Origin of the sequence: Planktothrix agardhii (assembly GCF_904830935.1) — a bacterium.
Classification (GTDB): domain Bacteria; phylum Cyanobacteriota; class Cyanobacteriia; order Cyanobacteriales; family Microcoleaceae; genus Planktothrix; species Planktothrix agardhii.
Map to the genome: position 1 here is coordinate 3,389,632 of NZ_LR882952.1, position 230,686 is coordinate 3,620,317.

Genomic DNA, 230,686 nt, shown 5'->3' on the forward strand with positions numbered 1-230,686 from the left:
TCTTCTTCTTCTGAGCGTTGAACCATACCCGACTCTAATTTAGCTTGGGGTTCATCTTCTTCTTCTGAACGTTGAACCATACCCGACTCTAATTTAGCTTGAGGTTCTTCTTCTTCTTCTGAACGTTGAACAATACCCGACTCTAATTTAGCTTGGGGTTCATCTTCTTCTTCTGAACGTTGAACAATACCCGACTCTAATTTAGCTTGGGGTTCATCTTCTTCTTCTGAACGTTGGACAATACCCGACTCTAATTTAGCTTGGGGTTCATCTTCTTCTTCTGAACGTTGGACAATACCCGACTCTAATTTAGCTTGAGCGAAGGTAAATTTAGGCTGAATGGGTGCAGCAACTTGTAGAGACGTTGCATGCAACGTCTCTACAGGTTGTGTTGGATAGAGGGGAATTTCGGCAAAGTTAAACCCAGGTTGGGAGTTTCCCGACTGTAAGGAGGATGTATTTTCGCTAACCTGCTTTGTTTCTACTTGGGGTTCTGCAAAGGGACGGGACTGAAATTGTGCCTGGACAGGCTGAACATCATGATGGGTGTTTTGAATATTTCGTTTTCGTTGAAATGCTTTCATAACCATGCCCCTGAATTAGACTGACCCGGAGAAACTTACCGTTTATGTTGCCTTTAGTATTACATGATTCGGTGTACAAATCCTATTCTACTTTAGTCTAAATCAACCCAGATAAGTCCCGTGAGCGAAAGTAAGGAAACTCTATTTTTTCTTAGGATCAGCCCGAACAGAAATTTCAACGGTCGCAGGATCAATTCGCTTAACTTTAGTATTAACGTCAAGCGGGTTTTTCCCTGGCTTATTGCCTTGCTTAGATTGAGATTTAGCAGTTTCTTTTTCGTCTGCCAATTCTTCCTGAGCTTGATTAGATTTAGCGTCATCTTCTGCTTCTTTTTTAGTTTTTTCAGGATTAGTTTTTTGCTTTTCTTCTTGAGCTTTCGGAGTTTTTTCTGGTTGATCTTCTTTAGTTTTGCCGTCTTTGGTTTTGCTGTCTTTTTTAGACTTAGATACTTGACTTAACAACCCTCCCAATAAACTACCGCTTCTGGGTCTAGTTTCAGGTTCTTTAGGTGTAAGATTATCTAAATTTTTAGCGATCGCTGCGTTATTTTCATCCGTCGGTTCCTGCGGACGGCCTTTGACCTGAATATCGTAGGTTATGCTATTACCAATTGTCGCCGAACCCACAACTTTTAGCAAATCTAAATCAAAATCAACAGAGAGTTTATCCAGTTTCTTCTGAACAATATCAGGGTCAGGATATTGATTGACAATTTGTTGAATTAATGCTACAATATCATCGACAATATCATCGGGTAAAGCCAAATTATTAGCAACGGATGAATCTTTTTTCTTGCGTTGATTTTTTTGCTCATCCTGATCTTGCTGTTTTGTAATCATCACCCGCATCGTCAGTTTGTTACCCTGAATGCTTTGAGTGATATTAGCCTGTTCTTTTTGCTTACCACCGTCGCCAAAGCCTTGACTAAGACCAGATACTAACATACTACCTGCAATCAGAAGTCCTGCATTTGCAAGTGCTGAATTTTGGCTGTTTTCATCGGATTTTGTGAGATTTTCATCGGATTTTGTGGGATTTTCATTAGTATCTGAACTCTCTGAACTGTCTTCTGCTTCCCTCTGAACGAAATAGGGCACTTCCTCACCGACTCGCTGCACCGTGCGAGACAATAGGGGAGATTCACTGGACTGTTGGACAACGTGGGTAAGTTCATGGGCGAGGAGCCTTTTACCACTAGGACTTTCGGGTTCATAATTACCTTGGCGGAAGAAAACGTCAGATCCGGTGGTAAAGGCGCGGGCATTGAGGGAGCGACTGAGGCGATCGCCCTCGGTATCATGATGAATCCGCACCTGAGCAAAGTCAAAACCAAAGGCATTTTCCATAGGTTCCCGCACGGGGGTAGGTAGGGGTTGACCTTGACCGAGGGAACGCTGAATGGCTGTTTCTACCCCGGAATGGGCATCAAGCATTTGATCGGTGTTCGGTGACATGGCTTGGCGCTGGGCCTTGGTTGATTTATCGTCATCGGGAGCAACCCCAGTAATCACATATTTACTGCCATCGGGTTTCAGGATATTTAGACTTAAGGTTTTGAGTTTATATTGAGATTTCAAAGCCGGAAGTTGACTTTTTACTAATTTTGCTTTAGGTTTTTTCTTAATAATTGATTTGAGTTTTTTAGCAACCTTAGGCAAAATCTTTTTCTTATCCATTAATTTTGCCGTTAGTGTCAAACTAGCTTTCTTTTTATTCCCTTTAATTTTCTGTTTGACAACGAGTTCATTTTTCTTGTCTTTCCAAGCAGATTCACCCGACCGTTGCACCATCACCAACCCCCCGTACACGGGGGGCAGGGGTAATTCTCCTTGAGTTACGACCGAATCAACCTGTCGTTGAACTTTAGTCGCTTCCGCTTGACCGACAATTTGATATTTATTTTTACCTTTTTTAGTCAACTTCAACTGTTTAAGTTTATGTTTAGACTTAATTCCTGATAATTTTTGATTCACGGCATCAGGATCTCGAAGATTTCTTGCTAGATTCTGAGTCTGATGACCCGCGCCTTTAATTTGTTTCTGGGCATCATTCTGAGGTTGTTTTTTATCTTTATTTTTCTTGTCTTTAGCCTTTGTGTCTTTAGACTTTGTACCTTGAGAATTTGTGCTTTTACCTTTGCGGGCTGTTTTTCCTTTCTTGCTTTTCCCGCCCCCAAAGAAAGCGGCTGCTCCTCCAAATATTCCCCCGATAGTTTTATCCACAGGTGCTTTTAATGTCGTCACAATTTTCTTAATTTTACTAGGAATTCCCCCAACACCAATTAGGGAAGCTAAGAATCCTAATAAAACCGGAATCATTTTAGCCAAAGCCTGTTCAATCATCATCGCCATCACCGCCGGAGCCCCGTCACAAATGGCTTTTAAAGTATCTAAAATTGCTTGCACAAATAGTTTAATATCTTCCCGTTTTTCCACAAAAAAGGAAATTACATCAAAAATAACTTTAGCAATTTTAGCAATTCCTGACGCTGGATTCATCATCCCAATCAGCCAACTAATCCCCGCCTTGACAATTTCCACAATTGCCATTTCCATCAAACCTTTGAGAAAGATTTTTTTCATATCATCCAAAGAGGATTTGATGAACTCCCAAACTCCTGATATACCATCTTTAATTAAGGTACTAAAGAAGGTAAAAATAAATTTTACGCCCGGTTGCAGACCGGAAATAAAGTCAAGGGCGTCTTCTCCTAAAGACCCGATTAAATCCTTAGCAAATCCCAGAATACCGCCAAGGCCGCCACTAACACTTCCTAAGATGTTCTGTACAGAATCAGGGAAAGTTTCTACGGCTTCTACCCCTTCATTAATTAAAGTCATAATCACATCGGGGCCAGCTTCTACGACCAATTTAACTAAATCCCAAAGATAGTTGAGACTATCTATACCTTTTTTGAGGACAACATCGAGAATAAACTGAATTAATTTAGCAGCTGGCGCACCTAAAATATCTCCAAGAATGCCAAAAACATATTCTTTTGTTAAGCCTAAAACCTGTAAAATAATATCTAAAAATCCTTTTAAATCAAATTTTTCAGGAAGTTTTAAGTCTCCTAAATTACCAAATAACCAAGTAATTAACCCATTGAGTAAATGTTTTGCAATATTATTGGCAAAATTCTTAATCCCATCTCCAATCCCTTTAAAGAGATTCTTCATAAATTGCACCGGATCATCGATCAGGGCATCAATCACATCCTCGGCCAGAGATCCAATAAAAACACTTAAAATTTTCTTAATCGGCCAGAGGAGAATTTTAATAATATTCTTAGCTAAATCTCCAATAAATTTTAAAGCTTTACTAATTAAGCTGGCATTTTCCGCTTTTAACTGTTCAATGCGTTTATCAAGTTCTTTTAAACTAGATTGATATTTTTTAGTTAAATCTTCTAGTAGTTGATTTTGTTTATCGGTAATACTCTGCTCAAGTTGATCAAATTTAGTTTGCACATCCGCCGCCGCTTGAGCCCCAATTTCTTGCAGGTCTTTTGGTAAGGTTTGTACATAAGCATTAACTTTTTCTCGCCCTTGATTAACTTCTGCTTGGGCTGCGGTTAATCCTTTTTCAACAATTCCACCAATATTAGAGATACTTTTTTTAACTTCTTCAATATATAGTTTTTTTCCCTCTTCATAAAAAACATTGACTTCATCGGGTAAGCCCGCAAACTTATCTCTAATCCAGGTAATAAAATCAAAAATGCGAAGTTCTCCAACTTTCACCATTTTGATCCCAAACCAGTAAGGCTTAGGTAATTTAATCGGAAATACCAAGGTATAGCGTTTATCTTTATACTCAGCCATTCTCCTTTTAACATGACCTTCAAAAGCATTTTTAGCCGCACTAATCCCGCGATTAAATTCAGTATTAACATCACTATCCATTTTCCCCAAAATACCCTTAACAGTCCCCTGAGTTTTGTCAAAAATATTTTGGATATTGGTATTAATTTCAGTCCGTTTTATTTCATCAGTCGTCTTAGTTGCCTCTTGGGAATCCCCGGTCTGCTGCATCGACTCTGTACGAGTCGCATACATATCATCGTTGGATTGTTTAGCCGATGCCTGGGCGTCAGTTTTGGCTGTGGTCAGGGTTTCCTGTTCCCCTTGACGGAATTTTTGTGGGCCTTCTGTGGTGCCATGGGTCTTGGCTTCTTTTAAGGCATCTAAGGCTTGTCCCCCGCCCTCTTCTTTCCAGGTTTCTAAACGGTCTACATTCAGGGGAACTTCTGAATCAGGTTGGGCAACGGACTGGGGTTTAACTTCTTCTTGGCGTTGAATCAAGACTTCAGGAAGCAGTTGAATCGTTTCCCCCCTTTTTTGACCCCCCCAGCCCCCCTTGGTAAAGGGGGAGTTAGGTTCGGCATCTGTCATTCCCCCCATTGCTAAGGGGGAGTTAGGTTCGGTATCTGTAATTCCCCCCATTGCTAAGGGGGGGTTAGGGGGGGTCAATTCCGGTTCTAACTGTAAAGAAGTCGCGGATGATTCCACTCCCATTCCCCCCATTGCTAAGGGGGGGTTAGGGGGGGTTAGGGGCGTCGCCATCACTTGTTCAGCCACTTGATCGGCTTGAACTTCATCAGGATCACTGCTAGAACCAACTATTGACTTCGCCTGAATCTCACCAAACGCACCCTCTAAATTCTCGGTTGTTTTTGCTAAAGGGGCCTCAATTTCCTGTTCAGTTTTTTCCTTGGGAACGGCTTTTTCCGCTTCAATTTCTGGTGGTACAGCCCCGACAACTTCCTGAGTCGGTTTCAGTTCCTCAACCTTTTTAGGAGCTTCCGCATCGGGTTCGGGAGGTGCTTTACTTTCCTCTGGTAAACCTCCACCTGACTCTTTTTTAGCTCCCTTAACTTCGGTATTTAAAGCATTTTTAATATCATCAGTCTTGCCACTACTGGCAAAATTATCGGCTTGATCTGCGTTTTTGGGTTTAACTAAGTTTAATTTTTCTAATAAACTATCTTCAAAAACTTTGCGGTCAAAGGGTTTCGGTTTTTTAGCATTCAGATCATCCATCTTCCCAGCTTGGGCTTCCCGCATTTGTTGGTCGGGATCGACCGCGGCGGTTTGGGCTTCCTCGGCGGCGGATTTGGGTGACTGGTGAGAGCTTTGTTGATCGGCTTGTTGTTTGGACTGTTTAATCACCGCCTGAAAAGCGGGGTCGGCTTCGGGTGTCGCTGGTGCTTGATCACCACTGACTTCGGGGACTGCGATCGGTGAAGTGTCGGCGCTTTTCGCTTCCCCTTCTGGGATGGGTGGGACGGCTTCGGGCTGATCCGTTTGCTCTGGCTGAGAATTTTCCCCGGCCCCAGGTTTGACCTGAAGCGGAAGTGCTACAGTCTCTTTAGAGGGACTTTGACCGCTTGCATCTTGTTTGCCTTTTTCGTCGGCTTTATCTTTAACTTTTGTTTCAGCTTCTTGACTTTCTTGTTTAGCCTGAGATTCTATTTTTTCCCCACTTTCTTTCTCTAATTTTCCTAAATTCTCCCCAGTTTCACCGGATTTAACTTTATTTTTAACGGTATCCGTATCTTCCTTAACTTTAGCGGTTTGAGTTTCAACTTTTTTCAAAGATTCCGCCGCTAAATATTTCTTTAGTTCAGCGCCTTTATCATCTTTGTCTATTTTTTCACCAGTGAGTTCTTTCTTAGCCTCTTCTTTTTCTTTTTCAACGTTCTTTTTCCGTTCTTCTGACTTAGTTTCGGCTGTTTCTTTCGTATCCCCTTTAGTAACTGATGCTTCCTCAGTCTTGGTTTCGGTGGTGACTTCAGCTTTAGTATCGGTTGTCGTCGCTTTTTTATCTTCGGTTTTTGAGGTATCAGCTTGAGAATTATTGTTGTCTTTATCTTCTTTTTTACCTGCTTTTTGTAGAGATTGTTCAGGTAAAGTTTTTAAGCCAGAGAGATTCAATGGCGGATTTTTTTTAACTCCATTTTTAACCGGAGAAGGTTGGATTTGACGCTGAATTTGGGATTTTTTTTGAATTTTCCGACTCAGAGACTTACGCTTGGCTTTAGGGCCGGTTTGTTGAATTGTGTGGGTGAGTTCATGGGCGAGAAGTTTCTTACCTTCGTCGGTATGGGGTGAATATTTTCCCGAATTAAAATAGACATCTTGCTCATGGGTAAACGCTTGAGCACCGAGATCTTTACTTAATTGAACCGCATCGGAACCCGTATGAACTTTGACGCCACTAAAGTCATTCCCAAACCTGTCTTCCATGAAACCACGGGTTTCGTCGGGTAGGGGGTTCCCGCCTCCTTTACTACTTTTAACACGAGTTTCAATATTCTCGCTGGCTGCAAATCCGCCGTTTCCTTGGCGGGAGATCAAGGTAGACTGTTTTAAGGTTTGGCTAATCCCTGATGGAATATGGTTGTCTATGGATTTGAGGTGAACGACCCCTTCTATTTCCTTTTGTTGAAGAATTCCGCTTAACCGTTTCAGGTGAAGGGTTGCTTCTTGTTCATATCGCTGGATCGTTTGAGCTAGGGGTTTGAGGTGAACGGTTCCATCTTCTTCCTGGCGCTGTTGGACGCTTTCTGTTAAGGGTTTGAGGTGAATGGTTCCCTCTTCCTCCGGTGGAGCTTGGGTTGTGTCCGTTGTCGGTTTGAGGTGAACGGTTCCCTCTTCCTCTGGTGGCGGTTGGATTGTGTCCGTTGTCGGTTTGAGGCTGACCTCCCCCTGCTCCTCTACTCCCCCTGCTCCCCCTGCTTCTCTTCTCCCCCTGCTCCCCTGCTCCTCCTGCTTCTGCACCGGAACCGTCATCGCCACGACTTTATCCGCCATTGCATCGGCTTCTTTCTCGTATTTATCCCCAGGCGCACCCACAACTAACTTGGCTTGCGGTGTGGCGGGAATATATTCACTAATCGAAATTTGACCAAAATTATAGCCGGAATTAAGATTCTGATTCCGTTGTACTTCGGGTGGAGGAGGAGCCGTCGCCCCCGCTAATTTTTGTTCACTGGTGCTGTCATCTTCTTTTAAAGCCAGTTGTTCATCCGCAAACGGCCGCACACTGGTTAATCCCACCGTTGGTGACAGTTGGGGAATAGGAGTCGGCGTACTTTTTTTGACGGGTGTAACAACAGCTTTGGTATTCATGGTTGTTTCTGGGGGTTGAGTTCAGAATTAGCTATGTTTGATGTCGTTTCATTGAACCAAGTTTTTTTGCCTAGAATTCTTGATCAGTAGATTGTACATCTTTCTGATCTGTACCTACCACTTCCCTTAAAACCGAGGTTTTCTGAAGTTTATGTTTTTGCTGTAATTCTAAGTAATAAGCAATCAATTGATAGGGGTTATGATTATTATTCTCAGAAATTCGATGACGAATATCTCGAATTTGCTCAAGTGTGGAATCATTAAGGGTAATCATAATTCTTCTCCCATTAATTCTAAAGGTGTCACTAATAAGGGAACATACAAGCCTATCATAACATTAATTCGTCTGATATGCCCAAATTTATTGGCATTAGCCAAGTGGCGACAATTCCAAGTTAAAAGAAAGTCGCATTATTGAGATTTAAAGTAATTCTTGACAAGCAGATTGTACGTCTTTTTGACCTGTACTTACCGCTTCAATTAAATCACTAATTTTATCTAAGGTATACATCCAAAGGAGGAAGGTTTCTAAAAATTCGTCTGGCTCTATTAGTTTAAATTTTCCTAAAGAATAAACATACTTAAAACCCACTTTTTCTTCTTCAAAATCAATGGTAAAAGTTCCTAGGGGAATTTGTAAATTAACCCTTGCTAAAAACCTAAGAACTTCATCGCTAAAATCCGAGGATAAACTTATGGGAAGTTGACAATAAAATTGGAGAAGTTTAATTGATTCTAAATCAGTATCTTCTAGGGGGAGGAACGTTAAACTTGCTAACCTTGATCGTTCTTGGCTGTCGGGTTCGAGCAAAATAACTAAAGAATTGATAGGAACATCGGACTGTTCCTGAATGATTTGACATTCTAAACTTAAATTTTTGTTCAGATAAGTTTTCAAATCTTGCAGTTCAGTTAAAATTTTAGCCTGTTCTGTCTCTGAAATCATGGTTCATTACTCCTGAATTTAATTAAACTTGATTCTCGGTTTTTCATGGGTTTAACGTTTTTTCATGGCGGAAACTAGCATCTCAAGTTGTTTTTGTGGAGAGGTTTCTGCATAGAATAAGGTGGTATTGACCCCCGTAGCTGAAATATATCCAACAAGTTCCTTAGCTTTGGCGCTATTTGTAGGCTCTAAGTTAGCAATTTGCCCATAGAGATAGCGTGCGTGTTGGCAATATTCTTGGTGTTTTGTATTGGTAGATTTCTTGCCAGTTTGGTCTCGATTCCGATACATTTTCTGGGCTAATTTTGCACCTCCATGAGCTATTTTAAAACCAGCTGTCCCTGCTTTCATTCCTTGACCTACCAGAACACCTACCCCTGTTGCACCGACAGCAATGGTCGTAATATCACCCGCCATATTGACTAGCTCCAGAGCAACATCTGTCCATCCAGATGTCTGACGCTTCTGATTAATTTCTGACATCTTATCGGCAAATTCATATTGATCAATATCTGTTTTTAACTTCCCTATCTTATCAACTACATCTTCTTTAAATCCGACTTGAGTTGTGGGAACAGTAGGAGTAATTATTTTATTTTTGACCTCAGTGTCGTTGATATTAACGGTTGCTTTTACACCATCATAAGCTGCTTTAGCCGTATTTTTTTCAATCTCAGCGTACTCGCTGTTAGCTATTGTCTGAATTTGTGCCAATACATCTTTAACATCTTCAAAATTAGGGTCAGATATTAATCCTTCCAGTTTGTTGACTATATTTGTCTCAAAGTCAGCCTTATTCGTAGGAGGATTTGGGATCTCCGATTTAATCTTGTCTTTCTTAGGAGTATCAATGCTTAATCCGTCAATTGTGCTAATGACAGCATCATAAGCCGTCTGACAAGGCGTTGCTTCATTGGTTGTGTATTCAGTCTTAGATTTTATATCAGCGGCATTTACAGATTGTTTAATTTGAGGTTTTATCCGAAAGTAAGTTTTATAATTGGGAAATGTTCCCCGGCGATCAGGATCAAAAACTTTAGAACCGCTAATATTAGTTTCATCCGGTTTTGCAGCATCACCCAAGGCTAGAGCCACCCCATCTACAAAACGATTTGACTCTGTTTCCATTTGGGTTTTTGTATTACCAGCACTCAAAGCATCCGACAAACGAGTTATACCATTAATTGCCGACATTGCGAGACTAAAAGCTGGAACAGCATAGACTACAGGCGTAGGAATATTATCGCTAATGATACCATAAATAGACTTAGCTACCTTGGAGCCAGCTAATGCAGCATTTACAAGTTGTTGAAGGAAAATTGCGGCTTCTTTGGGTTTTTTGCCAATCGTACTCTTATATAACTTATAGAAATTCACTATGCTGATCACGGCATCTTTCAGTCCAGATAAACCATCAGCAATGGCAGCAGTAATATTGCTGGCTAACGCAGAAGAATCTCCTCCCTCGGTATTAGCAACAGCAGCAGAAACACCAGCAGCAAGTGTGCTTCCTGATTGTAACACACCATAACCTGTTTCTAGTTTTTCCCAGATTTCTTGACTACTGATCATGGTTTTGGCATTACTGACCATTCCCAAAAGACCAGAAACACCATCCAATATGCCACCAGCCAATCCTAGATCTTGGCTATCTCCATATTCACCATAGGTGTCGTTTACTCCTCCTGATACTTGATCTGCGACTTCTCCTGCATTTTCTAGGGTTGTGGATTCTTCTGCCTCTGGATTGGTGTCTCCTAGAGGATTCGTTAGCTTTTCGAGATATTTAGTCTTGCGAATGTAACCTGATAGCCCGTCTTTTTCAGCTTTAACCCATGCGCCGCCTTCCATTATTACCTGCGGATCAACTTTTATTTCATCACCTTTTTTAAGTTTGGGCCCAATATAATTTGATTGACTAACTTTAGAGGCATCTTTTATTGATACCTTATGAAGATGAGCAGTATCTAAAATATAAGCGGTTCTCTGATTTGGATTTTGGTTTTGAGTAGCAGTTGGAGTTTGGTTTTGAGCAGCAGTTGGAGTTTGGTTTTGAGTAGCAGATGGAGTTTGGTTTTGAGCAGCAGTTGGAGTTTGGTTTTGAGTAGCAGATGGAGTTTGGTTTTGAGTAGCAGATGGAGGAGCCGTTGAAGTTAGGGTTGGAGGAGCTTGTTGTATCTTTAATGAGTTAGACGGCAGAGGTGAAATAGAAACTGAATTATTATTTGGCTGGCTTTCTTTGTCCAGTTTCCGTTTGATTGAACCCCCATTTTGCTGCACAACATGAGTTAATTCATGGGCAATTAATTCCTGTCCTGTCTTACTCCCCGGATTATATTCTCCCTGTTTAAAAAACAAATTTGGCCCCGTTGCAAAGGCACGGGAACTCAGGGAACGATTCAATTTATCTGATTGACTATCAGTATGTACTTTCACTCCACTAAAATCTGCCCCCATCGCTTTCCCCATCTTCCGTTGCAGTCCTGCATCTAGGGGACTTCCACCACTTTTAGCACTTTGAATAGTTGTTTCTATATCTGTTGAAACTGCACCCCCACCCAGGGATTTATTTTGGGGTTTAGCTTGAATTTCTTCTTCTTCTCCTTCTCGTTGAATAGCAGAAATATCAGATTTAGCTTGAATTTCTTCCTCTTCTCCTTCTCGTTGAATATTAGAAATATCAGGTTTAGCTTGAATTTCTTCCTCTTCTCCCTCTCGTTGAATATTAGAAATATCAGATTTAGCTTGAATTTCTTCCTCTTCTCCCTCTCGTTGAATATTAGAAATATCAGATTTAGCTTGAATTTCTTCTTCTTCTTCTCCCTCTCGTTGAATATTAGAAATATCAGATTTAGCTTGAATTTCTTCCTCTTCTTCTCCTTCTCGTTGAATATTAGAAATATCAGATTTAGCTTGAAGTTCTTCTTCCTCTGCTTCCTGACGTTGGACTCCTTGACCCGATGTTGACTGTTCCCCAGAAGGAGTATTAATTTGTTTGACCACTTTTTCAGCTACACTATCCGCTTCCTGTTCATATTTGTCCCCAGCGGCGCCAACGGTTAATTTTTTTTGTAGGGATAAATTAAATTTAGGTTGTATTCTGGCTGCTGACTCATCTGTATTTCCCGAAATCGGGATTTCAGCAAAATTAAAACCTTGTTTTTTCTGTATTTGCTGATGGTTTATTTCTTGGGTTTGGGGTTTCTGTGGCGCTGCGAGGGCGTTGTCCATTGGGCGAATATCTGTCAGGGATTTCGCTTGAATTCCGGTTTGATTGACAGATTCTACTTCATGGCGATTCTGTTTTTTTAGTCGTACTTTCATCGTCAGACCCCATTGCTTACAGATTAATACATTGACCAAAGTGGGATATATTTCTATTAATTATATCAATAAATTGGATAAACGAAAATTCGCTCTCATTTTATTTTTTGTAGGTATCGCTTTTTTAGGGTATTGAGGGATTTTCACCGCTGCTGGGTCATTGCCATGACCATTTCTACTGTCAGGTCTGAGATATTGACAGGGGTTGGGAGTTTGTCGGTTCCAGAATAGATTAGTGGCAGTTCTGATTGTTCCCAAACCCATATTTGCTTTCGCTGAATATCAATTAGCCAAGCGAGTTGAGTGCCGTTTATCAAGCAGTGTAGGATTTTGTTCTGTAGCTCTAATGTGTTTTGGTCAGGGGAGCGAATTTCAATCAGCCAGTCTGGCGCTCCTTGCAGCGGACCATCAACATCTGTAAGCCGATCGCTTTTAACTACGGTAATGTCTGGGACGGGGGATAATGGTGGCACGATGCAACGAAGTTCTTGGATGGCTTCGTATGCTTGGGTTTGGCTGTTGATCGTGTTAACTAGGTTGCGCTGAAGGCGGGAATGAAACAGTGTTGGCATCGTCTTTTGTTGGGCTTGCCCGTGGATAAATTCCCAAGCAGGTGAGGTTTCAATGTTGGGCTGCTGGAGAAAAGTGTCTAGGGGGCTAGCGATCGCAATAGTTTTCATAGTTGCCTGAGATACACCTGCGGAAGTGCAATGTATGTTTAGTTTTATTGTAGTTTAAGAACTTAGATATTGAGAAATCTCAGGCAGTTTTGAGGGCGATCGCACCAGCAAAAAATCAACAACTAGAACGACGATCGCAACATATACAAGCTTTGTTGGTGTTGGGTTGAAAAGTGAAATCAATACCACGCGATCACCTAATCGCATTAGCCAAAAATCAATAACTAAAACTGCGAAGATCGCCTATTACCAATTTTAAAAATGCGAAATTATAAAAAGTAGGTTGGGTGGAGTGTCAGCGATACCCAACGGTTAATCAAATTGCATATAATTCGTGTTGGGTTGAAGAATGAAACCTAACCTAAGCGATCGCACTACCAGAACTTGTACTAAGGTTCGGGCTTAATTGGCTTTTTATAACCTTTCCATTTGTTGCCCATCTTCTTCAATGTCCCCCCAGATACCCCCTTTTTGCCGCCAGCCCCCTTGACCGTAAATCTGTTCACACGCGCACCCAAAGACATTGTACCTCTTAGGTCTTCTGACTTAAACTGCATCTTGCGTTGAATTGGCGATGAACCCGATGTTGATTTGCCATTCTGCTGTACAACATGGGTCAACTCATGAGCGATCAACTCCTGCCCACCTTGACTACTCGGCTCATACGCCCCCTGCCGAAAGAACACATCTTGCCCTGTCGTAAAGGCTTTCGCTTGAATTGATTGATTTAATTGGTCAGACTGCGAATCTGTATGTACCTTTACGCCACTAAAATCTGCCCCCATTGCTTGCCCCATCGACCGTTGCAGTCCCCCATCTAAGGGCTGTCCACCTCCTTTAGCAGTTTGAATTGATGTCTCTAATTCTGTTGATGCGTCTCCACCAGCCATAACTTGCTGATCAGGTTGGGTTGATTTAGCTTGAATTTCTTCTTCTTCCCCTTCCTGACGTTGAATTGAGGAAATATCGGGCTTCATTTGCAGGTCTTCTTCTTCCCCTTCCTGACGTTGAATTGAGGAAATATCGGGCTTCATTTGCAGGTCTTCTTCTTCCCCTTCCTGACGTTGAATTGAGGAAATATCGGGCTTCATTTGCAAGTCTTCTTCTTCCCCTTCCTGACGTTGAATTGAGGAAATATCGGGCTTCATTTGCAAGTCTTCTTCTTCCCCTTCCTGACGTTGAATTGAGGAAATATCGGGCTTCATTTGCAGGTCTTCTTCTTCCCCTTCCTGACGTTGAATTGAGGAAATATCGGGCTTCATTTGCAAGTCTTCTTCTTCCCCTTCCTGACGTTGAATTGAGGAAATATCGGGCTTCATTTGCAAGTCTTCTTCTTCCCCTTCCTGACGTTGAATTGAGGAAATATCGCGTTTCATTTGCAGTTCTTCTTCTTCCCCTTCCTGACGTTGAATTGAGGAAATATCGGGCTTCATTTGCAAGTCTTCTTCTTCCTGACGTTGGACTCCTTGACCCGATGTTGACTGTTCCCCAGAAGGAGTATTAATTTTTTTGACCACTTTTTCAGCTACACTATCTGCTTCCTGTTCATATTTGTCCCCAGCCTCGCCGACAGTTAATTTTTTTTGTAGGGATAAATTAAATTTAGGTTGTATTCTGGATGTTGACCTATCTGTGTTTCCTGTAATCGGGATTTCCGCAAAATTAAAACCCGGTTTTTTCTGTATTTGCTGATGGTTTATATCTTCGGTTTGGTGTTTCTGTGGCGCTGCGAGGGCGTTGTCCATTGGGCGAATATCTGTCAGGTATTTCGCTTGAATTCCGGTTTGATTGACAGATTCTACTTCATGGCGATTCTGTTTTTTTAGTCGTACTTTCATCGTCAGACCCCATTGCTTGCAGCTTAATAGATTGACCAGGGCAGGTTACGTTTTTATTAATTGTATCAATAAAATTGACAACCAAATCTATACTTAAGTCTAATTTTAGTTTTATAGCAACCGCCAAGGCAGTTAGGACACCAGACGTATCTTAGAACCCAGACGGTGAAGTGATTTCCCCACTGTTCCCTCCCCCTAGCCCTGCGTGCACGGGGGGTTTGGGGGGCTGTTCCCTCTCTCAACTAGGTAATTTATTTTGTGCAACTACTTAGCACAAATCATAAAAAAAGGATGGGAGTGTGGAAACTCAGTGTCTTCAGACCACCAGAGGAAACACGACTCAGGGGAATTTATTCCCCTAGAAATATTTAGTAATGGTATCATAAAGAAACCAACATGGTCGTGATAGTCGAGTCAATGACTAAAGCAAGTAAAACAATGGGAGTGCAGCAAATCTTGTTGTCTCCAGATCCAGAAACCCGTGCGTTGATAGAATATCTTTGTCAACAATCGGGTAAATTGTACAATACAGGGATTTATTTTGCCCGTCAGACGTTTTTTAAGACAGGTAAATTATTAACGGGAAAATTTGATTTAGCATTTGAACCATCGGTGTCTATTGATTTAGGTACTGCCGACAATTTAGCAGCTTGTGTTGATACCTTGGGAAATTCCTTTTTGATTGATGCCGATGACAGACCCACACAAAACTGGACAGTATCTGAGGTGATCGATTTTATGCGAATTTTATTGGTTGATGATGAAATCGAATTAACAGATCCTTTAAGCCGGGTATTAACCAGGGAAGGGTATACAGTTGATATTGCAACGGATGGCTGTTTTGGCTGTGATTTAGCCCGTCAAAATCATTATGATTTATTAATTTTAGATTGGATGTTACCGCAAAAATCCGGTTTAGAAATTTGTCAGGAATTGCGATCGCATTCTGACCAAACACCGATTCTATTTTTAACCGCAAAAGACACCCTAGATGACCGAGTTCAAGGGTTAGATGCTGGTGCAGATGACTATTTAATGAAACCCTTTGAATTACGCGAATTATTAGCTAGAGTCCGCGCCTTACTGCGTCGTTATCAAGTTATAGAATCTACCATTAATTCTAACCATTTGCAAGTATTAGACTTAGAATTAGACCTCGATAATCAACTCGCCTATCGAGGTGAACGCATGATTGATTTATCAGAAAAAGAAAGTCAACTTTTAGCTTATTTGATGCGTTCACCAGGACAGTTATTAACCCATGATCAAATTCATCAATATCTCTGGGGAGAGGGTGAACAACCGAGCAGCAATGTATTAGCAGCACAAATTCGCCTGTTAAGAAGAAAAATCGAAACTACAGGGGAAATTCCCCTAATTCATACGGTTTATGGTAAAGGATATCGTTTTGGAGAATAGTTTATTACTTTTCATTGCATACCCTTATAACCCCAACAAAATTTCTGCTAAATATTCATATTGAGATAAATGATTATAAATTTGAGCCGAAATTCTCATCAAGGACTTAGTTTGATCTTCCCAAGGCATAATCGGAACTTCAATTTGATATTCTTCCCAAAGTTTTTGATTCAAATTATCATAATTTTGCCATTTTTTCCCTAAAGGTAAAACTGCCATTGAACCGATCATATCATCAGGACAGTATAAATTTATTCCTATTTTTTTAGATAATAATTTTCGAGCATTTACCACTAAATTATGATTAGTTTTGATTAATTCTGACCAGCCTCCGGGTAACAGAGAACCCATGAATTTAATTGCTTCAGGAATACATAAATAAGCACTGGGGTCGGGGGTTCCTGTCCAGTCAAATTCTAATAAAAATCGAGAGCGATCGCTTCGGGTAGAATTAGCTCCATGACTAATTGTAAGCGGACGAATTAATGATTGTCTATCCCTTTGTACCGATAAAAATGCGGCTCCCTTGGGTGCAGATAACCATTTATGACAATTTCCTGTATAGTAAGTTGCTCCAATTGCTTGTAAGTTTAGCTCTAACATTCCGGGTGCGTGGGCACCATCAACCAAAGTATCTATTCCTAAATGAGTTAACTTTTTAATAATCTCTTGAATTGGAAAAATTAACCCGGTTTGGCTGGTAATATGATCGATTAAAACTAATTTTGTTCGAGGAGAGACTTTTGCCATAATCGCATCAATAATTTCTTCAGATGAAGCGACCGGAAAAGGAATATCTGCTATAATGATTTTAGCCCCCGTGCGACTAGCAACAAAATCTAATACATTCCGACAAGCATTATATTCGTGATTAGTTGTAAGTAATTCATCTTGTTCTGAGAAAATTAGCGATCGCAAAACCGTATTTACCCCGGTTGTCGCATTGGGAACAAATACTAATTCCTCTGGATTTGCACCCACAAAATTAGCTAATTCAACTCTAGCATTATCGAGTAAAATTTCATATTCTCTGACAAAAAAATGACAAGATTGTTGTTCAAGTTGTTGTCGAAATTGATATTGAGAATCTAACACAGGAATTGGACAAGCACCAAAAGCACCATGATTCAGAAAAGTTACCTTGGGATCAAATAACCAATATCGAGAAAAGGGAGAATATTCAGGTTTAGTGTGTAAAAGAGTGTCTTTCATATTTGATCTTATGAACAACGATAGCAATCCCAAATAGGTTGTAATATTTTACAACTAATATGAAACAGCCAGAAGTATTATTTCTGTTCCCTGTTCCCTGTTCTCATTCGACAAGCTCACGACGCAGCCTGTTCCCTTTTTTTGACAAAATCTTTCCCAAGTCGAGTAAATTAGGAATACCGTATCCATCCCCAATATTTATGAGCATAGCCAGCTTTTTGATGTTCTGGCGAAATCTGAAATCGTTTAAGTGGCGACCTTGTGCTATTCACACCCATTTAGTTAAACTGATTCAGCGCGGTGCTGATCTCGTCGCGGAGCAATTAATTGTCCTGTTTCCTATCATAATTAAACAGATTAAAAGAAGTAGGCGACGGATGATTCGTTTCTGCCGTTTTTTTCTATATTTGAATCCCAGAACCTTTAAAAAACTGATTCAGGCGACTATAGAACAGCGTCTACCGGGTTTTGCTGCGGAAATGGCTTATCATGCTACCTTAGCATTATTTCCGGCGGTATTAGCCCTATTAATTGCCCTAAGTTCCTTTGAATTATTGCAAACGGAACTCTATCAAATGGCAACTTTACTCAGTCAAATTGTCCCAGAAGATGTCCAGAATTTAATAGGAACTGGAATTTATCATTTATCTTTAACACCGAGTTCGGGTTTACTTTCGGTGAGTTTTATTGCCTCTTTGTGGGTTTTTTCCGGTGTAATTGGTGCAGCGATGACCGCATTAAATCATATTCATGGGGTAGAAAAGACCCATATTAGACCCTTTTGGAAAAATAAATTAATTGCCTTATCTTTAGCATTAGGAACTCTATTATTATTAATTTTAGCCACTGCATTAGTATTAGTGAGTGACATGATTGTTGAAGGAATTGCCCGTCAAAGTTGTATGATTGAAACCATCGGAAACTGTGCCTTAGAAGATTTAGCCATTTGCATGATTCAACCGCCAGTACAGAATTGTTTATTACAATCAACCCTATTAGAAACCTGGCAAAAACTACGATGGCCGATTACCTTGGGAATTGTTTCTACTAACTATGCTTTTATTTATCGTTATGCTCCTAATTATAGAAAACCTGGAACTCCTCTAATGCCAGGAGCAATTTTAGCCGCTGTATTTTGGGCTTTAGTATCTAATTTATTTCGTTTATATGTTTACTATTTTGGCAAATTTAATATTACCTACGGCACAATTGGCGCGTTTGTAGTTTTATTACTCTGGTTACAAATTAGTTCCTTAATTATGCTAGTAGGAGCCCAACTTAATGTGATTGTGGGGGATGAATTAAGATCCTCACCGCCCTAGAATTGCAGTGATTCCTAAACCTGTTCTCAGGCGATCGCATTTAATAGGGGCGAGTTTTGACAATGATGAACAATTCAACCGTAGGGGCGGGTTCCGAGACCATCTTTAATTATCAGCAATTATCTCCCTAAACCCGCCCCGGCAATTTGTTGTTGAAAAAAGCGCGATCGCTCTGAGAAATACAGAGGCGATCGCCGAAATCATCAACCTATCTGATGACCAGATTCAGATAATGGCAAAGTTTGCTGCTGTCAAGGCAACATCGTGGAAGATACTAATTTTATTTCCTGGGCTGAGGGTGATTTCAGACAACAGGCCTCCACCAGTAACAGGAAGTTGGTTAGTAATTGCGGCTAAAACAGCGACTCCATTGCTAAAACCAAGACCAGCAGCGACCTGAATCTTATCATCAGCAACAACAAATTGATTCACGCTATTTTGACCACTTGACGCACCAAAGATGAAGGTATCTTTGCCTGCACCACCGAATAGATTATCATTCCCATTACCTCCATTTAGGAAGTCATCCCCATCTCCTCCATCAAGGTAGTCGTTGCCAGCACCGCCCAGCAGTGTATCATTGCCGACATCACCCCATAGGTAATTATTCCCATCACCAGCGTCAAGGGAATCATCGCCACCCCCTCCGCTCAGCGTGTCGTTGCCAGCTAAACCGCTAATAGTGTCACCCAGTTCGTTCCCTAAGAGGTTGTCATTCCCAGCAGTCCCGACAATCGGTGCTTTGGGGCCGACAGTAAACGACCATGTGTAGGTTTGACCGTTGGCTGTAATGGAGGCAGTATAAGTTTCCCCAGGCAGCAGGGGATCGCGCGGAACCAATAATACCATGTCATTTGAGTCGAGACTAGAGCGTCCTACCTCTTGATCGTTGTTGAATCCAGACCCTGGCCCGTAAGCTTCGAGAACCCCATTCTTGGGATTGATGTAATTAGTTTCATCAAACACCGCGTGAGCAAGTTGTGTGCCGCCCTGCGAGAATGAGTGAGCAGTAACATTAGGAGTAACGTCTCCATTCCCCAACTGCAAGAGCAATGGCAAACCCGTAGGGGCAGTGTACGGGGGGGTACCTGTGCTTGTTAGCGGATCGGGCCACTCTCCTCCTCCATAATCGCGTATGGAAGCTGGAATGGTTTGACCGTCGCCTGGCCAGATAATGGGAAACTGCACTGATGAGGGGATGCTGCTGTATTCACGTTGAAGCACAAGCGTGGCACCAGTAGTAATCTGGCCGCCTGCTTCCCGATAAGCACCATAGCCGACTTCGGTCACGTACTGATTGAGAATTCCCGCTGCGTGGAAAGGCGCCCTCAGCCACACCTCGATATCGTCTACATCAGTAGTGTTGAGACCACCACCCCACGCTACATTGCCGGACATACCAGCTTTCGCGCCTTCAGGGGTGTACCACTGGTTCCCTGGATCTTCGTAATGCCCACCCCCGTTATTTTTAACCAGATATTTGGAGTGTGCGACAGCACCCGCTCCCGCAATCGGGTTTTCTCGGACGGGGGGCAGGTTGGCTGCGGTGCGATGGAAATTAATAGTAGACAGCCATTCCGGTTGCGTATCATTATCGACTATAGCCAAAGTTGCGTTCCTCTGGGTTCCTACAGTTGCCCCACCAGTAGGGTTTTTTAAGGTCATCGTCAGGGTTTCACCGGGATCATAGGCAGTGTCATCGAGGATGGGAACCTGAATCGTTTTGGGCGTGGTGTCTCCCGCAGCAAAATTAACGGCTGTGGGAGTGGTGCCGTAGTCGCCAGATCCAAATTTAGCTGTACCGTCAGAGAGGCTAACAACAGCACTAACCGCTCCATCACTGCTGCCTGTGCGGGTGACAGTCACCAATGTGACTGGTGTGCCATCTTCGTTGACGCTGTAGGTAGCCGCACTAAATTGCAAGCTGCTTGCTGGTATTATCGTTGGCTCAGGAGTTGGCGCTGGTTCCGGTGTTGGTTGAACAGTTGGATCGGGTGTTGGTTCCGGTGTTGGTTGAACAGTTGGATCGGGTGCTGGTTCCGGTGTTGGTTGAACAGTTGGAGTTGGAGCCGGAGGAAAACTGCTGCGAGGAACATTCAACAAGACTGCGATCGCACGATTAGTAAGTTTGTCTATGATCAGCGTATCGTCACTACCAGTACCATCAGCGCCTGTACCCGCAGTCAAAGTGTAGTTATCAAAATTCAAAATGCCGTTCTTGCTGGTAATCCGATCGCTTCCAATTTGATAATCGGTAATATAATCAATACTCTGATCATCTAGCATCAGGAAAAATGTGTCGGAGCCATCGCCACCTGTTAGGGTATTGATACCGCGATTGCCGTACAAAATATCATTGCCCCTACCACCGACAATTAAATCATTGCCTCTACCACCGACAATTAAATCATTGCCATTTCCTCCTATAAGAGTGTCTTGATCTTGGTTTCCGAAAAGGGAATCATCACCACCGCCACCATCAATTGAATCATTTCCTTTCCCAGCGTAAACAACTTCAGCATCAGAAGAACCGCTCACGCTATCATTACCTTGGCGAGTTACCAAACCAGACATACCCTGAAGTTGTCCGGCTTCGAGTGCAACATTGTCGGCTGTATCTTCTCCGACTAAATAAATCCCTTCTTTTTTGATCGTCATCAGAATAAATATGAGTGTTTAGAAATCCAGTCGCTATACCTTACGGCAGGCTAGGCCAATGCACCGGATGTATCTGATTTTTTTTGCCGAGAAACTGATTTAAACACCCTGAAACAATTTTAGTGGCGGAGGATGATGAAGATGATCGCCTACTGATGCAAGAAGTCCTAGTGGGACTTAAACAAAAATCAAGCCCAAATCAAGTTTTATAAAGACAGGCTAATGATACTAGACAATGAAAATAGCAATCTGAAAGTTTATGAGTGGATTGTAAAATATACGGAAGAAGGTACTGTAGACATTTTTCGGGTAGCTCCAACCTAACTGAAGCAGGAATTGGCTTAAAACATACAAACAATTTAGAATTAAATATTGCTGAAACTGGTAATAATAACCAATATAAAGAGCTAGTCGAATGGTTTGCAGAACTTTGGAAAAAACCACAAGCACATCAAGGAAAAACTCTTATTTTTAAAGATGGTTCGAGGAAAAAAGTTAATTTCAAGCAATATTTAATTGCAGAAATTGAAAAGATATTTATTGAATATACGCCCAGAGATATTTACTACAAAATTTTATTTGAGTTATTTGGTAATCAAATTCTGGAAATCGAGAATAATCCAGAGTTTAATCGTCAAATAGGTCGGTTAGAAAATACCGCTATTTTTCACTCCCTGTATGACTTTCAAAAAAAAGGTGCTCTTAGTTTAATTCGGATGCTTCAGAAATATGATGGGGCAATTTTAGCGGATGCTGTGGGTTTGGGTAAAACTTGGAGTGCTTTGACGGTGATCAAGTTTTTCCAGATGCAGGGAAGGGAAGTTATATTGCTTTGTCCTAAAAAATTAGAAAGTAACTGGAGACGCTATAAGGAAGATCAGGAATCTAAATTTGAAAGTGACAAACTCAAGTTTTTTATTCGCTTTCATACGGATATGAATAGCGATCGCCTAAATTCCTATAATGATCGCGCTGATAAATTATTTTGTGACGATAAACCTAAGCTAATTGTGATTGATGAAAGTCATAATCTCAGGAATGATAAATCCCAGCGCTATAAATTTTTAATTGAGCAGATTTTGCAGAAAAATCAAGATATCAAAGTTTTGTTAATATCAGCAACTCCGATCAATAACTCTCTGGATGATGCTAGAAATCAATTTAAGTTAATGGTGCAGGGTAATGTTCATGGGTATGAAACAAAATTGGGTATCAAAAATTTCGATCATCAATATCAAGTTTTTGATTTAATTTATATTAATAAGTCGGGTAACTTAATTTTGAACAATCAAAAGGAGGTTTTAGATTTTTTGACTTTAAATAAGGAGAAGGGACGATTTGTGCCTGATGCTGTTGATCGGGGTGATGAAAGTGCGATCGCTGAATTAGTAAATGCGCTTAAAGCTTGGTTAAGTAGTCAAATAGATCAGGAGCCGCGAGATTTATTAGCCAAAATCAAAAAAGGTAATAAATCTGCATTGGAAATTGTTAAGCAAAATATTAAGGTTGATGAAAAATTTCAGGTTGATAAGTTTGATTTGGTGGCTTGGGTGTTGGTGAGCGCGGATTAGGGGGGGGGACTTGAACAAGGATTAAGGGGATTACACGGATTTCGCGGATTTTTTAGATTAAGAGTGATTAAGGGATTTTCTTTGTTGAAAGCTATATGATAAAAATAAGTAAAATCTGTGAAATCCTTTAATCTGCATAATCCGCGATTAAGACGTTTTTTTGATATTTATAGAAAGCTTTAATCTGAGTGATGGCATTATTCTTGATTACAACGCTGAGGGAAAAATTATTGGGATTGAGTTGCTGTATATCAGTAAGCGTAGTCCTAATTCTTTGCAGAAAATTTTGTTAGAAACGAGTGCTTAACATAAAAAATTTGAGTAAATAGCTATGACTATTGCAGTTACAGAAAATATCCGATCGCTTAATGATGTAGAGACAAAGTTAGGTCTGCGCCGATCGGACGATCCAGACTTCTTTGTGGAATGGCGTGGAGATTTTGCAGAATTAGTTGATACTGAAAAAAACACTCTAGATCGGATCAAACGCTCATATTTACATCATGTTGCTGAAGGCTTTTTGTCTGAGGGGTCAGTAAATTTGTTGATGGTTTCACCATTACTATTTTTGGCAGGTTTTCTGGAATCTCCTTTTAGTTTGCGAAGTGAACAGTCAGTTGAAATTAGCGATCGCAGTGGTAGTGTTACTTATCACGGCAGAATTGATGCTTTAGTTTTGAATAACAATTTATGGATCGTTTTAATTGAGGCAAAGCGTTCTAGTTTTTCGTTTTTAGTGGCAGTACCACAGGCTCTTGCCTATATGATGGCAAGTCCAAATGGTGATAAACCAACCTATGCACTCGTCACCAATGGCGATCATTTTATGTTTATTAAGCTGCAACAATCGCAATACGATCTTTCTGATGATTTTTCACTTTTTAAGCGATCACCCAATGAACTCTATTCCGTGTTTCAAATCCTGAAATCCTTTGAGAATCTGTAAATAATGAACCTAACTATCTTTGAACACGGATTAGATGGATTACACGGATTTCGCGGATTTTTTGGATTAAGAGTGATTAAGGGATTTTTTTTGTTGAAAGCTATATGATAAAAATAAGTAAAATCTGTGACATCAGTGTAATCCGCATAATCCGTGATTGTGGCTTTGTTTTGATATGAAACTCACTATTTTTAATGAATTAGACTTTTTGCCTGCTTTACGGGCTTTTTTTGCGGAGTTGCAAGTACCGATAAATGCTCTAACAGATGCGCCAATTCCTGCTAGGGAAATTCTGAAAAATAGTTATAAAGATCGGGAATCTTTTCGACTGATTGATGATGTTTATTTTTTGGGGATAGTTGATGATGGGGCGTTTCGGGGTAGACAAGAGAAAACTCTGGATGCAGTACAGAAAATTGAGCAGGATTATGATGGGGTTGTCATGTTTGGGGTGACATTAAATAGGCGCGAGGGTGGTTTATTGCCAAGGCGATCGCAGTTAGCAGAAATATCACGGGCTTTTAATCGGGAGTTTTGCTATACGCCTGTCGTAGTAGTGTTTAAGTATGCTGATGCTGATAACAAATATCTGGCGTTTGCTAATACCGAGAGATCGAAGTATAAGCGGAATCAGGAAGGGGAAAAGGCGGGGAAGGTAACGTTGTTAAGGGATGTGAGTATTAGCAATATTCACTCGGCGCATGAAAAAATTATTTTTGGCGATAAGAATTTTAAGGGTTTAAAGATTGATGCGAGTAAGATCAATACTTTTAAAAAGTTGTATGACTATTGGCAAACAGTATTTTCATTACAAGTTTTAAATGATCAGTTTTATGGAGATTTACAAGATTGGTTTTACTATGCCTCACAGCATATAAAGCTTCCTTTTAGACCTGACTATGTGCCAGAAAAGGAAAACATCAAAAACTTTTTGGTGCGGTTGCTGGCGAGAACCATGTTTTGCTGGTTTATCAAGGAGAAAGGACTAATTAAGCCTGAAATTTTGGAGCTTAGAGACTGGGAAGGTCGGGTTTATCCTTTGGTTAAAGATTTTGAGGATGAGAACTTTTTAGAGTCAAATAGCTATTATCGCGGGGTTTTGCAAAATATCTTTTTCAATTCGTTGAATCAAAAGGGTAAAAAGGCACTCAAAGATTTTAAATGGACTAAGTATTTACATTCTGATTTTCAGATTGAATGGTTTACAGAAATTCCATATTTGAATGGTGGTATTTTTGATGATTTGGATGAAGATAATGCCAAGGAAAGTATTGAAGATGCGGTGATGCGTGTGCCTAATTTTCTGTTTTATGGGATTGAGACAGAGGAGAATGTAGCTAAGGGTAAGGCTAAGAAGATTGAAGTTAACAAGGTTTACCATAATGGTTTGAATGGTATTTTCAAATCTTATAAATTCACTCTGGAATAAAATACGCCCTATGATGAAGATATTGCCTTAGATCCTGAGTTGTTGGGTTTAGTATTTGAGAACCTATTGGCAGAACTCGATCCAAATTTAGAAGAAAATACGATCAAGAGTATCGGTAAGCAGACGGGGAGCTATTACACCCCGCGTAAGGTGATTCAGGAAATGGTGAATGAGAGTTTGTTTATTTATCTGAAAAAACATACCTCTCTTGAGAATGTGGAAACCTTGAAAAAGTTAGTCTATGAGAATATCCTAGACAATACGAGTAATGCTTTTTGTGAAAGGGATTACACCGATGCCGAATATTGAGACAAAGATTATTTGTGCAAATAGTCTCAAAAATATTCAGCCAGATTTGCTTTCGTTTGGTGCAATTCCCCAGTTAAAAATCGCTTTTTTTTAGATTTTTGGAGATTAAAAAAGATTAAAATCAGTGAAATCAGCGTAATCCGTTAAATCCGTGTTCAGAATTTATATTAATCCCACTATTTGAACACGGATTAAGGGGATTACACAGATGGCGCGGATTTTTTTAGATTTTTGGAGATTAAAAAACGTGAGTTCGATGGAGTGCGATCGCGATAAAACAGACGACTACTGGGCAGGCGATCGCGACAAAACAGACGACTATTGGGCATATGATCTAATCAGTAAGCGTGGGAAAATAGAGATGTAACCAGCAAATATTAGACAATTAAGGAGACTTTTATGGATCACAGAGCATCACACTTAGACATAACAGTGTAGGTAATTTCATTCAGATTCACCCTGTCAAAATGAATCGTATCTCCGAGAAATTATGTAGAAAAACCCCAATAAAAAGGAGCGAGTTGTCACCCACTCCCTTAATTTATCGCAGTCGCTCCTAACGGTTAGGACATAGACTGATGGAGCAAACTCAGATTTTCCTCTGTGTTGCGGTATTCTCGGATCTTCCGATTCTGGCCAAGCTTAATCCCGATTAAAGGCAATCAGCAAGCGTAGAATGAAGATAAATAGGTTGATGTAAGTTAGATACATCGACAATGCGGCGGACAAATACTGTTTGTCGGTGTAAGCCCGGGGAAGCAAATAGAAGTCAACAACAGCCGCCCCCACAAATAATAGAACTCCCAAGCCAGAAATCCCAATTTCCAACCAAGAAGGGGCAATGATTCCAAAGAAACCGAGGACAAATTGGGCTAAAATCACCACGAATAGGGAAATAATTCCTAGACGGATGGTTTTGCTCAGGGCCATACCATCGGATTCTGAAAGGTTAGACCCAATCGAACGCGCCCCGATAAAGGTGACTCCACATCCTAAAGCCGCCACCCCAATTCCAGCTATCCCAACACCACTTGTGCCCAAAGCCAGGGCTACCAGACCTGTGAGAGTATAGCCTGTGAGTAGGCTGTAGGTGGCTAATAGGGGTAAAGCCGCTTTATTGTTACCATTGTTGGCGATACCCGAAGCCACAAAAAACAGAGCGATTTGGGCAATAAAGGCGACCCAGAAGGTCGTCATAAATAATCCAGGGTTAGCCGCAGCAACATTCAGACCCCCAAAGGTGCCCAGGGCTGTAAGAATTAACCCTCCACCCACATAGGGTAAAGCGTTAGCAATCACATTTGGGCCAACAATAGCCTCATTTTTAGCCTCTCGTACAGCTTGACGAAAATTACTGGTACTGGTCATATTGTCCTTTTATAATCAACACTACCTCCTTATAATTTAGCGAACCCTGGGAATTTGGGGTAGATGTTGATTTCCACCTGGTCAAGAAAAACACTTGGGATTCTTTTTCTTCACTTCGGCTTTTTCTGGAGGCCTTGAAATTTAACGGGTGTGGAGGGATTCGAACCCCCGACAGACGACTTAGAAGGTCGCTACTCTATCCACCTGAGTTACACACCCAATCCAGAATCATTTTATCTTATTCCTTGTCAATTTTTAACATAGTTTCAAAAGACTTTTCCTCAAGTCCCTGAAAAAAGCCAGAGGGAAAAATTTCTGATCAAGACTGCCCCTAGTTAAGCCCAGTGCAGGATTATTAATCCCGATGCTCTTTTATTTCCGTCTTGTTAGTGCCTATGTTATGATCAGTGGTGTTTTAAACAGAACTGCAACCCAGATTAATATTAATGCAGACTGTAAGGGTGCAACAAGTGTTATTCATGACCGTACCATAAATAACATTGAGATTGGATCGGGGTGAAATTGCCAGGGGTGCCTTGACTACGCCTTTAAGAATCCAGGTTTGGAGTCTTAAAAATCTCAGTGAATCAGCGCACAGCGAATTTACCGAGAGAGTCAAAGCCGGGTGCCATGACAGGAATAGGTGCAGAAGTGTCATGTTTATATTAAAACGAACGGATGTTGAAATAACCATGGTTCAACACCCTAACCGGGAGCAGCAGATTCCTGTTTTGAATTATCAGGGACAGACATTTCGCCTGATGAAAACGTTTGAAGCCAAACAAGCAGATGATGCCAGGGCTTTATGGCGGGATCTCACTGATAATAAAGGAAAGGCTTGTGTTCTATTAGAAGAACCAGACCGATATAGTGTCTGGGGGAAAGTCCGTTTAGACCAGCTTTTGAAGGAGGGTCACAGCCCAACAGACAGCAAATTGCCGATTCTGACTCAAGCCTGCTTGCTGTTATTGCAAGCGGTTTACTTTGATATTGAAGACTTGCTAGGATCAAAACAAGCGGTTTCCTTTCAAAAAGATTTGACCAAAATTTTTCAAAAGTTCAAGTTTCCCCAAACTGATGATTCCAAGGCTATAGAAATTCTACTGACTGTCAACCCCCTGGAGAGCTTCAAAATTCCCTCTTGGCAAGAAAATCACCTCAGCACCTTGCTGCAAGAACTTTATGAACTGGGAAAAAACTATTTTGGCAATACCAGTTTTGCAGAGGGAATAGAAGAAGTGCTAGAGGATATGGCTGATGATGATCGCGAGCAGTTTGTCAATTGGCTGCATCAGTCATCTTTGAGCAAGCAATGGGTGATGAGTTAACCCAAATATAGACTAGCTGTTCTGACCTAAATATGGGACGCTAGATTAAAGACAATTGTTTGAATGCTGAAGTTAACAACGATTAGCCTCTAAACTTGGTCTTGATTCTTTAAATTGCTAGGTATTTTAATCCTATGGGTAGCACTTCACAAGAAAAGTCCTCCTTATTTGCCACCTTGTTTTCATCACAGGGTATGGTAATTGCCGGGATTGTGTGGGCTGTTCTTGCCTTGTTATTTTTTCTGCTGTTTAGTGTAACGGTACAAGGAGAGGAGTTACCCCTGTGGTACTCCATCGGAACCTATTTTTTTGAATTGGGGGCATTTCTAGCCGCCTCCTTTGTCTGTTATCGAAACTGGCAAAGTCCCCAGATGGTAAGCGGTCGTAATGTTTGGCTCTGTATTGGGTTAGGGGTATTTTTCTACTTTGTCGGGGGTGTCCTGTTTGGAGTGTGGGAACTGGCTTGGCATTTAGATCCGGCGGTTTCCATTGCCGATGGTTTTTACGTTCTCAGCTATCTTTTTCTAGCCGCGGGAATGATTCTAGCCGTCGTCTCTAAACGATTGGATTTAGATATTAATCAGTGGTTAATTTTATTCGGGGTAGCCCTGGTGGGAACTACATTTGGAATGTGGGTTGCCAGTCCTAACTTATTTGGATTACTCGGTTCTCCCGAACCTGTGGCTATTGAACAATCGGTTGCTACTCCTACTGCGAAGGCTCCGGCGATTTCCGGGCCTAAAATTGAAAAATCTTCAGCCCAAACTTCCCCCGAAACAGAATCAGATCAGGAGACTTCTTCTGCCCCTCTATGGGTAGAGGCAATTGATAGTAAACTAGAACCCCTGGCTTTTGGGTTCAATTTGTTCTACATCATCGGGGATGTTTTCCTGTTGATTTTAGCAACGGCCTTGATTTTAGCCTTTTGGGGAGGGCGGTTTTCCCAGTCCTGGCGGATGATTGCCTTTGCCATTTTCTCCCTCTATATTGCTGATATGTATTTCAAATGGGCTGACTCCAGAGGGTCAGGGGACTATGAAAGTGGCGGTTTGTTAGAAGTCTTCTTTGTATTCACGGGGGTTTTATTTGCCGTTGGAGCGATTTTGGAGTATGACATCTCAACCCGTTCTCGTCAAAGTCGCCGGAGCCGACGCACGGCTAAAGGTTAATTGGTGGAATAGTTGAGGTTTCGATCTTAACATGAGGATTCATAGAACTCTCGTTCAATCCTTCTCCGGTGTGTCAATCACACCAAGCCGGGTAGGAAATCCCTTGGCTTTATGTGAACCTTAATCCTTCGATATCAAGTGACTCCCAACTCAATGACATCCACGAAACTTTCCCAATCAGAAAAACAGGAAATTATTAGGCTCTATCAGGACGTGCCAGAGGAAACAACTATTACTCTAGCAGAACGCTATGGAGTCAGTAGCTCAACGGTGAGACGAGTCTTGCAAAGTGCTGTTCCTAAAGATGTCTATGATATTCTGACGACCCAGAAACAGCGTCTTCATCGTGCGGGGAAACGTTCCTCGGAAGATGTAGTTGATGGGGATGAATCTCAAAGGGAAGTTGACTCGCAAACACCCGAACCTATCAGTCGGGAATCTACCCTAATTTTGCCTCGAAAGCGTAAGCACTCATCTACTTTTGATTCGGAGGTGTTGAAGTCCGATGCTTCTAATTCCCTAGAGCCAGATTCTCTAAAAATTTCTTCGTCTAATTATCAGTTATCAATTCCTGGCTTAGAGGGGCTGTTCTCACCTGATCGGCTCGAAGTCAAGGGTCGCGTTTTTGGGGACTATGACCCAGATGAGGATCACGAGGAAGATGGGGAAGACACCAATCGGGATCGAGCAAATGAAGGAGACGATAATGATGATGGTGAAGACTATGGAGACGAGTTTGCAGACGATGAGGGGGATGAAGATGATGATACAGAGCCTCGGGGTCTATTTTCCCATTCTCTGGCCAGTGGAGGTTCTGTACTCATTAAAATTTTGCCTTTAACAGAAACTGTACTCCCGAGAACCTGCTATTTAGTGATTGACCGATTCTCGGAATTGATTGCTAAACCCTTGAGGGCATTTAGTGAGTTGGGAAGGATTCCAGAGGAAGAAGTCCTAGAACAAACCCTTCCTGTTTTTGATAATCACCGCATCGCTAGTCGTTTTTCTGGACGCAACCAACGGGTATTTAAAGTTCCCGATGGCCGACTTCTGAGAAAAGCGGCTCCCTATTTACAAGCCAAAGGAATTACCCGGCTATTAATTGATGGCCAGGTTTATCGGTTTTAATGGGGATTGATTCACACTCGGTCTATCTATTTGGTTCCTGTTAATAAACCAAAACGAATCAGTCCGGTGTCATAGCCTCGACTCATCAGGGGTAAGGCTAGGGCGGCTTGAATCGTTGTTGGGCCACTCAATAGCAAGCCAACGATGGCATTAAGGTTAAAGGCGGAATCGATCACCGTATTCCAAAAGGGAGCAACGGCCTTTGACCAGTCAGCCGTTTGAATATTTTTAAACCCTTGATCCGTTGCGATCGCTTCATATTCAGGCAAAGCAATCACATATGGTAAGGCATAAACCCGATATATTTCTGCTAAATGCCGACGTTCTTCCTCGGTGAGTTGTCCAGCATTTCCCCCCAAGGGACGATGACACCAAGTGGCCAGTAACAAAGTTCCACCGGGTTTCAAGACTCGATAGGCTTCACGCAAAAACTGAATTTTATTCGGGAAGTGTTCGGCACTTTCTAAAGACCATACCAGATCAAAGCTATTGCTCTCGAAAGGCATTTCTAAGGCATCGGCTACCAAAAACTTCGTTTTTTGCTGTAACCGAGCTTCCAAGGCACGTTCTGTGGCTCTTTTAGCTTGGACAGGACTCAGGGTAATTCCAGTAACATCCGCCTGGAATTTGTCCGCTAAATATAACGAACTTCCTCCAATTCCACAGCCGACGTCAAGTATTCGACATCCTTGTAAATCCTCTTGGTTTGTTGGTGTTAGTCCCCAGTTTAGAAATTCTTCAATTAAGTCAATTTGAGCTTGACGGCGTTCTTTTTTCAGGGTTCCATCCAAGCCATAATATCCATGATGCAGATGTTCTCCCCAAATCTCCTCCCACAAACCGGAAGAAGAATCATAGAATTGCTGAATTTGTTGATAGAGTGTTGAATTCATCTGAATCATTAAAAAATTTTACTGACGCCCTTAGAGCAGCATCTCTACAGTATGATTCTACTTATCGCAAATTGCCCGTTTTCAACTAAAAGATTAACCCTAAATTCCCATTACCCATTACGATTACCCATTACCCAAAACCCATTACCCATTACCCATGACAGTATCTCGAACAATTGGTTTAGGTTTCCTGGCGGTAATTGCCCTGGGAACAATTTTACTGATGTTACCGTTCTCCTTGAGTGCCCGAACTTGGGGTAATCCTCTAACGGCCTTATTTACATCAACATCTGCGGTTTGTGTGACTGGATTATCCGTTGTGGATGTGGGCAAATTTTACTCATTTTGGGGTCAGTTTATCATTGTATTGCTAGTTCAGGTGGGAGGATTAGGATACATGACTGTCACCACCTTTTTATTGTTGGTATTGGGTCGAAAGTTTCGCCTCAAGGATAAATTAGCTCTACAACAATCCTTAGATGCTTCGGGAATAGCGGGGGCCGTTCCTTTATTAAAATCTATTGTGGCAACCACCGCCATCTTTGAATTAACAGGGTTTTTTCTGTTGTTATTCGTATTTGTTCCTGATTTTGGATGGGATCAGGGATTATGGTTTGCCCTGTTTCATAGTTTCAATGCCTTTAATAATGCGGGTTTTGGCTTATTATCTGATAATTTTATCAGCTATGTTCACTCCCCTTTATTGAATTTTGTGATTACGTTTTTGATTATTTGGGGAGGGATGGGCTATCAAGTGATTCAAGAACTTTATTTATGGATGCGTAATCGATTGTCTCCACATCCCCTGCGTCGTGATTTTTCGATTCATTTCCGAGTTGTGACTTCCACAACTATTTTTCTATTAATCTTAGGAACAGTTTTATTATTCTTCACTGAACATCGAAATCCAGGAACCTTAGAACCCCTTAATTTTCCCGATCAAGTTATGGCGGCTTGGTTTCAATCGGTAACAACTCGAACCGCCGGATTTAATACGATTAATAATGGAGCATTAACCGTTGGCGGGTTATTTGTATCGATCATGTTGATGTTTCTGGGGGCCAGTCCAGGGGGAACTGGAGGGGGGATTAAAACCACAACGATTCGGATTTTATTTAATGCTACCCGGTCGGCTTTACAAGGACGAGAAGAAGTGATTTGTTATAAACGCCAAATTCCACTGCCTTTAATTTTAAAAGCCATTGGTGTTTTATTGGGTTCATTTATCGTCATTTGTATCTCGACAATTCTCATCTCTTTAAGCCAGCCAGAAATTGATTTTGACCCGATTTTGTTTGAAGTCGTTTCTGCCTTTGCTACGGTAGGATTATCGACGGGAATTACAGCGACTTTAAACCCATTGAGTAAACTGATTATTATTAGTACAATGTATGTGGGACGGGTTGGGGTACTGTTATTAATGTCTGCTATTTTAGGTGATCCTAAACCCACGTCGATTGACTATCCTGAAGAAAACCTTTTAGTCGGATAAACCACTCAAATTTTACCGTTTTGAAATACCCATCATATGAACTTCTCATCTTGGAATTTTTTACGCAATCTCAGAACTGAAAAAAGACAATTTGCTGTGATTGGATTAGGTCGCTTTGGGAGTGCCGTTTGTTCAACCCTTCATAGTAGCGGTTATGAAGTTCTGGCCGTTGATAAAGAAGAAAAACGCATTACTTCGGCATTAAGTGAACAAATTGCCTCCCATGCTTTGCAGTTAGATTCGACGGAAACCTCGGCACTTCGAGAAGCAGGAATCTTAGAATTTGATACGGTAATTGTGGCTGTGGGTAGTTTTTTAGCCGAAAGTATTACCACCACTTTAAACTTAAAAGAAGGGGGTGTTGCCAATGTAATTGCGAAAGCATCTTCGGAAACCCATGCTAAATTATTAAATAAAGTCGGCGCGGATATGGTAGTGTTTCCTGAACAGGAAATGGGGCAACAATTAGCCCGACAATTGACTCGTCCCCGTTTACTTGATCAGTTTGAACTTGATGCGGAACATAGTATTGTAGAAATGATTGTTCCCGATGAATTTGATGGTAAAACCATTGCTGAATTAGAGCTCCGTCGCCGTTATGGATTAAATCTTTTAGCGATTAAAAACGAAGGGGATAAAATGGAAATTAATCCCCTTTCTAATCGTAAACTTTACAAAGGAACCATGATTGTTGTCGTTGGGTCTAATCAAGATATTAACCGTTTAGTCGGTTAAAACAGATTCCTCAGATTAGAGGTTTGTTGAATTTGTCATCTGTAATTAATTCTTCGGTGGATTCTGTTGAGGGATGATTTTACCTAAACTTAAATCGTCTAAATCTATCCCTCTTAAACCTTTTTGTTCTAGTTGGTTAAATAATCGAGTTAATTGATACCAAACTAATCCGGCCATTAACGCCGTTAAGGGAATAGAAAACCCATAGGCGAAGGATTCTGAAAAGGCAAAAACTTCTAAACAGGAAGCCAGAAAAATACAAATTCCCAACCCAATTCCCAGAAAGGGAAACAGTATGGGAAAGCCTCGTAAATTGGCGAGATTACGACTAGAACGATTTTTCGACCATTCTTTTAAAAGTTGCTTGAGATTCACAACAAAAGCAGTACAGCAGGTGATTCCAATGAATAAACCCCCAAGGAGTAAAACCAAAGGCGGATTAGCAGAATTATACATAGAGAAGGGAGCAGGGGAGAAGTGGAGGCAGGGGGAGCAGGGGAAGCAGGGGAGCAGGGAGAGCAGGGGAGGTAAACTCTTTCTATTACCTATTACCTATTACCCATTACCCATTACCCATTACTCATTATTACCCATTACCTATTAATGATAACTGACTAATCGCACTCCAAGCCACATCGAATAAACGATTGGGTTTTAAATCCGGTTGAATTAAAGTCCATAACCGTTGAACTTCTGTGGTATGGAGACGATCATCTTCGGTTAAAGCCGAAATAATTTGACGGCGGAGGAAATCTCCTTCATCAGACATCAAATATTTTAATCCTAATTGAGCCGTAGGTAACAGATCAAAATTCCGATCTGATCGGGCGATCGCAATCATATTTTCTAATCGTTGCCATTGTAATTTACCATCTTTAAACAATACTTCAATTAAACGAAGTCGCAGGGCCGGGGTTTCACCATTTAATAATCGACGGGCCACATAAGGATAGGCAACATCCACAATTTTGAAATCGGGATTTAAACTTAAAGCAATACCTTCTTGAGTCACCAAAGAACGAATAATTAAGGCAAATTGGGCGGGAACTCGGAAGGGATATTCATACATTAATTCTGAAAAACTATCGGTAATAGTTTTAAAATTAAAATCCTTAACACTCGTGCCAATTATATCCCCCAAGACCATTTCCAAGGCAGGAATAATCGGTTTAATATTAGTTTCAGGAGACAAAAATCCTAATTTCACAAAATCAAGTGCCAGTTGATCATAGTCTTTATTAATCAAATGCACCACGGAATCAACCAAGGTTTCTTTTGTATTCTGTTGTAACTGATCCATCATGCCAAAATCAATAAATGCCATGCGGCCATCGGGCAGGACAAATAAATTTCCGGGGTGCGGATCGGCATGAAAAAAACCAAATTCTAATAATTGTTTTAAACCACTGGTAACACCAATTTCAATCAAGGTATCTCGATCTAATCCCGCGGCTTTAATTCGTTCCGTATCGGTTAATTTAAAGCCATTAATCCACTCTAAAGTTAAAACACAAGTGGTGGTGTAACGCCAATAAATCGAGGGAACTTTTACCAAAGGATCATCGGCAAAATAGGTGGCAAAGCGTTCCGCATTCCGACCTTCATTAATATAGTCAATTTCCTCAAATAACTTAATCCCAAATTCATCCACAATTAGGGTTAAATCATGTCCTAAATTCAACGGAAGCCAAGGAGAAAGCCATCCGGCCGCCCAACGCATTAAATATAAATCTAAGGTTAAAACGGGTAATAAATTCGGCCGTTGTACCTTAACCGCGACTTCTTCCCCAGTTCTGAGTCGGGCATGATAGACTTGACCCAAACTTGCCGCGGCTATGGGTTCGGGAGAAATATCGCTATAAATTAGATCTAAATCCTGCTCTAATTCCGCTTCAATAATTGCCATCGCCTGATCATGATTAAAGGGCGGCAATTGATCCTGAAGTTTGGTTAATTCCTCTAAAAAATCTTTTCTAATTAAATCGGGACGGGTAGAAAGGGCTTGACCCACTTTAATATAGGTCGGGCCTAAATCCGTGAGAACATGGCGCAGGTGGGTAGCCCGTTGGGGGGTATGTTCCACGTCCCCATGTTGCCATTTATCCCACAATAACCCCAAAATAAACCCGGTGAAATACCAAATCACCATAATTGTCCGTCCGATGGCTAACCAGGGGCGACGACGGTGATAGCGGGCAATTTCCTCTGGGTCATAGCGTCGTCTGGATTTGACTTGCTGTGGGTTCACGTTTGTCCTATTCCTCCTAATGGTCAGATTTTTATTGTTGGGATCGAAAAAAGAAATTGTGAATTTTTTTATCTTTTTATTACTGAATAGTATACAAACAATCGCACCCACCGCACGTTTCTACAATTGTGGGATTTGAGTCAATCCTTCTTTTATAGCCGTAATTACCTGATCTTGCTGTTCTGGAGACAGTTCGGGAAACAGGGGTAAAGATAAGACCTCCTGACAAACCCTTTCAACAATTGGGAATTGATTGGCCTGATAGCCCAAATATTGATAAACCGGTTGCTGATGTAGGGGAATGGGATAGTAAATCATGGAACCAATTCCCTGTTCTTGCAGGTAGTTTCGCAGATAATCCCTAGACTTGATTTCAGAATTCAGGGGGCCTTGAACCCTAATCGTATATTGATTCCAAACACTTTCACCGGAAGGGATTTCTTGGGGTGTAATAATTTCTGATAGGGGATAGAGTAACTGGTGATACCGTTGGGCGAGGGTATGTCGTTGTTGATTCCAGGTATCGAGATAACGAAGTTTGATCCGTAAAATCGCGGCTTGTAAGGCATCCAAACGGCTATTAATTCCAATAGTATCGGAACTATAACGGGTTGATTGACCATGTTCTTTGATGATTCTCATGGCTTTGGCCATGGCCGGATCTTGGGTTGTGACTGCCCCTCCATCCCCACAGGCGCCTAAATTTTTAGTTGGGAAGAAACTAAAACAGCCTATATCTCCGATACTGCCGACTTTTTGCCCTTGCCAAGTTGCTCCGGTGGCCTGGGCGCAATCTTCAATCACTGCTAAATGATGGGATTTTGCCACGGCCATTAATCGGGTCATGTCCACGGGTTGACCAAATAAATGCACAGGGATAATGGCTTTGGTTTTTTCGGTGACAGCGTTGGGAATTTGTGCAATATCGAGATTAAAAGTTGTAGCATCAATATCGACAAATACAGGCGTTGCCCCCACAGCACTGATCATTTCTGCCGTGGCGATAAAGGTAAAGGGGGTGGTAATTACTTCGTCCCCTGGCCCAATATTCAGGGCGCGGAGGGCTAAAAATAGGGCATCGGTTCCCGAATTACAGGCAATGGTTTCCTGAGCCCCAATATATTCTCCAAAGTCTTGTTCAAAGGCTTCGACCGTTGAACCTCCAATGTAACGACCGGAAGCCAAAACCGCTTGCACACAAGCGCTGACTTCATCCTGAATAGTTTTGTACTGTAGGCTAAGATCGAGCGGAGGGACTGTATTCACGTTTGACACCATCAAGTAAAATTGAAATTGGGTTCGCTACTAGAGGAACGTTTTTTTGATTTTCTTAGATTTTACAGACTTGGGGCTTTTCTGGGGACTAATTGCGATCGCAATTGTTGTTCTTCTTGGCAAGGGTCAAAGAGTCACAGTTATTCCCTATGGTTTTTGGCGGTTAAACTGATAGAATTATTCCGAGTTAAATTTTGACTCTGCTACAATAACGTGCAGTTTATTACATTTATTAACTTATGTCTGAATTTCAAGATTTTTTAAGACGAAAAGTTGCTTACGTTGCCATCGGTGAATTCAAACCGGGTAAATTTAAAGAAGCTCAAACATTATTTGAACAAGCCGTAGCCACTTACAAAGAAGGCTTTCAAGGAGCTTATTTACTTCAAGAACCAGGAACCGATAAAGGAATTGCTCTGATTTTCTGGGAAGATATTGGTGATATGGATACTTCCAATAATCACACTGAAGCCTATCAAGCTATTATGAATGAAATGTCATCCCTACTTGTCAAAGCCCCAACCACATCTTTTTATGAAGTCAATAGTGCCATTAATTTAGAACAGTTAGCAGAATCATTACTCAAATAAAATCCTAATCAGTTTCAACAGATTACAATTTCCACACCCGCACTGACGCGATCAGGCGGGTTTTTAAGGTTAAATGGTACAGATTACCACCCCATAGTTCCGGGTTCTCCCTTAAATGGCCCCACAATATTTTGAGTAATCCAACCTCCATAAAAATCCCCAGTTTGGGCTTGAACTAATTCTTCTCCCACATAACAAGCGTCCATTAAACTAGCATAAAAACTATAATAATTTTGAATATCAATAAATTCAGGAACCGGACTCAAATAACTCCAGGCTGCATTAACAGTTTGTTTGTCACCGACTGTAATATTATAATAACTACAAGATCCTTTCCATTCACACCAACTTCTGCGAGAAGTTTGTTGTAAATACTCTAATTTAATATCTTCGGGCGGAATATAATATACCGGAGGATGGCTGGTTTCTAAGACTCGTTTTGCTCCTTGGGTTTCCGCTAAAATAATCCCATTAAATATTACTTTAATCGGTTGGTTGACATCTTCCAAACGAGGGGGACGGGGATAATCCCAAACGGATTCTTGACCGGGTTCTGGGGGAATAGGGATAGGTCGCATTCTGATAATTTCCTGATTTTGGTAAGTAGTTGAACTGTATTTTTACATATTATACTAAAAATTTCAAACTAACTCTTTTCGGACGGTAAAATTAAAGAGCGATCGCCGATTCTTGACTAACTCCGATAAAAATGTTAAAATCAAGATAGTATTGAGGTTGAATTGTATAATGGTAACTAACTCTCCTCCCCTAATCCATCTTGGGAATAAATTAAATTATGATATTGGAATTAAGCAACTCAAAAATGGTAAATATCAAACGTTTGTCTTGAAATATCCCAGTTTAAAAGCATCTGGAAATAGTCGAGAAGAAGCTATTGAAAAGTTATCTCAGCGTCTCCAAGATTTTTTAAAGGATACGGAAATTGTTAATTTAGAAATTGAGATTCCTCAACCGGAGCATCCTTGGATGAAATTTGCAGGAATATTTGAAAATGATCCTTTGTTTGAGAAAGTGTTAGAGGCTATTCAAGATTATCGCAATGAAATTGATGCCGAGGAGGAATAATCAGGATGAGACTATTTATAACAACGAGCGTGTTTACAACTTCTTTGTGTCTTTGTGTCTTTGTGGTTAAATTAGGCTTAACACTTCTCAAGATACAAGCAAAAACTACTATAAACCTTAACTTTCTGCAATTCGATCTAACCGTTCTCGAATAGCCAAATTAAAGAGCGATCGCACCGACATCCATAACCCAAATAATGATAAAACCAGGACAAAAACCGCCCATCCTTGATAATTTCCAATTAATAAAATCGCCCCCGCAATTAAAGTAAATCCTGTCCAGCAGATATAAATTAAAGTTTTAATTGCTAAATTAATCCGTCTTAAAGCGCGATCGCTTTCCACAGACCTGACCCGAATTTGTAACTCTCCTTCTTCCAAACGTTCTTCTAAACGACGGATTAAAACCTCTGTTTTACTCGGTTGTTGTAATCTAAACTTAATAAAATCTCGCGCCTGTTTTGCTAATTCTCCGACTAAATTACCTCGCTCTTGAGAAATGGTTAGACTCTTAACAAACGGTTGAGCGCAAGCAACTAAACTATATTTAGGATCTAAATTTCTCGCTAAACCATCCAAGGTAGTTAAAGACTTTAAAATAAACATCATTTGAGCAGGTAAACGGAAGGGTTGTTGCTCAAACATGATATAAATTTCTTCTTTAATTTGATTAAACATTTGAAAATCAACGGGTTTTTCTGTAAATTCTTCTAATAAAAATTTAACCATTTTTCTGACAGGTTTCATATCAGATACAGGTTCGATCAATCCAATATCAACTAAAGTAGTTAATACAACATCGGTATCTTTTTTTAATACCGCAAAAAAGGCTTTAATCATCTGATCCTTAGCTAAGGCTTTGACTTCTGCCATCATGCCAAAATCATAAAAAATCAAATTTCCATCAATGCTAACCGCTATATTTCCTGGGTGGGGGTCAGCTTGGAAAAAACCATCCTGAAGAATCTGTTTTAAATAACAACAAATCCCCAACTGATTGACCCGTTTGACATCAATTCCATAGGCAATTAATTGATCTCGATTATCAGCTTTAATTCCTGGTAAATATTGCATAGTTAGTATCTTATGGGTGGTATATTTCCAATATACTTTTGGTACTAAAATCCCCGGATAATTTTTAAAATTTTCTTTAAATCTTTCAGCATTATTACCTTCTTTAATATAATCAATTTCTTGATATAAAATCATAAAAAACTCATTATATAATTCATCCAAATTATAAAGTTTTGACCAACTAAAATGCCGTTGACAAAACTGAATTATGCGCCGCACCGCTTGTACATCTAAATCAAATAGTTCTTTTAAACCCGGACGCTGGACTTTAACAATTACATCCTCCCCCGTGTGCAGTCTGGCTTTATGAACTTGTCCTAAACTAGCTGCGGCTAGGGGTTGTTCATCAAAATCTCGATATAATGTAAATAAAGAATGACCTAATTCTGCTTCAATAATAGCGACGGCTTCATCGGTACTAAAAGCAGGAACTTGATCCTGTAGTTTTTCTAATTCTTCAACATATTCTAGGGGTAAAATATCGGCTCTTGTTGATAGAGCTTGTCCTATTTTAATAAAAGTTGGCCCCAACTCCAAGAGAGTTTTAACTAACCAAATCGCTCGTTTTCGTTTCTGTTGATTGGTCTGATTTACTAAGGTTTTATCCCACCATAAAAAGAACATAAATGACCCGCAGGCGGTGAAGACATCTAATTGTCTGGTTAAGGGAGAATATCGAGTTTTTTGCCAACGCAGGGGTTTAGAATTAATGGGTGTAAGCATGGAAAATCTAAGATAAAAATAAATAGAATTGTAATGGTTAGAAATAGGCTTTTATAATCCTAATTTCAAGTTTAAATTGAGAATTTTCGAGCTAAAGAACTGCGAGGTAAAACACGCTGAATTTCTTCAACGGTGGTGGCTCCAGTTGTGACTTTTTCAATGGCGGCAATTCGGAATGATAAAAAGCCTGTTTCATGCAAATAACGATGTAATTCTGTTAGAGTTCCTTCATAGATAATTTCACGAATTCGATCATCAACAGCCAATAATTCTACAATTGCTTCTCGCCCAGAATAGCCCGAATTAAAACAGTTAGAACAGCCTCGACCTTTGCGCCAACTGTCAGTTTTTACATTTTCTGTGGCAACGGCTAACAGACTATTATAAAGGGTACTGGTTTTTCCTGACCCTGTGGGCCCGGTAAAAATAATCATTCCCTGGGGTTGACAGAGCCAACTTTTATAAATATTTAATGTGGTTTCAGAGAAGCCTAAATCTTGTAATCCAGAGAAAGGATTTTCTTGGGGTAATAATCGAATTACAGCTTTTTCACCCCCGACACAGGGCAGGGTACTAACCCTCATATCGAGGGCAACTTCTAAGTCTTTTCCTGATACATAATTCTCCCCAATTCTGCCATCTTGGGGGCGACGACTTTCGGCAATATCCATATTAGACATAACTTTAATTGCCACCCGATCCAATAATTTTAGATTCAAAATTTTTTGATCATCAACTAAATTTTTTAGAGCTTGTTCACAGTTAATACTCTGGTTTCTCAGTTGTTGCCAAGCGGATAAAACGGGTGTTCTTGCAGTCATAATAGGTTAACAATAGGATAAATATAATCCAATCAAAAATTGAGTCAATAAATACATCAGTTATCTAGTATAATTATACAGGTAAAGTATATATTTTGAACTTAACTCTCCTTCAGTCTGTCTTGTTTGTATCGTAAGTACACAATTGACACATAATAAAGAAGGAACTCCCATCGGAAAATGTTATTCGCTCAACAGTTAAGCTTATGAAAAGACGCTCATTTCCTAAAATTTTGGTAATTGGTCTAGTTGTTTTAGGACTCCTGGGAATTGGGGGAGTTTATAAATTATCGGGTCAAAACCCGGCGGCTTTAGTTACAGGTAGCACAAAAACAGCACCAGAGGCGGCAATGTTTGTTCCTCGGACGGCTCCGGCGATGGTTTCATTATTAGTAAATCCAGATCGGTTAGAATCAGTAGGAAAGATTTTAACCTTTTCTCAAAAAAGTAATAATAATCGGATTCAACTGAACCCAATTAAAGAAAGTTTGTTAACAAATACCGGGTTAAATTATGGGCAAGATATTCAACCATGGTTAGGGAATGAAATCACTTGGGCATTAATTACTCCTGATCTTGATCGATTAGCCAATAATGGTCAACAACCTGGGTATTTTGTGGCTTTGTCAACAAAAAATTATCAAAAAAGTCAGGAGATTTTAGATAAATTTTGGCAAAAACAAGTAGATGCGGGTTTAGATATTGTTCAAGATCAATATCGAGGGGTTAAACTAATTTATCGCCGTCCCTTTCAAGGAACAATTGATGATGCACCGACTTTAGTTATGGCTACAATTAATGATCGCTTTGTGTTATTTGCCAACTATCCCAAAGTGATGAAAGAAGCCTTAAATACGGTACAAGCGAATCTGAATTTAAGTCAATCTGAATCCTATCAAAAAGCCTTAAAAGAATTAAAACCTGGGGGAGTGGGATTTGGATTTTTTAATTTAGGAGATTGGCAATTAGTAACTGACCAAACAGACGAATTTATCGGTCAAAAACCAAGTTTAGCCGTATCTTTAGGGATTAATTCTCAAGGATTATTAGCGGAAACCGCGTTAATTGCTACCGTCGAGGAAGATCCAACCCAACCATCTCCATCTTTTTCTCAACCCGTAGCAGCATTAAACTATATTAGTTCTAATAGTCCGTTATTAATTGCCGGAAAAGACTTAAATCAACTCTGGAAAGATTTCTCTGCTATTGTTGCAGCTAATCAACCTTTAGAACAATTTATTGCCCAACCTATAGACGGAATTAAAACCTTGTGGGGTTTAGATTTACCTGAAGATATTTTCAGTTGGGTGACAGGAGAATATGCCTTAGCTGTAGTTCCCCATAGCAATGAAAAATGGGATTGGGTGTTTGTGGCAGAACGTCCAGAAAATGCTAATTCAGCTATTGAAAATTTAGATAAAATAGCAACAGAACAAGGCTATAGTTTGGGATCATTTAATCTTAATAATAATACCCTTTCCGCCTGGACAAAGTTAACCCCGATGGTTTTAGAGAAAAAGGATAAAGCCAAAACTCAAACTAGATTAATTCAAGCAAATGCAAAAGGAGTACATTCAACCGTAGGGAAATATGAAATTTTTACAACTTCTGTAGAAGCAATGGATGAGGTATTAGGATTGTCAAAAACGGAAAATTTGATTACTCAAGATCCCGATTTTAAGGCTAGTATTGAAGTTTTACCTAAAATAAACGATGGTTATTTCTATCTCAATTGGCTAACCAGTCGGAATTTCCTTAATCAACAATTCCCTTTGTTTAAATTAGTAGAACTTTCGGCTAAACCATTTTTTGATAATTTGCGATCGTTTACCATTAGTAGTAGCGATCGCGTCGGGAATATTCAGCACGCAACGGTATTTTTAAGACTGCGTTAAATTCCGTTGTTGGGATGAGTGCCCCTCCTGATGCGCTCAAGGGCAACAACGAGTTTTTAATGGGGGTTATGATACTTCTAGGGTGGGTTTTGCCCACCCGACAATTTAACGATTTAAAACCCGTTTTAATGACCTTAATTGATGTTAAGAAGATTGACATTTTTTTATTCAGGAAATCCGATGCAAGTAACTAAAACCTTATTTCAAACTAAAATTCTCCACAATGCTATCCGCAATTTTGCCTTTCCTGATGATTTGCTAAAACGTCATGAAATTCTTCAAAGTTGGATTGAAACCCTCAAAATGGGAACATTAGAAAAAGTCAAAGAAACGTCTTTACAGGGGGATTTTTTAAAAGATATTTTTCAGGATATTTTAGGCTATCGGTCTGTGATTTCAGGAGAGGGAAAAACCTGGGAAATTCACGCCGAACAAACGATTTCTGATGGGGGTGGGTTTGCGGATGGTGCGTTAGGATTATTTACGAATATTGAAGGCAAACTACAGGGAAAAATTATTGCACCTATTGAATTAAAAAATGCTAAAAACGATTTAGATAGACCTGCACCCGGACGCAAACTTTCTGCGGTTGAACAGGGTTGGCAATATGCTAATTATACAGAAAATTGTCGTTGGGTGATTGTTTCTAATTATCGAGAATTACGTCTTTATCAACTTAGCAAAACTCCGGCTTATTTTGAACGTTTTTTATTAACTGAATTGGCAGAGATCGCTAATTTCAAAAAGCTATATTATTTACTCTGTCGGACTAATTTTTTACCCAAAACCGGACAACAACAATCGGTTATTGATCGGTTATTAGCTGATTCGGATACCGCCCAACAGGAAATTACAGAACAACTCTATCAAGATTATCATAATGTACGGATTAATCTGGTTAATCATTTTCGCTTCACCGGGCCTAAAAATCTCCCAAATCGAGATAATGTTTTAATTGAAAAAGCTCAAAAAACCTTAGATAGAATCTTGTTTTTAGCCTTTTGTCAAGATCGAGGGTTATTACCGAAAAACACCCTTAATAATGCTCATGATCACAAAGATCCTTATAATCCTCGATTCATTTGGGATAATTATAAATCAGTCTTTTCTTGGGTTAATAAAGGAAATGAAGATCCGCCAATTCCCGGTTATAATGGAGGTTTATTTGAACATGACTCTTTATTAGATGAACAGTTAACGGTTACTGACCCTCTGTGTACACAACTCAAAAATTTAACTAAATATGACTTTGAAACTGAGGTTTCCGTTGATATTTTAGGACATATTTTTGAACAATCAATTACGGATTTAGAAGCATTAAAAGCTAAAACTCAAACCCAAGAATTTAATCCCAAATCCGGGAAACGCAAAACCCAAGGAATTTTTTATACTCCGGCGTTCATTACTCAATATATTGTGCAGGTAGCCTTGGGAGGGTATCTCAAACAAAAGGAAGATGAATTACGCGATAGCCTCCGGCTGGGCGGAGCCCCTCGCTTTCAATTAAATATTACCACAAAAACCAACAAAAAGCAACAAAAACAGGCAGAAATTCAATTTTGGCAAACCTATCGAGATCAAGTTTTAAAACAAACCAAAGTTTGTGATCCCGCTTGCGGTTCGGGGGCATTTTTAATCGCGGCTTTCGATTATTTATTCCAAGATTATCAACGAGTCAATCAAGCCTTATCTTCCCTAGTAACAACACCAGAAATAGAGTTAGAACGTTTAGATACGATGATTTTAACTCAAAACTTATATGGGGTTGATTTATCGGCGGAGTCGGTCGAAATTACTAAATTATCCCTGTGGTTAAAAACGGCTGAACCGGGAAAATCCTTAACGGATTTAGATGATAATATTAAACAAGGTAACTCTATTGTTGCTGATCCTGAATTTAGCGATAAACCCTTTAACTGGGAAACAGAATTTCCTCAAGTATTTGCTAACGGGGGGTTTGATGTTGTTATCGGAAATCCTCCCTATGTCCGACAGGAATTATTATCACCAATTAAACCCTATTTAAAACAGCATTATCAATGCTATGATGGGGTAGCTGATTTATACGCTTATTTCTATGAAAAAGGGTTAAATATCCTCAAACCCGCAGGGAAATTATCTTATATTGTTACTAATAAATGGCTAAAAGCGGGTTATGGTGAACCCTTGCGACGGTTTTTTATTGAAAATAGCACTTTTGAGCAAATTATTGATTTTGGACACGCCCCAATTTTTGAAGATGCAGATACTTTTCCCTGTATTATATCTGTTTATAAATCTTCTCCTTCTCAAGCTGAAATAACTGAACTAAAAACCTCTATTCCTGCTGAATTTAATGTTAAACTCTGTCCAGTTCCCAGGGAAAAATTAGCTAATATTAATTTAACTCAATATGTCCAAAATGAAGGTTATGATGTCTCTTGGTCAAGGTTTACAAGTGAATCTTGGAGTTTAGAACGTCCAGACGTTGAGGAGTTAATGAAAAAAATTCAGCGTGTGGGAATTCCTCTTAAAGATTTCGCCGGAGTTAAACCCTATAGAGGTATACTAACAGGGTTAAATGAGGCTTTTTTAATTGATGAGGAAACTAAAAATAAAATTGTTCAAGCTGACCCAAAATCTGCCGAAATTATTAAACCTTTACTTCGAGGTCAGGATATTAAACGGTGGTATTCTAAATCAGAAAAATTATGGATAATTTTTACTAGACGAGGGTTAGAAATTGATGATTATCCGGCTATTAAAAATTATCTCAATTCCTATCGTCAAAAATTAGAACCTTGTCCTAAAAATTGGAATAAAAACCAAGAGGGGGAATGGTTGGGACGCAAAGCAGGTCATTATCAATGGTATGAAATTCAAGATTCAGTAGATTATTGGGAAATTTTGGAACAACCCAAAATCCTTTATCAAGAAATTAACACATATCCAGCTTATACAATAGATACGAACAATTACTATGTCAATAATAAAGTTTTTATTTTACCGAAAGCAGATTTTTATATTTGCGGTTGTCTTAACTCTCCGCTAGGTTGGTGGATAGCACATCAATTATTTCCCAAAATGATCGGAGATTCTGTTACACCCCGTGGAGATTTAATGATTAATTTTCCTATCGGAGAACCTACAGATCAAATTCGTAATGAAGTTGAATCAATTGTTACCCGATTAATTGAAATCACAAAAACCAATCAAACCGCTAATAATGATGTTTTAACCTGGCTACAAATTCAATATAAAGTTAAAAAAATCAGTCGAAAATTAGAAAACTTTGCCGACCTTAATTTTGAAGAATTAATCGAAGAAGTGATCAAACAATTACCCAAAAGTAAATCATCCGACCCCTTGGGAGTCAAAGGGTTAAAATCTATTCGAGAAGCCTATAACGAATATGTACCAGATATTAAAACTCGTAAACAAGAAGCACTAAACCTAGAAAAACGGTTATCCGATTTAGTTAATCAAGCCTATCAATTAACTCCAGAAGAAATTGAATTAATGTGGAAAACAGCACCCCCTAGAATGCCTTTTTATCCAAGTTATAAAAATTGATTGTACAGTAATAGGCAATCTGGCTATGGGCATTTTTGAGGGAAACTCTGAATCTAATCGGGTTTGGTGGTATGATCGCGTCCTAACCACCTGAATCACTGCTATACCAGAAATTTGTTTTTGATCGATGCTCAACCAACAACGGCTAACCGTTGGAGGCCCCGACGTAACAAAACTTATTCTTTTTTCTCAGATAACTTCACTCAAGTCTATACAATAATTGTCGGTACGATTTTTTATCAAATTAAAAAAAAGTTTAACTTAGTGAACGAGGTTAAACTCAGGTCGCGGGAGGGCATTCCGAGACTTAAAACGGACGTGGAGACAGTGTAAGACTACTTTTTCGGTAGCAACAGTCTGCGAAGCGTCAACCCCATTCAGCGACCATCCTAAAAAGGTGGCGTGGCGAGAAATCCCCGTCCGTTTACGGCGAGGAGGATGTCAAAAATGTCTGGTTAATTAGCCAAAATCATTTTAATCTGAAAGATTAAATTGGCAACGACTCAAGCAAGGATAGGGTTGAAAGCGTCCCGGCCAATGGCGTCGAAACTAATCCGTTGAATGTTTGAGAACAGTACCATATTCCAGGTTCCATACTGTAAAGATTCAGATAGGGAGCGAAAGAGATCGAATGAGTATAAAAGCAAGTGGTGGAAGCTCAGTTGCACGTCCGCAACTATATCAAACCGTACCCGTTGCCACCATTTCCCAAGCGGAGCAACAGGATCGCTTTTTGGGCAAAAGCGAATTAAGTGAACTGGCAACCTATTTCAGTTCTGGGGCGAAACGTTTAGAAATTGCTCAAATTCTGACACAAAATGCAGAATTGATTGTTTCTCGTGCTGCTAATCGGATTTTCACGGGGGGTTCACCTCTAGCGTTTTTAGAAAAACCTAGCGAAGCGACCGAACTGGTGGCCGTTGGTGGCGGTAGCAGTAATGTCGCCGAAGGCATGAAACTGGGAACAATTTCCTATGCGGAGAGCCGTAGTAACAGCCTGTTGGATGGTTTAAAATCCATTTTTGTAGATGCAGGATCGGGGCCAGCCGTGTTTTTACCCCCCGGTTTTGGGCCAATTAACGTTTCTCGTTATGGCCCTCGGAACATGACCAAATCCCTGCGGGATTTAAGCTGGTTCTTGCGTTATGTAACTTACGCCATTGTCGCCGGTGATCCAAATCTAATCGCCGTTAACGTCCGGGGACTGCGGGAAATTATTGAAAATGCCTGTTCTAGCGCGGCGACTTTGGTAGCCCTGCAAGAAATGCGTAGGGCTGCTTTGGGCTATTTAAAAGCTGACAAAGAAGCTCAAGAAATTGCCCTGCAATACTTTGGGGTGTTAATCACCGAATTTGAAGCGGCCACTCCGGGGACAAAGGTTCGCCAACGTCCTAACAGTAGTGACCAACAAGGGTTAGCACTGCCTCAAATTTACTTCAACGCCGCCGAGCGACGTCAGAAGTTCGTGATGAAACCGGGCTTGTCTTCGACGGAAAAAGAAGATGTGGTGAAAGCGGCCTATCGCCAAGTGTTTGAACGGGATATTACCCGCGCCTATAGCTTGAGCGTTTCCGACTTAGAATCCAAGGTGAAAAACGGCGAAATCTCCACCAAAGAGTTTATCCGCCGCTTAGGGAAATCTCCGCTATACCGGAAAAATTTCTATGAGCCCTATGTGAATAGTCGGGTGGTGGAACTGGCAACCCGTCACTTTTTGGGCCGGGGTTTAAGTTCTCCTGAAGAATTTACCAAATATTTCTCGATTGTGTCCAAAGGCGGTTTATCGGCCTTAGTGGATGCGCTGGTGGATTCAGAGGAATATTCCGATTATTTCGGGGAAGAAACCGTTCCCTATTTGCGCGGTTTGGGTCAAGAAGCCCAAGAATGTCGCAACTGGGGGCCACAAATTGACCTGTTTAATTACAGTGCTCCTTTCCGCAAAGTGCCTCAGTTTGTGACTTTGTTCGCAGACTATAAACAACCTCTGCGGGATCAGCACGTTTACGGGACTGGGAATGATCCCCTGGAAATTCAGTTCGGGGCAATTTTCCCGAAAGAAACCCGGAATCCTAGTAACCGTCCGGCTCCTTTTGGTAAAGATACCAGAAGAATTTTGATCCGCAATGGGGCTGGAATTGATAACCAGTTAAGTAACCCAGCGGCCAGAGGCAACCATCCTGGCTCTTTGGGGCCGAAGGTGTTCAAGCTGGATCAACTGCCTGGGGGCTATATTAGCAGTCGGTTCAAGCGTAGTGGTAGCAGCAAAGGAACCAGTGTTAATTACTCCGAATCCTCTACCCAAACGTTGATTCGCGCAGCTTATCGGCAGGTGTTTGGTCGGGAACTCTATGAGGGTCAACGCCAAACCGTTGCGGAAATTAAGCTGGAAAACGGTGATATTACCGTGCGTGAGTTTATTCGCGCCTTGGCGAAGTCCGATGTGTTCCGTAAGATGTATTGGACGTCGCTGTATGTGTGTAAAGCGATCGAATTTATTCATCGCCGTCTGTTGGGCCGTCCAACCTACGGCCGTCAGGAAATGAATGCCTACTTCGATCTGAGTTCCAAGAAGGGCTTCTATGCTTTGGTAGATGCCATTCTCGATAGTCAGGAATATAACGAAGCCTTTGGGGAAGATACGGTTCCTTATGAACGGTATTTGACTCCGGGCGGTGTGTTCCTGCGGACGGGTCGTGTCGGTGCCTTTGCTGAGAAAAAACCTGTGGGGCGCGATGAAGTTACTCCTCGGTTTATTGAACTGGGTACTCCTGACCAAACTAAGGGTGAGATTGAGTTAGATAATCGTGTTGCTCAAGGTGTCAGCAAGCGACGTGAACAAAGCAAAGTGTTCAAGTTGACGACTACTACTGATAAAGTGGCGCTGAAGACCTTAATTCAAGCGCTTTATCGTCAAATCTTTGAGCGCAATATTGATCCCTATGTGAACAGAAATGAGTTTACGGCTTTGGAAAGTAAGCTGGGGAACAATGAAATTAATCTGAAGGAGTTTGTTGAGGCGTTGGGAAGCACTTCTTTGTATATCAAGGAGTTCTATACCCCCTATCCCAATACTAAGGTGATTGAGTTGGGAACCAAGCATTTCTTGGGTCGCGCACCTCGCAACCAAGCGGAAATTCGGCAGTATAACCAAATCCTGGCAACCGATGGGTTGAAGGGGTTTATTAATGCGATGGTGAACAGTGTGGAATATGCTCAACTGTTCGGGGAAGATACGGTTCCTTATCGTCGTTATCCCACCTTACCTGCGGCTAATTTCCCGAATACGGAACGGCTGTATAACCAATTAACTAAGCAAAACGATGAGTTAGTAGTTCCCAGTTTTGAACCTGTGACTGCGACTGACCGTAGCTAAAATCAGTAATCAGTTATCAGTGTAAGAGTTAATAGTCAAGAGTTAGTTAACTAATAACTAATAACTAATAACAGCTTATATCCCTCTGTGTTTCTATGGAGGGATTTTTATTGCCGAATTATATAGCACTACGCATTACAGTTAAAACACTTCTAAATCCCGGCGCAGCCTGTTCCCTCCCCCCCCAGCCCCCCGTGCACGGGGGGTTTGGGGGGCTGTTCCGGTGTTCCGGTGTTCCCTGCTGTAATTAATATTGGGTTCCCGTCTTCCGATAATGAACCGCCGTAACTCCATCTGAATTCAACACCTGACCCTGATGAACAGTGGCATAAATTACCCAATGATCGCCACATTCCATCCGATTTTTTACCTCACAATCGAGATAGGCTAAGGCATCTTTTAAGATCAAACAACCCGTCGATGTTTCTTCCGTTTCTATGTCAACAAACCGATTTTCTCCGGGTTCAAAACGCTTGAGAAAATGTTTTCGCAGTTGTTTTCCTTCCTGCAAAATATTGAGCACAAAGCGATCGCCAATATGAGTTAAGGGTTCCAAGGCCCGATCCTTAGCCACCGCTACGGTAAACCCAGGGGGGTTGAAGGTCGCCTGGGACACCCAGGAGGCTAACATGGCGCTGTACATCTCCCCCCGACGCCCGGACACGACGCACAACGAACCAACCACACGCCCCAAGGCTTGGGCGGTGCGATCGGCTCCCGCAGAGGTAGCTGTGGGACGAAATGCCCGGCGTTTTTGGGTGCGTTTGAGGGTTTGAGCAAAATCAATCGCCGCCTCTTTACAGGTTTGTAGGGTGACATCCGTGGGGGTAAATTTAACTCGGATGGGTTCAAAACCAAATTTATAACCCGCATCTTTTAAGCGACTTTCTAACAAGTCAATTGCTTCTCCACTCCATCCATAAGACCCAAATACTCCGGCTAATTTGTTCGTCGAAGCTGTATTTAAAATCACTCCTAAAGCGGTTTGAATTTGGGTTGGAGCATGACCTCCTAGGGTGGGAGAACCAATAATAAATCCATCACATTTTTCTAGGGCTTCTTGAATTTCTGAGGATTTGGCATATTCACAATTAATTAATTCTACGGCGATATCAGATTTTGTTAATCCTTTGGCGATCGCTTGGGCTACTGTTGCGGTATTTCCATAAGCTGAGGCATATAATAATGCTACAGTTAAGTCCTGAGATTTCTGTTTTTCACTCCAATCTCGATATAAATTTGTTAGTTCTGTTTTGCCATGTTTAACTAACGGCCCATGACCGGTTCCATAGAATTTAATCGGAGGTAATTCCTTGATTTTATCGAGGTTAGAAAGAACATATTTAGCCTGGGCTGCATGAAGACAGTCATAATAGAACCGTCGATCATCGCTATAAACTGACCAGCCTTCATCAAAGACTTGATCGCCGCAAACGTGCGCCCCAAATAGCTTATCGGAGAATAAAATTTCCGTGGCTTGATCATAGGTTAAAATGGCATCGGGCCAGCGAGGAGTAGGAGTTAAAACAAACTGCAATTGATGACCTTGACCTAAATCTAAGGTTTCTTCTCCTTTGATGGTTAAAATTTTTAAGTTTTCAGTTTCAAAATATTCTCGTAATGCTAAAGCAGCCGGATTTGAACAAACGAATGTTATATTAGGTGATAATTCCAATAAAGCCTTTAATGTCGCCCCTCGATTAGCATTAAAGTGACCCAAAATAATATAATTCAACTGTTCCAAATTCACACGAGTTTGTAACGCTTCAATGTAATTTTGGGTAAAGGATTCTCCGGGGGGATCAATAATTGCAGTTTGATCAGCTTCAATAATATAACTATTCGCCGTTGTTCCCCGTTGTAGGGAATATTCAACTTCAAATTTTAACCGTTCCCAAGTGCGCGATCGCACTATTTTTGTGTTATTTCCAATTAAAAAAACTTGAACATCACGCGGTTTTTGATTATCCATAATCTTATATTAAAAAAAGTTTTTTTGATCTCTCTTGAGCCTTAAGCATCGATCCCCCCTGCATCCCCTGCCCTTATTAAGCAGGGTTAGGGGGGATTAAGGGGGATTAATAATGATTTCCGACTTTGCGATGGTGAACCGCAGGTAGCACATCAGGATCACTGACTCGTCCATTATCAACGGTGGCGTAAACAATCCAATGATCACTTAACTCCATCCGACTTTGGACTTGACATTCTAAATAGGCTAAGGAATCTGTTAGAATCGGACTGCCATTATTAGCAGTTTGGGTATTAATTCCTTCAAACCGATCCGCACCAGGAGTAAATCGTTTTAAGAAGTGTCTCATCAGTTTTTGATAATTACTTTCTGCCAAAACATTCAGCACAAATTTATCATCAACCTGCATTAACGCTTCAATGGCTCGATCCTTAGCAACGGCAATGGTTAATCCTAATGGTTGAAAACTTGCTTGAGTCACCCAGGAGGCTAACATCGCACTACTAACTTCTCCTTTTTGAGCCGTAATAATATACAATCCACCGCTTAAGCGTCCCATGGCTTTATCTAAGTTACTATCCAGGGATTTCATCTGCTTAACGGTTTTATCTCGACTCAACCATTGTCCGATATCTGTACCCGCTTCATCGCAGGTTTGATAGGTGGTATCATGGGGAGTTTCCGTAATCCGAATTGAAGGAAAGACTTGCTTTAATCCAGCATCATTGAGTTTAACTTGCAACGGATATAAGGATAAATCGTTTCCGCCTCCCGACTCATATAAACCGTAGGATTGTTTATTATGAGCCGATGCAATAATAGTATTAATTGTTTCTTCTGCCAGTTCAGAACCTAAACCAGAAACCGGGGGCATTCCGATTATAAATCCCGCAGAACCCATCACTAATTCCCGCACTTCTGTCGCTTCAGCCTTGCGTAAATCCATCATTTCTACGGCAACACCTGTTTTTGTAATGCCGTGGGCGATGGCTTGGGAGAGGCGATCGCTATAGCCATAGTCGGAGAAATAAAACACCGCTACAGTGGTTTCAGATTTAGTTTGTTCGTGACTCCATTGCCAATAACGTCCTTTTAGTTCTTCTAAATTATGCCGTAATAATGGGCCGTGTCCCGTGGCAATAGTGGTAATTTCTCCTAAAGGTTCCATGCGTTTCATCGCATTAATTACCGAACGAGCATTAGGAGCCATTAAACACTCATAATAAAAGTGAAAATCTGGTTCAAGTGCCGCTAAGTTTGTATCGTAGGTTTGATCGGAACAATAGTGCATTCCAAACGCATCGCAAGTAAATAAGGTTTGGCTTTTCCGATCAAAGCTAAAAATTGTATCCGGCCAATGTAAATTCGGAGCAGATACAAATTCTAAAACATGATCATTTCCTAAATCTAAGGTATCGCCATTTTTAACTAATTTACGTTCAAAGGGGGTATGGGTTAAATTTTCTAAAAATTGAATTGCTACCTTCGACCCCACAACCGTAACATTGGGAGCAAGTTCTAGGATATCTTTAACTAGGCCACTGTGATCGGGTTCGGTATGACTAATAATTAAATAGTCAATATCCGCAGGATTAATTAATCCTTTGAGTGTGTCTAAATATAGTTGCCGGAATTTGGCATGGGATGTGTCAACCAGGGCTATTTTTTCCCCGCGAATGATAAATGAATTATAGGTTGTACCGTTTTGCAGGCCAAATTCTATATCAAATCTTTCCCGATCCCAGTCCAGGGAACGAATAGCAGTGGTATCAGCAGCAATCTCTTGAACTTCAATTGTTAAACGATTTTGTTTTACACGATCAGTGAGGGCTACCATTCATGACCTCCCTAGATAATTGGTTATGACTTTGACTTGTTTCCCTATTGTGACACGGATTAATCGTAAAGATTTATTAAAAAACCTATCACCCAGTTCAGCTTTACTTTTGTAAATCTGTTGATGGTTGGCGAGTATCCTCGCTCCCCTGGCTTTTCCCGCGCCCATCTTTACAAAGCCTTAACAATTGCTAACAAATTTTTACACAATTCTTGAATAGGGGGCTTGACCCCTCACCTAGAAAAAGTTATATTGTGGTATGTAGATGCACCCTGATGGTAGGGAGAGTGGCTAAGGCGACTCTCTCTTTCTTTTTGTTCTTTGATGGTAGACCGTGAGGCAGGTTTATAAGTAGTTGCACAAAATAAATTACCTAGTTGAGAGAGGGAACACCGGAACAGCCCCCCCAAACCCCCTGTGCACGGGAGGCTAGGGGGGGAGGGAACAGGGTAGAGGATGTGTAATTAATTTTGTTTAGGTACTTATAGAACTTGCCCATATCCCTATCTCATGGCGGAACGTCCCTGTTTTCCCAATTTAAAGAATACAAAATAACCCAAATAAAGAATATAAACAGCTAAACCCACTAAAGCAAAAAAGCCTAAAAATTGAGGGGTCAAATTAGGACTAAAAGTTTGTCTATATAACCAGGGAGGGTCTAGCCAAATCCGACAAGTCCCATCGGCGATTAAATTTTTTTGACCTTGAGAAAATCCACAATGTACAACCGGAATTAAAGCGATCGCACCCAAAAGATTATAAACCGTCGCCGCCCAACGCCAGGAAGTAAAGATTAACTTCAGACCGGAATTAGGCATTTCTGAAACTTCTTCATTCAGATCCACCCAAAACCAGAGGGAAATCGGAATTAAAACCCGTGCCATAATAGAAGTCAGAAAACCAATCGGAAGGGCAGCAATCATTAAATACAAACTAATGATCAACAAACTAGCAACACGAAAATAGGTGATCATTAAGCGTTGAATGGCTTCAGCTTTCTGAACAAAAGCCCAAATAAAGATCACAAAGGGAATAATTAGTGCAAATATAACCGCCAGCCTATAGTCCGTCCAGACCAACGGTTGTAACCAAGAAGATTCGACGGCTAGTAAACAATTAAACATCCTAAATTATTAAATCCAATAAAGAAAAATTAAGCAACTGGGTTAACTTAAGTTAACTCTCAGTTGCTTATCAATTAACAGAAACTAGACAGCTTAGAAAAGAACTGATTAGTCTTCATAAATACGACATTCATCCGCACCAGGGTTATCGTTGCAATAGAGTTCAAAAGAGTTTTTGGGTTTTTTTTGTTTTTGGTGTGAAGCTTCAGCTTGTAATTCTTCTACAGCATCCCAAGCTGCTGCACACTCTTTAGAGTTCGAGCCAGTAACATCACAGACTGTGCGGGCTTCCACTACTTCTTTCTCGATGACTTCGTTGATGTCGTTCATAAACCTTTCGTCCAATCCAAATCTACTAAGTACAGGTTCCAATTCTACTTTAGAACATTTTTCAACAGTTCAGTCAACCCAGACAGTAACATTGATTGCATCTGCTGTATTCCACACAATCTGCTATCTTAGCACAAGAGAGCCGACTATTGAGGGAGGGCGAAGATGGCAGAATCAACAACCAAACCTATGCGCTGGGTCAGTGCTTTATCTGAACGTCCTTCCTTGGAAGCGGCGGTAAAAGAAGTTGTGGAAATTACTCAGGATGCCTTACGAGCTTCTCCAGACCTAGGCTTAGTCTTTATTTCCTCGGCCTTTAGTAGTGAATATTCCCGACTGATGCCCTTACTCCAAGAACATCTCAAGCTTCCCATGCTGATCGGTTGTGGTGCAGGGGGTGTGATTGGCATGAATTCCGATTACCAGGCTGAGGAAATTGAGGGAGAACCCGCTCTTAGTCTCACTTTAGCCCATTTACCGGATGTTGCAATTCATCCGTTTCATCTATCGGCCGATGATTTGCCTGATTTGGATAGTTCCCCGGATCAATGGGTAGAATTAATTGGAGTTAAACCCGAAGATCAGCCCCAATTTATTCTGTTAGTTGATCCCTACTTTGGTCAAATTAATGATTTCCTGCTGGGTTTAGATTACGCCTACCCGGGTTCGGTAAAAGTGGGAGGAGTGGCCAGCACTGGAGCCATGGGTGGGGCTACAGGGGTATTTTCCGGTTCCAAACGCTATTCTGAGGAAATTGTTGGTTTGGCGTTGTCTGGTAATATTGTGATTGAAACCATTGTTGCTCAAGGTTGTCGTCCCATTGGCCATCCCTATCGCGTGACCCAAGCTGAACGCAATATTGTTTTAGAAGTGGAAACTCCATCGGCAGATTCTGAACCAGAAACCAAGTTTTCCGTTTCTGTGCGCTTATCTCCCCTAGAAGCATTGCAGGATCTGGTACAGGAATTAAGCGAAGAAGATCGACAACTGGCTCAACATTCTTTGTTTGTTGGGGTAGTGCGGGATGAATTTAAACAGAAATTAGAACCTGGGGATTTTTTAATTCGGAATTTAATTGGGGTCGATCCCAAGGCTGGGGCCATTGCTATTGGCGATCGGGTTCGTCCCGGCCAACGGATTCAATTTCACCTCCGAGATTCTCGCACTTCCGCAGAAGATTTAGAATTATTAATCGAACGTTATCAACGACAGGCTTCTTCCTTTCCCCAAGGAGTCACAAATGCCGGAGCATTGATGTTTTCTTGTTTGGGACGGGGAGAAGGGCTTTATGGGGAACCTAACTTTGATTCCCGACTGTTCCGACGATATTTTAATATTCCCTTGAGTGGCTTTTTCTGCAATGGTGAAATTGGCCCGGTGCGAGATACTACGTTTCTACACGGTTATACCTCGGTTTTTGGAATTTGTCGGCAAAAAAATTATTAATTAATATCAATTCAATTTTTGTAAAAACTAAGTTTTTGAAGTTTATGCAGGAAAATTCACAACAGCTTTTGGTTTTGACTCAATTGTTTAAAGTCGGTATTGATCGGGCGGATATGATGTTAGAAACTATCTGCCGATCGCCGATCAAGTTAAAGTTACTATCTATCGATTTATTCCCCCCGCAACAGTTAACTATGCAGTTGGAAAAACGGTTGGGTACTAAGGATCTAAAATCGGTAGAAATGGTATTTACAGGGGAGTTTCAAGGGAATACTCAATTGATGTTTCCTAAACAAACTGCGACAATATTAATTGATTTGATTGAAAGTGAAGATCGGCGCAAATTAGATAAAGGAGCTTTTGAAAAAGCCATTTTTAGCGAAGTAGGAAATATTTTTTATAATGGGATTATGGGAGTGATTAGTACCCTCTGTGAATATGGGATTACCTATATGATTCCTAAATATAAAGAAGGAGATCTGAGAAATCTATTGTTCGGGAGTTTATCTCCTAAATATTCAATTGCTTTGATAGGAACTATTGAAATATTCAAAGATCGAAATTTAGTCTTCTGGTTTCAATTTGATACTTTGGAAAAACTCTTGGAAAAAAGCAGTAATATTGAGGATTATTTTGATGTTTAATTGTAGGCGAGGGAATAGGGAATAGGGAATAGGGAACAGGGAATTACGAATGGGTAATGGGTAATGGGGAAGAAAAGAGTTCACCCTTGGGGTTTTAGTTTTAGACTCATTTGTTTTCCATAAATTAAGATAAAACTAACTGTGCAAAATTATCAATTTGATCTGTAGCACTAAATTCTTCAAAGTAGCGGCGCACAGACGGCGGAAAAACCTCAAAATTAAATTGAGTATCTCCGTTGGCGATATCTGCCCAAAAATAACGCAAATGGGGAACTAATTGTTCGGCTTCTTGAATCGTTAATCTTAACGGTGGATTGGTTAATAGTTTCATCATAAAGGGAAAAGAATGCTCCCCCATCCATTCCCGTGATTTTACGGATAAATCTGGCCAATCTTCAACGGCGGTAATTCGATGGGATTCTATCTTTAAAACGGGTTTTCCCTGAGCATTTGTATGAACACAAATCACGCGATAGGGATGGGGATAACTAACTAATGATCCTGTGGTAATATCATAAATTCCTTGCCATTGGGCAATATCTTGAACGTGCAAATGTCCGGTAAAAACTAACTGTACCCCCGCCTGTTTTAAAATCTCTAAAAAACGCGGAGCATTTTCTAACATATATCTTCGCCCCAAGGGATTCGTCGCCTGTCCTGGTAAATGTTCAATCACATTATGATGAATCATCACAAAAACCAATTGATTTTTGACTTGAGATAATACCTGTTCTAACCACTCTAACTGTTCTGACTTTAAACAGCCTATTTGATTGCCATTAACATCAAAATGATTGGAATTTAACCCAATTAATTGTAACCCGGGTAAAATTTCCTGGGTATAATCTAAACCTTGATGGTTTTCATAGCCAAAAGCTTGATAATATTGGGGAAATTCCTTCAATCCAATGGAATTTTTATGGCTTTCTAATGCTGGAATATCATGATTGCCAGGAATTACATAAACTGGATAGGGCAGTTGGCTTAATCGTTGACTTAACCATTGATGATTTTCCCTTTCTCCATGTTGAGTTAAATCTCCGGGTAAGAGTAGAAAATCTAAATCTAATTCCCCTAAATGGTCTAATGCCAATTCTAAAGCGGGGATACTCACTTCCACTAAATGGAAACGATGGGGATGATCCCAAATTGTTTGAGGCAGAGCAATATGCAAATCACTGACAATGGCAAATTTAAAATTTAAGTTCATAATTAAATCGGCAAAAGGGCTAACAAAAAAGGTATTACTCGACGCAATAATTAACAAAATCAAGGTATAATTAAACGTCCATCATTTTGTTAAATTGGATGAACTTTGATCTCTTTACTAAAAGAATATAGCGAAATTAATCCCATTTTTTAAAGAATATTAATAATTTTAACATTACTTCATTATCCTCTCCCCGAACTGTCATATATTTTTATTTTTACAGATAAAATTAAACTCGCCTACAAAGGTCTAAATTTGTACTTTTCAATACATAAGAAACGGATTTTTGGAGGTATACAATCCGTAAATAATACCTTTTCCTTCCGATGGGTTTTTGCATATTTAGTTATGTACAATAACGGGGGTTCCCACCGATGCCCACTCAAATAACCATTTGGCATGATTCACAGCCACATTGGTACAACCGTGAGTAACAGGTGTACCAAATAAATTATGCCAATAGGCTCCATGAATAGCCATGCCCCCATCGTAGTACATTGTATAGGGAACATCGGGAACATCATAATCCGGGCCGGTCATGCGAGTTGTTTCATATTTGGTATAAACTTTAAAGACTCCGGTGCGGGTGGGAGTGTCCGCTTTTCCGGTGGAAACAATTACCGCATAAACGGGTTGATTTCCTTCCCAAGCTATTAACCTTTGTCGAGATAAATCTATTAAAATCCAACGTTCAGAAGATTGCTGTAATCCTATCATATTACGCGCAATCAGGTTGTGTTGTTCATTGGCGATCGCTAAATTTACTGGGGAAAATCCGGTGATTAATGTTAATATTGTCGCCGTTGCTATTATTCCCAAAAAACTTGATTTTGTTCTGGGAAAATGGGGTTGTTTGACCGGATTAAACCTGAAATCAGAGAGGGATTGAATTAGGGGGTTGAGCGTTTTCATAATCTACTCCTCTTGTTTAACTTAATTTAGATCAATGGGTGTGATTGTTAAATTCAATTATAGGGAAATTTCCGAGAACTGTTGTAGGAGGGTTTGAGTTTTTTTGGCGATCGCTTGCCAATTTTGTTCTCCAATTAAATCAGGTGGAAATAAATCTCCAGCCAGTCCCACCGCGATCGCTCCCGCTTGAATAAACTCAACAGCATTGTTTAAAGTTACCCCTCCCGTGGGAATCAAGGGGATATTTCCCATCGGCCCTTTAATACTTCTAATATAATCTACACCACCGACCGCAGAAATAGGAAATACTTTAACACAACTAGCCCCTGCTTGCCAGGCGGTGATGATTTCGGTGGGGGATAATGCCCCGGGAATTATGGGAATTTCCGCTTGTTTTGCCACCTGAATCATATCAGGGTTGGTATGGGGAGAAAATAGGAATTGCGCCCCGGATGCGATCGCATTCTGCACGTCTTCAATGGTAAATAATGTTCCAGTTCCGATCAAACATTCTGGCAATTCAGACCGTAATTCCGCAATTAATTCTGGGGCTTGATCGCTATTCCAAGTAATTTCAATTAACCCCATGCCTCCGGCGGCGGTCGCCTGAGCCATTTGTTTTCCGAGTTGCCTTTGGCGAGTGCGGATAACGGCGATCGCTCGATATTTTTTTAACCAAGATAACCAAAGTTCAGAATTCACTTTTAAATTAAAATATCCTTAAAATTGATTAACAATATTACCTAATTTATTATAGCATATTTAAGATATTATTATTCCGTATGCTCGTCTATAAAACTTAAAAATCTATGTTAAAATCAGAAAAATCAAACAATCTTATTAATTAAATTTATGATTAGTGTAGAAGAATTAATTGAAAAATATCAGCTTATTCCCCATCCTGAAGGTGGATATTTTCGAGAAACCTATCGTTCTGAGGGTGTAATTTATCAGAATGCTTTACCCGAACATTTTAAAGGTGATCGCAACTATTGTACAGGAATTTATTTTCTACTACCCCAAGGGACAAAATCCTGTTTGCATCGGATTCAATCTGATGAAATGTGGCATTTTTATTTAGGAGGTTCCATGACTCTGATCTTAATGCACGAAGACTATGGGGTACAAAATATTATTCTTGGGTCTAATATTTTAGCAGGAGAACAAGTCCAGTTTGTGGTTCCGGCGGGATGGTGGTTTGGGGGTTATCCTAATTCTGAAAGTTCCTATAGTTTCGTTGGTTGTACCGTTGCACCCGGGTTTGATTTTGCCGACTTTCAATTAGCAAATCGCTATGAACTACTCCAGAAATTTCCAGGATCTACGGATATTATTTTAACATTAACCCCTGATTTAGAATTAATAATATAACAGGAAGCAGGGGGAGCAGGGGGTGTAAACTCATTCGTAATTCGTAATTCGTAATTCCCCATATTACATCCGTTCTAAGACAGAAATTCCTAACAAAGATAACCCTAATTTTAAGGTTTTTGCCGTTAAATCACATAATGATAAACGAGAAGTCCGTTGAGGTTCTCTGGCTTTCACGACGTCACATTGCTCGTAAAACTGATTAAATTTTTGGCTTAATTCAAACAAATATTGACATAAGCGGTTAGGTAATAAATCTTTAGCAACTTCCTCTAAAATATCCTGCAATTGTAATAAATGTTTAGCCAAAACCACTTCTTCATCTGCTTCTAAAACCAGTTGAATATCTGTTTCTAACTTTTGCCAATCAATATTTCCCTTACGACTAATTCCTTGAATTCTTACATAGGCATAGAGCATATAGGGAGCCGTATTTCCTTGTAATGATAACATTTTATCAAAACTAAAAATATAATCACTGGTGCGATTTTGGCTTAAATCTGCATATTTGACCGCACTTAAACCCACTATCTCTGCAACATGATCAATAAACTCTTGGGTTTCGGTGCGTCCTTCAGCTTTGATGCGGGTTTCTAAATCTTTTTTAGCATAATTAACCGCCTCATCTAATAATTCCCTTAAACGCACGGTTTCCCCAGAACGAGTTTTTAATTTTTTTCCATCTTCTCCTTTCACAACTCCAAAAGCAACATGAACTAATTCGACATTTTCCGGTATCCAACCTGCCCGTTTTGCTACTTGCCAAAACTGCATAAAATGGTTAGATTGTCCAGCATCAGTAACATAAATAATTCGAGTCGCTTTCTCGGTTTCAATCCGATGTCTTAACGCGGCTAAATCCGTTGTAGCATAATTATAACCACCATCGGTTTTCTGCACAATTAAGGGTAAAGGTTCTCCTTCTTTGTTAGTAAAACCTTCTAAAAACACACATTTTGCTCCTTGATTTTCGACTAATAATCCGATTTTATCTAATTCTTCAACAATTTGGGGTAAAAATTGATTATAAAAAGATTCTCCTCTTTCAGTTAATTTAATCCCCAAATCATCATAAATTAACTGAAATTCTCGCCGAGATTGTTCACATAATAATTGCCACGCCCGACGGCTATCTTCTGCCCCTGCTTGTAGGCGTACAACTTCTTGGCGGGAGGTTTCTTTAAAGGTTTCATCCTGATCAAATCTAACTTTTGCTTGCCGATAAAATTCTACTAAATCCCCTAAATCGAGCGCATTTGCAGTGGTTAAAGCATCGGGATAAACTTCTTTTAAATAGGTAATTAACATTCCAAATTGAGTTCCCCAGTCCCCAACATGGTTAAGACGTAAAACCTCATGTCCTTGAAATTCTAAAACCCTAGCAATACTATCTCCAATAATCGTAGACCTTAGATGTCCGACGTGCATTTCTTTAGCAATATTTGGACTAGAAAAATCTACAATCATTTTTTGGTTAGGGTTAACTTTAGGAATATTTAACCGTTCATCCCCTAACATTTTTTGGAGTTGGATTTGTAAATAGTCTGTTTTCAAGCGTAAATTAATAAAACCAGGGCCAGCAATTTCCGGAGTTTCGCAAATTTCATCAATAATTAAATTGTCTATAATTTGAGTTGCGATCGCTCTAGGATTACTTTTTAAAGGTTTAGTTAAAGACATCGCCAAATTACATTGATAATCACCAAATTTAGGATTAGTTGATGCAACTACCATCGGATCAATTGTGGCAAAATCTTCACCAAAGGCAGCTACTAACGCTTGATTAAATTTAATCTTGAGAAGTTCTACTGTAGATGTCATGATTAACGCTTTCGGTTTAAGGCTTAATTTAAGGATATCCTTGCCTATTGTACCTTAAAGAGAGTTGATTCTATCAAAAAACTAGAGTTTGAGGAATTTGTCAACTTCAGTCCTCCTTAAACTAAAATTACAGACTTAATTAATATAAGGCTGATAAAGGTGCATTCCTTGGGAATATATTCGTTGTTCTCTGGTTAGCTTAAATTAGAACTATCTAATACCGACTTGTGCTAAAATCTGAAACAGAATTGAATTAATAAAACTCAGGGCTAAAGCTCCAATTATAGCACTCCAAACTCCCCAACGTAAACGAAATCCTTCCACCAGTTTAGCCGCTAAAGCAAACATAGCCACGTTGAGAATAAACGAAACAAAAGATCCGGCAAAAATTAAAGTCGCTGGAGCTATAATTAAGGCTAAAATTGGACGAATTAAAGCATTAACAATTCCAAAAACCGCCGCCGAAATTAGGGCTTTTTTGAAATCCTCAATTTCAACTCCAGTAAATTGACTCAGTAAAGCAATCAAATATAAGCTGACGGCTGTTACTAACCAAGCGATTAACAAACTAACCAACATTTTGAGAACTCCAATATTTCTATAACGCCTAATTTTAACCCTAATTCATCACAATCTGAAGATAAAATTATAAAATCTTTATTTTTCCTTAATAAAATTTAAGATAAATTCACCCCGCACCTGCTACCAGTACGGGGTTTACCGTCAGAAATTAAACATTAAATCGGAATAATAGCACATCTCCTTCTTGGACAATATACTCTTTCCCTTCACTGCGAACTAATCCTTTTTCCTTCGCAGCATTCATCGAACCAGTCGCCACTAAATCCTTATACGCCACCGTTTCCGCTCGAATAAATCCCCGTTCAAAATCAGAGTGAATCACTCCGGCGGCTTGGGGTGCAGACATTCCGGCTTTAATTGTCCAGGCGCGGGTTTCTTTCGGGCCAGTGGTTAAATAGGTGCGTAATCCTAATAATTCATAAGTGGCTCTAATTAAGGATTTTAAACCTCCTTCTTCTACTCCCAAAGAAGCCAAAAAGTCAGCCCGTTCTTCTTCCGACAAATCCACTAATTCCGATTCTACCTGTGCCGAAATAATCACTACTTGAGCATTATCAATTTTTGCCACTTCCCGGACTTTTTCAACTTGGGCATTTCCTGTTGCTAAATCATCTTCTGAGACGTTTGTTGCATAAATTACAGATTTTTGAGTGACTAAACCCAACCCTTTTACTGCTTCTAGTTCTTCTTCAGTTAATATTGCTTGACGGGCGGGTTTTCCTTCATTTAATAAAACTGCAATTTTTTCTAAAGCGGTGACTTCAAATTGCGCTTCTTTGCTGGTTTTGGCTTGTTTGCGGGCGCGGTCGATGCGTCGTTCAACTTGAGATAAATCTGATAAGGCTAATTCTAAATTAATAATATCAATATCTCGCAAGGGATCAATTGAACCCGAAACGTGAATAATATCATCATCTTCAAAACAGCGAACGACATGAACAATGGCATCTACTTCTCGAATATGGGATAAAAATTGATTCCCTAACCCTTCTCCTTGACTCGCCCCTTTGACTAATCCAGCAATGTCTACAAATTCAATTCGAGTGGGGATAATTTGTTCAGACTTGGAGATTTTTGCTAATACATTTAACCGTTCATCGGGAACTCCGACAACGCCGACATTCGGTTCAATAGTACAAAAGGGAAAGTTCGCCGCCGTCGCCTTAGCATTGGCAACTAAAGCGTTAAATAATGTCGATTTACCAACGTTGGGAAGTCCAACAATTCCGGCTCTTAGCATGGGTTCGATGGTTGAGTTAAACGTTCAATAGACTATCAATTTATGATTATAAACCTTCTGGGGACGAATTCAACAAAGCTGTATCTAAATTTAAAGAAGTTTCATCTTTAACTTGTTTCATTATTAAGATAAAATGAATGTACTGTATCTGCATTGTTTACCACAAAGACACAAAGACACGAAGAAAGAAAGAAGAATAATTAATGGGATATGGGTTGTGGTAATGGTATGGTTTAATCATAACATAGAAAACCCTCATCAGTCCCTTGCCTGACTAAAAACTACTATCAACTTAGAATGACTCTTTTATCGGTTCCTTTGTGTCTTTGTGGTTACTTCTACATACAATAGTTAAAATATGGATAATTCTCTTAAAATAGCAGATTTATTTTCTGGAATAGGTGGGTTAAGATTAGCTTTTGAAAGGGCTGCTTATCAATGTGTGTATTCTTGCGAAAAAGATCCCGCTTGTCAATCTGTCTATTTTAATAACTTTGGAGAAAAGCCAGAGGCAGATATTACTAAAATTGATTATAATAATCTTCCTGAATTTGATCTATTAACCGCCGGATTTCCCTGTCAACCCTTTAGTATTTGTGGAAAACGTCAAGGGTTTCAGGATACTAGAGGAACCCTATTTTTTCATATTTGCGAAATTATAGAAGTCCATCATCCCAGGGTTATTGTCTTGGAAAATGTTAAGCATTTGTTACATCATGATCAGGGAAAAACCCTCAAGACTATTTTATATTCTTTAGAAGATTTAGGCTATGCTGTTGATTATAAATTATTGAATGCTAAAGACTTTGGACTTCCGCAAAATCGAGAGCGAGTAATTATTGTAGCTTGCAAAGATAAAAAATTTTATTTCTCAAAATTGCAGAGGGTTTATCCTATTCCTAAATTAAGAGATTTTTTAGATCACAAGGGAAAATTTGAATACTTAAACCCGGAAGAATATACACTTATCGAGGGTTACAAACAGCAGTTATCGGGTCTGATTTTTGTGGGATATCGTAATAAGAATATCTGGAAAAAAGGGATTAGACCCAACACAGAACATTTATCTAGGGTACATCACCAACCAAATCGAATTTACTCCATTGATGGAGTCCATCCCACCATTCCATCCCAGGAAACATCGGGACGTTTCTTTATTTATATTCCCGAGGAAAATCGAGTTCGTAAGTTAACTATCCAAGAATGTTATAGAATTATGGGGTTTCCTGAACCTTTTAAACTGCATCCCAATTTGGGAGAATGTTATAAACAAATTGGGAATTCTGTTTGTATTCCTCTATTCCAAGAACTTGCCATACAGATTAGAGAGCAAATTTTTTCTGCTTTTGATCATCAGTATTTATCTGGAATTAGATCAATATAATTATTAATAGGCTTTACCATTGTCAACATGGCTTTAGATATGCGCTTAAGCGCAACAACGAAATTATTAATTATTTGATAGATTATAGCAATCCTATTTGAGTTGTGTTTAAAATCCCTGATCAAAAGGGAACACCGGAACAGCCCCCCAAACCCCTCGTGCACGGGGGGCTAGGGGGGGAGGGATCTGGGGTAATACTTCTGGCCGTTTCATATCAGTATTGAAATGTTACAACCTATTTAGGATTGCTATATATTCAAGAAATCTAATTCCAGATGTATGTTTTACCAATTAGGAGGTAAACCGTATAATTCTAACATTTCTTCATCTTGTAATAATTCCTGAGTTGGACGCTCTACGACAATTTTTCCTTGAGCTAAAATTAAGGATTTATGGGTAGTTTTTTTAATCCAATTCAGATCATGGGAAGCAACTAATATTACTTCTAAGGGTAACTCAGATAATATGGTAGCTAATTTTTTACGCCAAGCGGGATCTAAACCGTTTGTTGGTTCATCTAAGATTAAAATACTGGGTTCTAAGACTAAAATTGATGCTAATGCAGCTAGGCGTTTTTGTCCTCCTGATAATTCATGGGAGGAGCGATTTTCATAATAGATTAACCCGAATTGAGATAAAACCAATCTTGCTTTTTCTTTTGCTTCTATCAGAGGCATTCCATAGTTAAGCAAACCAAACATCACATCTTCTAAAATAGTTGGCATAAATAATTGATCATCAGGATTTTGAAAAGCAAATCCTACCTGAAGACGAATATCAGAAAGATTTTTAGATTCTAAACTAATACCATTAATGAAAATCTGACCAGATTTGGGCAATTTTAAACCGATTAAGTTTTCTAATAAAGTGCTTTTACCCGCACCTGTAGCTCCCATTAAAGCCACTCTTTCACCGGAATTTATGGTAAAAGAGATATTTTGCAATATAGGCTCTTGTCGGGCATATCCAAATATTAAATCTTGGACAATTAGGGTTTTTTCAGAACTATTAATTTTTGACATAGGAAAAAAATGTTAATAAACTAGCGATAGTGCCAACAATAATTAGGGCAAAATTATCTCTGGGTGTTGATAGAGATTCTACGGGTAATTTACCTTGATAACCTCGCAAAATCATGGCATTATAAACTCGTTCAGATCGATCTAAACTGCGTAAATAAAGAGAACCGATCATGGCGGCACTTGTATAACGTAACCAACCGGAATAACCAGATAAACCTCGCAATTTTGCCGATTGTTGCATTTGACGAACTTCTGAGATTAATATTTCTAAATATTGCCCAGTTAATAAGATAATTTCTTGAAAAGTTGCGGGAATTGGTAAACCTTTTAATGCAATTCCTAAACTATGGGATGGTAAGGTGATTAGAAAACTATTCATTATTAGTAAACAGACCAGGGAACGACTTACCATAAAACTGGCTTTTTCATATCCCATGGGTAAGGCTAATAATGAAAGGAAGATTAATTCCGCCCCTAATAGTTTTGAGATGATTTTTAGGGGCGGTTTTAAAAGAATTACCCAAAAAAATGCGATCGCGCTATAGTAGGCTAAGGCCCACCATACAGATGTTTTGAGTAAGGCAATTCCGATTACCAGGATCAGAGAAACCCGTAATTTAAACGGGATAGAAAGTTGAATCATTGTTGAATTATAACTGATTTGGTTTACCAATTTGGAGAATTCCAAAAGCAACACCAAAACAGATTAAACTTCCGATAATTCCAGAAATGCTAGTGCCAATTTCTCCCCATCCTTTGATACTATAATCAGCGAAAGGTGTGGGAATACTAAACCGCACATTTTCGGCTAATTCAGCAAAACCGTGAATTTCTGCCACCTTTTCTAAACCATCGGGCCAAGCTGATGCAAATAAGGATAATACCCCGGCAATTAATAATGTACCAATTACTGGAATTAACCATTTATTTAATTGGGGTTGATCTCCGGGTAATAAATCGGGTCGGACTGTAATTAAATAAGTTAGAATTCCGGCGGTAATTAATCCTTCACCAATTCCAATTAAACTATGAACTCCGATCATTGCTGGTAAAATTATCGCCGCCTTAGCTGTCCCTGATAAAATTAAATTGATGGAACAAGTGATCGCGGCGGCAATAACACTAATTCCCCCAGCAATACCCGCAGCTAAGGGTAAGCGCAAACTAGAACCTCCTAATAATTGTTGGAGAATTTGTGTTAAGATCCAACCGACCCAAACTCCCACAATTGCCATGTTAAAAATATTGGCTCCTAAAGCGGTAATTCCACCATCAGCAAATAAAAAAGCTTGAATAAATAAAACCGTCGCAATGGATACAGAAGCTGCCCAAGGATTTCCTAAAATTACTGCCGCTAAAGTTCCTCCTAAAAGGTGTCCACTGGTGCCACCAGCTACCGGAAAATTAATCATTTGGGCGGCAAAAATAAACGCGGTTGTTAATCCCATAACTGGCGCGTATCGTAACCCTACATTCTCGCGGGTACGCCCCAGACAAACTGCTAAAAATCCGGTGCTGGTAAGACTGGTAACAGTTGCTACTACGGGGGAAATAAATCCATCGGGAATGTGCATAAATTAAGCCCTAATCCTTGAATTGCTGTATGAATGAATTTATCAACATTAATAGTAAATACCTTTTTTCCATAATTTGCAATCCCCTCTAGGGGTATTGTCAGGAAAAAATAGCAAACAATATCATCTAACTCTTGTATTTACTGACTTTTCCATGAATAAAAATAAAATTTATGTTAGATGAGTGTATTTATTAGATATATTATAATATAGTAATATTTGGAGTTGAATTTTAGATTGTTAATATTTGCGCTTAAGCGCAACAACAACGGAGTTTTTTCATGTTAGAGCAATTTCCAACACCATTATTAACGGCTTTAAAAAATTGTGCTAATCAACCCGACGCGCCCTTTTATGCCCCCGGACATAAACGCGGGCAGGGGATTTCACCTTTATTAACGGAATTCTTAGGAACTCAACTTTTTAAAGCAGATTTACCTGAATTACCTGAACTGGATAATTTATTTAATCCAGAAAGTGTAATAGCAGAAGCTCAATATCTTGCATCCGAAGCATTTGGGGCAGAAAAAACTTGGTTTTTAGTTAATGGGTCAACTTCTGGAATTATTGCTACTATTTTAGCTATTTGTGGAACTGGAGATAAAATTTTAGTCCCTAGAAATGCTCATCAATCTGTGATTTCAGGTTTAATTTTATCCGGTGCGATCGCAACTTTTTTACAGCCAGAATATAATCCAAGCTGGGATTTATCCTATAGTATTACTCCAGAAACCGTTGCTAAATCTTTACAACAACATCCCGATGCTAAAGCCGTATTAATAGTATATCCTACTTATCAGGGAGTATGTGGAAATATTACCGAAATTGCTAAAATTACCCATCAATATAATATTCCTCTGATTGTAGACGAAGCTCACGGAGCGCATTTTAATTTTCATCCCGACTTACCAACCCCAGCCCTAAAAGCAGGAGCAGATTTAACAATACAATCTACCCATAAAATATTAGGTTCCATGACACAATCTTCCATGCTTCATGTTCAAGGAAATCGGATTAACAAAGAGCGTTTATCTCAAACCTTACAATTCGTCGAATCTACCAGTCCGAATTATATATTATTAGCATCCTTAGATGCTGCCCGTCAACAAATGGCAACCCAAGGCTATAATTTAATGAATCAAACAATATCCTTAGCACAAATAGCCAGAACAGAAATTAGCAAAATCCAAGGTTTATCTGTTTTTGGAAATCTCGAATTAAAATCGACATCAGGATGTGTTAACCTAGATATCACCCGTTTAACTATTAAAGTATCAAACTTAGGAATAAGCGGGTATGAAGCCGATGAGATTCTCAGTCAACAATTCCATGTTATCGCAGAACTTCCTAGTCTTCATCACCTAACTTTTATTATTAGTTTGGGTAACACTGAAACCGATATTTACCAACTAATTAACGGATTAAAAACCCTCTCCGTTGAATACCAACTTTCTGCGGCCTACCACCCTGCCCTTAATTTCTTTCCTACACCCCACTCTGCGCCTTCTACACCCCCTTTTTCCTGTCGGGATGCTTTTTTTGCCCAAACAGAAAAACGTCCCCTTACAGACTGCGTGGGGTCTGTGAGTGCGGAAATTATTTGTCCCTACCCGCCTGGTATCCCCGTATTAATGCCAGGTGAAATTATCACCTCTGATGCTCTAAAATTTTTGCAACAAGTGATAGCGTTGGGTGGGAAAATAACAGGATGTAGTGATCCGAACCTGCAACAGCTTAAAATTGTTAAGGGTTAAATTAAGAATAGACAACTATTTATTTGTCCCCAACCTAATCAATAAAAGTTGAAATCTCACCCCCAATTAATTCCCAAAATGTCTAAACTTTGGCCTTATGTTACTCCGGGTATTCCTGATGATTTATTTGAACGGTTGCCCGGTATCCCCTTGAGTAAGCGGGAAGTCCGTTTATTATTAGTATCCTTCATGCGATTGCAACCTGACTCAATTGTATGGGATATTGGGGCTGGAACCGGAACAATTGCGGTGGAAACGGGGCTATTATGTCCCCAAGGTCGAATTATTGCCATTGAAAGGGATGAAGATGTGGTGAATTTAATTCGAGTCAATTGTGAACAGTTTGAACTACAAAATGTTGATATAGTTGAAGGGAGTGTCCCCGAATGTTTACAAAGTATTCCCTATCTACCTCATCGGGTTTGTTTGGAAGGAGGAAAACCCATTAAAGCCATTCTGCATGAAGTTTGGAAATACTTACAACCGCAAGGAAGAATTGTAGCCACAGCATCTAATTTAGAAAGTCTCTATGCCATTTCCGAAGGATTTTCCGAGTTACAAGTTCGCAATGTAGAAGTGGTTCAATCTGCCATTAACCGATTGGAAAAACGGGGAAATCATCAAACTTTTGAAGCCGTTAATCCTATGTTTATTTTAAGTGGTGAAAAAATAGATTAAATTTAAAATACGCTATAGATAACTGCCCCAGACCGTCTTAACTTCTGACTCCTAACACTATGCCTTCTTTGTCTCGTATTATCAGTGGAATTATTGGAATTATTTTAGCATTGGGAATGCTCATTTTTGGAGGATGGTATTTTACCCTGGGATTGAGTGTAATTATTTATTTAGGTCAATTAGAATATTTTCAATTAGTTCAAGCTAAAGGCACTGAACCTGCGGTTAAAACAACTTTATTTGTTAGCCAAGCCTTACTTTTAACCGCCGCATTTTCTCCTAGTTTAGTCGATGCGATGTTTGCCTTAGCTGGAACATTAGTCTGTTTTTATCTATTATTCAGACCTAAATTATCAAGCATTGCCGATATTAGTTCTTCAATTTTAGGCTTATTTTATGGGGGATATTTACCCAGTTATTGGGTACGGTTACGAGTTGGACTTGAACCCAATACTTTACTAGAAAAAGCCTTCGCTAGTCCCATTGCTTTTAATGAAAATTGGTTAGAAAATTGGTCAATTTCTAATTTATCCCCAGGATTAACTGCTACCTTATTAGCTTTTAGTTGTATTTGGGCGGCAGATATTGGGGCTTATATTTTCGGAAAAACCTTTGGTCGGACTCGCCTCTCAGATATTAGTCCGAAAAAAACCGTTGAAGGGGCAATATTTGGGTTTTTAGGTAGTATTATCGTCGCCATATTGGGGTCTTGGTATTTACAATGGCCGGGGTTTCCTTGGCCGGGTTTAATCCTAGGATTATTAATTGGAATTTCCAGTTTATTAGGCGATTTAACCGAATCTTTAATGAAACGAGATGCAGGAGTTAAAGATTCCGGTCAACTCATCCCCGGTCACGGTGGAATTTTAGACCGCGCCGATAGTTATGTTTTTACCGCCCCTTTAGTTTATTATTTCATCACATTATTTTTACCCTTGATGTCACTCTAAAAAATCATCAGGCTATCCACCCGCTTATCTTAATATTATGTCCGATTGATCAACGAGAAATTTAATGCTGATCTCGAAATTGTTTAATTAATTCTACGATCTCTGTATGTTTCTCCGAAGATGCCCAAATTAAAGCCGTCCAACTATTCTGATCTTTTGTAGTTAAATCTGCGCCACTATTTAATAATAATTCTACAATGGGTTTATGTCCGCTTCCAGCCGCCCCCATTAACGCCGTTAACCCAAAATTAGTTTTAGCCTGAATATCCGCCCCGGTATCTAATAATAACTGCACCATTTCTAAGTAACCACTTGCCGCCGCTTCCATCAAAGGAGTCCAATGATCATTGTCAGACACATTAACATCCGCCCCCGCTTCTAGTAAGAGTTTTACTATCTCCTTTTTGCCTAAAGTAATCGCTGTAATTAATCCCGTATTTCCCTGTTCATTCTGAGCATTAATATCTGGGTTTTGACTTAAAGCCGTTTTAACTTGATCTATTTCTCCCGTTTGAATTGCCTGAATTAACTCAGTCATTGGTTTTGCTCCTTTCGTTTATTTAAAAGTATGGATATACAGTTAAGGATACCTCAAAAATAATAGCATTTATCCCTTGCTTCTTAATCCCTAATCTAAGATTTTTCCCCTCAGAAATTGACAATTTTGCAAAATAGGGGTAATATTGTCAATAGACTATCATTAGGGATTTTATGTCTAATCCGTTCCTGCACCTCGACTATGAACCCGCATTTGAGGCGTTAGGCGGTGACTACTCCGATATTGTCACGGCTGCGGAGTTCCCGATGCACCAACTCCGGTTCCGCAATAATTCCGTATTAACCCAGTTAGGACTCAACCCCGAAACCGTTACCGACGAACATTTTATCGAAGCCTTTGGCAAATTTGAAGCCGTGCGTCCGTTGTTGGCCATGCGTTACCACGGCTATCAGTTTGGAGAATATAACCCCTATTTGGGTGACGGACGGGGGTTTTTATATGGCCAAGCGCGGGGAATAGACGGGGAATTATACGATTTCGGGACAAAGGGATCGGGAAGAACCCCCTACTCTCGAAATGCCGACGGTAGATTAACCTTAAAAGGTGGCGTGCGGGAAGTTTTAGCCGCCGAAATGTTGCATCGAATGCGAGTCAAAACCTCTCGGTGTTTAAGCTTAATTGAAACCGGGGAACAACTGTGGCGAGGAGATGAACCTTCCCCCACCCGTTCTTCCGTGATGATCCGATTTAGTCGCTCGCATATTCGCTTCGGAACCTTTGAACGGCTACACTATTTTAAACGAAAAGATCTGATTGAAATTTTGTTAGATCACGTTATTACCTATTATTATTCTAGCATAAAATTAGAGAGCGATCGCTATATTTTATTTTACATAGAATTAGTCAAACGAGTCGCAGAATTAGCCGCCCAGTGGATGGCTTCAGGGTTTTGTCACGGGGTTTTAAATACCGATAATATGTCAATTACCGGGGAAAGTTTCGATTATGGCCCCTACGCCTTTATGCCCGATTATAACCCACAATTCACCGCCGCCTATTTTGATTATGGAAAGTTATATTGTTATGGAAATCAGCCCTTTATTTGTGAAGGAAACCTAGAATTATTACAAAAACCGTTATCCTTAGTTATACCTTTAGAAGAACTTAAAGCTGGGTTAGACCCTTTTCAAAACTATTATCGAGAATTCTATCGTCAACGGATGATTAATCGTTTAGGATTTGAACAACTTCCCACCCCAGAAGCAGAGGAATTATTGCAAATTACAATTAATTTACTCAAAAATAATCGAATTAGCTATCCCGACTTTTTTATACAACTGCGAGAACAATTTTGTCAGCAATGGCAAGACCAACCCCAGAATATTTTAAAAGATGCTGAACCTATGGAATATTTAGAGGCTTGGAGACAACAATATTATCATCATTTACAAACCTTGTCTAATCCCGAACTCAATGAAATTCAACAACGATTAAACTATTATAATCCTCAAGTGGTGATTATTCGTCCTGAAATTGAAGCAGTCTGGGAACAGATTACACTTGAAGATAATTGGCAACCTTTTTATAATTTATTAACACAAATTCAAACAGAATAGCAAAGTCTTAATTAAGGGCTAGAAAATCTTAAACAGGAGATTTATTGATACTATCTCAGCGCCCTATATCTTCCCTTACCCTACATCTTCAGGGAGATTTAGCCAGATCGAATCTAATTTTCAGTAAATTCAGTTAAAATATAGAAGTAATACTCTGGGCGTTAACCTGAAATTGGGCTTAACCCCAGCAGCAATTATTTTAAAGGAAAAATCTGATGACAGAAAATCAACCCACGGATACACCCACGCCGATAACAACATCCATCCTAGACAGTATTAAAGGATTTATCGGTAAAATTCTGAGTAATTGGAAAGTCAGAATCACCCTACTAGGAATTGTGCTTTTAGGAGGAGCAATTTTCGCCTTCTTTTATCAACATATTATAGCAGAAATGGGAATGAAAATGTGGACAAGTAGTTCCGGTGCTAGGCCAATTGAATGTGTTTTGAAAGATAGTAATAATGATAATTATGTTAGCTGTAGCGCCTTATTAGGTGATCAAGTTGTCCCGTTAGAGTGTAGTTCTAGTTTATTTAATTTGGGTTGTCGAGTTAATTATGGCTCTGCTGTACCTAATATTAAAGCCTCAAAAGGGAGTTGACAACAAACCGTAGTAAGCCCTTTAGGGCTATCTTAATCTAATATTAAGAGAGTCCTAAAGGACTCACTACGATTTTAATTTTTGTTTATTTTTGAGGATTTTGATGTTTAATTTTAATCGTCAACAAAACCCTTTACAAACCCCCCATAGTGGGTATCATTGGGATGGAAGCGATCGCCGTTTTTTTGAAGGCTGGTACTATCGAGTCACATTACCTCAAGAAAAACAGACCTTTGCCTTCATGTATTCTATCGAAGATCCCATCGGAAATCAACCTCAAAGTGGAGGCGGAGCCCAAATTTTAGGGCCCGATGATGGGTATTTATGTCGCACCTTTCCCGACGTTAAAACCTTTTGGGCAACCTCCGATCAACTCGGATTAGGACATTGGGGAAAAACCGATTTAACTGCCATTCCTGGCTATTTAGAACCCACAATTTTTGAAAATTTGATTCAACAAGGCTATCAAGGAACAGCCACCTTACATCAAGGAAAATTAGCCGATTCGGGCAGTTCTCAATATTGTAATTGGCACTATACAATTCAACCGATTTATGGCTGGGGAAATCCCAATCAACCGCAACAATCAACCGCCGGATGGTTGTCTTTTTTGCAGATATTTGAACCGGGATGGCAAATTTTAATGGCCCATGGTTTGGCCACAGGTTGGATTGATTGGAATGGTCAAATTTATCAATTTGAAAATGCTCCCGCCTATGGCGAAAAAAATTGGGGTGGGAGTTTTCCTAAACAATGGTTTTGGGTAAATTGTAATAGTTTTGACGGAGAAACCGATTTAGCATTAACGGCCGGAGGTGGGATCAGAGATGTGTTATTCTGGTCAGAATCCGTAGCTTTAATTGCAATTCATTATCAGGGCAAATTCTATGAATTTGTGCCTTGGAATTCGGAAGTTAGTTGGCAAATCGAACCCTGGGGAAAATGGCAAATGACAGCTAAAAATAACGAATATGAAGTCTGTTTGACCGCTACAACCGAACACCCAGGAACTTTATTAAGAGCGCCAACCCAAGCCGGATTAATCTTTCGTTGTCGAGATACGATGCAGGGAAAAATTAACTTGCAATTAAAAGCAAGAAATAGTATAATCTTAGAGGCTACGAGTTCCCTCGGTGGAGTCGAAGTTGGGGGGGATTTATGGCAAGAAACCTGGAAAAAATAAATTATATTTCAACATCACCGAATTAAAATTTTTCAAAGCCATGTATCAACGAAGTCACACCATGAAATTTTCCCTAATTCCTGAACTCGAAAACAGTTTATACTTTTTACAGTAACTCAGACACAAACAACAATGGAATTTACAGCCACCAACACATCCTCCTTAAACTGGTCGGGAGACATCCTCGCCTTGGGTTTATTTGAAGACCAGATAGAATTAACCGGGGACTTATCCACCTTAGATGATAAACTAGCCGGAACTCTAAAAGAATTAATCACAGAAACCGAATTTAAGGGAAAAGCAGATAGGAGTATTTCAACTCGCGTGGGAGGAAATAGTCCCATTCGCAAAGTGATTTTAGTCGGTTTAGGTAAATCCGATGCTCTCAAATTAGACAGCTTACGCCGCGCCGCCGCCAATATTGCTAAAACCGCAAAATCCCTGAAAGGCAAAAGTCTTGGGGTGAGCTTACCAATTTTTGAAACTCCAGAAACCACCGCCCAAGCTATTACCGAAGGCATAGAATTAGCCCTCTATCAAGATACCAGATTTAAGTCAGAAACCGATGATAAGAGTCACGGAATTGAACAGATTGAATTATTAGGTTTACCCGGCACAGAATCCGCCATTACCCGGGCTAAACAAATCTGTTCCGGGGTAATTTTAGCCAGGGAATTAGTCGCCGCCCCTGCCAATGAAGTCACCCCGATTACGATGGCAGAAATGGCTCAATCCCTAGCCCAAGAATACGGCTTAGAATTGAATATTTTAGAAAAAGAAGACTGCGAGAAATTGGGGATGGGGGCTTTTTTAGGGGTTGCCCAAGCCTCGGATTTACCGCCTAAATTTATTCATTTAATCTATCATCCTTCAGTCACTCCTCGCCGCAAATTAGCCATTATTGGTAAAGGCTTAACCTTTGATTCCGGTGGGTTAAATATTAAACCCACAGGTGGCGGGATTGAAATGATGAAAGTCGATATGGGAGGCGCAGGGGCAACCTTTGGGGCGGCTAAAGCTATTAGTCAATTAAAACCGGACGTAGAAGTGCATTTTATTAGTGCGGTGACGGAAAATATGATTAGCGGCCGCGCCATGCACCCAGGGGACTTTCTAACAGCATCTAATGGGAAAACCATTGAAGTTAATAATACCGACGCCGAAGGACGATTAACCCTAGCTGATGCCCTGGTTTTTGCTGATAAATTAGGGTTAGATGCTATGATTGATTTAGCCACTTTAACTGGCGCCTGTGTGATTGCTTTAGGAGATGATATTGCCGGGTTATGGAGTCCCGATGATCAGTTAGCAATCGAGTTAGAAACCGCCTCCAAAACATCAGGGGAGAAACTCTGGCGGATGCCCTTAGAAGACAAATATTTTGAAGGTTTAAAAGCCATCCACGCCGACATGAAAAATACCGGGCCAAGGGCTGGAGGGTCAATCACAGCCACCTTATTCCTGAAGCAATTTGTGGAAAAAACTCCCTGGGCCCATTTAGATGTTGCTGGCCCGGTTTGGGCTGATAAAGATAACGGTTATAATAACGCCGGAGCAACGGGTTATGGGGTGCGAATGCTAGTGAATTGGGTGTTGAGTTAGTTGATCTCCTAGCAGCATCGGGAAGGGGGAATCGGAATTTGGATCATTCCCCTACCTATTACCCATTCCCTATCCTTTAACATGAACTGGAAGCCAAACACTAAAAATAGAACCCTTATCCATTTGACTTTCCACCGTAATCACGCCTCCGAGAATTTGACATAAACGCTGACTAATTGCCAGTCCCAACCCAGTCCCACCAAACCGTTTAGTTGTCGAAACATCTGCTTGAATAAAGGGTTTAAAAATATGTTGTAATTGCTCTTCAGTCATCCCAATTCCCGAATCTTTAACCCGGAATACTAAATATTGAGACGAATTAGCAACCATTGTATACATAAATTCATCATCTTCTGGAATCGGGGGTTTTTCTTGGGTACGTTCAGCAATTAAATAAATCGTTCCTTTTTCGGTAAATTTAGAAGCATTGCTGAGTAGATTTAACAGAATTTGTCGAACTTTCGGCATATCGGCATACATAGTTCCAATATTCGCTTTGGTCTTGACCTTCAAAACATTATTATTTTTTTCTGCTAAAGGGGTAGCGGTGGTAATCACATCTTCTATGAGTTGATCAACAGGAAAATTTTCTAAATAGAGAGTAACATGACCCGCTTCAATTTTAGAAATATCTAAAATATCACTAATCATATCCCGCAGATGTTTTCCCGCAGTTTGAATCCTTTCTAGGTCGGGTAAAAAGTCCGTATAGCCTAAATCTTCCGATTCATCATGGAGCATTTCACTATAGCCAATAATCGCATTTAACGGCGTGCGAAGTTCATGACTCATATTCGCTAAAAACACACTCTTAGAACGGTTAGCCGCTTCCGCTATAATTTTCGCTTTCTGTAATTCTTCCGTATATTCAGCCACCCGTTGAATTAGATGATTTAAAGATTCAGTTAATACCCCAATTTCATCGGAACTGGTAACGGGTGCTTGTAGGGCAAAATCCGATTCCTCACTCACCTGTTCTGCAACTTTAATCATAATATCCAGGGGAGTTGCAATCATATTACCCGTAAAAATTGCAAAGATTATTGCTAAACCAGTAGATAAAAATAAAGTTATGATAATAATTTTATTGCCTAAAGATTGAATTTTTTCATAATCTTTTAGAGCAGTTTCAGCCCGCTTTCTGAATCTATTTTCCATTTGGGTTGTTTCAGCATAAACCGGATAAACTTGAATAATTCCGGTTGTCCGATTCAGGTTAATCAAAGATTTTTGAACCGACTGCAAAATTTGAGGATTCAAATTCGGTTTTTCCGTAGTTTGAATCAGGGTTTCAAACTGTTCTGAATAGCTAGTCAACTGTTCTTTATAGCGTTGAGTTAAGTCCTGTAGGGCTTGATAATCCTGTTGAATTGTAACATCCATTGTTTCAGGAATATCTTGAAGTTGTTGCAATTCATTATTCATCACAAAGATATTTGAACGCAGGGCGGAAACTCCCCGTTCAATTTTTTCTATATCCTTGGTATCGCTAAGGAACTGCGCTAGATTATCCTGATTATGCTTTAACTGGAGTAGACTTTGGCTGAGTCCATCGAGAACTTTTGCCTTTTGTTGGTCAATTTCTAATTGGGCACGCAAAGGCCGCACCGAATAGGTCGCCACCAAGAAGGCAGAGGTCACACCCACAAGGACGACCCCGACTACCACCCCATAACCCCAGCCAATTTTTTGCCGAATGCTTAAACGATTAAACATATACAGGACAATGCCAGGAGAAATTTTACTTTTAGTTAAGTTATGTTGAGACGAAATTGGAGACATCCGTGAGGTCGCTCTTAGCCTGGAAGTTCAATACTAATTCTATGCTAGGTTGCAAAGATATTCTTTAACTATACATTGGCTGATTACCTCATCTTTGATTTGGGTGGAAGTTTTTAGGTTTTTGATTAATAAGGCTGTCAATTAAAACATTTAATTATTTCTAATAGCTTCCAGGTCTTAGGTTAAGCTAGATCCGTAGCGTCTTCAAGTCTGTACTATTTGTGACTCGATCTCCTAATTCCCAAAAGTTAATTTTTTCCTACCTATTTGCGTCTATAACGGTTCTACTGGTCTTGTTATGGACGCTTAGGGGTCTATCTGTTTTAGCGTTTATCCCGGGTTATGTGATTTGGATTTTGCTATTTCTGTCTATTGCGACTGGAATTCTAAGTTCGATGAGTCGATAAACTTGAGTTGCTGGGTTCACCGAACCTAATATAGCAACCGCTTTGTAGCCATTACAACATGGACTAGATATTGCCCATTGTTGTAATATTGCATGAAGGGGAATAATCCCACAAAAGATTTTCAAATGTTGTTGTAGACCATTTAAGGAGAGGACATGACCCAAGTTATTCTGGGTGAAAATGAACAGCTAGAGTCAGCATTAAGGCGTTTTAAGAGGGAAGTTTCTAAGGCTGGTATTTTGGCGGATGTTAGAAAAAACCGTCACTTTGAAACCCCTACAGAGAAGCGTAAGCGCAAGGCGATCGCTAATCAACGTCAAAGACGTGCTTTCCGCAAAAAACGGACATCGTAGCTCTAGTTTTGGTGATTTTCAAAACCTGAAAACTGCTTTTGTATCTACCGCGCCCCAACTCCCGCTTAATGCCTCATGGATGAAGCACCGGAGTAAAGTCGCGGATTTTGCTTTTTAGGGGAATCTTTAATTTTAACGCTTCTAGGACTTACGCATTGACAAATTAGCCCAAATATGAATGAATGGCTAAAATTACAGCATTCTTTTGGGGGGTAAAGTTTTTTCCACCACAAACAGGTGCAAAAAGCCCTTAAATGTAGAGTTTTTGCTAGTCAATTAATAGGGAACTTGCAGTTAGTTAATATTCAGCTTTTAGACCTACTTTTTAATTTAGGTAATGGAGAATGAAATCACGAACTACCTCTAAAGATAAATTTCTTTGAATTTCATACCAATTATCAATCAGTGCCTCTGCCCTCATCAATTCTAATTGGACAAAAGCCCGAATTGAACAGAAGAAATGGGTGAAAATAGCCGCAGAAATTCTCACCATAAACCTTTTAATTCCACAAAGTTGTTTGATGGCTCTGTGGTAACATTCAATTCCCCAATGTATCGAATGTGTGGTCATAAAATCACTTCTAGTTATAACTTCAGTCTCCTCGATTTCCGGCAAAAACATGATATAGTATCTCTCTGTGTCGTTTTTGAACTTCTTCTGAATGGTTTCACGTTCTGACGAAATCGCCAACAATATCTACATTCACTTGTTGAGCTAAAATTGTTCCGTGAGCGAACAAATTTAAACCGTGATCAAGGATATTAAACCCATCAAGAGGATTCAGCATTAGAATCATCATTATTATCGCCTCCATCGCTAGATTTTACCTGCAACACTACGAGGGTCATATCATCCCCATTTCGGTTTTCTGCACCAATAAATTGTTGAACTTGTTCAAACAAATAATCCAGAATTGCTTGGGGATTTCTACAATTCTGACACGCCCAATGGAATGCTTGGCTAAGATTTTCCTCATCGAAGCGATCGCCTCGTTGATTCATCGCATCCGTAAATCCATCGGTATAATAAATAATTGTATCCCCTGGATAAAGTTGGATTTTATCTTCATAATAGCGACTATTCGCATCTAATCCAATCAACATTCCCAAAGTATCCAACCTGATAATATTATTAGTTGCAATCTGCCATAATAACGGGGGATGATGGGCCGCATTACTATAGGACAACATTCGAGTCGCCGGATCATATTCCGAATAAAACAAGGTAACAAAGCGGCTAGAATTTTCCAAGTCCGCATACATAACTTGATTCAAATGCCCCAAAATCAAGGAAGGAGAATGGCGGTTTAATACCTCAGCCCGCAACATTCCCCTGGTCATAGTCATAATCAAACCCGCCGGAACTCCCTTACCCATGACATCGCCGATGACAATACTCCAGCACTCATCAGTATAGATAGTAAGATGATCACCCCGTTTGTCAAAATTAGAGGGAATAAAATCATAATAATCTCCTCCGACTCGGTTCGCCGTTTGACATTGGGCAGCAATGTTTAAACCCGGAATTGTCGGGCATTTTCGAGGCAATAATTGTAACTGAATTTCCGCCCCAATTTCTAATTCTCGATCTAAACGTTCCTTCTCCCGTAGGGAAGTTGCTAACTCATCATTGGCAATAGCAACGGCCGTTTGATCAGCAACTAAACGGATTAATTTCTGACGGGTCGGTGTCCAAACATAATTAACATCATGACTAAAAACATATAACCGTCCGCGCTCGATATTATTCACCAAAATCGGTGTCCCGAATAACTGCACCTCGGGGCCAAGATAGCGACTAACTTGATAATCTAAATTTGCCGTATAGGTTTGTAATGCCGATTCCGATAAGTCTTCTAACCTTCCTGTAGATGAGAGCGAGGTAATTTGTCGGGTTACGGCTTCGATCGCCTGCCGAATATCCTGACATTGACGTCCTTCCTGACAATGGAGCCGTTGAAACCGAACTTGTCCATTAGGTTTAAATAATACTAAAGCCCCCCCATCAGAATCCGTCACCCGACTAGCAACTAAGGGAGTTAACTCTAAAAATTGATTCAGGTTGTTGAAGCTACGCAGGGCATACCCCAAGGAACTTAACAACTCGTTCACGTTTTGCTGTTCTCGGTGCAAACGCGCCACCATTTCCTTGAGGGCAAAAACTGGCGTCGTTTCCGGTGTTGCAGAACCGGTAATCGAGTCAGCAAATTGATCGGAGCGTTTAGGGAGGGGCAAGGCTGTCATCTAAAACCTCACGGGAGAAGGGGAGCAGGGGGAGCCAGGGGGAGCCAGGGGGAGCGGGGGGAGCAGGGGGAGCGGGGGAGGCAGGGGGAGCAGAAACAGTGCGACCGTCCTCGCTCGCTGAATATCACCCATTACCCATTACCTATTACCCAAAACCCAAAACCCAAAACCCAAAACCCATTACTTTGATTTAGCCACTGAGGAGGGCCTCGATAAACTCGTAGCTGGAAAACGGGCGTAAATCTTCAATACTTTCCCCAACTCCGATAAACCGAATCGGTAAGCCAAGTTGCTGGACAATAGCTAGGGCAACACCACCTTTAGCAGTTCCGTCGAGTTTTGTCAATACTACCCCACTTAATTGAGCCACTTCTGAAAAAACTTCGGCTTGGCGTAAACCGTTTTGACCCAAGGTAGAATCCAATACTAACAAAGATTGAATTTTAGCTGATGGAGCGCGTTTATCAATGACTCGACGGATTTTATTGAGTTCCTCCATTAAATTCTTTTTATTTTGCAAGCGACCAGCCGTATCAATAATTAACAATTCCGTATTTCGAGATATTGCCGCTTCTATGGCATCATAAACCACCGCCGCCGGATCGGTATTTTTTCCAGGGTTCGCCACGACTTCCACACCCGTGCGTTCTCCCCAGACTTTCACCTGATCAACGGCCGCAGCCCGAAAGGTATCCCCAGCAGCGATTAAACACCGATAACCGGATTTTTGGGCTAAATGGGCAATTTTGCCGATGGTTGTAGTTTTACCCGCCCCATTGACTCCGGTGACTAACCAAATATTGAGCGTATCTTTTTCCGGTGCGAAACTAATCGGATAGCCCTGGGAAAAGGGTTCTTCTAAAATTCCTCTTAATATTTGTTTAAGATAGGCGATCGCTTGTTCAGGGGGGAGGGCTTCTTGACGAAGTTTATTTTGTAGGGCTTCAATCACGCGATCGGTGGCTGCAACCCCGACATCCGCCTGTAATAGCATAGACTCAATTTCATCAACTGCCTGTTGATTTAATGGCCCTTGACCGACAATGGCTTTTAATTGGTTGAGTAAGTTGCGCCGTGTCCTTCCTAAAGCTTTCCAGAGTTTCTGTAACCAGGTAATTTCTTCTAAGGCGATTTGATCGGGACGGCGACCTTGATCGGCTAAGACCTGGGCTGACCACATAAAGACCTCATCAAACACCATTCCCGCTTCCCCAGAGGCGATTTCGCTGGTTTCGGGTTCCGGTTCAATGGCGGTTTCTTTTAGCCGTTCTAGGCGGGTTTGGCGTTCTGTGGTTGATGCTGCCCAAAAAGGTAGGGGTTCTGTTGATTCTGGGGGAGCAGGGGGGGTTTTTGTCTCTGGGAGGTTGGTTTCAGGTGCGCTAACGAATTCGGGTGCAACTGTTGGTTCAGTAATGCCCCCCATTGACAAGGGGGGGGTGGCTTCCGTTTCTACTTCTTGAATTTCCTGGGTTAAAACGGTCTGTTCAACTTCCGGTTCAACTTCCGGTTCAACTTCCGGTTCCGGTTCTTGTTGTTTCTGAATATTTTTATAAGCTGCCTTTGCCCACTGTAAATAATCCTCAGAAATTTGAGGTTTTTCTTCCGAACTATCAGCCGTTTCAGTAGGTTGATCTACTTTGACTGGTTCGGATTGAACCTCCGTTTCCGGTTCTTGATTTTGATCTGTTTTTTCATTAAATTGACGACGAAACCAATTAAATACCATAGTTTTTTTTAATATTAGTTATCAGTTATTAAGAGCCAGGGGGAGCAGGGAGTTAAACCCATTACCCATTACCTACCTATTACCCATTACCCATTACCTACCTATTACCCATTACCCACTACCTGTTCCCTATTCCCTGTTCCCTGTTCTCCAGCTTTTAATTTATCGACAAATCGACGAAGAACGCCGTTAATAAAGCGAAAACTTTCTTCATCACTGTAGCGTTTTGCCAGTTCAATAGCTTCATTAATTGCCACTTGTTCTTGCAAATCTAAATACATTAATTCGGCAACGGCAATGCGGAGAATATCTCGATCAATTCGAGGGAGTCGGTTTAATTGCCAATCGACCAAGACATCTGTTAATAACTGATCGATTTCAGCTTTATGGGTATTAACTTGAATCAGAATATCAAGGGCATAATTACAGACTTCTTGTTGATTGGCTAATTGTACCAATTCCGGTAATTCAATAGCGGTACTTAAACGATTAATTGCTCCTTGAACTAACTCAATGGCTTCATAAACCATTGTTCTAGCACTTTGTAAATCATTTGCCCGAATTTGGCTACCTAAAAGGCGATCGCTACTGCGTTGTAGTTCAGAAACCGCCGTTTCTAAGGACTCCTGACCTTCAGCCGTCAACGTCCGAACTGCGGCAATTAAAACATCATGTAATTCTTGAGTTTCCAGGCGCTCGGAAGTCGCAGGAAGTTGACTAATTCCAAGTAAAGCGAGTTCACGGGCAGTACGACGGGCTTGCATAGGTTATAAGAATTTAAGAATAAAGATTGTCCCTTTAATTTTCGCTGACCCCAATGCCCTCATCTTCTAGGACAATAGCCGGAATTCTGTTTTCGGTTTTGAGCAGAGATTCTAATGGAGGTTCAGTTTTGGGGTTAAGGGCTTTAACCGTTGATGAAGACGTTGTATTAACAATTCCACCGGATACGATAATTTTAAACGCATCTTCTACCGAGATGGTCAGGTTAATGACCTCCTGCTGTGGAACAATAGCATACCATCCACTGGTGGGGTTCGGGGTCGTGGGAATAAATACACTAACCACTTCCTCAGACAATTTAGACTGCATATCATTGCTGACTGACCCAGTAACAAAAGCCAGTGACCAAAGACCTCGACGGGGATATTCCACTAAGACTACACGACTGAATTTATCGTTTGAATCTCGTAAAAGGGTTTCTAAAAGTTGTTTCAGGGTTTTGTAAACCGAACCCGCTAAGGGAATAGCTTGTAAGATTTTTTCACCAAAGCCCAAAAGCCATTGTCCCGCAATATTACGGGCCATTAAACCAATAAATAATATTCCTGACAGGGGTACAGCTAACCCAACCAAAACATTCAGTAGGTTAACTAAAATGGGGTGCAAACCATCAAAGGGATTAATTTGCTTAGGAATACGGGTCAGAAACTCAATCACAGAACTGGAGATAGTGATGGTCAACCAGATTGTGGTTGCTAGGGGAATCACGACCAACAGACCTGCAATTAAGTCATTTTTTAAGTCCTGCTTCAAGCGTTGGAACACAGAGCGTCCAGTCTCCTCTTTTTTTTGGTGTTTCTCTTTCCTATTATTAACGATGATTTGTCTTTGCAGCGATCTATTTACCCAGATGGGAAGAAGAAATGAGGGCGGGCTTGAGCAGATGCTAGGAATGCCACTACTCTCAAGGTAGCCCAGGTAGTGTTTGAGAAACTAACTGTACAGAGAGTAGACAATTACTCCCCTATTGCTAGAATAGATGGGGTTAGTTCACACCAACCTCGCGACATAGTACAGAATATAACAATCGCAAAGACCTTCTACCCATTTTTCAATCCTCAGCAAAACACTGTGAATCCAAGCATTGAAGACTTAATCCAATCAGCGATCACTGATTTAGATGTGGGAAATCTGCGAGAAGCTGATCAGACAATCTCACGAATTTTAGCACGAGATCCCGATCATGCTCAAACCTATAAAGTTTTAGGGGATTGGTATGAAGTTCAAGGACTATTCCCAGAAGCCATTTCTGCCTATAAACAGGCAATTAAGTTACAACCAGATTTTGTAGAAGCCTATGCCTATTTAGCTCAAGTTTTACGAAATACAGGAGAGTTTGAGCCAGCCTTTTTCTGTTATAAAAAAGCCCTAAATTTGCGTCCAACTTGGACAGAATTATATTTTCAATGGGGTCAGGCTTATTACTGGAGTGGGGATATTCCCAAGGCGATTCGATGCTATCAAAAAACCTTAGAACAAAACCCCAATCATGTTAACTCCTATTTTACCTTAGCAATGGCTTATGGGCAGTTGGGAGATACAAAACGAGCTATTGCACTCTATCAAAGAGTGATTCATCTGCAACCAGATTTTGCTAATGCCTATAATAATTTAGGTTGTTTGTTATTTGGTATAAATGATTATGACGGGGCTTTAGAAGCCTGGGAAAAATCATTAATTTATAATGATAATGAAATAGAAAAATCATTAATTTATAATAATATTGGTCAAGTTTTTAATGCTCAAGGAAGAATTAAAGAGGCGATTAAATCCTATCATCAAGCCCTAAACATTAAAGATGATTTTCCTTTGGCTTATACCAATTTAGGCAAAATTCTCCAGCAACAAAATCAACATAAAAATGCAGTTTCCTACTTTGAAAAAGTTATTGAATTAGAACCAGAAAATATATTTGCCTATACCGACTGTGGAGCTTCTTTACTCAATTTAGGAAGACTGGATGCAGCGTTGAGTTGTTTCAAAAAAGTTATTGAGCTAGAACCTAAATTTGTAGAAGGTTACTGTCAAGGAGTACAGAAACGTTCGGAATTGGATGAATTATCTTTAGCCAGAAAGTCCTGTGCTGATTTTCTCATAGCATTACGACAGGATGATACCCCCCCAACTCCCCCTTGCCAAGGGGGGGCTAGGGGAAGTACATCTGTCCCCCACCCTTACCAAGAGGGGGCTAGGGGGGGTAAAACGGTCTATGAACATCTCTATCAAACCTATCTTCACCTGGGAAATACTTTAACGATTTACGGCAAGTTTGATCAAGCAGTGAGCTACTACCAAAAAGCAACACAAATTCAACCCTATTCAGTAGAAATTTATCTAAAATTAGGCAATTGTTTATTCAAAAATCAACAACTAAATGCGGCTTTAACGATTTATCAAATCGCTCTAAATCTACTCAAAAACGAGTCTATTTTTTCCCATATTCAGTTACTTGAAGTGAATTTGCAATTGGGGAGAATATTGGAAAAACAAGGATATTGGGAATCTGCTGCGGACTACTATAGTCAAGTTTTACAGACTCAGCAGGAAAAGGAGTTTAATTCTTGGGTCAATGACCATCCCTCAATCTTAACTTTATGGCAAGAATGGGCAAATGCTCCCTATATTCAACAGACGGATATTCCTGAAGGAGTGTGTGATTCAACCCTAACCTGGCTGACCAATAATAATTTACAGGATAGCCATTATTGTAATCTATCAGGATTATGCGGTTCGCAAAACTTGGATAACTGGAAACAGACACCCTCTAAACCGAATCAATGTGGGGGGTTAGATTGTGAAATCTGTCTCAAAAATGTGTTCAAATGCTTTCATTGGCAGAATTTGGGACAGGGAATTCAAAAAGGTTTGACATCCAAAAATAATACAGTTTCAACGCCTTTGTTTGTGGCGATAATTCCTAATGGACGAGCCTGGATTGTTCCCCAACAGAATTATTGGATGGTTTGCAAAGCGATCGCTATTATTACACCTGATAATCAACTATTAGCCGATGTCTCAAGGGAATATCCCGCCCCCCTTCCGGGTTGTCCCAGTTATGACCCACAACAGCATCAAGTTTTTCAACAGTCAGAATTACCGCCCCTAGAGACCATTGAAGGTCGGGTCGTAGTATTATCGGGGCTGTCGGGGAATGTCTATTTTCATTGGATGGTGGATGTTTTACCGAGATTGGAATTATTGCGCCAAAGTGGGATAAATTTTGATCAAATAGATTGGTTTTTAGTCAATAGTTACCAAGCACCCTTTCAACGGGAAACCCTAACTCGCTTAGGAATTCCAGAGTTTAAAATCCTCGAAAGTGATCAATTTCCCCATATTCAGGCACAACAGCTAATTGTTCCCTCCTTTGCTGGACATACAGGATGGTTGCAACCCTGGGCAATTGATACTTTGCGCCGTTGGTTTCTCCCTAAAAGCCCAAGTCCAGGCAAGAATTATCCCGAACGAATTTATATTAGTCGGGGAGATGCCAGCTATCGTCAGGTTTTAAATGAGGATGAAGTAATTCAATTCTTACGTCCTTGGGGCTTTGTGACCGTGCAACTTGAAACCCTATCCTTTACGGAACAGGTGGCTTTGTTTGCTGAAGCTAAGGTAATTATGGGGGCCCATGGTAGCGGTTTAACCAATATTCTGTTTTGTCAACCCGGAACCCAAGTAATTGAGTTTATGTCCCCCCACTATAATCGTCATTATTATTGGGTAATTAGTCAATATCTGGGATTAGAACATTATTGTTTGACTGGAGATGGGTTTGCTTGCTATCCGCTACGGGGGTTAATGTATCAAAATCCCCTGACCGAAGATATTTGGCTGAATCTGGTTTCTTTGAAAAGGCTATTAGAAATACTGTTTGTCCGATCACCGTGGAAATAAATATCTTAATCCCAAAAATCTGATATGTGAAACCCAAAACCCGATAGAATTGATTGGGGAAGATCCCCATTGAGTGTCAGCAACAGCAAACCAACTATGTTACCTAACGAAATTCGCGCCCGTAGTGTACAGTTTCTCCATCAACAAACAGAAATCTATATTAATCAAGGGCAATTTGAGGATGCGATCAAGGCTTGCAACCAGTTGTTGCAAATTCAGTCTGATTATGCCCCCGGTTATAAACTGATGGCGGATATATTCCAAAGACAGGGGAAATTACAAGACGCCCAAGAATGGTATACCCGGACATTGCAACTTCAACCTAATTGGCCAGAAGTTCATGCTAACTTGGGAAGTCTGTATGCTAAATCACAACAATGGCAACAGGCGATCGCTTGTTATCAAAAAGCTGTCACCCTGAAACCGGATTTCACTGGGGCTTATCGGAATTTAGCCAAAGTTTGGACACAACTTAATCAGCCCCAAAAATCCGCACAAGCCCTCTATCAAGCGTTTAAATTAGAACCAAATCAAGCCACCGCAGAAGAACATTTTAACCTTGGCCAGCAGTTGGCACAACAGGGAGCCACCACCGAAGCGCAGATCTGTTATCGGAATGCGATTGCACTCGATCCCAATTTAACCCCAGCCCATCAATCTTTGGCTAATCTGCTCAAAGACCAAGGAAAAGCCCAGGAAGCAACCCAGGTCTACCGGAAAGCGATCGAATTCAATACTCCGACCCTGGGAGCTCCAGCCCCTTCCGATACCCTAGCCGCCGCCACAGCCAGGGATTTATCACCCCAAGAAACTTTAGCCGGGGCAACTCGTCAGCAAACGGTGAGTCATAACACGAAATCCTCGATGAATCAGCCTAATAATCCCCAAACCTATTTGAAACAGGCTCAAGCCTATTGTGCCTTAAAAGAATGGGATCAAGCGATCGCTACTTGTCAAAAAGCATTAAAATTACAACCGGATTTAGCAGAAGCCTATAAAATTCAAGGCAATGCTTTACAAATTTTAGGGGAAATGTCGGCGGCGATTCGTTGTTATTCAAAAGCTTTAGAAATTCAACCCCAATATCCAGAAGTTTATGCAAATTTGGGCAGTTTATATGCTCAGGAAGAACGATTAGAAAAAGCTGCATCCTATTATCAACAAGCGGTTAGTTTAAAACCGGATTTTGCCGGAGTTTATCGTAATTATGCTAAGGTTTTAACCCAAATGGGGCAGTTAGAATCAGCCTCCCAATGTTTGGAAAAAGCCTATAGTTTGGAACCGGAAAAAGCCACGGCGGAGGAACATTTTAATTTAGGTAATACCAGATTTAAACAAGGTCGATTTGATGAGGCGATTGCTTCTTATCAAAAAGCTTTACAACTTAATCCTCAGTTGGCAGGAGTCTATTATCAATTAGGGCAATTATATCAAGCCCAAGGAGAAATTGAATCAGCTATTTCTGCCTATCAAAAAGCCTTAGAATTAGAACCTTCTCGGTTAGAATTTTATTATGGCTTTGCCGATTTATTTGGCTATCAGGAACGTTGGGATGATGCAATCCGAGTTTATAACAAAATCTTGGAATTAGACCCAAATCAATCCGTTGCTTATTACAAAATCGGAGAAATTTTTAACCGTCAGTGGCGTTTAGAAGAAGCAATTAATATTTATAAAAACTCAATTTCCTTGAATCCTAAATTGGTTTCTTCCTATTATGGATTAGGGAAAGTTTTAGTTAAACAGGAAAGTTGGCAAGAAGCAGTGCAGGTCTTGCGTCAAGCAGTACAAATGAACCCGAGTGGAGATGCGGAATCCTATAAAGGTTTCGGGGATGCACTGGCGAAAGTTGGGGAAGCAGAATCGGCGATTAAAGCCTATCAAAAATCGACAGAACTTGATCATAGTCAAGCCGAAGTTTATCAGAAATTAGGGGATTTACTACGAGATCAAGAACAGTTGGAATCTGCTATTACAGCTTATCAACGTTCAATTGAACTGAATCCTAGTGTATTCTGGACACAGAATAATTTAGCGGATATTTTCTTTAAACAAGAACGTTGGGAAGCAGCTATTTCTGCCTATCAAAATGCGATCGCCTTAGATTCTAGCTACTCTTGGTCATATAATAGTTTGGCTGATGCTTTAGTTAATTTAGAACAGTTGGAAGCAGCAATTCCTGCTTATCAAAATGCGATTAAACTTAATCCTGAATTTCCTTGGTCTTATTATAATTTAGGGAAAGTTTTAACGGAATTAGAGAATTGGGAAGAAGCGGTTGTCGCCTATCGGGGTGCAATTAAAGTTCAATCAGATTTACCGAGTATTCAAGAAAAACTCGCCGATGCGTTGAGAAATCGAGCTAAATTAGATTTACAGGAATCCTTGGATTATTATTATCAAGTAATTCAAGAAAACCCGGATCATGTTGCGGTTTATCATAAAGCCATTGAGATTAAACCTGATGATCCCCAATTGTATATTCAGTTAGCGAATACGTTGGTTAATCATGATCATTTAGATGGTGCGATCGTATTCTATCAAATGGCATTGCAGTTAGAACCCGATCATCCTGAAGTAGTTAAGAAATTAGAGGCAATTGTGGAAAAAAAAAAGCTAGGTTAACCCCCTACTTTTCCGTCTCTCAATCTCAATCAGAATATGATAAACTCTATCAGGCTTGGCTAAAATACAACACAATTCGTAGTGAGGTGTTCACGCCTCATAGCCCTAAAGGGCTTACTACGAAAGATTTCAAATATCAACCCCTGATTAGTATTATTATGCCCGTTTATAACACCCCGGAAACGTTTCTACGCGAAGCAATTCAATCGGTGTTAGATCAGGTTTATACTAATTGGGAATTGTGTATTGCGGATGATGCTTCGACGGCTTCCCATGTCAAACAGATATTAGAAGAATATCAACAGCAAGATAGCCGAATCAAAGTGGTTTTTAGAACTAAAAACGGTCATATTTCTGTAACTTCTAATTCTGCTTTAGAGTTAGCAACGGGAGAATTTATCGGGTTATTAGACCATGATGATGTTTTGACTCCTGATGCTTTATATGAAGTGGTGAGTTTATTAAATCAGAATCCCGTCGCGGATATGATTTATTCCGATGAAGATAAACTAAATGAAAAAGGAGAATTAACAGGTCATTTCTTTAAACCAGATTGGTGTCCTGATTCCTTTTTGTCCCGGATGTATACTTGCCATTTCGGAGTTTATCGACGAGAAATTATCAACCAAATTGGAGGATTTAGAACCGGATATGAAGGCAGTCAGGATTATGATTTAGTCTTGAGATTTACGGAAAAAACCGATAAGATTTTTCATATTCCTAAAATCCTCTATCATTGGCGGATTCATAGCAGTTCAGCCGCTGGAGGAACAGAAGCGAAACCCTATGCTTATGAAGCCGCGAAACGGGCGTTAAAAGATGCAATTGACCGCAGAGGAGAACCCGGAATTGTTAAAGATGTTCCGATTTATTTAGGACATTATCAAATCCGCTATAAAATTTTAGATTACAAGCGGGTGAGTATTATTATTCCGACTAAAGATTTAGGAAAAATCTTAAATCGCTGTTTGGAATCTATCTTTACTCTGAGCATTTATCCCGATTATGAAGTTATTGTCATTGATAATGGCAGTACGGAATCAGCAACCCAGGATATTTTAGAGAAATGGCAAGAAAAGGAACCGAATCGGTTTAGATATTATGCTTTAGATATTCCTTTCAATTTTTCTAAGATTAATAACTATGCCGTTAGTAAAGCCACCGGGGATTATTTGCTATTCTTAAATAATGATACCGAAGTCATTCATCCTGATTGGATTGATGCGATGGTAGAACAGGCACAACGGCCTTCTATTGGTGCGGTGGGTGCGTTATTAAGGTATCCTGATAAAATCGTTCAACACGCTGGTGTTGTGGTGGGAATTGGTCATTTTGCCGCCCATAGTCACCGCATGGCATCGGAAACAGACCCCGGATATTATGGTCAAATTATTTCTATTAGTAATTATTCGGCGGTGACGGCGGCTTGTTTGATGTGTCGGCGAGAAATATTTACACAGGTGGGAGGGTTTGATGAACAATTAGCCGTGGCTTATAATGATGTTGATTTCTGCTTGAAAATCGTTGAACAAGGGTATCGGAATATTTATTTACCCCATGTTGTTTTATATCATTATGAATCAAAAAGTCGGGGTTATGATACAACTCCAGATAAGTTACAACGATTTATGCAGGAAGTGACGATTACACGGCAAAAATGGCAACGTTATGTTGATCACGATCCCTGTTATAATCCTAATTTAACCTTATCTGCTTCTGATTATAGTTTAAGGCAATTTTCTGAAGTAGAAATTAGTAAGATTGCCTTAGATTTTGATCATAACAAATTACAAGATTGTTCAATTGATCAACCAGAAATTGGAATTTATTATGGAATTAGTCAAATTTGTTTTAAAGGTTGGGTACTGGGACAGCAGGAGAAAATAACCGCAGTTCAAATTATTGGTAATTATGGCCAAGTAATTAAGGAAATTCCGACCAATTTCCCCCGTGCTGATGTTCATTTACTGCATCCTGAAAACCTAAATTCAGAGTTTTGTGGATTTTGCGAAACAATTGAACTCAGAAATTTGTCTGAAGCAACAGAATTGTTATTCCAAGCTGTTCTAAACAACGAAACTTATGCTAAATTTGCAAAAGTAAAACTAGAAATCAACCATTAAATGTAGGGTGCGTAAGAGCTTCTCGCACGCAACAACATGGAGCGCTGAAGCGCAACAACATCATGACTTAGTTCAATTCAGGAAATATCAAAAATGCTATCTAAATCCAACACCTTCAAAACATCTACAGATTTACTAGAAGAAGCCAATAAACTGAAACAATCGGGTCAATTGCAAGCTGCCATTATTGCTTATCGTAGAGCAGCACAATTAAGCCCTAATTTTCATTGGATTTATCATAATTTAGGAGAAGCATTAGCAGAAAATAATCAACTATTAGAGTCAATTCAGGCATTTCAGCGTGCCATTGAACTAAATCCTGATTCAGCTTGGTCACAATATCAATTAGCAGAAGTTTTATTGAAACTTGGAAATTTACCCGATACAATTAAGACGTTACAATGTGCGATCGCTATCAATCCAAATGCTAACGAATTTTATAATAGTTTAGGTCAAGCTCTATTTAAACAAGGTGAATTAGAACAAGCAATTAGTTACTATCAAAAAGCTCTGGAACTTAATTCAGAAGATGCGATCGCTTATCAATATTTAGGAGAAGCATTAGCACAACAGGGTCAACTGGATGAAGCAATAGAGTCCTGTCGCAAAGCGATTGATCTCAATCCCAATTTAGGAAATACTTATGAAATATTAGGGAAAATATTAGTTCAAAAAGGTTTGTTTGAAGAAGCCTTAAATATATTGTTAGAAGCCATACAATTTAATCCTAAATCACCAGAAATATATCATGCACTGGGAGATGTTTATTCTCATTGTCAACATTTTAATCAAGCTATTGATGCCTATTCCCAAGCAATTCAAATCAAACCCAATGCAGCGATATTTCATCACGGTTTAGGTAATGTTTTTGCTCACCTAAATCAATGGGAAAATGCCGTTTCTGCTTATTCCCAAGCAATCGTATTAAATCCTGAATCAGCCGAATGTCATCAGAGTTTTGCCGAGGTTTTAGTTAAATTAGAACGATGGGACGCTGCGATCGCTTCCTATTCTAAAGCGTTAGAATTAAATCCTAATTTAACAAAGATTTATTCTCAGTTGGCAGATACCTTAAAGTACCGACAAACCCCAGGCGATTTACAAAAAGCAAACCAATATTATGAAAAATCTATTGAATTTGATAGTGAAGATATTGAAGTATATCAAAATCTGTTAAAATCCCAGCCGGATAACTTAGATTTATGTTGGAAATATGCTAATTTATTATGGAGTAAAAATCAGCGTGAACAAGCACTAATTTATTATAAAAAAGTTAAAGATGCTCAACCCCAAGACTTTGAAATATTACTAAAGTTGGGAGAAGCATTTGTCAGGATGAGTGAGTTTGAAGATGCGATCGCTACTTACCAAAAAGCCTTAGAAATTAACCCCAATTCATCGGATATTTACCATCGTTTAGGGGAACCTTTAGAAAAAATAGGGGAACTAGAAGCAGCCGCAAAAACCTATCAAAAAGCCATTGAATTAAACCCGGACTTTTTTGGTTCCTATCACAACTTAGGGGATATTCGACAACGCCAAAAGAAATTTGAACCAGCGGTTTTATCTTATAAAAAAGCTATTGAATTAAATCCTGGTTTTTACTGGTCTTATCATAATTTAGCTGATACTTTAGAGAAACAAGGTAATTCAGAAGAAGCGATCGCAACTTACCGCAAATGCTTAGAAATTAACCCCAATTTTGGTTGGTCACACTGTAACTTAGCAACCGCTTTAGCTAAACAAGGTAAAATAGAAGATTCTCTACATCATTATCGACGAGCATCCGAACTTGATCCCGCATTAGGAATTGATTTTAATGGTTTAAAAACGGCACTTTTAGATCAAATTCTAGTTGAAGATTATATGTATAAACTCTGGAGAGACAAGAACTTTCCCAGAGCAGCAGATTTAATAAAAATGGTAGAAACGATGGAATTATTCGGGTATAAACCCGTATTCAGCGTGATTATGCCTGTTTATAATACCCCAGAAGAATTTCTCAGGGAAGCCATAGAATCTGTGATCAATCAAATTTATCCCCACTGGGAATTTTGTATTGCGGATGATGCTTCTCCCTCTCCCCATGTCAAGAAAGTTTTAGAAGAATACCAAGCAAAAGATTCTCGAATTAAAGTCATTTATAGAACAGAAAATGGTCATATTTCTGCATCCTCTAACTCCGCCTTAGAATTAGCAACAGGAGAATTTATTACCTTGCTGGATCATGATGATTTAATTACTCCCGATGGTTTATATGAAGTGGCTTTATTATTGAATCGGAATCCTGATTTAGATATGATTTATTCCGATGAAGATAAAATTAGTCCCAATGGTAACTTAATTAATCCTTACTTCAAACCAGAATGGTGTCCTGAATCCTTTTTGTCTCGGATGTACACCTGCCATTTAGGAACCTACCGACGTTCTATTATAGAAGAAATTGGAGGTTTTAGAATCGGTTATGAAGGCGCTCAAGATTATGATTTAGTCTTGAGATTTACCGAAAAAACTCAAAAAATTGCCCATATTCCCAAAGTTTTATATCACTGGCGCATGCACTCCGGTTCCACCGCAGGAGGAAGCGAAGCTAAACCCTATGCTTATGAAGCATCAGAAAAAGCAATTCAGGATGCTGTAGATAGACGGGGAGAAACAGGAATAGTAACAGGAGTTCCAGGGTTTTTAGGACATCATTTAGTCCGTTATGAAATTACTAATTATAAAAAAGTTAGCATCATTATTCCAACCAGAGATTTAGGGGAAGTATTAGACCGATGTTTGGAGTCTATTTTTACTCTAACAACCTATCCTAACTATGAAGTGATTGTGATTGATAATGGTAGCGTTCAAGACTATACATTTAAAGTATTTTCTAAGTGGAGTTCTCAGGAATCTTCACGGTTTAAATGTTATCGTTTAGATATTCCCTTCAACTTCTCCACCATTAATAATTATGGAGTTAGTCAAGCAACGGGAGATTATCTGCTATTCTTAAATAATGATACCGAAGTGATTAATCCTGACTGGATGAATGCAATGGTAGAACAAGTCCAACGTCCTCAAATTGGTGCGGTAGGAGTGTTGTTATTATTCCCAGATAATACGATTCAACACGCTGGAGTTGTGATGGGATTAGGAGGCGTTGCCGGGCATGGATATTATGCCATGTCTTCAGATATCCCTGGATATTTTGGCAATGTTATTGGGTTTAATAATGTTTCTGCGGTTACAGGAGCTTGTTTGATGTGTCGGCGAGAAGTATTTGAAAAAATAGGGGGGTTTGATGAACAGTTAACGGTGGCTTATAATGATGTGGATTTGTGTTTGAAAATGCTAGATAAAGGTTATCGAAATTTGTACTTACCTCATGTTACACTTTATCATCATGAATCAAAAAGTCGAGGTTATGAAGATACACCTGAAAAGAAAGAACGTCTAAACCGAGAATCAAAAATTATTGCCGGACGTTGGCAAAAGTATATTGATAATGATCCTTGTTATAGTCCTCACTTGACAAGAGTTTGTCAAAACTTTAGTATTAAAGTGCAGGATAATTAGTTATATTATTATTTACTAGCGTAATTTTTGTCTAGTAATAGATAGTAACAGTTATGATTCTCACCTGAAAATTTTTTGAATATCCAGGAAATCTACTTATGATTGCAGAAGACGACAAGATAATTGTAGCAATAGATGAGTCTTGGTCAAATGATTACTCTATTACTATTAGAGGCTGGCTCATTTCTAAAAAAGCAGGATTAGACAAAGTAGAAATTTTTGTAGATCGTAATAGAGTCCCCATTACTGCATGGTATCCCCGTCCTGATGTAACTGCTATTTATCCCCAGTATCAAACTCAGAATTGTGGTTTTGTAGTTCATCTCCCTCGTTTAAGCCAACATCAAGTCACGTTTAATACTCACGGTCAAGGTGAAACTTATGAAAAAACAGTTGTTTTTGATGGGTCGTTGCCTCTGCCCCCTATAGACTATATTGATGCGGGCAGTTTATTTAATGATTTTATTAATTTAGTTAACCAAAATCACCTAAATGTTTTAGAAATAGGTTCCCGCATTGTTTCTCCTGGAAGTGCCAGCAAGCGACCTTTATTCCCTGATTCTAAATCTTATACAGGATTTGACTATTATCCAGACTCTAATACGGATGTTGTTGGAGATGCTCATAAACTTTCTCAATACTTTCGTAATCAAAAATTTGATGCAATTTTTTCTATCTCTGTATTTGAACACTTAGCAATGCCTTGGCTCGTTGCTAGAGAAATTAGTAAAATTATTGAAGTCGGTGGTATTATTTACCATAGTAGTCATTTTGCTTGGCCTCTCCATGAAAAACCTTGGGACTTTTGGCGTTTTTCTGATGAAGGTTTAAGGGTACTATTTTCTCCAGCTTTAGGATTTGAGATTATAAAATCCGGTCTTTTTGCGCCTTTGCGCCTCCATTTGGATCAAGTGAATTCACCTCAAGAATTACTGGCAACCCAGCCAGGTTTTGGGGGAGTTGCTATTTTAGCCAAAAAAGTTAGAGAAGTAAATTATGATAAATTCAGATGGGATGTGACGTTAGATGATATTTTAGAAGCCGATAGTTATTATCCCAAACTTTAATATTTCTCGCTATATTCTTATGTACTGTAAACTTATGATCATTAACCTAGATAAAAATTGGAAAACTTCAACAAAGTGGAAGAATTACGGGAACAAAAACAATTTTCCTGTATCATATAAAGCAAGTTGTTAGTAGGATTAACTAATGCAAGTTGTAATTTTAGCAGGAGGCTTGGGAACTCGCCTCCGAGAAGAAACGGAATATCGTCCTAAACCATTAGTTGAAGTTGGCGGACGGCCGATTATTTGGCATATTATGAAACTCTATGCTCATTATGGTTTTTTAGACTTTATCGCTTGTTTGGGATATCGGGGAAATATGATCAAGGAATATTTCCTCAACTACGAAGCGATGAACAATGACTTTACCATCGGTTTAGGAGTTCCTAACCAAATTCATTATCTGAATAATCACGACGAGCAGAATTTTCGAGTTACCTTAGCAAATACAGGAGTTGAAACCCAAACCGGAGGACGAATTAAACAGATCGAGAAATATATCGAAGATGATCTATTTATGGTTACTTATGGAGATGGTCTGGCTGATGTCAATATTGGAGAATTACTCAGTTTTCATAAAGAACATGGGAAATTGGCAACCGTCACAACCGTACAACCGCCTTCTCGTTATGGAATTGTGGATATTGATGAACGAGAAGCTAGGGTTTTGAAGTTTGGGGAGAAGATTAAGGATAATAAATGGGTGAGTGCGGGTTATTTTGTCTTTAACCGCAAAGTATTTGATTATTTAGAGGGAGGGCATTGTATATTAGAACGGGAACCTTTAGAGCGTTTAACAGCAGAGGGTCAGTTAATGAGTTATCAGCATCATGGCTTTTTTTATGCGATGGATACCTTTAAAGAATATACTGAACTCAATAAAATGTGGGAAACTCAACAAGCTCCTTGGAAAGTATGGAAATAAGTCAATTTTGGCGTGATCGCTCTGTGTTTGTCACCGGGGGTACAGGGTTATTAGGAAGTTGGTTAGTAGCGGAGTTAGTGAATCGAGGAGCTAGGGTAACGGCTTTAATCCGTGATGGTGTTCCCCAGTCTCGATTGTATGCGGAAAACTGGCATCATCAAATTAATATTGTTCGGGGTTGTATTGAAGATTTACCGACCCTAGAACGAGCCATTAATGAGTATGAAGTCGATACGGTTTTTCACTTAGCGGCTCAAACTATTGTCGGAGTAGCCAACCGTGAACCCTTAGCCACCTTTGAAGCGAATATTAAAGGAACTTGGAACCTATTAGAAGCCTGTCGTCGTGTGGGGGGAGTCAGTCGAATTGTGGTGGCTTCTAGTGATAAAGCGTATGGCGATCAAGAAATTTTACCCTACGATGAAACCACACCATTACAAGGGGAACACCCCTATGATGTGTCTAAAAGTTGTGCAGATTTGATTTGTCGCACTTATTATGTTAGTTATGGTTTGCCAGTTTGTATCACTCGCTGTGGCAATTTTTATGGCGGTGGGGACTTAAATTTTAATCGCATTGTACCCGATACAATTCGTTCAGCATTGCGCGATAAACCCGTTACTATCCGTAGTGATGGCAGTTATATCCGTGATTATTTTTATGTTAGGGATGGGGTATTAGCCTATCTGCATTTAGCCGAACAGATGGACAGAAAAGAAATCTGGGGCGAGGCGTTTAATTTTAGTAATGAACTGCAAATTACCGTGTTAGAATTGGTGCAGAAAATTCTAGCTTTGATGGATAAGAAAGATTTAGAACCTATTATTTTGAATCAGGCTAAAAATGAAATTAAGCATCAATATCTTTCTGCTAAAAAAGCTCGTGAGATATTGAATTGGAAGCCTAAATATTCCCTTGATGAATGTTTACAGGAGACGATAAAATGGTATCAAGATTTTTTACGCGATCGCTTAAATTAAAAAAGGAGTGAAATTAAATCTCATGGGACTTACCTACGCAGAAATTGAACTTGCTAACGCGGAATAAATTTATTTAGCTCAAAAAGGCTACATACTACCAGAGAATGTCAAAAAAATAACTGTAAAAGCTTTAGTTGATAGCGGTGCATATATGTTAGCTATTAATGAAAGCATTAAACGGCCGCTAGATTTACCGAAATTAGAAGAACAAATTGCTGAATTAGCAGATGGTTCAAAGTTGAAACTAGAGATTGTTGGCCCTGTGGAAGTGCGATTTGAAAATCGTTCTACTACTTGTCGAGCAATGGTATTATCAGGAGATGCAGAAGTCTTATTAGGGACTATTCCTCTGGAGGATATGGATGTATTAATAGATCCTCGTCAACAGAGATTAATCGTGAATCCAGCAAGTCCTTATTTGGCTAAAAAATCTTTAAAATGAACGAGAGGTATTATGTTAGAAACAGTCACGAGTTTAAATAATTCAATATATCCCACAGAAATTGAGGAAAGTCAGGGAGATATGCCTTCATTAAATCATAGTTATGTGTGTCTTCAACTGCTCAAACAGTTGATCATCAACGATGAAATAATCCCTTTACCCGAATTAACCTTAGATATTGCCAATGGTTTAACGCCAGATATTTCTGTTTTTCCCAAGAAGAAGATTCAACCGAACTTCTTTCAGGATATTTCCAAATTTCCCGAAAAACCAGTTTTAGCAATTGAAGTAGTTTCGTCTAGTCAAACTATTCAGGAAATGCTGCAAAAAGCCAAGCAACTGGTACGTGAAGGAGTCAAAACCGTTTGGACAGTGGAACCTTACAGTCAAACAGTTTTTGTCACGACTATTGAAAAAGAAACCCTCTTTCACGGAGAAATAGTAGAAAGTGAAGGGATTAGAGTCGATTTTTCGCAAATCTTCCCTAAAATCATAAGTAATTAACTAAACAGGAAGTCAATCATGGGACTTACTTACGCAGAAATAGAACTCGCTAACGCTGGAGAAATCTATTTAGCTCAAAGAGGCTACATGACACCAGAAAATATCAAACGTAAAACCGTTAAGGCTTTAGTTGATAGTGGTGCATATATGTTGGCGATTAATGAGCAAATTAAAGATGAATTGAACTTACTGAAAGTGGATGAACAATTAGCGGAGCTTGCGGATGGTTCAAAGATTAAATTGGAAATAGTTGGCCCTGTAGAAGTGCGGTTTGAAAATCGTCGTGCTAATGTAGATGCGATGGTTTTACCAGGGGATAGTGAAGTTTTGTTAGGTGCTGTACCACTAGAGGAATTAGATGTGGTAATACTGCCAGGTGAGCAAAAGTTGGTGGTTAATCCTGCCAGTCCCGATATTGCGAAGAAGTCGTTAAAGTAAATCCTATCTAAATATTTATAATAATAAGGTAGAATTAGTGGTAAAATTTAAGTTGTGTAATTGAGAGGCTTAATGCTTATGTATCTGACAATAGAAGACTTAGAAAAAGTCCAGACTCAGCTAACAGAAGCTCATCTTGACTATCGCCTAGAATTGGTCAATGGAGAAATCAAGATTATGGGATTATCAGATTATATTTCTGAAGAAATTATCGCACGTTTAATCTTTTTCCTGCAAATGTGGGTAATACCACGAAAACTAGGTAGAGTGACAGGCTCTAGTGCGGGGTTTCGGATGCCGAATGGTGATTTGCTTGGTCCTGATGTGTCTTTTGTTAGGGCTGAAAGGATGTCCAGATCGCCCCGTTCTTTTGCTCAGATAGTCCCTGATTTGGTGGTGGAAGTGCGATCGGCTACTGACAATATTAAACCTTTAAGAGAAAAAATAGAAATGTTTCTTCTCTTAGGCAGTCAAGTCGGCATTTTAATTGACCCCAAAAATTTCAAGGTTATCGTTTATCGACCCAATGGCCAATTAGTAGAATTAGATAATCAAGATATTCTAACCATACCAGAAATTTTACCTGGTTGGGAATTATCAATTTCTGAGCTTTGGCCTCCAGTGTTTGATCTGGAGGAAAATTAGGTATTTATTTGTGCCGGCTAGTCCTGATATTGCTAAAAAATCTTTAAAATAAAGAGAAAAGGAGGTTCTAAGAATGAAATTAAGCATCAATATCTTTCTGCTAAAAAAGCTCGTGAGATGTTGAATTGGAAGCCTCAATATTCCCTTGATGAATGTTTACAGGAGACGATAAAATGGTATCAAGATTTTTTACTTGATCGCTTAAATTAAAAAAGGAGTGCAATTAAATCTCATGGGACTTACCTACGCAGAAATCGAATTGATTAGTGGCGATGATTTGGTTTTAGCAAGACGGGGATATATCCAGCCGGAAAATGTCAAGAAAATAACAGTGAATGCTTTAGTTGATAGTGGTGCTTATATGTTAGCTATTAACGAGCAGATTAAAGATGAATTGAACTTACTGAAAGTGGATGAACAATTAGCGGAGCTTGCGGATGGTTCAAAGATTAAATTGGAAATAGTTGGGCCTGTAGAAGTGCGGTTTGAAAATCGCCGTGCTAATGTGGATGCGATGGTTTTATCTGGAAATAGTGAAGTTTTGTTAGGTGCTGTACCACTAGAGGAATTAGATGTGGTAATACTGCCAGGTGAGCAAAAGTTGGTGGTTAATCCTGCCAGTCCCGATATTGCGAAGAAGTCGTTAAAGTAAATCCTATCTAAATATTTATAATAATAAGGTAGAATTAGTGGTAAAATTTAAGTTGTGTAATTGAGAGGCTTAAGGCTTATGTATCTGACAATAGAAGACTTAGAAAAAGTCCAGACTCAGCTAACAGAAGCTCATCTTGACTATCGCCTAGAATTAGTCAATGGAGAAATCAAGATTATGGGATTATCAGATCACACATCAGAGGTAATTATTGCACGTTTCCTGCTGTTTTTACAAATGTGGGTAGTGCCGAGAAATTTAGGATTTGTCACAGGTTCAGGCGCGGGGTTTCGGATGCCGAATGGTGATTTGCTTGGTCCTGATGTGTCTTTTGTTAGGGCTGAAAGGATGTCCAGATCGCCCCGTTCTTTTGCTCAGATAGTCCCTGATTTGGTGGTGGAAGTGCGATCGGCTACTGACAATATTAAACCTTTAAGAGAAAAAATAGAAATGTTTCTTCTCTTAGGCAGTCAAGTCGGCATTTTAATTGACCCCAAAAATTTCAAGGTTATCGTTTATCGACCCAATAGCCAATTAGTAGAATTAGATAATCAAGATATTCTAACCATACCAGAAATTTTACCTGGTTGGGAATTATCAATTTCTGAGCTTTGGCCTCCAGTGTTTGATCTGGAGGAAAATTAGGTATTTATTTGTGCCGGCTAGTCCTGATATTGCTAAAAAATCTTTAAAATAAAGAGAAAAGGAGGTTCTAAGAATGAAATTAAGCATCAATATCTTTCTGCTAAAAAAGCTCGTGAGATGTTGAATTGGCAGCCCAAATATTCCCTTGATGAATGTTTACAGGAGACGATAAAATGGTATCAAGATTTTTTACTTGATCGCTTAAATTAAAAAAGGAGTGCAATTAAATCTCATGGGACTTAACTACGCAGAAATCGAATTGATTAGTGGCGATGATTTGGTTTTAGCAAGACGGGGATATATCGAGCCGGAAAATGTCAAGAAAATAACAGTGAATGCTTTAGTTGATAGTGGTGCTTATATGTTAGCTATTAATGAAAGCATTAAACGACCGCTAGATTTACCGAAATTAGAAGAACAAATTGCTGAATTAGCAGATGGTTCAAAGTTGAAACTAGAGATTGTTGGCCCTGTAGAAGTGCGCTTTGAAAATCGTTCTACTACTTGTCGAGCAATGGTATTACCAGGAGATACTGAGGTCTTATTAGGGGCTATTCCTCTGGAGGATATGGATGTGTTAATCGATCCTCGTCAACAACGGTTAATTGTGAATCCAGCAAGTCCTTATTTTGCTAAAAAATCTTTAAAATAAAAAGAAATCGCTAATTTTAGGAAGTGATCATGACTCAATCTTTACCCCGTCCTGCTAGTGCCTCCGAGCAAGAACAAACACTCAGAGAACAAGTTTTTGCTGCGGTCAAAGACTACTATCAATATAAGTTTACTCACAAAACCTTTATCCCTGGTCAAACCTATATCCCGGCTTCGGGTAAAGTGTTTGATGATCAAGAACTGGTACATTTAGTTGATGCGTCACTGGATTTCTGGTTAACTACAGGACGCTATGCTGCGGAATTTGAACAACGTTTTGCAGAGTGGATGGGGGTTAAACACTGCTTACTGGTTAACTCCGGGTCTTCTGCTAATCTAGTTGCCTTATCTGCTTTAACATCGCCCAAATTAGGGGATAAGCAACTGAAACCAGGGGATGAAGTAATTACGGTGGCGGCGGGATTTCCTACAACGGTGAATCCGATTTTTCAAAATCAGTTAGTCCCCGTATTTGTGGATGTGAAACTCCCTACTTATGATATTGATATCGATCAATTAGAGTTAGCAGTTTCGCCTCGTACCCGTGCAATTATGATTGCCCATACCTTGGGGAATCCCTTTAATTTGGAAGCGGTGATGGCTTTTGCCGAGAAACATGATTTGTGGTTAATTGAAGATAACTGTGATGCGGTAGGGAGTCTTTATCAAGGCAAAAAAACCGGAAGTTTTGGTCATTTAGCAACGGTCAGTTTTTATCCCGCCCATCATATCACTATGGGTGAGGGAGGCGCGGTTTTAACCAATGATACTCGTCTGAAAAAAATTGTAGAATCCTTTAGAGATTGGGGTCGAGATTGTTGGTGCGCTCCTGGGGTTGATAATACCTGTAATAAACGCTTTGGTTGGCAGTTAGGAGATTTACCTTTGGGCTATGACCACAAGTATACTTATTCCCACGTTGGTTATAACTTAAAACTAACCGATATGCAGGCTGCTGTCGGTGTTGCTCAATTGGATAAATTACCGGAATTTGTCACAAAAAGACAAGAAAATTTTAATTTCCTGTATCAAGGTTTACAGGATTTAAAAGATGTTTTACAACTTCCAGAAGCCAGCCTAAATTCACAACCCAGTTGGTTCGGATTTTTGATTTCTGTAAAAGAAAATGCACCCTTTACTCGAAATGAGTTAGTCCAATATTTGGAAGAAAAACGGATTGGTACTAGATTATTATTTGGTGGAAATTTGCTCCGTCAACCCCTCTATCAAGGATTAAATTATCGTGTGGTCGGGGAGTTGAAGAATACAGATAAAGTTATGCAAAGTGCTTTTTGGATGGGTCTATTTCCAGGTTTAACCGAGGAAATGCTGATGTATGTCCTGTCTACCATTTGGGATTATTGTAGAAGGTAAACTTGATGAGACATCCAATTATTCAAGAGGATTTAGAAAGCCTACTGGCAGCCGATTTACCTTGGACTGAGTTGGCAGGGAAAACGGTGCTTGTTACGGGAGCTAATGGTTTCTTACCTGCTTATATGGTGGAAACTTTTCTGTACCTTAATGAGCATACTTCTTCCGAAAAGATTAAAATTATCGGTTTGGTGAGAAATCAAGAAAAGGCATCAAATCGATTTTGTTTATATCAGGAGAAAACCGATTTAAAGCTGATTGTACAAGATGTTTGTTCACCAATCCTTTTAGACGAAAAAATTGACTACATTATCCATGCAGCCAGTCAAGCAAGTCCTAAATATTACGGTAAAGATCCAGTAGGAACATTATCCCCTAATGTCATAGGAACTTACAACTTACTTAATTTGGCAAAAGATCATGGGGTGGAAGGTTTTCTGTTTTTTAGCAGTGGAGAAGTTTATGGTGAAGTTACAGCATCTCAAATACCTACCAAGGAAAGTGATTATGGGTATGTAGATCCAACTAATGTTAGATCTTGTTATGGTGAAAGTAAAAGGATGGGTGAAACTATGTGTGTTTCATGGTTTCATCAATATGGTGTAGCGACTAAAATTGTTCGTCCTTTTCATACCTACGGCCCAGGAATGAGTTTAGATGATGGCAGAGTATATGCTGATTTTATTGCTGATATTCTCAATAATCGAGATATCGTGATGAAAAGTGATGGCAGTGCCATTCGAGCATTTTGTTATTTGGCTGATGCTGTTCAGGGCTTTTTGACCGTTCTCTTGAAAGGAGAGAATGGACAGGCTTATAATGTGGGAAATGATCGTGGCGAAGCTAGTATTTTGGATTTAGCCCATAAGTTAGTCAGCCTATTTCCCGAAAAAGGGTTAAAAGTTGTCAGAAAAGAAGTGATTCAACCTCCTGGGTATTTACGGAGCAATATTGTGAGAAATTGTCCAGATATTTATAAAATTCGGAGGTTAGGATGGCAACCGACAACATCAATTGAAGAAGGCTTTAACAGAACAATTAGGAGTTTTTTATGAATTTAAAAGATACAAAATCTGCTTATTTAGCAGGTCAAATAAGTAAACCTGAGTATATTGATGGGATGTATCAACTACATCAGCGTTTATTTGAGTATGCTGATTTTCTGAAAGGAACAGATATTGGAAAGATAGAAATTACCGATGGAACTGTTGTGATGACATCCAGAACAACAGAAGTAAAAATTTATTGTGATCAATATGATAAAAGACTGGCTCCTCTTGAAATTTTGAACTTTGATTTTTACGAAAAAACCGATTCCGATATGATGTTTCAGTTACTGAAAAGATTAATGGAGCAAAGAGAGGATCAAGTTAATTTTTTTGATATTGGAGCTAATATTGGTTGGTACACTCTCAACCTGGCTAAAACCTTTGAAAAAGTTAAGTTTTTTGCTTTTGAGCCTATTCCTATGACTTTTGAAAAATTAAAGGCTAATGTTGAGTTAAATCAAGTTAATGTAAACCTGCATAATTTTGGATTCTCAAATCAAGAACAAGAATTGACTTTTTATTATTATCCAGAAGGATCGGGTAATGCTTCGGCAGCCAACCTTGCTCAATCAGATAATGTTAAAACCATTCCTTGCTATGTGAAAAAGCTAGATGACTTTATAGCCCAAAAATCTCTGTGCGTAGATTTTATTAAATGTGATGTAGAAGGGGCTGAACTATTCGTATATCAAGGCGGGATTGAGTCTATTCAGAAAAATAAGCCGATAATCTTTACAGAAATGTTGAGAAAATGGTCGGCTAAGTTCAATTATAACCCCAATGAGATTATTGATTTACTATTCGGTCTGGGATATCGTTGTTTTATCGCGAAAGCAGATCAACTGGTTGAGTTTTTTAGAATGGATGACAATACAATAGAAACTAATTTTTTCTTCTTACACTCGGGTAATCATTCGGCTCTGATAGAATCTTTAGCATTAAAAGTTTAAGTATAGTTTTCTAGTTCTCAAAAAAAGGGGGTTATTTTATGAAAATGCGGGTTGCAGACTTTATAACAAAAAAGTTGTATGAAGCGGGTGGAGATTATGTATTCTTGATTACAGGTGGCATGATCATGCACCTGACCGATGCACTGTATCAGCATGGAAAACAGAAATTTGTCTGCTGTCACCATGAGCAATCGGCAGTTATGGCGGCGGAAGCCTATGGAAGATTTACAGGAAAATTGGGAGTAGCTTATGTTACCGCCGGGCCAGGGGCATTAAATACATTGACAGGAGTTGTGGGTGCTTATGTAGATTCTTCCCCCTGTATTATTGTTTCGGGTCAGTCTAAGGTATCCCAGGCCATTGTTACAGGGCCGAGACAATTTGCACTTCAAGGTTTCAATACCTTGCCAATATTTGAACAGGTGACTAAATATGCTGTCATGCTTGACGATTTATCGAGGGTAAGATATGAAGTTGAAAAGTGTATTTACCTAGCAACCTCCCATCGTGTAGGCCCGGTATGGATTGAATCTCCCATTGATATTCAAGGTGCGTACTTTGACCCCGATGAATTTGAGGGATTTACACCCCCAGAATTACAGCAGTCAACAAATGACATAAAGGAAAAGGTTGATCGGGTTGTCGAAGCGATTCGCCAAAGCAGAAGACCCTGTATTCTGGGTGGAGCGGGAATTAGACTCTCAGGTGCTATTGAAGATTTTCACAAATTAGCAGAAAAAACTGGCATTCCCGTCATGACATCGAGACTGGGGATGGATTTAATTGATCATTCCCATCCTTTGTTTGTGGGTAGACCGGGTACCTATGGCGATCGTGCCGCTAACTTTACGATTCAAAATTCTGACCTATTACTCAATATTGGCTGTCGTCTGGGTATCGGTTTAGTCGGTTACGATTTTCAAGACTTTGCCCGTCATGCCAAGAAAATCTGTGTTGATGTTGATGAGAAAGAGCTTACTAAGCCTTCTGTTATCCCAGATATAGCAATCCAGACAGATGCAAAGTTGTTTTTAGATTTACTCCTAGAAAGATTAGGTGATTATCAGTTAGACAATAATCTATGGAGAGAACAAACCCAAATTTGGAAAGGAAAGTATCCCGTTGATTTACCGGAGTATCAACAGGAAAAAGATGGCATTAATTCCTATCACTTTATGCGGCGGTTTTCGGAAAAAGTCTCTGAAGATGCAATTTTCTTAGTTGATACAGGTTCTTGTTTTCATGTTTTCGCCCAGGCATTTCAAGTAAAGTTCGGACAGAGACACATCATCACAGGCGGTCTATCCACAATGGGGTATATGCCGGGATCAGTTGGCGTAGCAGCAGCCAGTCAAGGAAAAGACGTTTTTTGTATTACCGGAGATGGCTCAGTCCAGTTTAATATCCAAGAGTTGCAAACCATCGCACAGAACAATCTTCCCGTCAAGTTAGTCATTTTAAATAATAACGGCTACCTCTTGATTCGACTGACCCAAAATAATTTTCAGGAGGGTCGTTTTATCGGTGTAGATAAAGATAGCGGTGTGAGTTGTCCAGATATGGAAAAGATTGCCTATGCCTATGGAATTAAATTTATCAGGATTTTGGGTCTTGATGATTTGGATGCTAAACTGGCTGAACTTATTAATTATCAGGGTGCAGTAGTTTGTGAAGTGATGACGCCGCCCAACCAATTACTGATTCCTAGAGTTGCTTCTAAAAAGATGGATGACGGTAAGATGATGTCCATGCCTTATGATGATATGTTTCCATTCCTGCCTCGCGAAGAATACTTAGAAAATTGCGTCCGTGAAACAATTGTGTAGAATTTCCCAATTGCTCTGGTATTAATAGATAGGAAATTGGCAACAATTAGGAGGTAAAAAGATGCGAAAACTGAGGGTAGCAATCCTGGGAAGTGGCAATATCGGCACAGATCTTTTGATTAAGACAATGCGATCGCCTTTTCTTGAGTGCGTTCTATTTATCGGGCGCAATATGGGATCTCCAGGGATGGCAAAGGCAAATAGTCTGGGGGTAAAAATTTCTGACCAGAGTATTGAGGCAATCACTAGAGACCCCGACTGCTGTGATTTGGTTTTTGATGCCACATCCGCTAGAGATCACATTTATCACTGGTCTTTACTAGAAAAGCTAGGTAAGATTGTGATTGATATGACACCTGCTAAGGTGGGAGAAATGTGTGTTCCGGCTGTGAATATCCAAAAATGTAGCTTGTACAAGAATGTTAATATGGTGAGTTGCGGAGGCCAGGCTTCTATACCTTTAGCCTATCTCATCGGGCGCACACACGAAAATGTTGAGTATATAGAGGTGGTTTCTAGCATTGCTTCCCGAGGTGCCGGGCCAGCTACCCGTGCTAATATTGACGAATATATTGAAACGACCGAACAGGGAATTAAAAAGTTTTCGGGATGCGATCGCGCCAAGGCAATTCTCATCCTTAACCCAGCACAGCCCTGCATTGATATGCAGACTACCGTATTTGCCAAAGTAGATAAACCTAATATTGAGGAGCTTAATACTCTTGTTGACGAGATGGTTAATAATATCCGGTTATATGTTCCCGGATATCAACTCGTGGTACCGACCGTATTTGAGAATAACCGGATTGTAATTACGGTGAAAGTTCAAGGGTTGGGCGACTACCTGCCAAGATATGCTGGCAATCTGGATATTATTAACTGTGCTGCGATCGCCACGGCCGAAGAATATGCCAAAGACTATATTAGAAACTTAGACTATGATGATTGTGACTCAGTAGAGGAGCCTTATGTCAACTGTATTGATTAGCGACCCCACTCTGCGGGACGGGAATCATGCCGTCCGCCATCAGTTAAACGCAAAACAAGTAGCTCTCTATGCCGCGGCGGCTGATGCTGCTGGTGTCCCAATTATTGAGGTGGGACATGGTAATGGCCTCGGAGCTTCTTCCCTACAAGTAGGAGAAAGTCTGATCAGTGATCGAGAAATGCTGGAGGTAGCTCGGGAGAATTTAGTCAACTCTAAGTTAAGCATTCACGTGATTCCGGGTTTTGCCACGATTAACAAAGATTTAAAAACAGCCATAGAAATTGGTGTAGATTTGGTCAGAGTTGCCTCCCACTGCACCGAGGCGGATATCACTCAGCGACATATTGGTTATGCTCGTGATAAAGGCAAAGAGGTGTATGGAGTCCTGATGATGAGCCACATGGCATCAAAGGAGCTTTTGGCAGAAGAAGCCCTGAAAATGGAATCTTACGGTGCTGAAGCAGTTGTAATTATGGACTCAGCAGGTGCTTACCTTCCGGGTGATGTGACGGAGAGAATAGCAGAGCTAGTAAAAAGTTTAACCATACCCGTGGGTTTTCATGGGCATAATAATCTGGGAATGGCAGTTGCTAATTCCGTGGCGGCTGTCCAGGTGGGAGCAACTATCTTAGATGGTACGGCCCGTGGTTTTGGCGCTGGCTCAGGAAATACTCAGCTTGAAGTGCTGGTAGCGGTGTTAGAAAGAATGGGATTTTCAACAGGCATTGATTTATATAAAATGCTAGATGCAGCCGATATTGCTGAGAAAGAATTAATGCCTGTTATTCCTAGTATTAAATCTCTGAGTGTAGTCAGTGGCTTGTCTGGAGTTTTTTCCGGGTTTGCCAAACACGTCGAACGCATTTCTAAAGAATATGGAGTGAATGCGAAGGATGTATTTTTTGAACTAGGCCGCCGTAAGGTGGTGGCAGGTCAAGAGGATTTAATTATTGAGGTGGCAATGAAACTAGCAGCAGAAGGTGCAGTGAAGTCATGAGACAGGACTTAATTGAGATTATCAAGGAAGATTGCGAGCAGGTGACAACGGGTGTCTCTGCTGCTTTATCAGCTTTGAAGGGTGAGTGCATTTTAATTACAGGAGGTACAGGTTTTATTGGAACCTGGCTAACTGAATTAGTTGCCTTTTTAAATGACACTCATAACTTCAATACAAGATTAATTCTCCTATCAGGTAGAGCCTATAATTTTAGTGCTAAAGCTCCCCACTTGGCAATGAGAAAGGATGTAGTGATTATCGAGCGGGATATCCGCAGTCTGCTGGATATTCCTAGTGATGTGAGTTGGATTATCCATGCTGCTGCTAATCCTGATAATCGCCTTCATGCTTCCGATCCATTAAAAACAATGGATGTCATAGTTAAGGGTACAGAATCAGTTTTAATGGCAGCAACTCGCTTGCCAAATTTACAAAAATTTCTCAATATTAGTTCTGGTTTAGTTTATGGTTCCCAACCCTTAGAATTAGAGACAATTCCTGAGAATTTTCGCGGAACTTTAGATTTTACTTCTATTGGTTCTGCCTACGCCGAAGCTAAACGGATGGGGGAAACTCTGTGTGCCGTTTATCGAAATCAACATAGACTCCCAATCATTAATGCTCGTCCTTTTGCGTTTATCGGCCCTTACCAGCTTTTAGATAGACCCTGGGCAATTAATAACTTTATTCGAGATGGTTTATTAGGGGGGCCAATCCGAATTTTAGGAGATGGAGAAACCGTTAGAAGCTATATGTATCCTAGTGATATGGCATTTTGGCTGTTAAATATATTAGTACAGGGAACGGTAGGAGCAAGTTATAACGTGGGTAGTCATTATGCAGTGACGTTAAGACAACTTGCAGAGAAAATTGCCGACCATTTCCCCCTCAGACCTAAGATAATATCGCGTGTTGCAGAAGAGGGTAACTCGAATCATTCTAAGTTTGTTCCTGATATTTCCCTAGCTCAGAAAACATTAGGTTTGAGCTTGAGGGTTGATATTGAGACAGCTATTAAGCGGACTATTGCATGGAACCGATATTTGTTGGAGTAATCAACAAAATAGATCATCTATAAAGAATTTATAGATGATCGTCAATTAACTATTGTTGATCAAGATTCAATTCTTTTAATAGGGTTAAAATAGCTTCATATATGACTTTCCAATCACAATCATAATTGCGTAAGATATAATCGGGATCGCTTTCATCATCCATGATATGTTCTGGTGAGATAAAGATTGGCATTAATAAATCTTTTCGCCAGCGTTTTAATTCCTCCTGGTGGTGAGGTTGTATAAAAAAACGATTACCATGTATGACACCTGGTTTATTAGCAATTGATGTCAAAAACAGAACTCCCGAACCCATCGAAGCAACAAAGGCATCAATTATTTTATGCCAGACAATTTTTTCATAGATTCTACTGCCAATAATATTATAGATACCAATATTTTCTGGTAATTCCTCTAATATTTTCTCTACAATTTGCTTTTCCTTATTGATCGTTTCTTCAGCTATTTGATCTTCGTTTTCCAAACGAGACCACCCATCAAATACAATACCCAGATTAGGAAAATTATTGTGAAGTTCTCTAATAATATTTGCTATTCCTGATATCTGAGAGATCCAGGTTCTGTAATTACGAATTTGAATACAAAGCAGAGGAAAATGTTGCTTTGCTTTGTCAAAATCTTGTAAAAAAGATTCAGAACATCTTGTCAATGAGTTTTTATAGAGTCTATTTTCCAGTTCATTTGTAAACCACTTGTCAGTGACTCTAACGACCATATAGTTATTTTGTAAAATTGCTTCAAAAATATTTAAGTTATTATTAAATCTTTTAATTTTGTCAGCAGGGATTTCTGGAAAAATATCGCCAATATCCAGAAAATTTGAAGCCCCCACTAAAAAAATATCTGGTTTCTGCAAGATTTCATTTTCATATAAATACTGGATTCCTGTTAAATCATTCCATAAGTAATGTCCTATCTGATTAAGAACTCCTAAAACAGAAGCCACCTTTTTTTCTGGAGTCGATATGTATTTCTGCACATCTTGCCAATAACTAACCATGTAACTTTTGAAGTGATTAATAATTCCTTCATAGTTAACAAGATGAAGCTCCCCTGGATAAAACTTGATAATGAGTTCCAGTCTGGGAAAATATAAAAATATTTTGCCATTCCAATGATGTCCCGCTACTAGATAAAAGACTTCACTACCAACAAAGCGATACATAAACATTGGTAGCCAAGCTACATAATAAAATGATTGATTAGAACGTATGATTTGACCACTAAATGGATCGACTGCATAAACATATCCTGTTTCTACAATAGTTTGTTGAAAATAATCGGGTTTAATCACTTTTTGAGAAACGTCAATTTTTTCTTGGGATAAAGCACAACTATTAATGTATATCTTTTCTAAAGCAGCATTGTCTTGCCTGATTAAGTCAAGATTGGAAATCATCAATCCGTTTTCTTTAAGAAAATCCTTGTCTTCTGCCGTCAAAGCATCTAATGTAATAACTTTATATTGACTTTTGTTAATAAAATGACTGTGAACTTCTTCTTGTTTAACTTCAACTTGGCAATAGGGACTTGATGTATTCAGATGATTTAATAAATTGAGTCCTTTCCATAGGTAATCATATGCGGATTCTACTTGAGTTTCGCTGTAAAGTTTTGGTATTTTTTTAAATAAACTAATAGCCGTATCAATATCATTTTTTCCCGCCAATTGAATAGCGGTTTTATAATAATTAGCATTGGCTTCATTTGTTTTACCCTGTTGACTCAGCACTTCCCCTAAGCGAAAGTAAGACTCATAAAAATTATGATTAAGTTCTATTGCTCTCTGGTAATAATTAACGGCCGCTTGAAGACACACTGAAGTAATTGAACGAGATAAAAGAGTTGTAAATTCGGGTAAATTCCGACCTTGTTTTAGTCCTTGTAATCGGCTGTTTCCTTGACGCAGCCATTGAGAACCACCGATTATTTCAATATCAGATGCTTCTCGCTTGAAATAAACACGGTACACTTCTGACGTATAGGCTTCTTCATCAAGATTACAAGTTACTTGTAAAAAGTGTTCATCATTAAGAAAGCAAATATCCGGTAATTCTGGGTCAAATAGCTGATAATCTTTATGGAGTAATTCTGCGATTTTATAATCAACAAAAAACGATTCCGGGTTTTGCATCACCCGATTATAAATCACTTCTCCGAGTTGATAATAATATAAATAAGATTCTGGATTAAATTCAATTGCACGCTTATAAACTATAATGGCTTCGTCCCACTTTTCTTGCTTGACGAGAAGTTCTCCTAACTTCTGGTAATATTCTTCACAAGGAGAGAGTTCTACCAGTCGGCGGTAAGCGGCAATCGCATCTTCTAAACTATTTTGTTCGACTAAGATATTAGCTAACTGTAACCATATATCAGAATTTTCGGGTTGAACCTCTAAAAACCTATAATAAGATTGTATATCCTCTGGATTGACTTCAATTACCTGTTGGCAACTATCAACTATAACATCTGAATCTGATTGTTTCGTTTGAATTTGATGCAGTTGCCAGTGGGTTTGTTCTAACTCAGCTAAAACTTCATCAAACTGAGATTGTAACCGTTCTAATTCCTCTCGTGTGTTATGAAGTTCTGCTTTCGCTTGTGCCAAATCTTGGTCACTTTCTTCGGCTTTAGACAAGTTAAGATCAGCCAATGGAATTCTTTTGAAATCTTCAAAAACAGCTTGAATCAAAATCTGCCCTGATTCTATATTGATGTTCTCTAAAAGTAGATCAATATAGAATCCACTCCGTTCAGCCCCTGGAAGATTAGCGTGGATTTGATCAGCATGAGGGCGATTAATTGTTAAAGGAGCTTCCCCGACTAATTGACCATCTTGAATTAATTCAACACCAACTACAGGTGATTCTATTCCAATCACCCAACCTGATAATTTTAGATGTTCTTCTATTATTTCTGGAACCGGATCAAAATCAAATTTACAAAACTGATCAGATGCTTCTATATTTTTATTAAGATTAACTTTTTTTAGGAAATTCATAAAACCAAGGTATATTTTAGATAAAGAAGTAAAATTAGAGTGATACTAGATTAACATGAACAGTGTATTGATCAAAAATGATCACATCTCGGCAAACTATTTTGACCAAGCTAACAAACAGAAGCAATCAGGCCAGCTTCAGGAATCCGTCGCTGTCTACCATCAAGCGATTGATGAAAAACCCAATTTTTCCTGGTATCACCACAACTTGGGGGAAACCTTGGCTCAACTGGGTCAGGTGGAGGAGGCGATCGCCAGCTATCAAAAAGCCTGCGAACTCAACCCCAACTCCGCTTGGTCTTACTATAACCTGGGAGAACTCCTAGAGCAACAGGGTAGAATCCCCGAAGCAACGGAGGCCTATCGTCGGGCTGTGGAACTGAATCCTGATTTTTATGAGTTTCAGCAGAGTCTAGGGAAACTGCTCTGTCAACAGGGACAGTTTGCTGAAGCCATTAGTTCCCTAGAAACCGCAATTGAACTCGAACCTGATGCTACCTCCTGTTATCAATTTTTATAATACAATCGCTCCTAGTTTTTTTTGTCCCACTAAAATCTTCCATACAATGATATCCTCGGTTACTCAATAATTGACTGATTTTTATTCAGAAATTTTACAGTTAATTCACCCTTTTTTTGTGAGTTAATTACACATATTTCTTTACTTCATCAATCCAGTGAGTACAAAGCCACATCTCTTTCTGACTAAAAAATTTCATTTGATGGAGGTGATCATACATTTCTAACATTAAGTCACAGGAATTTGTGGTTGATTTTTTAAACTCTTCTAACAAATATATTAACTCATGCACTTGAGTGTATAATGGCACTTCCTCCGTTAAATCTTTTACCAGATTATGTTCATTTCTAATTTGGTATACAGAAGGAGATAAAAATAGCAGATTAGCACCCATGCACCATAATAACTTTTGGGCAATGTAACCCCGCCAAATGTCAGTGACACGACTGTGTACATCAATAGGAAGGAGCATTAAAGGAAATGCCTTCCGGTAAAATAGAGTGTTCTGGGTATTAAAAGGGGAATAACACCCATCTCCTAGTGCTAAGGCTTTATTCCGTTCAAAAATGACATTCTCAGAAGCAACTGTTAAACGATAGATTGCATCCACATCTGGATCTAAATCTGCTAACCCTTGCTGAATATAGCAGGTGACATTTTGTTCGTTAATCAAGTTGGTATTCACCAACTTATTGATCGTATCTAGGGGCAATCCTCGTGGCCATATTTTCTTGTTAGTAAAGTAAGAGTAAACATTAACAGAGCCTCGGTCTTCTAGTAAAGAAGTCTTGATTTGAGATGGCAAAAAGTTGGGATAATTTTCAGGATAGGGTATATTATCATCGTCAGACTCAGCAATTATCTCAGAGCCTTGACTCATGGCATACAAATAGCCCAAACTTTTACGGGAGTAATGATTCAGGGGAATCAAAGATGATAAGTCCCCAAAAAGCTCATTTTGCCGATCTATACTCAAATATTCAGCACCAGGCAATTGAAAATCCGTCGGTGTCTTTTTGTCGCCAACTACGATAATTTTCCATCCTTGATCTAATAAAATATCTTGATATTTTTGGAGAGCTAATGTTGGTCTGTTGATCGTTGTTATTACCAATGATTTCATGTTTGAACTCCTCATTATCTATCTTTGTTAGGTCTATCAACTCAATGACTTCGGTCTATTTTTTTATAACATCTACTCCTGGTAAACTCTCGATAATCTTTTTTACCTCACTGTAAATAATTTTCCAATCTAAATCATAGTTGCAATAAGGATGATGTGAAGCATCCTGATCGATTATTAGCTCCCGTGGCACGAAACTTGGTGCTATAGCATTTTCTCGAGCTGTTGACCACCAATACTGTTGTCCACAGTGTGCTATGTTTGAGTGAGCTACCCCGGGTTTGTTCGCTAACCATGTCACCAAGGTTAGTCCTGAACCGAGTACGGCTATGTATAAGTCTACAGCATAAGCCCAAACAATCGTTTCATATAAAAGACAATTCAGGGCATTATAGGTTCTGACAGTTGGTGGTATCAGACTGATTATTGATTCCATAATGTCTTTCTCATCAGAAAATCCATCGAAGACAATGCCAATGTTAGGATAATCCTTGTGCAGAGTGTTAATTATTTTAGCATAACCTTCTACTTGGGATAACCAACTTTTACTGTGGCTTCGTAGATTTATCCATAGTAAAGGAATGTGAGATTTAGCAGCTTCTTCTACTTTCTGTAAAAATTCTTGAGAACATTTTTTCAAAGCCATTTGATGGATGAGATCACTTAAATTTTTCTTGATAAAAATGTCTGTCACCCTGACAGCAAAATAATTATTTTTTAAAATCAATTGACTGCATTCACTGTGATTTTCAAAGCTAATAACTTTTGAAGCAGGAACTTCTGGAAAAATATCGCTAACGTTAAATAAATCATAACAACCTACCAAAAAATAATCTATTTTGGTTAAAATTCCATTTTTCTTTAAATATTCAATTCCTGTTATTTCATTCCAAAAATAGTGTCCTAAGTTTCCCCAAAGACCGGTTAAAGACACTATTTCTTTTTGGGTATTAGAAAGATAATCAATTAAAAGATTCCACCGACTAACACAGAATCCCTTGAAATCACTAATTAAGTCAATTATTATATTGCTTCCATGCACCTCGTTACTTAAATCAATAATGATCTCTGTTCTGGGAAAATACAGAGAAAATTTATTGCCCTGCCATAGATGAACGGTTAAATAGAAGACCTCAATTCCAACAAATCGATAAAAAATGCTACCATTGTGCATAATAGATTGATTTGACCTGATAATCTTACCACTTCTAGGACAAACGGAATAAATATAACCAGTTTCTACTATACTCTGTTGAAATTTTATTCTACTGGGACAGGTATGCCAAAGTAGATTAGTCACATCTCTATCGACTTGTTTCGCTAGTTGAATAGGATGGGACGAATTATTAAAATTATTAATATAAATTTCTTCTAGGGCTAGATTATCTTCTCTAATAAGTTCTAAGTTACCTATTGATAGCCCGGAGTCTTCTAGCAATCTTTTTTGTTCATCGGTTAAACTTTGCATTTTGACAAGTTTATAGTGGCTTACATTCCTAAAGTATTCGTAGGCTTCTTCGAGTTTAATATCAGTTGGGTAACAGGGATTATCTGAATCAAGAGGCATGAGGTGATTCAATCCATGCCAGATATTTTCGTAAAGCTCCCCTGGATGTGATTCTCTCTGTGGTGTTTTTTTGAATGTGGCAATAGCTTGATCAATATAACCTTTTTCGGATAGAATAATGCTGAGTTGATGATAAATTATACTCGCTTCATTTTGAGTTTCGCTGTAAAGTTTTGGTATTTTTTTAAATAAACTAATAGCCGTATCAATATCATTTTTTCCCGCTAATTGAATAGCGGGTTTATAATAAGTAGCATTAGCTTCGTTAATTTTACCCTGTTGACTCAGCACTTCCCCTAAGCGAAAGTAAGACTCATAAAAATTATGATTAAGTTCTATTGCTCTCTGGTAATAATTAACGGCCGCTTGAAGACACACTGAAGTAATTGAACGAGATAAAAGAGTTGTAAATTCGGGTAAATTCCGACCTTGTTTTAGTCCTTGTAATCGGCTATTTCCTTGACGCAGCCATTGAGAACCACCGATTATCTCAATATCAGATGCTTCTCGCTTGAAATAAACACGGTACACTTCTGACGTATAGGCTTCTTCATCAAGATTACAAGTTACTTGTAAAAAGTGTTCATCATTAAGAAAGCAAATATCCGGTAATTCCGGGTCAAATAGCTGATAATCTTTATGGGGTAATTCGGCGATTTTATAATCAACAAAAAACGATTCCGGGTTCTGCATCACCCGATTATAAATCACTTCTCCGAGTTGATAATAATACAAATAAGATTCTGGATTAAATTCAATTGCCCGCTTATAAACTATAATAGCCTCATCCCACTTTTCTTGCTTGACGAGAAGTTCTCCTAACTGCTGATAATATTCTTCACAAGGAGAGAGTTCTACCAGTCGGCGGTAGGCGACGATCGCATCTTCTAAACGGTTTTGTTCGACTAAAATATTAGCTAACTGTAACCATATATCACAATTGTTGGGTTGAACTTCTAAAAACCTATAGTAAGATTGTATATCCTCTGGATTGACTTCAATTACCTGTTGGTCACTGTCAATTGTCACATCTGAATCTGATTGTTTAGTTTGAACTTGATGCAGTTGCCAGTGGGTTTGTTCTAATTCAGCTAAAACTTCATCAAAATGAGATTGCAACCGTTCTAATTCCTCTCGTGTGTTATGAAGTTCCGCTTGAACTTGTGCCAAATCATGGTTACTTTCTTCGGCTATAGACAAATTAAGATCAGCCAATGGAATTCTTTTAAAATCTTCAAAAACAGCTTGAATCAAAATCACTGCCGATGCCAGATTAATGTTTTCTAGGGCAAGATTAATACTAAAACCACACTGTTGTTCCCCTGTAACGGTTTTATCAGTTTGATCGACAAGAGAACGATTAATAGTTAAAGGCGATTCCCACAATAATTGACCATCTTGAATTAATTCAATACCAACTACAGGTGATTCTATTCCAACTACCCAACCCGATAATTTTAGGTGTTTTTCTATTACTTCTGGAACAGGATCAAAGTCAAATTTACAAAACTGTTCAGATCCTTCTATATTCTTATTAAGATTAACTTTTGTTAGGAAATTCATAAAACCAAGGTATATTTTAGATACAGAAGTAAAGTTAAAGTAAAACTAGATTACCATGAACAGCGTACTGATTAACAAAGATCACATCTCGACAAACCATTTTGACCAAGCTAACAGATTTAAGCAACTTAACCAACTTCAAGAAGCGGTTACTGCATACCGCCAAGCGATTGACGAAAAGCCTAACTTCTCCTTGTATCACCACAACTTAGGGGCAACTTTGGCTCAACTGGGTCAGGTGGAGGAGGCGATCGCAAGTTATCAAAAAGCCTGCGAACTGAACCCCAACTCCGCTTGGTCTTACTATAACCTGGGTGAACTCCTAGAGCAACAGGATAGAATTTCTGAAGCAACGGAGGCCTATCGTCGGGCTGTGGAACTGAATCCTGATTTTTATGAGTTTCAGCAGAGTCTAGGGAAACTGCTCTGTCAACAGGGACATTTTTCTGAAGCCATTAGTTCCCTAGAAACCGCAATTGCACTCGAACCCGATGCTACCTCCTGTTATCAATATTTGTGGGATGCTTTTGCTCAACAAGGACAGGGACGCGAAGGCATAGCCTATTTACACAAAGCGGTGACGGCAACTCCCAACAGTGGGGAACTCCATCAGCAGTTAGCCGAAGCGTTAAAGGCTAATAATCAAATTCAGGAAGCGATCGCTTCTTACCAAAATGTGATTCAGATTAACCCCAAATCGGCTTGGAGTTACTATCAGTTGGGGATGATTTGCCGAGATCAAGGTCAATATCAGGAGGCGATCGCTTACTACCGCAAAGCCACCGAGCATGACCCCAAATCCGCTATTTATTATCATTTCCTGGGACATACCCTATCCCTGGTTCATCATTGGGAAGAAGCGATCGCAGCTTACAAGAAAGCCCTAGATCTCGCACCAACTTCAGCGATTATTTATCAACACTTAGGGGATGCCCTCTCCACCCTACAACGTTGGGAACAGGCGGCCACGGCCTACCGGAAATCCGTAGATTTGGAACCCCATTCCCTAGAAGCGCAAGATCATCTAGGGTTTGCCCTGGCCCAACTCCAACGCTGGGATGATGCGATTTTAGCCTATCGTCGGGCCTTAGATGTGAGCTTATCTGATGTCGTATATTTGCATTTAGGGGATGCCCTCGAACAACGTTCCCATGTTCAACCGATAGACAAAGATGCTCGTAACGATCTCGAAGATGCAGTTAATTGTTATCGTCAAGCCCTGGAATTAAATCCCAATCCAGAAGCTATTGACCAGAAATTAAATCATGCTCTATCCCAACTCAATCAGGCTTCTAAATTAAGGAATTAAGCGTAACTGCGTAAATTAGAGAGTGCGTTAACATCCTATAACGCACTCTTGATTTTTTGGGGTACAAACTGAATTTTATTAAATCTTCCTAATGGTTGAAGTATTCGGTCGTTGACTCTAGCGTATAATAGTAATCAGAAAACTATCAGGTGTAGTTTTTAGGTGGCAGCTATTGGAGGATACAGTTATGAAAATCCTGTCCAAAGCAATGTTTGGAACCGCCACAGTGCTTCTACTCGGTTTGGGAGTCACAACTCCAGCCTATTCTCAGAACCCTAATGATCTTAAACAATTATTAGAAACCCGATTCTGTCAAGGGTGTGATTTGAGAGGCGCTAATTTAAGCGGTGCTCATTTGATTGGTGTAGATTTACGAGATGCTAATCTTGCCGGGGCAAACTTAGCTAATATCAATTTAGAAGGTGCAGATTTAAAAGGAGCAAACTTAACATCTGCAAACCTAGAGGGCGCGTTTTTAAATCAAACTGAATTTAATGATGCTAACCTTAGTGGTGCTAACTTAACTAATGCTAATTTAGTTCAAGCTCAACTAGAAGGTGCAAATCTTTTAAATGCCGATTTAACCGGATCGGAATTTGCAATTCCTACTTTACAGACGGCTGAACTGCCAAGAGGTTCCGCCCAGGATTTAGGAATACCAGAAGAACTAACCATTGGACGTGATCCTGATAGTTTAACCTTCCCAATGGGGGGGCCAGAATTAGGTCAACCCTTTGAATATACCAAGGAATATTTGGATGACTTGTTTGAGCCAAATATCGACCCCTTTACAAGCAATAAAACTAATACTTTTCCTCGCATTAACAGTATTCTAAGACCTGATGAAACTGATATCTTTCCTGATCAAATCATGAAATTTGATGATGATATGAGGGGAGATCCTCACGAATGGGGAGGTCAACACCGATCAGGAGTTGGTCTGTTAGAGGTTGGTCTTTAATCTGTGAAAAGTATTAGGTGTTGTTGTTTGACAAAAATTACCGGGACAGGGGAAGAAAGTATAGCAGTTCTTGTGGCTATGTTGACAACGGTAAAGCCTAATTTAACCACAAAGACACAAAGACACAAAGACACAAAGACACAAAGACACAAAGAAGTTGTAAACACTAACCTGCTGATTTAATTTTTCTGTATAATGAACAGAACTGTTTCGTGATGTAGAGTTAGGATAGCCGTGACTTCTCCAGGAAATTCATCTCAACAGCAACCCCAAGCCGAAAACCATCCGGCACTGATTTCTAGCTATTACACCTTATTAGGAGTTCATCCGAGTGCGACCCCGATAGAAATTCGACGCGCCTATCGAGAACTGAGTAAACTGTATCATCCTGATACCACAACCTTATCAAAGGCGATCGCCACGGCAAAATTTCAGAAACTCAATGAAGCTTACGCCACCCTTTGTAACCCAGATCGGCGTCAGTCCTATGATCAAAAAATTGGCTATTCTCGATATCATTTAATTCAAGTTCCAACGGACTTAAATCAACCCTATTCTAAAAATAATCGTCTTAATTCTTCTTCCGCCTATTTAGACCCAACAGATCGGCCTCTTTCCCCTGGGGAAGTTTTTTCATTATTTCTAATGGGATTAACTTTTATTGGATGTATCCTATTAGCAATTTTTATTAGTTTAACTCGTTATTAATATTTATGTATTGGTTAGAATTGATCAAAAATGCTATAATCAATACCCAATATAAATTAGCTCTCCTTCTTCTTATTTATGACTTTGCCGAGTTCAGAGACACCCTTATATAATCATCCCCTACCTGATATTGAAGAATGGTTACGCTCCCATGGGGGTGAACAAGATCAAAAAGAACTCCATTATTGGCGGATTGGAAACCCAAATTGGACAGCAGACTTGTGGTTAGAAATTGACCAAATTACAGTCCGTTATATCGGAGCTGCAACCAACGGTCAGGATATTCAACGTTCTTTTAAATATTCTCTTTCTCGTCAAGATCTTGAATCTGCCATTTTTGGGGGGCCTTAATCAGTTATCAGTTATCAGTCAACTGTTGATTTAATCCGTGAAATCCTTTAATCCGTCCAAATCCGTGATCAGTGATTCAAACTTTGCCGAATCTACGTTCCCGTTTTTGATAGGAAGATAAGGCTAGATGTAATTCCTTCTGATTAAAATCAGGCCAAAGGGTATCAGTTACATAAATTTCTGCATAGGCGAGTTGCCATAATAAAAAATTACTAATTCGCATTTCTCCACTGGTACGAATCAATAAATCGGGGTGACATATTCCCGTAGTATATAGATGCTGTTCAAATAGAGTTTCATCAATATCTTCTGGTTGAATTGACCCTTGTTTTACTTGATTAGCAATCTCTCGACAGGCTTGTAAAATTTCTTGTCGTCCGCCATAATTAGTAGCAATAGTAAATAAAATACCCTTATTTTGCTTCGTTTCCTCCATAGAATAATCTATTTTTTCCTGTAGAGATTGGGGAAGGGCTGCCAAATTTCCTACAAACTGAATTCGCACTTCCTCCGCCATCATTTCTCGTAGTTCTCGCATTAAAACCCGCTCAAATAATGCCATGAGAAAATCGACTTCCTCCAAAGGACGACCCCAATTTTCCGTGGAAAAAGCATAGGCTGTTAGTGCTTCCACACCCCAATCTCGACAACAGCGTAAAGCTTCTTTGAGAGCATCCACTCCCCGACGGTGGCCCATAGTTCGAGGTAAACCCCGACGCTTCGCCCAGCGACCATTGCCATCCATAATTACAGCAATGTGTTGAGGTAAACGGTCTTGGTCTAAATCTGCGGGTAATTCATATACAACCCTTGTCTTAGCACTCATTTTTTCTCCCGAGAAGCTTTGGATCGAGGACGGAATAGGCGAGACACTAAAGCCCACCCTTGGGAACCAATGCGGTTTCCCCAATGGGTAATGGAAATCGAGGTAGGAGTTCTGTCATCATTGGATGTCCAAGAACGAGCTTCTAATAGCTCTTTCAGTTTACTGCTAGTTAAGGGTCGGTTGAGGATTCCTTTTTCCGCCAGAGAAATTGAACCCGTTTCTTCCGACACCACAATACACATACATTTTGCCACTCGTTCCGTAATTCCCATCGCCGCCCGATGACGAGTTCCCAATTGTCGGGAGGCCATCCGTTCCGATAGGGGCAAAATCACCCCCGCCGCCGCAATTCGAGATGCCCGAATTAACACCGCCCCATCATGTAACAGGGTTTTCGGTTGAAAAATTGTTTGTAACAGTTCTCTGGAAACTTCGGCATTTAGTTTTACTCCAGGGACAGAAAAATCCCGTTCATCAATTGGACTTCCAGTTTCAATAATAATTAATGCACCAGTACGATTTTGCGAGAGTTCTTTAACCGCTTCCACAAGTTGATCAATTACCCCATCGGGTTCAGGAATGACACGGCGACCCTGACCAAACAGTTGCGAAATTTCTCCGCGACCCAACTGTTCCAAAAATTCGCGGAATTCTGATTGTAATATGACTGCCATCGCTACGGCAGAACCTGTAACTAAACTATTCAGGGCAATAGACAATAATTTCAAATTTGCCCAGTTACTAATGGCCGTTGCCAACATTAGAATAATAAACCCGCGCACCATCCAAAGGGTACGGCGTTCTCCAATGATGACCAAAACTACATAAGCGACGGCAAAAACTAATCCAATATCAAGACTTTGAATGAACCAGGGAGGAATTCCTTGCTTAGTCATGACTAGACGCCGCATTCATTGAATTTTGATCAAATTAATAGAAGCCTGAGCCAACCCCTTCTTACGGGGGATTTAGAGGGATCAAAGTCCCCCTTTTTCATGGGGATTTAGGGGGATCGGATCTCGGCTATCATCATCAGTTTTTGGCAATTGTTGACACCGATCCTGTACTTCACCCCTACAACCCCTAAGAATTTATGGTTAGGCGTTCTGGAAGTCGATCTTTACTAATTAAATCTTGGTAAGATTCTCGTTCAATAATGACGTTAGCATCACCATTACTAACTAAAACTGCCGCCGGTTTGGACAGTCGATTATAGTTAGACGCCATACTATAATTGTAGGCTCCCGTTGCCATAACCACGAGAATATCCCCAGATTCAACTTTAGGAAGTTGAGCATCCTTAATTAAAATATCCCCAGATTCACAATGTTTTCCTGCAACCGTAACGGTTTCGGTCATGGGTGCAGACATTTTATTGGCTAAAACCACTCGGTACAAGGACTGATAGGTGATCGGACGGGGGTTATCGGACATCCCGCCATCTACAGCAATATAAGTCCGAATTCCTGGAACTTGTTTTTGAGAACCTACTGTATAAGCTGTAACGCAACTAGAGCCAATCATAGACCTTCCCGGTTCAGATAATAATTTCGGTAGGGGATATTGTTTCTGTTCACAGGCTTTGATCACGGATTCAGTAACAATTTTTACCCAATCATCAATACTTGGGGGATCGTCTGACTCCGTATAGCAAATCCCTAAACCACCACCAATATTAACTTCTGAAATATTTAAGCCCTGTTGATTTGCTTTCATTAAAGTATCAATAATTACAGAACCTAAATCGTTATGGGGTTGCAATTCAAAAATTTGGGAGCCAATATGGGCATGAATGCCAACACAGGATAAACCCGGTTGCTGACTAATAAATTTAAAGACTTCATCCAGTTGACCGGGATCAAAACCAAATTTACTATCTAAATGTCCAGTACGGATATATTCATGGGTATGACATTCAATTCCTGGGGTAAACCGAATCATCATCCGAATCGGATGATCAACTATAGACCCTTGACTTAGTTTAGCGAGGGTGTGTAAATCTAACCAATTATCGGCAACAACGGTACACCCATTTTCAATCGCTAATTGAATTTCTTCTAAGGATTTATTGTTACCATGGAGGTAGGTTTTCTCCGGTGAAACTCCGGCTTGGAGGGCGGTATAGAGTTCTCCCCCGGATACGACATCAATACCTAATCCTTCGGCGGCTACAATAGCACAAATCGCTAAACAATTCCAGGCTTTGGAAGCATACAGGACGAGGGACTCACCGGGATAATAGCGTTTGAAGGCGTCCCGGTATTGTTGACAAGCCGTTCGCAGGGTGGTTTCATCGACAATATAGAGGGGCGTGCCAAATTGTTCAACTAAAGCGGTAACGTCACAACCGCCAATTTCTAAGTGATCTTGCGGATTGACTTTCGCCGTCAAAGGAAATAATTGTTGATTAGGCGATCGGGTTTCTAAGGCATCCGTTGATGCAGATAGGTATTGCAGTCCAGAATTTTGCACAGGAAATACTATATTAACACTTCTATTGATCAGATTTTACCGTAAAGTTGCACGGGTGTCGGGTGTTAACTATCGGATATTGGCTGATTTACAAGGATGATAGGCGTTTATGTTGAGTTTTTTTACTGGGGGTTTAAGATAGATTAGGGTGTTTTGCACTTTTAATCCCTATATTTGACTATGCAAAAAAAAGCTGAATTTAAGGCAAACAATAAAAACAATATTCCTGATTTAGAAACCCAAAGAATAATTCAAGAATTATGTGATTTAGGGTATCCCAATAAAAATATATTATTAAATAGCAGTTTTTGGGGTTATAATGGTCAGACTTTTTTAGGTGATATTATTGTTTTGCCTGAAAACTCTGTATTGCATATCAATCCTATTTTGGTGATTAAAATTATTGACTCCTTAGATAATTTTAACGCTAAATTACTGGAAAAATGGCAATATTCAGGATCTAAGGTTTTAATCTTTAAACAAAAAGATATTATCAGAGTATTTGCCTTGGATAATAATAATCAAAATTATTATGAGATTTCTCCCTTTATTCCTCATTTTAAAGAAATCGAAAACTTGCCAAATCCAGATTATTATCGTTTAAAATCTAGTTTGTCACCTGGTTATAATTTAAAATCTATTTTAGCCAATCTCCATGATCACCTCTATGGAAATAGTAATATTCGGATTCCTTCAAGATTAGGAATCGAAATTCAAAAAATACTATTAATTAAAAAATTTGATGAGGAACAAGTTTATGATCAATGCGAATTTTGTCTGACGGGGAAAGAATTATATAAAAAATATGATGATCAAATTACTCCTAATTTAGATCCCGTTAATCAAGTTGCTGAAAGGATAAAAAATCTTCTCCATAAATATAATTTAAACAAAGATGATTGTCATCAAATTAGATCTTTAGAGTTAGATAATGAATCAATTTATTATACTGTATTTCATTTAGAAGGAATATCTTTAACTCAAACTCCTAGCGATGTTTTAGGTGACGCTTTAGAAACCTTCAGAAGCTATATCATGAAAAGAGAAGGAGGACAGTTTTTTACTCCTAGACCTGTAATTGAATTAGCATTAAATTTAGTTGGATTTACAGGAGAAAACCATCAAACATTAGCTGATATTAGTTGTGGAACATCAGGATTTTTACACCAAGCCAGAAAAATTATTATAAAATCAGCAGAAAAAAAAGGAATTCTTGATCAATTTAAACAAAACCAATTAATTTCCGATTTATTGTTGGGTTTAGAAGTTGACCAATATCTTGTCCAAATTTCTAACACATCACCCGAATTAGAAAAACTCCCTCAAAAAATAGTAGAAAATCAAGATAGTTTACTTCCTTTTCAACAGTGGAAAAGCCAACTATTAGATCGAATTTCACCTAATTCAAAAATGTTTATGGTAGGAAATCCTCCGTTTGGAACTAAAATTACTATTAAAAATTTAGAGATTTTACAATCTTTTCAGTTAGCAAGATCATGGAAAAAGCATCAAGATCAATGGATATCTACAGAAAAAATTGTTCCCCGTTCTCCTGATATTTTATTCATTGAGAGAAATTTAGATTTATTGAAACATGAAACAGGTAAAATGGTACTTGTTTTCCCTTATCAAATTCTCAGTGGCCCTCAAGAAGAATTTGTGCGAGAATGGTTAATGACTCATTGTAAAATTATAGCTGTTATTGATCTTCCTGAAGATACTTTTCAACCTTATACGGGAACAAAAGGAGCATTATTAGTTGTTCAAAAACGAGAAAAACCCAATCCTTTATGGGAAAATGAACCCGAATATCCTATCTTTATGGCTAGACCTATAAAAATTGGACATGATCGTAGAGGAAAACCTGTCTTTAAAGATGATCAACAGACTATTGTAGATATAGACTTACCTGAAATTAGCCAAGCTTATGAAGAATTTTTAAAAGCAAATGATCCAAGTAAAGTTACTAAAAAAGCATTTATAATTTCTTCAAAATCTATTACACATTCTAACAATATTCGTTTAAATGCAGCTTATTATGAACCAAAATCTTCTAATTTAAAACAACAATTAGTTACAATAAGGGAACAAAACCCTGATTTTACTATTTCAACATTAGGAGAATTAATCGAGACATTGACCCGGTTCTACTAGATGTCCTAATAACCAAATAAAACTATTTTGTATGGAATTAGGTGGTAAAGGGGGTACACCTTCCATTGATAACGCTTGTAAAAAGTATTTAACTCCTACTAATTTAGCATCAATTTCAGTAGCATAAAATTTATGATTTTCCGGCAATTCCCAACGATTAATTCTATTACCATCTTGACCATCTTGCGGTCTTCCTGGTATACGACTGGAATTCGGTTTCCAAGGAGCTGAACGTGGCCCAGAATCATTGAATTTTGTACTAATGAAGAACCTTAATTAGCATAAACCCGAATAAACCCGATCCTATAATCGTGGGATTTGATTATTCAGCACTACCATAACCGCACCCCACAATTTAACCTAAAATTAACCAATACTCGCTAACTCTTTTCCCCGACCCAAGGGTACATTTAAGGCTTCTTCTAAAGGTGCTCGTCCTAACTTTTCCTCTAAAATATCCATCACCGTCCGTCCAAAATCATTGGAGTTTCGCTTCCAGGCTTCTAAACAGATTTCTCCAAAAAATGATCCTAAAGGTTCAGGATTCCAGAGTAACTTTCTCGCCGTCCAAGGCATTAAACTCATAGGATCATACCCGGGTTTTAATATCTGTTTCTTAAAGGCATATTCCTCTAAATGGGTATGGGGTTGTAACCCGATAAAGAAAATTGCAGGTTCGACTTTATCCGCCCCGAAAATAGCCTCTAATTCTCGATGGTAAGCAATTGTTTGACGAATGGTTTCAAAGGTTTCATCAATCACATTAAAAGAATAATTCACTGAAACCAAATCATTAAATCCGGCAGCTTTTAAATCTCGACAATTTTCTAAAACCACCCGCAAATTATACCCCATCCGCATTTTTCTAACTAATTCCTGCGAACCACTGGTAATCCCAATTTCAAAATAATTCATCCCAGTTTTAGCCATTAAATCACATAATTCTGGGGTTAAATTATCTGCGCGAATATAAGCCGCCCAGTGAATATCAGTCATCCCAGAATCAAGGATTTTCTGTAATAATTCCACCGCATCACTAATAAACTTACGGGCGGGAATAAATTGAGCATCGGTAAACCAAAAATTTCTAATTCCCCGTTGATAAAGTTGTTGAATTTCTGCCACCACTTCATCAGCGGGATTAATTCTAACTTTTTTCCCTTCAATAACGGTATAGATACAATAACAACAACTATGCGGACACCCCCGTTTGGTTTGGACTCCAATATAAAAGTCTTGATCTTGAAAATAATATTGAAATTCTGGCCAGATGGTTTCAATATAATCGTAATTACAAGCAGTTTTTTCAAAATTCATGGGTTGTTCATGAATTAAGCGATCGCGAGGCGTCGTTTCTCCGACAATATAACAACGTTCATCGGCTAAATCTTCCCCTCTCAATAGCCTTTCTAATAAACTTTCTCCTTCTCCCACCGAAACAATACTTCCTTTGGGCAAACTCTTTCCTAACTGTTCATAAAAAACACTGACCGCTCCGCCTCCAACGACAACCCGCGCCTGGGGATTATAACGTTGAGAACGGGATAATCCCCGTTTAATTAGTCCTAAATTCTGCCAAAGTTCCGTATAGTAGGAAGTGGCTAACCGTAATCCTCCTAAAGCTCCTCTTAATTTAATTAAAGGGTTTTTAGCATAATAAAATTCAAAGGCATTTTGTAGAGGATTTCCACCCCGTCCCCCCACGGGGGCATAAATTTGAATATCTCGCCAAGAAAAGACTAATAATGTGGGTTGAAACTCATCCACACAGGCATCCAATGTGGCGGCGTAGTCCAGAGGAGGAACTGCCCCTAAGTCAAAAATGCGCTGTTGGACGGTGGGAAATAGCTTGTGAACGTGGTCGGACAGGTAAACCACCCCAATCGGGAAAATCGGGTTACAAGGAAGGCGGACGTAAAGAATTTTATCTTCCATGATGCTGTTGTGCGTCGGGCGGGATTTGGGTTGAAATCGGTGAATTTATATCGACTTTGCTTAAGATTCCTTAACAATATAACAAATTTTCCGCCCTTTAGGGTCACGAATCTGAGAAATTCCTTAAGTTTCAATAATTTCAATAAGTCGATGGGACAAGGAACAACCGATCTCTACCATACCTATCCGAAGGTTTTGAAGGTCTATTTTTGGAAATAATTTCTTCAAAATCAGCTAAAACCAGTGAATTGACTAAAAATTTTGGCTCGATGAGTATAATTAGGGATTGGTAGTCGGGGTTACAACCAACTGGGATCAACAAATGTTAACGTAACGATTAGTCAGTAAAACGTTTAGCTTAAAGCCCCCAGATTCAGATATGGCTCAAATTCTTGATCCCCTACCGTCAAATAGTTCTGGTCGAATTTTGTGCTGCTATGTCAATGCTACCAGCCATATTCAGATCGCTCGGATCACCAATGTCCCCAATTGGTACTTTGAGCGGGTGGTATTCCCAGGACAACGCTTAGTTTTTGAAGCGATTCCACAAGCAACTTTAGAAATCCATACTGGAAGTATGGCGAGCGCAATTATTGCTGATAATATTCCTTGTGATCGGCTCCAGATTGATCAACAGTCTATCAGCTATGAGGATAAACCGTTAACTCCAAATCCTCAATCCAGAAATTTTGCCAATAAGCGTACAGTTAAACAGGAACCTTTAACCACTCCGGCTTTAACTTCTGTTGATTAATTTACAAAAAAACGATAATAAAATCATCTCAAAATTCACCGGAGAGATTCCACTGCGACTTACAAAATCGTGGTGGAATTTTTAAAGGTTAAGTAGGTGGGCGAGAAAATCAACAAGTATGTAACGAAAAGTTAACTTGGTTGTGGCTCCGAGTGAAATTTCATCCGTTGTGTGCTGTAGTTTCCTCTTTCTGCCTACCTACTTATTTCGATATAATGAATGTATTAATTGGGCTAAGTTGATATATGGCAATCACAACCGACCGACCAATTCAACAGAAAGCACTCAGCTTTGACGAGTTTCTCATCCGTTATCGTGACGATAACCGTTATGAACTTATTGATGGAGATATATTTGACTTGGAACCAACAGGCTTGCATGAAGAAGTTGCAGCTTTTATTACCACAAAGGTATGCGTCCAGATTGACCAAATGGGATGGCCTTGGTTTGTGCTTCAGCGAGGACTTATTCGCCCTTCTAACATTGGAATGACTGCATTTCGACCTGATGTGGCAGTTATTGATCGCCATGAGCTTACTAAAGAAACAATTTGGAATGAGCAGTCAATTCTGACATTAGGCAGTTCAATTAAATTTGTAGCGGAAGTTGTGAGTAGCAACTGGCAAAATGATTATGCCCGTAAAGTTGAAGACTATGCAACTCTGGGTATTCCCGAATATTGGATTGCTGACTATGCCGGATTGGGAGGGGTTCGACATATTGGGAAGTCCAAACAGCCTACTCTCTCTATCTGCACACTAGCAAATGGAGAGTATGAAATTCAGCAATTCCGTGGCAATCAGATAGTTATTTCGACTACTTTCCCTAACCTAAAATTGACAGCCGCAGAAATTTTGAAGACTTTTTAAATAGCGATCGCCTAATCGCAAACTTGAGAAGATTATTGTTGAAGCGATCGCCAAAGTTAAGAATTGAGAAGCGATCGGGGCATAACAAATCATTGGATAGGACAAAGTTATGGTATTTTGGTTGAGAGCGAAAGTATTGTTACATGGTAGAGTTTAATCCCGCCTACCTACTTAATCAATTTAAAATCTGTTTAAAAATGACTGTTGAAACAGTAGAATCCGTAGCGTTATCTAGTCCAATTGTATTTCGCCTGTCTCCCATTATTAGAATCACGCTGTTAAGTTTATATGCGGTGTTGATGATCCCCCTACCTTTTTTGTCAAAAGCGGTTAATGCTCCCGTTTCTCCGATGTTACTTTGGCTAGGAATTGGGATCGGAGCGATCGCCCTATCAGCACTTTTAACAGAAAGAGTAATAGTAGATAATGAGGGGATTAAGGTGAGTTATGTTTCTTGGTTTACTCTGATATTCCGTCGGGGTTGGTCATTACCGTGGAATCAGATCAAAGCATTGAAACCTAGAACCACCGGACAAGGAGGACTGGTTTATTATTTCGTTAGCCACACAGGAGAAGGCTATTTACTCCCGATGCGAATGGCTGGGTTTGCCAAGTTTGTGGGAATAGTACAAGAAAAAACAGGAATTGATACAACCGATGTCCGTCCGTTGGCTCAACCCTGGATGTATTTTATTTTATTTGGCTGTAGTTTATTATTGGGCTTAGTGGATATTTGGACAATTTCCACCGCCCTCACCCTGAAATAATCCCCAGAGAATAGGGAATAATCAAAGTTAAGGATTAGATTTTGATTATTCCCAGAATCCCGATCAGATCAAGCACTACTCTCTGTTTTCACCCCTCGAATGGGTGGATATTTACCATTGAGTCTAACGGTACGAACCGTTTCGGCTTTCAGAATTTCTAAATTGAGACGATAGCCAATATTCCGAACAGTTTGGATTAAATTCGGTTGGCGAGGGTCAGTTTCTAACTTTTTCCGTAACGAAAGAACATGGGTATCAATCGTGCGAGGATTATCAATAGCATCTGGCCAAGCTCGTCGTAATAGTTCTGAACGAGTCAAGGGTTCTCCACAGGCTTGAGCGAGAACATAGAGCAGACTATATTCCTGGGGAGTCAGTTCAATTAATTGACTCTGTAAGCGTACGCGACGCTGTACCAAGTCAATTTTCAGAGATCCATAATCCAAGGTGGTTGGCGGAACAATGGTGCGACTACGGCGCATTAAGGATTCTGTCCTCGCCAAAAACTCCTGCATTCCAAAAGGTTTTGCTAAATAGTCATCAGCACCCGCCCTCAAGCCCCGGACAATATCGGATTCCGTTGTGCGAGACGATAACATCAGAATTAAAGATTGTCGCTGTTGCTGAAGCCATTGGCAAAATTCTAAACTATTTCCCTCTGGTAATTCAGCGTCCAAAATCACTAAATTGGGTTGATGAGCATAGAAGATATCCCTTGCATTCTGCAAATCAGCAGCCTGATGAACCAAATAACCGACGTGCTGTAAATGCCAACCCAAGAGCGACCGTAAATGCGGGTTTCCCTCAATAATTGAAATACAAGCAGATCCCACGAATGCGAGCTTCCTTCTTCAATGTTGAGTTTAAGAGTAACAGGGTAATCTTTCTGATTTTGTAGCTACTGTTACCTCCCCATAACCTTAATACTCAAAAGTATCAAAGCCAACCGGGGTAATTTTGATTTGAAGTTAAGATAGAAAGAGCTAACATAAGGATAGACGAGTCTTATTCTCGGAATCGGGCCCCAACCTCCTAATTCAGTCCAGTAATCACCCATTAAACCCCATTCAAACCATGCTTCAGGACACCTTAACGATTCGCCATTATCAGAAACTTACCGATGCCCTCGTCGAGATGTGGAACCGAGGTTATCGTTATGATGATCTCAGGTTATATTTAGACGGTTACTTAGCCGCCCTCAGACACACGAATGGCTTAGAACCCTATTTAATTAGTCGTTTGGAGGAAGAAGCGACTCGATATATTTACGACCCCTCAAATTTTGAAATGCCGATGCCTCAACGTCAAGTCGATTATTATTAACTTAGAAAGTCACCCAAAGGTTTGGGAATAGGGGAAAACGGGATAGAGGGTTAGGGAGGAATCAACTCCAACCCAAACCCTATACCCAAAACCCCACAACCGTTTTATGAAGCAAAAGTGACTTCTACAAGTTGCTGTAACTCACCTTTTTGATATAGTTCAATCAGCACATCAGAACCGCCAACAAACTTGCCGTTAATATAGACCTGGGGAATCGTCGGCCAGTTGGAATAATCTTTAATCCCTTGGCGAATTTCAGAATCTTCTAAAACATCTAGGGTTTCAAAAGGAACCCCCAAACTATTTAAAATCTGTACAACATTATTAGAAAAACCGCACATTGGCATGAGCTTTGTTCCCTTCATAAAAACAAAGACTTTGTTTTTCGTGATCAGATCTTTAATTTTTTCCTGTGGGTCTGTCGTCATGGTTTATTAATAAAATGAGGTAGGTTTGGATAGGTTAATTGATCGGCAAAACGATCATAGAATCCCAGATTTGAGTCTAACTGATTTCCAAGAATTTGGGCGTTAAGCTAGATCGGAGTTTAGGTACAATTAAGCCCCAGAACTGGCTTTTGCCCAATCTTGGGGGGTGTAGGTCTTTAATGCTAAAGCATGAATAGCTTCGGTAGCCATTGCTTCCTTAACAGCTTTGTAAACCATTTGGTGTTGTTCTACTAAAGTCTTGTCTTCAAATTCAGCAGACACCACAATTGCTTGTAAATGGTCACCTCCGCCCAAATCTTGTACTTGAACCACCGCATTAGGTAATTCTGACTTAATCATTGCTTCAACTTGATTCAGTGTAATCATTGCCATTCCCAAACCTTAGTAGATGTAAATATTTTAGAGGAAACAGGAGTCAGAAGTCAGAAGTCAGAAGTCAGAAGTTAATGATTTCTCCCCCTGCCTCCCCTGCTCCCCCTGCCCCCCTGCTCCCCCTGCTCTCTTATTGCGCCGCAGTCGGTGGAGTTGTTTCACTACCAACCCGGGGGAAGGGGTCAGTCACAAATCCTAATTCTAATAATTGTTGATAAGCTTTTTTGCCTAAGTCCCGGGTGGGGGCTTGGGAGCGGATAATTTGAATTAACAGAGGGACAGCCAATTCCGGTTGATTTTTGGCTCGGTGGAGTAGGGCTAACTGATAGGTGGCGGTATCGCGCATTTGTGCCGTGTCCCGGGCTGAATTGCGAAAACCATCGGCAATTCGGTTATCAACCCCAGAAAAACTACCCGCTAACTGTTGATAAAAATTAGATAACTGGTTAAAAACTTGACGAGCTTCTTGGAATTTTTTTTCTGCCTCAGCATAATTTTCACGGCCAACGGCGCTATCAGCTTCTTGCATCAGCCGTTTTCCGCCCTCAATACTCAAAAAACTGCTATCTAAGGACAAAGGACGAATATCATTAGGATTGAGAGGCGCCAAATCACCCGATGGCTGGGCTTCTGGTGTTGCTGTTTCATCCCCCATCTGTACATTCCCCTGGGCGACAGTTGGAGAAGATTCTTGAGCATTAATCCGAAACGGCAACAAGACACCCCAAGCCACCATTAAGGGGATAGACAGATAAGCTGTAAGTCGAAGGAAGCTAACAGTTCCAGAGGATACCATGACTCAATTTCGCGAACGCGATAGAAAAAAACATTAAACTTCATGGATTTTATCATTAATCTTGAGCAATCCCATACTGTGCGAATAACCTGATCCACTGCGATCCCGATACGGGTTATATTTTTTGTCAGGGGTGGGGATAATGAATCGACGGATTTTCCCCCACACCCTTGAGAATAAATCGATCTGAAAATTCTGAATCCAGATTTAAACTTTTAAGGAGAAAGGATAGATTAAATATGACATCATCAGTTGATCCATCAAACGTTCCCCAACAAAACTATCAAGGCATTGGCGTTCCTGATAGCAGTATCGGCTTTGTTTTACAACGGGGAGGCGAAGAATTAATCCTGAACAAAGTCCCTGACCGCTTTACGGTGCAATTGTCCTCCCCTAACACCCAACTCAAAGATTTACCGCAACCTCCAATTCCCATCCAACACGCCAATAGTGTTCCTCCTGCCTTAGAGGAATTACAAGTCGCCTCTGAGCAACTGGATGAAGCGATGGAATTAGCCCGGAATTCTGAGAATATTAACTTTGCTAGTCATGTTTACCAACTCGATAGTGACCCTAGCTCCGTCGTCTATTTAACCGATCAGCTTACCATTCAGTTTAAAGAAGAAATTGATTCCTCAACCCGATCGTCTATTGTTTCAGAATTTGGATTAAAAGAGTTAAAACCCATTGACGGTTTACCCTATGGTTTTGTTTATGAAATGACATCTAATTCCTCTGAGAATCCTCTGAAAATTACGAATCGTTTAACCCGTAATCCTCAAGTTTTACTAGCTGAACCTAATATTGTGATTAGAAGTCAGCCCTGTTATGTTCCTCGTGATTCTTTATATAATAAGCAATGGTATCTCAACCATAATGGGGGCAACCAACTCGCACCAGGTTCCCATATTTCCAGCGAAAAAGCTTGGGATATTACCCGGGGAGTTCGTTCTGTGGTGGTGGCTATTAGTGATGATTCTGTAGACATCAATCACCCAGATTTCCAAGGAGTCGGGAAAATTGTTGCCCCCTTAGACTTAAAAGACAAAGATAATCTTCCGCTTCCAGAAGTCCCTACGGATAATCATGGAACCGCTTGTGCCGGGGTAGCGGTGGCTGAAGAAAACGGAGTAGGAATTGTCGGGGTAGCTCCCGGTTGTGCCCTAATGCCAATTCGGACAACGGGATTTTTAGATGATGAATCGGTGGAACAGATTTTTAATTGGGCCATTGATAAGGGGGCGGCGGTGATTTCCTGTAGTTGGGGGGCGAGTGCGATTTATTTTCCCCTTTCGGCCCGACAAAAAGCAGCGATTAGTAAAGCCGTAACCAAGGGTCGTAAAGGCAAAGGTTGTGTAGTGGTTTTTGCCGCTGGAAATGCCAATCGTCCGGTGAATGGTATGCTCGATGAATCCGGTTGGCCGAATGATATTATTAGCGGTCGGGTGAAATGGTTGGCTGGATTTGCGGTTCATCCCGATGTGATTACGGTTTCTGCTTCTAATAGTTTGGGTAAAAAATCTGCTTATAGTAACTGGGGAGTTGGGGTTTCAGTCTGTGCTCCGAGTAATAATGTGCCTCCGGGGATGTGGTTACAGGAAACGGGCTATATCGGTACGCCTCCAGTCCTGAAGGGGACGTTGCCCGGTTTGGGGGTCTTTACTACTGACCGCACGGGAGCCGGAGGTTATGATCCATCGGATTTTACGCCCTATTTTGGGGGTACATCAAGTGCAACTCCGGTGGTGGCTGGGGTGGCGGCTTTAGTGTTATCGGTGAATCCGACCTTAACGGCCCAGGAAGTTCGCCGAATTCTTGAACAAAGTGCGGATAAAATTGTGGATTCTGATCCTGATCCTCAGTTGGGAATTCGGATGGGAAATTATGATAAAAATGGCTATTCTCAATGGTTTGGCTATGGCAAAGTTAATGCGTTTAAAGCTGTGGAAATGGCACAAAATAGACGCATGGTGCAGCAACAAATTTCTCGGAATATTTCCCAAGAAAATAGTCAAAGTGTTGAGATTCCTGATAATAACCCAAATGGGGTTAGTAGTTCAATTGCGATTACGGAAACCAGTCCGATTCAGGATATTCAGGTAACGGTAGAAATTCAACATAGTTTCTTGGGGGATATTGAGGTTTGGTTAGTTGCACCTAATGGAGATCAGGTATTACTTCAAAATCGAACTTTAGGGATTAAAACTCAGTTGAAAACCACCTATAACTTACAAAATACAATATATTTGAGACAATTTATCAATATTTCCGCCCAGGGAAATTGGCAGTTAAAAGTTGTCGATGCTATTCCTGAGAATACCGGAACTCTCAAATACTGGAAACTGGATTTAGGATTGTAATTCTACAGAAACCAGGTTTTTCTCAAGAAGCCTGGTTTCTCATTTTATCGGAACTAATAATAAACTTCCTTATGATTGATTTTTATTTGATTAGCTAACTGTTTAGAAATAAAAATAGTATCAGCACCCGTATCTAATAGAAACGTAAACGGCCCTTGATCATTAATTTTAAGCGAGGCTAACATCACTCCCAAACGACTTTTTAAGGGGATAGCTTATGATCAAAGGAGTCAAGCATTTCATTCATTATAAAGAGCTTGATAACAAGCATCAGATAGTTCAAAGTTTGCCGTTACATTCTGGATGTCATCTAAATCATCTAAACCATTCATTAACTTCATTAGCAATCGGGCTTTTTCAATATCATTAACTTCAATGATATTATTAGGAATCCAACGCCATTCCGCCTCGACAACATAAAATTTATGTTCCCTTAAAACTTGGCTTAACTGTTCTAAATTCGTAATTTCTGTATAAACTTCTGCCCCATCGGTATCATTAACAGGCGTTAATTCATAGGATTGGGCTTCTGCTTCTACGAGGGTTTCCAGAAGTTTTTCTTCATCAATTGGCCCGGTTAAGGTAACAACACCTTTCTGGTCAAACATCCAACTTACACATCCGGTTTCCCCCAAATTACCGCCATTTTTACTAAAAGCCACTCGTAAATCCGCCGCCGTCCGGTTGCGGTTATCCGTGAGTCCTTCAATTAAAATCGCCACGCCCCCGACCCCATAGCCTTCATAACGAATAAATTCTAACTCGGAAGCTCCAGCCCCCAGTTTCCCCGCCCCTTTTGCGATCGCTCGTTCAATATTATCATTGGGAATTGCCGCCGCTTTTGCCTTTTCAATCGCAGTTCGCAATTGAAAGTTTCCCGCCGGGTCGCCTCCTTGACGCGCCGCCACAATAATTTCCCTGGAAATTTTTGCGAACACTTTACCTTTTACCGCGTCTACTCTCGCTTTTTGGCGTTTAATATTCGCCCACTTACTATGTCCAGCCATACTTACACAAAATTACAGCAACATTTATAAGACGAAGGATAATAGTTGTAGCCCTAATAATAGCATCCCCATAGAGTGAAATTTGGCAACTCCAGCAGAAACCGGGTTTCTAAAATTGTTTTAAATATTTTTGTCGCCATTGGGTATCAGTTTTACGATTTGTTGGTATTTCTAAGATTCTAATACCTGTTTGGGGGAGAGGATTTAATTTTTGTTGCAGTTGTTCCCAAGATTGGATTTGTTCATACCCAATATTATAGGTTACTGCTAATTGAGCAAAATTAATATTTTGAGGGGTAGTAAAATATTCCTCAAAGGGAGGATCAAATTGAGAAATTGGCAACATTTCAAAAATTCCCCCGCCATTATTATTAATTAAAATAATAGTTAAATGTCCGATAAATTTATTTCTGATTAAAAATCCATTGGTGTCATGAAGTAAGGCTAAATCCCCTGTTAATAAAATACTGCTTTGCTGATAATGGGCAATTCCTAAAGCAGTTGATAGGGTTCCATCAATGCCATTTGCCCCTCGATTAAAAAAGGGTTGAATGTTTGAATTATTCGGACACCAAAAAAACTCTACATCCCTCACGGGCATACTATTAGAAATAAAAATTGGTGTATTTTTAGGTAAAATTTGAGAGAGTAACCAAGCGACTTTAGGTTCTATCAATGATTGAGTTAGATTTAGTTTTTTATCAATATTATTTCTGGATTGAGTTTCTAATTCATACCAATAATTAGCATATAAATTAGATTGATCTAAATGAATTTTTTTAGGATTTTTAGCTGGATCAATTTGTTTTGATAGTTGTTCTACTGATATCCTGAGATGGGTAGTTTTTCCATGTAATCCATCTAGGTTTTGATAACTAGGATCTAGGATAAAACAATCTGGTTGTTGTTGTTCTAACCAATTTCTTAGGGTTTTACTGGTGGGTAAATCTCCTATTAAAATCACAACTTGAGGGGTGAGTTTTTCTGCTAAGGTTGGATTTCTTAGAATTAAATCATAGGTTGAAATTAAATAGGGATTGAGGTTATAATAATTCCTAACGGGGGATAATCCCTCGGCTAAAACGGGATAATTTAAGTGTTGAGAAAGATGGGCGATCGCTTGACAATAAACCTCTGGATTTTCAGGTTGAGCTACTCCGGCAACAATAATTCCTTGAGAATAATTATACCATAGTTTCAAATAATTAGATATATCAATATTAGAGAAAATTTGAGTTTTTGATAGATTTATTTTAGCAAAAAAATCATCAGGAAATATGGCTTTTAATGCTTCTGTTTCTGGTTGAAATACCGGGTGTAAAGGATTGCGAAAGGGAATATTCAGATGGACAACGCCGGAAATAGGAAATTGCGATCGCTCCCAAGCATAAATTAAGGTTTGTCGCAAATAACCTAACAATCCTAAATCCAAACTGGGAATGCTTAATTCCGCTTGCCAGTTGGGATAATTCCCATATAATTTAACTTGATCAATGGTTTGTCCTGCATGACAATCTCGTAATTCAGGGGGGCGATCTGCTGTTAAAATTAATAGAGGAACTCGACTTTCTTTAGCTTCTATAATAGCAGGATAAAAATTGGCTGCTGCGGTTCCAGAAGTACAAACTAAAACCGTCGGCAAACCCGATTTTTTGGCAATTCCTAGGGCAAAAAAAGCAGCCGAACGCTCATCTAAAATTGGGATAGTTTCAATGCTATAATGTTGAGCAAAAGCAATAGTTAAAGGGGTAGAACGGGAACCGGGACAAAGAATAGCAGTTTTTAATCCTAATTGGGCCAAAGTTTCTACTAATACAGAAGCCCAAACTGTGTTAATATTACGGAAGTCAATCATTTTATCTGAATTAATTTTAAGTTTAATTTAACTAAGGGACTCAACCATGTCTTTTGTAGGTTTACATATTCATAGTGATTATAGTTTACTGGATGGGGCATCACAATTACCCCAATTAATTGACCGAGCATTAGAGTTAGGAATGTCTGCGATCGCTATCACCGATCACGGCGTTATGTATGGGGCGATTGAGTTAATTAAAACCTGCCGAAATAAAGGAATAAAACCCATTATTGGCAATGAGATGTATGTAATTAATGGTGATGTTAAAGTTCAGGATGAGAAGAATAAGAAACGAAGAAAATATCATCAAGTGGTCTTAGCTAAAAATAGCCAAGGTTATAAAAACTTAGTTAAATTAACCACTATTTCACACCTGGAAGGGTTTCAAGGAAAAGGCATTTTTGCACGTCCCTGTATTAATAAAGAACTATTAGAACAATATCACGAAGGGTTAATTGTTACCAGTGCTTGTTTAGGGGGAGAAATTCCCCAAGCAATTTTACAAGGGCGTTATGATGTCGCGCGGGAAGTCGCTCAATGGTATCAAAGGGTATTTGGAGAAGATTTTTATTTAGAAATTCAAGATCATGGTTCTCCAGAAGATCGGATGGTAAACGTTGAAATTGTTAAAATTAGTCGAGAATTAAATATTAAAATTATTGCAACAAATGACTCCCATTTTATCTCCTGCAATGATGTGGAAGCCCATGATGCCTTACTTTGTATTAATACTCAAAAATTAATTAGTGAAGAAAAAAGGATGCGCTATAGCGGTACAGAATATTTAAAATCTGCCGAAGAAATGGGGCAATTGTTTCAAGATCACCTACCTAATGATATCATTCAAGAAGCGATTAATAATACCGTAGAAGTTGCTAATAAAGTTGAACCCTATAAGGGCATTTTGGGAGAACCTCGTATCCCTGACTATCCAATTCCACCCGATCATACGGCGGATACTTACTTAGAAGAAGTTACCTGGAAAGGGTTACTACAAAGAATGAATGCTAAAACCAGAAGCGAGATTAAACCTGTTTATAAAGAGCGCTTAGAATATGAACTAAAAATGATGCAACAGATGGGGTTTTCTACTTATTTTTTAGTGGTTTGGGATTATATTAAATTTGCCAGAGATAACAATATTGCCGTTGGGCCAGGACGAGGTTCGGCTGCGGGATCATTGGTCGCTTATGCTTTAAAAATCACCAATATTGATCCAGTTTATCATGGTTTATTATTTGAAAGATTTTTAAATCCTGAACGGAAATCTATGCCTGATATTGATACGGATTTCTGTATTGAAAGACGAGATGAAATGATTAAATATGTTACTGATAAATATGGAGACGATAAGGTAGCCCAAATTATTACTTTTAACCGCATGACTTCTAAAGCTGTGTTAAAAGATGTCGCCCGGGTATTAGGAATTTCCTATAAAAATTCGGATAAAATGGCTAAATTAATTCCGGTTTCACGGGGAAAACCAGCCCGTTTGAAAGTGATGATTTCAGATCAAAGTCCCGCGCCGGAATTCAAAGAAGCCTATGATAACGAAGATGTTGCTATTCATAATGATGCCGGGGATGAAGTTGGAACAATTAAAGTTAAACAATGGTTAGATATGGCAATTCGGATTGAAGGTACGAATAAAACCTTCGGAGTTCATGCAGCGGGTGTGGTGATTTCCAAACAGTCTTTAGACGAAATTGTTCCCCTACAACGGAATAATGATGGGGCGGTAATTACTCAATATTATATGGAGGATTTAGAAGCCGTTGGGCTATTAAAAATGGACTTTTTAGGCTTGAAAAATTTAACCATGATTCAAAAAGCCGTTGATTATATTGAACAAAAACATCACTATAAAATTGATCCTGAAAAACTTCCTTCTGATATTGAAAGAAAAGCCCAAGATGCCTATAAAACCCATAAAAAGTTACCTGAAGATGTGCAGAAAACTTATAAATTACTGGAAAAAGGAGATTTAGATGGCATCTTTCAGTTAGAATCTTCTGGAATGATGGATATTGTTAAAAAACTCAAACCTTCCTGTTTAGATGATATTTCTTCTATTTTAGCGCTGTATCGTCCGGGGCCCTTAGATGCGGGTTTAATTCCACAATTTATTGATCGTAAACATGGACGGGATGAAATTAGCTATGATCATCCACTGTTAGAGCCAATTTTAAAAGAAACCTATGGAATTTTATGTTTTCAAGAACAAATTATGAGATTAGCTCAAGATTTAGCGGGCTATTCTTTAGGTCAAGCCGATTTGTTAAGACGAGCGATGGGAAAGAAAAAAGCCGAAGAAATGAATAAGCAACGGGAGACATTTATTGATGGAGCAACTAAAAATGGAGTTCAGCAAAAAATCGCCGAAAAACTGTTTGAACAGATGCTTCAATTCGCGGAATATTGTTTAAGTTATGATACAGAAATTTTAACCGTTGAATATGGGTTAATACCCATTAGTAAAATTGTTGAGGAAAAAATAGAATGTACAGTTTATACTGTTAATAATCAGGGTTATGTCTATACTCAACCGATTGCTCAATGGCATAATCGAGGAGAACAAGAAGTTTTTGAATATTACCTAGAAGATGGTTCAGTTATTCGAGCGACAAAAGATCATAAATTTATGACTGTTGAGGGTCAAATGTTACCTATTGATGAAATTTTTGAAAAAGAGTTAGACTTACAACAGATTAATTTTAATTAAAATCTATAACTAAGTTCCCAAACAAGTCATAATAGAAGCATGGGGTTTTCCATGGCTTTTGTAACGTGATGCAGTCGCCATATATATAAGCAAGTTTAGCATATTTTAGAAAAATCATTACTGCTTTTGATACAAAATTTAATTATTTTGCTATAATTAGATTGATTCAATTTTTTCTATATCCTCAAGGCAAGAAATGAATTTAACTGAAGTGATTGAAATTTTGGGTGAACCTTATTATAAATCAAATACTTGCTTGATTTATAATTTAGATTGCTTAGAAGTCTTAAAAAAGATTCCTTCTGATAGCTTACAATTAACTGTTACAAGTCCTCCTTATAATATTGGGAAAGAATATGAAGAATGTCTGCCTCTCAATAAGTATTTAAGCTGGTGTATAGAATGGATTCAAGAAATTTATCGAGTAACTAATCCTAATGGGGCATTTTGGTTAAACTTAGGTTATACTTCTATTCCTGGTGTTGCTAAGGCAATTCCGATTCCTTATTTACTATGGGATAAAATACCTTTTTATTTGATTCAAGAAATTATTTGGAATTATGGAGCAGGAGTTGCTGGAAAAAAATTCTTTTCACCTAGAAACGAAAAATTTCTCTGGTATGTCAAAGATCCTAATAATTATATTTTTAATTTAGATGATATTCGAGATCCTAATGTCAAATATCCGAATCAAAAGAAAAATGGTAAAATTAAAGTTAATCCATTAGGAAAAAACCCGACGGATGTTTGGTCATTTCCTAAAGTAACATCCGGTAAAAATCGCGCATCTAAAGAACGAACTTCTCATCCGGCACAATTTCCCATTACTGTTATCGATCGGATTATTAAAGCATCTTCTTATGAGGGAGATTTAATTATAGATCCTTTTTTGGGTTCTGGAACAACTGCGATCGCAGCTTTAAGTTTAAATCGTCAAGTAATTGGTTTTGAAATTAAACCCGAATATTGTGAAATTGCAACTCAAAGAATACAAAATTATTTAGAAGAAATAAATTTTATACAAACTTCATTGTTGCCTCTGATTTATAATTAAGGGATAAATCTGGTAACGAATATTTATTATATTAACTCAATTCTAAATCTTCAAGTTTTTGTTTAAATTTTAGCAATTTTTTATTAACTCCTTGATAATTTTCTAACTCTCTAACTGTCTTAATTCCTTCATCTTCAAATATTTTTGCTGTTTTTCCCCCAATACCTTTGAGTAGGGTCACAGGAGTATTTAACCGATATTCTCCAGCAATAGGAATCAATTTATAGGTGTAAATTTCTTCACTCAAACCTGCCGATTGACCTGATTCTGATGATTGTGCTTTCCAATCTGAATGATCAATCCAACCAAATCTGATCAAATTGATTATCCGATCATAAAAATTAACAGTGATATAATAACCCGATTTTTCTTTTTTAGCTAAATCAGGATTTTCCACTGATTTTCCATAACTGCGATTTCCGAAAATTTTCAAACCAAGTTGACCTGATGTTTTGATCTCAATAGAATACAATTGATCTGAAATATAAACTAGATCTTTTTCTTCTTTACTAACACCACCCCTCCACAGTTGAGGTTCTCTCTTTTGTAATTCCTTCGCAAATAACTTTTCAAAAAAGTAACCAACAACCATGGCAGGGACATCTAAACTATAAAGTGGAATTGCTAATTCACCTTCTCCAATTGTTGTTTGCCATAAAATATCCCAACTTTTCAAAGCAATTTCTCTAATCACTTCTAAATGAAGCGGATGATTTTCAATTAACTCTTGTGTTTTGGATTTCCATTGCTCAATACTTAAACCTTCATAGGGTGAAGTCATTAAATTTTTTATTCCTTATTCAAACGTTAAAAAGTTGATGTGTCACATCTAAATACCTGATATCTGATGATTTATGAAGAAGGTGCAACCGTTTGTACTAAAATCTGATTACGAGTTGAATCACCAATACCCGGACGACGACCATCAATATGAGGTTGAATTAATTCGGGTAAGCTATCAGGAGAACCCCATTTACTCACTAATTGCTGTAATAATAAATCTTGATCCGCTCTTAACCCATCTAAATTTGTGCCTCGATTAATAATAGCAAACCAAACTAAACCGCGATCGCGAGTTGGTAGAACTCCTGCTAAGGCACTCACGTCTGATAATGTTCCAGTTTTAACAGGAGAAGAAACCGGAATTTTTCGATCTTCTAATGTACCTTGGGTGTCGATTCCGGCAATAGGAAATAAATCGGCAACGGTAAGATTTGTATCTTGTAAATATCGAGCTAAAGCCATAAACATTCCGACAACTGCCCTCGGAGAAATTTGATTTTCCGGTTCTAAACCCGAACCATTAATCAACCGGATTTCATCTATGGGAACTCCCGCCGCTTGTGATGCTAATTGTCTAACATTCGCAGCCCCGCCCACATTTGCCGCTAAAATTTCAGCCATGAGATTATTACTATAAATATTCATTTGTTTAATAATTTCAACTAAAGCTAAAGACTGATGACGAATAATTGGGGTTGAATTCACAGCCCCAGTTTGAGCAATAATATTTCCTGAAATCACAACTTGAGGTTTAGCGGTTCCCGGTGTCATCCGAGAATGCTGACCAATAATTTCTTCCTTCCAAGATTGGGAATTAAATGCCTCTTTTAATAATTGACCCACTTTCATCGGATCAACTTCATAATTCATATAAAAACGATCCGTAATAATTAAATTACCCGCGACCCCGCGAATTCCCATTTGATTTAAACTATTTCCCAAAGCGATCGCTTCTTCCCAAATAAAAAACGGATCACCATTCCCCGTAACTACTAAATCTCCCTGTACCACCCCCCCAACAATTGGCCCAGTCACCCCTAGAATCGTCTCAAACCGATGTTCAGGGGGCCAAACCTGGAGGGATGCCAAGGAAGTCGCTATCTTCGTTAGAGAAGCGGCTGGCAGGGGTGTAGTGCCGGAATTTTTCGCCAAAGGAACCCAACTTGACTGTACCCAAACCCCCTGGACATCCTGGGAAAGTCCCTTAGCCGATAACCGATTCAAATATTGCTGTACCACTGCTTCTGCAACGGGATCAGGCTGTTGGGGAAACACCACCTGAGATAACTCCGTTTCCAAGTTCTCCAATACAGAATTATTGAGTTCCGCCCGATCCATCCCCGCCATTTGCAACCAAACACTAACTAATCCCGAACTCAAAATATCAATCATATTCAAATGCTAAACACTATCAAACAAACCAGTATTACATGGAACAGGACTTACGCAGATGCGCCATGCGTAGCGTAGCTCTGTATAGAAAATTGTTAATATCTCCTAAATTGTCTAAATACCTCAGCTAAGAGCTTAAATTAAATAGGAGTGTAATTTTTTCACCCCAGGATCAACCTATGGCTGATACGATTTTTAACAAAATAATCCGTCGGGAGATTCCGGCTGATATTGTTTATGAGGATGATTTGTGTCTGGCTTTTCGGGACATTGCCCCCCAAGCCCCGGTTCACATCCTGGTTATTCCTAAAAAAACTATTCCGCAACTGGCTGATGCTACACCGGAAGACCATGCACTGATGGGACATCTACTGTTAAAGGTGAAACAGGTTGCTCAGGACGCGGGACTAGACGGTGGCTATCGAGTTGTGATTAATACTGGCGAAGATGGCGGACAAACTGTAGATCATCTTCATTTTCATATTCTTGGTGGTCGTCAACTGCAATGGCCTCCTGGTTAAACTCTTTGGGCGAGGCAATCTCGCCCCACCCCGATATAGCAGAAATCAAAATATAAGATTTCCTGATTACATAGATTGGGAAAAATTTTATTAAAACCTCTTTACAAAACGCAATCATCTGTGTCATATTAGTAATCAAGGTAGAAAAACAACTACCGACGAACCTCGACAAATACATAGCAATACATACCTAACATGACAACCACGATTCAGCAGCGCGAAAGCGCCTCCATCTGGGAACGGTTCTGTAACTGGGTGACATCCACCAACAACCGCATTTATATCGGTTGGTTCGGAGTCCTGATGATCCCCACCTTATTAACCGCCACCATCTGCTACATCGTCGCCTTCGTCGCGGCTCCCCCCGTAGACATCGATGGTATCCGTGAACCCGTAGCTGGTTCGCTGTTATACGGAAACAACATCATCTCCGGTGCAGTTGTTCCTTCCTCTAACGCCATCGGTTTACACTTCTACCCCATTTGGGAAGCAGCCAGCTTAGATGAGTGGCTGTACAACGGAGGCCCTTACCAGTTAGTGATTTTCCACTTCCTGATTGGGATTCTGTGCTACATGGGACGGGAATGGGAACTCTCCTACCGTTTAGGGATGCGTCCTTGGATCTGCGTCGCCTACTCTGCACCAGTTGCAGCAGCAGCCGCCGTGTTCCTGATCTACCCCATCGGTCAAGGTTCATTCTCTGATGGTATGCCTTTAGGTATCTCTGGAACCTTCAACTTCATGTTAGTGTTCCAAGCCGAACACAACATCTTAATGCACCCCTTCCACATGTTAGGAGTTGCTGGAGTCTTTGGTGGTAGCTTATTCTCCGCCATGCACGGTTCTTTAGTTACCTCTTCCTTAGTTCGTGAAACCACCGAAACCGAGTCACAAAACTACGGTTACAAATTCGGTCAAGAAGAAGAAACCTACAACATCGTTGCAGCCCACGGTTACTTTGGTCGTTTAATCTTCCAATATGCCAGCTTCAACAACAGCCGTAGCTTACACTTCCTGTTAGGCGCATGGCCTGTAATCGGAATTTGGTTCACCGCTTTAGGTGTGTCCACCATGGCATTCAACCTGAACGGTTTCAACTTCAACCAGTCAATCATCGACTCTACCGGTCGCGTGATCAATACCTGGGCTGATGTGTTAAACCGCGCTAACCTGGGTATGGAAGTAATGCACGAGCGCAACGCTCACAACTTCCCCTTAGACTTAGCTTCTGGTGAATCTGCTCCTGTGGCTTTGATTGCTCCTCAAATCAATGGTTAATTTTTAACCTAAATAATACAAAAGACGCTCTCCGAAAGGGGGGCGTTTTTTGGCGTTTATCACTATAATCCTATATTTCTCACTCGCAATCATTATTTATCAGAGTCTCCTATTCACTTCAATTCCGATGATTATTAATATGTCGAATTCTTGCCCCAGCCCATTGTAATTTTTCTCTTAGTGTTTGATAAAACGAATAATTTTCCCGCAGAATAATAAACTTTGCCTCACAATTTGCCATGGAAACATCCACCCGTTGACCCGGCCAAATAGAGGTTGCTAATACCCCATCCATCCAGAGTTTTGTATCATGTTCCGTGTCAGCCAATGGCCAAACACTAACAACAGAACCCGCAGGTAAAACAATCGGGCGACTGGATAAACTTAAAGGACAAATGGGGGTAACACTAATTGCTGCCATTCCGGGGTGCAAAATCGGCCCTCCGGCGGAGGTATTGTAACAGGTGGAACCACTGGGAGTTCCCACAATTAAACCATCTCCTTGATATTGATCAACGACTTCTCCATCCACTTCCATCTCTAAAAATGATGTGGGCATTCGATAGGCGGAAGCGGGTTTGATACACATTTCATTTAAGGCTAAAAAGCGATCGCTCACGGGTTCTAAATTAGTTCGACTTCCTTCATAAACCATCGCTTGTAACATCACCCGACTTTGCAACGCATAGCGATCTTCAAAAAGTCGATCAATGACAAGTTCACTATTTTCAACATCTTCAAAAGATTCGGTTAAAAATCCTAAATGTCCCCCCACATTTGCCGCTAAAATGGGAATACCTTCCGGGGCTAAATGTCGGGCTGCGGCTAAAGCTGTGCCATCCCCACCCAAGACAATTGCTAAATCAATTGAAACATTACGAGAAGCGAGAAAAACCGGATAGGGGTTATCTTTGGCTCCACTGGGCCCCATTAAAACATGACATCCGCGCTTTTCTAAATATTGAGCATATTGTTCTGCCCAGCGTTTGCTTAACGGATCTCTAGCTTTATGGGCGATAATTACCTGTTTAATTTCCATGATACTATCCCATTATTTCTGACAGTCTTGTTATTATTATCCCTGATCTGTCGCCAAAATTAGATAAATTGATTACAATAGATTGATAGAGCTAAAATAAAGTTATGGTTCAACTACAACCTCTGCTATCTTCTGATATTATTTACCCAGAAAGTGACGGTAAACCAATGGCTGATAATACAAAACAATTCCGTTGGATTGTTATTATTAAACAGAATTTAGATCAACTTTATACCAATGATCCGAATGTATTTGTCGCCGGAGATTTGTTTTGGTATCCCGTTGAAGGACGCAATACAATTGTGCAAGCACCGGATGTTATGATTGCTATGGGTAGACCAAAAGGAGATCGCCCATCCTATAAACAATGGCAAGAAGATGGAGTTTCTCCCCAAGTTGTATTTGAAATTCTTTCTCCTTGTAATTCTCAAACGGATATGGAGAAAAAGCTATTATTTTATGATCGTTATGGAGTAGAAGAATATTACATCTATGACCCGGACAGGAATCAATTTAAAGGGTGGTTACGTCGGGAAATGGGCTTAGATGTGATTGAAGAAATTAACGTTTGGGTGAGTCCCCGTTTAGGTATTCGCTTTGATTTATCGGGGGAAGAATTGCAAATTTATCGTCCCGATGGTATCCCCTTTTTATCCTATCAGGAAGTTAGCGAACAATTAGCACAGGAACGCCAACGGGCTGAACAAGAATATCAACGGGCTGAAAATGCTCAACAAAGATTAGCAGAAATGGAAACAGTATTGCAACAATACCGCGATCGCTTTGGTGATTTACCCTCTGAATAATTCCTGGGAGAAAACAGGGTTTTTTAATACAATAAACCCTGTTTATTTTATCTAACACTAGGCCAAGGAATAGTCGGGTTAGTGGCAATTTCCCTCGCGACTAAACTGGCTCCATAGCGGTTTAAATGGCTCGGATCAACAAAATATTGATATTGCCTTAATACTTTTTCGGATAAGTTGATAAAAATAAAGCTATATTCCTGAGATAACTGTTTCATTTGTCGATTAAATTCGACTTCATAAGACCAACGAACAGAATCTAAATAATCATCTGTGATCGGTAAATTGACAAAGACTAATTGAATGTTATTAGAACTCGTAAATGCCACAACTGAATCAAAGGCTCTGGCCTGTTCTCCTCCTAAATTAAATCCTCGATAATCGCCATCATAGGTTCCCGAAACATAGGGTTTTTGTTGATAATAGGTATTGGGATTAAACCGAATAGATAGGGGTAAAAATCCATTGGCTTCAATGGCATCTAAAGAAACAAGAGTAGCAGAAAAATTAAGTTTTGAAGCACGATAGAATAAATTCTGATAGTTAGATGGGTTATTCTTCGGTGAATTATCAGCTAAATCATAATCATTTTTTTTAATAAAATTAGAAGTTTTAAACTGAAATTTAGAGTTATCTTTATGTTTACAAGAGTTGGGTAATTGATAACATTTGGTTTGAAAATTTGGTTCAGCTTTAGCTAATTGGGGTCGAATGCCAGCAGCTATTTTTTGATGGGCTTGGGAAGCCATAATTGCCTCAAAGGTTCGATCAATTCGACCACTATTAAACGCTCGAACTCCATCGGCCCAAATTATCAATTTAGGCAATTGTTCTGGGGTTAAAACTTCTCTTAAAATATAATCGACCACTTGCGCTGTTGCACCATTCACCCCAAAGTTAAAAATTCTTAGATTTTGATATCCTTTTTTAGCTAAAACTTGCTGCATTTGTGCGGGGTCAACTCCTTGTAAAGCGCGAGAACTTCCCACAATTAAAATATCAGGTTTGCCCACGGTACTCAAATAAGATAAATATAATTTTAATTGTTGATCTAAGGGTTCACTATCAAAACTAGGAAACTGGGAAACCGAACCCGAACGCGCGGCTTGCTGTTGAGAATAGGTTAAATTTCTCATATATTCAACCACTTTCTTTTCAGCAAAAGTGCGTCTAGGACTATTAATAGGAACCGCTTGCATCCACGCCACTGCCTGTAACCATAGGCGGGCAACTTCATCCCAATCGGATTGAGATTGAGCGGTTTGGGCTAAATTAGAGGCTTGTAGGGCAAATTTAACCGATTCATCAAAGGGATTTTCTTCGATACAAGTTTGAGATTTAGCAGGATTTTGAGAGATTAAATTTTCTGGTTTTCCTGATATTTTATTCTGATTCAACTGCTTAGTATTAGGGGTGACAGAAGCGGCGATCGCAGTTTGGGAACCAACAGAAGGTTGAGAGGATTCTTTTGATGAACACCCAATCGTTAATATTATCAGAGGAACTATCGCCATTACCCCAATATTTATACGGGTTGATCTCATGAATAGGCTTAATATAGACAATAGACTCATAGCAATTGTTAGCTGGAATTAGATGATTTCGGTTAATCGGGATTTCTCTTGTCCGATTATAAATCAAAATGTTCCTGTTAACGAATGAAAAAATAATAACTTGATCAATTATTATTGGTTTTGATACTAAATGGAACTATTGAGCCGTACCTTAACTCACTAATTAATTTATTTCCGGTGAAGGGGATGACATCGGGGGGGAGGAAATCAAGGTTAATGGGGAAGTTACTGGATGTTCTGGCGTAGTTCATAGTCAAGCTAATGGGTTTGATGTCAACCTGCTTTACGAATTGTAATCAAAACCTTGGCTTTGGTCTACTATGAGTTCTCTTAGATAATAAAACTGATCATCGGCTGTGCGTCCTAAGTAACCTGTTAGGGGTGAAGACAGTTCAATCAGGATTTCTTTTAATTGTTCACGTTCTAAGGGTTGTGGGGGATTAGAGAAGGAATAAGCCCCGATCACATTATCTAAATTGATAGGTTGATTGGATTTTTTAAACAGTTGAATAATATGCGATCGCAATTTTAAACGATTAACTACAATTTCAATATATTCGTCTATTTTAGCATCTATTTGTCCGGCTTGTAAATACTTTTTGAGTTCAATTAAGTTAACTGAACCCGGATATTGAGCTTGGAGTTTAACGAGCTTTTCTAATGTTTCAGGATTAATAATTGTCATACTATGTACTTTTGCTGCCTTGTTCAGTTGTTGAGTAGGTTCACCAGGGCCTATAATTAATTTAATGGTGTCTTTGAGCAGTTTTTCATCATTTAAACGCAGTGTTCCTAAATTTAAGAGTTGAACTGCTGTATCATTGGGGATTTTTCTCCCAGCTTTACATTCTCCAACTAATGGATAGGGTTGTGAACAAAATAAGTCTAATCCACCTGCACCTCCTTTATGAGCATAGTCTATAGTAAAACCTAAAAATTCTAAACTTTGTTTGACAATATTCTCAAAGTCTGTTCCGGCTTGATAGTTGCTTTTGCCTTCATCTTGTTCTTTACTTCGGTTTCCGAATGCTGCTATTTCATTAATCCAATTTAAGCTGGAATCATTGGTTAAATTGGCAGGTTTTGAAGTTTTCCAACCTAAGAGTTGATGAATATTGGCTTGTAAAAGGTTTAAACCGAGTTGTTCTTCCTGAGATAAAGAGTTAGTTTGAAACTGGGCGATCGCTGTTTCTAATTCTTCTAATTCAGGATGTTCTGGGGGTTGACGGTTGAGAATTTTTCGATATAGATGTTCAAATTTATTATCATCTAAAATCGGATTTGTTTCTGTTACCGTAATAGAATGGGGTAAAGGGACAAATCGAGCATTAGTTAAAGGCGACATTGTTATCGGTTCAGGAAGTTTATAAACCCGAAGATAAGTTAAAAAAATGTTTCCTCGCTGTTGTAAGAGGGCTTTTAATCCTTCCTCCGTCCAAAGGGTTACTTTAGATAACTTAGTCAAATCTTCGGGATCGTTTACTTGAGAACAGTTGTGACATTTACCCCAAAGCTTAATTTCAACTTCATCAGAATTTATTTCATCTAAAACAGTTTTACAAGTTGACAAAAAACTTGATTTATAGTATTCCTCAACTGGAAATAAATTCAACAAAGTATTAACGGGATAAAGGGCGAATGATCTCCCCAAATACATATCAACATGAGTAATAATGGTGATCATTCTGCCCTGACTTAAGGCAACAATATCAGGATATGGCACTGATAAAGCATTATCAAGCGAAATAGAGTTATACATTTTTAAAACCCAGATAAATCAATATCATTTTCTGATTCATAGCCGTTATTTTCTGATTCAGATGATAACATTAGAGGTTCCTCCATACTCACATCATCAGGAACTTGGTATGAAGGATCACTCAAAATTTCTCGAAGTAATGGATTACTTTCACCCAAATTATACTTTGCTCCTTTTTCATGAATAAATTTTAAGATTTCTTCTTCTGTTAATTGATAATCAACGCTACGCTTTTGATGAACTGCACGAATCGCAATTAACGGTTTAATTTCTTCTTCTTTAAGTTCTACATATTCTCCCCCTTGACGAATTAAAGGTTGTAGATAAGTTGCTTCCATATAGCCAGTAATTTTTTTAGTTTTAGAACGCACTAAACACCCTCTTGTAATCTCAATTGAATAATCTTGAGGAGCAATAAGCCTTTTAAACCCTGCTCCTAGCGCGTGACCGCCATCATACTGAAGCACTGCTACACCAATTGCTATATCTTTCTCATCCTGTTTTCCTATAATTTTAAAATTCAGAAAACCATCTTTAGATTCTTTTCGTTTTAAACGCCGTACCTGATCTGTAACTCCTTCAACAAAAATACCTTCAATCGTTTTACCAATTAAACTTTTGCATCCGAAAAGCAAAGCGTCAGCAATCAAATAATTATCATCAATTGAGCTTTCTACATCTTGCTTCATTTCATCATCAAATGCCTGTTTTACTGGATCTTCAGGAGGGGGAGAGACGGGCGATATTTTGCTAGGCAAACTTTTTTTGCATAAATTCAAAACTTCTCTTACTGTACTAGATTTACTTTTACCTAAATTTCTAAGTTCCTTTTCGTCAAAAGGATAAAGAGGATCATGGGAGACTAAATTTTTACTGGTGTAAAAATCTGATAAACGCATTTTTACTAATTCAATTGCTGCATTCTCATCCACAAACTTTAAACTGAGTGGATCGTCGCTATAACTAGAAATTTTATGCAAAGGAAAGTTTGTTAGGGTTTTAATCTTATCTTTCCAAACATTAGGTAACATAACACTTAAAATAATACCTCGTTCCAGGTTTTCAAAGAGTTCTTTAATTAATCCCGCAACAAACTGTACTCTTGCATATCCTAAATCTGGATCTTGATCAACGATATTATCTAATTCATCAAAACAAATAACAAGCTGATTATATTCGCTAATCAAATCTAAAATCTGTAAAACAGCATCAAAAGATAAGTTTTGAGGAGGCAAGCCTAATTCTACTGTTTTATGTTGAGCTAATTCTTGACCCCCTAGCCAATTATTAGCATACAAAACTTGCTCTAAAGAAAGTGTCCAAAATATACATCGAATAATATCAGGGTTCAGATTAGGATATTTTGTTGATTTTAATTGACAAAAAGATTTGGTCAATTTAGATATCAAGCCTTTAGCTTTTTTATCAGAATTTGTTACTTTATCTACTAATTCCTGTGCAGAGTAAATTCTGATCTTGTTTTGAATAAAAGTTTCATTCGCCATATTAGTAGCGAGTTCCTGCCATTGTCTAACATCCTGACTTCCTTGTTGATTTAAACTATCTGCAATGGTTTTTTGGAACCCATGTTTAATATTTTTTAAATCCCCATACTTATTTGCGTACATAAATAAAGCTCCACCTTGAGATTTTAGGCGATGTCGAATCCGACTAATAATATGGGATTTTCCCGTTCCATATTCTGCTGTAATCACAATTGATGTTTTATAGTTTTGTTGTAAAGTTTGGAAAACAGCATCAGACGCATGAGCATTCAGAAAAGCCACATCTGGGAACTCTTGTTGCCAGATATTTTGATAAGTTACAGTCACTTCATTAAAAGGATTGTGACTCAGTAGGGCATGGTTTAAATCTTTGATTGAGGAAGTTTGAGGATTAGACATAATGACTGGTACAAGGTAAAGGAACAAAAAAAATGAATATTTATTAGGCTTCTAAACGTTTGGTGTAGTAACGCATAGCTCCTAATTCGGTTTGAATAGAATCTTCAACTTTGTCAGGTGTACTATCGGTCATTTCACCCCCAATCAGTTGAAAAATATCATCAGCTTGCATTTCTAACATCCATTCATTGAACTGTGAACGACTAACCTGATCACCGATAGTCCGACGGATGCGATAAATCGGGACTAAGTTATCATAGTTATAATCTTTATTTAATTGATCATACACTTGAAGGGCGATCGCTTTAAACTCCTCATAAGAAGCGATGGTAACTTGTTTAACAGATGTTAGAGGAATTCCTCCTTGATGCAGTTCTCGAATTAACGCAATTAACCCATTGGCTAACCGAGCCGCCACAACCGTTGCATCAAAAACAAAGTCAGGATTTATTAACGAATCAATTAATATTTGTTTTCCGGTATCGGTGAGTGATACCATAGGCGTTTGATTTTGCTTATAAATTTTGATGACATCCGCCGCTTGCAGTTCGTCGTAAAGACTTTGAGAAACACCAACATTTTTCCCCTTGCGTTTTTGCTTAACTTTACTCGTCAATTCACTTTTTTTAACCGTTCCCTCAGTACAACTCATTGCCCATAATGTCAAGAGTAAACGAGTTTTTTCAACGGTTTCAGTCGCAGAAGAAATAGAACTAGAAGCATCTATAGAAGGTGTGGATGACATATTATTGATGACAGGATTGAATAAACCGATCAAATTTTACATCAAATGGGGATTAATTAAAAGTAAAAATGTTCATTTTAATGAGTACAAATCCGTATATTCTCGTAGAGTTTATAAAATCTTGATACCAAGGTTGATGGATTTCCAGGCTTTTGACATTGACGGGACATTTTTCTTAAAATAATTCTGTGGATTGATCAATATCTGTCCAACATCGACTAAGCTGTTCTTAAATTAGACCATCCGATTTATCGGTTTCCTCATGTCCGTTTCTTCCTCTCCAAACCCCAAATACACAGAACTACTTAATCGCCTCACGGAGATTAACGATATTAAATCGGCAATTTCCCTGTTGTATTGGGATCAAGCCACCTATATGCCGCCTGGGGGTGCTCCGGCCAGAGGGCGACAAATGGCCACATTACGCCGCCTCGCCCATGAAAAATTCACCGATCCCGTTTTGGGAGAACTCTTGGAGGACTTACGGACGGAGGAAGCTAACCGTCCCTATCCCTCCCTAGAAGCCAGTTTAATTCGTGTCACCCGTCGAGATTATCAGCGAGCGGTACGGGTTCCTTCAAAGCTGATGGCACAGATATCCCAGCATCAATCCTCCTGCTATGATGCCTGGGCTAAAGCACGAGAAGCCCAAAATTTTGCTATTGTTCAACCTTATTTAAAAACCACTTTAGAATTGAGTCAGGAATATGCCTTGTGTTTTCCAGGGTATGAACACATAGCCGATCCCTTAATTGATCAACAGGATCAGGGGATGACGGTGGCAAAGGTGCGATCGCTATTTGAACCTCTGCGTGAACAATTAGTTGCGATCGTAGAAACTCTCGGTAGTTGTGTTCCGTTAAATGACTCTTGTTTATATCAAAATTTTTCTCCTAAAGAACAACTTAAGTTTAGTATTGGGGTAATTCAATCTTTAGGTTATGACTTAAATCGAGGACGTCAAGACAAAACCCTACATCCGTTTATGACGAAATTCTCGATTGATGATGTGAGAATTACTACCCGTGTTTATGAACACCATCTGGAACAAGCGTTATTTAGTACCATCCATGAAGCGGGTCATGCTCTCTATGAACAAGGAATTGATCCCCGATTAGAAGGAACTCCCTTAGCGGGGGGTGCTTCCTCTGGTATGCACGAAAGCCAAGCTCGTTTATGGGAAAATGTCATCGGTCGCAGTCGCGGGTTTTGGGAATGGTTTTATCCCCGGTTACAGGGGGTGTTTATGCGGCAGTTAGGACAAGTTACAACTAATCAGTTTTATCAAGCAATTAATAAAGTTACTCCTTCTTTAATTCGTACCGATGCCGATGAAGTTACCTATAATTTACATATTATGATTCGGTTTGATTTAGAGTTAGCAATGTTGGAGGGAAAATTAGCTATTTCTGATTTACCTGAAGCTTGGAATGAGCGATATAAAAAAGATTTAGGGGTGATTCCAACAACAGATATTGAGGGCGTATTACAGGATGTGCATTGGTATATTGGACTAATTGGGGGAATGTTTCAAAGTTATACGTTAGGGAATTTAATGGCGGCTCAAATTTATCATACTATCATTAGTTTTGATCCTGAAATTCCCTTTGAAATTGAACGGGGAAATGTGAAGCGGTTATTAGAATGGTTGCAACAAAATATTTATCAACATGGTCGAAAATTTACCACATCAGAATTAATGGAACAGGTGACGGGTTCTCCCCTGAAAATTGATCCATTTATTCATTATCTGCATAATAAATATGAATATCTCTACAATTGTAAATTTTAATTACAAAAGATGTCGATATAAATGTAAGGGGAGTTCTGTCCGTTTTTTAAAATCCAGAAAAGATTTATAACTCCCACGCTTTTTACGTTCTAAAACAACGATTTTAGCCGCGTTGATATGGAGTCCTAAACTCACTAATTCATCTATGGATAAAACATTTAACCGTCGCCAGGAATGATGAATCTCTTTGTTCATATCAAAACCAAATGAAACTAGAGGTTCAATGTGTGTTAAAGTAGCTTCAGGAATCCCAATTAATTCTGAAAGTTCTTCTAAACTCGTGAAATTATAGCCTTCCCGTTTCATTTCTTCAATTTCATTGGCATAAACAATCGGTAAATCTAAGCCATGAACTAATTCATGTTTAGAACAATTATTGATATCAATTTTGTCTCGATGTTTAGCAATTAATTTAATCAGGTTGGATTCATTGGATTTGGTTAAAGAATTAGGATAGGTTTTAGCTAGAAATTCTTTTTTTAGGGCAATCGCCGTGGCAATTTGAGCAATCCAAATGATTCCACTTAACGAACTATTTGATAAGATAAAAGCCGTCGCTACAAACCCTAAACCGATGTAAACCCAGGATTGAGTTTTAGTTTTACTTCCCGCATAGACAATGGCTAATCCTCCTAATACGGGAAATAAAGACCAGTATAACCACTGCGGGGTTTTCTGAAACCATTGGGATAGATTAGACACCTTGAATGTCACTCCTATTAATATTTACAATTCATTTAATAATTTGCGACGTTTTTCTTCATATTCTTCGGCAGTAATCGCATCTTGATCATAGAGTTTTTTCAGTTGAGAAATGGCGATCGTAACATCTTCTCGAGAATGACTCCCCCTTAAAACTGCGGTATTTATACCCGGATTAAATCTAGCATCAAAGGTTTGATCAGACATTAATAATAAACTCATAAAATCAAAGAAGGCGAGAATAGCAGGAATAAAAGTCCAGGAAAATAAAAAATAGAGAATTCCGCCAAAATTTTCCCCTAAATAAAACTTATGAATTCCAAATGCACCTAAAAAGAAAGCGAGTAAAGCGGCTAAAAATTTATTTTTCATGAGGTATTCTCCTGAATTTAAAATATTCAAAAGACTAATCAAAGTCAAATCAGTAGGAATTAGAGATCGATTTTACGAGTTGGGATTTTGGAAAGCCTAGCTATCATAAAGTATAACAAAACTATAGAAGTTTGTACTTCTATGAGTGTTAAATATCCTTTCACAAAAATATTAGAATCCCAAGTCGAATTGAAATAGAAAATTAGAAGACCCAGCACACCGTAGGACAGGAAACGGAATCGACTCCACAAGGGCTTGGGTTGATTAGTCTTAGAAAGAGTCATCTTTAATTACACATCCTTATGAGTCAAATATAAAAAATCTATAAGATTTTCAAATCCTCTATATTACTTTAACACATCTATATTAAAGGATTCCGTAATTAATAAGTTTTCAATTCCCTTTGAGTCTTGGGATCTCTAGCCGTTGTTGTGAAAACTCGTATCCTGTGCTACACCATCTCTAAAAATATTTGCTATCTTCATAACAACACATATCTTCTTAGAGGGTAGTGGACAATTTGTCAAATACTTGTTACACTTGTTAATAATACTGGAGAACCCGTAAGGAGTCACCCATGAACCAACCCGCAGAATTATCTCTTGAGCAACAATTCAACCTCACCTCCTTCAAGATGCAAGTCGGTCAAATGAGTCCAGAACAGGCTCAGGAGTTTTTGATTAATCTCTATGAACACATGATGGTCAGAGAAAATATGTATCAACATTTTCTCAAACACCATTGGGGACTCGAACCAAATTTTGCTCAGGAGTAGACCTTGAAACTATTGCAGTCGGCGACCTCTATCTTTCACTTCTTTCCGTTGATCGGAAACAAGTTAAGGTAATGGGGCGTCAAACTGATGAGGTCGAATGACTTGGGGTTAAATTGATATTCAAGATCAACCCTGAACTCCTATTTATGATTTACGTTCTAGGGTCGCTTCCACCACACTGATTAAATTTAGGGAATGGCCCGCCATGATTGCACTGCAATAATAGTAGTGATTAGAGTCAACTTTTCTCAGGGTTTCAAAACCATTCCGACGTTGACGTTCATCTCCTAAAACTCGATAACGTTGGACAATTGATTCGGGGCTAATTAAACCTTCGCCTTCAATTTTTCCAAGTTGACTATGTTGTAAAACAAAGGTATATTCTCTTTCATTACCATCTAATCTTCCCCGATACTGTAAAATAATATCTTCGCGATCGCTATTGGGGAAAACTAATTTTGTCACCATACTGAACCAGTCGCTTTGATGCCAAGCAACCACTGTTTTTCCGCGAATGGCAATTGGTATTTCGCCTCGGTCGATCCAATTTCCTTCTAATAACCATTGACCAGATTCCATCAAAAATGTGTGAGCCACAGTGCCACCTTTATTTGCACCAAGATTGAAAAAATTTTGTCGATTTAAGTTATTGATTGGGATCGTATCACATTAGGAGTAAAGACCGGGTGAATTTCTCCCAATAAAACCTCTGAAACCGCGCCCGTTACCGAAGGTAAATTTCCCGGAATTTCTAATAGTCGCCAATAGGCTAAAACCGCAAAAGCGATCGCTTCTTTAAAATCAGCATTTAAGCCTAGTTCAGAAGTGGAAAAAACTGGAATTGGGGCGAATAAAGTTTGTAAACGCTGTTGTAAATAGTGGTTATGGCTACCTCCCCCACATAATAAAATCTGATCGGGTAATTCCGGTAAAAATTGACAATAACTGTGATGAATTGAAACGACGGTTAATTCCGTTAAGGTAGCTAAAATATCCGCCGGACTTAAATTATAGGGTTCAGCTTCCCTTAAACAACGTTGCCAATAGTCCACCCCAAATAATTCCCGTCCCGTCGATTTCGGGGGCGGTTGTTGAAAAAAATCCTGCTGTAACCACCCTTCAACTAGGGCGATGCAGGGGGTTCCCGTCGCCGCCCAAGCCCCGTCCCGGTCGTATGTTTGAGCGCCCGCAGAAAAATACTGTACGGCCAAATCTATTAAGGCATTTCCCGGCCCAGTGTCCCAGCCTAAAATCTGGTTATCGGTTTTCGGGACATAGGTGACATTGCCAATACCCCCCAAATTTTGAATGCAGCGATCATAGTGGGGATGGCGGAGGAAATAGGTATCGAGAATCGGAACTAGGGGGGCACCGTGACCTCCGGCGGCGATATCCGCGACCCGAAAATTACTGACGGTGGTTAAACCCGTTAACTGGGCGATTAGCTCTCCCCGTCCCAATTGCAGACTGTAACCGAGTTGATGATTTTGTGGGGGACGATGAAATACAGTTTGACCGTGGGAGCCAATCAGTTCCGCAGGTTCAGAGGACTGTTGTAAACTTAAGGCAGCATCGGCAAAAACCGTGGCGATCGCATCATCTAATTCAGCCAGTTCGGGCATGGATAGAGACTTTCCAGCACATACGTCCAAAATTTGTGATCGCAAGTCCACCGGATAGGGGAGGGTTGTCCCAGCCAGCAATTCTAAATGCCAATCCCCTGGGGAACCCGAAATCTCCACCAGGGCCCCGTCAATCCCATCCACTGAAGTTCCACTAATCAAACCAATCACACGCATGGGATTAACTATGATAGTTCACTCAATCGCGACCACAATCACCGTAATATTATCCTTCCCCTCCCGATCTTTAGCCGCTTTAATTAAAGCCGTAGCTGCGGTATCGCAAGCTCGAATTGATTTCAGGTTGGAAGCAATCACCCCGTCCGAGAGTTCTTCGGTCAAGCCATCACTACATAACAATAGGCGATCTCCCGACTGGACATCCATCTGATCAATCTCAATTTCCGAGAGATCTTCGCGTCCCAAACACTGGGATAAAACATGACGCCAAGGATGGGTGCGAGCCTCATCTTGCTTGAGACGGGAGGACTTAACCGCTTGAGCTACCCAAGTCTGATCTTCTGTAATTTGTTCTAATTGATGTCCCCGTAAACGATATAAACGGGAATCCCCCACATTCGCAAACCAAGGACTATCGGGATCTCGGAATAAAGCCACAACCGCCGTTGTTCCCATGTCTGAGCGTTCAGGATGTTGTTGCTGATCCTCTAAAAGTGCTTTATTGGCGGCGACAAAGGCATTTTTGAGGATAGTTTGGGATGCTTCAGAACTATCCCAATGCTCAAGAATATGTTCTTTAATGGTTTTAGTAGCAATCAGACTGGCTTCCTGGCCGCCTGCGTGTCCACCCATGCCATCGGCGACAATAAAAAAACGGCCATCAGGATCAATATAGTAAGCATCTTGGTTGACGTTACGAACATTGCCCGTATCCGTCATTCCAGCAAAATAACGTTTCATAAACAAGTTAAAGATTGACCTCTAGCTCCCAAGCGGATTGGGTTATCAAATTTTCTTATATCCACCCCTGGGGATCACTGCAAAGCTTTACAAGACAGATGACGAGTACAGGAGACATTTACATCATCCGATCCAAGCGATCAATCCGGCGTAACAGCCTTAAGAAAGCAATCCCCAGAGCAACAGCTAAGAATACTACAAACAGAGCTAATCCCACTTTATCACTAATGAATAACAGTGTCGCCGATAGAGTCAAGGCAGCGATCAAGACGGTGTAATTCGTCCCCATTTGCACATTACTCATCCGTCTTAATGCCCGGTCGGTTTCCGCTAGACGAACCCGCATTCGCAGATCTCCTTGTTCAAGTTTTTCCAGGGTATCTTCAATGCGTCCTGGTAAACCGAAGGCCGATGAACCGACTTGAACCGCTTGGCGACTGAATTCATTAAAAATACTATTGGCAGTATTGGGAAGATTTCCATTAGACATAAGCTGCATGGCAAAAGGCTGTGCCACCTCCATAAAGTTAAATTCGGGGTCGAGTCCTTTTCCGACTCCTTCTAAAGTGGAAAATGCCCGCATCACAAAGGTAAAGGTTGCGGGAAAACGAAACGGTTGGTCATAAGCAATTTCGTACAAATCATCACTAATGGAGGCAATGGATTGATTTTCAAAGGGTTGATCCATAAAGTTGTCCAGCATATACTGAACCGACCGACGCACTGGCCCGATATCTCCGGTGGGGGCGATCGCTCCCATGGCAATTAAGGATTTAACCACCCGATCACCATCTTTTTGAGTAATTCCAAATAGGGTTTCCATGAGTTTTTCCCGCAGATTGGAGGTAATTTGTCCCATCATGCCAAAATCATAGAAAATCAATTCTCCCCCAGGACTCACCGCAATATTACCCGGGTGGGGATCGGCATGGAAAAATCCATGGTTGAGGAGTTGTTCTAAATAGGCTTTTGCCCCCATTTGTGCGAGTTCTTTGCGATCAAGTCCCGATGCTTCTAAGGCTTCATAATTACTAATTTTAATCCCCGGAAGATATTCTAAAGTTAGGACTCGGGGGGACGTATATTGCCAAGAAACCCTGGGGACTTTTACCCAATCAAAACTACGAAAATTCCGCCTAAATGTATCGGCATTTCGACCTTCATTCAGGTAGTCTATTTCTAACCATAAAATCCGACAACATTCGTCATAAATTCCCACCCAATCTCGACCTTTTCCCCACCGAGGATGATTTTGGAAATAACGAGCAATGCCTCGCAAAATCGCTAAATCAATTTCAAATAATTTTTTTAGTCCGGGGCGCTGAACCTTAACCACCACGTCTGCACCCGAATGGAGTTGGGCTCTATGAACTTGGCCCAAACTGGCGGCAGCTAAGGGAATTGGGTCAAAATTCTGGAATAAATTTTGAACGGTTTTACCCAGATCTTCTTGAATAATTTCTTCACTTTGTTCATAGCTAAAAGCCGGAACTTTATCTTGGAGTTTGGAAAGTTCTTCTACATATTCAACGGGGAATAAATCAGCCCGGGTGGAAAACAATTGTCCGACTTTAATAAAAGTTGGCCCTAAATCTAAAAATGTTTCCCTTACCCAAATTGCTTGCGCTCGACGACGAGCATTTTTTTTATCTTCGGTAAAACCGCCCCAGTAACTCCATTTTTTACCATCGACCCACAACCAAGTTAACCACGTCAGAACAAACGTCCAAATGTCAATAAAACGTCGTTGACGGGAATAATTTTTGCGGTTCCAACGGTAGGCTTTTCCCCCATAATTTTTGCCCGGAGGAGTGACTAAAGGCGGATTTATTCGTTGTTCTGAACCAGAACCCCGAACTGAATTATCAACAGGAACTGACACAACCGTTTCCACAATGAAGTTAACCCAATAAGCGCGTATTTTGACTACAAAAGAGTTTAAACGGTACGATTACGGTACTGTTGCAGTTCGGAGCGTAATTGCGCAACTTCGGCCCGCAGTTCGTCAATAGTGGCCTGTAAGTCTACGGGTTCACTGTTAGATGCGGGAAAGTTACTATCGCCAACAACGGTTGCCACTTCTTGGGTGGCGCGTTCCATCACCTGTTGGGTAAATGAGCGTAGATGTTCTTTCTGTTCGGCCTCAAATTTTCCGAGTTCACTCAAAGCGTTGGTCAGACTATTTCCCAGTTGTTCGTATAGTCCTTCAGCTAAGGCACGGCCTACAAAAAACGAATTCACGGCGGGTTTACTCATAAAACTTAAGTTTTGCTAACTAATGTTGGTCGAAGGAGGCTTTACAGCCACCAACTCCCTTACAAAACCGTGCTTGCGACTTTCACCGCACACGGCTCCTAATGAAGTCTTAGTAAGTATTTACATAGAAAATCTTACCTTTTATAGAAGGTACGGAACCCTTCTATCTATTCCCCTTGTTCTTTTGAACGCAGTGTATCAAATCATTTCACTACTCAATTTTTATGATAGTTCAAGCCGGATGTTCACTTGCGTTATTCTTGGGCAATTGGCTAGAGAACTGCTTAGGTATTTGACTTATACCCGATTTCCCGTTATATCCAGCTTCAGAGTTTTGATAATCAGTCTGGCTCTGTGGATATTGCCGAATCTCTTTGGTACGGTAATCTGTACCATTGACTTCGAGATTGACCTTCCTTTAAGGTCACATTTTCAAAGTTAAGACGGGCTTGATTGGATTTATTAATGGATTTAACTCCGTATACCAATTGTCTAAACCTATCTCCCTGCTTACGTTTCGGGTTTTGACCCTATACTTTGGCAGGAACGTCTCGCACTCCGTAACAAATTATAACCTGCCTTTCTCATCTTAAGGGTTTTGTTTGGGTAAAAACACCTCTGTAGAGAGGTTGTATACAACTAAATTAGACTTTTCATGCAACGTCTCTACTACATTAGTCGGGATTAATTCCTAATGCTCGGAGTCTTTCTGCTAAACGTTCAGCCCGTTGGTGTTCGGTTTCAGCCCGTTGGTGTTCGGTTTCAGCCCGTTGACGTTCGGTTTCAGCTAAGATTTGAGATTGAAGTGCGGCTTCTTGTGGGGTGGCAATTAATTCCCCGGCTGCACTAAAATAACGCAATTGATTGTGATAAATTCCCAAATATAATCCTAATACATGACTCCATAATAACCCCGATTCATTCAGTAAAATGGGTTCATACTCCTCACCACTTAAGCGAAATCCAGCTAACTCTAAATCTTCGGGAGAAAACCAGAAATATTCCGGGGTTCTAAACCGATTTTGATACAGATTTTTCTTTTCTCCTCGATCAATTTTTGCTGTAGAATCCGAGAGTAATTCTATAATTATATCGGGATATTTACCATCTTCTTGCCAGACAACCCAAGAGCGACGAGGACGTTTTGCCGTATTTTTAGCAACAAAAAAGTCTGGGCCTCTAAACTCTCGATTTTTGAGTTGTTGTTGACTATAATAAATAGTTAAATTGGCTCCAATAAAATAATCCTCTCGATCTCGCCAGAGCCAATCTAAACAAGAAGCTAACAAGGCTAATTGTAAATAATGTAAAGAACTTTCCATTTCCGGTTCATCACTTTCTAATTGACTCGTATCCGGCATTAAATCTGCGATTTGTTGGGCTGTGAGTGCCATTGTATTTACCTCCGTTGTTAATAATTTTAACAGACAATCAGAACATTTATTTCATTTTTTATTCTCCATTTTTTGTGTTTTTCTTTTCATCGCATTTTTCTCCAAACATTCAATAATTTTATCGGAAATATCAATACCCGTAACGGTTTCAATTCCCTCCAGTCCAGGGGATGAATTCACCTCTAAAACCAATGGCCCTTGATGGGAACGAATCAAATCAACTCCTGCTAATTTTAATCCCATCACTTTTGCGGATTTAATCGCCATATTTCGTTCTTCTGCGGTTAATTTAACATTTTCTGCTTTCCCACCTCGATGTAAATTAGCGCGAAATTCTCCAGGGTTACTGATGCGTTTCATTGTCGCCACAACTTTATCACCAATCACTAAACAGCGTAAATCTTCCCCATCCGCTTCAGGAATAAATTCCTGAACTAAAACATCAATATTTAACCCTTGAAACGCTTCAATAATCGATTTAGCCGATTGATAAGTGTCAGCTAAAATTACCCCCATCCCTTGAGTTCCTTCCAATAATTTAATAATTAAAGGCGCACCCCCCACCTGTTGAATTAAACTATCAATATCCTTAATATAAGTAGTAAATCCGGTTTTAGGTAAATGAATCCCTTCTTTAGCTAAACTTTGTAACGCATTTAATTTATCACGGGAACGAGCAATAGCTTGGGATTCATTCAAAGTCAATATTCCCATTAGTTCAAATTGACGGACAATCACCGTTCCATAAAAGGTTTTTGACGCGCCAATTCTGGGAATAATTGCATCAAATTCTTTTAAATATCTGCCTTCATAAATCACAGTGGGACTCTGGGAACTCAGTGAAATATGACATCTTAAATAATCAATAATTTCTATCTCATGCCCCCGTTGTTCCCCTGCTTGCCTGATTCTTCTAGTAGAATATAGGGAACCATCCTGGGATAAGATTGCAATTTTCATAAATAAACTTTGTTGTTGGGCTTTAGCCCCTCCTAAGAGCGCTAAAGCGCAACAACGAGGGCTTAGGTTTTTGGGTTTTTGGGACGATTAGGAGAACGATAGAAGGGACGTTTAACCACCGTTGCTGGGTAGGTTTTGCCCCGAATTTCAATATCTAAAGATTGACCAATTTTGGATAATGCTGTGGGAACATAGGCCATAGAAATGGCTTTTCCTAACGTTGGTGATAGAGTTCCACTGGTAATTTCTCCCACGGTTTGACCATTAAATAAAACCGGATATCCGTGACGAGCAATATGGCGTCCTTGCATTTCTAAACCGACTAATTTTTGAGTTACTCCGGCAGCTTTTTGCTGTTCTAAAGCTTGACGACCAATAAATTTTCCTTTAGTTTCCCAATGAATAATCCAATTTAAACCCGCTTCTAAGGGAGTTGTAGTTAAACTAATATCTTGTCCATATAAAGCCATTGCCGCTTCTAAACGCAGGGTATCTCTAGCACCTAAACCACAGGGAATTACCCCCGCAGTGGCTAAACTTTTCCATAATTCCACACCAACAGAAGGAGCAACCATCACTTCAAAACCATCTTCTCCGGTGTATCCGGTGCGGGCGATGAAGGCTGGTTTTCCGAGTACGGTGGTGGTAATATGACCAAAAAATTTAACTTGAGAAAGACTATCCCCGACAAAAGGCTGTAATGTGGCTTCAGCCTGGGGCCCTTGAACCGCTAATAGGACTTTATCTCGCGATAAGTCTTCTAATACTATCGCCTGATCCTCAATATGGGCAATGATCCAAGCCTTATCTCTGGATTTTGTCGCCGCATTCACAATCATTACCCCTTGCGGCAGATTCGTTACCGGGTCAATCCCCTGATCATAAAAAATAATATCGTCTAAAATTCCCCCCTGGGCATTTAAGAGGGCGCTATATTGGGCTTCACCTGGCTGTAAACGGCTCAAATCCGAAGGGACAAGGGATTGTAAGGCTTCGATGAGTTTTTCCCCACGCAGAATAAATTTGCCCATGTGGGAGATATCAAACATTCCCACCGCTTGACGGACAGCTTCATGTTCTCGGTTAATTCCGCTAAATTGAACCGCCATTTCCCAACCTGCGAAGGGCACCATGCGGCCATTCAGTTCAACGGAGACGTTATACAGGGGAGTATGAGAAAGGGTCGTTGTCATGTTCAGTATCAGGTTTCGGTTTTCGGGTGACGATGGGTTTTTGGGTCAATCGTTGAATTTCTCCCGTTGTGATTATCATACTACCGTTGTTAAACCAATTCTTAATACCCAACAACTGAGTTCTGATATTAGAATGGTTAGAACCGCTCAATTGTAGTTTTACAGGATTTATTCATGTCAATATTGGCAGCGATCGCCGTTCTTGCAGTATTAATTTTTGTTCATGAACTGGGGCATTTTTTAGCCGCCCGTCTCCAACATATCCATGTTAATCGTTTTTCGATTGGCTTTGGCCCGATATTATGGAAATATCAAGGGTCAGAAACCGAGTATGCAATTCGAGGTTTACCCTTGGGGGGATATGTGGGGTTTCCCGATGATGATCCTGAGAGTACGATTCCTAAAAATGATCCGAATTTACTGAGTAATCGTCCCGTTTTAGATCGGGCGATTGTGATTAGTGCGGGGGTAATTGCTAATTTGATTTTTGCCTATTTTTTATTGGTGACTCAAATTGGAATTATTGGGGTTCCTAGTTTTAACCCGGAACCGGGGGTGAAAGTTGCAGAAGTTACTCAAAATGTCAGTTCTGCGGCCAACCGAGCCGGAATTGAATCTAAAGATATTATTTTGGCTGTAGATGGTCAGGAATTAGGGGCTTCTGAAACTTCAATTAAAACCTTGATTGAAGCCATTAAAACCCATCCAAATCAACCTTTATCAGTACAGATTAAAAGACAGGATCAACTGGTATCTGTTAACCTGGTTCCCGATTTAGCAAGTGATGGGAAAGGTCGGATTGGAGTACAGTTAACCGCGAATGGCACGATTGTTCGTCATCGGGCTGCGAACCCAATTGAGGCATTAAGTAAGGGTGCAACGGAATTTCAACGGATTATTAACTTAACTGCATCTGGTTTCGGACAACTAATTAGTCGATTTAGTGAAACCGCAGAACAGTTATCTGGCCCGGTGGGAATTGTCAAATTTGGGGCCGATATTGCCCGTTCTGATCCGTGGAATTTACTGCAATTTGCGGCGTTAATTAGTATTAACTTAGCCTTCATTAATATTCTACCCCTTCCGGCTTTAGATGGCGGTCAGTTAGCCTTTTTGTTATTTGAAGCCCTGAGTGGTAAACCCTTACCTGAGAAAATTCAAGAAAATGTGATGCAAACGGGTTTGATGTTGTTATTAGGATTAGGGGTTTTCTTGATTATTCGAGATACGATTAATCTTACGGATTTAGGTTGGGTGCGATCGCTATTTCAACAGTAAATAATTAATATGGTGACTCAGAAAAAGCGTAACCCAAAACAACGCGCCTTGGAAATTTTATTACGACTAAAACGCTTGTATCCCGATGCAACCTGTAGTTTAAATTATCAAACTCCGGTGCAATTATTAGTCGCCACAATTCTATCGGCTCAATGCACAGATGAACGGGTAAATCAAGTGACTCCGGCTCTATTTGCTCGGTTTCCCGACGCCCAAAGTTTAGCCAAAGCCGATATTACGGAACTGGAAACCCTAGTCAGGTCAACGGGGTTCTATCGGAACAAAGCCCGCCATATACAAGGCTCCTGTCAACTGTTGGCGGAAAAATACGGGGGACAACCGCCAAAAGTGATGGAACAACTCTTAGAACTCCCAGGGGTAGCTCGTAAGACCGCTAACGTGGTGTTAGCCCATGGCTATGGGATTAATATGGGGGTGACGGTGGATACCCATGTTAAACGGCTGAGTCAACGGCTAGGACTGACTTCCCATAACGATCCAATTCGGATTGAGCGGGATCTAATGCCTTTGATTCCCCGGGAGGATTGGGAAAATTGGTCAATTCGCTTAATTTATCATGGTCGGGCCGTCTGTACAGCGCGTAGTCCAATGTGTTATAATTGCGAATTGTCTGATTTATGCCCCTCTGCTCAAGGATCAACCGTCCCCAGCGCAGGAAAAAAACTTGGCTTTAGCATAAATAATTATTTACAAGGAGAACAGCCTTAATATGGCTAAAAAAAGCATGATTGAGCGCAATAATAAGCGCAAAAGAACGGTAGAAAAATATGCGGAAAAACGCGCCGATCTGAAAGACCAATTTGAGCAAGCTGGGTCTCAATTGGAAAAAATGGAAATTCACCGCAAAATCCAACAACTCCCCCGCGATAGTTCCAGAACCCGTGTCAGAAACCGTTGCTGGTTAACTGGACGCCCCAGAGGGTTCTATCGGGATTTTGGATTGTCTCGTAACGTTATCCGTGAAATGGCCCACGCAGGATTATTACCCGGTGTGGTTAAGTCCAGTTGGTAATAGATAGGGGCGAGATATCCGACGGTGGGTATCAAATGTCAGCTAAAAATAAGCTATAAAACTGAAAGTTAGTTGATTTTTTCTGATATAACAGGGAACAGCCCCCCAAACCCCCCGTGCACGGGCAGGGCTGTTTCATTTTCCATTGCCAACCCCTAAGACCTAACCCCCCAACCCCCTTCCCTAGTAAGGTTCCAAAAGTAATCCGATACCACCCTTGGCGCAGTCCTTATGCAATGGGTAAGGTTAGAACCGGGGTTCGCCATTCTCCTGTTTCTAAATTTTGCCAACTTAGTCGAATTAATCATGAATAAACTCTTAATTACAGGAGCTAGTGGTTTTTTAGGATGGCATCTTTGCCAACTTTCTCAAACTCAATGGCAAGTCTATGGCTTAACTCATTCTCAAACTATTGATATTTCTAATATTTATCTTTTTAAGACAGATTTAACGGATATTCCAGGATTAAAAAATCTATTTCAAGAAATTAAACCCGATGCGGTTATTCATGCTGCGGCTCAATCTCAACCCAACTTTTGTCAACAGTATCCTGAAATATCCTATCAAATTAATGTTATCGCTTCTTGGGAAATTGCTAAGCTTTGTGCTGAGTTGAATATTCCCTGTGTTTTTACTTCAACGGACTTAGTATTTAATGGTTTAAATCCACCCTATACGGAAACCGATCCCGTATCCCCAATTAGTTATTATGGGGAACAAAAAGTATTAGCTGAACAGGGAATGTTAGAACGCTATCCTCGAACAACTATTTGCAGAATGCCCTTAATGTTTGGGGATGTTCCTAACCATACCACCAGTTTTATTCAGCCTTTTATTAAAACTTTAAAAGCAGGAAAAGAGTTAAATTTATTTGTAGATGAATTTAGAACTCCCGTGGGGGGAAATACCGCAGCTAAGGGATTATTATTAGCCCTAGAAAATATATCAGGAATTTTGCATTTAGGAGGAAAAGAACGGATTTCTCGTTATGAATTTGGCTTACTCATGGCTGATATTTTAGAGCTTCCAAAGCATTTAATTAAACCCTGTTCTCAAGTGGATATTAAAATGTTAGCACCTCGTCCTCCTGATGTTTCTTTAGATAGTTATAAAGCCTTTAATTTAGGATATCAGCCCCGATCAATTCGGGAGGAATTAAGTAGATTAATAGTAGATTAATAATTCTCATGGTAAGCTAGAATCTATAATGCAATACATGAGCGAGAGAATAGATATCAAAAAACAACAATACCATTCGCTAAAAATAAACAAATAGGAGCATCAATTTATGTACAACACGAAAGCTTATTCCGCAGCCAGTGCAACATCAGCGCTGTCCTCCACCCAGATCGGACGACGGGATCTAACCGAACACGACGTACAGATTGAGATCCTTTTCTGCGGTATCTGCCACTCCGACATCCATTCGGTGCGTAACGAGTGGAGCAGCGTCATGCCCACTACCTACCCAATTGTCCCCGGTCATGAGATCGTCGGCCGTGTTACCCAGGTTGGCTCGGCAGTTACGAAGTACAAGCCCGATGACCTCGCTGCGGTTGGTTGCCTGGTTGACTCCGATGGTACTTGCCCCCATTGCCAAGCTAATCTTGAGCAGTTCTGCCCGAACCTAACCTTCACCTTCAACTCTCCCGACAAGCACCTCGGAGGCGTTACTTATGGGGGCTACTCCGATAGTATTGTTGTTGATGAACGCTTCGTTCTACGAGTTCCTACTAACCTCAATCTCCCTGGAGTCGCGCCACTTCTGTGCGCCGGGATTACAACCTACTCACCCCTGCGTCACTGGGGCGTTACTAAAGGTAAGAAAGTTGGCGTGGTCGGTCTTGGTGGGCTCGGTCACATGGGGGTGAAATTTGCTCATGCGTTTGGAGCCCATGTCGTTGTCTTTACGACTTCACCCGATAAGAAAGAAGACGCGCTCCGTCTTGGTGCCGACGAAGTGGTTGTCTCCCGCAACGCCGACGAGATTCAGCAGCACGCTGGCAGTTTCGATTTTATTCTCGATACCGTCTCCGCTAATCACGATATTAACGCCTATCTCAACCTGCTTCGCCTTGACGGTAACATCACCCTTGTCGGTGTCCCGGAGAAACCCCTGGATGTTTCGGCATTCAGCCTGATCATGGCTCGCCGCAGTCTTTCTGGCTCTAGTATCGGTGGGATCGCCGAAACCCAAGAGATGCTCGACTTTTGTGGCAAGCACAACATCACTGCCGATGTCGAAGTTATCCCAATCCAGAAGGTTAACGAAGCCTACGAGCGACTGCTCAAGTCCGATGTGAAGTACCGCTTCTGCATAGATATGGCATCCCTTAAATCTGCATAACCGAGTTGGAAACTCGAAGTGGTTATCCGTTAACAAACTTATCGGGAGTCATGGGTAAGTCTCGCAGGCACTTACCTGTGGCATGATAAATGATAACTGATGACTGAAATTCAAGCTGAAAGTTTAATCAATAAACTTGTAACTTTTGCGCCTAAACTTTCTACATCCTGCTGTTGTTTGGGATCTTTTAAACTTCCATCGGAATTAAAGGCTTCAAAGGCTTGAGAAATAGACCGTTGTTGAGGAATAACTAATACCCCAATACTTTCTAAAATAGCCCGAACATGAACTAACCCGCGCATTCCTCCAAACCCTCCAGTGGAGGCGCTCATAATCGCTGCAATTTTATTATTAAAACAAGCTAATCCGGGTAAATTGGGTTCGGGACGGGATGCCCAATCAATGGCATTTTTTAATAACGGTGTAATCGAACTATTATACTCAGGACAGGCAATTAATAAGCCTTGATGGGCTAACATTAAATCTTTAAATTCACGAACAGCTACCGGAATGCCCTGTTGGGCTTCTAAATCTTCATCAAATAAAGGCATCGGGAAATCCCGTAAATCAATATAGGTGACTTCCACCCCGGCTGTTTTGGCTCCGGCGGCTGCAATTTGGACTAACTTTTTATTATAGGAAGTTTCCTTAGCACTTCCAGCAAAGGCGAGAATTTTGGGAGAATTTACCATGATGGTATCCTAATTATTTCTGCGTATTATTATAAGTTAAAGTTGGGGAATTTGCCAAATTTTTTGCTTGAATAATCGGGCAAAAATCCGATAATTGTTGCAGATGAGTTAGGGTGATTTCAGGTTTATCTCGGTACATGGTCACCTGTCCACTAATATAGACATAACTCCGTCCTAACCCCGTATATCGTTTATTAATTAAATGAATGATAGGAGAATCTTTATTATTACTAGCTTCAGGAATCCATAATTTTAAATTCCGATCTTTTGTTCCAGTATGAATAATCCCACTATTGCCAATCCATTTAGTAATTCCCTCCTGTAAATCACAGAAAATAGTAATAGATTGTTGCTTCATTGCTGCTAATAATATATTAGGATAATCTAAACGCACGGATAACACGCCATTCGGTTGTCCATAGCGACGAAAATCATCCACAATCGCAGCGCGTAACGACCACCAAGGCATTAAAATAGTATAGTTTCTAAAGGCACTACTTTCGTTGGTTTGGCGATTCCAAATCATGCGATTATGGGCTTGGGCATCGGCTTCAGCCCGCATCATTTCTTGATGATATAATCGAGAATTTCCATATTTAATAAAATAAGGACTCCACCCTTCCTTAATTAATTTTAAATTATAATTTTCTCCCTGTTTATGAACATAACAAATTAATCGTCCGTGATGATCTCGATATTTTTCTAAACACACTTCTGCTGGTTCATTGCCATCAAATTCAATATCGACTTTTGTTAAAAAACCATGTTCATTCATAAAATATTGTTGTGCCATTTCTGCGGCGGCAATTCCCGCATTTGTTCGGGGTTTAGAATCATGGTTGAGTATTTCTTCGGTATCCACACAATCGAGTCTTAAAAATTCCCGCTTATCATTGAGTAACACCTTAATGGTGTCCCCATCCACGACTTTTGTGACTTGTAAATTCTTAATCCGAGTTCCCACAATATTTGATTTTCCTTTTCGTTATAATTGATACAATTTCTCTTGGTACTGGCATTAATCGTCGTCGCCATAATACCATAGTTGGTTAAAATTGCATCCTAAATATTGATTAAGATGAAACTTATTAGGTATAATTATTAAAGATGAATGATCCTAACCTGATTTTACAGGTTGTTTTTTACAAATCTGAACTTGACAATGAGCCTGTTAGAGAATGGCTAAAGTCCTTTCAGTTAGACAAGGAGATTTTTCTCATGGCACTGATGACAATAAAAGACTTAGAAAACTTACAAGCAACTCTCTCGGAAGCTGGACAGGATTACCAATTAGAACTTGAAAATGGGAAAATTATCGTTATGGGGCCATCAGATATTATCTCTAGCGAAATAGGTGTCCGTTTAATTGCCTTTCTTTTCGCTTGGGTTGAACCTCGTCGCTTAGGGCGAATATTTGACTCCGCAGGAGGTTTTATCATGCCCGATACTAACTTAAAAGCACCAGATGTTTCTTTTGTTCGTGCATCTCAGCTACAACAAAGTGTCCGATACTTTGCCAAATTAGTTCCAGATTTAGTTGTAGAAATTAAATCTCAAAGTGATCGAGTTAAAACACTAGAAAAAAAACTCAAAAAGTTTTTAGAATTAGGTGCAATTGTGGGAATTTTGATTGACCCTGATGAATTGACTGTTACCGTTTATCGACCGACAGGGGAACCCATTATATTAGCAAATGAAGATATTTTAACTCTACCCGAACTATTTCCCGGTTGGGAATTATCAATTTCTGCATTATGGCCGCCTATTTTCACAGAAGCAGAAGTTGATGATTAAACGAGAGGTTCTATTAAATCAATAATTTGCTCAAATTGATATTGACGCACCAGTTTAGTCAAGATTTTAGCTAAAGCAGCGTCGGTTTCAGGAATTTCTGGAATTAATCTCATGATTTGCTGCTCATCTGCTTCGAGAACTGCTCGATATAATATACGATTTCCTTGATTATCGGCTGAATAAGCTGATTTATAAACTGTGATAAATTTTAAATACTATAAAAAATCTAGGGAAGATCACAAAATCAACACTAATAACTGATAACTAATAACTGATAACTGATAACTGATAACTGATAACTGATAACTGATTTACGCCCCTCCCCGCAATTTCTCTAATACACTGCGATCCTGTAGCGTAGAAGTATCTCCCGTAATTTCCTGACCCGACGCCAGCGATCGCAATAAGCGCCGCATAATCTTCCCAGACCGGGTTTTAGGTAGATCATCCGTAAACCGAATTTCCCCAGGACGGGCTAAGGCGCCAATTTCCTTGACAACGTGCTTCTTGAGTTCCTGTGCTAACTCATCGGACGCTTCCTTGCCTTCTTCTAAGGTGACAAAGGCGACAATCTCCTCACCCTTAATCTCATCGGGTTTCCCAACCACCGCAGCCTCAGCCACTGCGTGATGGGAGACTAAGGCCGACTCAATTTCCATTGTCCCTAAACGATGTCCCGACACACTGATCACGTCATCCACCCGACCCATGACCCAGAAATAGCCCTCCCGGTCTTGATGGGCTCCATCCCCGGCAAAATAGAGGGGAATACCATCTTTTGGTTTCAAATATTCCCAATAGGTGCGCCGGAAACGATCGGGGTCACCATATATCGTCCGCATCATTCCCGGCCAAGGATACCGCACCACCAAATAACCACCACTATCATCGGTTACGGGATTTCCTTCGGTGTCTACCACATCCGCTAAAATCCCAGGAAAGGGTAAGGTAGCCGAACCGGGTTTGGTGGGAGTCGCCCCGGGTAAGGGGGTAATCATGAACCCGCCCGTTTCCGTTTGCCACCAGGTATCGACAATGGGGCATTTACCGTTACCAATTACCCGTTGATACCACATCCAAGCTTCGGGGTTAATCGGTTCTCCCACGGTTCCTAATAGGCGCAGAGACGATAAATTACGGGACTTGGGATGGTGTTCTCCCATTTTCATAAATGACCGAATTGCTGTGGGTGCAGTATAGAATATCGTCACCCCGTATTTTTCCACCACATCCCAGAAACAACCGGGGTTAGAAGTACGCGGCGCTCCTTCATACATTAGGGTTGTCGCCCCATTGGATAAGGGCCCATAGACAATATAACTGTGTCCAGTAATCCAACCGACATCGGCCGTACACCAATAGACATCGGTATCCTGTAGGTCAAAAGCCCATTTATTGGTAATGTGGGTATAGAGGTTATATCCGCCCGTGGTGTGAACAACGCCCTTGGGTTTGCCCGTTGTCCCACTGGTGTAGAGGATAAATAACATATCTTCACTATCCATCGGTTCGGCGGGACAGTCGGCGGAAACTCCCTGTCTGAGATCATGCCACCAATGATCCCGTCCGGGTTCCATATTGATTTTTTGGTTAGTTCTTTGTACCACTAAAACGTTATCAATACTGGTAGCCCCGGCTTCAATGGCTTTATCGACTTGTTCTTTTAAGGGAACAATGGCATCTTTACGCCAGCCACCATCGGCGGTAATCACTAATTTAGCTTCGGCGTCTACTAACCGATCTTTAAGTGCTTCTCCGCTAAACCCCCCAAAGACAACGGTATGGGGCGCACCAATGCGGGCACAGGCTAACATAGCAATGGCGGCTTCGGGTATCATGGGCATATAAATGCCAATCCGATCGCCTTTTTGCGCTCCTAACTGTTTGAGAACGTTCGCCATTTGACAGACTTCTCGATGCAGTTGGAAGTAAGTTAAAGTTCGGGTATCGCCCGGTTCTCCTTCCCAAATTAAGGCGGCTTTATTTTTCCGCCAAGTGGTTAAGTGCCGATCTAAACAATTATAGGAAATATTAATTTTGCCATTGACAAACCATTTAGCAAAAGGCGGTTGCCAGTCTAAAACCTGATCCCATTTTTGAAACCAATGGAGTTCTGTTTCCGCTAGTTCTGCCCAGAACGCTTCGGGGTTGGCCTTAGCTTTTTCATAGAGTTGTTTATACTCCTCTAAGGTTTTAATGTGGGCATTCTGGGAAAACTCTGGTGTTGGTTTAAACAACCGATTTTCTTGCAGAATCGATTCTATCGTAGGTTGTGACATAATCAGTTATCAGTAATCAGTAATCAGTTATCAGTGTAAGAGTTAAGAGTTAAGAGTTAAGAATTGGCTTGATAATTCTTAACTTTTGTGATTACTATTTACTAATTACTGTTTATGGAAATGATTGGTCAATTATTAGATCGAAGATACCGGATTGTTCAAGTCCTGAGTTCAGGGGCCTTTGGACAAACCTATTTGGCTGCGGATACCCGACGTCCGGGTCATCCCCAATGTGTGGTGAAACAATTGCGACCACCTAATAATAATTCTAATACTTTAAAGACCGCATTACGATTATTTCGCCAAGAGGCAGAAATTTTAGAACGGTTGGGAAAACATGATCAAATTCCCCAATTATTAGCTTATTTTGAAGATCATAATCAATTTTATTTGATCGAAGAATTTGTTAGTGGACAGCCTCTTATGAAAGAGTTAGTTCCCGGGGTTCCTTGGTCAGAAGAACAGGTGATTTTATTAATCGAAGATATTTTAGAGATTTTAGTATTTGTCCATGATAATCAAGTGATTCATCGGGATGTCAACCCTTCTAATTTAATCCGTCGTAAATCTGATAAAAAATTAGTATTAATTGATTTTGGTTCCGTCAAAGAAGTCAGTACCCGACTCGCCGATGGTAATGGTCAAGGATTACGAACCATAGCCACGGGAACTCCGTTTTATATGCCCATTGAACAGTTCCAAGGTCATCCTCAATATAATAGTGATATTTATGCTGTGGGGATGATTGCCATTCAAGCAATTACGGGGTTAGAAGCTTCAGATTTACCTAAGTTACAAGATCCAAATTTATCGAGCACCGGAGAATTGAGTTGGCAAAGTTATGCCAAAGTTAGTGCTGGATTAACCCAAGTTATTGATAGAATGGTACACCCTTATTATAGCAAACGCTATCTGACTGTAATTGATGTTTTAGATGACTTAAGAAAGGCAACCGGACGATCGGGATTTAATATTAATAAGTTAAAAAGTTTCCCAATTTATCAAGAAGAAAAAAAACCGATTCCTTGGCCTAAAATAATTGCAATTACCACAACGGGATTAGTCAGTTTAATCGTGATTTTTGGCTTGCTCCAAGTTTTAAATCGTCCCGATCCCGTCAAAGCTGAAAATGCCTTAAAAAGAGGCGTGGAAAAAGTCAATCAAGGTGATCCAAAAGGTGCAATTCGAGCCTTTAATCAAGCCATTAAATTTAATCCTAATAATCCCGAAGCCTATCATAAACGTGCCAATGCTTACTATGATTTGAAGGAATATGAACAAGCCTTGGCAGATTACACTAAAGCCATTGAACTAAATCCTAAGTATGTCAATGCTTATTTTAACCGGGGTTTAACTCGTTATGATATGTCGGATTTATCTGGGGCTTTGGCTGATTTTAACCAAGTCTTAAAACAAGAACCTCAAGACGGAGATGCTTTCTATAAAAGGGGTTTAATTCATTATGATTTAGAAGATTATACCGCCGCCATTAATGATTATAATACGGTTTTACGACTGCAACCGAAAGAAAGTAAAGTCTATCGTGCTAGGGGGACTGCATTGGTGAAATCAGGGGATTTACAAGCAGGAATGGCCGACTATACCGAAGCTATTCGCCTAGAACCAAAGAACCCGATAGGATATTATGATCGAGGTCGAGCCAGATTTCATTTAGGGGATTATCAAGGGGCATTAGCTGATTATAATACCGTCCTACAAATTGATCCTAATAATTCTGAAGCCTATGCAAATCGTTGTAGTGTTTATATTAATTTATGGGACTATGATCAAGCGATTAAAGATTGCACCGAAGCGATTAATAGAACTCCGAATGAAGTTGCCTATAATAATCGTTGTATTGCTAATTTGAATTTAAAAGATTACCCCAAAGCGATTGAAGATTGCTCAAAAGCTATTGAAATTAAAGGAGATGATTATAAAGCCTATAGTAATCGAGGATTAGCCCGTTCCGCCGCCCAGGATTATGAAGGAGCAATTGCTGATTATACCCAAGGAATTAATATTAATCCCAATGATGCCGAAGCTTATGGGAATCGTGCCCAAGTTCATGTTAGAATGAAAAATTATGATAAGGCGATCGCCGATTATGCCCAAGCCATTCGTCTGAAACCTAACTATGCTGCGGCTTATTATGGACGAGGATTAGTTAGAGTTGAAATCGGTGATAAAAGTGGCGCTATTAGTGATTTTGAACAGGCGGGAAAACTCTATTTGGAACAAGGCTTAACGGGAGGTTATAAGGATGCCCAGTTCCAAATTAAACGCTTACAATCAGGAAGTTAGTCGAGTTTATCTCCCAATTCGATTTTTAAAACCAGAGGCTTTAAATTGTTTGAGTTGCAGAGGAGTTTCCAGGTTAGAAGGAATCGAAATTCTAAATTCAAAATCACTAATTCCAGGGGGAACTGTATCAATACTCCCTAACCGTCCTCGATTTTGCATCACTGGGTTATTGGTCGCATCATAAATCCGACCAAAAATATCGGCATCTACAACAACTTTTCCCGATGTATTATTCGCTTTTCCGGTAATAATAAAACAGTTGGCATCTTGACTAGAACCACTAGATATATACCCTTCTGCTAATTCAGGAGGACAGTCTTTGTAACTTAAATCTTGAAGTTGAATCGGAATTAATGCCCAAGCTGGGGGAGTCCAAAAACCGATGATTAAAATGCAGAAACAAAGGCAAAAAATAATCGGTGAAATTCTAAATTTCATACAATTTTTGAGTTATTTTATATTTAGATATTGTTGGAGAGACTGACGCATAATCTCGACGGGAACAGGTTGCTGTAACCACAATTCTAAGGCAGCGGCTCCCTGAATTACTAACATTGGTAATCCATTTAAAATCAGCGCACCTCTAGCCCCTGCTAAAGTCAAAAATTGGGTGGTTTCAGGGATATAAATTAAATCATAAGCGATCGCACCTAATTTAATTTTATCCAGCACCGACGCCTCAACGGGAGACTCCTGAACGTGAGGATACATTCCCACCGGGGTCGTATTTACCAATAAGTCCGCTTGGGGAAGAAGACTCGATAATTGTTCCCAGGGATAGGTTTTGACCGCCACCGATAGGGGAGAAGTCACCCAACTCTGTTGAAATGTGGCCAATTTTTGGGGGTTACGACCGACAACATAAATTTCCCTGATCCCTAACTGGGCACATCCAGCCACCACCGCCCGCGCCGCCCCGCCATATCCCAAAATCACGGCCACTTGATCATGCCAATGTTGATGATACACCTCTAGGGGAGTCAGAAAACCCACAACATCGGTATTGGTGCCACTCCAACCCTTATGAGTCCGCCAAACAGTATTCACCGCCCCGACGGACTGAGCTAGGGTTGTCACTTCTGATAAAAAGGGTAAAATCGCCTGTTTGTGGGGAATAGTAATATTAAATCCCTGAATTCCAATAGCTGCAAATCCCTCCATAGCGACCTTTAAATCCTGGGGAGAAACCGCAAATGGCAGATAAACATAATCCACTCCTAAATAGGCGATCACAGCATTGTGCATCACCGGAGAAAGGGAATGTTCAATCGGATCACCGATTACTCCTAATAGTTTGGTTGTGCCCTTAATCATCTTTTCTCCTGTTTAATCAATTCTTGCCATTCTAAAATGACAGGAGGAGGAAGAGTTAGAGTGCGTTGTTGACCCTCTAACGGTAAATGTAACTTCACCTGTTCTGTTGAGGATAGTTGAGGCAAAATTTCCTTGAGGTTATATTCACCAACATTAGGCGCTGGTGACTTTTTAGCCAATTGATCCTCAGCTTGAAATAGTCTTCCTTGACGAGTCATAATTTCTAACCCTTTAGGATGAAGAAATGCAGCCTGATTCGGAAATCCCACTAAACGTAAATTAATGGTGTCAATCTGATCATTCTTGACTCGTTTAAACAGAACAACTTGCCAAGCAGTCCCGGTTTCATCTCGTAAGCTATGACGGGATTGATACAACATTTGTCCGGGGGCTTCTTGTTGTTGCCCGATAGTCGCGTTGGCTGGTTCTAGGATGAAAAATTGGCTTCCTAAGATTAAGAACAACAAAGTCATCCCGATGACTACGGCTTTGGTTAATAATCTCAACATCATTCCTCTCTCTAAAAATCAAAAATAGCTAGGCTTTGACCAGCTAAAATCCGTGTAATCAGTGTAATCCGTCTAAATCCGTGATCAAAATTCCTGAGCTTCCGCCAAAATCGGGTTAATATCATACCAAAAATGTTGGGCTTGGTGATATTCAAACACCCATAAACTTCTTAATAGGGTTTGATATTCCATTTGACCACTTAATTTTTTAGTTGCTGCAACTTGACGTAACATTTGTTTTTCTTCGGCTTCAATAGCTAAGGTTAATTGGTGACGACGTTGTAAAATCACCTCCTCTAAGGATTGTCTAGTTAATGGAGGATCTTCTTTTTGTAAACAGCTATATAACAAAATTAATAAACTGCGAACATGACCGCCACTGATAGTACAAAGTCGATCTAAAGTTTCAGGAGTGTCAAAAATTTGTGTTACTAAGTCTGGATATTCCTTCGGATCAATACCCGGAAAAGCTCGAGCCATTACCATTTGGCGTAATAGTTCAATTCCTGCTTCGCAGGGTGTACCATCTTCAAATTTTACCGTCACCATTGGTAAAGTTTTCGGGTCGCTCCCAAAACGATTCATCAGTTGTCCTAAATCATTAGAAAAAATTAAACCCAACGGAATCGTATAAACAACATGACAATTGAGTTTATTCAGTTGTTCGCCCCGATCAATAAATAAATATTCCGGTTGCGGGCGTCCGGTACTATTTTTGCTATCAATAATTCGGTCTAAATTATCAACAATTACGACCAAACCCTGTTTTCCCATTTGTTTCAATTGTTGGATCGAGGGTTCTAATAATTCTTTATTGATCGCCTCTAAAATATTATTAGTTCGAGGTTCTAAATATTGACGCAATAAAGACCTTAAATCTCGACTATCTTTGGTTTTAGCCGTAATATTCCCAATTCCCGTTGATAGGGAAAACTCCCCTTCCGTACTTGCAGCTAACGTCCCAATTCCGGGAACATTAACATCTCCTTTTAAATCAATTTCTGTATTTAAAACCCCGATCACTCCACTGAGTAAACTTTTAAAGCCTTTAGGTTTTAATTTAATTTGTAGGAGTTCAATACTTTCACTGACTTGACGGGCGATCGCTAATAAAATATCGGTAATATCCACATCCGCCATGTCTAAATCCTTGCTCGACTCAAAATAAACGACATGGAATCCTTCTTTTTTGAGTTGAGCTTGAAGTCGGAGTAATTCCGTTGACTTTCCTGATCCAACATGACCAGTAAAGAGTTGACAAGTAGGGCGATCGGGTGATAGACGAGTAATGGTTCGAGCAATTTGTTCAATTAGTTTCCCACCGCGTGCCGGAGAAAAATCAATATAATATTGTTGATCTTCCGGGTTTTCTACATTCAGGGTTTCAGCCGGATTAGAAGCTTTAAAAAAGCGAGATAAATCAAGTTCCATTGTTGTTAAATGAGTTTGAATTTTGACAAGATCTCTATTACCTTGAGACTTAACATCGATGTTTCAATGTTCCCTATTTTCTGCAATCAAACATAAATCGTTAGTTTGACAGAATTAGTGGGCTAACCACAACCCAAAACTAAAACCGAGGCCGGAAATTATCCCTAAAATCAAAAAGGTATAAAACCCATTGTAGGACGCAAGTAATTTTTCTCCCGCCGCCATTTGCGCCACGACCCCAGCAACCAAAGCGATCGCACCCCAAGCAGCAATAATAAGCTCTGGCTGTATTTGTTCAATCACCCGGATGATGGCTTTCTGACCCGCCCCAATGCCAGCCCCGATCCATCCTCCTAATAGTAATCCAAATAAACTCCCCGTTCCTAGTTTGGCTCTTGATTGAAATATTGCATCTAAAATAATCCCTAACATTAACCCCATAATCACCCCAAAACCCCCACCGAAAACTGAACCTAACCAGTTTCCCCGGCCAGTTCCGGCAATTAACCCGGCAATAGCAGCAATTCCCATCACCGTCAACAGTCCAATTACCGATTTAGAGGCTGTTTCTGAGCCTGCGATCGCCCCTAATCCGATGCCAACCATCCCCCACACAGTTGCTGTAATTACCCCCCCAGCTTCATTTCCTAGTACCCAACCAGCGATCGCTCCAGCAAACATCAACGATATTAACCAAGGTTGAGACGAGTCCGAATCTTTACTGGCGACAAGGGTAATAGTAAACCAGGCAATTAGACCAAATATCCACACCCAGAAGGGAATCTTCAAAGTTATTAAAATCCAAGCGATCAGGGTATAACAAACAAATACCCCCGTTAGCCAACCTAGGGGGATAGTTGGAGCAGGGGAGGTAGGTGAGGTAGGGGGAATTGGGGGAGTTGGGGGAGTTGGGGGGGTTGTGAAGGTTGGGGGAGCAGGGGAGGTAGGGTAACTTAAATGAGTTTTTAGGGTTTCGTAGGCGTGGCTAATTTCTTTGAATTTGGCTTCGGCTTCGATTTGGAAGGGAGAATCTTGGGGATAACGATCGGGATGCCATATCAATGCCAGATGTCGATAGGCTTGTCTAACTTCCTCTAAGCTTACCCCTGGTTTTAGGTCTAATATTTTATAATATTTTTCATCCACGTTTGAAATTTGTTGACCTGCTCTTAATTTTCAGCCCTCAGAATTATTGTAATAAGGAATAAACCCCATTATTTACGGAACATTCCTTCATCCCTTGTTCAACTGGTACTAATTTAACATCACTCAACTTTAATTGTGAATTTTCAGAGCAAATGATTTGTGTAGGATATTGTGATGAATTTTCAGAGGGAGAAATAGGAGAATTTTCAATAGTTTTTAATGCCGGAATTAGTTCCGACATAACTACCAATGCTAAAGCCCAAGGTAAATCAATTGCCATGATCAGATCTCCCAAATAATGATATCAATAATTCCTTAAAGTTGTTTCTATTCCCCACCATTACTATAGTAGGCAACAGGCAACAGGCCACAGAATACCCCCTAATCCATTCCTTCGTGTCTTTGTGGTAACATCCACAGGAATAGGATTTCAGTGAATCGGTTTCTAGCTTTATGTTATAGCTAAATTTGACCCTGGAAAAAAAATCTTTTGCCAAAGGGGTTGACATTCCCAGAGAAACAGAGTAAATTAGTAAATTGTGAGGGAGAAACGAGCGAACCGCAAGAACGCAAAGCCCTCAAGAACAGGAAAAGTTTTATAGAGCTTTCCTGGTGTCTATGGCTCAGTGGAACCACTCCGATCCATCTCGAACTCGGAAGTGAAACGCTGATACGGCGAAGATACTTGGCGGGTAGCCGCCTGGGAAAATAGCTCGGTGCCAGGTTAATATCAAACTAAAGCCTTCTTCCAGTGATAAATCGGAAGGAGGTTTTTGTAATTCAACACAAAAGCTAAACCTCAAGATGGAATCTGGTATGGTGAATATCACCCTATGACTGCCAGTTTAAATAATGACTTTTACTCTGCAAATCCTGCACACCTCCGACCAAGAAGCAGGCATTGAATCCCTAGATGATGCCCCCCGTTTTTCCAGCGTCATCAACGCCCTGCGTTCTCAATTTCCTGAACAAACCCTGGCTCTAACTTCAGGAGATTTATACATTCCCGGCCCGTTTTTTTTCGCCAGTAGCGATCCGGCCTTCCGCGCCATCATAAGTAAAGAAGGTGCAGGACGTGGCGATATTGCATTTGCCAATGCCATGTTCTTTGACGCAGCCACCTTCGGCAGCCATGAATTCGGCCTCGGTACGGGTATCCTCGCCTCTTTGATTCCCGCAGATCCTACTGTAGCAGGAACCTATACCTTTCCCGGTGTCACATTTCCCTTCCTGAGTGCTAACCTCGACTTCAGCACCGATAGTAATTTAGCAAAATTCGTTGTTCCTGACGGACAGCCCCCCCAACCCAACAGCATTGCCAAAAGCACAGTGATTGACGTGCAAGGGCAACCCATTGGGATTGTCGGCGCTACAACTCCTCTGTTGGGCCGCCTCTCGTCTCCTGGCAATGTGGGTATATCCCCCTCAGACCCCAACGATTTTGATGCTTTGGCGGCCACCATTCAACCCTCGATTGATGCCCTCACCGCCCAAGGGATTAACAAAATTGTTCTGTTATCCCATCTGAGAGACCTGAATATCGACCAGGAACTCGCCTCTCGCCTGCGGGATGTGGATGTGATTGTGGCGGGGGGCTCCGGCGATATCTTAGCGGATGCTACTGATCGCCTACGAGTCGGAGACACAACTCAAGGTCTCTACCCCATCCTCACAACCTCCGTCACCGGGCAACCCGTTGCGATTGTGAATACCAAGGGCAACTATCAGTATGTGGGGCGCTTGGTAGCGGATTTCGACGATAATGGGGTTCTGATTCCCTCAAGCATTGACCCCAATATTAGTGGAGCTTTTGCTACGGACGTTCTTGGAGTTACCGAAACAGGTAACGCCGACCCGCACCCTCTATTGTTACCAGGCATAAATTTTGCCAAAAAGGTAATTGCCCCAAAAGACGGGAATATCTTTGGCCGCAGCGAGGTATTTCTCAATGGGGACACCAGCGATGTCCGCACCCAAGAAACCAATCTGGGTAATCTTGGCGCCGATGCTAATTTGTTTGCCGCTCGTCAAGTCGATCCTAGTGTGGCAATCTCGATTAAAAATGGGGGGAGTATCCGCTACAACATCGGGGCGATCAGTAGCGAAGGCGAAAAAATCCCACCGCTCGCTAATCCTATTGCTGGGAAGGAAGCGGGACAAGTTTCCCAACTCGATATTGAAAACGTTATGCGATTCAATAATGAGTTAACGGTGCTGACCCTAACGGCATCGCAACTGCAACAAGTGCTCGAACATGGCTTGGCGAAAACAGTAGCCGGGGCAACTCCGGGTCAGTTCCCACAAGTTGGGGGGATGGCGTTTAGCTTCGATCCCAGTTTGCCCGTTGGACAGCGATTGCGTTCTCTCTCGCTGCGAGATGAATCGGGCAGCGTTACGGATATTGTGGTGGAAAATGGTCAGTTAGTCGGCGACCCGAACCGATCTTTCCGTACTGTAACCCTGAAGTTCCTGGCAGATGGAGGCGATGGCTATCCCTTCCCAGACTTTGCCTCCACCTCTAACCCCGTCACCCTCGCAGCGCCAGAATCTGACTCAACTTTTAATACCCCAGGTCGGGAGCAAAAGGCGGTGGCGGATTATCTGACGGCGATCGGATCGTTCACCGAGGCGGATGTACCACCAGCCCAAGACGATCGCATTCAAATCCTAACCGCCCGCAGCGATACGGCTCTAGCCTCGGATTTCTTTAACTTGAATAATGCCGATAATGTTTTTACAGTGACGTCGGGACTATTGGCGGGGCGTTCGGGTGGTTTGCGATCGCTCGATGGGAATGATGTCGTCACGGGTTCGGCTGATGCGGATATCATCAATGGCAATCGCAACAACGATAATATTTCTGGCCTGGGTGGTGACGATACTATCTTTGGAGGCGCGGGAAACGATGTTCTCAAGGGTGGTGAAGGCAATGATCTCCTTTTCGGGAATTTGGGAGGTGACACATTAACAGGTGGTTCCGGTAGCGATACTTTTGTCTTGCGCTCTGGTGGCGGTGGCGATGTGGTGACTGACTTTGAGAATGGGTTTGATTCCTTGGGATTGCAAGCTGGTTTAACTTTTGCCCAACTTTCTGTTACCCAAGGCTCGGCGGGAACCTTAATCTCTTTTGGCCAGGAAGTTCTCGTCATCCTCAATGGCGTTTCATCTAGCTTAGTTACGGCGCAGAGTTTCAAAGCGATCGCATAGCAAGGAGTTTCGTAAGAAACCGGGTTTCTAATTAAAAGTTAGGGTACGAATAAGGCATCTGCACAGAAACCCTGTTTCTTTGACCCACTTGATCCGTCAAACCCCCTCACCAAGCCGGATCAGAGGATCAAAAAAAATATTTTAAAAAAGGGGTTGACATTCCTAGAGAAATCAAGTAGATTATTAAATTGTGAGGGAGAAACGAGCGAACCGCAAAAACGCAAAGCTCCCAACACAAGAAAAGTTTTATAAAGCTTTCCTGGTGTCTATGGCTCAGTGGAACCACTCCGATCCATCTCGAACTCGGAAGTGAAACGCTGACACGGCGAAGATACTTGGCGGGTAGCCGCCTGGGAAAATAGCTCGGTGCCAGGTTAATATTAAACTAAAGCCTTCTTCCAGTGGTAAATAGGAGGAAGGCTTTGGTATTAGAAACCCGGTTTCTTTGACCCCCGGTATTGTAGGATGTTTTGATATTCCTAATAGATTGAATATGAATGCAGTATTACCTCCTAGGGTTATTTTAAATCCCCTATTACAACAATGGTTATTAGAAGATATTGGACGGGGCGATCGCACGACCGCAGGATTATTAATCGGAAATCAGATCAAATCTGCTGATTGGATTGTTAAAGAAAAGGGTATAATTGCCGGATTATCTATTGCGGAAAGAGTGTTTCAACTGTTGGATCATCAGATAGAATTTACTCCTTTAGTTAAAGAGGGAGAATGGTGTGAAAAAGGGACAAAAATTGCATTTTTAGAGGGGAGTTTAGAAGCATTATTAACAGGGGAAAGAGTCGCGTTAAATTTAGCGATGCGACTGAGTGGAATTGCTACGGAGACGCGGAAATATGTAGAAGCGATCGCTGATTTACCCTGTCAATTAGTGGATACCCGTAAAACCACACCCGGATTAAGATTATTAGAAAAATATGCGATTCAAGTCGGTGGGGCAAAAAATCATCGGATGGGATTAGATGATGCGATTATGATTAAAGATAATCATATTGCGGCGGCGGGGGGAATTGCAGAAGCGATCGCAAAAATTCGAGAAACTATGCCTTATCCTTTAACTATTGAAGTGGAAACAGAAACCTTAGAACAAGTTAAAATCGCTTTAGACCATCAAGCGGATATTATTATGTTAGATAATATGTCCTTAGAGTTAATGGGCGAAGCCGTTAATATAATCCGTGAATATAACCCCAGAATTAAAATAGAAGCATCGGGAAATATTACTTTAGAAACTATTTATTCAGTTGCAAAAACCGGAGTTGATTATGTTTCAACTAGCGCCCCGATTACCCGTTCAAATTGGTTAGATTTAAGCATGAGAATCTAAATTAAACTTTAGGGGCGAGTAAACAAACCTCGCCCTAAGATTACACTTTTATTCCTAACAACTACTTAGAAATAAAATGTACCCAAAAACTACCATCAGGTATGCAAACACGGCGGATCAGTCGATAGGAATAATTCAAATAAGACCCACTCAAATCCGTGCGATAACCGGAGGAAAACCATTCCCCATAAGGGTCATGAACAATAAATCCATATTCGTCATAACCCACCACAGGCATAATATGACCAAAGGAGGTGAAATACCCGTGAATAACGGCGGGATTTCCGGCTGCAATCCAATCTTTGATATCATCAATGACGGCATTTTCAGTAAAATAATCCTGACAACCATAATCGCGAACAATTCGAGCTAAATCGTAGGGATTATGACGACTATAGCCTTTATTAATGGCATATTCATAGAGTTCATCTTCAAACTGACCGGAACTGGTTTTGCGACGAGCTTTTAAATATTCTAAACACATCGCCAGGGAAGTTACGTTACAAGAGCCCGTCGGATTAAACCAATTATCCAATTGAGATTTATAGGGAACATTGAGACGGGCACTTTTGGGAATGGGTTTAGGATAAACCCGGCTGCCATTTTCATGAATTTCCGCGTGTTCTCCCCAAATATATAAAACAGAATATCCACCGTAGGATTCAGTGCGTAAAGCGACTCGTAAATGTCCACGGATGGGATCGTAGGCTAAAACACTAAATTCTTTATTGGCCGGAATCGCAAATTTTTCCGAGTCATTTAGTTGAGAAGAAGCAATCGGTTTAACCTTAAAAACTGTACTTTTAACGGTTTTCAGAATTGGAGTTGCTACGGGAATCTGTTCCCGTTTTGCTTCTATTAGCTTTTTCGCCGTTACTGCGCCCAGATAACCCGCTTCACCACACTCCATCAACTTCTGAAATTGGTGTAATCCCGCCGTTGATTTCGGGCCAAAAACCCCATCCACAGGCGGATCAAGTAGTCCTAAATCAATTAGTCGAGTCTGAACTTGGCGGGAAAGTTCGTCATCTTCAGAAATACCTTTAATATCATATCGAGTATTTTTACCAAGAAAATCTTGTAGTTTCATCAGAAAAATGGGTAGAAACCCCGTCCCATTCGACAAGCTCAGGGCAAGCCTTATAGGACGGCTTTATATTTCCCCTTTCAGGGAGGAGGGTATGGTTGCCCTCCTAACTCCTATTTCTAGGGTAAAGTTAGCTTAGTGCTTCGCACACGCTACGCGAACGCCAAAGTTTTAAGAGCTTGTTAGGCTAGTAGCACTGTCTTACCCCTCGTAAAACTGTTTAACTACTAAGGACAGAGCCAGGGACTAGCTATGGATGACGCCACGCTTCGCTATCGCATCCAACAGGGTGTCATAACTCAAAAAACGTAGTCAGTTAAGACTTAGGCTGGTCAACTAACTGAAGTTAGGGGCACCAGTCGCGTAGCCTGCGCTCCGCGCATGGCCCCGTCACAGAGAGTGCGGGGTGCTGACAGAGGCTAATTCTCACCAATGACTCAAAAAACATGGGGATCAAAGTTGTCAGGACAATTTTACCATTATTAGTCCCGGTGAAACTTCCCAACTCGGGGTTTTCTTTAATTCAAGGAACGTAATTTTTTACTCTTTCACTGATAACTGATAACTGACTACTGATGACTGTTTGAGGAAGGTTTCAAAATCACAATTCCATAGGCATCAGGAGACAAATACCGTTGTGCCGCCTGTTGAATGGTTTCTGAACTCAAACTTTGAATATGATCGGGGTAATGGAGACCCGCAGTTAAATCCCCCACCAAAGATTGATAGTATCCATACAACCCGGCGCGATCGCTAGGAGTTTCATTTCCAAAGATAAACCGATTTGCCACCTGCATCCTAACTTTAGCAATTTCATCTTCGGTAATTAATTCGCTTTGGATTTGACGAATATGATCGGTGAGAATTCCTTCAACCAGAGCCAAATTCTCCACGGGCAAACGGGCTGAAATATAAAATACCCCCTGCCAACGCTGGGTCATATTACTCGCAGAAATCGACGAAACTAACCCCCGATTTTCTCGTAGGTCTTGGAATAGTCGTGCGGTTCTGCCCTGACCTAAAATATAGGCTAAAACATCTAAAGGATAGGTTTCAGAAAGTTCTACTAAACCAGGTACACGCCACAACATCAATAATCGGGCTTGTTCCAAGGTATCATCAATGATTTCTTGACGAACAATTTCCTGAAAACTCGCTTCAGGAGTCCAGGGTTGTAGTTCAGGGAGGGCAGAACCCGACGAGGATGGGGAATAAACCGAGCTAACGGAATTTTCTACCGTTTGGATCAAATTTTCCACGGGTAAATTTCCGACCACTGCTACGGTCATGGAGCGGGGCTGATACCAAGTGCCATGGAAATTCCGCATTTGTTGAGATTGTAACTGCTCAATCACCGATGCTGGCCCCAAAACCGGACGACGATAGGGGAGTCGCTCAAAGGCGATTTCCATGGACTGACGGAAGGAACGCCGACCTGGGTTATCTTCAGCCCGACGAATTTCTTCTAAGACGACAAATCGTTCCCGTTCAAAGGCTTCATCCGCGACACTGGCATTCAGAACCACATCAAATTGTAGAGGAGCTAAATCCGCAAAGTCCTGGGGGGCGGTGGTGATGTAGTAATGGGTATAGTCCTGACTGGTTGCTGCATTGGTGACCGCGCCCCGTTGTTCGATTTTTTGCTCAAATTCCCCGATTTGCAGATGGGGTGTGCCTTTAAAAACGATATGTTCTAAAAAGTGCGCCATACCGTTGATATCATCGGATTCAATGGCTGAACCAATATTAATCCAAACATTGAGATTTACCGCATCAACTGCTAACTGTTCTGCCACAATGGTCAGACCATTGGAGAGTTGATGAACAGTGGGAGTATTGATCGGTCGAGGCAAAGATGGTTTAACGAGGATAGAAGTCATTTAATTCAGTTATCAGTAAACAGTTATCAGTGGTTAGACGCGCCTAAACAAAGCGCAATCTCGTCAGGCTGTTATTGCATCCGTACCAGTTATTAGTTATTCGTTCATAGTTGATAGTTTTTATTGTATTGTAGGTTATTAGCTAAAAACCGACAATTCCTACACTGAAAACTGTTTACTGATAACTGATAACTGATTATGGCATTCTTTCGTCAATATATAGCCCCATTGATTGTGGTCATCATGTTTTTATTCGCTCTGTTCGTTGTCAGTGCGCGAATTTTTCTCCCTGGAGATATGACCGCCCCAGCACCCATTGGCACGATTACTACATCGGCGACCTATTTCCTTAATCATATCCGTGTCTGAAGTTTTTATTCCCGGTTATCATTTGCGCCAGGGGTCACGTTTAGATCGGGCTTTATTACTCAAGTTTGCATATCGAACCTATAAGGAACAATTCCCCGATCAAGATTTAAGCCATCTCGCCCTAACTGTTGAGCAGTATTTTTCGCCTCAAACTCCTTTGTGGTGGGTGGATAAATTCAACCCAGACTCCTACCCTCCCGAACCGATAGCTTGTTTATGGTTAGGTAATGCGATTGATTTGGCCGACGGAGAACGCACCGCCCATGTTTTTTTGTTGTATGTCGCACCAGAACACCGAAAACGGGGTATTGGTTCGGCTTTAATGGCTCATGTCCAACAGTGGGCCATAGGACGAGGCGATCGCAAAATCAGTCTACAAGTTTTCACGAATAACCAACCCGCTCTCAATCTTTATCAGAAACTAGGTTATCAACCTCAATCTTTGTCGATGCAGAAGATTCTATACAGAGAGGTTGAACTTCCCTAGAATTGATAACATCAACGATGACAAATTGTTGTAAATTAATGATATGGAGGATGAAAAACTGATCGTAACCAATAATCAAGACCCCTTAGAAAGTCCTTTGGATCAATTGGATGATGGCGAAATGGCCAAACCCGATCCAGAGGAAATGTTGCTGTTGTTAACCTCATCCGAACCGCAACAGCGCATGATTGCGGCCAGGGCATTTTGTGAAATTAAGGACAGGCGGGCTATTCCTGATTTAATTCGGTTGTTGAAGGATAGTTGCCCTTTGGTGCGGGTAAGTGTGGCCTATGCCTTGGGACGCAATTCTAATTCCCAAGTGGTGGAAGCTTTGATTACACAACTGCATCAAGACTGGAATGGTTATGTCCGTAAAGGGGTGGTTTGGGCTTTAGGAACCTGTGGCGATCGCCGAGCTTTAGAACCTTTGTTAGATGCCCTAAAAACCGATATTCCCGCCGTGCGTCTGTGGGCGGCGAGTTCCCTCGGTCAAATGGCGAAAGTGAGTTATGATACCGTGATTCGGGCAATTCCCCCCATGATTGAAGCCCTCCGTCAAGATCCGGTTCCGGCGGTTAGAAGTAACTGCGCTTGGGCATTGGGTCAACTCTGTCGAGAACTACCCTCTAATGTTGTTTATGCCGTGGCTATTGATGCCTTAATTGAAGCCTTAGAAGAAGATGGGGATGTAGGGGTTAAGGATGATGCTAAATCATCGTTATTAAGAGTCGGTGATCCGAGGGGATTACAAATTATTGAAGATTTAGAAATGGACGGCCTATTATAGTTTCTATCGTTTCAGAACTTGATCGATAAGGTTAACCGCAACGCCGTGTTACCTCAGCTTTTGACCTGGGCAAAACCAGGTGGGTACCTCGACCAGACTTAAAGTTTCCGAGTCTAAGCTCGGTTTACTGCCGCCTGCAATTCTCTTGGCTCCCGTATTCTTAAAGCTATAGATCAAAAAAACATATCGGCAAATCACCAACGCCGCAGCACAACCTTGAACTTATTATAACAGATTTTTCTGGGATAGCAAGGAGATTGGGCAAGAGGTAATGGGTAATGGGTAATGGGTAATGGCTGTTGTTCATCAAAAAATTAAATTAATTCTTTGTCGAGCTTTAGCTCCACCCGTTGTTGCGCTTAAGCGCATCTTCTCTGTTATAATAGATTGCGCTTAAGCGCAACAACAATATCAAATATGCCTCTTTCCTTAGAACAACAACTCAACTACTGGACTAAATATTTTCATTCCCATCCTGATGATATTCGGGGATATATTCAACGGGGAATGGTTTATTTTAAATTAGGGAAAATTACTGAATCAATTCAAGACTTTGATCACGCAGAAAAGTTGGATTCTAGCATTAAACCCTATTTGTGGCAACGGGGATTATCCTATTATTATACAGAACAATATCAACTCGGTGCTGAACAATTTGAAATTGATTTAACCGTTAATTCCCAAGACGTTGAAGAAACGGTTTGGCGATATTTATGTATTGCCCAATTTCAAGGAGTTGAAGCTGCTAAAAATACCCTACTTCCAGTTAAAAATGATCCGCGTCCGGTTTTGAGAAGTGTTTATGAATTATTTGCCGGGAATTGTACCCCGGAAGATTTATTAAAAATCGGAGAAAAACAAGGAAAATCAGGGAATTTTTATAGTCATCTTTACTTAGGATTATATTATGAAGCAGAACAAAATATAGAACTGGCTAAAACCTATATTAATCAAGCTGCAACTGAATATGAAATTGAGGATTATATGTGGAATTTAGCCGTTGTTCATCAAAAAATAAAATTTGGTGTTGAGCTTTAGCATTATCTATTATAATTAGAGAAACATTACTGTTGATGATGAAAAAGGAGGCAGTAACATGACACTAAAAGACTTAGAACCTCAACTTCTAGCATTAAGTCTAACAGAAAAAGCACAGGCGATTCAATTGCTCGTTCAAAGTTTAAGTAATGTTTGGCAAGGAATTGAAAAAACTTCTGGGGTATGCGGTGGCGATGCTAGAATTGCTAACACTCGTATCCCCATTTGGTCATTACTCAATTATCGTCGTAATGGTGCTTCTGATGCTCGAATTTTACAAGATTTCCCTCACTTGAAAGCAGAGGATTTAGTCAATGCTTGGACTTATGCTGATACTCATTCAGAAGAAATTGAGGCAGCTATTCGCAGAAATGAGGAAGATTGAAAAATGGATCGTCTATATGCGGATGAAAATTTTCCATTACCAATTGTTAAATTATTGCGTCTCGCTGGTCACGATGTGCTTACCACTGAAGAAGCGGGAAATTCGGGATTAGGAATTCCTGATCAGGATGTTCTTGCTTATGCTGTCAGAAATGAGCGTGCTATTTTAACGCGAAATTGGGATGATTTTAGACAATTGCACCGAGCGCACCCTGATCATTTTGGAATTATTATTTGCAAAGAAGACTTAAATACCGAAAGACAAGCTACACGCATTAATGAAGCTATTTCTGATCAAGGAAATCTCCAAGGTAAGTTAATTAGAATCATTCGTCCGCAGCAATAATTAACCAAGTTACCAGTTTTCTATTCCCTGCTATATGTGGAATTTAGCCGTTGTTCATCAAAAAATAAAATTTGGTGTTGAGCTTTAGTTTTTAAGCTAAGGTAAAATCAGAGGCTCCTAGTGCTACGGTTGTACCCGATAAAACCGCGATAATTTCCCCAGTTCCAGAAATTTGAACGGCGCTTCCTCCGGCCTGGGGAACAATGGCTAATTGTGCAAAGGTTAACCCTCCTGATAAAGCCAATTCATCGGAACCTTGAATAAAATCTGTAATAGTATCGGTTCCCAAACCCGGGGCGAGAATAAAGCGATCATTGCCTCCACCTCCGGTAATCGTATCATTATCCCGATCACCGGAAATAATATCATCACCTTCACCGCCATTGATTTGATCGGCTTCTCGACCAGCATAAATAGTATCGCTTCCTACACCCCCATCGAGAATATCGCCCCCTTTTCCACCATAAACCGTATCATTTCCATTTCCTGATTGAATACTATTGTTAAAACGGTTGCCTAGAATTTCATCTTGGCCTGCGGTTCCAATTAAGTTTTCAATTTCGGTTGTAAAGGAGGTATAGGTTCCAAAGGTATCTGTTTTATAGGTCGCTCCCTCTGGTGCTCCTTGGGAGGGTTCTAAATTATAGTCTAATCCCTTGAGGGCGGCTTGGGTGGTAAAAGGTAGCCCAGGAGCTAACCGCAAGGTATAGACTTCATCCGCAGATAAACCCGAAAAATCAACGGTATCAATACCACCACTATCCCAAATTGTGGCAACCTGTTTAAAGTTCGTATCATTGAAGGTATAAACATCATTACCAGTATTATTATTCTTAACCCCATACAAAAACTGCAAGGCTAAAATATCGAATGGCATTAGGGTTTGAGGTTCCGGTGCTCCTGCGTCCCCTGCTGTGGCGCTACCCGGATTATAGGACATAACCGTATTTCGAGAATTGTCCTGTTCAAAGGGTAAGAATACTCGCCCGGGTGGAGGTGGAGTCGGATTTTTTTCTCCCGCATTGTAATTACCAGGATGTTCTAAACCCAGTGCATGACCTAGTTCATGAATCAGGGTTGAATATTCATAGGTACCGGGGAGATTCCCAAAGTTATATTCTCCTGTTTTCAAAACTACAGCCTGAAAACCATTTGGGTCAGCTAAATCTCCAAGAGCATAAGCACCAGCATCAGGACTATTAGTTAAATCCCCCAACATAATCCGAATATTACCTTGCCCGGATGAATTTTCGACAAAGTTTATGGGTAGAACAGTTCCATAAACGGTCTCCATGATTTGACGAACTTGATTCTTTGTAGCTTCATCAACTTCTTGAATTCCGGTTTCATCAAGTGTTGTTTCGTAAGTGCTTGCTTCTGCATTGGTCACAAAACTATAGGTTAGGGTTCCCCCAGGAATAACATTCCATTTCAACGGTTGCCCTGGATTATCGGGATTACTACCCACAAGGGCATCAATCCTCACATCATTTGTTGGTATCATATTGTCGTTTATAATCATCTAAAATATATTATATGTGGAATTTAGCAGTTGTTCATCAAAAACTTAATTTTTTGTTGAGCTTTAGCTACACCCGTTGTTGTGCTTTAGCACATCTTCTCCATTATTGTAGTTTAACAACAGATTGCGCTGAAGCGCAACAACAAGCGCAACAACGGGGTTATTTGAAACGTTGCAAGGGAACAGTTTTCGGATCGAGAATTTTAGGACTGAGACTGCTAAATTTAATCGCTAAAGACATTTTATCTTTATTTGAGAAAACGTGGGTTACTTCTCCAATCCCAAAGGTACGATGAAAGACTTTATCCCCAACTTTCCAGTCCTTAACATTCGATTCTAATTTGTCACTTTTGGCAGGTTGTTTAATCTCAGTTGGTGATTTTGACTCTTGTTTAATTCCCTTATTTTTATTTTTAGTTGTTTTGGGTTGAATGGGAGGAGTATAACTATGAATTAATCCTTCGGGTAATTCTTGTAAAAACATTGAGGGGATACAGGATTCTAAAGCTCCCCATAACCGCCGTTGACAAGCATGGGTTAAGAATAACTGTTCCTGGGCGCGAGTAATCCCAACATAACATAAACGTCGTTCCTCTTCAATAGATAAGGGGTCATTTAAACTGCGATAATTGGGGAAAAGTCCCTGTTCTAAACCGACTAAAAATACAATCGGAAATTCTAATCCTTTCGCTGCATGGAGGGTTAATAAGGAAACCGCTTGTTGTCCTTCTTTTAAGTTATCTAAATCGGAAGCTAAGGAGGCACTGGCTAAAAATCCGCCCAGGGTATTATCCTCATATTCCTCTTGAAATTGGGAGACGGCATTCGTCAATTCTTTAATATTTTCTAAGCGGTTTTCGGCTTCATCTGTTCCTTCATTTTTCAAGTCTTGAATATAACCTGCATCCTGTAAAATTCCTTCTAAAATTTGCATGGCGGAATGGTCTTCTAGGCGTTCTTGCCAAGTTTTAATAGTTTGGGCAAATTGATTTACGGATTTTGCTGAACGTCCGGCTATGGTATTAACAGAATCTTCATCACTAAGCACTTCCCAAAGGGGTATTCCTAACTGTTTAGACGCATTTAATAACCCATCAATAGTGGTTTTACCAATACCTCGACGGGGAACATTAATAATTCTAAGTAAACTAATACTATCGGCGGGGTTAGCAATTACTCGTAAATACGATATGGAATCCTTGATTTCTTTGCGGTCATAGAACCTTAATCCCCCGACAACGGTATAGAGAATATTATTTCTTAATAACACATCTTCTAGGGCGCGAGATTGGGCGTTGGTTCGATATAAAATGGCAAACGCCCCGTAATCTAATTCGGGATTTTGTTGACTAATTCCTTGAATTTGTGATAGAATAAATTTGGCTTCATCTACTTCATCATCTGCCCGATAACAATAAATTGGTAGCCCTTCTCCTCGGGTGGGACGGAGGATTTTATCAATGCGTTCGGTATTTTGTTGAATTAGATGATTTGCTACTTGTAAAATATTTTCCCGGGAGCGATAATTTTCCTCCAGTTTAATCATAGTACGGGTATCGTCATCGGGGAGGCGATCGCCAAAATCCTGTTGAAATTCTAACAATATTTTATAGTCTGCCATCCGAAACGAATAAATAGATTGATCTACGTCTCCCACCACAAAAATAGAGCGATTTTGCCAATTTTTAATGGTTCTGGGGTTTTCCCCATTGGTAACTAATAACCGAATTAAATTATATTGAGTGCGGTTAGTATCTTGATATTCGTCTACTAAAATATGGCAGAATTTTTGATGCCAATAGGCTAATATTTGCTCAGTTTGACTGAGTAAATCAACGGTGACTCTAATTAAATCATCAAAATCTAAGGCATTATTTGAAGCTAATTGAGATTGATAGGAACTATAAACTTCCGATACGACTCTACCATAATAATCAGGATTTTCCCTGGCATATTGTTGAGGCGAAAACCCTAGGTTTTTAGCATTACTAATAGAATATCTAATTTTTTTAGGTTCAAATTTCTTATCATCTAAATTCATATCTTTGAGAACAATATGCTTAACTAACTTTTGGGCATCATCTTCATCAAAGATGGAGAAATTCTTATCCCACTTTCTGCCACTTTCGTCTTGATATTTATTAATATCATATCTTAGAATCCGAGCGCATAAACTATGGAAGGTTCCCATCCAAAGATGTTTGCTAATACTGCGATAAACCTTTGATTTCAAGCGAGTTTGTTCATCGGCAGCTAAAGCTGATAAGGGTTTTCCAAATTCGAGTTCTGCCTGTTGTTGAGCAAAAATTAACTCAACCCGTTCTTTAATTTCCTTGGCAGCTTTATTAGTAAAAGTCACCGCCAAAATGTTCTCAGGATGAACCCGATGACTGCGAATTAAATTAGCGATGCGATAGGTTAAAGCCCGTGTTTTACCCGAACCTGCCCCCGCCACCACCAGCATCGGGCCACAAAAATGTTCCACCGCCTGACGTTGGCAGGTATTTAGATGGCTAAGGAAATCAATTGTTTGAGTCATGGCTACAGAAAACACGGGAATTGAATCAACTTCTATTTTATCCGTAGCCGGGGGTCGCGGACACACTGAACACCGAAACAAATAGGATATATCCTCAACAGAGTCGGAATAGATTAGGATTTTTGAATTCTGTTATAGGTCTGGTGAACCATATCCAGTAAGGTTAACAATTGCTGCCACTGGGCATCTCCAGTCCCATTAGCAGTTTGCTGTTCCGTGGTTAAACGGTCTTTTAGATGCTTAAATAAATCATTAACTGAGGCCTCCTCAGAGGAATTGTCTGTCTCGTACCGACCCTCCTCTGAATCATCATCTTCTCCAGAATCGGCTGAGTCTTCGTGAATATCCTGGGCTGTTTCTGCCAAGGTTAGGGCCCGTTGAGCAATATTTTCAGGGAGTTTAGGACGTTCTCCTAAAGCAACCCGAGACAATTCTAGTAATAGTTGACGCACCTGTTCAATCCATTGGCTTTTTTCAGATTGCCAACCTGTTTTGGCAACTTTTTGCTGAATATTCTTGGCTTTTTGGGCTAAAGGTAAGGCTTGAGTGGAAACACTATCAGGTAATTTAGGAGTATCTGCCAAAGAAGCGCGGGCGACTTCAATTAAGAAATCATGGACTTGCTTGACCCACTGAAGATCGGATAATTGTGAACTTACTCTAGGCATATTTTAAACTCTTGGATTTTTTACTAGACAGTCCGCCATTATTCTCCGCAGGTTGCACTTCGTCTAAGGTGGGGGATTTTGGGTAGATCAGTTCAAATAAATGTTTTCAGGGTTCGATTTTTTCAATCCCTGACATTAATCTAAAACCCAGTTTATCAAAAAACAACTGATTGAGCAGATCGTATTGTTAAGAAACAAAGGTTTTAGTCTACAATAATTTAGATATTCAGCGAACTACTGAGCTTTGAACCTTCAGTGATTTCAGGCGATTCCGCAATTTATAGCCCTAAACCCATCGAACCGATTCCCCCACCCCTTGCCACCCCTCAAGATGCGTTAACGGCTCTCTCAGAGGGGATTGCGCTCCTGATTGACTTGGCACAACGGGGAGAAATTGATCCTTGGGATGTGCAGGTCATTGACGTAATTGATCGTTATTTGAGTAAACTAACCCCCCCAGAGGAATCAAGCTCGATCAACAATTTTGCCGAGTTGTCCCAGTCGGGTCAGGCGTTTTTGTATGCCTCAATGTTAGTCTTGCTCAAGGCTGATAGTTTAATGGCGACGGAAATCCTTGACCCGAATGCTGGCCCCATGGAAGGGGAAGAATTCCTAGACCCTGAAGATGAGGGAAATGGGATTGAACGCCCCCAACAACTGGAAAAACAAATCCGGCGGCGGGCTGTTGCCAAAATTCCCCAAAAACGACAAGTGACGTTGCAAGAACTGATTGAACAGTTGCAACTGATGGCCGCTACCATTGCCGCCCAAAAAGCCCGTCCTCGTCCCCGCGCCAACAACGCTAAAAGCAGAGCCACTACCGCCAAGGCGATCGCTCAATTAGCCCATCAAGAAAATTTAGTTGAAATGGCGGCACAGGTCGAACAGCTTTTGAATTCAGGATCACAACAGAATCCAGAATGGTTTGATTTGGAGCAGTTATTAGGTCTATGGTTGGAGATCAAGCAACCGGAACAGGTTCCGCCCCCGGAAGAAACCCCGATTCAGCATGGCCCCAATCATGATCGGGTGGGGGTGTTTTGGGCATTATTATTATTATCGGCCCAATCTAAAGTGGAACTCGCTCAAGAGGAATTTTACCAAGACCTGAAGGTTCGTTCTTTAACAGAACCACCTACAAAGTCTTGAAATCGTGTAAGTTGAAGTTTTCTGGAATCCTACGGATTAAGCAACATGAACCTTGATAGGCTATTAATTGATGAATAGACTCAAAACTCAGATTGTAGAATAGAGCAGTTATGCTGTATCAGTGCTTGGTGCATACAAGGCATTTAGCGATTCTGATTAGTCAGTTGAATGTGAGTGGATAATTTTAAACATAGCTTAGGGTTGTGAGGAAGTGAATATGAAAGCCATGATTCTGGCGGCTGGAAAAGGAACTCGTATCCGTCCAATTACTTATACCATTCCTAAACCTTTAATTCCGATCCTGCAAAAACCGGTGATGGAATTTTTGGTGGAATTACTACGAACACACGGTTTTGATCAAATTATGGTCAATGTCAGTCATTTAGCAGATGAAATTGAAAACTATTTTCGTGATGGTCAAAAGTTTGGCGTTCATATTGCCTATTCTTTTGAAGGACGAATTGAAGACGGAAATTTAATTGGAGAAGCATTAGGTTCGGCGGGAGGGATGAAAAGAATTCAAGACTTTAATCCCTTTTTTGATGATACTTTTGTGGTTTTATGTGGCGATGCGTTAATCGATTTAGATTTAGCCACAGCCGTAAAATGGCATAAAGAAAAGGGAGCCATTGCCACCATTGTGATGAAATCTGTTCCTAAAGAGCAGGTTTCTAGTTATGGAGTTGTGGTAACTGACGAAACAGGTCGGATTAAAGATTTCCAAGAAAAACCCTCGGTGAATGAAGCCCTCAGTACAGATATTAATACGGGGATTTATATTTTTGAGCCAGAGATTTTTAAATATATTCCTTCCGGGTGTGAATATGATATTGGTAGTGAATTATTCCCCCATTTAGTTGAAATTGGAGCTCCTTTTTATGGGATTTCTATGGATTTTGAATGGGTGGATATTGGGAAAGTCCCTGACTATTGGCAAGCAATTCGCAGTGTGCTGTTAGGACATATTAAAAATGTTTCTATCCCTGGTCAACAGGTGCGCCCTGGCATATATACGGGGCTGAATGTAGCGGTGAATTGGGATAAAGTTAATATCCAAGGCCCTGTTTATATTGGCGGGATGACTCGAATTGAAGACGGAGCGACGATTATTGGCCCGACAATGATTGGCCCGAATTGCTGGGTTTGCAGCGATGCCTATGTGGACAATAGTGTGATTTTTGAATATTCCCGTTTGGGGCTGGGAGTGCGTTTAGTTGATAAATTGGTATTTGGGCGCTATTGTGTGGACAAGCTGGGAGCTTCTATTGATGTCCAAGCAGCAGCCCTGGATTGGTTGATTACGGATACCCGTCAAGTTTTTCATAACCAATCTTCTGAACGACAAGCGATCGTTGATTTATTAGGTAATACTTAATCTAAGCGGTGTCGGTGTTCGGTTTTCCGGCTCCGTTACCCGCCACCCTTCTCAATATTAATCCTCAACAAAAACTACTGATGTCTTCTTTGACTTGCGATCAATCTAAGTTTATTGTTGCCGAACCTGGTGCATCTTACTATCAGAATGATTCGGATAATTCTGCTTTAAATTCAGAATGGTTTATTGAAGTATTAGTTGATGTTCCTTATGGTTTTAATACGGAAGAACAAGAGGAACAAAAACTATTTACTTATCGCGTTCCTCAAGATTTAATTGTCAAACCTGGAGATATTGTTAGTGTTCCCTTTGGGAATCAACAATTAGGAGGAATTGTGATCCGGTTGATGGATCAAGTTCCTTCTGATTTACCGGAAAGTAGAGTTAAAGCTGTTGAAGATATTATTTGTAATGGTTTCTTCCCTTCAACCTATTGGCAACTATTACAGCAAGTTTCTAATTATTATCAAACTCCCTTAATTCAAGTTATTCGGACGGCGTTACCCCCAGGATTATTAGGAAAAAGTCAACGTCGTATCCGTTTAATTCCTGAAACACTCCCAAAGGATGCTCAATTATTTTTAAATCCGGCTGCTGCTTCTATCTTAAAAATCTTACAATCTTCAGTTACCGGAGATTTTACTTGGAAATATTTAAAACAAAATGTGATTAATCCCCAACGGGGTTTAAAAGATTTATTACAAAGAAAATGGATCGAAAGTTATTTAGAACCCCCCAGTCCTCCCCGTCCTAAATTAAAACAGGCGGTGACATTAGTTGATGATATTATCCCCTTAGATTTAACCTCTCGTCAACAGGAAGTTTTACTGCTTGTGATTAAAGTTCTCAAGCAACAAGGGGGAGAACTATGGTTTAATGATTTAATAAAAATTTGTAGTACCAGTTCTAGTCTGTTAAAAAATTTAGCTGAAAAAGGCTGTATTGTAATTACTGAAAGGGAAGTTTTAAGACAGGAACAAGGTATTTTTAAAACCTCCGATCAACCTAAAATATTAAATCAATATCAAACGGAATCTTTACAAGCAATTAACAGTTTATCCAGTTATGCTCAAATATTATTACATGGGGTTACGGGTTCGGGAAAAACAGAGGTTTATTTACAAGCGATCGCACCCATTCTAACTCAAGGAAAATCAGCCTTAATATTAGTTCCTGAAATTGGCTTAACTCCCCAATTAACTGACCGATTTCGCGCCCGTTTTGGCGAACAAGTCTTTGTCTATCATAGCGCTCTTTCCGAGGGAGAACGTTATGATACTTGGCGGAATATGACCCTCGGTTTACCCCAAATTATTATTGGAACTCGTTCAGCTATTTTCGCACCTTTACCGAAATTAGGATTAATTATTTTAGATGAAGAACATGATAGCAGTTTCAAACAAGATCAACCTTCTCCCTGTTATCATGCCCGAAAAGTTGCCCAATGGCGGGCGGAATTAGAAAATTGTCCCTTAATATTAGGATCAGCAACTCCCTCCTTAGAAAGTTGGCTAGAAATTAAACAAAAAACTCAACAAAATCGGTTTTATTTATCCCTTCCCGAACGTATTCAAGCGCGACCAATGCCGCCTATAAAAATAGTTGATATGCGTCAAGAATTGCGTCAAGGAAATCGCTCTATTTTTAGTTATGATTTACAAACCGCCCTACATCAATTAAAAGCCACAGGTCAACAGGGGATATTATTTATTCATCGTCGGGGACATAGTACCTTTGTTTCCTGTCGCAGTTGCGGTTATGTGATGGAATGTCCCCATTGTGATGTCTCCTTAGCCTATCATCATGAACATCAAAATGCCGCCCAACTTTTGAGATGTCATTATTGTAATTATAGTCAACTCTATCCCCAAGGTTGTCCCGATTGTGACTCACCTTATTTTAAACATTTTGGTAGTGGAACTCAACGGGTTACAGAAGAATTAAATCGGTTATTTCCTGAGTTAAAATGTATTCGCTTTGATAGTGATACTACCTCCCGAAAAAATGCCCATCGCACCCTATTAACTCAGTTTGCTAATGGAGAAGCGGATCTATTAGTGGGAACCCAAATGTTAACTAAAGGATTAGATTTAGAGTCTGTTAGTTTAGTCGGAATTGTATCAGCAGATGGGTTATTACATTTATCAGATTATCGCGCCAGTGAACGGGCTTTTCAAACCTTAGTCCAAGTCGCAGGACGGGCGGGGCGAGGGAATGATCCTGGGCGAGTAATTTTACAAACCTATACCCCCGAACATCCGGTGATTCAAGCGGTACAACGTCATGATTATGAGTCTTTTGTTGCTACGGAATTACAACAGCGACAGGAGTTAAATTATCCCCCCTATGGTCGTTTAATATTATTACGTTTAAGTAGTTTTAATCAGCAAGATGTTGAACAAACCGCCCAAAGATTAGCAGAATTTTTATTAGAAAATAATCCTAATTCTGACTTTGAATTATTGGGCCCGGCTCCGGCTCCGATTCTTAGGGTTGCTAATCGTTATCGGTGGCAAATTTTAATTAAAACTACTCAAGATTCTTCTATGATTTTACCTAAATTTTATGAGTTTAATTCTGGTTCTGTCTATATTAATATCGATATTGACCCTCTACATTTATAAAGGATTAAGACTGAGCCATCTAAATGGGTATATCCTGGAAGGAATTAGCTGGAACAGTTCAAGAAATATTTACTCTTTTTCACTCCAATCATGATATAATATAATAGGACAGAATTTAAGTCAATTATGTAAATTTAAAATTTTGTCAACTAATCCATGCCAAATTGTATTGAACAAATCCGTTAGAATGAGAATATAAATTATTAGAATTTATAATTTTAGAGACCTGAAATTAAACCTACTTTTTGAATTAAAATGCACAGAATTGCAGCCACACCCGGCGGATGGAACCCCGATACAGACGGAGTGATTTTTATTGAACAAACCCCCGCACCAATTATTTTTTTAACGGCGGCGGATACGGATATTCAAACCTTAGCCACGGTGGTATCCAAACTTCCGGCTGATTTTCCGGCGTTGCGGGTAACTAATTTATTACAATTACAACAACAATTAACCATTGATAACTATGCAGAAACTGTTTTAGAAAAAGCCCAAGTTATTATTTTAAGACTATTAGGAGGACGTTCCTATTGGTCGTATGGATTAGAAGTTTTACAAAACATTTTTACTAAAACTAAAACTCAATTAATTATCCTTCCGGGTGAAGATCGTCCCGACCCAGATTTAATCAGTCATTCCACAGTATCATTATCAATTGTTGATCAAGTTTGGCGATATTTAACTGAAGCCGGAGTTGATAATTTTGCCAATGCTCTGTTATTAATTGGCAATCATATTTTTAATAAAAATTATCCGATTATTCCGCCAGTTACGATTCCAAAAGTGGGTTATTATCAGTGGAATCAATCGGCAAAATCCGATGATTATAGTGCTGGGGTTGGGATTCTATTTTATCGCGCTCATTACTTATCTGGAAATTTAGATCCGATTGATTCTTTATGTCAAGCATTAGTTGAATATCAGTTAAAACCTATTCCTATTTTTGTTTCTTCTCTACGAGATCCCGACATACAAACGGAAGTTTTAAACTATTTTAATTCTAATATTCAATTATTAATTAATACCACCAGTTTTTCGATTTCTTCGACTTCAGAAGATAGTAGTCAACCCCCATTATTTTCCTTGGATATTCCAGTATTACAAGTAATTTTAAGTGGGGGAAGTTTAGAACAATGGGAAAATAATTTTATGGGACTTTCCCCCAGGGATATTGCGATGAATGTCGCGTTACCCGAAGTGGATGGACGAATTATTAGTCGGGTGATTTCTTTTAAAGCTATTGAAAATTGGCATCCTACCTTAGAAACCAATGTTGTTAGATATGTGGCGGTGCAAAATCGGATTAAATTTGTCGCCGAGTTAGCCAAAAATTGGATTAATTTACAACAGAAACCCCCATCAAAACGAAACATTGCGATTATTTTAGCTAACTATCCCTGTCGAGATGGACGTTTAGGTAATGGAGTGGGTTTGGATACGCCAGCCAGTTGTATTGAAATTCTAAAAGCCTTAGAAAAAGCGGGATATTTCCTAGAAAATTCTCCTGAAACCGGAGAAGAATTAATTGATCAATTAACATCAGGAATTACCAATGACCCGGAAGGTTGGGAGTTGCGATCTATTGATCAAAGTTTATCCTTTGCAGACTATCAAGACTATTTTTTAACCTTACCCCTTACCATTCAAACTGCTATTAATAACCGATGGAAAGATCATTTTCAAGAGGAACAAAAGACCGCTAAAGGCTTTGCTATTTCAGGGATTCAACGGGGAAATATTTTTATCGGGATACAACCTTCTCGGGGCTATGATCTTGATCCTAACTTAAATTATCATGCCCCGGATTTAGAACCTACACCGGATTATTTGGCATTTTATTATTGGTTGCGATCGCAATTTCAAGCCGATGCAATTATTCATTTAGGAAAACATGGGAATTTGGAATGGTTGCCGGGTAAAAGTGTAGGATTATCAGAAAACTGTTATCCTGAAATAGCTTTAGGTGCATTGCCGAATTTTTATCCATTTATTGTTAATGATCCAGGGGAGGGAACCCAAGCTAAACGTCGTTCTCAAGCGGTAATTTTAGACCATTTAACCCCTCCTTTAACCCGTGCGGAATTATATGGATCATTACAACAGTTAGAAGGGTTAATGGATGAATATTATCAAGCCCAAAGTTTAGATCCCTCGCGGTTATTGTTAATTTCAGAAAGAATTATTCAGTTAATTCAACAGGAAAATTTAGAAGAAGAATTGGGTTTACCCAAACTCAATAAACAGGCAGTTTTAAAGGATCAAGATTCCATCTTTAGTGAATTAGATCGCTATTTATGTGAGTTAAAAGAAGCACAAATTCGGGATGGATTACATATTTTTGGGCAATGCCCCCAAGGTGAACAATTAAGGGATTTAATTATTTCTATAGCCCGTCATCCTGACAATAAACGATTGGGTTTAACTCGCGCGATCGCCCAATATTGGCAGTTAGAATTTGATCCTTTAACATCAGATTATGGGGAAATTATTAATCAAACTATTAATCATCAATTCTGTCGAACTGTTGGGGATGGGGTGGCAGTTATTGAAGAATATGCGATTAATTTAATTGAAGAATTACCCCCCCTAACCCCCCCTTGCCAAGTGGGGGAACAAGAGTTTTTAACTTCTACTTTTGTTGAAGAATTACCCCCCCTAGCCCCCCCTTGCCAAGTGGGGGAACAAGAGTTTTTAATAACAATTCCAGTTTCCCCCATTACCAAGGGGGGGTTAGGGGGGGTCAAATCTACAGAATTAATCCAAAGGGAATTAAACTGGATTCAGAATAAATTATTACCCAATTTATTGAGAACTTCCGAAGAAATTACCAATCTATTAAAAGGTTTAGACGGTCGATTTATCAAGAGTGGTGCATCGGGGGCACCAACAAGAGGAAAACCCGATGTTTTACCCACCGGACGTAATTTTTATTCCGTTGATATTCGGGCTATTCCTACAGAAACTGCTTGGAGAGTTGGGGAATTAGCCGCATCAGTATTAATTGAACGTTATACCCAAGAAAATGGCGAATATCCCCGCACATTAGGATTATCAGTTTGGGGAACTTCAACAATGCGAACTGGGGGAGATGATATCGCGGAAGCCTTAGCATTATTAGGCGTAAAACCTGTTTGGGATTATCCTTCGCGGCGAGTAGTTGATTTTGAAATATTACCAGTTTCTATTTTAGGTCGTCCCCGGGTGGATGTCACACTAAGGATTTCAGGGTTTTTTAGAGATGCTTTTCCCAATTTAATTGATCTATTTGATCAGGCGGTAATTGCTGTTTCTAATTTAGATGAAACTGAAGATCAAAATCCTTTAGCCGCCAAAGTTCAACAGGAAACCAAATTTTGGATACAAGAAGGGTTAACAATTGAACAGGCAAATTTGCGATCGCGCTTGAGAATTTTTGGGTCTAAACCCGGAGCTTATGGGGCAGGTTTACAAGGATTAATTGAATCCCAAAACTGGCAAACAGATCAAGATTTAGCAACAGCCTATATTAACTGGAGTAGTTACGCTTATACCAGCACAAATTCTGGCTATCAACAGGGAATTTCTGCGTCAGAAGCCTTTCAAAATCGGTTAGAAAATATGCAAATTGTTCTGCAAAACCAAGATAACCGAGAACATGATTTATTAGATTCCGATGACTATTATCAATTTCAAGGAGGAATGACCGTTGCGGTTAGAACCTTGACGGGAGAAAATCCTGAGATTTATTTCGGAGATAATGCTATTCCTGAAAACCCAAAAGTTAAACTTTTAAAAGAAGAAATTTCTCAGGTATATCGTTCCCGGGTTATTAACCCTAAATGGATGGCTGGAGTCATGCGACATGGCTATAAAGGGGCTTTTGAGCTATCAGCAACGGTTGATTTTTTATTCGCCTATGATGTGACAGCAAATTGTGTTGAAGATTTCATGTATGAAGGGGTGGCAAATGCTTATATTTTCGATCAGAAAGTACAACAATTTATTCAAGAAAAAAATCCTTGGGCGTTACGCGATATGGCAGAAAGATTATTAGAAGCCCATCAACGCCAATTCTGGCAAACAGCGAGTCAAAATATGATTGAACAGTTGAGGGTAATTGTTCATGAAGCCGAGGGAATAATTGAAGGGAAGACTTAGGAATGAAAAATCAATAAATGGATTAAACAGAACCAAAAGGGAAACCTCTATATATACTGTCTATGAAGTAGATAACTCGCTCGGTGTCCCAAACGAAACCTCGCTGAAAAGATGGTATTCTAACCATTCCTCTTTCCAAATCGCTAATTAAGTCTTTAATAAAGTAGTAAGTTTCAGCCATAGAGAGGAGAGTTAGTTTGAATCTAGCTTGTGAGTCTCTAAATACCAGGCAATAGAAAAACACTTGGATAAATAACCTAGATGTTTTTCATTTACACAGAAGACTTTAACTTAAAATACTACCATATTAAAGGTGGCGATTAGTTTTTGATTGCGAGCGATCGCATAACACCAATGCTCTTAACTCTGACACTAATAACTGAGCAAGGGCGGGGTTCTCCCGCCCCTACAGATTAAACAACATGGCTTAATGGCAAACGCTGTTCCTGTAATAAATCTCGATAGAGATGTTCCAACTGGGTAATATTTTGACTCAGGGTATAGCGTTCTAAAACCCGTTGACGGGCTTTCTGACCCACCAGGGGGATCATTTCAGGATGATCTCGCAATAGCGGTAACAGAGTTCGTAGTTGGGAAGTTACGCCCTCGGTCTTCATAATAATTCCCGCGCCGCCTTCCATCACTTCCCCATCCGCCCCCGCATCCGTCGCCACGCAAGCCGTACCGCAGGACATCGCCTCTAATAATGAGATTGATAACCCTTCGACCATCGACGGTAAAACAAAAACATCCGCCCCCCGTAAAATTTCAATCCGTCGGTCTTCATCCCCGATGAACCCAAACCAGATAATCCCATCCTCTGGCCCATAGGATGCCTGGAGAGAGGGGGCTAAGGGCCCATCACCAACGATGACCAATAGACAACCTGGCCCCATGTCCGACTTCTTCCAGGCTTTGAGTAGTGACTCTACGTTCTTTTCCGTAGCCAAACGGCCTTGATAAACAAAAACCCGTTCCGCCCCTAATTCCTCCTTGAAGCTCGATGGCCCAGGAGAATATTTCGACCCATCGACTCCATTAGGAATCACCGCTACCCTGTGTTTTTCGACTCCTAGACGGTTTAACATCTCCCGTTGGACTTGGGAAAAGACAATCACACGGTCATAGTTTGCTAAAAAAGGCGCGTAAATTTGATAGGTTAAATGTTGTGTCCCCGATTGGAAATTCCGCAATTTGTGGTAGAAGGGCGTATGAAAGGTCGCCACCAGGGGGATATTCAGTTCTGCACAAATTTCAGGTAAGACAAAATCCAACGGTGAAAGAGTCAGGGACGCATGAACCAAATCGGGTTTCAACCGTTTTAGGGATTTGGTTAAGACTTTACTAGAACTGAGGGTGGGAATTGTATAGACTTGAGACTTATACAGACAGGGTAAAGACACCTCCTGAGTCATGGGAAAGGGTGTCACCTTGCCATTTTTGTCCTCGGTAGAGATTTTCCAGTTACCGTTTTCCAGTTGCCATTCTGGGTTGCGGTCGTTCGTTCCTTCCTGAGCAAAGTGCAGAAAGCTGACTCGATGGCCCCGGTCTAACAGGGCGTTAGTGATTTCCCGGGAATAGGTAACGTTACCGCAAAAGGGTGATTTTTTTCCAAGCCAAGCAATGTGCATTCAAGTGATTTGGAATTTATTAAAATGGGTTTGATCAGCATGACTTTACCACGATTACCGCATTCTGTCCTTAGATTAGTCCTTATATCTTAGATCGGTCACTCCATCCTATATCGCAGGGAATAGAAAACCGGATTACTGCTTTTGGGTTCAATATCCCGGTCATTGTATTGCGTTTTGTGAAAAATATTAAAATGAAGGTGCGATCGCCTGGTAAGATCAACTGTTGATTTTTACAAACAGTCAATATTTACACCCGTTAAATTTGGAGGAATAATGGACGCAATTACAAGTTTTTTGAGCAATATCAACTTTGAGCTTATTGCACAGTTGACAATGTTAGGTCTGATTGTGGTTGCTGGCCCGGCAGTCATTATCTTACTAGCTTTTCGTGGCGGCGATCTCTAATCAAGAGGATGGAGACGTTGGTAGCAACGTCTCTAGCTAATTTTAATCTTGAATATAATCAGACCCAGAAATTAAGGCGATTTCCGCCCGCACAAATTCCCGTCCCAGATACAACGCATGATCCAAACAACTAATAGGACAGGGTTGGGTTTCTTCAGTAATTTTAATCCCTAATTCCTTAGCGGTTTTTCCAGTAAAAATAGCCGTGGGTTCGCGCTTTAAACTCCCCGTACAAGGGAAAGGTTCTCCGGTTTCAGGATCAACAGCTAATCCTTTTTCGTTGATAGCATTGGTATAGTGTTCGGCATAAATTAATCTCGCTTCTCGATCAATATAAATAATAAAATATCCCGCCGGATCTAGATGAATAAAACGATTAGAAAGCTGATCGTCTAAAGCGACGAGTTCTTTGGGGTTGGGAGTAGTTGTAGGTTGAGGAGACACGGTATTTATTATGAATGGACTGATCAAGTATACCTGTCTATAGTTTATCTCATTTTCCGCCTAAATTTTCATCAAACCCCGTAGGGGCGGGTTCGAGTCAACCTAGAAAACTCACCCCAAAACCTGCTAAACCCGCCCCTACAATATCTTGTGAAAGCGAGAATATTTAATAGACCTCATGAAAAATTTATACATAATTTGTGGATATCTTAAAAATTTAGAATAAATCCGAATGTGAACCTGAAATCGTATAAGTTTCTTCTTCAATCCGCTTTTCTTTTTCAGCTTTTTGTAAAAATTCATCCAGATGCTTCTGTAGATATATTGCAAGAGTATTTTGTTGCTCTTCAGGAAGCCGTGAAATTTGCTCAAAGGTTTCTTGTATTAATTTAGTCATTTGATTTCTTTCTCTGAAATTTCTTCTTAGTAAGATTATAGAATAAATTTTCTTGAAATAGAGGGGTAAGGTGGGCAGATTTTGATAATTTTATTAATTTTTTTGAGAGTTTTTCGATCCTGATTTTGCCAGTAAATATAATTGTCCCAAGCCTCGTCAGTCCAAGCCAATATGCGATTACTCATCTATCAACTGATGTTCAAGAGCTTTCCCCTGCCTATATTGGGCAATAGAACGTTCTAAATGAGCAGCGTTGGCTGGCGACTTTAATAAATGAACCGTTTCCAGTAAACCATTAAAATAATCAAGGGACATGACTACTGCATGATCAGCATCGCGTCTGGTAATTATGGTGTAGTCAGCATCTTCAACTACCCGATCTAACACCGTTTTTAATTGGCTTTTCGCTTCGCTAAACGTTACTACTTTCATTGCTGTTACTTGTACGACTATGAGCACAAGTTAATTGTAGTAGATTTTGATTAATAGTAGTTGCGCGATCGCACTGATGGCAGAGTGTTTAAATAATGCCAGAGTTAAAAAAGCTGATTCATTATTAACCTCATGATTAACCTCATGAAAAATTTATACCAAATTTATAGATATCTTAAAAATATTGAATGATTAACGGTTTTTCTGGAATAAATCGAGATTGAAAGACTTCTTTTTTACCAACGGCTTTAAAATTAGAAATATTCAGGGGAACATCTAAGGGTTTGAGGTCGGTGACTTCCCAAAAAATCGCAAAATTTGGAGCATCAGTTGCCGCCGTAGCTGGACGATATTTCATCCCTTGGGGATGGCGACCTCGGCGCGAGTCTAAATGACCAATATATAAGGCTTGCCAGGTGACTTTAGGAATAAAAGAACGATTGTCTTGCAAAGTTGCATAGATAAAAACCTTAACGACCCGATCATTTCGGTCTTGGTCAAGTTTACGAAAAACTTCAAAATCTTGACTCCCAAACGCTACTTTTCCTTCCTGTTCACAAACATCCTGACCGGAAAGCAAATGAATTTCAGGTACGGACACAAGCAGTGAAAAATTACGGGTGATCGGTTTTACAGTAGAATCGTGCATCAGCATCCTTTTCAACACAAGATAATTAAATTATCCCATGTTTAGGTCAGAAAGAACAGGGAATGCCACTATCAAATCAATTAAGGGTTAAAGGGAAACCCGTTGAGATAATTCTTTTATTGCTTGATCGGTGCTTAAAAAAATGCGATCGCGTCCTAATTTATCCACAAATCCCACCTTTTCTAATTGATCAAAAATTGGGCCTTTGACCTCAGAAAGATAAAACTCAATTTTCATCTGGTGTAAATCTTCTATCAGACGTTGTAGGGTTTCTAAAGCACTGCCATCAATCGAGTTAATCCCACTACAGACTAACAGTAAATATTCGACTTCTTTCTGTTCTGTTACCAGTTTTAATAAATAATCTTCTAAATATTTAGTATTTACAAAATACAAACTTTCATCAATTCTTATCGCCAAAATATGGGGGCTAGTCGTTACCGGATGTCGTAAAATATTGCGAAAATGTTCCGTATTTTCCAACCGTCCTAAAACAGCAATATGGGGTTTACTGGTTCGTGATAAATGTAAAACTAGAGAAATTACTACTCCCAAAATAATTCCCTGTTCTGCACTTGTTAGCAACACCGAAATAAAGGTACTAAACCAAGTAATTCCATCGAGTTTATTATAATTCCATAACCGTTTAAAAGTAGCAAAATCGAGTAAGTTGCCAACGGCGACTAAAATAATTGCAGCTAAACTTGTTTGCGGTAAATAATAAAATAAAGGGGTAAAAAACAAAACTGTTAACATCAAAAATAACGCCGTAATGATTGAGGCTAAGGCTGTATTTGCTCCGGCGGAGAAGTTAACCACAGAACGACTTAACCCTCCTGTGATCGGATAACCTCCGGTGAATGCAGCCGTTATATTTGAGGCTCCCAAAGCAATTAATTCTTGATTAGCTTCAACTTTTTTGCGTTTTTTACTAGCTAAAAATTGACCGACAGAAAAGGCTTCCATAAAGCCAACAAAACTAATAGCTAAGGCAGAAGTTCCTAATAATTGGATATTGTTTAAATCAAAATTAGGTATAGTAAAAGGTGGAAACCCTTTAGGAATTTCTCCGATCACTTTAACTCCAAATAATTGATCTAAATGTAATAATCCCACTAATATTGAACTACCGATCACTACCATTAAAGGGGCACTTTTCGTGATCGGTATAATCAGAGATTCCTGAATTCCTTGGGATTTAAGATGTTTTCCTAAGCCGCGATTAAAATATAATAATAATGCTAGACTAATAATTCCTAAACTAAAAGTTACTAAATTTAGATTAGGACTTTCTTTAATAATATGAATAACTGTACTAAAAAATGATTCAGTTTGAGGAATTTTAATGCCTAAAAGATGCTTTAATTGGCTAAATCCAATCAAAATCGCTGCCGCACTAATAAACCCAGAAATTACCGCTTGACTAAGGAAATTTGCTATAAATCCTAACCGAAAAATTCCGATCAAGAGTTCTATTATTCCTACTAATAATGCTAAGGTTAAAGCATACCCCCAATATTCCGGTGTGTTTTCGGTTGCGATCGCACTAACGGCCGTTGCTACCATTAAAGAATCCACCGCCACCGGAGCTACAGATAGCATGGAAGCTGTTCCCAAAAACCCATAAACAATCTGAGGAAAAATACTGGCATAGAGTCCCACTTCTGGGGGTAAACCTGCCAGTATTGCATAGGCCATTCCCTGGGGAATTAATAAACTCGCCACAATAATTCCGGCGGTTAAATCTCCGGTTAAATGGTCTCGTTTGTAATTTAATCCCCAATCTAAAATCGGAAAATATTCCCGCATTTTTCCTAAATTACGCACGCTGATTATAGGGTAATTTTGCCAATAACATTGCCATCGCACAGGTATTACTAATTCCGGCAAATAGTAATCCGGCTCCGACAAAGCCACTTAAAAATAGGAAATTCGGAGAAACAAATGCCCCCAATAAAGTCCCGGTTAAAATCAATGACCCGGCAACAATTTGCACCTGCCGCATGATACTAATAGGAGCATTTTTATTAATAACTGTTGGATATCCCGCTTGTTTCCAAGCATTTAATCCCCCTTGTAGATGTATGACTTCTTGAAATCCCGCCCCCAATAATTTTTGAGCCGCTTGTCCACTGCGGTTACTGGTTTGACAATACAAAACCACGGGTTTAAAGGAATCCGATGGTACATTTTTAGGATCAAAAGTAGATAAAGGCACTAGAATTGATTCGGCAATATATTCCCCAGCGTGTTCAGAAGGTTCTCGAACATCAATCAAAGTAATTTTTTCTTGATCTAGCCATTGTTTTAAGGTTTCAGAATCAATGGACTGTAAGCGATCGCCAAGAGATTTAACCATATTTTTAGATTTGATTAATTAAGTAATTTGGATTAACCCTAACTATTCTATCATACAGCATCTTGATAGGATGTTTCAAGTAAACTTCAAAAATCTCATCACTTTAATCTTTATTTCCACACCGTTGATTGGCGGGAACAGCTTCAGCAATTTTTTTAGGATTGGGTAAATTTAAGTTATTCATCATTTCAATAAAGCTATCTCGATCTTTATCCACAAAACGAGGATTAAATTGTTTTTCTTCTCCAATAGTAGAAACCGTTCTTCCTTGATAATCATGACCAGGATAGACGGCGGTTTGATCGGGAAGGGTAAATAATTTTTGGGTAATATTATCGTAAAGTAACCCGGAGTTTCCACTTTGAAAATCCGTGCGTCCACAGCCTCTAATTAATAAGGAATCTCCGGTTAAAATCCGATCGCCATTCACTAAATAAGCACTATGACTATCCGTATGTCCCGATGTTGCGATCGCTTCAATTCTAACATCTCCAATTTCTAATATTTCTCCATCTTTAATCCAGCGATCGGCACAATTAACAATAGCGTTTTCTGGAACCACCCCCAAACATCCCGTCAGTTCTCGCAATTTCCCAGTTCCGGTGATGTGATCGGCGTGAACATGGGTTTCCAAACAATAGCGCAATGTCAGTCCCAACTCTTGCAACAGGTTGAAATCTCGTTCCACTTGTTCCAATACTGGATCGACTAAAACCGCCTCTTTGGTGGTTTCGTCGGCAATCAAATAGGTATAGGTACTGGTTTCCGGGTCAAATAGTTGGCGAAAAAGCATGGTTTTTCACTCCTTTCGGAAGCGGGATAAGCTATAAAACCATACTATCATATAGTTATAAAAAATATAGATTTATGAAATTATAGAATTCAAACTCGGTAATCAATAACTTAAATCATGTTTTAAGCTGTTCAGCATCTAAATTGGTCATGCAGAAATCTTGAATCTTATGCAGTGCGAGCGTCCTCGCTCGCTGGAATATACAGTTTAAATGCACAACAGCTTATTCCTACGTCGTAAGCAAGTTTAGATCGGATTTAGGATTAAAACTCAACTTTATCGTAAATATCAGCAACGGTAATTTCAAAAGATATCGAGTTAAGCACTAAGGTTTCATTGCTATTATTATACTCCATAAATATCCAGTGTTTCTGATCGGTTTTATAATAGTGTTCAATCTGAATATTATATTGATCAATGAGAATATATTCTTGAAAAGTGGGAAGGGTGCGATAGGCGGCAAATTTTTCGTCTTTGTCGTAATTTCTGGTTGATGCGGATAATACTTCTACAAGAATTAACGGATTTGTAATTGTATCTTTTCTCCCTTCTTGGAGTTGAATATCACCCTGAATTACCATAATATCAGGATAGGTATAGAGGCGTTTTTCAGGAATCCAAAGACGTTGATCGGTAACAAATACGCGATAGGGTTGACGCTTGAGGGCAAAATTCAGCGTCGCGTAGAGATTACCAGTAATTTGATTATGATTGGGAGTTCCACCGGTCATAGGTCTAATTTCACCTTCAATATATTCGTGGCGTTCTGGAGAATTAACTTCAAAATTGAGGTATTCTTCCAGAGAATAGACCTTTTTTTCTTCAACTTGTAAAATCATTGTATTTTCCCTATCCTAAAATATAATTGTAACCTATTTATAGATTAGCAAATTTTTTAAACTTATGTTTCAAGCAACTCGACGACGGTTAGCAATTTGGTATACCGCAGTTACCGCTATTTTATTATTACTATTTGCGAGTGGATTTTATTTCTATGTGCGAAATACCTTAATTGAACGGATTGATGATACCTTAAATCATGTTGTAGAAGTGGTAGAACGTTCTTTAGTAATTGAACCTATGGCGACGCCGACCGCCATGTCTCCGGCGGTTTTAGCAGGTCAATTTCAAGTCAATGTTGAAGCCAGTTTTAGAAATAATTTGAATACCGTTGAAGATGATCATATTGATATTGAATGGTTTAGTCCCACGGGTGAATTATTATGGTCTACCTTTTCTCAAGTATTAGATATTCCAGTTGATCCTAAGCACAGTGGGGAAACGGTACATATTTCTGAAGATAATAATGTTTCAGAAACGATCTTAAGACAAGTTACAGATCGGGTAGAAATCGGACGACAAGTATTGGGTTATTTACGAGTTAGTCATCCTTGGTTTGAAGTGACAAAACCCATTCAACAGTTAATTTTTGATTTGACTTTAGGAACTATTTTAATGTTAATTGGTGTAGCTACTATTGGCTGGTTTTTATCGGGTTTAGCGATGGAACCTGTGCGGGATTCTTACCAACGTTTAAAACAATTTACCGCCGATGCTTCCCATGAATTAAGAAGTCCGATTGCGATGATTCAAACTAATGTACAAGTGGCTTTAGCTGAACCTAATTTATCTAGTTCTGAACAACAACACTTGCAAGTTATTGAACGAATTACCCGCCGTTTAGGTAGGTTAGTGGATGATTTATTGTTTTTAGCTAGACAGGATAGCGGGATTGTTAAACCTCAATTTGTTTCCCTTCCTTTGGATGGGTTATTAATGGAAGTAGTCGAAGAACAAACAGCGATCGCAACTCAACAAGGAATCCAACTTTCCTTAAATTTTATTGAGGATCTTGAGGATATTATTCTCAATTCTGATAGCAATTATTCCCAGGAAAATGAACCCTTTACTTTAGAGGGAGATTGGGATCAATTGGTGCGATTATTTACGAATTTAGTCAGTAATTCGGTACAGTATACTCCTTCTGGGGGTGAGATTAAAATTGAATTAAAATCTATAACCAAACCCAAGCGACAAGCTGCATTAGGAAAAATGACAGAATCTTGGGAAAAATCAAATTCCCTCTTGAAATTTGAAGGATTACAAGTTATAATAAAAGATACAGGAATTGGGATTCCAACTGAAGCATTACCTAATATTTTTGATCGTTTTTATCGGGTTGATCCCTCTCGTACTCATCGCAATAGTGGGGGGTCTGGTTTGGGTTTGGCGATCGCCCAAGCTATTGTGGAAAACCATCACGGTCAAATTTATTTAGACAGCCAAATTAATCAAGGAACAACCGCTACAGTCCTCTTACCCCTGCATTCTAGCGGGTTATAGGCGGTTAGAAATTTAATTTTCCATTACCCCTTGACACTCCAGCAGAGAGGAGACTTTAGAATAAAAGTCAACAACATTGTGGGGTGTCCAAACCAAGGACAAGCACCACCAAACTGAACTCAAAAGGGAGTTTCAACCATGAAAACAAGCTATTTACGATTAAAAGGAATGGGGTGCGCCTCCTGCGCCAATACTATAGAAACAGCGATTCAAAATGTGAATGGGGTTGGGATTTGTCATGTTAATTTTGGGGCGGAACAAGCAACAGTTGAATTTGATCCAGATCAAACTAATATTGAGCAAATTCAACAGGCGGTTACGGATGCGGGATATACGGCTCAACCCCTAGAAGATACAAATTCTAACCTCAAAGATAGTGAAAAAGAAAACCAAGAGATTGAACAAAAATTAACCCGAAAAGTGTTAATTAGTGCCATTGTCAGTGGGTTTTTAGTCATTGGAGGATTACCGATGATGACGGGTTTAAATTTACCTTTTATTCCCCCATGGATGCACAACCCTTGGTTACAATTAATCCTAGCAACACCCATTCTATTTTGGTCAGGTCAATCCTTTTTTATGGGAGCATGGAAAGGATTAAAACGTCATCAGGCGGATATGAATACTTTAATTGCTGTGGGAACAGGATCGGCTTATTTATATTCTGTTTTTGTTACCTTTTTCCCGCAATTTTTCCTAAATCAAGGGTTATCGGCGGATGTTTATTATGAATCTGCGGTTGTAATTATTACCTTAATTTTACTAGGTCAATTATTAGAAAATAAAGCCAGAGGAAAAACCTCCGATGCGATTAAAAAATTAATCGGATTACAAGCCAAAACCGCCCGGGTAATTCGGTCTGGAGAAGAAATTGATATTCCGATTGAAACTGTTAATTTAGGGGATATTATTCGGGTACGTCCCGGGGAAAAAATCCCCGTGGATGGTGAAGTTATTGAAGGTAATTCTACGGTGGATGAAGGAATGGTGACGGGGGAAAGTATTCCCGTTGAAAAATATCCTGGGTATGAGGTTATTGGAGCTACAATTAATAAAACTGGAAGTTTTAAATTTCGAGCTTCACGGGTGGGAAAAGATACGGTATTAGCCCAAATTGTGCAGTTAGTTCAACAGGCGCAGGGGTCAAAAGCACCAATTCAAAAATTAGCAGATCAGGTTACAGGCTGGTTTGTTCCGGTTGTAATTGCGATCGCGATCGCTACTTTTATTCTCTGGTTTAATTTAACCGGAAATATCACTTTAGCCATTACTACAACCGTAGGAGTTTTAATTATTGCTTGTCCCTGTGCATTAGGATTAGCTACACCGACTTCTGTAATGGTTGGAACGGGTTTAGGGGCAGAACATGGGATTTTAATTAAAGGAGCAGATAGTTTAGAATTAGCCCATAAAATCCAAACTATTGTATTAGATAAAACCGGAACTTTAACCGCAGGAAAAACATCCGTAACCCACTATATAACCGTCGGAGGAACGAATAACGATCATGAATTGAAGTTATTAAAATTAGCCGCAGCTATTGAACAGCAATCGGAACATCCGTTAGCGGAAGCGATTGTTGAATATGCTAAAACTCAAGGAGTTAATTTTCCCTTACCTGAAATTAATGATTTTCAAGCCTTGGGGGGAATGGGAGTTCAAGGTTATATTTCAGATCAATTGGTACAAATTGGCACCTCTCGCTGGATGGAAGATTTAGGAATTAAAACCGAACCTTTACAACAGTATCAATCGAGTTGGGAAGCGGAAGGAAAAACAATTTCTTGGATAGCATTAGATGGAGAAATAGAAGGGATATTTGCTATTTCCGATGCAGTTAAACCCACTTCTAAAACGGCAATTCAAGCGTTACAAAAAATGGGTTTAGAGGTAGTTATGTTAACAGGGGATAATCAAAAAACCGCCGAAGCGATCGCATCGGAAGTGGGAATTAAACGGGTATTTGCAGAAGTTCGTCCCGACCAAAAAGCGAATATGATTAAATCCTTACAAAATGAACGGAAAGGGCAAAACAAACAGGATCAAATTGTAGCAATGGTGGGGGATGGAATTAATGATGCTCCGGCTTTAGCTCAAGCGGATGTGGGAATTGCGATTGGAACTGGGACAGATGTGGCGATCGCTGCTAGTGATATTACCTTAATTTCAGGGGATTTAATCGGGATAGTTACGGCTATTAAACTGAGTAAAGCTACGATGAATAATATTCGCCAAAACCTGTTTTTTGCCTTTATCTATAACTCGGCTGGAATCCCGATCGCGGCGGGAATTTTATACCCTTTAACGGGTTGGTTACTGAATCCAATTATTGCCGGAGGAGCCATGGCAATGAGTTCGATTTCTGTTGTTACTAATGCGTTAAGATTACGTCAGTTTAAGCTGAATTAATTTCTAAATAGGAAATAGGGAATAGGGAATAGCACCCCCAAACCCCCCGTTTACGAGGGCTAGGGGGAGAGGGAATAGGGAAGAAAAAATCTCACCCTCTGGGTTTGAGTATTATTATAATCAGGAGATCAAATCATGAACAAAAAACTAAAAATTGGCTTACAATTGAGCGGAATTTTTCTATCTATTTTAATTGGGAATTGTGCCCCAGTTCGGTCAATGGAAACCCATGCAGAACCCGCCAATAATCAATTGCGGACAATTGAACAGCCCTTATTAACTAAAATGGTGGTTACTGCGGGGGGATTAGCCTTAATTGGCTTAGAACTTTGGTGGTTTTTATTGAGTAAATCTAAAGCCAAAAAAGCAACAATCAATCAAGATGCTCAAGAATTAGATATTTTAGTGGATGGAGGCTATCAACCTAACCACATTACCGTTCAATTGGGTAAAAAAGTCCGTCTGAACTTTATTCGTAAAGATCCTAGTCATTGCTTAGATAAAGTGTTGTTTCCTGACTTTAATATTGCTCAAGATTTACCGATGAATCAAACTACAACCATTGAGTTTCTTCCTGAAGAATCTGGAGAATATACCTTTAGTTGTGGGATGAATATGATCCGGGGAGTTTTAGAGGTTCAGCATTTAAACGCTATTTAAACGGAACAACATTAGGGCTAATTCATGAATTTACCCAGTCGAAAGTAAGATGATTAGAGTGAAGCGGACGATGGGACTCGAACCCACGACGTTCAGCATGGGAAGCTGACATTCTACCACTGAATTACGTCCGCGCTGGGGGTTTTATTTCAAACTCTTGTTGATTATAACCCAATTTTCCAAATTTTCAATACCCCAGATTCACCAAAAAGCGAAAACCCGCGAACAGCAGTGCTAGGATCACGAGTTGGGAGCAGTGCAAACGTCCTCGTTGACTAAATTATCCGGGTATTCAGGATAGATACTGAGTGAGGACACTCGCACTGCAATAGAATTAAAATCGGATTAGGAAAGATTACTAACAATAGGTGCTTGAGGATCGCTGGAGCTACTATTGAAAGTGTCAACATCGACTGGAAGGTTAATCAAGGTTAAAGCCTGCTGTAATGCCTCTTGACGCACCAACATCAGATGATGAGGCGGAAGCATATCTACAATTTTGAACCGTTCTAAACGTTCTTTAATCTTCCCTTTTGCACCGACAATAAAGACGTGGCGCCCTTTTTCTACTGCATCTTTAATGGCATTTTCAATGGCTAGACAAGCAGTTACCCCTAACATGGGAACATCACTTAAATCAAAAATCAGCACATCATAATTTTGAATCATGGATTCTTCTCTGGAGATTGCTTTAGCTACTCCAAAGATCATCGGGCCGCTGAGGTAGAATAACAATACTCGACCTTTCCCGGCGGCGAGTAATTGTTTTTCTTCCGGGGTCATCACAATAGCATCATCTTCATCGGTGATGGCTTTCACGTCCTGACCCTGCATATCACTCAAGCGTTCAATTGTAAGAATATTAGCAATAAATACCCCCACACCAACGGCCACAATTAGGTCAACAAAGACGGTTAATAACATCACCCCATACATGATCATTGCCCCTTTCAGGGAAACGGCATGGGCGCGTTTGAGGAAACTCCAATCGAGAATATCAATCCCCACTTTTAGGGCAATTCCTGCTAAAACCGCCATCGGAATATTTTGGGTCAGACTCGCCGCCCCGAGAATTACTACTAATAAAATTAACGCCCGGGTAATTCCAGATAAAGCACTTTTTGCACCGGATTGAATATTAACAACGGTTCCCATGGTTGCCCCTGCACCGGGTAATCCACCACAAACCCCCGAAACAATATTAGCAATGCCTTGACCAATCAGTTCTTTATTAGAATCGTGTTGAGTCCGGGTAATACTATCGGCAATTACGGCAGTTAATAAGGTATCAATACAGCCTAACATTCCTAACATCACCCCATTGACAAACATGATTGTCATTTGGTCAAAGCTAAAAACAGGCATTTGTAAAACGGGAAGTCCCGTGGGAATTTCACCAATTCGCCGAATATCTACTCCTTGAAAGAAGATTAAGGAAACTAATGTTCCAATCACTAATGCAACTAATTGAGGCGGAACAATCCGTTTAAATTTAGAGGGCATTAAGAAGATAATCCCGATAGTTAAGGCGGCTAAGGTAGCATCTACGGGATTGATATTTGTTAATAATTGGGGGATATTTTGAATTGTTCCTAATACTCCCCCTTTCGGTGTGGCTTGTCCTAAAAACGGCGGGATTTGTAAGATAATTAAGATAATCCCAATCCCTGACATAAAGCCCGAAATCACGCTGTAGGGCATCAGGGTAATATATTTACCCAGTTTGAATACCCCAAAGACAATTTGAAATAATCCGGCAATCATCACCACGGTAAAAGCCATAGCCAAACCGTTATCGGGGTCTTTCGCCATGAAACTGGCAACAATGGTGGTCATTACCACCGTCATCGGGCCAGTGGGTTCGGAAATTAGGGTGGGTGTGCCCCCAAACAACGCCGCAAATAAGCCGATACAGACGGCACCATAAAGACCCGCCACCGGGCCAACTCCCGAAGCTACCCCGAAGGCGAGGGCTAGGGGCAAGGAAACAATCGCGGCGGTCAGTCCCCCAAATAAGTCACCGCGTAGGTTGTTAAAGTTGATCTGGTTCAAGACTTGCATAGAAAAGGCTGATCTCCTATTATTGTTTTTTGACTATGATTTTAAATTTAGCTATTGGTTTTTCTTAATGGATAAGAGTACCACTACCTGTCTAGCGATCGCAAGACCTGACAGAAAAATTTTTATACCTAAATGGCAAAGCGGTCGAAAAGCCCTATAGAAAATGCTCTTGGTATAGTAGTCGCCACATCTATTAGGACATTCTTGAAAGCTAAAAGCTGCTCACAGTAAGTATTTACCTATAGCGAGATTGCCTATTCCCTATTCCCTATTGCCTCTTGCTATAAACCCAAGATTGTCAGGTCTACCCATGGGATTTCCCGATTTCAGTGTTCTTGGTTCTAGGATTGATCAATCAAATCATTTGATTTGTGGGGTTTTACAGAATTATTTGATCTGAATTGATGATATTGGTAAAATTATATGTAATAATATAAAATTATAGATGTCAATCTATGATAAAAATCCCGAAAACCATCAAATATTGGGTAAAAGGAGGATATAGAATTTTGATGCAGGCAACATTACACCAATTAAAGGTATTTGAGGCGGTGGCCCGTCATCGTAGCTTTACTAAAGCCGCCGAAGAAATGATGATTACCCAGCCAACGGTCTCCACCCAAGTTAAACAACTGACTCAGACCGTGGGTTTACCGTTATTTGAACAAATTGGCAAACAACTCTATCTGACCGAAGCCGGGGAATTTTTATTATCTACCTGTCAGAATATTTTTGAACAGTTGGATAATTTAGAAATGCAGATAGCAGCATTAAAAGGAACAAAACAAGGACGGTTACGGTTAGGAGTAGTTTCAACAGCTAAATATTTTGTCCCCCGATTATTAGGTTATTTTTGTCAACAATATCCGGGGATTGATATTGCCTTGCAAGTCACCAATCATGCCACTTTAATTCAACGAATGCAAGATAATGAGGATGATTTGTATATTCTGAGTCAACCTCCTGAAGATATTGCTTTATCTACTCAACCTTTTTTAGATAATCCTTTAGTGGTGGTGGCTAGACAGGATCATCCTTTGGTTGGAGAAAAAAATATTCCAATTAAATCTTTAATGGGAGAACCTTTTATTATGCGAGAACAGGGTTCAGGAACACGCCACGCAGTTCAAAAACTATTTGAGCGCTATAAAGTTGGGGTTAAAGTTCGGTTAGAATTAGGCAGTAATGAAGCCATTAAACAAGCGATCGCCGGAGGTTTAGGGCTTTCAGTATTATCTCAACATACTTTAGTAGCAGAACAGTTAATGGGAGAATTAACCATTTTAGATGTCCAGCATTTCCCGATTCATTTGCGGTGGTATGTCACTCATTTAGAAGGAAAACAACTGTCTATTATTGCAGAAACATTTTTAAAATTTTTATTAGAAAATACCAGTCATATTCCCACTTTAGGAACCCTAGGGTTACACAAGGAACATTTGAACAATAATAATCAGGGAAATTTAGTTAAAATGGGATAAAATAGATTTCAATAGTCTCGCATTATAACTGTTTACCTGTATATTTGTAGGGGCGATCTGAGTATTGTCCCTACCCTTTTTCGTAATTCAATATCTTGGATAACAGACATTAGAACGATTATATTAATACTTAAAACTTTTTATGTTACCTAGCCTACAAAATCTTAAGGATAGGGGTTATTGTTCGTAAATAACCTCCATCCTTAATCCTTAAAAACTGCAATATCTGTGTATTTAGATCATTGTTAACAATCAGCAGTTAACAGTCAACAATTATTTATTCATCATCATGAGCAAAGCGACGATAGAGGAAATCTAGGGCATAATTTCTGAGGTTATAATATTCTGGATCTTCCATAATTTGAGTGCGATCGCGGGGACGTTCAAAGGGAATTTCTAGGATTTCTCCAATGGTTGCCGAGGGGCCGTTTGTCATCATCACTAACCGATCAGCCAGGAATAATGCTTCATCAATATCATGGGTAATCATTAACACCGTACAGCGATGATCATTCCAGATTTTCAATAATTCTTCCTGCAATTCTTCCTTTGTAATTGCATCCAAAGCCCCAAAGGGTTCATCTAAAATTAATACTTCTGGACGAATAGCTAAAGCCCGAGCAATAGCAGCCCGTTGTTTCATTCCTCCCGAAATCTGAGGGGATTTTTTCTCAGCCGCTTCTAATAATCCCACCAGGGCTAAATGATCTCGAACAATAGCATTTTTTTCGACCTTTGACTTATTAGGATGAACCGCATTAACCGCTAAATAGACATTTTCAAACACCGTGCGCCAAGGCAATAAGGCATAGTTTTGAAATACCACCATCCGGTCAGGGCCAGGTTTTAAAATCGGTTTGGCACGCAATGTCACCTTACCATCGGAAGGAATATTAAACCCAGACACCATATTTAATAAAGTCGATTTTCCACAACCGGAGTGTCCAATAACGCAAATAAATTCACCCTCATTAATCGTGAGATTAACATCTTTTAAAACCGTGTAAGCCCCTTTAGCCGTGGGATAAACCTTAGAAACGTTATCAAATACTAAATAAGGCTGATTGTTGACTGGGGATTTTTTAGTAAATTTTTTCCCAAAAGTAGAGGCAGAAATTTTAGTTGTAGTCATAGTTGATATTTCCTAAATTTTAAATTGCATTTGTAGAGACGTGCCACGGCGCGTCTCTAATTTTGTTGAATTAAGCCACTTTACTCCGAGGAGAATCTAATACAATTTCCGTTACAGTAAAATCCCGTTTAATCTTCAAACTATTCAGATAACCAATGGGATCTTCGGTATCAAATTTTGTACCATCAAATAATTGAATTGCGCCCCGACTATAACTAATTTCAGAAAGTCCTAATTCCCGGGCTGCGGTACTAAAAGCACCTACCGAACATAACCTTTCTAAAATTTCCACCCAGTTACGGGGGAAAGGCGTATGTCCCCAACGGGCCATTTGAACAATATGCCAAAGCTGTTCGGTGCGACTGGGACGGTTGACTCCATCGCCAAAAAATTGATGATGGGCATATTGACGCATGGGTTCATCCATGTTGCAAGCAATATCATTGGGATCAGCTAACTGAATATATTCGGGGCGAGTTCCCAGATATTGACGTTGAGCTAAAATCTGCTGAATTTCAGGGGCATTTTCCGGGTCAGCGCAATAAGCTGAAGCCTCTAATAGTGATTTGACCAAGGCAATATGGGTATTAGGATAGGCCTTCGCCCAGTCTTCCCGCACTCCCAAAACTTTCCCTGGGTGTCCGGGCCAGATTTCTAAATCCGTGGCCACCGTAAACCCGACATCCTCCATCATTGCCCGCAGGTTCCAGGGTTCCCCCACACAGAACCCATCAATAGTGCCAGCCTGTAGGTCTACCACCATTTGGGCCGGAGGAATGGTCAATAGTTCCACATCATGGTCGGGGTCAATCCCCCCAGACGCTAACCAATAGCGCAGTAACAGGTTGTGCATGGAACTCGGATGCACCACCCCCATGCGGTGCTGTTGTCCAGGGGACTGTAACAACATCCGTTTAAAGTTAGCCAGGGTATAAATTCCTTGGTCATAGAAGCGACGGGCGAGGGTAATAGCGTTACCGTTGCGGGTCATGGTCAGGGCTGTAATTACCGTTACGGGTTGGGTATCATCCCCTCCCAAAGTCATCCACAGAGGCATCCCAGAGGGCATCTGAGCCGCGTCTAAATAGCCTCCGGCGATACCATCACTGATGCCGCGCCAACTGGTTTCTCGGACAAGATTGATTTCATCGAGGCCGTGTTTTTCAAAAAATCCTAATTCCTTTGCTACGGCCAGGGGAGCGCAGGCGGTCAGGGGAACAAAACCCAATTCTAAGTTGATTTTTTCTAGGCCATGACGGGCAACGACTTTATTCTTTTTCGCCCGCATTTTTTTGATCAGTTTTTGTTGATTGAGGAAATAAATCATTTCACTCCGCAAGCGATAATAACTGGGATGTTCTACCACTTGCATCCGTTGGCGGGGGCGAGGAATATCTACATCTAAAATCTGTCCGATTTTTGATTCCGGGCCGTTAGTTAACATCACAATTCTGTCAGACAGTAACACGGCTTCATCGACATCATGTGTCACCATTAAGGCACTAATTTGATTGTCTTGGCAAATCTTCATTAATTGTTCTTGAAGATTACCCCGTGTTAAGGCATCTAAAGCCCCAAAAGGTTCATCTAATAATAATAATTTGGGTCGTAATGCTAGGGCGCGGGCGATCGCAACTCGTTGTTTCATTCCTCCTGATAATTGGGCGGGATATTTGTCTACGGCTGGGCGTAATCCTACCATATCAATATGGCTTTCAATGATATTTTTTCGTTCTGCTAGGGGTAATCCTTTCATCACGGAATCTACTGCTAAAGCAATATTTTCTCGGACTGTTCGCCAGGGTAATAAAGAATAGTTTTGAAATACTACCATTCTATCTGGCCCTGGTTGGGTAATTTTTTGACCTTCAATGGTGACAATTCCTTCTGATGGTAAATCTAACCCGGCTACCATGTTTAATAGGGTTGATTTTCCACAGCCAGAGTGTCCAATTAGGGTGACAAATTCACCTTTTTGTATTTGTAGGTCAATTCCTTTGAGGGCAACATATTGACCTCCTCCGGTTAAGTTAAAGACTTTATCAATTTGTTCGACTTCTATTAATGGTTTTTCCATGATATTAACTCCTGATTAATGGTTGACAGTGCGTGGGCTGCGATGAGTGCACCTTAGTTTACTTTTTTTCACCCGGGACAATTAATTGTTGAATGTAACCAATACCTCGATCTAAAATTAAACCGACTGCACCGATATAAACCACGGCTAAAATAATGTCACTGATGTAGTTTTGTTGGTAAGCATCCCAGATAAAGAAACCAATTCCCACGATACCGGACATCACGATTTCAGCAGCAATAATTGCTAACCAAGCTAAACCTACGGCAATTCTTAATCCGGTAAAAATGTAAGGTAATGCAGAAGGGAATAGAATATTTAAGTAATATTCTTTGCGGGATAATTGCAACACCTTGGCAACGTTATTATAATCATCGGGAATCTGTTTAACACCTTCTTTTGTGTTAATTAAAATCGGCCAAACAGAGGTAATAAAAATCACGAAAATCGCGGCGGGTTGGTTTTGTTGGAAGGCGACTAAGGCAATGGGAACCCAAGCCAAAGGAGCCACCATTCTTAAAAACTGAAATAGGGGATCTAATGCCTTATCTAAAATCGGGTTTGTTCCCACTAAAATCCCCACACTAATACCAACAATTGCGGCAATTGAATAGCCTTGAGCCACCCGTCCTAAACTGGCTAAAGTTTGCCAAAATAAGCCTTTATCTAATCCTCCTCGATCATAAAAAGGATACATTAATAAAGTTCGGGTTTGTTCATTAGTCACAACACTCAAGGGCCCTGGTAAACGGGTAATTCCTGATAAGGAGAAAAGTTGCCAAACTATTAAAAAACCCAAGGTTCCCATTAGGGGAAGAATAATATTTTGTGAGTTCTTTTTCCAATATTCACTCAAATTGTCAACAAAGCTATTTCCGTTAGTTCTTTTTTTGGCTGTACTTGTCATTTTGTTAAAACTCCTTGATTAGTTATTAATGTAGATATGCGCCATAGCACATCTGTATTAGTTATCAGTGAAGAAAATAGAAAGATGATCCTTTCTAGGCTTTTTTGATGGTTAAACTTTGAAGATAGGCTTCTGGTTTTTCAGGATCAAAAGTAATTCCATCAAAGAACTTTTCCACACCTCTTGAAGTCGAAGCGGGAATATCAGCAGTAAACCCAGCTTCTTTAGCAGATTCTCGCCAAATATCCTCACGGTTGACCTTATCAATAATGGCTTTTGCTTGGGCAATATCTTGAATTTGACCATTATGGAAACCCCAACGAATACTTTCAGTTAAAAACCATAAATCATGGCTTTTATAGGGATAGGAAACACTGCCAATGGGATCTTTCCAATATAACGGCCCTTTATTAAAGTCTTGAATCGGCGGTTTTCCATCTCCCATCTGATAGTTTCCTTGGAAGGGAGGAGTCAGAACAACTTCAGGAACATTAAAATAATTCCGTCCAGAAACTATCGTGATTAATTCGGCTCTGTTTTCCGGTTTATCACACCATTGTTGGGCTTCCATTAAGCCTTTTAATATAGCTTTTGTTGCCTTGGGATGTTTATCAACCCAGTCAGCACGAATG

Annotated in this window: 193 protein-coding genes, 2 tRNA genes, 2 rRNA genes and 1 other RNA gene (2 of these 198 running past the window's edge); 94 read left to right on the forward strand and 104 right to left on the reverse strand. The window is 39.9% G+C overall.

Annotation, left to right across the window (positions count from 1 at the left end; genetic code table 11):
- The 7 genes from NMG88_RS15790 to NMG88_RS15820 all read right to left on the reverse strand — a co-directional run.
- A protein-coding gene (locus tag NMG88_RS15790; RefSeq protein WP_254035594.1) for an eCIS core domain-containing protein crosses the window boundary here: on the reverse strand, positions 1-584 show its start. The gene continues 1,735 nt to the left of window position 1, outside the view; only the first 584 of its 2,319 coding nucleotides appear in the window; it begins with the start codon at positions 582-584; its stop codon lies beyond the left edge, outside the window.
- A gap of 141 nt (positions 585-725) precedes the next feature.
- Positions 726-7,718 carry an eCIS core domain-containing protein gene (locus NMG88_RS15795; protein ID WP_254035595.1) on the reverse strand — a complete coding sequence of 2,331 codons (6,993 nt, stop codon included), beginning with the start codon at positions 7,716-7,718 and terminating at the stop codon, positions 726-728.
- Positions 7,719-7,788: 70 nt separating this feature from the next.
- Entirely contained in the window at positions 7,789-7,992 is a 204-nt protein-coding gene (locus NMG88_RS15800) for a hypothetical protein (protein WP_042154125.1), read from the reverse strand.
- 147 nt (positions 7,993-8,139) lie between these two features.
- On the reverse strand, positions 8,140-8,664 hold the full coding sequence (locus NMG88_RS15805) for a type III secretion system chaperone family protein (protein WP_254033128.1): 525 nt from the start codon (positions 8,662-8,664) through the stop codon (positions 8,140-8,142).
- A 51-nt stretch (positions 8,665-8,715) separates the two neighbouring features.
- Complete coding sequence (locus NMG88_RS15810; RefSeq protein ID WP_254035596.1) at positions 8,716-11,988, reverse strand: eCIS core domain-containing protein; 3,273 nt, start codon at positions 11,986-11,988, stop codon at positions 8,716-8,718.
- A gap of 143 nt (positions 11,989-12,131) precedes the next feature.
- Positions 12,132-12,668, reverse strand: a complete 537-nt coding sequence (locus NMG88_RS15815; protein ID WP_214559949.1) for a Uma2 family endonuclease — start codon at positions 12,666-12,668, stop codon at positions 12,132-12,134.
- Between the two features lie 389 nt (positions 12,669-13,057).
- Positions 13,058-14,506, reverse strand: coding sequence for an eCIS core domain-containing protein (locus NMG88_RS15820; protein WP_254035597.1), 1,449 nt, complete (start codon positions 14,504-14,506; stop codon positions 13,058-13,060).
- Between the two features lie 738 nt (positions 14,507-15,244).
- Here NMG88_RS15820 and rppA point away from each other — a divergent pair.
- On the forward strand, positions 15,245-15,925 hold the full coding sequence (gene rppA, locus NMG88_RS15825) for a two-component system response regulator RppA (protein ID WP_026785226.1): 681 nt from the start codon (positions 15,245-15,247) through the stop codon (positions 15,923-15,925).
- A 24-nt stretch (positions 15,926-15,949) separates the two neighbouring features.
- Here the strand turns inward: rppA and NMG88_RS15830 are convergent, their stop codons facing one another.
- On the reverse strand, positions 15,950-17,137 hold the full coding sequence (locus tag NMG88_RS15830; RefSeq protein WP_227381562.1) for an aminotransferase class V-fold PLP-dependent enzyme: 1,188 nt from the start codon (positions 17,135-17,137) through the stop codon (positions 15,950-15,952).
- 200 nt (positions 17,138-17,337) lie between these two features.
- Between NMG88_RS15830 and NMG88_RS15835 the strand changes: the two genes are divergently transcribed.
- Complete coding sequence (locus NMG88_RS15835; protein ID WP_227350592.1) at positions 17,338-18,459, forward strand: YihY/virulence factor BrkB family protein; 1,122 nt, start codon at positions 17,338-17,340, stop codon at positions 18,457-18,459.
- A gap of 225 nt (positions 18,460-18,684) precedes the next feature.
- On the opposite strand, the gene NMG88_RS15840 is transcribed toward NMG88_RS15835, so the two are convergent.
- Positions 18,685-21,117, reverse strand: a complete 2,433-nt coding sequence (locus NMG88_RS15840; protein WP_042154111.1) for a Calx-beta domain-containing protein — start codon at positions 21,115-21,117, stop codon at positions 18,685-18,687.
- Between the two features lie 263 nt (positions 21,118-21,380).
- Here NMG88_RS15840 and NMG88_RS15850 point away from each other — a divergent pair, with 263 nt between their 5' ends.
- The 5 genes from NMG88_RS15850 (at position 21,381) to NMG88_RS15865 (ending at position 25,372) form a co-directional block, all read left to right on the forward strand.
- Positions 21,381-22,688 (forward strand): DEAD/DEAH box helicase family protein, encoded by a 1,308-nt coding sequence (locus NMG88_RS15850; RefSeq protein WP_254035598.1) that lies wholly within the window; start codon positions 21,381-21,383, stop codon positions 22,686-22,688.
- 160 nt (positions 22,689-22,848) lie between these two features.
- Positions 22,849-22,995 (forward strand): DUF2283 domain-containing protein, encoded by a 147-nt coding sequence (locus NMG88_RS22730; protein ID WP_410175855.1) that lies wholly within the window; start codon positions 22,849-22,851, stop codon positions 22,993-22,995.
- Positions 22,996-23,019: 24 nt separating this feature from the next.
- Complete coding sequence (locus tag NMG88_RS15855; RefSeq protein ID WP_254035599.1) at positions 23,020-23,634, forward strand: type I restriction endonuclease; 615 nt, start codon at positions 23,020-23,022, stop codon at positions 23,632-23,634.
- A 175-nt stretch (positions 23,635-23,809) separates the two neighbouring features.
- Positions 23,810-25,063 carry a hypothetical protein gene (locus tag NMG88_RS15860; RefSeq protein ID WP_254035600.1) on the forward strand — a complete coding sequence of 418 codons (1,254 nt, stop codon included), beginning with the start codon at positions 23,810-23,812 and terminating at the stop codon, positions 25,061-25,063.
- Positions 25,064-25,129: 66 nt separating this feature from the next.
- Positions 25,130-25,372 (forward strand): hypothetical protein, encoded by a 243-nt coding sequence (locus tag NMG88_RS15865; RefSeq protein WP_235751457.1) that lies wholly within the window; start codon positions 25,130-25,132, stop codon positions 25,370-25,372.
- A 642-nt stretch (positions 25,373-26,014) separates the two neighbouring features.
- Here the strand turns inward: NMG88_RS15865 and NMG88_RS15870 are convergent.
- Both NMG88_RS15870 and NMG88_RS15875 read right to left on the reverse strand, forming a co-directional pair.
- The gene (locus NMG88_RS15870) at positions 26,015-26,740 is read right to left on the reverse strand and encodes a Bax inhibitor-1/YccA family protein (protein WP_027255569.1); all 726 of its coding nucleotides are present in this window, start codon (positions 26,738-26,740) and stop codon (positions 26,015-26,017) included.
- Between the two features lie 145 nt (positions 26,741-26,885).
- A tRNA-Arg gene (locus NMG88_RS15875) sits at positions 26,886-26,959 on the reverse strand.
- A 437-nt stretch (positions 26,960-27,396) separates the two neighbouring features.
- Between NMG88_RS15875 and NMG88_RS15880 the strand changes: the two genes are divergently transcribed.
- From NMG88_RS15880 to NMG88_RS15890, 3 genes are all read left to right on the forward strand, one after another.
- Positions 27,397-28,068, forward strand: a complete 672-nt coding sequence (locus NMG88_RS15880; RefSeq protein WP_026796008.1) for an Npun_F0813 family protein — start codon at positions 27,397-27,399, stop codon at positions 28,066-28,068.
- Positions 28,069-28,202: 134 nt separating this feature from the next.
- Complete coding sequence (locus NMG88_RS15885) at positions 28,203-29,237, forward strand: hypothetical protein (protein WP_026785278.1); 1,035 nt, start codon at positions 28,203-28,205, stop codon at positions 29,235-29,237.
- A 153-nt stretch (positions 29,238-29,390) separates the two neighbouring features.
- On the forward strand, positions 29,391-30,365 hold the full coding sequence (locus NMG88_RS15890) for a hypothetical protein (RefSeq protein ID WP_042154103.1): 975 nt from the start codon (positions 29,391-29,393) through the stop codon (positions 30,363-30,365).
- Positions 30,366-30,391: 26 nt separating this feature from the next.
- Here NMG88_RS15890 and NMG88_RS15895 read toward each other — a convergent pair whose 3' ends face one another.
- A complete protein-coding gene (locus NMG88_RS15895; RefSeq protein WP_254035601.1) occupies positions 30,392-31,258 on the reverse strand; it encodes a methyltransferase domain-containing protein in 867 nt (288 codons plus the stop codon).
- A 157-nt stretch (positions 31,259-31,415) separates the two neighbouring features.
- Between NMG88_RS15895 and NMG88_RS15900 the strand changes: the two genes are divergently transcribed.
- Both NMG88_RS15900 and NMG88_RS15905 read left to right on the forward strand, forming a co-directional pair.
- Positions 31,416-32,750 (forward strand): TrkH family potassium uptake protein, encoded by a 1,335-nt coding sequence (locus NMG88_RS15900; RefSeq protein ID WP_235765777.1) that lies wholly within the window; start codon positions 31,416-31,418, stop codon positions 32,748-32,750.
- 36 nt (positions 32,751-32,786) lie between these two features.
- Entirely contained in the window at positions 32,787-33,485 is a 699-nt protein-coding gene (locus NMG88_RS15905; protein WP_235765776.1) for a potassium channel family protein, read from the forward strand.
- Positions 33,486-33,530: 45 nt separating this feature from the next.
- On the opposite strand, the gene NMG88_RS15910 is transcribed toward NMG88_RS15905, so the two are convergent.
- From NMG88_RS15910 to NMG88_RS15920, 3 genes are all read right to left on the reverse strand, one after another.
- Positions 33,531-33,941, reverse strand: coding sequence for a hypothetical protein (locus tag NMG88_RS15910; RefSeq protein WP_026796013.1), 411 nt, complete (start codon positions 33,939-33,941; stop codon positions 33,531-33,533).
- Between the two features lie 130 nt (positions 33,942-34,071).
- Positions 34,072-35,733 (reverse strand): ABC1 kinase family protein, encoded by a 1,662-nt coding sequence (locus NMG88_RS15915; protein WP_227365633.1) that lies wholly within the window; start codon positions 35,731-35,733, stop codon positions 34,072-34,074.
- A gap of 120 nt (positions 35,734-35,853) precedes the next feature.
- Positions 35,854-36,999 (reverse strand): DegT/DnrJ/EryC1/StrS family aminotransferase, encoded by a 1,146-nt coding sequence (locus NMG88_RS15920; protein WP_202807886.1) that lies wholly within the window; start codon positions 36,997-36,999, stop codon positions 35,854-35,856.
- Positions 37,000-37,247: 248 nt separating this feature from the next.
- Here NMG88_RS15920 and NMG88_RS15925 point away from each other — a divergent pair, with 248 nt between their 5' ends.
- Positions 37,248-37,598: an antibiotic biosynthesis monooxygenase gene (locus tag NMG88_RS15925; RefSeq protein WP_254035602.1), complete on the forward strand. Its 351-nt coding sequence runs from the start codon at positions 37,248-37,250 to the stop codon at positions 37,596-37,598.
- Positions 37,599-37,681: 83 nt separating this feature from the next.
- Here the strand turns inward: NMG88_RS15925 and NMG88_RS15930 are convergent, their stop codons facing one another.
- Positions 37,682-38,176 (reverse strand): DUF427 domain-containing protein, encoded by a 495-nt coding sequence (locus tag NMG88_RS15930; protein ID WP_254035603.1) that lies wholly within the window; start codon positions 38,174-38,176, stop codon positions 37,682-37,684.
- Positions 38,177-38,345: 169 nt separating this feature from the next.
- On the opposite strand from NMG88_RS15930, the gene NMG88_RS15935 reads away from it, so the two are divergent.
- Positions 38,346-38,684, forward strand: a complete 339-nt coding sequence (locus NMG88_RS15935; RefSeq protein ID WP_254035604.1) for a type II toxin-antitoxin system HicB family antitoxin — start codon at positions 38,346-38,348, stop codon at positions 38,682-38,684.
- A gap of 117 nt (positions 38,685-38,801) precedes the next feature.
- Here NMG88_RS15935 and NMG88_RS15940 read toward each other — a convergent pair whose 3' ends face one another.
- Both NMG88_RS15940 and NMG88_RS15945 read right to left on the reverse strand, forming a co-directional pair.
- Positions 38,802-40,481 (reverse strand): ABC1 kinase family protein, encoded by a 1,680-nt coding sequence (locus NMG88_RS15940; RefSeq protein ID WP_042154092.1) that lies wholly within the window; start codon positions 40,479-40,481, stop codon positions 38,802-38,804.
- 71 nt (positions 40,482-40,552) lie between these two features.
- Entirely contained in the window at positions 40,553-41,302 is a 750-nt protein-coding gene (locus NMG88_RS15945; protein WP_235751453.1) for a GspE/PulE family protein, read from the reverse strand.
- Positions 41,303-41,508: 206 nt separating this feature from the next.
- Here NMG88_RS15945 and NMG88_RS15950 point away from each other — a divergent pair, with 206 nt between their 5' ends.
- The 3 genes from NMG88_RS15950 to NMG88_RS15960 all read left to right on the forward strand — a co-directional run bounded on the left by NMG88_RS15950 (position 41,509) and on the right by NMG88_RS15960 (position 50,122).
- A complete protein-coding gene (locus NMG88_RS15950) occupies positions 41,509-43,197 on the forward strand; it encodes a DUF3352 domain-containing protein (protein ID WP_042154088.1) in 1,689 nt (562 codons plus the stop codon).
- Between the two features lie 180 nt (positions 43,198-43,377).
- Entirely contained in the window at positions 43,378-46,749 is a 3,372-nt protein-coding gene (locus NMG88_RS15955) for an Eco57I restriction-modification methylase domain-containing protein (protein WP_254035605.1), read from the forward strand.
- A gap of 631 nt (positions 46,750-47,380) precedes the next feature.
- Complete coding sequence (locus tag NMG88_RS15960; protein WP_042154082.1) at positions 47,381-50,122, forward strand: phycobilisome rod-core linker polypeptide; 2,742 nt, start codon at positions 47,381-47,383, stop codon at positions 50,120-50,122.
- Between the two features lie 247 nt (positions 50,123-50,369).
- Here the strand turns inward: NMG88_RS15960 and NMG88_RS15965 are convergent, their stop codons facing one another.
- From NMG88_RS15965 to NMG88_RS15980, 4 genes are all read right to left on the reverse strand, one after another.
- Positions 50,370-52,094 carry a diflavin flavoprotein gene (locus tag NMG88_RS15965; RefSeq protein ID WP_027250217.1) on the reverse strand — a complete coding sequence of 575 codons (1,725 nt, stop codon included), beginning with the start codon at positions 52,092-52,094 and terminating at the stop codon, positions 50,370-50,372.
- A 106-nt stretch (positions 52,095-52,200) separates the two neighbouring features.
- Positions 52,201-53,931: a diflavin flavoprotein gene (locus NMG88_RS15970; RefSeq protein ID WP_042154081.1), complete on the reverse strand. Its 1,731-nt coding sequence runs from the start codon at positions 53,929-53,931 to the stop codon at positions 52,201-52,203.
- 503 nt (positions 53,932-54,434) lie between these two features.
- Positions 54,435-55,055, reverse strand: coding sequence for a DUF3177 family protein (locus tag NMG88_RS15975; protein WP_227350585.1), 621 nt, complete (start codon positions 55,053-55,055; stop codon positions 54,435-54,437).
- Between the two features lie 108 nt (positions 55,056-55,163).
- A complete protein-coding gene (locus NMG88_RS15980) occupies positions 55,164-55,385 on the reverse strand; it encodes a Calvin cycle protein CP12 (RefSeq protein ID WP_042154077.1) in 222 nt (73 codons plus the stop codon).
- A 189-nt stretch (positions 55,386-55,574) separates the two neighbouring features.
- On the opposite strand from NMG88_RS15980, the gene NMG88_RS15985 reads away from it, so the two are divergent.
- Together NMG88_RS15985 and NMG88_RS15990 are read left to right on the forward strand one after the other, a co-directional pair.
- The gene (locus NMG88_RS15985; protein WP_042157451.1) at positions 55,575-56,831 is read left to right on the forward strand and encodes an FIST signal transduction protein; all 1,257 of its coding nucleotides are present in this window, start codon (positions 55,575-55,577) and stop codon (positions 56,829-56,831) included.
- 44 nt (positions 56,832-56,875) lie between these two features.
- The gene (locus NMG88_RS15990; protein ID WP_026785257.1) at positions 56,876-57,475 is read left to right on the forward strand and encodes a hypothetical protein; all 600 of its coding nucleotides are present in this window, start codon (positions 56,876-56,878) and stop codon (positions 57,473-57,475) included.
- Positions 57,476-57,599: 124 nt separating this feature from the next.
- Here the strand turns inward: NMG88_RS15990 and NMG88_RS15995 are convergent, their stop codons facing one another.
- From NMG88_RS15995 to NMG88_RS16005, 3 genes are all read right to left on the reverse strand, one after another.
- Positions 57,600-58,685, reverse strand: a complete 1,086-nt coding sequence (locus NMG88_RS15995) for a metallophosphoesterase family protein (protein ID WP_254033141.1) — start codon at positions 58,683-58,685, stop codon at positions 57,600-57,602.
- 342 nt (positions 58,686-59,027) lie between these two features.
- Positions 59,028-59,597: a L,D-transpeptidase gene (locus tag NMG88_RS16000; RefSeq protein ID WP_081846367.1), complete on the reverse strand. Its 570-nt coding sequence runs from the start codon at positions 59,595-59,597 to the stop codon at positions 59,028-59,030.
- A gap of 57 nt (positions 59,598-59,654) precedes the next feature.
- A complete protein-coding gene (locus NMG88_RS16005) occupies positions 59,655-60,299 on the reverse strand; it encodes a bifunctional 4-hydroxy-2-oxoglutarate aldolase/2-dehydro-3-deoxy-phosphogluconate aldolase (RefSeq protein ID WP_026796031.1) in 645 nt (214 codons plus the stop codon).
- A 150-nt stretch (positions 60,300-60,449) separates the two neighbouring features.
- Here NMG88_RS16005 and NMG88_RS16010 point away from each other — a divergent pair, with 150 nt between their 5' ends.
- Positions 60,450-60,968: a cupin domain-containing protein gene (locus NMG88_RS16010; protein ID WP_026796032.1), complete on the forward strand. Its 519-nt coding sequence runs from the start codon at positions 60,450-60,452 to the stop codon at positions 60,966-60,968.
- A 63-nt stretch (positions 60,969-61,031) separates the two neighbouring features.
- Here the strand turns inward: NMG88_RS16010 and argS are convergent, their stop codons facing one another.
- The 3 genes from argS to ychF all read right to left on the reverse strand — a co-directional run bounded on the left by argS (position 61,032) and on the right by ychF (position 64,611).
- Positions 61,032-62,789, reverse strand: coding sequence for an arginine--tRNA ligase (gene argS / locus NMG88_RS16015; RefSeq protein ID WP_235751449.1), 1,758 nt, complete (start codon positions 62,787-62,789; stop codon positions 61,032-61,034).
- Positions 62,790-62,999: 210 nt separating this feature from the next.
- On the reverse strand, positions 63,000-63,368 hold the full coding sequence (locus NMG88_RS16020; protein ID WP_042154071.1) for a phage holin family protein: 369 nt from the start codon (positions 63,366-63,368) through the stop codon (positions 63,000-63,002).
- A gap of 151 nt (positions 63,369-63,519) precedes the next feature.
- Positions 63,520-64,611, reverse strand: a complete 1,092-nt coding sequence (gene ychF / locus NMG88_RS16025; RefSeq protein WP_026796040.1) for a redox-regulated ATPase YchF — start codon at positions 64,609-64,611, stop codon at positions 63,520-63,522.
- Positions 64,612-64,969: 358 nt separating this feature from the next.
- Between ychF and NMG88_RS16030 the strand changes: the two genes are divergently transcribed.
- Positions 64,970-65,995 carry a DNA cytosine methyltransferase gene (locus NMG88_RS16030; RefSeq protein ID WP_235751448.1) on the forward strand — a complete coding sequence of 342 codons (1,026 nt, stop codon included), beginning with the start codon at positions 64,970-64,972 and terminating at the stop codon, positions 65,993-65,995.
- 284 nt (positions 65,996-66,279) lie between these two features.
- Here NMG88_RS16030 and NMG88_RS16035 read toward each other — a convergent pair whose 3' ends face one another.
- From NMG88_RS16035 to NMG88_RS16045, 3 genes are read right to left on the reverse strand one after another with little or no spacing between them, the layout of a single operon-like run.
- Complete coding sequence (locus tag NMG88_RS16035) at positions 66,280-67,017, reverse strand: energy-coupling factor ABC transporter ATP-binding protein (protein WP_235751447.1); 738 nt, start codon at positions 67,015-67,017, stop codon at positions 66,280-66,282.
- Positions 67,004-67,660, reverse strand: a complete 657-nt coding sequence (locus NMG88_RS16040) for an energy-coupling factor transporter transmembrane component T family protein (RefSeq protein ID WP_042154065.1) — start codon at positions 67,658-67,660, stop codon at positions 67,004-67,006. The genes NMG88_RS16035 and NMG88_RS16040 overlap by 14 nt, the downstream gene beginning before the upstream one ends.
- Before the next feature lie 7 nt (positions 67,661-67,667).
- Positions 67,668-68,591: an energy-coupling factor ABC transporter permease gene (locus NMG88_RS16045; protein WP_227397818.1), complete on the reverse strand. Its 924-nt coding sequence runs from the start codon at positions 68,589-68,591 to the stop codon at positions 67,668-67,670.
- Positions 68,592-68,872: 281 nt separating this feature from the next.
- Between NMG88_RS16045 and NMG88_RS16050 the strand changes: the two genes are divergently transcribed.
- The 3 genes from NMG88_RS16050 (at position 68,873) to NMG88_RS16060 (ending at position 71,973) form a co-directional block, all read left to right on the forward strand.
- The gene (locus tag NMG88_RS16050; protein WP_254034853.1) at positions 68,873-70,345 is read left to right on the forward strand and encodes an aminotransferase class I/II-fold pyridoxal phosphate-dependent enzyme; all 1,473 of its coding nucleotides are present in this window, start codon (positions 68,873-68,875) and stop codon (positions 70,343-70,345) included.
- A 78-nt stretch (positions 70,346-70,423) separates the two neighbouring features.
- A complete protein-coding gene (cbiT, locus tag NMG88_RS16055) occupies positions 70,424-71,023 on the forward strand; it encodes a precorrin-6Y C5,15-methyltransferase subunit CbiT (RefSeq protein WP_036831466.1) in 600 nt (199 codons plus the stop codon).
- A 59-nt stretch (positions 71,024-71,082) separates the two neighbouring features.
- On the forward strand, positions 71,083-71,973 hold the full coding sequence (locus tag NMG88_RS16060) for a phosphatidate cytidylyltransferase (protein ID WP_026785243.1): 891 nt from the start codon (positions 71,083-71,085) through the stop codon (positions 71,971-71,973).
- Positions 71,974-72,034: 61 nt separating this feature from the next.
- Here NMG88_RS16060 and NMG88_RS16065 read toward each other — a convergent pair whose 3' ends face one another.
- On the reverse strand, positions 72,035-72,511 hold the full coding sequence (locus tag NMG88_RS16065; RefSeq protein ID WP_227350582.1) for an ankyrin repeat domain-containing protein: 477 nt from the start codon (positions 72,509-72,511) through the stop codon (positions 72,035-72,037).
- Positions 72,512-72,684: 173 nt separating this feature from the next.
- Here NMG88_RS16065 and NMG88_RS16070 point away from each other — a divergent pair, with 173 nt between their 5' ends.
- The 4 genes from NMG88_RS16070 (at position 72,685) to NMG88_RS16085 (ending at position 77,475) form a co-directional block, all read left to right on the forward strand.
- The gene (locus NMG88_RS16070; protein WP_227350581.1) at positions 72,685-74,088 is read left to right on the forward strand and encodes a protein adenylyltransferase SelO; all 1,404 of its coding nucleotides are present in this window, start codon (positions 72,685-72,687) and stop codon (positions 74,086-74,088) included.
- A gap of 215 nt (positions 74,089-74,303) precedes the next feature.
- On the forward strand, positions 74,304-74,690 hold the full coding sequence (locus tag NMG88_RS16075) for a hypothetical protein (RefSeq protein ID WP_026785240.1): 387 nt from the start codon (positions 74,304-74,306) through the stop codon (positions 74,688-74,690).
- A gap of 103 nt (positions 74,691-74,793) precedes the next feature.
- The gene (locus NMG88_RS16080; RefSeq protein WP_227350580.1) at positions 74,794-75,873 is read left to right on the forward strand and encodes a tocopherol cyclase family protein; all 1,080 of its coding nucleotides are present in this window, start codon (positions 74,794-74,796) and stop codon (positions 75,871-75,873) included.
- A gap of 132 nt (positions 75,874-76,005) precedes the next feature.
- Complete coding sequence (locus tag NMG88_RS16085; protein ID WP_227350579.1) at positions 76,006-77,475, forward strand: leucyl aminopeptidase; 1,470 nt, start codon at positions 76,006-76,008, stop codon at positions 77,473-77,475.
- 69 nt (positions 77,476-77,544) lie between these two features.
- Here NMG88_RS16085 and NMG88_RS16090 read toward each other — a convergent pair whose 3' ends face one another.
- Together NMG88_RS16090 and NMG88_RS16095 are read right to left on the reverse strand one after the other, a co-directional pair.
- Complete coding sequence (locus tag NMG88_RS16090; RefSeq protein ID WP_235752768.1) at positions 77,545-79,257, reverse strand: sensor histidine kinase; 1,713 nt, start codon at positions 79,255-79,257, stop codon at positions 77,545-77,547.
- A 340-nt stretch (positions 79,258-79,597) separates the two neighbouring features.
- Positions 79,598-79,828 carry a hypothetical protein gene (locus NMG88_RS16095; RefSeq protein WP_144390452.1) on the reverse strand — a complete coding sequence of 77 codons (231 nt, stop codon included), beginning with the start codon at positions 79,826-79,828 and terminating at the stop codon, positions 79,598-79,600.
- Here NMG88_RS16095 and rpsU point away from each other — a divergent pair.
- The gene (gene rpsU / locus NMG88_RS16100; protein ID WP_026785235.1) at positions 79,820-80,017 is read left to right on the forward strand and encodes a 30S ribosomal protein S21; all 198 of its coding nucleotides are present in this window, start codon (positions 79,820-79,822) and stop codon (positions 80,015-80,017) included. The two genes, NMG88_RS16095 and rpsU, sit on opposite strands and share 9 nt — an antisense overlap.
- A 325-nt stretch (positions 80,018-80,342) precedes the next feature.
- Here the strand turns inward: rpsU and NMG88_RS16105 are convergent, their stop codons facing one another.
- The 5 genes from NMG88_RS16105 to NMG88_RS16125 form a co-directional block, all read right to left on the reverse strand.
- Positions 80,343-80,588, reverse strand: a complete 246-nt coding sequence (locus NMG88_RS16105; RefSeq protein WP_144390451.1) for a hypothetical protein — start codon at positions 80,586-80,588, stop codon at positions 80,343-80,345.
- Between the two features lie 200 nt (positions 80,589-80,788).
- On the reverse strand, positions 80,789-82,261 hold the full coding sequence (locus NMG88_RS16110) for a GAF domain-containing SpoIIE family protein phosphatase (protein ID WP_042154052.1): 1,473 nt from the start codon (positions 82,259-82,261) through the stop codon (positions 80,789-80,791).
- A 190-nt stretch (positions 82,262-82,451) separates the two neighbouring features.
- Positions 82,452-83,987, reverse strand: a complete 1,536-nt coding sequence (ftsY, locus tag NMG88_RS16115) for a signal recognition particle-docking protein FtsY (RefSeq protein WP_254035606.1) — start codon at positions 83,985-83,987, stop codon at positions 82,452-82,454.
- A gap of 104 nt (positions 83,988-84,091) precedes the next feature.
- Positions 84,092-84,751 carry a transcription antitermination factor NusB gene (nusB, locus tag NMG88_RS16120; protein ID WP_042154050.1) on the reverse strand — a complete coding sequence of 220 codons (660 nt, stop codon included), beginning with the start codon at positions 84,749-84,751 and terminating at the stop codon, positions 84,092-84,094.
- 34 nt (positions 84,752-84,785) lie between these two features.
- Positions 84,786-85,535: a DUF502 domain-containing protein gene (locus NMG88_RS16125; protein ID WP_254035607.1), complete on the reverse strand. Its 750-nt coding sequence runs from the start codon at positions 85,533-85,535 to the stop codon at positions 84,786-84,788.
- A gap of 306 nt (positions 85,536-85,841) precedes the next feature.
- Here NMG88_RS16125 and NMG88_RS16130 point away from each other — a divergent pair, with 306 nt between their 5' ends.
- The 21 genes from NMG88_RS16130 (at position 85,842) to NMG88_RS16240 (ending at position 112,164) form a co-directional block, all read left to right on the forward strand.
- Positions 85,842-88,667 (forward strand): tetratricopeptide repeat protein, encoded by a 2,826-nt coding sequence (locus NMG88_RS16130; RefSeq protein WP_254035608.1) that lies wholly within the window; start codon positions 85,842-85,844, stop codon positions 88,665-88,667.
- Between the two features lie 96 nt (positions 88,668-88,763).
- Positions 88,764-91,292, forward strand: a complete 2,529-nt coding sequence (locus NMG88_RS16135; RefSeq protein WP_254035609.1) for a tetratricopeptide repeat protein — start codon at positions 88,764-88,766, stop codon at positions 91,290-91,292.
- A gap of 158 nt (positions 91,293-91,450) precedes the next feature.
- A complete protein-coding gene (locus tag NMG88_RS16140) occupies positions 91,451-93,415 on the forward strand; it encodes a glycosyltransferase family 2 protein (RefSeq protein WP_254035610.1) in 1,965 nt (654 codons plus the stop codon).
- Between the two features lie 93 nt (positions 93,416-93,508).
- Entirely contained in the window at positions 93,509-96,976 is a 3,468-nt protein-coding gene (locus NMG88_RS16145) for a tetratricopeptide repeat protein (protein WP_254035611.1), read from the forward strand.
- Between the two features lie 98 nt (positions 96,977-97,074).
- Positions 97,075-98,043 carry a methyltransferase domain-containing protein gene (locus tag NMG88_RS16150; protein WP_227397813.1) on the forward strand — a complete coding sequence of 323 codons (969 nt, stop codon included), beginning with the start codon at positions 97,075-97,077 and terminating at the stop codon, positions 98,041-98,043.
- 145 nt (positions 98,044-98,188) lie between these two features.
- Positions 98,189-98,968 carry a glucose-1-phosphate cytidylyltransferase gene (rfbF, locus tag NMG88_RS16155; protein ID WP_227381575.1) on the forward strand — a complete coding sequence of 260 codons (780 nt, stop codon included), beginning with the start codon at positions 98,189-98,191 and terminating at the stop codon, positions 98,966-98,968.
- Positions 98,965-99,948, forward strand: a complete 984-nt coding sequence (locus NMG88_RS16160; RefSeq protein ID WP_254035818.1) for a GDP-mannose 4,6-dehydratase — start codon at positions 98,965-98,967, stop codon at positions 99,946-99,948. The genes rfbF and NMG88_RS16160 overlap by 4 nt, the downstream gene beginning before the upstream one ends.
- 91 nt (positions 99,949-100,039) lie before the next feature.
- The gene (locus NMG88_RS16165; RefSeq protein WP_278047062.1) at positions 100,040-100,390 is read left to right on the forward strand and encodes a clan AA aspartic protease; all 351 of its coding nucleotides are present in this window, start codon (positions 100,040-100,042) and stop codon (positions 100,388-100,390) included.
- Between the two features lie 12 nt (positions 100,391-100,402).
- Entirely contained in the window at positions 100,403-100,894 is a 492-nt protein-coding gene (locus NMG88_RS16170; protein ID WP_026786463.1) for a Uma2 family endonuclease, read from the forward strand.
- Between the two features lie 18 nt (positions 100,895-100,912).
- The gene (locus tag NMG88_RS16175) at positions 100,913-101,332 is read left to right on the forward strand and encodes a clan AA aspartic protease (RefSeq protein ID WP_254035612.1); all 420 of its coding nucleotides are present in this window, start codon (positions 100,913-100,915) and stop codon (positions 101,330-101,332) included.
- Positions 101,333-101,410: 78 nt separating this feature from the next.
- Entirely contained in the window at positions 101,411-101,977 is a 567-nt protein-coding gene (locus NMG88_RS16180) for a Uma2 family endonuclease (protein WP_254030206.1), read from the forward strand.
- 232 nt (positions 101,978-102,209) lie between these two features.
- On the forward strand, positions 102,210-102,629 hold the full coding sequence (locus NMG88_RS16190) for a clan AA aspartic protease (protein ID WP_227397810.1): 420 nt from the start codon (positions 102,210-102,212) through the stop codon (positions 102,627-102,629).
- 78 nt (positions 102,630-102,707) lie between these two features.
- Positions 102,708-103,274, forward strand: coding sequence for a Uma2 family endonuclease (locus tag NMG88_RS16195; protein WP_254033432.1), 567 nt, complete (start codon positions 102,708-102,710; stop codon positions 103,272-103,274).
- 232 nt (positions 103,275-103,506) lie between these two features.
- Positions 103,507-103,926: a clan AA aspartic protease gene (locus NMG88_RS16205; protein ID WP_235766309.1), complete on the forward strand. Its 420-nt coding sequence runs from the start codon at positions 103,507-103,509 to the stop codon at positions 103,924-103,926.
- Between the two features lie 29 nt (positions 103,927-103,955).
- Positions 103,956-105,299, forward strand: coding sequence for a lipopolysaccharide biosynthesis protein RfbH (gene rfbH / locus NMG88_RS16210; RefSeq protein WP_235766308.1), 1,344 nt, complete (start codon positions 103,956-103,958; stop codon positions 105,297-105,299).
- A 5-nt stretch (positions 105,300-105,304) separates the two neighbouring features.
- The gene (locus NMG88_RS16215; protein ID WP_235766307.1) at positions 105,305-106,354 is read left to right on the forward strand and encodes an NAD-dependent epimerase/dehydratase family protein; all 1,050 of its coding nucleotides are present in this window, start codon (positions 105,305-105,307) and stop codon (positions 106,352-106,354) included.
- The gene (locus tag NMG88_RS16220; RefSeq protein WP_235766306.1) at positions 106,351-107,298 is read left to right on the forward strand and encodes an FkbM family methyltransferase; all 948 of its coding nucleotides are present in this window, start codon (positions 106,351-106,353) and stop codon (positions 107,296-107,298) included. The genes NMG88_RS16215 and NMG88_RS16220 overlap by 4 nt, the downstream gene beginning before the upstream one ends.
- A 44-nt stretch (positions 107,299-107,342) precedes the next feature.
- Positions 107,343-109,124, forward strand: coding sequence for a thiamine pyrophosphate-binding protein (locus NMG88_RS16225; protein WP_254035613.1), 1,782 nt, complete (start codon positions 107,343-107,345; stop codon positions 109,122-109,124).
- Between the two features lie 61 nt (positions 109,125-109,185).
- Positions 109,186-110,112, forward strand: coding sequence for an acetaldehyde dehydrogenase (acetylating) (locus NMG88_RS16230; RefSeq protein ID WP_042152399.1), 927 nt, complete (start codon positions 109,186-109,188; stop codon positions 110,110-110,112).
- Positions 110,093-111,109, forward strand: coding sequence for a 4-hydroxy-2-oxovalerate aldolase (dmpG, locus tag NMG88_RS16235; protein WP_042152396.1), 1,017 nt, complete (start codon positions 110,093-110,095; stop codon positions 111,107-111,109). The genes NMG88_RS16230 and dmpG overlap by 20 nt, the downstream gene beginning before the upstream one ends.
- Entirely contained in the window at positions 111,106-112,164 is a 1,059-nt protein-coding gene (locus NMG88_RS16240) for an NAD-dependent epimerase/dehydratase family protein (protein WP_254035614.1), read from the forward strand. The genes dmpG and NMG88_RS16240 overlap by 4 nt, the downstream gene beginning before the upstream one ends.
- Before the next feature lie 49 nt (positions 112,165-112,213).
- On the opposite strand, the gene NMG88_RS16245 is transcribed toward NMG88_RS16240, so the two are convergent.
- Positions 112,214-115,189, reverse strand: coding sequence for a tetratricopeptide repeat protein (locus NMG88_RS16245; protein ID WP_254035615.1), 2,976 nt, complete (start codon positions 115,187-115,189; stop codon positions 112,214-112,216).
- Positions 115,190-115,244: 55 nt separating this feature from the next.
- Here NMG88_RS16245 and NMG88_RS16250 point away from each other — a divergent pair, with 55 nt between their 5' ends.
- The gene (locus NMG88_RS16250) at positions 115,245-115,709 is read left to right on the forward strand and encodes a tetratricopeptide repeat protein (RefSeq protein WP_254035616.1); all 465 of its coding nucleotides are present in this window, start codon (positions 115,245-115,247) and stop codon (positions 115,707-115,709) included.
- Between the two features lie 127 nt (positions 115,710-115,836).
- Here NMG88_RS16250 and NMG88_RS16255 read toward each other — a convergent pair whose 3' ends face one another.
- A complete protein-coding gene (locus tag NMG88_RS16255; RefSeq protein ID WP_254035617.1) occupies positions 115,837-116,832 on the reverse strand; it encodes an STELLO glycosyltransferase family protein in 996 nt (331 codons plus the stop codon).
- 55 nt (positions 116,833-116,887) lie between these two features.
- A complete protein-coding gene (locus tag NMG88_RS16260) occupies positions 116,888-119,962 on the reverse strand; it encodes a tetratricopeptide repeat protein (RefSeq protein ID WP_254035618.1) in 3,075 nt (1,024 codons plus the stop codon).
- 55 nt (positions 119,963-120,017) lie between these two features.
- Here NMG88_RS16260 and NMG88_RS16265 point away from each other — a divergent pair, with 55 nt between their 5' ends.
- From NMG88_RS16265 to NMG88_RS16280, 4 genes are all read left to right on the forward strand, one after another.
- Positions 120,018-121,271: a tetratricopeptide repeat protein gene (locus NMG88_RS16265; RefSeq protein ID WP_254035619.1), complete on the forward strand. Its 1,254-nt coding sequence runs from the start codon at positions 120,018-120,020 to the stop codon at positions 121,269-121,271.
- Positions 121,272-121,458: 187 nt separating this feature from the next.
- Positions 121,459-122,232 (forward strand): pentapeptide repeat-containing protein, encoded by a 774-nt coding sequence (locus tag NMG88_RS16270; protein WP_254035620.1) that lies wholly within the window; start codon positions 121,459-121,461, stop codon positions 122,230-122,232.
- Between the two features lie 234 nt (positions 122,233-122,466).
- Positions 122,467-122,940, forward strand: a complete 474-nt coding sequence (locus tag NMG88_RS16275; protein WP_167331306.1) for a J domain-containing protein — start codon at positions 122,467-122,469, stop codon at positions 122,938-122,940.
- A 78-nt stretch (positions 122,941-123,018) separates the two neighbouring features.
- A complete protein-coding gene (locus tag NMG88_RS16280; protein WP_026785287.1) occupies positions 123,019-123,291 on the forward strand; it encodes a DUF3143 domain-containing protein in 273 nt (90 codons plus the stop codon).
- Between the two features lie 76 nt (positions 123,292-123,367).
- Here NMG88_RS16280 and uppS read toward each other — a convergent pair whose 3' ends face one another.
- The 3 genes from uppS to lysA form a co-directional block, all read right to left on the reverse strand.
- On the reverse strand, positions 123,368-124,117 hold the full coding sequence (gene uppS, locus NMG88_RS16285; RefSeq protein WP_026785288.1) for a polyprenyl diphosphate synthase: 750 nt from the start codon (positions 124,115-124,117) through the stop codon (positions 123,368-123,370).
- On the reverse strand, positions 124,114-125,013 hold the full coding sequence (gene cdaA / locus NMG88_RS16290; RefSeq protein WP_227357903.1) for a diadenylate cyclase CdaA: 900 nt from the start codon (positions 125,011-125,013) through the stop codon (positions 124,114-124,116). The genes uppS and cdaA overlap by 4 nt, the downstream gene beginning before the upstream one ends.
- 187 nt (positions 125,014-125,200) lie before the next feature.
- Positions 125,201-126,589: a diaminopimelate decarboxylase gene (gene lysA / locus NMG88_RS16295; RefSeq protein ID WP_254035621.1), complete on the reverse strand. Its 1,389-nt coding sequence runs from the start codon at positions 126,587-126,589 to the stop codon at positions 125,201-125,203.
- Between the two features lie 180 nt (positions 126,590-126,769).
- Here lysA and NMG88_RS16300 point away from each other — a divergent pair, with 180 nt between their 5' ends.
- Positions 126,770-128,743 carry an HsdM family class I SAM-dependent methyltransferase gene (locus tag NMG88_RS16300; protein WP_235751436.1) on the forward strand — a complete coding sequence of 658 codons (1,974 nt, stop codon included), beginning with the start codon at positions 126,770-126,772 and terminating at the stop codon, positions 128,741-128,743.
- On the opposite strand, the gene NMG88_RS16305 is transcribed toward NMG88_RS16300, so the two are convergent.
- Both NMG88_RS16305 and NMG88_RS16310 read right to left on the reverse strand, forming a co-directional pair.
- Positions 128,714-128,890 (reverse strand): hypothetical protein, encoded by a 177-nt coding sequence (locus NMG88_RS16305; RefSeq protein ID WP_227350562.1) that lies wholly within the window; start codon positions 128,888-128,890, stop codon positions 128,714-128,716. The two genes, NMG88_RS16300 and NMG88_RS16305, sit on opposite strands and share 30 nt — an antisense overlap.
- Positions 128,891-129,109: 219 nt before the next feature.
- On the reverse strand, positions 129,110-130,678 hold the full coding sequence (locus tag NMG88_RS16310) for a photosystem II high light acclimation radical SAM protein (protein WP_042154025.1): 1,569 nt from the start codon (positions 130,676-130,678) through the stop codon (positions 129,110-129,112).
- A gap of 379 nt (positions 130,679-131,057) precedes the next feature.
- Between NMG88_RS16310 and NMG88_RS16315 the strand changes: the two genes are divergently transcribed.
- The 3 genes from NMG88_RS16315 (at position 131,058) to NMG88_RS16325 (ending at position 133,068) form a co-directional block, all read left to right on the forward strand.
- Positions 131,058-131,432, forward strand: a complete 375-nt coding sequence (locus NMG88_RS16315; protein ID WP_026785292.1) for a DUF1830 domain-containing protein — start codon at positions 131,058-131,060, stop codon at positions 131,430-131,432.
- A 245-nt stretch (positions 131,433-131,677) separates the two neighbouring features.
- A complete protein-coding gene (locus tag NMG88_RS16320) occupies positions 131,678-132,301 on the forward strand; it encodes a Uma2 family endonuclease (protein WP_227397800.1) in 624 nt (207 codons plus the stop codon).
- 197 nt (positions 132,302-132,498) lie between these two features.
- Positions 132,499-133,068 carry a hypothetical protein gene (locus NMG88_RS16325; RefSeq protein ID WP_227381588.1) on the forward strand — a complete coding sequence of 190 codons (570 nt, stop codon included), beginning with the start codon at positions 132,499-132,501 and terminating at the stop codon, positions 133,066-133,068.
- A gap of 68 nt (positions 133,069-133,136) precedes the next feature.
- Here the strand turns inward: NMG88_RS16325 and NMG88_RS16330 are convergent, their stop codons facing one another.
- On the reverse strand, positions 133,137-133,901 hold the full coding sequence (locus NMG88_RS16330) for a response regulator transcription factor (RefSeq protein ID WP_026785294.1): 765 nt from the start codon (positions 133,899-133,901) through the stop codon (positions 133,137-133,139).
- Positions 133,902-134,142: 241 nt separating this feature from the next.
- Between NMG88_RS16330 and NMG88_RS16335 the strand changes: the two genes are divergently transcribed.
- A complete protein-coding gene (locus NMG88_RS16335) occupies positions 134,143-134,391 on the forward strand; it encodes a DUF6761 family protein (protein ID WP_026785295.1) in 249 nt (82 codons plus the stop codon).
- A gap of 104 nt (positions 134,392-134,495) precedes the next feature.
- Here the strand turns inward: NMG88_RS16335 and grxD are convergent, their stop codons facing one another.
- The 3 genes from grxD to NMG88_RS16350 form a co-directional block, all read right to left on the reverse strand.
- Positions 134,496-134,819 carry a Grx4 family monothiol glutaredoxin gene (grxD, locus tag NMG88_RS16340; RefSeq protein WP_026785296.1) on the reverse strand — a complete coding sequence of 108 codons (324 nt, stop codon included), beginning with the start codon at positions 134,817-134,819 and terminating at the stop codon, positions 134,496-134,498.
- A 129-nt stretch (positions 134,820-134,948) separates the two neighbouring features.
- Positions 134,949-135,206 carry a BolA family protein gene (locus NMG88_RS16345; protein WP_026785297.1) on the reverse strand — a complete coding sequence of 86 codons (258 nt, stop codon included), beginning with the start codon at positions 135,204-135,206 and terminating at the stop codon, positions 134,949-134,951.
- Positions 135,207-135,342: 136 nt separating this feature from the next.
- On the reverse strand, positions 135,343-136,008 hold the full coding sequence (locus NMG88_RS16350) for a hypothetical protein (RefSeq protein WP_254035622.1): 666 nt from the start codon (positions 136,006-136,008) through the stop codon (positions 135,343-135,345).
- Between the two features lie 239 nt (positions 136,009-136,247).
- Here NMG88_RS16350 and NMG88_RS16355 point away from each other — a divergent pair, with 239 nt between their 5' ends.
- Positions 136,248-138,368, forward strand: a complete 2,121-nt coding sequence (locus NMG88_RS16355) for a S8 family serine peptidase (RefSeq protein WP_042154019.1) — start codon at positions 136,248-136,250, stop codon at positions 138,366-138,368.
- Between the two features lie 53 nt (positions 138,369-138,421).
- On the opposite strand, the gene NMG88_RS16360 is transcribed toward NMG88_RS16355, so the two are convergent.
- The 3 genes from NMG88_RS16360 to menD form a co-directional block, all read right to left on the reverse strand.
- Positions 138,422-138,553: a retroviral-like aspartic protease family protein gene (locus NMG88_RS16360; RefSeq protein WP_081846364.1), complete on the reverse strand. Its 132-nt coding sequence runs from the start codon at positions 138,551-138,553 to the stop codon at positions 138,422-138,424.
- A 54-nt stretch (positions 138,554-138,607) separates the two neighbouring features.
- Entirely contained in the window at positions 138,608-139,375 is a 768-nt protein-coding gene (locus NMG88_RS16365) for a YebC/PmpR family DNA-binding transcriptional regulator (protein ID WP_042154017.1), read from the reverse strand.
- Positions 139,376-139,484: 109 nt separating this feature from the next.
- Positions 139,485-141,230 carry a 2-succinyl-5-enolpyruvyl-6-hydroxy-3-cyclohexene-1-carboxylic-acid synthase gene (gene menD / locus NMG88_RS16370; RefSeq protein WP_042154016.1) on the reverse strand — a complete coding sequence of 582 codons (1,746 nt, stop codon included), beginning with the start codon at positions 141,228-141,230 and terminating at the stop codon, positions 139,485-139,487.
- A 46-nt stretch (positions 141,231-141,276) separates the two neighbouring features.
- Between menD and NMG88_RS16375 the strand changes: the two genes are divergently transcribed.
- Both NMG88_RS16375 and NMG88_RS16380 read left to right on the forward strand, forming a co-directional pair.
- The gene (locus NMG88_RS16375) at positions 141,277-143,955 is read left to right on the forward strand and encodes a trans-splicing intein-formed DNA polymerase III subunit alpha N-terminal partner DnaE-N (RefSeq protein WP_042154014.1); all 2,679 of its coding nucleotides are present in this window, start codon (positions 141,277-141,279) and stop codon (positions 143,953-143,955) included.
- 196 nt (positions 143,956-144,151) lie between these two features.
- Positions 144,152-145,009, forward strand: a complete 858-nt coding sequence (locus NMG88_RS16380; RefSeq protein WP_042154012.1) for a DNA-methyltransferase — start codon at positions 144,152-144,154, stop codon at positions 145,007-145,009.
- Between the two features lie 31 nt (positions 145,010-145,040).
- On the opposite strand, the gene NMG88_RS16385 is transcribed toward NMG88_RS16380, so the two are convergent.
- Positions 145,041-145,790: a ScaI family restriction endonuclease gene (locus tag NMG88_RS16385; protein WP_227350559.1), complete on the reverse strand. Its 750-nt coding sequence runs from the start codon at positions 145,788-145,790 to the stop codon at positions 145,041-145,043.
- 71 nt (positions 145,791-145,861) lie between these two features.
- The gene (locus tag NMG88_RS16390; RefSeq protein ID WP_042154008.1) at positions 145,862-147,184 is read right to left on the reverse strand and encodes a D-alanyl-D-alanine carboxypeptidase; all 1,323 of its coding nucleotides are present in this window, start codon (positions 147,182-147,184) and stop codon (positions 145,862-145,864) included.
- A gap of 179 nt (positions 147,185-147,363) precedes the next feature.
- On the opposite strand from NMG88_RS16390, the gene NMG88_RS16395 reads away from it, so the two are divergent.
- Complete coding sequence (locus NMG88_RS16395) at positions 147,364-147,705, forward strand: histidine triad nucleotide-binding protein (protein ID WP_026796408.1); 342 nt, start codon at positions 147,364-147,366, stop codon at positions 147,703-147,705.
- Between the two features lie 195 nt (positions 147,706-147,900).
- A complete protein-coding gene (gene psbA / locus NMG88_RS16400) occupies positions 147,901-148,983 on the forward strand; it encodes a photosystem II q(b) protein (protein WP_026787323.1) in 1,083 nt (360 codons plus the stop codon).
- 118 nt (positions 148,984-149,101) lie between these two features.
- Here the strand turns inward: psbA and NMG88_RS16405 are convergent, their stop codons facing one another.
- Positions 149,102-150,022 carry an NAD(+) kinase gene (locus NMG88_RS16405; protein WP_254035623.1) on the reverse strand — a complete coding sequence of 307 codons (921 nt, stop codon included), beginning with the start codon at positions 150,020-150,022 and terminating at the stop codon, positions 149,102-149,104.
- A gap of 104 nt (positions 150,023-150,126) precedes the next feature.
- Here NMG88_RS16405 and NMG88_RS16410 point away from each other — a divergent pair, with 104 nt between their 5' ends.
- Positions 150,127-150,828, forward strand: coding sequence for a Uma2 family endonuclease (locus NMG88_RS16410; RefSeq protein ID WP_227397790.1), 702 nt, complete (start codon positions 150,127-150,129; stop codon positions 150,826-150,828).
- Between the two features lie 47 nt (positions 150,829-150,875).
- On the opposite strand, the gene NMG88_RS16415 is transcribed toward NMG88_RS16410, so the two are convergent.
- The 4 genes from NMG88_RS16415 to NMG88_RS16430 form a co-directional block, all read right to left on the reverse strand.
- Entirely contained in the window at positions 150,876-152,372 is a 1,497-nt protein-coding gene (locus NMG88_RS16415) for a DUF1574 family protein (RefSeq protein WP_254035624.1), read from the reverse strand.
- 313 nt (positions 152,373-152,685) lie between these two features.
- On the reverse strand, positions 152,686-154,161 hold the full coding sequence (locus NMG88_RS16420; RefSeq protein ID WP_254035625.1) for a DUF1802 family protein: 1,476 nt from the start codon (positions 154,159-154,161) through the stop codon (positions 152,686-152,688).
- 2 nt (positions 154,162-154,163) lie between these two features.
- Positions 154,164-156,065: a P-loop NTPase fold protein gene (locus NMG88_RS16425; RefSeq protein ID WP_254035626.1), complete on the reverse strand. Its 1,902-nt coding sequence runs from the start codon at positions 156,063-156,065 to the stop codon at positions 154,164-154,166.
- 43 nt (positions 156,066-156,108) lie between these two features.
- A complete protein-coding gene (locus tag NMG88_RS16430) occupies positions 156,109-156,810 on the reverse strand; it encodes a hypothetical protein (protein WP_254035627.1) in 702 nt (233 codons plus the stop codon).
- A gap of 262 nt (positions 156,811-157,072) precedes the next feature.
- On the opposite strand from NMG88_RS16430, the gene NMG88_RS16435 reads away from it, so the two are divergent.
- Positions 157,073-158,602 (forward strand): carboxypeptidase M32, encoded by a 1,530-nt coding sequence (locus NMG88_RS16435; protein WP_254035628.1) that lies wholly within the window; start codon positions 157,073-157,075, stop codon positions 158,600-158,602.
- Here the strand turns inward: NMG88_RS16435 and NMG88_RS16440 are convergent, their stop codons facing one another.
- Together NMG88_RS16440 and NMG88_RS16445 are read right to left on the reverse strand one after the other, a co-directional pair.
- Entirely contained in the window at positions 158,603-159,304 is a 702-nt protein-coding gene (locus NMG88_RS16440) for a helix-hairpin-helix domain-containing protein (RefSeq protein ID WP_042153997.1), read from the reverse strand. It abuts the gene before it with no gap.
- Positions 159,305-159,328: 24 nt separating this feature from the next.
- Entirely contained in the window at positions 159,329-159,676 is a 348-nt protein-coding gene (locus NMG88_RS16445; RefSeq protein WP_227397784.1) for an NINE protein, read from the reverse strand.
- Between the two features lie 577 nt (positions 159,677-160,253).
- Between NMG88_RS16445 and NMG88_RS16450 the strand changes: the two genes are divergently transcribed.
- Positions 160,254-160,451, forward strand: a complete 198-nt coding sequence (locus tag NMG88_RS16450) for an NblA/ycf18 family protein (protein WP_027255584.1) — start codon at positions 160,254-160,256, stop codon at positions 160,449-160,451.
- A gap of 144 nt (positions 160,452-160,595) precedes the next feature.
- Here NMG88_RS16450 and NMG88_RS16455 read toward each other — a convergent pair whose 3' ends face one another.
- From NMG88_RS16455 to gcvT, 8 genes are all read right to left on the reverse strand, one after another.
- Positions 160,596-161,048: a hypothetical protein gene (locus NMG88_RS16455; protein WP_193372727.1), complete on the reverse strand. Its 453-nt coding sequence runs from the start codon at positions 161,046-161,048 to the stop codon at positions 160,596-160,598.
- 44 nt (positions 161,049-161,092) lie between these two features.
- Positions 161,093-162,250 (reverse strand): anhydro-N-acetylmuramic acid kinase, encoded by a 1,158-nt coding sequence (locus tag NMG88_RS16460; RefSeq protein WP_254035629.1) that lies wholly within the window; start codon positions 162,248-162,250, stop codon positions 161,093-161,095.
- Between the two features lie 18 nt (positions 162,251-162,268).
- Positions 162,269-162,994: a PP2C family protein-serine/threonine phosphatase gene (locus NMG88_RS16465; RefSeq protein WP_026785320.1), complete on the reverse strand. Its 726-nt coding sequence runs from the start codon at positions 162,992-162,994 to the stop codon at positions 162,269-162,271.
- Positions 162,995-163,112: 118 nt separating this feature from the next.
- Positions 163,113-164,876 carry an ABC1 kinase family protein gene (locus NMG88_RS16470; RefSeq protein WP_430203666.1) on the reverse strand — a complete coding sequence of 588 codons (1,764 nt, stop codon included), beginning with the start codon at positions 164,874-164,876 and terminating at the stop codon, positions 163,113-163,115.
- A 56-nt stretch (positions 164,877-164,932) separates the two neighbouring features.
- Entirely contained in the window at positions 164,933-165,250 is a 318-nt protein-coding gene (locus NMG88_RS16475; protein ID WP_042153989.1) for a DUF6825 family protein, read from the reverse strand.
- Between the two features lie 674 nt (positions 165,251-165,924).
- Positions 165,925-166,644: a Uma2 family endonuclease gene (locus NMG88_RS16480; RefSeq protein ID WP_042153988.1), complete on the reverse strand. Its 720-nt coding sequence runs from the start codon at positions 166,642-166,644 to the stop codon at positions 165,925-165,927.
- 51 nt (positions 166,645-166,695) lie between these two features.
- The gene (gene rimK / locus NMG88_RS16485; RefSeq protein WP_042153986.1) at positions 166,696-167,604 is read right to left on the reverse strand and encodes a 30S ribosomal protein S6--L-glutamate ligase; all 909 of its coding nucleotides are present in this window, start codon (positions 167,602-167,604) and stop codon (positions 166,696-166,698) included.
- 62 nt (positions 167,605-167,666) lie between these two features.
- Positions 167,667-168,797: a glycine cleavage system aminomethyltransferase GcvT gene (gene gcvT, locus NMG88_RS16490; protein ID WP_235751423.1), complete on the reverse strand. Its 1,131-nt coding sequence runs from the start codon at positions 168,795-168,797 to the stop codon at positions 167,667-167,669.
- A 174-nt stretch (positions 168,798-168,971) separates the two neighbouring features.
- Between gcvT and rseP the strand changes: the two genes are divergently transcribed.
- The 5 genes from rseP (at position 168,972) to NMG88_RS16515 (ending at position 173,455) form a co-directional block, all read left to right on the forward strand.
- Positions 168,972-170,075, forward strand: a complete 1,104-nt coding sequence (gene rseP / locus NMG88_RS16495) for an RIP metalloprotease RseP (RefSeq protein WP_042153983.1) — start codon at positions 168,972-168,974, stop codon at positions 170,073-170,075.
- Between the two features lie 9 nt (positions 170,076-170,084).
- Positions 170,085-170,804: an endonuclease III gene (nth, locus tag NMG88_RS16500; protein ID WP_042153981.1), complete on the forward strand. Its 720-nt coding sequence runs from the start codon at positions 170,085-170,087 to the stop codon at positions 170,802-170,804.
- Between the two features lies 1 nt (position 170,805).
- Positions 170,806-171,108 (forward strand): 30S ribosomal protein S14, encoded by a 303-nt coding sequence (gene rpsN, locus NMG88_RS16505; RefSeq protein WP_026785328.1) that lies wholly within the window; start codon positions 170,806-170,808, stop codon positions 171,106-171,108.
- Positions 171,109-171,414: 306 nt separating this feature from the next.
- Positions 171,415-172,287 (forward strand): SDR family oxidoreductase, encoded by an 873-nt coding sequence (locus NMG88_RS16510; protein ID WP_235751422.1) that lies wholly within the window; start codon positions 171,415-171,417, stop codon positions 172,285-172,287.
- 109 nt (positions 172,288-172,396) lie between these two features.
- On the forward strand, positions 172,397-173,455 hold the full coding sequence (locus NMG88_RS16515; protein WP_227381598.1) for an NAD(P)-dependent alcohol dehydrogenase: 1,059 nt from the start codon (positions 172,397-172,399) through the stop codon (positions 173,453-173,455).
- Between the two features lie 110 nt (positions 173,456-173,565).
- On the opposite strand, the gene NMG88_RS16520 is transcribed toward NMG88_RS16515, so the two are convergent.
- Together NMG88_RS16520 and NMG88_RS16525 are read right to left on the reverse strand one after the other, a co-directional pair.
- Complete coding sequence (locus tag NMG88_RS16520; RefSeq protein WP_254035630.1) at positions 173,566-174,147, reverse strand: NADPH-dependent FMN reductase; 582 nt, start codon at positions 174,145-174,147, stop codon at positions 173,566-173,568.
- A 13-nt stretch (positions 174,148-174,160) separates the two neighbouring features.
- A complete protein-coding gene (locus tag NMG88_RS16525) occupies positions 174,161-175,111 on the reverse strand; it encodes a thermonuclease family protein (RefSeq protein WP_042153975.1) in 951 nt (316 codons plus the stop codon).
- Between the two features lie 254 nt (positions 175,112-175,365).
- Here NMG88_RS16525 and NMG88_RS16530 point away from each other — a divergent pair, with 254 nt between their 5' ends.
- On the forward strand, positions 175,366-175,941 hold the full coding sequence (locus NMG88_RS16530) for a Uma2 family endonuclease (RefSeq protein WP_026785339.1): 576 nt from the start codon (positions 175,366-175,368) through the stop codon (positions 175,939-175,941).
- Here the strand turns inward: NMG88_RS16530 and NMG88_RS22825 are convergent.
- Positions 175,938-176,144, reverse strand: coding sequence for a hypothetical protein (locus NMG88_RS22825; RefSeq protein WP_488168652.1), 207 nt, complete (start codon positions 176,142-176,144; stop codon positions 175,938-175,940). The genes NMG88_RS16530 and NMG88_RS22825 overlap by 4 nt on opposite strands.
- A gap of 108 nt (positions 176,145-176,252) precedes the next feature.
- Positions 176,253-178,220: an acetate--CoA ligase gene (gene acs, locus NMG88_RS16535; protein WP_254035631.1), complete on the reverse strand. Its 1,968-nt coding sequence runs from the start codon at positions 178,218-178,220 to the stop codon at positions 176,253-176,255.
- 114 nt (positions 178,221-178,334) lie between these two features.
- Between acs and NMG88_RS16540 the strand changes: the two genes are divergently transcribed.
- Positions 178,335-180,524 carry a serine/threonine-protein kinase gene (locus NMG88_RS16540; protein WP_081846363.1) on the forward strand — a complete coding sequence of 730 codons (2,190 nt, stop codon included), beginning with the start codon at positions 178,335-178,337 and terminating at the stop codon, positions 180,522-180,524.
- A 6-nt stretch (positions 180,525-180,530) separates the two neighbouring features.
- Here the strand turns inward: NMG88_RS16540 and NMG88_RS16545 are convergent, their stop codons facing one another.
- The 6 genes from NMG88_RS16545 to NMG88_RS16570 form a co-directional block, all read right to left on the reverse strand.
- Complete coding sequence (locus NMG88_RS16545) at positions 180,531-180,962, reverse strand: hypothetical protein (protein WP_026785346.1); 432 nt, start codon at positions 180,960-180,962, stop codon at positions 180,531-180,533.
- 12 nt (positions 180,963-180,974) lie between these two features.
- A complete protein-coding gene (locus NMG88_RS16550) occupies positions 180,975-181,838 on the reverse strand; it encodes a shikimate dehydrogenase (protein ID WP_254035632.1) in 864 nt (287 codons plus the stop codon).
- Positions 181,835-182,350 (reverse strand): DUF3122 domain-containing protein, encoded by a 516-nt coding sequence (locus NMG88_RS16555; RefSeq protein WP_167541245.1) that lies wholly within the window; start codon positions 182,348-182,350, stop codon positions 181,835-181,837. Before NMG88_RS16555 ends, NMG88_RS16550 begins: the two co-directional genes overlap by 4 nt.
- A gap of 81 nt (positions 182,351-182,431) precedes the next feature.
- Positions 182,432-183,778 (reverse strand): ATP-binding protein, encoded by a 1,347-nt coding sequence (locus NMG88_RS16560; protein WP_042153969.1) that lies wholly within the window; start codon positions 183,776-183,778, stop codon positions 182,432-182,434.
- Positions 183,779-183,892: 114 nt separating this feature from the next.
- Positions 183,893-184,924, reverse strand: a complete 1,032-nt coding sequence (locus tag NMG88_RS16565; RefSeq protein ID WP_227350547.1) for a J domain-containing protein — start codon at positions 184,922-184,924, stop codon at positions 183,893-183,895.
- Between the two features lie 43 nt (positions 184,925-184,967).
- Positions 184,968-185,204, reverse strand: coding sequence for a hypothetical protein (locus tag NMG88_RS16570; RefSeq protein ID WP_042153968.1), 237 nt, complete (start codon positions 185,202-185,204; stop codon positions 184,968-184,970).
- Between the two features lie 328 nt (positions 185,205-185,532).
- On the opposite strand from NMG88_RS16570, the gene rrf (NMG88_RS16575) reads away from it, so the two are divergent.
- The 4 genes from rrf (NMG88_RS16575) (at position 185,533) to nadC (ending at position 189,476) form a co-directional block, all read left to right on the forward strand.
- Positions 185,533-185,649: ribosomal RNA gene (gene rrf, locus NMG88_RS16575) — 5S ribosomal RNA — on the forward strand.
- Between the two features lie 127 nt (positions 185,650-185,776).
- Positions 185,777-188,131: a 5'-nucleotidase C-terminal domain-containing protein gene (locus tag NMG88_RS16580; protein WP_254035633.1), complete on the forward strand. Its 2,355-nt coding sequence runs from the start codon at positions 185,777-185,779 to the stop codon at positions 188,129-188,131.
- Positions 188,132-188,389: 258 nt separating this feature from the next.
- Positions 188,390-188,506: ribosomal RNA gene (gene rrf, locus NMG88_RS16585) — 5S ribosomal RNA — on the forward strand.
- Positions 188,507-188,624: 118 nt separating this feature from the next.
- A complete protein-coding gene (gene nadC, locus NMG88_RS16590) occupies positions 188,625-189,476 on the forward strand; it encodes a carboxylating nicotinate-nucleotide diphosphorylase (protein ID WP_254035634.1) in 852 nt (283 codons plus the stop codon).
- Between the two features lie 61 nt (positions 189,477-189,537).
- Here the strand turns inward: nadC and NMG88_RS16595 are convergent, their stop codons facing one another.
- Entirely contained in the window at positions 189,538-190,566 is a 1,029-nt protein-coding gene (locus NMG88_RS16595; RefSeq protein ID WP_235752754.1) for a C39 family peptidase, read from the reverse strand.
- 566 nt (positions 190,567-191,132) lie between these two features.
- Entirely contained in the window at positions 191,133-192,443 is a 1,311-nt protein-coding gene (locus NMG88_RS16600; RefSeq protein ID WP_042153966.1) for a M16 family metallopeptidase, read from the reverse strand.
- A gap of 198 nt (positions 192,444-192,641) precedes the next feature.
- On the opposite strand from NMG88_RS16600, the gene NMG88_RS16605 reads away from it, so the two are divergent.
- From NMG88_RS16605 to NMG88_RS16615, 3 genes are read left to right on the forward strand one after another with little or no spacing between them, the layout of a single operon-like run.
- Entirely contained in the window at positions 192,642-192,812 is a 171-nt protein-coding gene (locus NMG88_RS16605; RefSeq protein WP_167541244.1) for a hypothetical protein, read from the forward strand.
- Positions 192,805-193,299 carry a GNAT family N-acetyltransferase gene (locus NMG88_RS16610; RefSeq protein ID WP_042153965.1) on the forward strand — a complete coding sequence of 165 codons (495 nt, stop codon included), beginning with the start codon at positions 192,805-192,807 and terminating at the stop codon, positions 193,297-193,299. The genes NMG88_RS16605 and NMG88_RS16610 overlap by 8 nt, the downstream gene beginning before the upstream one ends.
- Before the next feature lie 43 nt (positions 193,300-193,342).
- Positions 193,343-194,086, forward strand: coding sequence for a HEAT repeat domain-containing protein (locus tag NMG88_RS16615; RefSeq protein WP_042153964.1), 744 nt, complete (start codon positions 193,343-193,345; stop codon positions 194,084-194,086).
- A 28-nt stretch (positions 194,087-194,114) separates the two neighbouring features.
- Here NMG88_RS16615 and ssrS read toward each other — a convergent pair.
- Positions 194,115-194,301, reverse strand: a non-coding RNA gene (ssrS, locus tag NMG88_RS16620) — 6S RNA.
- Positions 194,302-194,503: 202 nt separating this feature from the next.
- On the opposite strand from ssrS, the gene NMG88_RS16625 reads away from it, so the two are divergent.
- The 3 genes from NMG88_RS16625 to NMG88_RS16635 are packed head-to-tail and all read left to right on the forward strand — an operon-like array spanning position 194,504 to position 195,854.
- The gene (locus tag NMG88_RS16625; protein WP_254035635.1) at positions 194,504-195,124 is read left to right on the forward strand and encodes a tetratricopeptide repeat protein; all 621 of its coding nucleotides are present in this window, start codon (positions 194,504-194,506) and stop codon (positions 195,122-195,124) included.
- 58 nt (positions 195,125-195,182) lie between these two features.
- Positions 195,183-195,509: a DUF433 domain-containing protein gene (locus NMG88_RS16630; protein ID WP_042153962.1), complete on the forward strand. Its 327-nt coding sequence runs from the start codon at positions 195,183-195,185 to the stop codon at positions 195,507-195,509.
- Positions 195,510-195,512: 3 nt separating this feature from the next.
- Positions 195,513-195,854, forward strand: coding sequence for a DUF5615 family PIN-like protein (locus NMG88_RS16635; protein ID WP_141295448.1), 342 nt, complete (start codon positions 195,513-195,515; stop codon positions 195,852-195,854).
- Positions 195,855-195,945: 91 nt separating this feature from the next.
- Here NMG88_RS16635 and NMG88_RS16640 read toward each other — a convergent pair whose 3' ends face one another.
- The 3 genes from NMG88_RS16640 to NMG88_RS16650 form a co-directional block, all read right to left on the reverse strand.
- Entirely contained in the window at positions 195,946-197,358 is a 1,413-nt protein-coding gene (locus tag NMG88_RS16640) for a M10 family metallopeptidase C-terminal domain-containing protein (RefSeq protein ID WP_235765756.1), read from the reverse strand.
- A 178-nt stretch (positions 197,359-197,536) separates the two neighbouring features.
- Entirely contained in the window at positions 197,537-199,915 is a 2,379-nt protein-coding gene (gene pcrA, locus NMG88_RS16645; RefSeq protein ID WP_254035820.1) for a DNA helicase PcrA, read from the reverse strand.
- A gap of 113 nt (positions 199,916-200,028) precedes the next feature.
- Positions 200,029-200,583: a hypothetical protein gene (locus NMG88_RS16650; RefSeq protein ID WP_254033163.1), complete on the reverse strand. Its 555-nt coding sequence runs from the start codon at positions 200,581-200,583 to the stop codon at positions 200,029-200,031.
- Positions 200,584-200,886: 303 nt separating this feature from the next.
- Here NMG88_RS16650 and NMG88_RS16655 point away from each other — a divergent pair, with 303 nt between their 5' ends.
- The 4 genes from NMG88_RS16655 to cobN all read left to right on the forward strand — a co-directional run bounded on the left by NMG88_RS16655 (position 200,887) and on the right by cobN (position 209,871).
- Complete coding sequence (locus NMG88_RS16655) at positions 200,887-201,732, forward strand: segregation/condensation protein A (protein WP_042157415.1); 846 nt, start codon at positions 200,887-200,889, stop codon at positions 201,730-201,732.
- Positions 201,733-201,949: 217 nt separating this feature from the next.
- Positions 201,950-203,107 (forward strand): nucleotidyltransferase family protein, encoded by a 1,158-nt coding sequence (locus NMG88_RS16660; RefSeq protein WP_042153960.1) that lies wholly within the window; start codon positions 201,950-201,952, stop codon positions 203,105-203,107.
- Positions 203,108-203,187: 80 nt separating this feature from the next.
- Complete coding sequence (gene priA / locus NMG88_RS16665) at positions 203,188-205,731, forward strand: primosomal protein N' (RefSeq protein WP_235752139.1); 2,544 nt, start codon at positions 203,188-203,190, stop codon at positions 205,729-205,731.
- Between the two features lie 255 nt (positions 205,732-205,986).
- Positions 205,987-209,871, forward strand: coding sequence for a cobaltochelatase subunit CobN (cobN, locus tag NMG88_RS16670; RefSeq protein WP_254035636.1), 3,885 nt, complete (start codon positions 205,987-205,989; stop codon positions 209,869-209,871).
- Between the two features lie 22 nt (positions 209,872-209,893).
- Here cobN and NMG88_RS22735 read toward each other — a convergent pair whose 3' ends face one another.
- A complete protein-coding gene (locus NMG88_RS22735) occupies positions 209,894-210,052 on the reverse strand; it encodes a DUF262 domain-containing protein (protein WP_081846361.1) in 159 nt (52 codons plus the stop codon).
- Between the two features lie 232 nt (positions 210,053-210,284).
- Complete coding sequence (locus NMG88_RS16675; protein WP_227350540.1) at positions 210,285-211,502, reverse strand: glycosyltransferase family 4 protein; 1,218 nt, start codon at positions 211,500-211,502, stop codon at positions 210,285-210,287.
- 276 nt (positions 211,503-211,778) lie between these two features.
- Here NMG88_RS16675 and psb30 point away from each other — a divergent pair, with 276 nt between their 5' ends.
- Positions 211,779-211,910 carry a photosystem II reaction center protein Ycf12/Psb30 gene (psb30, locus tag NMG88_RS16680; protein WP_026796378.1) on the forward strand — a complete coding sequence of 44 codons (132 nt, stop codon included), beginning with the start codon at positions 211,779-211,781 and terminating at the stop codon, positions 211,908-211,910.
- A gap of 42 nt (positions 211,911-211,952) precedes the next feature.
- Here the strand turns inward: psb30 and NMG88_RS16685 are convergent, their stop codons facing one another.
- From NMG88_RS16685 to NMG88_RS16725, 9 genes are all read right to left on the reverse strand, one after another.
- Positions 211,953-212,354, reverse strand: coding sequence for a DUF4346 domain-containing protein (locus NMG88_RS16685; RefSeq protein ID WP_376786987.1), 402 nt, complete (start codon positions 212,352-212,354; stop codon positions 211,953-211,955).
- 217 nt (positions 212,355-212,571) lie between these two features.
- Positions 212,572-212,751 (reverse strand): hypothetical protein, encoded by a 180-nt coding sequence (locus NMG88_RS16690; RefSeq protein ID WP_227365709.1) that lies wholly within the window; start codon positions 212,749-212,751, stop codon positions 212,572-212,574.
- 35 nt (positions 212,752-212,786) lie between these two features.
- Positions 212,787-212,936, reverse strand: a complete 150-nt coding sequence (locus tag NMG88_RS16695) for a type II toxin-antitoxin system YoeB family toxin (protein WP_081693770.1) — start codon at positions 212,934-212,936, stop codon at positions 212,787-212,789.
- Complete coding sequence (locus NMG88_RS16700) at positions 212,929-213,183, reverse strand: type II toxin-antitoxin system Phd/YefM family antitoxin (RefSeq protein ID WP_026785375.1); 255 nt, start codon at positions 213,181-213,183, stop codon at positions 212,929-212,931. The genes NMG88_RS16695 and NMG88_RS16700 overlap by 8 nt, the downstream gene beginning before the upstream one ends.
- A gap of 175 nt (positions 213,184-213,358) precedes the next feature.
- On the reverse strand, positions 213,359-213,832 hold the full coding sequence (locus NMG88_RS16705; RefSeq protein ID WP_042157411.1) for a hypothetical protein: 474 nt from the start codon (positions 213,830-213,832) through the stop codon (positions 213,359-213,361).
- An 87-nt stretch (positions 213,833-213,919) separates the two neighbouring features.
- Complete coding sequence (locus NMG88_RS16710; protein ID WP_254034873.1) at positions 213,920-215,641, reverse strand: SulP family inorganic anion transporter; 1,722 nt, start codon at positions 215,639-215,641, stop codon at positions 213,920-213,922.
- 10 nt (positions 215,642-215,651) lie between these two features.
- Positions 215,652-216,191 carry a rhodanese-like domain-containing protein gene (locus NMG88_RS16715; RefSeq protein WP_042153957.1) on the reverse strand — a complete coding sequence of 180 codons (540 nt, stop codon included), beginning with the start codon at positions 216,189-216,191 and terminating at the stop codon, positions 215,652-215,654.
- Positions 216,192-216,294: 103 nt separating this feature from the next.
- On the reverse strand, positions 216,295-216,984 hold the full coding sequence (locus tag NMG88_RS16720) for an MBL fold metallo-hydrolase (RefSeq protein ID WP_227350534.1): 690 nt from the start codon (positions 216,982-216,984) through the stop codon (positions 216,295-216,297).
- 263 nt (positions 216,985-217,247) lie between these two features.
- Positions 217,248-217,823 carry a Uma2 family endonuclease gene (locus tag NMG88_RS16725; RefSeq protein WP_227397774.1) on the reverse strand — a complete coding sequence of 192 codons (576 nt, stop codon included), beginning with the start codon at positions 217,821-217,823 and terminating at the stop codon, positions 217,248-217,250.
- A 64-nt stretch (positions 217,824-217,887) separates the two neighbouring features.
- Between NMG88_RS16725 and NMG88_RS16730 the strand changes: the two genes are divergently transcribed.
- The 3 genes from NMG88_RS16730 (at position 217,888) to NMG88_RS16740 (ending at position 222,396) form a co-directional block, all read left to right on the forward strand.
- A complete protein-coding gene (locus NMG88_RS16730; RefSeq protein WP_235751410.1) occupies positions 217,888-219,327 on the forward strand; it encodes a sensor histidine kinase in 1,440 nt (479 codons plus the stop codon).
- A gap of 138 nt (positions 219,328-219,465) precedes the next feature.
- The gene (locus tag NMG88_RS16735) at positions 219,466-221,736 is read left to right on the forward strand and encodes a heavy metal translocating P-type ATPase (protein ID WP_042153955.1); all 2,271 of its coding nucleotides are present in this window, start codon (positions 219,466-219,468) and stop codon (positions 221,734-221,736) included.
- 135 nt (positions 221,737-221,871) lie between these two features.
- Positions 221,872-222,396 (forward strand): cupredoxin domain-containing protein, encoded by a 525-nt coding sequence (locus tag NMG88_RS16740; protein WP_042153954.1) that lies wholly within the window; start codon positions 221,872-221,874, stop codon positions 222,394-222,396.
- Between the two features lie 62 nt (positions 222,397-222,458).
- Here the strand turns inward: NMG88_RS16740 and NMG88_RS16745 are convergent.
- Together NMG88_RS16745 and bicA are read right to left on the reverse strand one after the other, a co-directional pair.
- Positions 222,459-222,530, reverse strand: a tRNA-Gly gene (locus NMG88_RS16745).
- A gap of 211 nt (positions 222,531-222,741) precedes the next feature.
- A complete protein-coding gene (bicA, locus tag NMG88_RS16750; RefSeq protein WP_042153953.1) occupies positions 222,742-224,457 on the reverse strand; it encodes a bicarbonate transporter BicA in 1,716 nt (571 codons plus the stop codon).
- 509 nt (positions 224,458-224,966) lie between these two features.
- Between bicA and NMG88_RS16755 the strand changes: the two genes are divergently transcribed.
- Complete coding sequence (locus NMG88_RS16755; RefSeq protein WP_254035637.1) at positions 224,967-225,938, forward strand: LysR family transcriptional regulator; 972 nt, start codon at positions 224,967-224,969, stop codon at positions 225,936-225,938.
- Between the two features lie 277 nt (positions 225,939-226,215).
- Here NMG88_RS16755 and NMG88_RS16760 read toward each other — a convergent pair whose 3' ends face one another.
- From NMG88_RS16760 to NMG88_RS16775, 4 genes are all read right to left on the reverse strand, one after another.
- Positions 226,216-227,070, reverse strand: a complete 855-nt coding sequence (locus NMG88_RS16760) for a nitrate ABC transporter ATP-binding protein (RefSeq protein ID WP_254035638.1) — start codon at positions 227,068-227,070, stop codon at positions 226,216-226,218.
- 70 nt (positions 227,071-227,140) lie between these two features.
- Positions 227,141-229,147 carry an ABC transporter ATP-binding/substrate-binding protein gene (locus tag NMG88_RS16765; RefSeq protein WP_254035639.1) on the reverse strand — a complete coding sequence of 669 codons (2,007 nt, stop codon included), beginning with the start codon at positions 229,145-229,147 and terminating at the stop codon, positions 227,141-227,143.
- A 58-nt stretch (positions 229,148-229,205) separates the two neighbouring features.
- Complete coding sequence (ntrB, locus tag NMG88_RS16770; RefSeq protein WP_227350529.1) at positions 229,206-230,054, reverse strand: nitrate ABC transporter permease; 849 nt, start codon at positions 230,052-230,054, stop codon at positions 229,206-229,208.
- Positions 230,055-230,148: 94 nt separating this feature from the next.
- Positions 230,149-230,686, reverse strand: partial view of a CmpA/NrtA family ABC transporter substrate-binding protein gene (locus NMG88_RS16775; protein WP_227350528.1) — the 3' end only. 836 nt of this gene lie beyond the right edge of the window; the window shows 538 of its 1,374 coding nt (coding positions 837-1,374); its start codon lies off the right edge, out of view — the gene reads right to left on this strand; the stop codon is at positions 230,149-230,151.

Coding starts and splice junctions, on each gene's coding strand:
- NMG88_RS15795 (WP_254035595.1), bottom strand. CDS start 7,718: ATGAATACCAAAGCTGTTGTTACACCCGTCAAAAAAAGTACGCCGACT.
- NMG88_RS15800 (WP_042154125.1), bottom strand. CDS start 7,992: ATGATTACCCTTAATGATTCCACACTTGAGCAAATTCGAGATATTCGT.
- NMG88_RS15805 (WP_254033128.1), bottom strand. CDS start 8,664: ATGATTTCAGAGACAGAACAGGCTAAAATTTTAACTGAACTGCAAGAT.
- NMG88_RS15810 (WP_254035596.1), bottom strand. CDS start 11,988: ATGAAAGTACGACTAAAAAAACAGAATCGCCATGAAGTAGAATCTGTC.
- NMG88_RS15815 (WP_214559949.1), bottom strand. CDS start 12,668: ATGAAAACTATTGCGATCGCTAGCCCCCTAGACACTTTTCTCCAGCAG.
- NMG88_RS15820 (WP_254035597.1), bottom strand. CDS start 14,506: ATGAAAGTACGACTAAAAAAACAGAATCGCCATGAAGTAGAATCTGTC.
- rppA (WP_026785226.1), top strand. CDS start 15,245: ATGCGAATTTTATTGGTTGATGATGAAATCGAATTAACAGATCCTTTA.
- NMG88_RS15830 (WP_227381562.1), bottom strand. CDS start 17,137: ATGAAAGACACTCTTTTACACACTAAACCTGAATATTCTCCCTTTTCT.
- NMG88_RS15835 (WP_227350592.1), top strand. CDS start 17,338: ATGAGCATAGCCAGCTTTTTGATGTTCTGGCGAAATCTGAAATCGTTT.
- NMG88_RS15840 (WP_042154111.1), bottom strand. CDS start 21,117: ATGACGATCAAAAAAGAAGGGATTTATTTAGTCGGAGAAGATACAGCC.
- NMG88_RS15855 (WP_254035599.1), top strand. CDS start 23,020: ATGACTATTGCAGTTACAGAAAATATCCGATCGCTTAATGATGTAGAG.
- NMG88_RS15860 (WP_254035600.1), top strand. CDS start 23,810: ATGAAACTCACTATTTTTAATGAATTAGACTTTTTGCCTGCTTTACGG.
- NMG88_RS15870 (WP_027255569.1), bottom strand. CDS start 26,740: ATGACCAGTACCAGTAATTTTCGTCAAGCTGTACGAGAGGCTAAAAAT.
- NMG88_RS15880 (WP_026796008.1), top strand. CDS start 27,397: ATGTTTATATTAAAACGAACGGATGTTGAAATAACCATGGTTCAACAC.
- NMG88_RS15885 (WP_026785278.1), top strand. CDS start 28,203: ATGGGTAGCACTTCACAAGAAAAGTCCTCCTTATTTGCCACCTTGTTT.
- NMG88_RS15890 (WP_042154103.1), top strand. CDS start 29,391: ATGACATCCACGAAACTTTCCCAATCAGAAAAACAGGAAATTATTAGG.
- NMG88_RS15895 (WP_254035601.1), bottom strand. CDS start 31,258: ATGAATTCAACACTCTATCAACAAATTCAGCAATTCTATGATTCTTCT.
- NMG88_RS15900 (WP_235765777.1), top strand. CDS start 31,416: ATGACAGTATCTCGAACAATTGGTTTAGGTTTCCTGGCGGTAATTGCC.
- NMG88_RS15905 (WP_235765776.1), top strand. CDS start 32,787: ATGAACTTCTCATCTTGGAATTTTTTACGCAATCTCAGAACTGAAAAA.
- NMG88_RS15910 (WP_026796013.1), bottom strand. CDS start 33,941: ATGTATAATTCTGCTAATCCGCCTTTGGTTTTACTCCTTGGGGGTTTA.
- NMG88_RS15925 (WP_254035602.1), top strand. CDS start 37,248: ATGTCTGAATTTCAAGATTTTTTAAGACGAAAAGTTGCTTACGTTGCC.
- NMG88_RS15930 (WP_254035603.1), bottom strand. CDS start 38,176: ATGCGACCTATCCCTATTCCCCCAGAACCCGGTCAAGAATCCGTTTGG.
- NMG88_RS15935 (WP_254035604.1), top strand. CDS start 38,346: ATGGTAACTAACTCTCCTCCCCTAATCCATCTTGGGAATAAATTAAAT.
- NMG88_RS15940 (WP_042154092.1), bottom strand. CDS start 40,481: ATGCTTACACCCATTAATTCTAAACCCCTGCGTTGGCAAAAAACTCGA.
- NMG88_RS15945 (WP_235751453.1), bottom strand. CDS start 41,302: ATGACTGCAAGAACACCCGTTTTATCCGCTTGGCAACAACTGAGAAAC.
- NMG88_RS15950 (WP_042154088.1), top strand. CDS start 41,509: ATGAAAAGACGCTCATTTCCTAAAATTTTGGTAATTGGTCTAGTTGTT.
- NMG88_RS15955 (WP_254035605.1), top strand. CDS start 43,378: ATGCAAGTAACTAAAACCTTATTTCAAACTAAAATTCTCCACAATGCT.
- NMG88_RS15960 (WP_042154082.1), top strand. CDS start 47,381: ATGAGTATAAAAGCAAGTGGTGGAAGCTCAGTTGCACGTCCGCAACTA.
- NMG88_RS15965 (WP_027250217.1), bottom strand. CDS start 52,094: ATGGATAATCAAAAACCGCGTGATGTTCAAGTTTTTTTAATTGGAAAT.
- NMG88_RS15970 (WP_042154081.1), bottom strand. CDS start 53,931: ATGGTAGCCCTCACTGATCGTGTAAAACAAAATCGTTTAACAATTGAA.
- NMG88_RS15975 (WP_227350585.1), bottom strand. CDS start 55,055: ATGTTTAATTGTTTACTAGCCGTCGAATCTTCTTGGTTACAACCGTTG.
- NMG88_RS15980 (WP_042154077.1), bottom strand. CDS start 55,385: ATGAACGACATCAACGAAGTCATCGAGAAAGAAGTAGTGGAAGCCCGC.
- NMG88_RS15985 (WP_042157451.1), top strand. CDS start 55,575: ATGCGCTGGGTCAGTGCTTTATCTGAACGTCCTTCCTTGGAAGCGGCG.
- NMG88_RS15990 (WP_026785257.1), top strand. CDS start 56,876: ATGCAGGAAAATTCACAACAGCTTTTGGTTTTGACTCAATTGTTTAAA.
- NMG88_RS15995 (WP_254033141.1), bottom strand. CDS start 58,685: ATGAACTTAAATTTTAAATTTGCCATTGTCAGTGATTTGCATATTGCT.
- NMG88_RS16000 (WP_081846367.1), bottom strand. CDS start 59,597: ATGAAAACGCTCAACCCCCTAATTCAATCCCTCTCTGATTTCAGGTTT.
- NMG88_RS16010 (WP_026796032.1), top strand. CDS start 60,450: ATGATTAGTGTAGAAGAATTAATTGAAAAATATCAGCTTATTCCCCAT.
- argS (WP_235751449.1), bottom strand. CDS start 62,789: ATGACATCTACAGTAGAACTTCTCAAGATTAAATTTAATCAAGCGTTA.
- NMG88_RS16020 (WP_042154071.1), bottom strand. CDS start 63,368: ATGTTGGTTAGTTTGTTAATCGCTTGGTTAGTAACAGCCGTCAGCTTA.
- ychF (WP_026796040.1), bottom strand. CDS start 64,611: ATGCTAAGAGCCGGAATTGTTGGACTTCCCAACGTTGGTAAATCGACA.
- NMG88_RS16030 (WP_235751448.1), top strand. CDS start 64,970: ATGGATAATTCTCTTAAAATAGCAGATTTATTTTCTGGAATAGGTGGG.
- NMG88_RS16035 (WP_235751447.1), bottom strand. CDS start 67,017: ATGTCAAAAATTAATAGTTCTGAAAAAACCCTAATTGTCCAAGATTTA.
- NMG88_RS16040 (WP_042154065.1), bottom strand. CDS start 67,660: ATGATTCAACTTTCTATCCCGTTTAAATTACGGGTTTCTCTGATCCTG.
- NMG88_RS16045 (WP_227397818.1), bottom strand. CDS start 68,591: ATGCACATTCCCGATGGATTTATTTCCCCCGTAGTAGCAACTGTTACC.
- NMG88_RS16050 (WP_254034853.1), top strand. CDS start 68,873: ATGTTAGAGCAATTTCCAACACCATTATTAACGGCTTTAAAAAATTGT.
- cbiT (WP_036831466.1), top strand. CDS start 70,424: ATGTCTAAACTTTGGCCTTATGTTACTCCGGGTATTCCTGATGATTTA.
- NMG88_RS16060 (WP_026785243.1), top strand. CDS start 71,083: ATGCCTTCTTTGTCTCGTATTATCAGTGGAATTATTGGAATTATTTTA.
- NMG88_RS16065 (WP_227350582.1), bottom strand. CDS start 72,511: ATGACTGAGTTAATTCAGGCAATTCAAACGGGAGAAATAGATCAAGTT.
- NMG88_RS16070 (WP_227350581.1), top strand. CDS start 72,685: ATGTCTAATCCGTTCCTGCACCTCGACTATGAACCCGCATTTGAGGCG.
- NMG88_RS16075 (WP_026785240.1), top strand. CDS start 74,304: ATGACAGAAAATCAACCCACGGATACACCCACGCCGATAACAACATCC.
- NMG88_RS16080 (WP_227350580.1), top strand. CDS start 74,794: ATGTTTAATTTTAATCGTCAACAAAACCCTTTACAAACCCCCCATAGT.
- NMG88_RS16085 (WP_227350579.1), top strand. CDS start 76,006: ATGGAATTTACAGCCACCAACACATCCTCCTTAAACTGGTCGGGAGAC.
- NMG88_RS16090 (WP_235752768.1), bottom strand. CDS start 79,257: ATGTCTCCAATTTCGTCTCAACATAACTTAACTAAAAGTAAAATTTCT.
- rpsU (WP_026785235.1), top strand. CDS start 79,820: ATGACCCAAGTTATTCTGGGTGAAAATGAACAGCTAGAGTCAGCATTA.
- NMG88_RS16105 (WP_144390451.1), bottom strand. CDS start 80,588: ATGACCACACATTCGATACATTGGGGAATTGAATGTTACCACAGAGCC.
- NMG88_RS16110 (WP_042154052.1), bottom strand. CDS start 82,261: ATGACAGCCTTGCCCCTCCCTAAACGCTCCGATCAATTTGCTGACTCG.
- ftsY (WP_254035606.1), bottom strand. CDS start 83,987: ATGGTATTTAATTGGTTTCGTCGTCAATTTAATGAAAAAACAGATCAA.
- nusB (WP_042154050.1), bottom strand. CDS start 84,751: ATGCAAGCCCGTCGTACTGCCCGTGAACTCGCTTTACTTGGAATTAGT.
- NMG88_RS16135 (WP_254035609.1), top strand. CDS start 88,764: ATGTTACCTAACGAAATTCGCGCCCGTAGTGTACAGTTTCTCCATCAA.
- NMG88_RS16140 (WP_254035610.1), top strand. CDS start 91,451: ATGCCCGTTTATAACACCCCGGAAACGTTTCTACGCGAAGCAATTCAA.
- NMG88_RS16145 (WP_254035611.1), top strand. CDS start 93,509: ATGCTATCTAAATCCAACACCTTCAAAACATCTACAGATTTACTAGAA.
- NMG88_RS16150 (WP_227397813.1), top strand. CDS start 97,075: ATGATTGCAGAAGACGACAAGATAATTGTAGCAATAGATGAGTCTTGG.
- rfbF (WP_227381575.1), top strand. CDS start 98,189: ATGCAAGTTGTAATTTTAGCAGGAGGCTTGGGAACTCGCCTCCGAGAA.
- NMG88_RS16170 (WP_026786463.1), top strand. CDS start 100,403: ATGTTAGAAACAGTCACGAGTTTAAATAATTCAATATATCCCACAGAA.
- NMG88_RS16175 (WP_254035612.1), top strand. CDS start 100,913: ATGGGACTTACTTACGCAGAAATAGAACTCGCTAACGCTGGAGAAATC.
- NMG88_RS16180 (WP_254030206.1), top strand. CDS start 101,411: ATGTATCTGACAATAGAAGACTTAGAAAAAGTCCAGACTCAGCTAACA.
- NMG88_RS16190 (WP_227397810.1), top strand. CDS start 102,210: ATGGGACTTACCTACGCAGAAATCGAATTGATTAGTGGCGATGATTTG.
- NMG88_RS16195 (WP_254033432.1), top strand. CDS start 102,708: ATGTATCTGACAATAGAAGACTTAGAAAAAGTCCAGACTCAGCTAACA.
- NMG88_RS16205 (WP_235766309.1), top strand. CDS start 103,507: ATGGGACTTAACTACGCAGAAATCGAATTGATTAGTGGCGATGATTTG.
- rfbH (WP_235766308.1), top strand. CDS start 103,956: ATGACTCAATCTTTACCCCGTCCTGCTAGTGCCTCCGAGCAAGAACAA.
- NMG88_RS16215 (WP_235766307.1), top strand. CDS start 105,305: ATGAGACATCCAATTATTCAAGAGGATTTAGAAAGCCTACTGGCAGCC.
- NMG88_RS16220 (WP_235766306.1), top strand. CDS start 106,351: ATGAATTTAAAAGATACAAAATCTGCTTATTTAGCAGGTCAAATAAGT.
- NMG88_RS16225 (WP_254035613.1), top strand. CDS start 107,343: ATGCGGGTTGCAGACTTTATAACAAAAAAGTTGTATGAAGCGGGTGGA.
- NMG88_RS16230 (WP_042152399.1), top strand. CDS start 109,186: ATGCGAAAACTGAGGGTAGCAATCCTGGGAAGTGGCAATATCGGCACA.
- dmpG (WP_042152396.1), top strand. CDS start 110,093: ATGTCAACTGTATTGATTAGCGACCCCACTCTGCGGGACGGGAATCAT.
- NMG88_RS16240 (WP_254035614.1), top strand. CDS start 111,106: ATGAGACAGGACTTAATTGAGATTATCAAGGAAGATTGCGAGCAGGTG.
- NMG88_RS16245 (WP_254035615.1), bottom strand. CDS start 115,189: ATGAATTTCCTAAAAAAAGTTAATCTTAATAAAAATATAGAAGCATCT.
- NMG88_RS16250 (WP_254035616.1), top strand. CDS start 115,245: ATGAACAGTGTATTGATCAAAAATGATCACATCTCGGCAAACTATTTT.
- NMG88_RS16255 (WP_254035617.1), bottom strand. CDS start 116,832: ATGAAATCATTGGTAATAACAACGATCAACAGACCAACATTAGCTCTC.
- NMG88_RS16260 (WP_254035618.1), bottom strand. CDS start 119,962: ATGAATTTCCTAACAAAAGTTAATCTTAATAAGAATATAGAAGGATCT.
- NMG88_RS16265 (WP_254035619.1), top strand. CDS start 120,018: ATGAACAGCGTACTGATTAACAAAGATCACATCTCGACAAACCATTTT.
- NMG88_RS16270 (WP_254035620.1), top strand. CDS start 121,459: ATGAAAATCCTGTCCAAAGCAATGTTTGGAACCGCCACAGTGCTTCTA.
- NMG88_RS16280 (WP_026785287.1), top strand. CDS start 123,019: ATGACTTTGCCGAGTTCAGAGACACCCTTATATAATCATCCCCTACCT.
- uppS (WP_026785288.1), bottom strand. CDS start 124,117: ATGAGTGCTAAGACAAGGGTTGTATATGAATTACCCGCAGATTTAGAC.
- cdaA (WP_227357903.1), bottom strand. CDS start 125,013: ATGACTAAGCAAGGAATTCCTCCCTGGTTCATTCAAAGTCTTGATATT.
- NMG88_RS16300 (WP_235751436.1), top strand. CDS start 126,770: ATGCAAAAAAAAGCTGAATTTAAGGCAAACAATAAAAACAATATTCCT.
- NMG88_RS16310 (WP_042154025.1), bottom strand. CDS start 130,678: ATGGAAGATAAAATTCTTTACGTCCGCCTTCCTTGTAACCCGATTTTC.
- NMG88_RS16315 (WP_026785292.1), top strand. CDS start 131,058: ATGGCTCAAATTCTTGATCCCCTACCGTCAAATAGTTCTGGTCGAATT.
- NMG88_RS16320 (WP_227397800.1), top strand. CDS start 131,678: ATGGCAATCACAACCGACCGACCAATTCAACAGAAAGCACTCAGCTTT.
- NMG88_RS16325 (WP_227381588.1), top strand. CDS start 132,499: ATGACTGTTGAAACAGTAGAATCCGTAGCGTTATCTAGTCCAATTGTA.
- NMG88_RS16335 (WP_026785295.1), top strand. CDS start 134,143: ATGCTTCAGGACACCTTAACGATTCGCCATTATCAGAAACTTACCGAT.
- grxD (WP_026785296.1), bottom strand. CDS start 134,819: ATGACGACAGACCCACAGGAAAAAATTAAAGATCTGATCACGAAAAAC.
- NMG88_RS16345 (WP_026785297.1), bottom strand. CDS start 135,206: ATGATTACACTGAATCAAGTTGAAGCAATGATTAAGTCAGAATTACCT.
- NMG88_RS16350 (WP_254035622.1), bottom strand. CDS start 136,008: ATGGTATCCTCTGGAACTGTTAGCTTCCTTCGACTTACAGCTTATCTG.
- NMG88_RS16355 (WP_042154019.1), top strand. CDS start 136,248: ATGACATCATCAGTTGATCCATCAAACGTTCCCCAACAAAACTATCAA.
- NMG88_RS16360 (WP_081846364.1), bottom strand. CDS start 138,553: ATGTTAGCCTCGCTTAAAATTAATGATCAAGGGCCGTTTACGTTTCTA.
- NMG88_RS16365 (WP_042154017.1), bottom strand. CDS start 139,375: ATGGCTGGACATAGTAAGTGGGCGAATATTAAACGCCAAAAAGCGAGA.
- menD (WP_042154016.1), bottom strand. CDS start 141,230: ATGATTGACTTCCGTAATATTAACACAGTTTGGGCTTCTGTATTAGTA.
- NMG88_RS16375 (WP_042154014.1), top strand. CDS start 141,277: ATGTCTTTTGTAGGTTTACATATTCATAGTGATTATAGTTTACTGGAT.
- NMG88_RS16380 (WP_042154012.1), top strand. CDS start 144,152: ATGAATTTAACTGAAGTGATTGAAATTTTGGGTGAACCTTATTATAAA.
- NMG88_RS16385 (WP_227350559.1), bottom strand. CDS start 145,790: ATGACTTCACCCTATGAAGGTTTAAGTATTGAGCAATGGAAATCCAAA.
- NMG88_RS16390 (WP_042154008.1), bottom strand. CDS start 147,184: ATGATTGATATTTTGAGTTCGGGATTAGTTAGTGTTTGGTTGCAAATG.
- NMG88_RS16395 (WP_026796408.1), top strand. CDS start 147,364: ATGGCTGATACGATTTTTAACAAAATAATCCGTCGGGAGATTCCGGCT.
- psbA (WP_026787323.1), top strand. CDS start 147,901: ATGACAACCACGATTCAGCAGCGCGAAAGCGCCTCCATCTGGGAACGG.
- NMG88_RS16405 (WP_254035623.1), bottom strand. CDS start 150,022: ATGGAAATTAAACAGGTAATTATCGCCCATAAAGCTAGAGATCCGTTA.
- NMG88_RS16410 (WP_227397790.1), top strand. CDS start 150,127: ATGGTTCAACTACAACCTCTGCTATCTTCTGATATTATTTACCCAGAA.
- NMG88_RS16415 (WP_254035624.1), bottom strand. CDS start 152,372: ATGAGATCAACCCGTATAAATATTGGGGTAATGGCGATAGTTCCTCTG.
- NMG88_RS16420 (WP_254035625.1), bottom strand. CDS start 154,161: ATGTATAACTCTATTTCGCTTGATAATGCTTTATCAGTGCCATATCCT.
- NMG88_RS16425 (WP_254035626.1), bottom strand. CDS start 156,065: ATGTCTAATCCTCAAACTTCCTCAATCAAAGATTTAAACCATGCCCTA.
- NMG88_RS16430 (WP_254035627.1), bottom strand. CDS start 156,810: ATGTCATCCACACCTTCTATAGATGCTTCTAGTTCTATTTCTTCTGCG.
- NMG88_RS16435 (WP_254035628.1), top strand. CDS start 157,073: ATGTCCGTTTCTTCCTCTCCAAACCCCAAATACACAGAACTACTTAAT.
- NMG88_RS16445 (WP_227397784.1), bottom strand. CDS start 159,676: ATGAAAAATAAATTTTTAGCCGCTTTACTCGCTTTCTTTTTAGGTGCA.
- NMG88_RS16450 (WP_027255584.1), top strand. CDS start 160,254: ATGAACCAACCCGCAGAATTATCTCTTGAGCAACAATTCAACCTCACC.
- NMG88_RS16460 (WP_254035629.1), bottom strand. CDS start 162,250: ATGCGTGTGATTGGTTTGATTAGTGGAACTTCAGTGGATGGGATTGAC.
- NMG88_RS16465 (WP_026785320.1), bottom strand. CDS start 162,994: ATGAAACGTTATTTTGCTGGAATGACGGATACGGGCAATGTTCGTAAC.
- NMG88_RS16475 (WP_042153989.1), bottom strand. CDS start 165,250: ATGAGTAAACCCGCCGTGAATTCGTTTTTTGTAGGCCGTGCCTTAGCT.
- NMG88_RS16480 (WP_042153988.1), bottom strand. CDS start 166,644: ATGGCACTCACAGCCCAACAAATCGCAGATTTAATGCCGGATACGAGT.
- rimK (WP_042153986.1), bottom strand. CDS start 167,604: ATGAAAATTGCAATCTTATCCCAGGATGGTTCCCTATATTCTACTAGA.
- gcvT (WP_235751423.1), bottom strand. CDS start 168,797: ATGACAACGACCCTTTCTCATACTCCCCTGTATAACGTCTCCGTTGAA.
- rseP (WP_042153983.1), top strand. CDS start 168,972: ATGTCAATATTGGCAGCGATCGCCGTTCTTGCAGTATTAATTTTTGTT.
- nth (WP_042153981.1), top strand. CDS start 170,085: ATGGTGACTCAGAAAAAGCGTAACCCAAAACAACGCGCCTTGGAAATT.
- rpsN (WP_026785328.1), top strand. CDS start 170,806: ATGGCTAAAAAAAGCATGATTGAGCGCAATAATAAGCGCAAAAGAACG.
- NMG88_RS16510 (WP_235751422.1), top strand. CDS start 171,415: ATGAATAAACTCTTAATTACAGGAGCTAGTGGTTTTTTAGGATGGCAT.
- NMG88_RS16515 (WP_227381598.1), top strand. CDS start 172,397: ATGTACAACACGAAAGCTTATTCCGCAGCCAGTGCAACATCAGCGCTG.
- NMG88_RS16520 (WP_254035630.1), bottom strand. CDS start 174,147: ATGGTAAATTCTCCCAAAATTCTCGCCTTTGCTGGAAGTGCTAAGGAA.
- NMG88_RS16530 (WP_026785339.1), top strand. CDS start 175,366: ATGGCACTGATGACAATAAAAGACTTAGAAAACTTACAAGCAACTCTC.
- acs (WP_254035631.1), bottom strand. CDS start 178,220: ATGTCACAACCTACGATAGAATCGATTCTGCAAGAAAATCGGTTGTTT.
- NMG88_RS16540 (WP_081846363.1), top strand. CDS start 178,335: ATGGAAATGATTGGTCAATTATTAGATCGAAGATACCGGATTGTTCAA.
- NMG88_RS16545 (WP_026785346.1), bottom strand. CDS start 180,962: ATGAAATTTAGAATTTCACCGATTATTTTTTGCCTTTGTTTCTGCATT.
- NMG88_RS16550 (WP_254035632.1), bottom strand. CDS start 181,838: ATGATTAAGGGCACAACCAAACTATTAGGAGTAATCGGTGATCCGATT.
- NMG88_RS16555 (WP_167541245.1), bottom strand. CDS start 182,350: ATGATGTTGAGATTATTAACCAAAGCCGTAGTCATCGGGATGACTTTG.
- NMG88_RS16560 (WP_042153969.1), bottom strand. CDS start 183,778: ATGGAACTTGATTTATCTCGCTTTTTTAAAGCTTCTAATCCGGCTGAA.
- NMG88_RS16570 (WP_042153968.1), bottom strand. CDS start 185,204: ATGGCAATTGATTTACCTTGGGCTTTAGCATTGGTAGTTATGTCGGAA.
- NMG88_RS16580 (WP_254035633.1), top strand. CDS start 185,777: ATGACTTTTACTCTGCAAATCCTGCACACCTCCGACCAAGAAGCAGGC.
- nadC (WP_254035634.1), top strand. CDS start 188,625: ATGAATGCAGTATTACCTCCTAGGGTTATTTTAAATCCCCTATTACAA.
- NMG88_RS16595 (WP_235752754.1), bottom strand. CDS start 190,566: ATGAAACTACAAGATTTTCTTGGTAAAAATACTCGATATGATATTAAA.
- NMG88_RS16600 (WP_042153966.1), bottom strand. CDS start 192,443: ATGACTTCTATCCTCGTTAAACCATCTTTGCCTCGACCGATCAATACT.
- NMG88_RS16605 (WP_167541244.1), top strand. CDS start 192,642: ATGGCATTCTTTCGTCAATATATAGCCCCATTGATTGTGGTCATCATG.
- NMG88_RS16615 (WP_042153964.1), top strand. CDS start 193,343: ATGGAGGATGAAAAACTGATCGTAACCAATAATCAAGACCCCTTAGAA.
- NMG88_RS16625 (WP_254035635.1), top strand. CDS start 194,504: ATGCCTCTTTCCTTAGAACAACAACTCAACTACTGGACTAAATATTTT.
- NMG88_RS16630 (WP_042153962.1), top strand. CDS start 195,183: ATGACACTAAAAGACTTAGAACCTCAACTTCTAGCATTAAGTCTAACA.
- NMG88_RS16635 (WP_141295448.1), top strand. CDS start 195,513: ATGGATCGTCTATATGCGGATGAAAATTTTCCATTACCAATTGTTAAA.
- NMG88_RS16640 (WP_235765756.1), bottom strand. CDS start 197,358: ATGATACCAACAAATGATGTGAGGATTGATGCCCTTGTGGGTAGTAAT.
- pcrA (WP_254035820.1), bottom strand. CDS start 199,915: ATGACTCAAACAATTGATTTCCTTAGCCATCTAAATACCTGCCAACGT.
- NMG88_RS16650 (WP_254033163.1), bottom strand. CDS start 200,583: ATGCCTAGAGTAAGTTCACAATTATCCGATCTTCAGTGGGTCAAGCAA.
- NMG88_RS16660 (WP_042153960.1), top strand. CDS start 201,950: ATGAAAGCCATGATTCTGGCGGCTGGAAAAGGAACTCGTATCCGTCCA.
- priA (WP_235752139.1), top strand. CDS start 203,188: ATGTCTTCTTTGACTTGCGATCAATCTAAGTTTATTGTTGCCGAACCT.
- cobN (WP_254035636.1), top strand. CDS start 205,987: ATGCACAGAATTGCAGCCACACCCGGCGGATGGAACCCCGATACAGAC.
- NMG88_RS22735 (WP_081846361.1), bottom strand. CDS start 210,052: ATGGCTGAAACTTACTACTTTATTAAAGACTTAATTAGCGATTTGGAA.
- NMG88_RS16675 (WP_227350540.1), bottom strand. CDS start 211,502: ATGCACATTGCTTGGCTTGGAAAAAAATCACCCTTTTGCGGTAACGTT.
- psb30 (WP_026796378.1), top strand. CDS start 211,779: ATGGACGCAATTACAAGTTTTTTGAGCAATATCAACTTTGAGCTTATT.
- NMG88_RS16690 (WP_227365709.1), bottom strand. CDS start 212,751: ATGACTAAATTAATACAAGAAACCTTTGAGCAAATTTCACGGCTTCCT.
- NMG88_RS16695 (WP_081693770.1), bottom strand. CDS start 212,936: ATGAGTAATCGCATATTGGCTTGGACTGACGAGGCTTGGGACAATTAT.
- NMG88_RS16700 (WP_026785375.1), bottom strand. CDS start 213,183: ATGAAAGTAGTAACGTTTAGCGAAGCGAAAAGCCAATTAAAAACGGTG.
- NMG88_RS16705 (WP_042157411.1), bottom strand. CDS start 213,832: ATGCACGATTCTACTGTAAAACCGATCACCCGTAATTTTTCACTGCTT.
- NMG88_RS16710 (WP_254034873.1), bottom strand. CDS start 215,641: ATGCGGGAATATTTTCCGATTTTAGATTGGGGATTAAATTACAAACGA.
- NMG88_RS16715 (WP_042153957.1), bottom strand. CDS start 216,191: ATGGTTAAATCTCTTGGCGATCGCTTACAGTCCATTGATTCTGAAACC.
- NMG88_RS16720 (WP_227350534.1), bottom strand. CDS start 216,984: ATGCTTTTTCGCCAACTATTTGACCCGGAAACCAGTACCTATACCTAT.
- NMG88_RS16725 (WP_227397774.1), bottom strand. CDS start 217,823: ATGATTTTACAAGTTGAAGAAAAAAAGGTCTATTCTCTGGAAGAATAC.
- NMG88_RS16730 (WP_235751410.1), top strand. CDS start 217,888: ATGTTTCAAGCAACTCGACGACGGTTAGCAATTTGGTATACCGCAGTT.
- NMG88_RS16735 (WP_042153955.1), top strand. CDS start 219,466: ATGAAAACAAGCTATTTACGATTAAAAGGAATGGGGTGCGCCTCCTGC.
- NMG88_RS16740 (WP_042153954.1), top strand. CDS start 221,872: ATGAACAAAAAACTAAAAATTGGCTTACAATTGAGCGGAATTTTTCTA.
- bicA (WP_042153953.1), bottom strand. CDS start 224,457: ATGCAAGTCTTGAACCAGATCAACTTTAACAACCTACGCGGTGACTTA.
- NMG88_RS16760 (WP_254035638.1), bottom strand. CDS start 227,070: ATGACTACAACTAAAATTTCTGCCTCTACTTTTGGGAAAAAATTTACT.
- NMG88_RS16765 (WP_254035639.1), bottom strand. CDS start 229,147: ATGGAAAAACCATTAATAGAAGTCGAACAAATTGATAAAGTCTTTAAC.
- ntrB (WP_227350529.1), bottom strand. CDS start 230,054: ATGACAAGTACAGCCAAAAAAAGAACTAACGGAAATAGCTTTGTTGAC.